198 protein-coding genes, 3 tRNA genes, 3 rRNA genes and 5 pseudogenes (2 of these 209 running past the window's edge) are annotated in these 225,792 nt (G+C 68.9%); 119 read left to right on the top strand and 90 right to left on the bottom strand.

What is annotated here, in order from left to right; genetic code table 11:
* The 5 genes from AB8810_RS00780 to AB8810_RS00800 all read right to left on the bottom strand — a co-directional run.
* A protein-coding gene (locus AB8810_RS00780) for a type II toxin-antitoxin system RelE/ParE family toxin (protein ID WP_369915235.1) crosses the window boundary here: on the bottom strand, nt 1-172 show its 5' portion. It extends 137 nt beyond the left edge of the window; the window shows 172 of its 309 coding nt (coding positions 1-172); it begins with the start codon at nt 170-172; its stop codon lies off the left edge, out of view.
* On the bottom strand, nt 169-354 hold the full coding sequence (locus AB8810_RS00785; RefSeq protein ID WP_080627620.1) for a hypothetical protein: 186 nt from the start codon (nt 352-354) through the stop codon (nt 169-171). The genes AB8810_RS00780 and AB8810_RS00785 overlap by 4 nt, the downstream gene beginning before the upstream one ends.
* 197 nt (nt 355-551) lie before the next feature.
* Nucleotides 552-884 (bottom strand): hypothetical protein, encoded by a 333-nt coding sequence (locus AB8810_RS00790; protein ID WP_191826403.1) that lies wholly within the window; start codon nt 882-884, stop codon nt 552-554.
* 294 nt (nt 885-1,178) lie between these two features.
* Nucleotides 1,179-2,729, bottom strand: a complete 1,551-nt coding sequence (locus AB8810_RS00795) for a tetratricopeptide repeat protein (protein ID WP_369915237.1) — start codon at nt 2,727-2,729, stop codon at nt 1,179-1,181.
* Between the two features lie 397 nt (nt 2,730-3,126).
* Nucleotides 3,127-3,957, bottom strand: coding sequence for an AraC family transcriptional regulator N-terminal domain-containing protein (locus AB8810_RS00800; protein ID WP_369916722.1), 831 nt, complete (start codon nt 3,955-3,957; stop codon nt 3,127-3,129).
* A gap of 222 nt (nt 3,958-4,179) precedes the next feature.
* Between AB8810_RS00800 and AB8810_RS00805 the strand changes: the two genes are divergently transcribed.
* The 4 genes from AB8810_RS00805 (at nt 4,180) to AB8810_RS00820 (ending at nt 6,650) form a co-directional block, all read left to right on the top strand.
* Nucleotides 4,180-4,923, top strand: a complete 744-nt coding sequence (locus AB8810_RS00805; protein ID WP_369915238.1) for an SDR family NAD(P)-dependent oxidoreductase — start codon at nt 4,180-4,182, stop codon at nt 4,921-4,923.
* Between the two features lie 19 nt (nt 4,924-4,942).
* Nucleotides 4,943-5,347, top strand: a complete 405-nt coding sequence (locus AB8810_RS00810) for a VOC family protein (protein ID WP_369915239.1) — start codon at nt 4,943-4,945, stop codon at nt 5,345-5,347.
* Complete coding sequence (locus tag AB8810_RS00815; RefSeq protein WP_369915240.1) at nt 5,340-5,693, top strand: nuclear transport factor 2 family protein; 354 nt, start codon at nt 5,340-5,342, stop codon at nt 5,691-5,693. Before AB8810_RS00810 ends, AB8810_RS00815 begins: the two co-directional genes overlap by 8 nt.
* 63 nt (nt 5,694-5,756) lie before the next feature.
* Entirely contained in the window at nt 5,757-6,650 is an 894-nt protein-coding gene (locus tag AB8810_RS00820; RefSeq protein WP_369915241.1) for a saccharopine dehydrogenase NADP-binding domain-containing protein, read from the top strand.
* A gap of 74 nt (nt 6,651-6,724) precedes the next feature.
* Here AB8810_RS00820 and AB8810_RS00825 read toward each other — a convergent pair whose 3' ends face one another.
* From AB8810_RS00825 to AB8810_RS00835, 3 genes and pseudogenes are all read right to left on the bottom strand, one after another.
* The gene (locus tag AB8810_RS00825) at nt 6,725-7,087 is read right to left on the bottom strand and encodes an HIT family protein (protein WP_369915242.1); all 363 of its coding nucleotides are present in this window, start codon (nt 7,085-7,087) and stop codon (nt 6,725-6,727) included.
* Between the two features lie 447 nt (nt 7,088-7,534).
* Nucleotides 7,535-9,841 (bottom strand): 3'-5' exonuclease, encoded by a 2,307-nt coding sequence (locus tag AB8810_RS00830; protein WP_369915243.1) that lies wholly within the window; start codon nt 9,839-9,841, stop codon nt 7,535-7,537.
* 156 nt (nt 9,842-9,997) lie between these two features.
* Nucleotides 9,998-10,505: pseudogene (locus tag AB8810_RS00835) on the bottom strand (restriction endonuclease); the annotation flags it as partial.
* A 181-nt stretch (nt 10,506-10,686) separates the two neighbouring features.
* Between AB8810_RS00835 and AB8810_RS00840 the strand changes: the two are divergent.
* The 5 genes from AB8810_RS00840 to AB8810_RS00860 all read left to right on the top strand — a co-directional run bounded on the left by AB8810_RS00840 (nt 10,687) and on the right by AB8810_RS00860 (nt 14,045).
* Nucleotides 10,687-11,694, top strand: a complete 1,008-nt coding sequence (locus AB8810_RS00840) for a hypothetical protein (protein ID WP_369915244.1) — start codon at nt 10,687-10,689, stop codon at nt 11,692-11,694.
* Nucleotide 11,695: 1 nt separating this feature from the next.
* Entirely contained in the window at nt 11,696-12,193 is a 498-nt protein-coding gene (locus tag AB8810_RS00845) for a hypothetical protein (RefSeq protein WP_369915245.1), read from the top strand.
* A gap of 308 nt (nt 12,194-12,501) precedes the next feature.
* A complete protein-coding gene (locus tag AB8810_RS00850; protein WP_369915246.1) occupies nt 12,502-12,831 on the top strand; it encodes a hypothetical protein in 330 nt (109 codons plus the stop codon).
* Nucleotides 12,824-13,180, top strand: a complete 357-nt coding sequence (locus AB8810_RS00855) for a SymE family type I addiction module toxin (RefSeq protein WP_369915249.1) — start codon at nt 12,824-12,826, stop codon at nt 13,178-13,180. The genes AB8810_RS00850 and AB8810_RS00855 overlap by 8 nt, the downstream gene beginning before the upstream one ends.
* Nucleotides 13,181-13,361: 181 nt before the next feature.
* Nucleotides 13,362-14,045, top strand: a complete 684-nt coding sequence (locus AB8810_RS00860; RefSeq protein WP_369915250.1) for a DUF2306 domain-containing protein — start codon at nt 13,362-13,364, stop codon at nt 14,043-14,045.
* 276 nt (nt 14,046-14,321) lie between these two features.
* Here AB8810_RS00860 and AB8810_RS00865 read toward each other — a convergent pair whose 3' ends face one another.
* The 4 genes from AB8810_RS00865 to AB8810_RS00880 form a co-directional block, all read right to left on the bottom strand.
* Nucleotides 14,322-15,584, bottom strand: a complete 1,263-nt coding sequence (locus AB8810_RS00865; RefSeq protein ID WP_369915251.1) for a lipase family protein — start codon at nt 15,582-15,584, stop codon at nt 14,322-14,324.
* Nucleotides 15,585-15,883: 299 nt separating this feature from the next.
* Entirely contained in the window at nt 15,884-16,054 is a 171-nt protein-coding gene (locus AB8810_RS00870) for a hypothetical protein (protein ID WP_369915252.1), read from the bottom strand.
* Nucleotides 16,055-16,183: 129 nt separating this feature from the next.
* Complete coding sequence (locus AB8810_RS00875) at nt 16,184-16,615, bottom strand: hypothetical protein (RefSeq protein ID WP_206229801.1); 432 nt, start codon at nt 16,613-16,615, stop codon at nt 16,184-16,186.
* A gap of 623 nt (nt 16,616-17,238) precedes the next feature.
* Nucleotides 17,239-18,129: a type II toxin-antitoxin system RelE/ParE family toxin gene (locus tag AB8810_RS00880; protein WP_369915253.1), complete on the bottom strand. Its 891-nt coding sequence runs from the start codon at nt 18,127-18,129 to the stop codon at nt 17,239-17,241.
* A gap of 298 nt (nt 18,130-18,427) precedes the next feature.
* Here AB8810_RS00880 and AB8810_RS00885 point away from each other — a divergent pair, with 298 nt between their 5' ends.
* The 6 genes and pseudogenes from AB8810_RS00885 to AB8810_RS00910 all read left to right on the top strand — a co-directional run.
* Nucleotides 18,428-18,976, top strand: a complete 549-nt coding sequence (locus AB8810_RS00885) for a YdeI/OmpD-associated family protein (protein ID WP_206259305.1) — start codon at nt 18,428-18,430, stop codon at nt 18,974-18,976.
* 117 nt (nt 18,977-19,093) lie between these two features.
* A complete protein-coding gene (locus AB8810_RS00890; protein ID WP_206229800.1) occupies nt 19,094-20,476 on the top strand; it encodes an MFS transporter in 1,383 nt (460 codons plus the stop codon).
* A gap of 139 nt (nt 20,477-20,615) precedes the next feature.
* Entirely contained in the window at nt 20,616-21,218 is a 603-nt protein-coding gene (gene folE, locus AB8810_RS00895; RefSeq protein ID WP_369915255.1) for a GTP cyclohydrolase I FolE, read from the top strand.
* A 31-nt stretch (nt 21,219-21,249) separates the two neighbouring features.
* A complete protein-coding gene (locus tag AB8810_RS00900) occupies nt 21,250-22,719 on the top strand; it encodes a DUF3375 domain-containing protein (RefSeq protein ID WP_191826424.1) in 1,470 nt (489 codons plus the stop codon).
* Nucleotides 22,706-23,392 (top strand): DUF4194 domain-containing protein, encoded by a 687-nt coding sequence (locus AB8810_RS00905; RefSeq protein WP_179570520.1) that lies wholly within the window; start codon nt 22,706-22,708, stop codon nt 23,390-23,392. Before AB8810_RS00900 ends, AB8810_RS00905 begins: the two co-directional genes overlap by 14 nt.
* 91 nt (nt 23,393-23,483) lie before the next feature.
* Nucleotides 23,484-26,883, top strand: a pseudogene (locus AB8810_RS00910) (ATP-binding protein); the annotation flags it as partial.
* Between the two features lie 653 nt (nt 26,884-27,536).
* Here the strand turns inward: AB8810_RS00910 and AB8810_RS00915 are convergent.
* Complete coding sequence (locus tag AB8810_RS00915; RefSeq protein WP_179570522.1) at nt 27,537-28,310, bottom strand: TSUP family transporter; 774 nt, start codon at nt 28,308-28,310, stop codon at nt 27,537-27,539.
* A gap of 98 nt (nt 28,311-28,408) precedes the next feature.
* On the opposite strand from AB8810_RS00915, the gene AB8810_RS00920 reads away from it, so the two are divergent.
* From AB8810_RS00920 to bphP, 6 genes are all read left to right on the top strand, one after another.
* The gene (locus AB8810_RS00920) at nt 28,409-28,801 is read left to right on the top strand and encodes a YchJ family metal-binding protein (protein WP_369915257.1); all 393 of its coding nucleotides are present in this window, start codon (nt 28,409-28,411) and stop codon (nt 28,799-28,801) included.
* 54 nt (nt 28,802-28,855) lie between these two features.
* Nucleotides 28,856-30,595, top strand: coding sequence for a diguanylate cyclase (locus AB8810_RS00925; protein ID WP_369915259.1), 1,740 nt, complete (start codon nt 28,856-28,858; stop codon nt 30,593-30,595).
* Between the two features lie 185 nt (nt 30,596-30,780).
* The gene (locus tag AB8810_RS00930; protein WP_369916723.1) at nt 30,781-33,033 is read left to right on the top strand and encodes a lytic murein transglycosylase; all 2,253 of its coding nucleotides are present in this window, start codon (nt 30,781-30,783) and stop codon (nt 33,031-33,033) included.
* Between the two features lie 639 nt (nt 33,034-33,672).
* The gene (locus tag AB8810_RS00935; protein WP_369915262.1) at nt 33,673-34,917 is read left to right on the top strand and encodes a TCR/Tet family MFS transporter; all 1,245 of its coding nucleotides are present in this window, start codon (nt 33,673-33,675) and stop codon (nt 34,915-34,917) included.
* Nucleotides 34,918-35,117: 200 nt separating this feature from the next.
* Nucleotides 35,118-35,717, top strand: a complete 600-nt coding sequence (locus tag AB8810_RS00940; RefSeq protein WP_369915264.1) for a biliverdin-producing heme oxygenase — start codon at nt 35,118-35,120, stop codon at nt 35,715-35,717.
* A complete protein-coding gene (bphP, locus tag AB8810_RS00945; protein WP_206229727.1) occupies nt 35,714-37,618 on the top strand; it encodes a bacteriophytochrome BphP in 1,905 nt (634 codons plus the stop codon). Before AB8810_RS00940 ends, bphP begins: the two co-directional genes overlap by 4 nt.
* 22 nt (nt 37,619-37,640) lie before the next feature.
* On the opposite strand, the gene AB8810_RS00950 is transcribed toward bphP, so the two are convergent.
* Nucleotides 37,641-38,822: a benzoate/H(+) symporter BenE family transporter gene (locus tag AB8810_RS00950; RefSeq protein ID WP_369915265.1), complete on the bottom strand. Its 1,182-nt coding sequence runs from the start codon at nt 38,820-38,822 to the stop codon at nt 37,641-37,643.
* Between the two features lie 737 nt (nt 38,823-39,559).
* Here AB8810_RS00950 and AB8810_RS00955 point away from each other — a divergent pair.
* The 5 genes from AB8810_RS00955 (at nt 39,560) to rrf (ending at nt 44,753) form a co-directional block, all read left to right on the top strand.
* Nucleotides 39,560-41,104, top strand: a 16S ribosomal RNA gene (locus AB8810_RS00955).
* A gap of 85 nt (nt 41,105-41,189) precedes the next feature.
* A tRNA-Ala gene (locus AB8810_RS00960) sits at nt 41,190-41,265 on the top strand.
* Nucleotides 41,266-41,281: 16 nt separating this feature from the next.
* Nucleotides 41,282-41,358 (top strand) — tRNA-Ile (locus AB8810_RS00965).
* A gap of 227 nt (nt 41,359-41,585) precedes the next feature.
* Nucleotides 41,586-44,465, top strand: a 23S ribosomal RNA gene (locus AB8810_RS00970).
* 173 nt (nt 44,466-44,638) lie between these two features.
* Nucleotides 44,639-44,753: ribosomal RNA gene (rrf, locus tag AB8810_RS00975) — 5S ribosomal RNA — on the top strand.
* The 16S, 23S and 5S rRNA genes sit together here with 2 tRNA genes alongside, the layout of an rRNA operon.
* A 73-nt stretch (nt 44,754-44,826) precedes the next feature.
* Here the strand turns inward: rrf and AB8810_RS00980 are convergent.
* The 9 genes from AB8810_RS00980 to AB8810_RS01020 all read right to left on the bottom strand — a co-directional run bounded on the left by AB8810_RS00980 (nt 44,827) and on the right by AB8810_RS01020 (nt 59,503).
* Nucleotides 44,827-45,288, bottom strand: coding sequence for a PepSY domain-containing protein (locus tag AB8810_RS00980; protein ID WP_369915266.1), 462 nt, complete (start codon nt 45,286-45,288; stop codon nt 44,827-44,829).
* Between the two features lie 95 nt (nt 45,289-45,383).
* On the bottom strand, nt 45,384-46,742 hold the full coding sequence (locus AB8810_RS00985; protein WP_369915267.1) for a substrate-binding domain-containing protein: 1,359 nt from the start codon (nt 46,740-46,742) through the stop codon (nt 45,384-45,386).
* A gap of 541 nt (nt 46,743-47,283) precedes the next feature.
* Nucleotides 47,284-48,162, bottom strand: a complete 879-nt coding sequence (locus AB8810_RS00990) for a methylglyoxal synthase (protein ID WP_179571195.1) — start codon at nt 48,160-48,162, stop codon at nt 47,284-47,286.
* A gap of 151 nt (nt 48,163-48,313) precedes the next feature.
* On the bottom strand, nt 48,314-49,375 hold the full coding sequence (locus AB8810_RS00995; RefSeq protein WP_369915269.1) for a glycoside hydrolase family 5 protein: 1,062 nt from the start codon (nt 49,373-49,375) through the stop codon (nt 48,314-48,316).
* A 204-nt stretch (nt 49,376-49,579) separates the two neighbouring features.
* A complete protein-coding gene (locus AB8810_RS01000) occupies nt 49,580-50,623 on the bottom strand; it encodes a glycoside hydrolase family 5 protein (RefSeq protein ID WP_369915270.1) in 1,044 nt (347 codons plus the stop codon).
* A 298-nt stretch (nt 50,624-50,921) separates the two neighbouring features.
* Nucleotides 50,922-51,980 (bottom strand): glycoside hydrolase family 5 protein, encoded by a 1,059-nt coding sequence (locus AB8810_RS01005; RefSeq protein ID WP_369915271.1) that lies wholly within the window; start codon nt 51,978-51,980, stop codon nt 50,922-50,924.
* An 849-nt stretch (nt 51,981-52,829) separates the two neighbouring features.
* On the bottom strand, nt 52,830-54,320 hold the full coding sequence (locus tag AB8810_RS01010) for an FAD-dependent oxidoreductase (RefSeq protein ID WP_191826649.1): 1,491 nt from the start codon (nt 54,318-54,320) through the stop codon (nt 52,830-52,832).
* Nucleotides 54,321-54,444: 124 nt separating this feature from the next.
* The gene (gene gltB, locus AB8810_RS01015) at nt 54,445-58,902 is read right to left on the bottom strand and encodes a glutamate synthase large subunit (protein ID WP_369915272.1); all 4,458 of its coding nucleotides are present in this window, start codon (nt 58,900-58,902) and stop codon (nt 54,445-54,447) included.
* Between the two features lie 205 nt (nt 58,903-59,107).
* Nucleotides 59,108-59,503 (bottom strand): I78 family peptidase inhibitor, encoded by a 396-nt coding sequence (locus AB8810_RS01020; protein ID WP_225210129.1) that lies wholly within the window; start codon nt 59,501-59,503, stop codon nt 59,108-59,110.
* A 151-nt stretch (nt 59,504-59,654) separates the two neighbouring features.
* Here AB8810_RS01020 and AB8810_RS01025 point away from each other — a divergent pair, with 151 nt between their 5' ends.
* Complete coding sequence (locus AB8810_RS01025; RefSeq protein ID WP_369915273.1) at nt 59,655-60,872, top strand: DNA topoisomerase IB; 1,218 nt, start codon at nt 59,655-59,657, stop codon at nt 60,870-60,872.
* Nucleotides 60,873-60,967: 95 nt separating this feature from the next.
* Here the strand turns inward: AB8810_RS01025 and AB8810_RS01030 are convergent, their stop codons facing one another.
* Entirely contained in the window at nt 60,968-61,324 is a 357-nt protein-coding gene (locus AB8810_RS01030; protein WP_206257240.1) for a hypothetical protein, read from the bottom strand.
* Nucleotides 61,325-61,462: 138 nt separating this feature from the next.
* Here AB8810_RS01030 and AB8810_RS01035 point away from each other — a divergent pair, with 138 nt between their 5' ends.
* The 6 genes from AB8810_RS01035 (at nt 61,463) to AB8810_RS01060 (ending at nt 67,158) form a co-directional block, all read left to right on the top strand.
* Entirely contained in the window at nt 61,463-61,696 is a 234-nt protein-coding gene (locus AB8810_RS01035) for a hypothetical protein (protein WP_179571187.1), read from the top strand.
* Nucleotides 61,697-61,784: 88 nt separating this feature from the next.
* Nucleotides 61,785-62,825 (top strand): SDR family oxidoreductase, encoded by a 1,041-nt coding sequence (locus AB8810_RS01040; protein WP_369915275.1) that lies wholly within the window; start codon nt 61,785-61,787, stop codon nt 62,823-62,825.
* Nucleotides 62,826-63,030: 205 nt separating this feature from the next.
* The gene (locus AB8810_RS01045) at nt 63,031-63,579 is read left to right on the top strand and encodes a hypothetical protein (RefSeq protein WP_369915277.1); all 549 of its coding nucleotides are present in this window, start codon (nt 63,031-63,033) and stop codon (nt 63,577-63,579) included.
* A gap of 150 nt (nt 63,580-63,729) precedes the next feature.
* On the top strand, nt 63,730-64,116 hold the full coding sequence (locus AB8810_RS01050) for a BlaI/MecI/CopY family transcriptional regulator (RefSeq protein ID WP_053836589.1): 387 nt from the start codon (nt 63,730-63,732) through the stop codon (nt 64,114-64,116).
* Between the two features lie 3 nt (nt 64,117-64,119).
* Nucleotides 64,120-65,979 (top strand): M56 family metallopeptidase, encoded by a 1,860-nt coding sequence (locus tag AB8810_RS01055; RefSeq protein ID WP_369915279.1) that lies wholly within the window; start codon nt 64,120-64,122, stop codon nt 65,977-65,979.
* 66 nt (nt 65,980-66,045) lie between these two features.
* The gene (locus AB8810_RS01060) at nt 66,046-67,158 is read left to right on the top strand and encodes a saccharopine dehydrogenase family protein (protein ID WP_369915280.1); all 1,113 of its coding nucleotides are present in this window, start codon (nt 66,046-66,048) and stop codon (nt 67,156-67,158) included.
* A 200-nt stretch (nt 67,159-67,358) separates the two neighbouring features.
* Here AB8810_RS01060 and AB8810_RS01065 read toward each other — a convergent pair whose 3' ends face one another.
* Nucleotides 67,359-68,474, bottom strand: coding sequence for a ribonuclease H-like domain-containing protein (locus AB8810_RS01065; protein ID WP_369915281.1), 1,116 nt, complete (start codon nt 68,472-68,474; stop codon nt 67,359-67,361).
* A gap of 326 nt (nt 68,475-68,800) precedes the next feature.
* On the bottom strand, nt 68,801-71,299 hold the full coding sequence (locus AB8810_RS01070) for a DEAD/DEAH box helicase (protein WP_206229235.1): 2,499 nt from the start codon (nt 71,297-71,299) through the stop codon (nt 68,801-68,803).
* A gap of 170 nt (nt 71,300-71,469) precedes the next feature.
* Here AB8810_RS01070 and AB8810_RS01075 point away from each other — a divergent pair, with 170 nt between their 5' ends.
* The 4 genes from AB8810_RS01075 to AB8810_RS01090 all read left to right on the top strand — a co-directional run bounded on the left by AB8810_RS01075 (nt 71,470) and on the right by AB8810_RS01090 (nt 73,446).
* Entirely contained in the window at nt 71,470-71,751 is a 282-nt protein-coding gene (locus AB8810_RS01075; RefSeq protein WP_191826639.1) for a type II toxin-antitoxin system RelE/ParE family toxin, read from the top strand.
* A gap of 14 nt (nt 71,752-71,765) precedes the next feature.
* Nucleotides 71,766-72,056 carry a HigA family addiction module antitoxin gene (locus AB8810_RS01080; protein ID WP_179571181.1) on the top strand — a complete coding sequence of 97 codons (291 nt, stop codon included), beginning with the start codon at nt 71,766-71,768 and terminating at the stop codon, nt 72,054-72,056.
* A 148-nt stretch (nt 72,057-72,204) separates the two neighbouring features.
* Nucleotides 72,205-72,867: a hemolysin III family protein gene (locus AB8810_RS01085; protein ID WP_191826638.1), complete on the top strand. Its 663-nt coding sequence runs from the start codon at nt 72,205-72,207 to the stop codon at nt 72,865-72,867.
* 126 nt (nt 72,868-72,993) lie between these two features.
* Nucleotides 72,994-73,446: a hypothetical protein gene (locus AB8810_RS01090; RefSeq protein ID WP_179571179.1), complete on the top strand. Its 453-nt coding sequence runs from the start codon at nt 72,994-72,996 to the stop codon at nt 73,444-73,446.
* Nucleotides 73,447-73,629: 183 nt separating this feature from the next.
* Here the strand turns inward: AB8810_RS01090 and AB8810_RS01095 are convergent, their stop codons facing one another.
* The 4 genes from AB8810_RS01095 to AB8810_RS01110 form a co-directional block, all read right to left on the bottom strand.
* A complete protein-coding gene (locus AB8810_RS01095) occupies nt 73,630-74,049 on the bottom strand; it encodes a BA14K family protein (RefSeq protein WP_206229238.1) in 420 nt (139 codons plus the stop codon).
* Between the two features lie 223 nt (nt 74,050-74,272).
* Complete coding sequence (locus AB8810_RS01100; RefSeq protein WP_369915282.1) at nt 74,273-74,566, bottom strand: DUF2388 domain-containing protein; 294 nt, start codon at nt 74,564-74,566, stop codon at nt 74,273-74,275.
* Nucleotides 74,567-74,792: 226 nt separating this feature from the next.
* Nucleotides 74,793-74,984, bottom strand: coding sequence for a hypothetical protein (locus AB8810_RS01105; RefSeq protein ID WP_369915283.1), 192 nt, complete (start codon nt 74,982-74,984; stop codon nt 74,793-74,795).
* Between the two features lie 352 nt (nt 74,985-75,336).
* The gene (locus AB8810_RS01110; RefSeq protein ID WP_369915284.1) at nt 75,337-76,176 is read right to left on the bottom strand and encodes a helix-turn-helix transcriptional regulator; all 840 of its coding nucleotides are present in this window, start codon (nt 76,174-76,176) and stop codon (nt 75,337-75,339) included.
* A 105-nt stretch (nt 76,177-76,281) separates the two neighbouring features.
* On the opposite strand from AB8810_RS01110, the gene AB8810_RS01115 reads away from it, so the two are divergent.
* Nucleotides 76,282-77,175: an SDR family oxidoreductase gene (locus AB8810_RS01115; protein ID WP_369915285.1), complete on the top strand. Its 894-nt coding sequence runs from the start codon at nt 76,282-76,284 to the stop codon at nt 77,173-77,175.
* Nucleotides 77,176-77,211: 36 nt separating this feature from the next.
* On the opposite strand, the gene AB8810_RS01120 is transcribed toward AB8810_RS01115, so the two are convergent.
* Together AB8810_RS01120 and AB8810_RS01125 are read right to left on the bottom strand one after the other, a co-directional pair.
* A complete protein-coding gene (locus AB8810_RS01120) occupies nt 77,212-78,123 on the bottom strand; it encodes a hypothetical protein (RefSeq protein WP_369915286.1) in 912 nt (303 codons plus the stop codon).
* A gap of 227 nt (nt 78,124-78,350) precedes the next feature.
* Nucleotides 78,351-78,914 carry a lysozyme inhibitor LprI family protein gene (locus AB8810_RS01125; RefSeq protein ID WP_369915287.1) on the bottom strand — a complete coding sequence of 188 codons (564 nt, stop codon included), beginning with the start codon at nt 78,912-78,914 and terminating at the stop codon, nt 78,351-78,353.
* Nucleotides 78,915-79,047: 133 nt separating this feature from the next.
* Between AB8810_RS01125 and AB8810_RS01130 the strand changes: the two genes are divergently transcribed.
* Nucleotides 79,048-79,908, top strand: a complete 861-nt coding sequence (locus tag AB8810_RS01130; RefSeq protein WP_372530410.1) for a hypothetical protein — start codon at nt 79,048-79,050, stop codon at nt 79,906-79,908.
* A 118-nt stretch (nt 79,909-80,026) separates the two neighbouring features.
* Here the strand turns inward: AB8810_RS01130 and AB8810_RS01135 are convergent, their stop codons facing one another.
* Nucleotides 80,027-81,781 (bottom strand): peptidoglycan-binding protein, encoded by a 1,755-nt coding sequence (locus tag AB8810_RS01135; protein ID WP_369915290.1) that lies wholly within the window; start codon nt 81,779-81,781, stop codon nt 80,027-80,029.
* A 31-nt stretch (nt 81,782-81,812) separates the two neighbouring features.
* Nucleotides 81,813-82,253 carry a lysozyme inhibitor LprI family protein gene (locus AB8810_RS01140; RefSeq protein ID WP_338123875.1) on the bottom strand — a complete coding sequence of 147 codons (441 nt, stop codon included), beginning with the start codon at nt 82,251-82,253 and terminating at the stop codon, nt 81,813-81,815.
* A 145-nt stretch (nt 82,254-82,398) separates the two neighbouring features.
* Between AB8810_RS01140 and AB8810_RS01145 the strand changes: the two genes are divergently transcribed.
* The 3 genes from AB8810_RS01145 to AB8810_RS01155 all read left to right on the top strand — a co-directional run bounded on the left by AB8810_RS01145 (nt 82,399) and on the right by AB8810_RS01155 (nt 85,782).
* Nucleotides 82,399-83,301, top strand: coding sequence for a DUF4424 family protein (locus AB8810_RS01145; RefSeq protein ID WP_369915291.1), 903 nt, complete (start codon nt 82,399-82,401; stop codon nt 83,299-83,301).
* A 166-nt stretch (nt 83,302-83,467) separates the two neighbouring features.
* Complete coding sequence (locus AB8810_RS01150) at nt 83,468-84,874, top strand: MFS transporter (protein ID WP_369915292.1); 1,407 nt, start codon at nt 83,468-83,470, stop codon at nt 84,872-84,874.
* A 92-nt stretch (nt 84,875-84,966) separates the two neighbouring features.
* A complete protein-coding gene (locus AB8810_RS01155; RefSeq protein ID WP_369915293.1) occupies nt 84,967-85,782 on the top strand; it encodes an EcsC family protein in 816 nt (271 codons plus the stop codon).
* 88 nt (nt 85,783-85,870) lie between these two features.
* Here the strand turns inward: AB8810_RS01155 and AB8810_RS01160 are convergent, their stop codons facing one another.
* Nucleotides 85,871-86,764, bottom strand: coding sequence for a LysR family transcriptional regulator (locus tag AB8810_RS01160; protein ID WP_369915294.1), 894 nt, complete (start codon nt 86,762-86,764; stop codon nt 85,871-85,873).
* Nucleotides 86,765-86,875: 111 nt separating this feature from the next.
* On the opposite strand from AB8810_RS01160, the gene AB8810_RS01165 reads away from it, so the two are divergent.
* From AB8810_RS01165 to AB8810_RS01200, 8 genes are all read left to right on the top strand, one after another.
* A complete protein-coding gene (locus AB8810_RS01165; protein WP_179571166.1) occupies nt 86,876-87,706 on the top strand; it encodes an SDR family oxidoreductase in 831 nt (276 codons plus the stop codon).
* A gap of 161 nt (nt 87,707-87,867) precedes the next feature.
* Nucleotides 87,868-88,965 carry an alpha/beta hydrolase gene (locus AB8810_RS01170; protein WP_369915295.1) on the top strand — a complete coding sequence of 366 codons (1,098 nt, stop codon included), beginning with the start codon at nt 87,868-87,870 and terminating at the stop codon, nt 88,963-88,965.
* A gap of 242 nt (nt 88,966-89,207) precedes the next feature.
* Entirely contained in the window at nt 89,208-90,077 is an 870-nt protein-coding gene (locus AB8810_RS01175) for an NYN domain-containing protein (protein ID WP_206257259.1), read from the top strand.
* A gap of 59 nt (nt 90,078-90,136) precedes the next feature.
* Nucleotides 90,137-90,739, top strand: coding sequence for a DUF938 domain-containing protein (locus tag AB8810_RS01180; RefSeq protein ID WP_369915296.1), 603 nt, complete (start codon nt 90,137-90,139; stop codon nt 90,737-90,739).
* Nucleotides 90,740-90,895: 156 nt separating this feature from the next.
* Nucleotides 90,896-91,912, top strand: a complete 1,017-nt coding sequence (locus AB8810_RS01185; protein ID WP_206229249.1) for a glycosyltransferase family 2 protein — start codon at nt 90,896-90,898, stop codon at nt 91,910-91,912.
* 10 nt (nt 91,913-91,922) lie between these two features.
* Nucleotides 91,923-92,654 (top strand): hypothetical protein, encoded by a 732-nt coding sequence (locus AB8810_RS01190; protein WP_369915297.1) that lies wholly within the window; start codon nt 91,923-91,925, stop codon nt 92,652-92,654.
* The gene (locus AB8810_RS01195; protein WP_369915299.1) at nt 92,645-93,832 is read left to right on the top strand and encodes a hypothetical protein; all 1,188 of its coding nucleotides are present in this window, start codon (nt 92,645-92,647) and stop codon (nt 93,830-93,832) included. The genes AB8810_RS01190 and AB8810_RS01195 overlap by 10 nt, the downstream gene beginning before the upstream one ends.
* Nucleotides 93,829-94,743, top strand: a complete 915-nt coding sequence (locus AB8810_RS01200; protein WP_369915300.1) for a fatty acid desaturase family protein — start codon at nt 93,829-93,831, stop codon at nt 94,741-94,743. The genes AB8810_RS01195 and AB8810_RS01200 overlap by 4 nt, the downstream gene beginning before the upstream one ends.
* Before the next feature lie 57 nt (nt 94,744-94,800).
* On the opposite strand, the gene AB8810_RS01205 is transcribed toward AB8810_RS01200, so the two are convergent.
* Nucleotides 94,801-95,145 (bottom strand): hypothetical protein, encoded by a 345-nt coding sequence (locus AB8810_RS01205; RefSeq protein WP_179571160.1) that lies wholly within the window; start codon nt 95,143-95,145, stop codon nt 94,801-94,803.
* A 65-nt stretch (nt 95,146-95,210) separates the two neighbouring features.
* On the opposite strand from AB8810_RS01205, the gene AB8810_RS01210 reads away from it, so the two are divergent.
* Both AB8810_RS01210 and AB8810_RS01215 read left to right on the top strand, forming a co-directional pair.
* Complete coding sequence (locus tag AB8810_RS01210) at nt 95,211-95,393, top strand: hypothetical protein (RefSeq protein WP_369915301.1); 183 nt, start codon at nt 95,211-95,213, stop codon at nt 95,391-95,393.
* Between the two features lie 131 nt (nt 95,394-95,524).
* Nucleotides 95,525-96,304, top strand: a complete 780-nt coding sequence (locus tag AB8810_RS01215; RefSeq protein WP_179571158.1) for a hypothetical protein — start codon at nt 95,525-95,527, stop codon at nt 96,302-96,304.
* Nucleotides 96,305-96,751: 447 nt separating this feature from the next.
* Here AB8810_RS01215 and AB8810_RS01220 read toward each other — a convergent pair whose 3' ends face one another.
* A complete protein-coding gene (locus AB8810_RS01220) occupies nt 96,752-100,459 on the bottom strand; it encodes an indolepyruvate ferredoxin oxidoreductase family protein (RefSeq protein ID WP_369915302.1) in 3,708 nt (1,235 codons plus the stop codon).
* A 190-nt stretch (nt 100,460-100,649) separates the two neighbouring features.
* On the opposite strand from AB8810_RS01220, the gene AB8810_RS01225 reads away from it, so the two are divergent.
* Nucleotides 100,650-101,258 (top strand): M48 family metallopeptidase, encoded by a 609-nt coding sequence (locus tag AB8810_RS01225; protein WP_179571221.1) that lies wholly within the window; start codon nt 100,650-100,652, stop codon nt 101,256-101,258.
* A gap of 487 nt (nt 101,259-101,745) precedes the next feature.
* Entirely contained in the window at nt 101,746-102,660 is a 915-nt protein-coding gene (locus tag AB8810_RS01230) for an AEC family transporter (protein ID WP_179571156.1), read from the top strand.
* A gap of 121 nt (nt 102,661-102,781) precedes the next feature.
* Here AB8810_RS01230 and AB8810_RS01235 read toward each other — a convergent pair whose 3' ends face one another.
* Entirely contained in the window at nt 102,782-104,275 is a 1,494-nt protein-coding gene (locus AB8810_RS01235; RefSeq protein ID WP_369915303.1) for an AAA family ATPase, read from the bottom strand.
* A 123-nt stretch (nt 104,276-104,398) separates the two neighbouring features.
* On the opposite strand from AB8810_RS01235, the gene AB8810_RS01240 reads away from it, so the two are divergent.
* The 9 genes from AB8810_RS01240 (at nt 104,399) to AB8810_RS01280 (ending at nt 113,515) form a co-directional block, all read left to right on the top strand.
* Nucleotides 104,399-105,031: a ParA family protein gene (locus AB8810_RS01240; RefSeq protein WP_039006481.1), complete on the top strand. Its 633-nt coding sequence runs from the start codon at nt 104,399-104,401 to the stop codon at nt 105,029-105,031.
* Between the two features lie 15 nt (nt 105,032-105,046).
* On the top strand, nt 105,047-105,523 hold the full coding sequence (locus AB8810_RS01245; protein ID WP_179571220.1) for a histidine phosphatase family protein: 477 nt from the start codon (nt 105,047-105,049) through the stop codon (nt 105,521-105,523).
* 50 nt (nt 105,524-105,573) lie between these two features.
* Nucleotides 105,574-106,128 (top strand): YceI family protein, encoded by a 555-nt coding sequence (locus tag AB8810_RS01250; protein ID WP_241092918.1) that lies wholly within the window; start codon nt 105,574-105,576, stop codon nt 106,126-106,128.
* Nucleotides 106,125-108,107: a phospholipase D family protein gene (locus tag AB8810_RS01255; protein ID WP_369915304.1), complete on the top strand. Its 1,983-nt coding sequence runs from the start codon at nt 106,125-106,127 to the stop codon at nt 108,105-108,107. Before AB8810_RS01250 ends, AB8810_RS01255 begins: the two co-directional genes overlap by 4 nt.
* 102 nt (nt 108,108-108,209) lie before the next feature.
* The gene (locus AB8810_RS01260; protein ID WP_179571152.1) at nt 108,210-108,629 is read left to right on the top strand and encodes a hotdog fold thioesterase; all 420 of its coding nucleotides are present in this window, start codon (nt 108,210-108,212) and stop codon (nt 108,627-108,629) included.
* A gap of 76 nt (nt 108,630-108,705) precedes the next feature.
* On the top strand, nt 108,706-109,500 hold the full coding sequence (locus tag AB8810_RS01265) for a 1-acyl-sn-glycerol-3-phosphate acyltransferase (protein WP_206229257.1): 795 nt from the start codon (nt 108,706-108,708) through the stop codon (nt 109,498-109,500).
* Nucleotides 109,501-109,571: 71 nt separating this feature from the next.
* A complete protein-coding gene (locus AB8810_RS01270) occupies nt 109,572-110,564 on the top strand; it encodes a YheT family hydrolase (protein ID WP_206229370.1) in 993 nt (330 codons plus the stop codon).
* A gap of 244 nt (nt 110,565-110,808) precedes the next feature.
* Complete coding sequence (locus AB8810_RS01275) at nt 110,809-112,881, top strand: tetratricopeptide repeat protein (RefSeq protein ID WP_369915306.1); 2,073 nt, start codon at nt 110,809-110,811, stop codon at nt 112,879-112,881.
* Between the two features lie 22 nt (nt 112,882-112,903).
* The gene (locus AB8810_RS01280) at nt 112,904-113,515 is read left to right on the top strand and encodes a YbhB/YbcL family Raf kinase inhibitor-like protein (RefSeq protein WP_179571149.1); all 612 of its coding nucleotides are present in this window, start codon (nt 112,904-112,906) and stop codon (nt 113,513-113,515) included.
* A 487-nt stretch (nt 113,516-114,002) separates the two neighbouring features.
* Here AB8810_RS01280 and AB8810_RS01285 read toward each other — a convergent pair whose 3' ends face one another.
* The gene (locus tag AB8810_RS01285; protein ID WP_179571148.1) at nt 114,003-114,794 is read right to left on the bottom strand and encodes an undecaprenyl-diphosphate phosphatase; all 792 of its coding nucleotides are present in this window, start codon (nt 114,792-114,794) and stop codon (nt 114,003-114,005) included.
* Between the two features lie 221 nt (nt 114,795-115,015).
* On the opposite strand from AB8810_RS01285, the gene glnA reads away from it, so the two are divergent.
* The 7 genes from glnA to AB8810_RS01320 all read left to right on the top strand — a co-directional run bounded on the left by glnA (nt 115,016) and on the right by AB8810_RS01320 (nt 122,902).
* Nucleotides 115,016-116,425, top strand: coding sequence for a type I glutamate--ammonia ligase (gene glnA, locus AB8810_RS01290; protein WP_003480122.1), 1,410 nt, complete (start codon nt 115,016-115,018; stop codon nt 116,423-116,425).
* 327 nt (nt 116,426-116,752) lie between these two features.
* Entirely contained in the window at nt 116,753-117,091 is a 339-nt protein-coding gene (locus tag AB8810_RS01295) for a P-II family nitrogen regulator (protein WP_039009092.1), read from the top strand.
* A 19-nt stretch (nt 117,092-117,110) separates the two neighbouring features.
* Nucleotides 117,111-118,550, top strand: a complete 1,440-nt coding sequence (gene amt, locus AB8810_RS01300) for an ammonium transporter (protein WP_179571147.1) — start codon at nt 117,111-117,113, stop codon at nt 118,548-118,550.
* 340 nt (nt 118,551-118,890) lie between these two features.
* Complete coding sequence (locus AB8810_RS01305; RefSeq protein WP_179571146.1) at nt 118,891-119,928, top strand: nitrogen regulation protein NR(II); 1,038 nt, start codon at nt 118,891-118,893, stop codon at nt 119,926-119,928.
* A gap of 10 nt (nt 119,929-119,938) precedes the next feature.
* Nucleotides 119,939-121,363 carry a nitrogen regulation protein NR(I) gene (gene ntrC, locus AB8810_RS01310; RefSeq protein WP_179571145.1) on the top strand — a complete coding sequence of 475 codons (1,425 nt, stop codon included), beginning with the start codon at nt 119,939-119,941 and terminating at the stop codon, nt 121,361-121,363.
* A 246-nt stretch (nt 121,364-121,609) separates the two neighbouring features.
* Nucleotides 121,610-122,191, top strand: a complete 582-nt coding sequence (locus AB8810_RS01315; protein ID WP_179571144.1) for a superoxide dismutase family protein — start codon at nt 121,610-121,612, stop codon at nt 122,189-122,191.
* Between the two features lie 69 nt (nt 122,192-122,260).
* Nucleotides 122,261-122,902, top strand: coding sequence for a superoxide dismutase family protein (locus AB8810_RS01320; protein ID WP_369915307.1), 642 nt, complete (start codon nt 122,261-122,263; stop codon nt 122,900-122,902).
* 743 nt (nt 122,903-123,645) lie between these two features.
* Here the strand turns inward: AB8810_RS01320 and AB8810_RS01325 are convergent.
* Nucleotides 123,646-124,533 carry a hypothetical protein gene (locus AB8810_RS01325; protein ID WP_369915309.1) on the bottom strand — a complete coding sequence of 296 codons (888 nt, stop codon included), beginning with the start codon at nt 124,531-124,533 and terminating at the stop codon, nt 123,646-123,648.
* Nucleotides 124,534-124,635: 102 nt separating this feature from the next.
* Here AB8810_RS01325 and AB8810_RS01330 point away from each other — a divergent pair, with 102 nt between their 5' ends.
* Together AB8810_RS01330 and AB8810_RS01335 are read left to right on the top strand one after the other, a co-directional pair.
* Nucleotides 124,636-125,916 (top strand): acetyl-CoA C-acetyltransferase, encoded by a 1,281-nt coding sequence (locus AB8810_RS01330; RefSeq protein ID WP_179571141.1) that lies wholly within the window; start codon nt 124,636-124,638, stop codon nt 125,914-125,916.
* Nucleotides 125,917-126,137: 221 nt separating this feature from the next.
* A complete protein-coding gene (locus AB8810_RS01335) occupies nt 126,138-126,707 on the top strand; it encodes a hypothetical protein (protein WP_369915310.1) in 570 nt (189 codons plus the stop codon).
* 114 nt (nt 126,708-126,821) lie between these two features.
* Here the strand turns inward: AB8810_RS01335 and AB8810_RS01340 are convergent, their stop codons facing one another.
* The 3 genes from AB8810_RS01340 to AB8810_RS01350 all read right to left on the bottom strand — a co-directional run bounded on the left by AB8810_RS01340 (nt 126,822) and on the right by AB8810_RS01350 (nt 129,959).
* Nucleotides 126,822-128,090, bottom strand: coding sequence for a heme biosynthesis HemY N-terminal domain-containing protein (locus tag AB8810_RS01340; protein WP_369915311.1), 1,269 nt, complete (start codon nt 128,088-128,090; stop codon nt 126,822-126,824).
* Nucleotides 128,087-129,064, bottom strand: coding sequence for a uroporphyrinogen-III C-methyltransferase (locus AB8810_RS01345; RefSeq protein ID WP_369915313.1), 978 nt, complete (start codon nt 129,062-129,064; stop codon nt 128,087-128,089). Before AB8810_RS01345 ends, AB8810_RS01340 begins: the two co-directional genes overlap by 4 nt.
* Nucleotides 129,065-129,182: 118 nt before the next feature.
* Nucleotides 129,183-129,959: a uroporphyrinogen-III synthase gene (locus tag AB8810_RS01350; protein WP_369915315.1), complete on the bottom strand. Its 777-nt coding sequence runs from the start codon at nt 129,957-129,959 to the stop codon at nt 129,183-129,185.
* A gap of 42 nt (nt 129,960-130,001) precedes the next feature.
* Between AB8810_RS01350 and AB8810_RS01355 the strand changes: the two genes are divergently transcribed.
* The 5 genes from AB8810_RS01355 to AB8810_RS01375 all read left to right on the top strand — a co-directional run bounded on the left by AB8810_RS01355 (nt 130,002) and on the right by AB8810_RS01375 (nt 133,068).
* Entirely contained in the window at nt 130,002-130,472 is a 471-nt protein-coding gene (locus AB8810_RS01355) for a YiiD C-terminal domain-containing protein (protein ID WP_179571136.1), read from the top strand.
* 37 nt (nt 130,473-130,509) lie between these two features.
* On the top strand, nt 130,510-130,929 hold the full coding sequence (locus tag AB8810_RS01360; RefSeq protein ID WP_179571135.1) for a hypothetical protein: 420 nt from the start codon (nt 130,510-130,512) through the stop codon (nt 130,927-130,929).
* Nucleotides 130,930-130,982: 53 nt separating this feature from the next.
* Nucleotides 130,983-131,417, top strand: coding sequence for a rhodanese-like domain-containing protein (locus AB8810_RS01365; protein WP_179571134.1), 435 nt, complete (start codon nt 130,983-130,985; stop codon nt 131,415-131,417).
* A gap of 88 nt (nt 131,418-131,505) precedes the next feature.
* Nucleotides 131,506-132,024, top strand: coding sequence for a protein-export chaperone SecB (gene secB, locus AB8810_RS01370; protein WP_179571133.1), 519 nt, complete (start codon nt 131,506-131,508; stop codon nt 132,022-132,024).
* Nucleotides 132,025-132,042: 18 nt separating this feature from the next.
* Entirely contained in the window at nt 132,043-133,068 is a 1,026-nt protein-coding gene (locus tag AB8810_RS01375; RefSeq protein ID WP_179571132.1) for an NAD(P)H-dependent glycerol-3-phosphate dehydrogenase, read from the top strand.
* Nucleotides 133,069-133,233: 165 nt separating this feature from the next.
* Here the strand turns inward: AB8810_RS01375 and AB8810_RS01380 are convergent, their stop codons facing one another.
* From AB8810_RS01380 to AB8810_RS01395, 4 genes are all read right to left on the bottom strand, one after another.
* Nucleotides 133,234-133,806, bottom strand: a complete 573-nt coding sequence (locus AB8810_RS01380) for an Ax21 family protein (RefSeq protein WP_369915316.1) — start codon at nt 133,804-133,806, stop codon at nt 133,234-133,236.
* A 347-nt stretch (nt 133,807-134,153) separates the two neighbouring features.
* Nucleotides 134,154-134,822, bottom strand: a complete 669-nt coding sequence (locus AB8810_RS01385; RefSeq protein WP_369915317.1) for an NAD(P)-dependent oxidoreductase — start codon at nt 134,820-134,822, stop codon at nt 134,154-134,156.
* Nucleotides 134,823-134,935: 113 nt separating this feature from the next.
* A complete protein-coding gene (locus AB8810_RS01390) occupies nt 134,936-135,409 on the bottom strand; it encodes an AtaL-like protein (RefSeq protein WP_369915318.1) in 474 nt (157 codons plus the stop codon).
* A 39-nt stretch (nt 135,410-135,448) separates the two neighbouring features.
* Nucleotides 135,449-136,318 (bottom strand): SDR family oxidoreductase, encoded by an 870-nt coding sequence (locus AB8810_RS01395; protein ID WP_369915319.1) that lies wholly within the window; start codon nt 136,316-136,318, stop codon nt 135,449-135,451.
* 111 nt (nt 136,319-136,429) lie between these two features.
* On the opposite strand from AB8810_RS01395, the gene AB8810_RS01400 reads away from it, so the two are divergent.
* Nucleotides 136,430-137,311 carry a LysR family transcriptional regulator gene (locus AB8810_RS01400; RefSeq protein ID WP_369915320.1) on the top strand — a complete coding sequence of 294 codons (882 nt, stop codon included), beginning with the start codon at nt 136,430-136,432 and terminating at the stop codon, nt 137,309-137,311.
* Between the two features lie 173 nt (nt 137,312-137,484).
* Here AB8810_RS01400 and AB8810_RS01405 read toward each other — a convergent pair whose 3' ends face one another.
* The 4 genes from AB8810_RS01405 to AB8810_RS01420 all read right to left on the bottom strand — a co-directional run bounded on the left by AB8810_RS01405 (nt 137,485) and on the right by AB8810_RS01420 (nt 140,106).
* Complete coding sequence (locus AB8810_RS01405; RefSeq protein ID WP_179571126.1) at nt 137,485-137,892, bottom strand: DUF2000 domain-containing protein; 408 nt, start codon at nt 137,890-137,892, stop codon at nt 137,485-137,487.
* A gap of 52 nt (nt 137,893-137,944) precedes the next feature.
* Nucleotides 137,945-138,796, bottom strand: a complete 852-nt coding sequence (locus AB8810_RS01410) for a helix-turn-helix domain-containing protein (protein WP_369915321.1) — start codon at nt 138,794-138,796, stop codon at nt 137,945-137,947.
* Between the two features lie 302 nt (nt 138,797-139,098).
* Nucleotides 139,099-139,578 carry a tRNA (cytidine(34)-2'-O)-methyltransferase gene (locus AB8810_RS01415; protein WP_206229270.1) on the bottom strand — a complete coding sequence of 160 codons (480 nt, stop codon included), beginning with the start codon at nt 139,576-139,578 and terminating at the stop codon, nt 139,099-139,101.
* Nucleotides 139,579-139,629: 51 nt separating this feature from the next.
* Nucleotides 139,630-140,106 (bottom strand): hypothetical protein, encoded by a 477-nt coding sequence (locus AB8810_RS01420; RefSeq protein WP_179571123.1) that lies wholly within the window; start codon nt 140,104-140,106, stop codon nt 139,630-139,632.
* A gap of 412 nt (nt 140,107-140,518) precedes the next feature.
* Between AB8810_RS01420 and AB8810_RS01425 the strand changes: the two genes are divergently transcribed.
* From AB8810_RS01425 to AB8810_RS01450, 6 genes are all read left to right on the top strand, one after another.
* Nucleotides 140,519-143,395 carry a M16 family metallopeptidase gene (locus AB8810_RS01425; protein ID WP_369915323.1) on the top strand — a complete coding sequence of 959 codons (2,877 nt, stop codon included), beginning with the start codon at nt 140,519-140,521 and terminating at the stop codon, nt 143,393-143,395.
* A gap of 320 nt (nt 143,396-143,715) precedes the next feature.
* Nucleotides 143,716-144,033: a DUF4156 domain-containing protein gene (locus AB8810_RS01430; protein WP_191826603.1), complete on the top strand. Its 318-nt coding sequence runs from the start codon at nt 143,716-143,718 to the stop codon at nt 144,031-144,033.
* Nucleotides 144,034-144,135: 102 nt separating this feature from the next.
* A complete protein-coding gene (locus AB8810_RS01435; RefSeq protein ID WP_179571120.1) occupies nt 144,136-145,152 on the top strand; it encodes a 3-oxoacyl-ACP synthase III in 1,017 nt (338 codons plus the stop codon).
* A 135-nt stretch (nt 145,153-145,287) separates the two neighbouring features.
* Nucleotides 145,288-146,460 carry a Fic family protein gene (locus AB8810_RS01440; RefSeq protein ID WP_369915325.1) on the top strand — a complete coding sequence of 391 codons (1,173 nt, stop codon included), beginning with the start codon at nt 145,288-145,290 and terminating at the stop codon, nt 146,458-146,460.
* A gap of 103 nt (nt 146,461-146,563) precedes the next feature.
* Entirely contained in the window at nt 146,564-147,469 is a 906-nt protein-coding gene (locus AB8810_RS01445) for an alpha/beta fold hydrolase (RefSeq protein ID WP_179571118.1), read from the top strand.
* A 209-nt stretch (nt 147,470-147,678) separates the two neighbouring features.
* Nucleotides 147,679-148,152: a hypothetical protein gene (locus AB8810_RS01450; RefSeq protein WP_369915327.1), complete on the top strand. Its 474-nt coding sequence runs from the start codon at nt 147,679-147,681 to the stop codon at nt 148,150-148,152.
* A 136-nt stretch (nt 148,153-148,288) separates the two neighbouring features.
* Here the strand turns inward: AB8810_RS01450 and AB8810_RS01455 are convergent, their stop codons facing one another.
* Both AB8810_RS01455 and AB8810_RS01460 read right to left on the bottom strand, forming a co-directional pair.
* Complete coding sequence (locus AB8810_RS01455) at nt 148,289-148,663, bottom strand: YkgJ family cysteine cluster protein (protein ID WP_179571116.1); 375 nt, start codon at nt 148,661-148,663, stop codon at nt 148,289-148,291.
* Nucleotides 148,664-148,771: 108 nt separating this feature from the next.
* Entirely contained in the window at nt 148,772-149,668 is an 897-nt protein-coding gene (locus AB8810_RS01460; protein WP_369915328.1) for a LysR family transcriptional regulator, read from the bottom strand.
* Between the two features lie 100 nt (nt 149,669-149,768).
* Here AB8810_RS01460 and AB8810_RS01465 point away from each other — a divergent pair, with 100 nt between their 5' ends.
* From AB8810_RS01465 to AB8810_RS01475, 3 genes are all read left to right on the top strand, one after another.
* Nucleotides 149,769-150,368, top strand: a complete 600-nt coding sequence (locus AB8810_RS01465; RefSeq protein ID WP_369915329.1) for a short chain dehydrogenase — start codon at nt 149,769-149,771, stop codon at nt 150,366-150,368.
* A 436-nt stretch (nt 150,369-150,804) separates the two neighbouring features.
* Nucleotides 150,805-152,457 (top strand): olefin beta-lactone synthetase, encoded by a 1,653-nt coding sequence (oleC, locus tag AB8810_RS01470; protein WP_369915330.1) that lies wholly within the window; start codon nt 150,805-150,807, stop codon nt 152,455-152,457.
* A gap of 10 nt (nt 152,458-152,467) precedes the next feature.
* On the top strand, nt 152,468-154,048 hold the full coding sequence (locus tag AB8810_RS01475) for a winged helix-turn-helix domain-containing protein (RefSeq protein ID WP_369915331.1): 1,581 nt from the start codon (nt 152,468-152,470) through the stop codon (nt 154,046-154,048).
* On the opposite strand, the gene AB8810_RS01480 is transcribed toward AB8810_RS01475, so the two are convergent.
* Nucleotides 154,032-155,177 carry a serine hydrolase domain-containing protein gene (locus tag AB8810_RS01480; RefSeq protein WP_369915332.1) on the bottom strand — a complete coding sequence of 382 codons (1,146 nt, stop codon included), beginning with the start codon at nt 155,175-155,177 and terminating at the stop codon, nt 154,032-154,034. The two genes, AB8810_RS01475 and AB8810_RS01480, sit on opposite strands and share 17 nt — an antisense overlap.
* Nucleotides 155,178-155,374: 197 nt before the next feature.
* On the opposite strand from AB8810_RS01480, the gene oleD reads away from it, so the two are divergent.
* Both oleD and AB8810_RS01490 read left to right on the top strand, forming a co-directional pair.
* Nucleotides 155,375-156,385 carry a 2-alkyl-3-oxoalkanoate reductase gene (gene oleD / locus AB8810_RS01485; protein ID WP_179571110.1) on the top strand — a complete coding sequence of 337 codons (1,011 nt, stop codon included), beginning with the start codon at nt 155,375-155,377 and terminating at the stop codon, nt 156,383-156,385.
* A 62-nt stretch (nt 156,386-156,447) separates the two neighbouring features.
* On the top strand, nt 156,448-156,606 hold the full coding sequence (locus AB8810_RS01490; RefSeq protein WP_003468167.1) for a DUF1328 domain-containing protein: 159 nt from the start codon (nt 156,448-156,450) through the stop codon (nt 156,604-156,606).
* Nucleotides 156,607-156,720: 114 nt separating this feature from the next.
* On the opposite strand, the gene ddlA is transcribed toward AB8810_RS01490, so the two are convergent.
* Nucleotides 156,721-157,836: a D-alanine--D-alanine ligase gene (gene ddlA / locus AB8810_RS01495; protein WP_369915334.1), complete on the bottom strand. Its 1,116-nt coding sequence runs from the start codon at nt 157,834-157,836 to the stop codon at nt 156,721-156,723.
* A 172-nt stretch (nt 157,837-158,008) separates the two neighbouring features.
* Between ddlA and AB8810_RS01500 the strand changes: the two genes are divergently transcribed.
* The 4 genes from AB8810_RS01500 to AB8810_RS01515 all read left to right on the top strand — a co-directional run bounded on the left by AB8810_RS01500 (nt 158,009) and on the right by AB8810_RS01515 (nt 162,752).
* A complete protein-coding gene (locus AB8810_RS01500; protein WP_369915336.1) occupies nt 158,009-159,967 on the top strand; it encodes an alpha/beta hydrolase family protein in 1,959 nt (652 codons plus the stop codon).
* 66 nt (nt 159,968-160,033) lie between these two features.
* Complete coding sequence (locus AB8810_RS01505) at nt 160,034-160,675, top strand: SCP2 domain-containing protein (RefSeq protein ID WP_369915338.1); 642 nt, start codon at nt 160,034-160,036, stop codon at nt 160,673-160,675.
* Nucleotides 160,672-162,330 (top strand): ubiquinone biosynthesis regulatory protein kinase UbiB, encoded by a 1,659-nt coding sequence (ubiB, locus tag AB8810_RS01510; protein ID WP_179571106.1) that lies wholly within the window; start codon nt 160,672-160,674, stop codon nt 162,328-162,330. Before AB8810_RS01505 ends, ubiB begins: the two co-directional genes overlap by 4 nt.
* Before the next feature lie 71 nt (nt 162,331-162,401).
* On the top strand, nt 162,402-162,752 hold the full coding sequence (locus tag AB8810_RS01515) for a DUF3147 family protein (protein WP_206257305.1): 351 nt from the start codon (nt 162,402-162,404) through the stop codon (nt 162,750-162,752).
* A 192-nt stretch (nt 162,753-162,944) separates the two neighbouring features.
* Here the strand turns inward: AB8810_RS01515 and AB8810_RS01520 are convergent, their stop codons facing one another.
* The gene (locus tag AB8810_RS01520) at nt 162,945-163,406 is read right to left on the bottom strand and encodes a thioredoxin family protein (protein ID WP_191826592.1); all 462 of its coding nucleotides are present in this window, start codon (nt 163,404-163,406) and stop codon (nt 162,945-162,947) included.
* Between the two features lie 67 nt (nt 163,407-163,473).
* Here AB8810_RS01520 and AB8810_RS01525 point away from each other — a divergent pair, with 67 nt between their 5' ends.
* Complete coding sequence (locus tag AB8810_RS01525; protein WP_369915339.1) at nt 163,474-164,298, top strand: pseudouridine synthase; 825 nt, start codon at nt 163,474-163,476, stop codon at nt 164,296-164,298.
* Between the two features lie 278 nt (nt 164,299-164,576).
* On the opposite strand, the gene AB8810_RS01530 is transcribed toward AB8810_RS01525, so the two are convergent.
* On the bottom strand, nt 164,577-165,110 hold the full coding sequence (locus AB8810_RS01530) for a DUF2059 domain-containing protein (RefSeq protein WP_179571102.1): 534 nt from the start codon (nt 165,108-165,110) through the stop codon (nt 164,577-164,579).
* 443 nt (nt 165,111-165,553) lie between these two features.
* On the opposite strand from AB8810_RS01530, the gene arfB reads away from it, so the two are divergent.
* Both arfB and AB8810_RS01540 read left to right on the top strand, forming a co-directional pair.
* Entirely contained in the window at nt 165,554-165,985 is a 432-nt protein-coding gene (gene arfB, locus AB8810_RS01535; RefSeq protein WP_179571101.1) for an alternative ribosome rescue aminoacyl-tRNA hydrolase ArfB, read from the top strand.
* Between the two features lie 3 nt (nt 165,986-165,988).
* Nucleotides 165,989-166,591, top strand: coding sequence for a lysophospholipid acyltransferase family protein (locus AB8810_RS01540; protein ID WP_179571100.1), 603 nt, complete (start codon nt 165,989-165,991; stop codon nt 166,589-166,591).
* 358 nt (nt 166,592-166,949) lie between these two features.
* Here AB8810_RS01540 and AB8810_RS01545 read toward each other — a convergent pair whose 3' ends face one another.
* From AB8810_RS01545 to AB8810_RS01555, 3 genes are all read right to left on the bottom strand, one after another.
* Nucleotides 166,950-169,991, bottom strand: a complete 3,042-nt coding sequence (locus tag AB8810_RS01545) for a TonB-dependent receptor (RefSeq protein WP_369915341.1) — start codon at nt 169,989-169,991, stop codon at nt 166,950-166,952.
* Between the two features lie 117 nt (nt 169,992-170,108).
* A complete protein-coding gene (locus AB8810_RS01550; RefSeq protein WP_369915342.1) occupies nt 170,109-171,194 on the bottom strand; it encodes a FecR domain-containing protein in 1,086 nt (361 codons plus the stop codon).
* Complete coding sequence (locus tag AB8810_RS01555; protein ID WP_369915344.1) at nt 171,175-171,747, bottom strand: RNA polymerase sigma factor; 573 nt, start codon at nt 171,745-171,747, stop codon at nt 171,175-171,177. Before AB8810_RS01555 ends, AB8810_RS01550 begins: the two co-directional genes overlap by 20 nt.
* Nucleotides 171,748-172,085: 338 nt before the next feature.
* Here AB8810_RS01555 and AB8810_RS01560 point away from each other — a divergent pair.
* The 4 genes and pseudogenes from AB8810_RS01560 to lepB form a co-directional block, all read left to right on the top strand.
* A pseudogene (locus AB8810_RS01560) lies at nt 172,086-172,607 on the top strand (cyanophycinase); the annotation flags it as partial.
* Nucleotides 172,608-172,871: 264 nt separating this feature from the next.
* Nucleotides 172,872-173,837, top strand: a complete 966-nt coding sequence (locus tag AB8810_RS01565) for an isoaspartyl peptidase/L-asparaginase family protein (protein ID WP_369916599.1) — start codon at nt 172,872-172,874, stop codon at nt 173,835-173,837.
* A gap of 243 nt (nt 173,838-174,080) precedes the next feature.
* The gene (gene dcp / locus AB8810_RS01570) at nt 174,081-176,237 is read left to right on the top strand and encodes a peptidyl-dipeptidase Dcp (protein WP_179571096.1); all 2,157 of its coding nucleotides are present in this window, start codon (nt 174,081-174,083) and stop codon (nt 176,235-176,237) included.
* A 424-nt stretch (nt 176,238-176,661) separates the two neighbouring features.
* Nucleotides 176,662-177,291 carry a signal peptidase I gene (gene lepB, locus AB8810_RS01575; RefSeq protein WP_191825967.1) on the top strand — a complete coding sequence of 210 codons (630 nt, stop codon included), beginning with the start codon at nt 176,662-176,664 and terminating at the stop codon, nt 177,289-177,291.
* A gap of 111 nt (nt 177,292-177,402) precedes the next feature.
* Here lepB and AB8810_RS01580 read toward each other — a convergent pair whose 3' ends face one another.
* Nucleotides 177,403-178,440 (bottom strand): MBL fold metallo-hydrolase, encoded by a 1,038-nt coding sequence (locus AB8810_RS01580; RefSeq protein WP_369916600.1) that lies wholly within the window; start codon nt 178,438-178,440, stop codon nt 177,403-177,405.
* Between the two features lie 140 nt (nt 178,441-178,580).
* On the opposite strand from AB8810_RS01580, the gene AB8810_RS01585 reads away from it, so the two are divergent.
* Nucleotides 178,581-179,213, top strand: coding sequence for a TetR/AcrR family transcriptional regulator (locus AB8810_RS01585; RefSeq protein WP_206257106.1), 633 nt, complete (start codon nt 178,581-178,583; stop codon nt 179,211-179,213).
* A 102-nt stretch (nt 179,214-179,315) separates the two neighbouring features.
* Here AB8810_RS01585 and AB8810_RS01590 read toward each other — a convergent pair whose 3' ends face one another.
* From AB8810_RS01590 to AB8810_RS01605, 4 genes are all read right to left on the bottom strand, one after another.
* On the bottom strand, nt 179,316-179,666 hold the full coding sequence (locus AB8810_RS01590; protein WP_369915348.1) for a VOC family protein: 351 nt from the start codon (nt 179,664-179,666) through the stop codon (nt 179,316-179,318).
* Between the two features lie 70 nt (nt 179,667-179,736).
* The gene (locus AB8810_RS01595; RefSeq protein WP_369915350.1) at nt 179,737-180,468 is read right to left on the bottom strand and encodes a helix-turn-helix domain-containing protein; all 732 of its coding nucleotides are present in this window, start codon (nt 180,466-180,468) and stop codon (nt 179,737-179,739) included.
* A gap of 159 nt (nt 180,469-180,627) precedes the next feature.
* Complete coding sequence (locus tag AB8810_RS01600) at nt 180,628-181,890, bottom strand: cation:proton antiporter (protein WP_369915351.1); 1,263 nt, start codon at nt 181,888-181,890, stop codon at nt 180,628-180,630.
* A 291-nt stretch (nt 181,891-182,181) separates the two neighbouring features.
* Nucleotides 182,182-183,150 carry a LysR family transcriptional regulator gene (locus tag AB8810_RS01605; protein WP_179571090.1) on the bottom strand — a complete coding sequence of 323 codons (969 nt, stop codon included), beginning with the start codon at nt 183,148-183,150 and terminating at the stop codon, nt 182,182-182,184.
* Nucleotides 183,151-183,258: 108 nt separating this feature from the next.
* Here AB8810_RS01605 and aceB point away from each other — a divergent pair, with 108 nt between their 5' ends.
* From aceB to AB8810_RS01625, 4 genes are all read left to right on the top strand, one after another.
* Nucleotides 183,259-184,902 carry a malate synthase A gene (aceB, locus tag AB8810_RS01610; protein ID WP_206257103.1) on the top strand — a complete coding sequence of 548 codons (1,644 nt, stop codon included), beginning with the start codon at nt 183,259-183,261 and terminating at the stop codon, nt 184,900-184,902.
* Nucleotides 184,903-185,045: 143 nt separating this feature from the next.
* A complete protein-coding gene (gene aceA / locus AB8810_RS01615) occupies nt 185,046-186,341 on the top strand; it encodes an isocitrate lyase (protein ID WP_179571088.1) in 1,296 nt (431 codons plus the stop codon).
* 297 nt (nt 186,342-186,638) lie between these two features.
* Nucleotides 186,639-187,685: a diguanylate cyclase gene (locus AB8810_RS01620; protein WP_179571087.1), complete on the top strand. Its 1,047-nt coding sequence runs from the start codon at nt 186,639-186,641 to the stop codon at nt 187,683-187,685.
* A 26-nt stretch (nt 187,686-187,711) separates the two neighbouring features.
* Nucleotides 187,712-190,312 carry a putative peptide modification system cyclase gene (locus AB8810_RS01625; RefSeq protein ID WP_369915354.1) on the top strand — a complete coding sequence of 867 codons (2,601 nt, stop codon included), beginning with the start codon at nt 187,712-187,714 and terminating at the stop codon, nt 190,310-190,312.
* Here AB8810_RS01625 and AB8810_RS01630 read toward each other — a convergent pair.
* Together AB8810_RS01630 and AB8810_RS01635 are read right to left on the bottom strand one after the other, a co-directional pair.
* Nucleotides 190,254-190,421, bottom strand: a pseudogene (locus AB8810_RS01630) (NHLP-related RiPP peptide); the annotation flags it as partial. The gene AB8810_RS01625 and the pseudogene AB8810_RS01630 sit on opposite strands and share 59 nt — an antisense overlap.
* A gap of 23 nt (nt 190,422-190,444) precedes the next feature.
* Nucleotides 190,445-191,659 (bottom strand): putative peptide maturation dehydrogenase, encoded by a 1,215-nt coding sequence (locus AB8810_RS01635; RefSeq protein ID WP_369915355.1) that lies wholly within the window; start codon nt 191,657-191,659, stop codon nt 190,445-190,447.
* Nucleotides 191,660-191,953: 294 nt separating this feature from the next.
* Here AB8810_RS01635 and AB8810_RS01640 point away from each other — a divergent pair.
* Nucleotides 191,954-192,163, top strand: a pseudogene (locus tag AB8810_RS01640) (putative peptide maturation dehydrogenase); the annotation flags it as partial.
* 117 nt (nt 192,164-192,280) lie between these two features.
* On the opposite strand, the gene AB8810_RS01645 reads toward AB8810_RS01640, so the two are convergent.
* From AB8810_RS01645 to AB8810_RS01655, 3 genes are all read right to left on the bottom strand, one after another.
* A complete protein-coding gene (locus tag AB8810_RS01645; RefSeq protein WP_369915356.1) occupies nt 192,281-193,096 on the bottom strand; it encodes a DUF2884 family protein in 816 nt (271 codons plus the stop codon).
* A gap of 119 nt (nt 193,097-193,215) precedes the next feature.
* On the bottom strand, nt 193,216-193,809 hold the full coding sequence (locus AB8810_RS01650; protein WP_369915357.1) for a cupin domain-containing protein: 594 nt from the start codon (nt 193,807-193,809) through the stop codon (nt 193,216-193,218).
* Nucleotides 193,810-193,936: 127 nt separating this feature from the next.
* Nucleotides 193,937-195,559, bottom strand: coding sequence for a SulP family inorganic anion transporter (locus tag AB8810_RS01655; protein WP_369915358.1), 1,623 nt, complete (start codon nt 195,557-195,559; stop codon nt 193,937-193,939).
* A 446-nt stretch (nt 195,560-196,005) separates the two neighbouring features.
* On the opposite strand from AB8810_RS01655, the gene AB8810_RS01660 reads away from it, so the two are divergent.
* The 4 genes from AB8810_RS01660 to AB8810_RS01675 all read left to right on the top strand — a co-directional run bounded on the left by AB8810_RS01660 (nt 196,006) and on the right by AB8810_RS01675 (nt 198,819).
* Entirely contained in the window at nt 196,006-196,425 is a 420-nt protein-coding gene (locus AB8810_RS01660; RefSeq protein WP_369915359.1) for a hypothetical protein, read from the top strand.
* Between the two features lie 174 nt (nt 196,426-196,599).
* Nucleotides 196,600-196,806 (top strand): hypothetical protein, encoded by a 207-nt coding sequence (locus AB8810_RS01665; RefSeq protein WP_369915360.1) that lies wholly within the window; start codon nt 196,600-196,602, stop codon nt 196,804-196,806.
* Between the two features lie 31 nt (nt 196,807-196,837).
* Complete coding sequence (locus AB8810_RS01670) at nt 196,838-197,929, top strand: DUF3182 family protein (RefSeq protein WP_369915361.1); 1,092 nt, start codon at nt 196,838-196,840, stop codon at nt 197,927-197,929.
* 2 nt (nt 197,930-197,931) lie between these two features.
* On the top strand, nt 197,932-198,819 hold the full coding sequence (locus AB8810_RS01675) for a S9 family peptidase (RefSeq protein WP_179571079.1): 888 nt from the start codon (nt 197,932-197,934) through the stop codon (nt 198,817-198,819).
* A 99-nt stretch (nt 198,820-198,918) separates the two neighbouring features.
* Here the strand turns inward: AB8810_RS01675 and AB8810_RS01680 are convergent, their stop codons facing one another.
* Together AB8810_RS01680 and dkgB are read right to left on the bottom strand one after the other, a co-directional pair.
* Nucleotides 198,919-199,236, bottom strand: coding sequence for a hypothetical protein (locus tag AB8810_RS01680; protein WP_369915362.1), 318 nt, complete (start codon nt 199,234-199,236; stop codon nt 198,919-198,921).
* Between the two features lie 325 nt (nt 199,237-199,561).
* Complete coding sequence (gene dkgB / locus AB8810_RS01685; protein WP_369915363.1) at nt 199,562-200,365, bottom strand: 2,5-didehydrogluconate reductase DkgB; 804 nt, start codon at nt 200,363-200,365, stop codon at nt 199,562-199,564.
* A gap of 295 nt (nt 200,366-200,660) precedes the next feature.
* Between dkgB and AB8810_RS01690 the strand changes: the two genes are divergently transcribed.
* The 4 genes from AB8810_RS01690 (at nt 200,661) to AB8810_RS01705 (ending at nt 203,508) form a co-directional block, all read left to right on the top strand.
* The gene (locus AB8810_RS01690) at nt 200,661-200,792 is read left to right on the top strand and encodes a hypothetical protein (protein ID WP_369915364.1); all 132 of its coding nucleotides are present in this window, start codon (nt 200,661-200,663) and stop codon (nt 200,790-200,792) included.
* Nucleotides 200,793-200,953: 161 nt separating this feature from the next.
* Nucleotides 200,954-201,949, top strand: coding sequence for a GNAT family N-acetyltransferase (locus AB8810_RS01695; protein WP_369915365.1), 996 nt, complete (start codon nt 200,954-200,956; stop codon nt 201,947-201,949).
* 193 nt (nt 201,950-202,142) lie between these two features.
* On the top strand, nt 202,143-202,586 hold the full coding sequence (locus AB8810_RS01700; RefSeq protein WP_369915366.1) for an Rrf2 family transcriptional regulator: 444 nt from the start codon (nt 202,143-202,145) through the stop codon (nt 202,584-202,586).
* Nucleotides 202,576-203,508 carry an NAD(P)/FAD-dependent oxidoreductase gene (locus AB8810_RS01705; protein WP_369915367.1) on the top strand — a complete coding sequence of 311 codons (933 nt, stop codon included), beginning with the start codon at nt 202,576-202,578 and terminating at the stop codon, nt 203,506-203,508. The genes AB8810_RS01700 and AB8810_RS01705 overlap by 11 nt, the downstream gene beginning before the upstream one ends.
* A gap of 69 nt (nt 203,509-203,577) precedes the next feature.
* On the opposite strand, the gene AB8810_RS01710 is transcribed toward AB8810_RS01705, so the two are convergent.
* The 4 genes from AB8810_RS01710 to AB8810_RS01725 form a co-directional block, all read right to left on the bottom strand.
* Nucleotides 203,578-204,798, bottom strand: a complete 1,221-nt coding sequence (locus AB8810_RS01710; protein ID WP_369915368.1) for an RtcB family protein — start codon at nt 204,796-204,798, stop codon at nt 203,578-203,580.
* Between the two features lie 56 nt (nt 204,799-204,854).
* Nucleotides 204,855-205,976: a slipin family protein gene (locus AB8810_RS01715; RefSeq protein ID WP_369915369.1), complete on the bottom strand. Its 1,122-nt coding sequence runs from the start codon at nt 205,974-205,976 to the stop codon at nt 204,855-204,857.
* Between the two features lie 374 nt (nt 205,977-206,350).
* Nucleotides 206,351-206,426, bottom strand: a tRNA-Lys gene (locus AB8810_RS01720).
* Between the two features lie 438 nt (nt 206,427-206,864).
* The gene (locus tag AB8810_RS01725) at nt 206,865-207,050 is read right to left on the bottom strand and encodes a hypothetical protein (RefSeq protein ID WP_369915371.1); all 186 of its coding nucleotides are present in this window, start codon (nt 207,048-207,050) and stop codon (nt 206,865-206,867) included.
* A gap of 306 nt (nt 207,051-207,356) precedes the next feature.
* On the opposite strand from AB8810_RS01725, the gene AB8810_RS01730 reads away from it, so the two are divergent.
* Both AB8810_RS01730 and pcaD read left to right on the top strand, forming a co-directional pair.
* Nucleotides 207,357-207,845 carry a nuclear transport factor 2 family protein gene (locus AB8810_RS01730; RefSeq protein ID WP_179571070.1) on the top strand — a complete coding sequence of 163 codons (489 nt, stop codon included), beginning with the start codon at nt 207,357-207,359 and terminating at the stop codon, nt 207,843-207,845.
* Nucleotides 207,846-208,167: 322 nt separating this feature from the next.
* Nucleotides 208,168-208,947, top strand: a complete 780-nt coding sequence (pcaD, locus tag AB8810_RS01735; protein ID WP_369915372.1) for a 3-oxoadipate enol-lactonase — start codon at nt 208,168-208,170, stop codon at nt 208,945-208,947.
* A 73-nt stretch (nt 208,948-209,020) separates the two neighbouring features.
* Here pcaD and AB8810_RS01740 read toward each other — a convergent pair whose 3' ends face one another.
* Nucleotides 209,021-210,067 (bottom strand): NADP-dependent oxidoreductase, encoded by a 1,047-nt coding sequence (locus AB8810_RS01740; protein WP_179571068.1) that lies wholly within the window; start codon nt 210,065-210,067, stop codon nt 209,021-209,023.
* Nucleotides 210,064-211,023: an aldo/keto reductase gene (locus AB8810_RS01745; RefSeq protein ID WP_369915373.1), complete on the bottom strand. Its 960-nt coding sequence runs from the start codon at nt 211,021-211,023 to the stop codon at nt 210,064-210,066. The genes AB8810_RS01740 and AB8810_RS01745 overlap by 4 nt, the downstream gene beginning before the upstream one ends.
* 175 nt (nt 211,024-211,198) lie before the next feature.
* Between AB8810_RS01745 and AB8810_RS01750 the strand changes: the two genes are divergently transcribed.
* The gene (locus AB8810_RS01750) at nt 211,199-212,056 is read left to right on the top strand and encodes a class I SAM-dependent methyltransferase (protein WP_369915374.1); all 858 of its coding nucleotides are present in this window, start codon (nt 211,199-211,201) and stop codon (nt 212,054-212,056) included.
* A 113-nt stretch (nt 212,057-212,169) separates the two neighbouring features.
* Nucleotides 212,170-212,706, top strand: coding sequence for a pseudouridine synthase (locus tag AB8810_RS01755; RefSeq protein ID WP_369915375.1), 537 nt, complete (start codon nt 212,170-212,172; stop codon nt 212,704-212,706).
* Between the two features lie 312 nt (nt 212,707-213,018).
* On the opposite strand, the gene AB8810_RS01760 is transcribed toward AB8810_RS01755, so the two are convergent.
* Together AB8810_RS01760 and hrpB are read right to left on the bottom strand one after the other, a co-directional pair.
* Nucleotides 213,019-213,420, bottom strand: a complete 402-nt coding sequence (locus tag AB8810_RS01760; RefSeq protein ID WP_179571064.1) for a hypothetical protein — start codon at nt 213,418-213,420, stop codon at nt 213,019-213,021.
* Between the two features lie 413 nt (nt 213,421-213,833).
* Nucleotides 213,834-216,446 carry an ATP-dependent helicase HrpB gene (gene hrpB / locus AB8810_RS01765; RefSeq protein ID WP_369915377.1) on the bottom strand — a complete coding sequence of 871 codons (2,613 nt, stop codon included), beginning with the start codon at nt 216,444-216,446 and terminating at the stop codon, nt 213,834-213,836.
* Between the two features lie 110 nt (nt 216,447-216,556).
* Between hrpB and AB8810_RS01770 the strand changes: the two genes are divergently transcribed.
* Nucleotides 216,557-217,354, top strand: a complete 798-nt coding sequence (locus AB8810_RS01770) for a TatD family hydrolase (RefSeq protein ID WP_369915378.1) — start codon at nt 216,557-216,559, stop codon at nt 217,352-217,354.
* A gap of 232 nt (nt 217,355-217,586) precedes the next feature.
* Here AB8810_RS01770 and AB8810_RS01775 read toward each other — a convergent pair whose 3' ends face one another.
* From AB8810_RS01775 to AB8810_RS01820, 10 genes are all read right to left on the bottom strand, one after another.
* Nucleotides 217,587-218,090 carry a hypothetical protein gene (locus AB8810_RS01775; RefSeq protein WP_369915379.1) on the bottom strand — a complete coding sequence of 168 codons (504 nt, stop codon included), beginning with the start codon at nt 218,088-218,090 and terminating at the stop codon, nt 217,587-217,589.
* A gap of 506 nt (nt 218,091-218,596) precedes the next feature.
* Nucleotides 218,597-219,541, bottom strand: coding sequence for a 2-dehydropantoate 2-reductase (panE, locus tag AB8810_RS01780; protein WP_369915380.1), 945 nt, complete (start codon nt 219,539-219,541; stop codon nt 218,597-218,599).
* Between the two features lie 31 nt (nt 219,542-219,572).
* Nucleotides 219,573-219,932: a hypothetical protein gene (locus tag AB8810_RS01785; RefSeq protein ID WP_369915381.1), complete on the bottom strand. Its 360-nt coding sequence runs from the start codon at nt 219,930-219,932 to the stop codon at nt 219,573-219,575.
* Nucleotides 219,933-219,986: 54 nt separating this feature from the next.
* Entirely contained in the window at nt 219,987-221,093 is a 1,107-nt protein-coding gene (locus AB8810_RS01790) for an OmpA family protein (RefSeq protein WP_369915382.1), read from the bottom strand.
* 53 nt (nt 221,094-221,146) lie between these two features.
* Complete coding sequence (locus tag AB8810_RS01795) at nt 221,147-221,758, bottom strand: hypothetical protein (protein ID WP_369915383.1); 612 nt, start codon at nt 221,756-221,758, stop codon at nt 221,147-221,149.
* Nucleotides 221,755-222,429 (bottom strand): TadE/TadG family type IV pilus assembly protein, encoded by a 675-nt coding sequence (locus tag AB8810_RS01800; RefSeq protein ID WP_369915384.1) that lies wholly within the window; start codon nt 222,427-222,429, stop codon nt 221,755-221,757. Before AB8810_RS01800 ends, AB8810_RS01795 begins: the two co-directional genes overlap by 4 nt.
* The gene (locus AB8810_RS01805; protein WP_369915385.1) at nt 222,426-222,815 is read right to left on the bottom strand and encodes a DUF192 domain-containing protein; all 390 of its coding nucleotides are present in this window, start codon (nt 222,813-222,815) and stop codon (nt 222,426-222,428) included. Before AB8810_RS01805 ends, AB8810_RS01800 begins: the two co-directional genes overlap by 4 nt.
* The gene (locus tag AB8810_RS01810) at nt 222,812-223,702 is read right to left on the bottom strand and encodes a type II secretion system F family protein (protein ID WP_369915386.1); all 891 of its coding nucleotides are present in this window, start codon (nt 223,700-223,702) and stop codon (nt 222,812-222,814) included. The genes AB8810_RS01805 and AB8810_RS01810 overlap by 4 nt, the downstream gene beginning before the upstream one ends.
* Nucleotides 223,699-224,547, bottom strand: a complete 849-nt coding sequence (locus tag AB8810_RS01815; RefSeq protein ID WP_369915387.1) for a type II secretion system F family protein — start codon at nt 224,545-224,547, stop codon at nt 223,699-223,701. The genes AB8810_RS01810 and AB8810_RS01815 overlap by 4 nt, the downstream gene beginning before the upstream one ends.
* Nucleotides 224,547-225,792 carry the 3' portion of an ATPase, T2SS/T4P/T4SS family gene (locus AB8810_RS01820; RefSeq protein WP_369915388.1) on the bottom strand. The gene runs 479 nt beyond the window's last position, so 1,246 of the gene's 1,725 nt are visible here — the last part of the coding sequence; the start codon falls outside the window, past its right edge — the gene reads right to left on this strand; the stop codon is at nt 224,547-224,549. The genes AB8810_RS01815 and AB8810_RS01820 overlap by 1 nt, the downstream gene beginning before the upstream one ends.

Below are 225,792 nucleotides of genomic sequence, written 5' to 3' on the forward strand. Positions count from 1 at the left end.
AATTGCCGGCCTCAGGCACTTCTCGGCCGCGCTCGGGGAACGCTTGCAGCGACTCCGCTGCGTCGATGAGGCGATTGACGAAGAGGTCGGCGTAGAAAACGCTGTCGTGGGCGACATAGTCGCGGATGGCTTGCAGGGAATCGACGGCAGGTTCGGTCCAGACGATGTTCATCGGTCGAGAGCGAAGCGCCTTCTGACTTCATCATGCGGTACCACACGACCTTCTTCGGCTGCACGCAAGCCTTGTTCGATCTTCTGGCGAACGTAGATTTCGTACATCAGGTCGTCCCAACTGGCCTGTTCCGGCAGGCTGCGCACTAGCTGTTCGGCTTCGGTTTTCATGCTGTTGGGCATGGGTGTGCTCCGCTACAGGGACAGGCCTACTTTAGCGAAGAACGGCAGAGGGGAGAAATGGAGCCCCGGCGCAGTTAGCCGCGTTACCCGAGGCACGCCCGTCGCACGGTGCTCCATCGCGACGCGTGGAGCCGCCGCGCCGGCCCGAGAGGCAGAGGCGCGGCGTTCCTTCCAGGCCTAGTGCCCGGGTGACGCGCTCACTTGCCCGGAACGCGCTGGTACTCGTCGCTGCCGGTGCGCAGGTGGCCATTGGCCTGGTCGATGGCGAAGTTCACCGTTTCGCCGTCGTTGGAGACCTGCAGCACGTCGTCCTTGTAGATGGCCGGGTAGCTCTCGGTCTTGGGCTTGCGGCTGAAGAACCGCGGCGTGGTGTTGCGCACCATGAAGGACTCGCCGTTGCGCTCGATGTCCATCGTGTCGTCCTGCGACTGCACGTTGACCCAGTGGCCGACGAACTTCTCGCCCTCCACCTTGGCGCAGCCGGTCATCAGCATCGCCGCGGCCAGCGCGGCACCCATCCACTTCGTCATGTCCAGCTCTCCGGCGTTGAAGTCGGGGCCAGGATGAAGAATTTAGGATGTATGGGAGGTCAACATTCCGGGGCTGCACTAGGCGGGCGCCGATCGTGTCGAACGTGCACCTGACCTCAGCCAGCCCAGGACGAGCGACCCGATGAACATCGATTGGTTGCTCGTGCCGCACCATGGGATGGGCCGCCTCGCCTTCGGACTGTCGTCGGAGGCTGTTGCCGCGATGGCCGCCGTGTACGGAACGCTCAGCCCCGCTGACGACCCACACCGGTGTCGGCGCCGAGCGCGACGCCTTCAATGCGGGGCTTGCTGGCGCGCCTCGATCAATTGCGGGCGTTCGGGGCGATCCGCGCGCTGCGCCACCGCCAGCAGCTTCTGGAAATACGCATGGGCCTTGGCGCCGTCGCCCGCCTGCCTGGCCGACGCGGCCGCGCCGTACAGCGACCAGAAACGATTGGGCTCCTGCACCAGCGAGGCTTCGAACGCCCTCAGCGCGTCGGCCGGTTGATCCTGCGCCAGCAACATCTCTCCCAGCATTTCCCGGGCCGGCGCCAGCGGCCCGGGCGTGACCGAGGCCAACTGGGTCTTGTCCTCCAGGTCGGCGGCCTGGCGCATGCCCGCCAGCGCGTCGGCCACATGCCCTTCCTGCAGGGCCAGGATCGCGGCCACTTCCCGCCGCTGGATATCGGTCTGCTCGGCCCAATAGTCCTCGCCCTGCTTGGCCAACGTGGCGTGGAGTTGGTCCAGCGACGCGATTGCCGCGCGTGCGCCGGCGCCGTCGTTCAGATGCGCCGCGCCCAGCCCACGGGCGAAATAGGTGATCGAATCGGCATAGGGAAAACGGCTCGGCACGGACTCGAGCGTGGCCGCCTGCGCCCAATCGCGGCGCTCCAGCGCGTAGCGCGCCGGAATCGCGGCGCGGGCGTAATAGGCGGCCGAGGCCGGCGCCGCGCCGTTCGCCTTGGCCGGATCGAACCGCGCGAAGACCTGCGCCGACGCATCGGCCAATTGCCCGGCGGCCTTGTCCTGCCCGGTCTGCAGATAGCCGTAGATCATGTAGTCGCTGGCGTGCAGCTCATCGGCCGGCTGCCCTGCGGCGCGCGCCGACGCGGCCGAGGCCAGGTTGGTGTCGATGGACGCCTGCCAGTCGCCGATCCGGGTGAAGGTATGCGAGGGCATGTGCAGCGCGTGCGGCGTGGACGGCGCGATCGCGCCGTAGCGCTTTGCGGCGCCCGCGGCGCGCGACGCCAGGGCCGGCTCGTCGTAGGCGTGAATGATGTAGTGGGCCAGGCCCGGATGATCGGGATACTTGGCGAACAGCGTCTCCAGGATCGCGCCGGCCTTCAGCTGTTTCGCATAGGTCTTGTCGGCGGGATCGGCGGCCGCGGCCAGCGCCAGGGCGTAGAAGATGCGCGCTTCGATGTCCTTGGGGTAGTCGGCGGCGAGCCGCTCCATCGCCTGCTCGTAGGCCTGGGCGCGCGCGTCCTGGTCCAGACGGTCGGCGTCCACATACAGATGCGCCACCGCCTCCAGATAGGCCTGCTCGCGCGGGGTTCTGGCCTTCAGCGCCCGCCCCGCGTTGACCGCGTTCAACCCCTGCTGCAGTTGCGCGGGAGACTTGAACCCGGCGAACGGATTGCTCCAGCTGCTCAGCGCGATGCCCCAATAGGCGATGGCGCAACTGGGGTCGGCCTCCAGCACGGCGCGATAGCCGTCGATCGCCGGGCCGAACTGGAAGGAGTGCATCAACGCCACCGCGCGATCGAAACGCGGCTGCGCCGCCGCATTGCACGAAGTCTGGAAGTGGACGTTGCCCAGCCGCTCCATCGCGGCATGGTCGTGCATGGGGTCGTGGGCCGATGCATCGGCCGCAACCAAGATGGCCAGGAGGGATGCGGCAAGAAAGCGTTTGGCGCTCATGACACCTGGCCGTTGAGAGACGGAGCTCGCCGCATCTTTCCCCTGTCCTGTTCGAAAGTCCATCGCGATGCGCCTGGCAGGAAACAGCACCTGTCGTTGATTTTCAAGACAATGAGGCCGTTGGACCATCGGTCCCCTTGTCCGACATCAAGTTTCTCTTTTGGCGGCGTCGATCTCTATTGTTACTTCCCCGAAGATCGCGGTCCGGTCAAAAGTCCAGGACGCCAACATAAATGCACACTGGCTCCAGTTTTCCTTCTGGCCGAAAGCAGACCTGCCACGGTCACGCGTCAGTAGGCCGCGGCATTAGCCTGATCGTTCGCTACGCCCAACCCGGCCCCGCGCTTCGGCGGAGCGCGGCCATTCTTGCGGCGTCTTGCGAAGGCGGCAGCCCAAACGCACGCGTGTACTCACGGGTGAACTGCGTTGGGCTTTCATAGCCCACATCCAGAGCGGTAGACGTCACGCTCTTGCCCTGCGATGCCAGAATCTGGCGCGCCTGCAGCAGACGTAGCTGCTTCTGGTACTGAAGCGGACTCAGTGCCGTGGCGGCTTTGAAATGCCGGTGGAACGCCGATTCGCTCATTGCCACCTGTTCGGCTAGCGAGGCAATGCGTAATGGTTTGGAATAGTCGCGCCGGATGCGCTGAATCGCGCTGCTGATCCGCGCCAGGGCCGAATCCGGTGTGGCCAGCTGGCGCAGCATGCGGCCCTGCGGCCCCTGCAGCACGCGATACAGAATCTCACGCTCGTATGCCGGGGCCAGCGCGGGTATCTCGCTGGGCCGCTTCATCAGGCGCAGCATGCGCACCCAGGCGTCCATCAGTTCGGGAGTGACCGCGGCCACATTGAAGGCCTCGGTCTGCGCGGAGGGTTCGCCGCGCCCGGTGGCGGCATCGGTGGTATCGCACAGCAGCGCGGAAATGCTGTCTGCATCCAGGGTCAGGCTCACCGCCAGGTAGGGCTCGCCCGTGCTGGCCGGGTGCACGGCTCCCACTGCGGGCAGGTCCACGGACATGATGAAGTAGGTAGCCGGGTCGTAGTGCAGGGTCTTTTCGCCCACCGTCATCGACTTGCTGCCCTGCAGGATCAGGTTGATCATTGGCTCGTACACGGCCGCCAGCGCATGCTCGGGAATCTCGCCCTGGACCATGGCAACGCGGGGAATGCCGGTTTCCGTGCGGCGGTTTTCGGCATGTGCTGCAAGCCGACGCAGTTCATCCAGTGCGGTGTCCATGACCGCATTTGATACCCCCCGCGCGAGCCTGGCAAGGCGTGAAGCAGGAATAGGCAGGAATGGGCGAGGATCGGGACGGCGCTCCCGGGTGAGCGGGCCTAGCCTGTGCATCACGCCTTATCGCACAGGAACACCCGCATGAAACACATCCTCATCACTGGCGGCAGTCGTGGCATCGGTGCCAGCGCCGCCCTTCTCAGCGCGCAGCGCGGCATGGGCGTCATCCTCACCTACAACGCCCAGCCGGAAGCGGCCCAGAGCGTAGTGGCGCGTATCCAGGCAGAAGGCGGTACCGCCGTGGCGCTGCAGCTGGATGTGGGAAACAGTGGCGCCTTCGCGGCGTTTGCCGCCCAGGTGGCGCAGACGCTGCAGGCCTCCTGGGGTGCAGCCACGCTCGATGGGCTGGTGAACAATGCCGGCTTCGGGCTGTTCAATCCGATCGAGACGGTCACCGAGGCGCAGTTCGACAGCCTGTTCAACGTGCACCTGAAAGGACCGTTCTTCCTGACCCAGGCGCTGCTGCCGTTGCTGGCCAACGGCGCGAGCATCGTCAACGTCACCAGCGCCACCACGCGCGTGGCCACGCCGGGCGTGGCGCCGTATGCCGCCTTCAAGGGCGGGCTGGACGTGCTCACCCGCTACATGGCCAAGGAGTTCGGCGAACGCCGCATCCGGGTCAACGCAGTGGCGCCGGGTGCGATCCGCACTGAGCTGGGCGGTGGGCTCAACGATGCGTTCGAAGCCCTGCTGGCTTCACAGACAGCCCTGGGCCGGGTAGGTGAGCCGGACGACGTGGGCCGCGTCATCGCCGGGCTGTTGGGCGACGACCAGGCCTGGGTGAATGCGCAGACCATTGAAGTGGCCGGCGGCTACACCATCTGATTCGCAACGGGAGCACGACATGCTCGACCACATCTTTCTCACCGTAACGGACACCACGCGCTCGATCGCGTTCTACACGGCCGCGCTGGCCCCATTGGGCATCGTCGACCGGCTCGACTACGAAGGCAGGCAGGGGCCTCCCGGCCACCCGGACTTGAAAGGCTTCGGCGCGCAGGGGCGAGTGTTCTTCTGGCTGCGGCAGGGCGTGGCGGCGGCACAGGCCGCGCATGTCGGCTTCGTGGCGGACTCCATGGCCATGGTGGACGCTGCCCATGCCGCGGCGATGGCCGCCGGAGCCAGCGAGATCCACCCGCCCGGCGCGCAGCTGCACTACGACCCGCGCTACTACGCGGCGCAGGTGCGCGACCCGGATGGCTATAGCCTGGAGTTCGTCTACAAGAGCTGGCAGCACGGCCATGAATGACGCTACCGCGCCGCATCCGCTGCAGCCCACCGTGGACGCCCTGATCGCCGCCACCAACGCCTTCGACATCGAAGCGGCGGTGGCGTTGTTCGCCCCGGCGGCGGTGATCGACGATCCCTCCACGGGGCACACGTTCAAGAAGTCTGCCGGCGTGCGCGACTACGTGAAGCGCTACTTCGTCGCCTACCGCACCGTGACCCGGCTGCTGTCGGTGCACGACCTGGGCCAGGGCCGCGTCCGCGCCCGCGTCGATTTCACTGGCGACTTCGGCCACGAGATCGGGCTGCTGGATCTGACCGTGGACGCGCGCGGCCGCATTGCACGCATCGATGCCGCGCTCGAATAGGCCGGCGAGGAACACACCATGAAGAAAGTGATGATCTACGGCGCACCCGGCTACACCGGGCGCATGGCCGCCGCACGCGCGAAGGAAGCCGGGCTGACGCTGGTGGTGGCCGGGCGCGATGAAGCGTCCCTGCAGGCGCCGGCCGACGTGGAGCGCGGACTGCAGGACATCGCGGTGCTGCTGAACTGCGCCGGCCCGTTCGCGCACACCGCCGGCCCACTGATGGCCGCCTGCCTGCGCACCGGCACGCACTACCTGGATATCGCCGCCGAACTGGACAGCTATCGACTGGCGGCCCAGCACGAGCAGCAAGCCGTGGATGCCGGCGTGATGCTGATGCCGGGCAGCGGCGGCAGCGTGGCGATGCTGGGAAGCCTGGCTGCGCGTGCAGTGGAGAACGTGGCAGCTCCGGTTGCACTCCGCATTGCGTTGCATGTTTCTGGCGCAATGTCGCGGGGCTCGGCCATCAGCGCGAACCAGCACCTCACCGCGCAGTGCCTGATGCGCAAGGGCGACGTGCTCACGCCGCGCGACCCGGCCACGTTGCGCGATTTCGATTTTGGCAACGGCAGCGTCAACTGCTTCCCGGTAACCCTTCCCGACCTGATCACCATCGCCCGCCAGACGGGCGTGGGCGACATCGAAACCTACGTGCACGTCTCGGGCAGCGCGTTCCCGGAAGCCGGCATCGGCGACCTGCCCGATGGTCCTACCGAGCAGGAGCGCGCGCGTCACCGCTACCAAGCGGCGGTGGACGTGGTGGATGCCCATGGCGTCGTCACCCGCGCCGTCCTGGACACCGTGAACGGCTACACCTTCACCCCGCTGGCCGCCGTCGAGGCCGCACGCCGCGTGCTGGCAGGCGAGGCGCGTCCCGGCTTCCACACGCCGGTTGGCGTGTTCGGCAGCGGCTTCGCCGAAACCATCGCAGACACCCGCATCACCTTGTTGGGATAGGTGCGGGCCAGGGGGAAAGATGCTGTTTAAACAGATATTTCTTCTGGCCCCGTTGTTCCCATGGGTGGGGCACGCTACGGCAACGCAGCCCGGAGACGGGCGGCCAGCGCAATGCGCTCCTCGGTGGCGTAGCGCACTTTCTGCCCCCCATACAGCCCGTCGTTCGCGTAGCGCGGAAACACGTGCAGATGGTAGTGCCACACATCCTGATTGCCGGCTGGCCCGTTGTGTTGGCGCGTGGAGATGCCTTCGCAGCCGAAGGCCGCCAGCATCGCGTGCGCCAGGCGCCGCGTGGCGCGGAAGACCTCGCGGCCCAGGTCGTCGGGCATGTCCAACACGTTCTCGTAGTGGCCACGCGGGATCACCAGGCAGTTGCCTTGGATGCCGGCGTAGTGGTGCGTCGGCACCAAGGCGTACACGTTGGCATCCACCAGCACAACGGCCGATTCCGGCGCAGGCGAGGGCAGCGTGGCGGCGATACCGCAGAACGGACAGTCGTACCCCGGGGGAGCGTGCTGCATGAGGCGCAACGGCGAAGAGAGCCCACTGTGGGGCGGGAGCGGATTCTGTGGCGGGCTTTGGCTAGCCGTCAATCGGACAACGAGAGCGGTGAGCTAGAGCCGACGTCCATGCCTCCAGGTGATGGTGACCAGGGAGACGTGCACTCTGCCCACGGTTTCCGGACCCCGGTTTCAGATACCTGAGGCAATGGCATTGAGCAATGCCTTCCTATGCCATCGCGCTTGTAAGCATCGGGCAGTTGGAAGTGAATCTGACTACGTCTTTGGCATTTCAGCCCTGCACCCAGGCGTGGGCAGCTATCAGAGGTTTGCGCTGCTGCTTTCGGAGCAGCGCAAACCAGCGCAGATCGTACTCTTCGAGGGCTAAGCAGCGATTGTCCGGAACTCACCGTTCCTTAGCATGGCCTCATTGCAGTCTTCCTGAATTGCTGTCAAGAACCTCGATGCAGGTTGTCCCGGCTTGGGGCTGTAGGACATGACGAGCTTCTCACGAGCTCGGGTCATAGCCACGTACAGTCGGGAGGCTTCGCGCGGAAGCGTGTCGCTATCTATGCCGAACGATGGCAGGACTCCCTCGATCAAGCCCATGATGTATACCGCGCTGAATTCATGCCCCTTCGCGGATTCAATGGTGCTGATCTTGACGTTGTCACTTTCGTAATCAACGTCGTTTCGGAGCTCTGCCGTACTAACGCCGCGCCGCTTCAAAGCCTCTTCGATGGCGTTTCGTATGTTGGCAGTCGGTGCGATAACACAGACTTGACCCGGCGACTGGCCCATAGCAAGTGACGAGTAGATCTCACTAGCGACGTGCTCAACCTCTTCCTCATTGGAGCCGCAGCGAAGGATCAGTGGGCGTGCGCCGTGGCTCTCTGCGAAGTCCGGCATGGATGGGCGTGCAAGGGTTTCGTCATCCACATCGGAAAACTCGAATTGAGAAACCAGTCCGAAAGCAGCCTTCAAGATCTCATGCGTATTGCGATAGTTTTTTCTGAGATTAAAGCTGCGACCAGCGATGTCAATGCCAATACGGCGAAGCACAAATCCTCGCTTGTAGATACTTTGTGCGCCGTCACCAGCCAGGAAGAGTCCATCCGCTACCTTGGAAATTCGCTCCCCCAACGGAGTTCTGAGAAGTCCCATCAGTACGAGATCAAGTTCCGAAAGGTCCTGAACCTCGTCACTAAGTACGCATCGGAATTTTCCGATGACGTAGGTATTGTCCTGCATTGCGCCGATAGCTAGGGACACAAGCGCTTCGTGATCTTGTGCGTCAAAGGTAGCCATGCTCGCGAGATAGGCCTGAATCGCAACCAGAACAATGCGCCTGTCCGTCTGACTGAGCGGAGTGCCGCGGCCGAGCCGCTGGAACAGCTTCGTGTCCAGATATTTTTCCAAGTCATCTGCCACAAGACGACCGCGCACGTACGACATCTCATCCCTTAGATAACTAATCAGTTGCCCATGAGTCATGGAGCGGAAGGCAGAGCGAGCGAATTCAGCGTGGCGGCGGGCAGCAGACTCCGCGGCCTTCAGCGCGGCATCAATCGATTCCGCCTGAAGTCTGCTATTGGAATGGGGTACCCGTCGCATGGTGTCGGAGAGCACGTCCTTGGCGAGCATGCTCATTGTCCGAACGCTAATTAGTGACGCCTCTACGCCACAAAGGTCATCTATCAGTCGCTCCAACAGCTTGCGCATGCTCTCGGTGAGCGTGACCAGCAAGATTGGCTGTTTGTACTTTTTAACCAAACCCCTTGCGCGATGGACTAGGACACACGTTTTGCCGCTACCCGACACGCCTCGGAGTCTTGATGGACCGCGCAGCTCACGCTCGGCAACTTGCTTTTGCTCAGGATGTAGATAGAGCATCCATTCGGCCAAAGTGCCTCGTTTGAACAGCTCATCCCAAAGCCCAGTGTCGTCGAACGTGATAAATGCCTCGCTGTTCTCGCGAGCTTGCATCTCCAAGGCAGCGTCTTCGCCTTGGATCAGTACTGCTGCGTTGTGCATCAAAGCCAAGCGATGTCTGAGCTGCGGCCACTCGTTCATATGCGAATGCCACAGCAAGTCGAATACCAGACTAGCCTTTTCGTAGCTGGTGATCTCAACCAAGCGCTCAAGGATGGCATTAGCATCAAGCTCAAGGGCATCGGAGTTAATCGTCTCAACGATTGATATTGCTTCTGGAGGAAGCGATAGCTCCTTCCAATCGGCATCGCTCAGACGATGCAGCAAGGGCTTTGCTCTGTCTTCCTGCGATGCGTCGAAGTTAAGCATGTCCACTGGGATATGGCGAGCTTCTTCTAATGGCGATACCAACACAAAGTCTAGTGTGCGATCATTGCGCCCTTGTATCCAGCGATAGTTCTTGTGGACGTCGAGCCAGCGCTGTGTATCATCATGAGTGCCAACGAATAGGAATACGCGTGTCTTCTGCACGCCGTCGATCAACTGAACGACGAGCCGAAAGCCGTCCGGAAGGTCGTACTTCTCCACGTTGGGAAGCCGGCTTTCGCCGTGCTTGGTCCGCGGGAGAGAGATTGCGCCGTCGGTGCTGGCCTCGGACATGGCTGCCCTGACGGCTTGCACGACCTTTTTATGCCCCAGCCCCATAAGCTTGTGGATCGCGCTATGGCAAGGCTTGAAAAGAATGACCTTGTAGGTCATGAGTTGCCCCCTATTGTATTGTTTATGAAGTTCCAAGTAACGGAGTTAGGTGCATTTATCGCGTATTTCTGTATCGCGGGGACTGGCCATATCCGAAAAACGCTTTTTCTTGAGTCTGTTGGCCCGTTGCACCAACGCAATTCCACAGCGCGTGCACGCATCATGGTGGGCCAATAAGCCTGCCAGTTCGCGTACTGCGGCTGACGCCGACCTGCTGCCGCTTCCATTGCTTGCGCTGCACAAGTGTGCGGCGGCCGTCCTTGCGCAGGATCACGTCGATGCAGCCGTCGGCGCCGCCCAGGCCGGTCTCTTCCACGCTGTAGCACTGGCGGCTGAAGGCTTTGCCGACAAGGAGTTCGAATTGGCGCCGACCGCTGCCGGCGAGATTCTCCAGGGTGGTTCGGGTGTCCAGCAAGCGACGGCGATGGCGTGCACCTAGGAAAGAGAACAGCGCAGCCATCCAGCAGAGGAGCAGCACGATCCACGCAAGCGCGCTGTCAGAGTGTTGCGCGATACCTTGCGCTAGCATGCATCCACGCTGGGCGATCCACCATGTGATGTCATAGCGCACGACAAGAAAGCTAGCGATGCCGACCGCTAGTCCAAGCGGCCACGGCAACGCAGCCCGCGCGTCAAAACCGATATTTCCCCGTGTGCGTCCCATGCGACCCCCGTCCCAGAACTAAACATAGCGCCAGAATCGATGATTGTCCGCATGGCGCTTGTGCTGTCTACGAACCGAGACATGAGTAGGTGCAGATCTAGGGTGGATATGCTTTTCAAACGAATTTTCTTCTTGCCCGCTGCTACTAGTCTCAATCGCTGCGACGCAGCAAGAGCAGGCTTTGACTTTCACATCTCTCGTCCCTGAATATCTGCGCGGGGTTACCAACACAGGGGAGAAGACGATGCCAGGCGACCAGACCACCAAGACTGTCTATTACCTTCGCGCCAGGCGCGATGCTCAACCTTTTGACCTTCAATCGATCGCCAAAAGAGCGCGTCGGAAAAAGAGCAACTGCGCTGCGACCGAGATCGAACTCGGAGGGGATGATGTGGTAAGAATTCAGCACTACAGCACTTCCAATGGACGTACGCTGCTACACCTTACGCGCTATGTTCCTGGCGTGCAGGCATCAACGCTTTTGCCAAAGGCGACTACTGCGGAAGACGATGAGGGAGCGCAACCGCCACCAAGAGGCAAGGAATTCAAGGAGGGAGACTGCTTTCTGCTCATCAAAGATCACCATGTTCTTTATTGCGGGCACGGTATTAGTAAGAGCAAAGCGTCCCTGTACTTGTCACAGCTTTTTAGGGAGGCAGAGCTTCATGACGAATCTAGCGGTTTTGAACTCGTTCCTGCGAGCAATTTGGACAAGCTGCAACTGATTCAGGATCACGGTGTTAAGTCCATTCAATTGGCTGTAGGTGCCTTTGATCTGAGCTTGCCAAAAGCCCGCCGCACCAGCTGGATCGCTAAGTCTTTCGGTACTCTCGGTGATGAGCTTGGCGCGTTAATAAGCAAGGATCAGTCGTTGACAAAGCAGAAGGCACTTGAGGATCTCATCGTGAATGTAGAGGTCAAACTGGATGGCAACACCCGCGCTATCCAGAGTTCTCAGGATTTTATCGAAGAACTCGCTGAGACTGTTCTTGATGACGACACTGAGACACCGGTAAGTGAGTTTACGATTATCACCCAGAAGAACGAACGCATAACTTCCGGAGAAATTCGGCTTCAGACAGGTGTGAAGGTGGAAACGAAGGATAATTCCGTCAGTCACACCAGCGTATGGGGTGAGATGGGAGCCTACCTCGATCAGATAACGCAGGGGAACCTGCTGGAGCAATGACGTGCATCGCCTCGAAGCTGATTGGAGCCGAATCGGGCTGTTTGCCGCCATCGCCGTCATTTCGGGGGTGGTCGGCTGGTATGGGCAACCCCTCGTCCATGGCAACGACGAAGCGCGTGGTGTAATCGTCAACGTGTTCTCCATCTTAGCCGGCTTTCTCATCACGGTGATGACTTTGCTAGGGGAGCCAGGTTTGTATCGAGGGCGTACATGGCGTTCCGACGCCATCAAACGAAGCAACGTTTACCAACGGCTCGTCCGCCACAAATGGCTCTTTATTTCCTACTTGATCGTACTTGCGTTGGTTTTTTTGACAACCATCGTGGCAAAGCGCGAGCCTGATGGGCAGAATGTCGCTTGCCTGGAGGCGCTTTACCTTGGTTTCGCGACCTTTGCGTTCATCTACTCTTTAATGCTTCCGAGCCGATTGCTCAGCCTCCAGTTAGCTCGCTTTGACGAGCTTGTGGAATCGAGGCGTAGCGGTCAGAAATCTGAATGAAGGTTCGGTTGGTTCTTTTCGCTTCCAGTATGTTAGAGAGGTGGCATAACCCATACCTTGGCGACCTTGATCCACCTCTACATGATAATGCTGCTCGCAAGCGGGCAACTGTTACAGGTTGATGTGGCGCAGTGTCTTGGGAACGCTCAAATCTTCGTGCCCAGTTGCGAGAAAGGTGGCATAAGAGGCCTCAATGAAGGCTCGTTACGTCGCTAAACTTGGGTAAATATCCGTTTTTTGGATATCTCAAAGAGTTCGCTACGTTGGCCTTGCGGACACCCCGTCCGCCCACGTCGAGGACGGATGCCATGACGACTTCCAAATCCCGCCGGACCAATGCCCAAGAGCACACCGCGCCAGCGACCACGCTGCCTACGCAGGAAGAGCCCTTCACCTTCGGCGTCACCCTGCAGCAGCTCGACCAGTTCCACGCGCTGTTGCGCACCATCACCGCGCAGAGCGACATGGTGGCGGTGTGCAGCGGGGCGCCGCTGGACGACAAGAGCGTGTCGATCCTGGGCGAGAGCATCTTCACTGCCGCCCGCGCGGTGCGCGGGATCGTGGACGAGATCCACGCACAGCGGCTGGGCGGCGATGGCCCGGCGCCGGTGTCGCACGGGGAGCCACGCCATGCGTAAGCCGCCTTCCCGTCCCGCCGCCACACCGCGCAAGCGTGCGCCGCGCCAGACAGCGCAATTTCGCGACTGGACCATCGTGGAGCCGACGCTCACGCCGATGCTGACGCCCGAGCAGATCGCCGCCGAACTTGCCGCCGAGGAGGCCCGCGCGCCGCGCGCACCCCGCCGCCGGCGCCCGCCGCAGCGCTGCAAGATGGGTTACGGCTATTACCCGGCCAGCAACCAGGTGGTGCCGTCGCTGCGCCTGCGTGGGCGCTGGCTGGAACAGTTGGGCTTTGCCATCGGCAGCACCTTGCGGATCGAGGTGCGCGATGGCGCGTTGGTGGTGCGCATGGCCGGGGAGGAGTGACGCGCGTGCGGTCACGCGCAGGCGTGCGCATGGACGGTTGAACACCGACCCGGCCGGCTGCTGCGGTGTGCTCCGCTGTGCGTGGGGTCGGTCCGATGATGGTCTGGCGCTGCGGCTGCCGGGTGGGCGCCGCCGTGCTAGCGTGCCGCTGCCGAGGGTCCGGCAGTGCAAAGGGGCAGGCATGCGCATTGAGTCAGTGCCAGTGGAGCGCCGCGTGGTGGCGCCGCGCACCAAGCCAGGCGTGCGCCTGGCCTGGTGGCTGTTGTGGCTGGCCTTGGCGGTGTTCGCCGGGGAGTTCGTGCACTCGGTGTACGCGAAGTACGCATCGCTGCAGTCGCCGGCCTATGCGATGTTCCTGACCCGCCGCGGTTGGCTGTGGTGCCACCTGGGTGGCGGCGCGGTCGGCCTGTTGCTCGGCGCGCTGCAGTTCGCGACGCAGCGTTGGCGGCGGTGGCCGCGGCTGCACCGCTGGGTGGGGCGGGTCTACTTCGCCGGTATGGCGGTGGCGATGGTCGGGACGGTCGGCTTGATCGCCACGTCGCCGGCGCCGCTGTCGATCCGGCTGGCGTTTTCCGTGACGGCGCTGGTGTGGCTGGTCACCGCGTCGATGGGGTTGCTGGCGATCTTGCGCGGCCAGGTGCTGCGCCACCAGCGCTGGATGGTGCGCGCCTATCTGGCGACGCTGGCACCTGTGCTGTTCCGGCTGGCGCTTCCCACGGCGATCGGGTTGGGCATGACGCCATCGCCCGGCCCGATCGCGCTGTTGCTGTGGGCCAGTTGGATGGTGCCGTTGCTGTTGTATGCGGTTGGTGGTGCGGTGGCGCATGCGCTGCGCGGTGGCATGCAGGCAGCGCCGGTTGCGTGAGCTGCCCGCATCGGGGGCGATGCCGGTTGATCGAGGCGCGCGTGCTGGGAGTGCGGTGGTGCGTCGCGCTTGTGCGGATGGTCCGCGCCTTGTTGGTCCGCTTTCGCGACACGCTGGTTCGGCCACACCCGCTAGCCGCGATGCGCGATCGCCGCATTCCGCGCGGCCATCGCCCCGGACGCTGCCGCGCCGATGGTCAGGCGCGGCAGCGTTCGCTCGCTGGCGATCGCAAGGGCATGGGGGAGGGGGCTGCCCCTGCGATCCTCTGCGGCGAACTCAGCGGCGCTTGTCGAACAGCTGCTGGCGCACGGCGACGGTGCAGGCGTCTTCTGTGAGCAGGTGCTCGAAGGCGCTGTTGTCGCTGGGCTTGCCGCTGCCCAGGTCGAGCACGGACACCTGATTGCTGCCGCGGGCCTTGAACGCGGCGACGGCGGTGGTGGCGTTCTTCAGCGGCACGGTGGCGTCGTTGTCCGAGCCGCACAGCAGGGTCGGGGTACGCGGCGCCCAGTCGAGCAGGTCGTTGCGCTCCAGGTCGCGCAGGAACGGGTCGTTGGCGTTGCTGGCGAAGTCCTTGTAGAAGCCGGGCTGGAAGTACTGGCGGATCTTGTCGACGCCGGGCAGGGTGTCGCCGAGCACCAGGTCGGTCAGGCTCTGCGTGCCGGGGAACAGCGCTTCGACCTGTTTGGCCCACGGATCCTGGAACACCTGCGCCGGGTCGAGGTAGAGGTTGTGGTAGGTGTGCTGCATGCCGACGATGGCGTAGCTGGCCAGCACGATGCCGAAGGTGTTCTCGCCCACGGCGCTGTGGCCGCTCCAGCCGTCGCGGAAGGTCTGGCTGAGCGCGTACGGGCCGGAGATCGGCGCGCTGGCGACCAGGTGGAATTCGTTGGACAGGTGCGCTTCGATCTCGCGCTGGGTGGCCATGGCGGCATGCCCGCCCTGCGAGTAGCCGGTCAGCATGACCTTGCCCGACAGGGGGGTGTTGAGCCGCTGCAGCACCTGGCGCGCGGCGCGCAGGGCGTCGATGGTGGCGCTGGCCTCGGACGCGGCGTGCAGGTAGGGATGGAACGGATAGTTGGACTGGCCGATGCCCAGGTAGTCGCTGCTGACCACCACGTAGCCCTGGGTGGCGAGGTGGGTGACCATGGTGTCGTCGCCCTTGGCGTCGCGGATCTCCTTGGCCTGCTCGGCGCGGCGCAGCGACTCGGTCCCCTGGCTGTAGCTCAGCAGCGGGAACGGCCCGGTACATTGGCTGCCGCCCGGCACCAGCAGCGCTGCGGAGGCGGTGGCGGGCTCGCCGTCGACGCCGATGGTGGCGTAGGTGAACTCGGCAACGCGCACGTCGCACTTGGCCTGGTCGGTGGACTGGTCGTTGGCCAGCAGGGTGCCGATCGCCTGGTGGGTGTAGCTGGTCAGCACATTGCTCTTGAGCAGCGTGCCGCGCGCCGGTGCGGCCGACGCGGCCAGGGGCAGCAGCGCGCCCGCAACGCCGATGGTGGACAGTACGCGCAGCGCCAGCCGATTCCGCAGTGTGGCCATGAACAACGTCCTCGCAATTGAATCCCGGTTGCACGGGACCGTGGGGTGGGGGCCAAACGCTACTACGGCGCTTCGATGGTTTTTCTGACAATTCGCGGCAATGTTTATCTGCAGTATGGATTCGCGCGGCAATCGGGCGAATATCGAGACGCGGAGCGAAAATAAATCTTGTAACGCGTATGTGCGGCGGCGTGCGGAGCAGCACACTGGTGCAGAAATTCGCCTTAAATCCGCATGATTTCGATGGATTTCTGCCTGTTTCGCCAATGGCGGAAAAATAAAATGGCGCCGCGCTTCATTCAATAATGGATCTTTCGGTAATCGATAATCTCGAGATAAAGGTGATCGCCGCGCGTTGAAAGATAATCCGGCATGCCTTGCATGTCGGGAATGGGCCATCGCATCGATTGGGTGGCGCGAAGCGGCGAGGCAGCGGCGTCGGGTGGCGGCCTGGTTTCGCCGTAGGTCATGGCGCATGCCGTGCTCGCGGAGGCGTCCAGCAGCGCGCGCGGCGTAGACGAAAAAAAGCCGGCTGCCCCATCAGGGCATGCCGGCCGGGTGTAGCGGCCTGCGCGGCTGCGCAGGCCGGACGCAGCGGATCAGCGCACCTTGTACAGCACCGCCGCACCGGGCTTCGGTTCGAACATGGGCACGGTCTGCTGCTTGAGTGCTTTGCCGTTGGCATCCCAAACCAGGGTCTCGGCGGGGTATTCCTCGTTGCGGGTCATGGCGCCGATCTGCTTGACGATCACCGTCGAGCCGGCCTTCACTTCGGGGTTCCAGGCGAACACGCCGAGCCTGCCGTAGAACACGGCCGGCGCGTCGGCGTCGAGGCGGCGGTCGGGGCACATGACCAGGCCGCGATCGAGCATCACGCGCAACGCGCCGACGGGGACGGCTTTCACGGTGGGCGCGGTGCGGTCGGTGCTGTGGCCGGGGCAGACGTTGGCCGAGCGGAGCAGCATGTCCTCGACCACTTGCCGATCGGGCTGGGCGAAGGCCGGCAGGGCGGCGGCGGACAGGGCGAGCATTGCGACAGTGGACTTCCAGTGCACGTGACACCTCCTCTTGAATGAATTACTCCAGACGTCGCGGTGGGCCACGCTGCAGAGGTGGGCCGTTGCCGGGGACGCGCGGCGACTCTATCAACAAGGCCGATGGGCAGTTGCAAATGAAGCGTGATGGCGCGTGACCTCGTGCACGCTTCCATTCACGTTGCATGTGCCGATCGATGGCATGGCGTTGGCGACAACGTGCCTGCACGGTGGCGGCAGGCACGCAGGGAGCGCGGCGACACGCTTGCGCACATTGCCCGGCGTGCGCTCATGTGTCGGCATCGCTGCGGATGGTGAGCGAACGTTTCGAGCTGCTGCATTGCGCATCGGGGTAGAAGCGCTGTCGTCTCTATGCAGCAACGCCGGATGCAGGGATGGGCGAAGCCTTGCGCACCCGACTCCGCGAGTCGCTTTCGCGCCGGACCCTCACCCCAACCCCTCTCCCAGGGGGAGAGGGGCTTTGGCTGTTCCTTCTCCCATCGGGAGAAGGTGCCCCGCAGGGGCGGATGAGGGTACGGGCGCAGCCTCGCGCACCCAACTCCGCGAGTCGCTTTCGCGCCGGACCCTCACCCCAACCCCTCTCCCGGGGGGAGAGGGGCTTACTTGTACGGCCCCGGGCCGCGCCAGACCAGTTCGCCCTGCTTGTAGACCTGCAGCATGGTGATGACCTCGCGGGCGTCGCCGATGGCCTTCAGTTCCGGGGAGTCCGGCGGCAGCGCGCGGCATTTGCCGGAGCCGCGCTTCATCGCGATCTCCAGCGGGCAGGCCATGCGGTACTGGGTGCCGGGCAGAAGAATGAAGAATTCCTTCATGCCCTGGTCCATCCAGGCGCGCAGCAGGGTTTCGCTGCGCAGGTCGTAATAGACCAGGTAGCCGCCCAGTTCCATGCTGGGGCCGGCGTCGCTGGGGTCGCCGCGGCGCCCGCCACGGCCGCCGCCGTCGCGCACCAGCCCGGCCTCGTTCGGGCCCAGGTCCTGGTCGATCGCGCCCGGCGGCCGCCCGGTCCAGGTCTCGCGGCGCTGGGTCGGTTCGGGTTCGCTGGCGGCGGCCTGGGCCTGCTGCTGCGTGGCGGGGTCCGGCTGCGGCGGCGCCGGTTGCTCGGCGGGGGTGGGCGCGGGCGGCGCCGGGGTGCTGGCCGTGGCGGCCGGATCGGGCGGCGGCACCGGATGGTCGGACTGCGCGACCAGCGTGGATTGCACCGGCGAAGTGGCGCGACGTTTCTTGGCCGCGACCGGCTTCTGCGCGGGGGTGGGGCTGGGCGGCGTCTTGGCCGGATGCACCGGCTGGCGGGTGGCGCCGATGAAGTCCACCTTGGTCCGGCCGCCGCTGGCCGCGCCTTGCGGCGTGCTCATGGTGGGCGGGTCGGCCAGCAGCAACAGCAGCAACATCAGCAGGTGCAGCACGGCGCTGACGATGGCGGCAATCCACGGGTCCAGGCGTTCGACCCAGGATTTGGCCCGGGGGTCCGCGCGATGCGACACGTTGCTCATGCCGCCGCGGGGGCGTCGGGAGTGCGGGCCTTCATGGGGGGTCTGCAGGGTGCGGCCGGTGGGGGCGCCATCGTAACGCGTGCGAGGGCCGGTTCATTTGTCGGGCCACACCACGCTTAGGGTCTGTTGCTGTTGGCGGGACAGGGGATGCGTCCAGGCCGCGCCTGCCTGTGGTCGGCGGCGTACAGCATCAGCGGGAACTGCGCGCGGATCGGGCGGCCACTCCCGCGGGACGCTCGGCACGGGGATGTGCCCGCGTGCAGGCAGGGCGCCGCCGCCCAGTGCTATCGTCCGCGCCATGTCCAAGGCCACCGCCACCCTCCGCTTCGAGGCGACGTTGCTGCGGCCGGCGACGCCGCCGGACGCGGCCTGGACGTTCCTGGTGCTGCCCGCCGAGGCCAGCGCCAAGCTACCGACGCGCAGCATGGTCAGCGTGGACGGCACGTTCGCCGGGCAGCCGTTCCAAGCCACGCTGGAACCGGACGGGCAGGGCAGCCATTGGCTGAAGGTTGAAGCAGCGCTGCGGGTGGCGGCCGGGGTCGCCGCGGGCGACACGGTCGCGCTGGCGATCGCGCCGATGGCGGTGGAGCCGGAGCCGGTGTTGCCGCCCGACCTGGGCGCGGCGCTGGACGCGCATCCGGCCGCGCGTGCGACCTGGGACGCCATCACCGCGCTGGCGCGGCGCGACTGGATCTTCTGGATCGTCTCGGGCAAGAAGGCCGACACGCGCGCCAAGCGCATCGCCAGCGCCTGCGACATGCTCGCCTCGGGCAAGCGCCGCGCCTGTTGCTTCGACCGCTCGGGCATGTACAGCCAGTCGCTCGGCGCGCCGAAGGCGGCGCAATGACGCGCCGCAATACGTTGCAGCGCTAGCGCAGCGCGAGGGCCGCCGCTGCCGCGACATCGTCCTCGCAAACCGCCACCTATACTCCGGCGGTGTCCATCTGCTGAAGGGTCTCATCGCATGAGCGCACCCGCATCCCCGACCACCGCCGCTTCCGGCGCCGCACCCGGCAGCCTGCGCCGCTCGGTGTCCAACACGCTCAAGGGCTCGGCCGGCAACCTGGTCGAGTGGTACGACGTCTACGTCTACTCGGTGTTCGCCACCTATTTCGAATCGCAGTTCTTCTCCAAGGAAGACAAGAACGCCACGATGTTCGTGTGGGCGATCTTCGCGATGACCTTCCTGATGCGGCCGATCGGCGCGTGGTACTTCGGCCGCTTCGCCGACCGCTTCGGCCGCCGCCTGGCGCTGACCATCTCGGTGTCGCTGATGGCGCTGTGTTCGTTCGTGATCGCGGTGACGCCGACGGTGGCGACGATCGGCATCGCCGCGCCGATCGTGCTGCTGCTGGCGCGGCTGCTGCAGGGCTTCGCCACCGGCGGCGAGTACGGTACCAGCGCCACCTACATGTCCGAGGCGGCGATCCCGGGCCGGCGCGGCTTCCTGTCCTCGTTCCACTACGTGACCCTGGTCGGCGGCCATGTGCTGGCGCAGACCACGCTGCTGCTGATGCTGCATTTCGCCGACAAGGGCTGGGTGTCCGAATGGGGCTGGCGCCTGGCGTTCGGCCTGGGCGGCATCGGCGCGCTGGTGGTGTTCTGGCTGCGCCGCACGATGGACGAGTCGCTGGGCTCGGACTCCATCGCCGAGGCCAAGAAGGGCGGGGCGCGCTCGGCCGGTTCGCTGCACGAGCTGTTCGTGCACCAGTGGCGGCCGCTGCTGCTGTGCTTCCTGGTCACCGCGGGCGGCACCATCGCCTTCTACACCTATTCGGTCACCGGGCCGAAGATGATCCAGACCGCGTTCGCCGGCGACGACGTGATGGCCGGCACCATCATCAACCTGGTCGCGCTGACCGTACTGATGCTGATGCAGCCGGTCGGCGGCTGGCTGTCGGACATCATCGGGCGCAAGACCCTGCTGGTGTTCTTCGGCATCGGCGGCGTGCTCTACACCTGGTTCCTGGTGCTGGAGCTGCCCAAGCAGAGCGATTGGCTGACCGCGTTCGCGATCCTGACCGGCGGCTTCGTGATCCTGACCGGCTACACCTCGATCAACGCGGTGGTCAAGGCGGAGCTGTTCCCGACCCACATCCGCGCGCTGGGCGTGGGCCTGGGCTACGCGCTGGCCAACTCGGCCTTCGGCGGCACCGCGCCGCTGCTGTACCAGGCCTCGCTGAAGACCGGCCATGTGACCACCTTCGTCTGGTACGCCACGGCGGTGATCGCGGTGTCGCTGGTGGTGTACATGTTCTTTCTGACCAACAAGGGCGCGAACTGGCTGGACGACGAGCGCGCGATGCGCGAGCGCAAGGCCGCGAAGGCGGCGGCCGGGCGCGGCTGAGACCGGCAGCGGCACGGGCGCGACCACCGCGCCCGTGTCGCGGCAAGCGCCGCGCTCCCGGCGGGGCGTCGGCCTCCGGGTTCGGCGGCACGCGTGCGACTCGGGTACCATGCAGCCCCCCTCACGGGCGTTTTCGCTCATGGCCGACTCCAAGAAGACCCCCGACTCCCCTGTGACCCAGGACCAGGCCGAAGCCGCCGTGCGCACCCTGCTGCGCTGGGCCGGCGAGGACCCGGACCGCGAAGGCCTGCTGGACACGCCGCGGCGCGTGGCCGAGGCCTATGGCGACTGGTTCAGCGGCTACAAGGCCGATCCGCGCGAGTACATGCTGCGCACCTTCGAGGAAGTGGCCGGCTACGACGAGCTGATCGTGCTGCGCGACATCGAATACGAAAGCCATTGCGAGCACCACATGGCGCCGATCATCGGCAAGGTCCATGTGGGCTACCTGCCGCGCGGCAAGGTGGTGGGCATCAGCAAGCTGGCGCGCGTGGTCGAGGCCTATGCGCGGCGCTTCCAGGTGCAGGAGAAGATGACCGCGCAGATCGCGCAGTGCATCCAGGACGTGCTGCAGCCGCTGGGCGTGGGCGTGGTGGTGGAAGGCGCGCACGAGTGCATGACCACCCGTGGCATCCACAAGCGCGGCGTCAGCATGGTCACCTCGAAGATGCTCGGCACCTTCCGCGAGGACGCGCGTACCCGCGCCGAGTTCCTGCGTTTCATCGACGGCGGCAAGCGCTGAGCGTGCGGATGGGGCGGTCGTCGGTTCCTGCATGAAGCACCGTGTCCGGATCGCCGGCTATCGCCAGTTGCGCGAACAGCCGTTGTGGAAGCTGCTCGCCGCCGACCATGCGCCGGAACTGATCGGCCTGCTGCAGACCCTGCTGGGCGATGCGCAGCGGCGGCTGCCGTCGTCGGTGCTGCACGAGCGCCTGCAGCGCCAGCTGGATGCGCTGAAGGACGACGAGCTGTCGCGCGAGTTGCCGCGCACCGCGCAGGCCTACCTGGCGCACTGGCTGGCGCAGGGCTGGCTGGAGCGGCGCCTGCCCGAAGGCGATGCCGAGGAAGAGTACGAGCTGTCGCGCCAGGCCGCGCAGGCGATCCGTTTCATCGCCGGGGTGCAGGGCAGCGCCAGCGTCGCCACCGAGAGCCGCTTGTCGCTGGTGATCGAGCAGCTGGTGCAGCTGGCCGGGCAGACCGAGACCGATCCGGATGCGCGGCTGGCCGCGCTGCGCGCCGAACGCGCGCGCCTGGACGCGGAGATCGAGCGCGTGGCCGCCGGCAAGCTGGCCGCGCTGGACGGCAAGCGCGCGCTGGAGCGCACCCGCGACATCATCCGCCTGTCCGACGACCTGGCCGAGGATTTCCGCCGCGTTCGCGACGATTTCGAACAGCTCAACCGCGATTTCCGCGAGCGCATCATCGACGACGAGGGGGCGCGCGGCGACGTGCTGGAGAAGCTGTTCGCCGGCATCGACGTGATCGGCGAGAGCGACGCCGGGCGCAGCTTCCAGGCGTTCTGGAGCCTGCTCAACGACGCCGAACAGAGCGTGCAGCTGGACGCGGCGCTGGACACGCTGCTGGCGCGCGGGTTCGCGCGCCGGCTCGACCGCCAGGAACGCGCGTTCCTGCGCGGACTCACCGGCACCCTGCTCGAGCGCGGCGGGCAGGTGCATGAGGTGATGCAGCATTTCGCGCGCAGCCTGCGAGGGTTCGTGCAGAGCCGCGGCTACCTGGAGCAGCGCCGGCTCAACCAGTTGCTGAAGCAGGCGCAGGGCGAGGCGCTGCAGTTGCGCGACCGGCTGCACGCCACCGCGGCCACCGGCTACACGCTGCCGCTGAGCAGCGCGCGGCTGCGTTCGCTGTCGCAATGGCGGCTGCACGACCCGCGCAGCCAGCAGGTCGATGGCCGGGTGCAGGCGGCGGAGGCGGCGACGATCTCGCTGGACAGCGTCGGCGACCTGGTCGCGCAGTCGGAGATCGACCTGCGCGGCCTGCGCGAGGACCTGCACGCGCTGCTCGGCCAGCAGCCGCAGCTGACCATCGGCGAGGCCTTGCGGCAGCGCCCGGCGCAGCAGGGGCTGGGCAGCGTGATCGGCTACCTGGCGCTGGGCACGCGCCACGGCGTGGTGGTCGCGGACGAATGGGAAGCGGTGCAGTGGGAAGGCAACGATGGCCAGCTGCGGCGCGCCCGCATCCCGCTGGTGTGGTTCACCAAGGAAAAACGCAATGAACTGGTCTGACGATGTGCCCGGCGGCGACGCCGACGGCTTCGACCCCGCGGCCGCCGCCGCGACCCAGGCCGACGGCCGCAGCGAACTGTTCGCCGGCGACACCGGCACCCTGCCGCTGGAGGCGCGCCGCGCGCTGTGCCAGCTGCTGTCCGGGCCGAGCATCGACGCCTACCGCCACGGACCGCTGTGGCCGGCGCTGCTGCGCCACGAGGCCGCGGTGCGCCGCGTGCTGTGCGAGCTGTTCCTGGAACTGGTGCTGGACCGCGACGGCGGCGTGGCCTTCGCCCGCCAGGCCGAGACCGCCGAGCTGGAGACCCCGGCGCTGCTGCGCACCGCGCCGCTGACCTTCATCGAGTCGGTGCTGCTGCTGTTCCTGCGCCAGCAGCTGGCCGAAGCCGACACCCGCGGCGAACGCGCGGTGGTGCAGGAGGCGCAGCTGCTGGAAGTGCTGTCGGTATACGAGAAGAACGTGTCCACCGACCGTGCCGGCTTTGCGCGGCGGGTGCTGGCGGCGATCGCGAAGATGCGCGACAACCACCTGCTGTCCAAGCTGCGCGGCAGCGAGGACCGCTACGAGGTGTCGCCGGCGCTGAAACTGCTGTTCTCCGCGGAGGACGTGCAGGCGCTGGCCGCCGCCTACCGCGGCCTGCGCGAAGGCGCGGCCGCGGACGCGCCGCAGTGACTGCAGGAGCGGCGTCAGCCGCGACCCACCGCCGGCCCGCCCAGCCCACCGCCAGGCGCCCTGGCGATCTCGATTTTCCGATGAGCACCCGATGACGTCCCTGTCCGATCCGTCCCCGTCCGCGCCCGTCCCCGCGCCGTCGCTGTTCGCCGACACGCTGGCCGAACAGCGCGCGCAGCAATACCGCATGCGCCGCCTGCAGGTGCACAACTGGGGCACCTTCAACGGCCTGACCGATGTGCCGGTCGCCGACAAGGGCTTCCTGTTCGTCGGCCGCTCCGGCTCGGGCAAGTCGACCCTGCTCGATGCGATGTCGGCGCTGCTGACCCCGCCGAGCATCGTCGACTTCAACGCCGCCGCGCGCGAGGCCGAGCGCAGCGGCCGCGACCGCAGCCTGGTGTCGTACGTGCGCGGCGCCTGGGCCGACCAGCAGGACAGCGCCTCGGGCGAGATCGCCACCCAGTACCTGCGCAAGGGCGCGACCTGGTCGGCGCTGGCGCTGGAATACCGCAACGCGCACGGCCAGGCGGTGAGCCTGGTGCGCCTGTTCTGGATCGCCGGCAGCGGCACCGCCGCGGCCGACGTGCGCAAGCACTACATGGTGGCGCCGCGCGGCTTCGACGTGGCCGCCGAGCTGGACGGCTTCGACCTGGACCTGCGCCGGCTCAAGCAGCGCCTCGGCGAAGAGGTGCACCATTTCGACAGCTTCGCCGGCTATGCCGAACGCTTCCGCCACCTGCTCGGCATCGGCAACGAGATGGCGCTGCGGCTGTTGCACAAGACCCAGTCGGCGAAGAACCTGGGCGATCTCAATGCGTTCCTGCGCAGCTTCATGCTCGACGAACCGCGCACCTTCGAGGCCGCCGACCGCCTGGTCGACGACTTCGCCGAACTCGACGGCGCCCACCATGCGGTGGTGACCGCGCGGCGCCAGGTGGAGACGCTGGTCCCGGCGCGGCAGCACTACGCCGAGCTGATGGCCTTGCGCCGCAGCGTCGGCGAATTGCGCGAGCTGCAGCTGGGCATCGATGGCTACCGCGAGCAGCGCCGGCTGGCGCTGCTGGACGCGCGCCTGCAGGAACTGGACACGCAGGACCGCGGCCTGGCTGGCGAGGAAGGGCAGCGCCGCGAGGCGCTGGACAACCACGAACAGAAGCTGGCCGAACGCGAGACCGAGCAGCGCGCGCAGGGCGGCGAGCGGGTCGAGGCGCTGGAGCGCGAACGCAGCCGGGTCGAGCGCGAACGCGACGAACGCATGCGCCGGCGCAGCCAGGTCGAGCAGGCCTGCCGCCAGCTCGGCATGGGCCTGGCCGGCAGCGCCGCCGGCTTCGCCGAGCAGGTGGCGCAGGCGCGCGCGTTGCGCGACGGCGTGGCCGGCGAGGCCAGCGCGCTGGACGAGGCGATCGCCGAACGCATGGCCGAGCGCCGCGAGGACGAGCGCCGCTTCGCCGCGATCCGCACCGAGATCGACGCGCTGCACAAGGCGCCGTCGAGCATCCCCGCGCCGATGCAGGCGCTGCGCGCGCGGCTGTGCGCCGACACCGGCCTGGCCGAGGCGGCGCTGCCGTTCGTCGGCGAGCTGATGCAGGTGGACGAGACGCAGGCCGCCTGGCGCGGCGCGATCGAGCGCGTGCTGCACGGCTTCGCGCAGTCGCTGCTGGTCGACGAGCGCCACCACGCCACGGTCGCCGAGTGGGTCAACCAGACCCAGCTCGGCACCCGCCTGGTCTATTACCGGGTGCGCCACAACGAAGCCCTGCACAGCCGCGAACCGGACCCGCGCTCGCTGCTGCGCAAGCTGCAGCTGCGCGACCATCCCTATGCGACCTGGCTGCGCCACGAACTGGGCCGGCGCTTCGACTACGCCTGCGTCGACAGCGCCGCGCAGCTGCGCAACGCCGAGCGCGCGATCACCCGCGAAGGCCAGCTCAAGCATCCCGGCGACCGCTACGAGAAGGACGACCGCCACGCCGTCGGCGACCGCAAGCGCTGGTTGCTCGGCTACGACAACCGCGACAAGCTCAAGGTCTACGAACGCGAGGGCCAGGCCCTGGCGCAGCGTATCGCCGCCTGCGACGCCGACGTCGCCGCGTTGCGCAAGCAGCGCGAGCTCGACCAGGGCCGCCAGCTGGCCGCGCACACCCTGGCCGAGCGCGACTGGGACGAGATCGACGTGGCGCCCAAGCTGCAGCGCCTGAGCGACATCGCCGAGCAACTGCTGCAGCTGCGCGAAGGCGACACCGCGCTGCGCGCGCTGGGCGAGCAGATCGCCGTGGCGCGGGCGCTGCGCGACCAGGCGCGGCGCACCTACGAGGACGTGCGCCTGGAACGCGCGCAGCTGGGCCGCGAACGCAGCCGGCTGCAGGCGCAGCGCGAGACCTGCGCCGCGCGCGTGGCGACCGCGGCGATCACGCCGGCGCAGGCGCAGGGGTTGGACGCGCGCCTGGCGGCGTTGTCGCCGCTGAGCCTGGACAACCTGGAAGCGCACCTGCGCAGCGTCGAGCGCGGCCTCGGCGAGCACCTGGCGCAGAGCCAGGGCCAGGACGCGCGGCTGGGCCAGCAGTTGCTCGACTGCTTCCGCCGCTACTGCCAGCAATGGCCGGAGGACAGCGGCGACTTCACCGTCAGCCTCGCCAGCGCCGACGATTTCCTGGCGCGCCTGCAGCGGCTGGAGAGCGACGGCCTGCCGCGCCACGAGGGCCGCTTCTTCGACCTGCTGCAGACCCAGAGCAAGAACAACCTGCTGGCCCTGCAACGGCACACCGCCGAAGCGCACAAGGCGATCAAGCAGCGCATGGACGAGGTCAACGCCAGCCTCGAGCAGGTGCCGTTCAACCGCGGCACCCTGCTGACCATCGAGGTCAGCGACCGCCGGCTGCTCGAGGTGCAGGAATTCCAGCAGCAGCTGCGCGAGGTGCTGGGCCACCAGCAGACCGAGGACCGCGCGCTGGCCGAGGCCCAGTTCGCCACCTTGCGCACGCTGGTGCAGCGGCTCGGCGCGCAGGACGCGGAGCTGCGGCGCTGGCGCGAGCAGGTGCTGGACGTGCGCCAGCACGTGGAGTTCGTCGGCGTGGAGCTGGATGCGCACAGCCGCGCGCAGGTGGAGATCTACCGCAGCGGCGCCGGCAAGTCCGGTGGCCAGCGGCAGAAGCTGGCCACCACCTGCCTGGCCGCGGCGCTGCGCTACCAGCTCGGCGGCGAGGACGGCGAACTGCCGCGCTACGCGGCGGTGGTGCTGGACGAGGCGTTCGATAAGGCCGACAACGAGTTCACCGCGCTGGCGATGAACATCTTCGAGAACTTCGGTTTCCAGATGGTGGTGGCCACGCCGCTGAAGTCGGTGATGACGCTGGAGCCGTTCATCGGCGGCGCCTGCTTCGTCGAGATCAGCGGCCGCCACACCTCCGGCGTGTTGCTGATCGAGTACGACGAGCAGCAGCACCGGCTCAAGTTGCCGGAACGCACGCGTGGCGACGAGCCGGCGCTGCACGAGGCGGCGCCGGCCCAGGCGGCGCACGCGCAGACGGTACCGGCTGCGCCGATGGTCGCGAACGTTGCTGCCACCGCGGTTGCGCGTGCCGCTGCGGATGTCGGGAGCGCCGCTTCCGTGCCTGCGGCGACCGACATCGCCGATGCGGTGCACGCTCCCCATGGCGACAAGCGCCGGGCCGCGAAGCGCGGCACCGCTGCTGCCGTCGCCGCGCCCGGTGCCAGATCCGCGGAACCGACTCGTTCTGCCAAGCCTGCCGCCAGCGGCACGCTGGCAAACAGCGGCAAGGCGGCAACCTCGACCAGGCCGGTATCGGCGAGAGCAGCGGCCAAGCCCGCCACGGCGACCGCGGCAACCAAGCCTGCTGCAGCCAAGCCTTCCGCCGCCAGGCGCGCAGCACCGGAGCGCGCGGCACCGCCCGTGAAGGCACCGCCGCCGGCCTCCAAGACCAAGCCCCCTGCCTCGCCGAAGGCGCGCAGCCGCCGCTGAGCGCGACCGGCCGCACAGGGCCGGCGCGTCCGGCCGATCGCGCTCACGAACGGCGCCGTCGACGCGCGTGCGTCAATCGCGCCGACACCGATCACGGCAGCGGCGCCGCTGGCGTCGGCTCCATCGACGCCGGATGCGATCGGCGCGCGCAGCGACCGCCGCGCCTCAGCGCAGCAGGTCCCAGCCCATCTTGCCGATCAGCACCACCACCAGCACCAGGAACAGCTGCCGGATCAGCGGCGTGCCGCCGCGCAGCGCCAGCCGCGTGCCGGCCACCGCGCCGGCGATGTTGGCCACCGCCATCGGCACCGCCACCGCCAGCAGCACCTGCCCGCTGGGCACGAAGAAGCACAGCGCGGCCAGGTTGGTGGCCAGGTTCACCACCTTGGAGGCGGCCGAAGCGCGCAGGAAGTCCAGGCCGAAGAAGCGGATGAACAGGAAGATCAGGAAGCTGCCGGTGCCGGGGCCGAAGAAGCCGTCGTAGAAACCGATCGCCGCGCCCATCGCCAGCGCGATGGCCAGTTCGCGGCGGCCGATGTGGCGTGGCCGGTGCAGCGCGCCGAAATCCTTCTTGATCAGCGTATAGACCAGCATCGCGATCAGCAGCGCCAGGATCAGCGGTCGTACCGCCTGTTTCGGCAGCAGGCTGACCGCGGTGGCGCCGAGGAAGGAGAACGCGAACGCCGCCGCGGTGGCGTACAGCACCGGCCGCCACGGGAAGCGCACGTTGCGCGCATAACGCCAGGCCGACGCGCCGGTGCCGGCCATCGCGCTGAACTTGTTGGTGCCCAGCAGCACCGCCGGCGCCTGCTGCGGCAGGGTCGCGAACAGCCCCGGCAACTGGATCAGGCCGCCGCCGCCCACCGCCGCATCCACCAGCCCGGCGACGAAGGCGATGCACAGCAGCCAGGGCAGTTCGGTCGGGATCAGCTCCAGCAAGGCGGCGCTCCGGGCGATGGGCGCGCAAGCATAGCCGGGGCCGCCGCGCACGGCAGCGCCGGCGTGCGCCGCGCCGTCGCAGCCGGCACAATCGGCGCATGTCTCCGTCCGCCCCGCGCCTCGCCGATCCTTGCCCCTGCGGCCGCCCGCGCGATTACGCGCAGTGCTGCGGGCTCTACCACGCCGGCGCCGCCGCGCCCGACGCCGAAACGCTGATGCGCGCGCGCTACAGCGCCTACGTGCGCCGCGATGCCGACTACCTGCGTGCCAGCTGGCACCCGTCCACGCGCCCGGCGGAACTGGAACTGGATACGCACACCGCCTGGCTCGGCCTGACCGTGCAGCGGGTCGTCGCCAGCGGCGCCGACAGCGCCGAGGTCGCCTTCCTGGCGCGCTATCGCATCGGCGGCGGCAGCGCCGTGCGCATGGCCGAGCACAGCCGCTTCGTGCGCGAGGACGGCCGCTGGTACTACTTGGATGCGCTGGACTGAACCGATGGGCAGGCGTGGCATCAGGTTTGCGCGGCGCTGGCCGATGATGTTGCAGTGTCCGCCGCCCCTGCAGTCGTGATCTCTTTCGTGTTTGCCGCGTTCTTCGCCCGGTTGCGCCGTTGGCGCAGCCATGGCCGGGCGTTGCTGTGGTGCTGCCTGCTGCTCGCCTGCGACGCTGCCGCGGCGGCGCCCGCGCCCATGCCGGCGCTGCAAGGCGCCTGGCGCCCGGTCGCCGCCGCCGACCGCGGGGTGCCGCCTTCGCGCGCCGATCCGGCGCTGCAGCGTTTCGATCCGAACCGGATGACCCAGCTGCACGGCGGCGATGCCGGCGCCTGGGTGCTGTTGTGGCCGGCGCAGGGGCAGTGGCCGCCGGCGCCGTGGGTGCTGGAAGTGCCCAGTCCTGCGTTGCAGCGGGTCACCCTGCTGGCGCCGGTCGCCGGCGCGGCACCGCAGCAGCGCGGGCTGATGCGCGACGACCCGCAGGCGCTGCCCGGCAACGGCCGCCTCGGTTTCCGCATCGATGCCGCACCGGCCGCCGGGCAGCCGCTGCGGCTGTGGGTGGACCAGCGCGGGGTCATGGCCGCTTCGCTGCGCTTCCAGCTGCGCAGCGAGTCCGACTACCTGCGCCAGGACAGCCGTTGGCTGGTGGTCGCCAGCCTGAGCTTCGCGATCATGCTGAGCATGGCGGCAATGGCGCTGGTGTTCGCCTGGCGGCTGCGCGAGGCCACGTTCCTGTATTACGCCATCTACGTGCTCGGCTACGGCTTGGTGATGGCGCTGGAGACCGGCTACGTGGTGCATCCGCTGGGCCTGGAAGCGATCGGCCAGGCCGCGCGGTTCTGGGGCCGCCTGGGCGTCACCACGTCGATCGTGGCCGCGGTGCTGTTCCTGGAACGCTTCGCCGACCTGGCGCAGTACCTGCCGCGCGCGCGGCGCTGGCTGCGCGGCTATGCGCTGCTGGTCGCGTTGATCGCGCTGCCGGCGCTGCTGCCGTTGCCGTGGCTGGACGCGCTCGGCCGGGCGCTGGTCAACCCGTTGCTGATCCTCGGCGGGCCGCTGCTGATCGGCATCGCCGTGGTGGCGACATGGCGCGGCTCGCGCTATGCCGGGCTGTTCCTGCTCGGCTGGACGCCGCTGCTGCTGGTCACCGCGCTCAGCAGCTTGCAGGGCTTCGGCATGGTGGCGCACTGGACGTGGAGCGAAGAGGCGGCACTGGCCGCCGGTGCGTTCGAGGCGCTGGTGCTGTCGCTGGGTCTGGCGGAGCGCAGCACCTCGCTGCGCCGCGACCGCGACCAGGCGCGGCAGCTGGCCGACCTGGATCCGCTGACCGGCCTGCTCAACCGCCGCGCCTGGCACGAGCGCCTGACCGTGCTGAAGCAGGCCGCCCGGCGCCGGCGGCAACCGTTGGCGCTGATGTTCCTGGACGTGGACCACTTCAAGCGGCTCAACGACCGCTATGGCCACCGCGCCGGCGACGACGGCCTGCGCGCGCTGGCCCAGGCGCTGCGCGAGGAACTGCGCGGCGACGACGTGATCGGCCGCTACGGCGGCGAGGAATTCGTGATCGCGCTGCCCGGCATCGATGCGGCGCAGGCCACCCCGATCGCCGAGCGGATCCGCGAACGCTTCCGCGCGCAGGCCGCGCTCGCCTTTCCCGAGCTGCAGCCGACCGTGAGCATCGGCGTGGTCCAACTGCGCCCCGGCGACGACGCCAACGGCCTGGTGCAGCGCGCCGACGAAGCGCTGTACGCGGCCAAGAGCGGCGGCCGCAACCGCGTGGTCGCCGTGCACTGAGCCGGCGCAGGACCCGTGTAGGAGCGGCTTCAGCCGCGACAGGATCTATCGGTAACGCCTGTCGCGGCTGAAGCCGCTCCTACAAACGCGCGCCGGACCCCCGTGAACCCGCCGCCGCGCGTGAGCAGCCATTCCCGGCGGTTGTTTATGATGTCCGGCCTGCTGTTGGCGAGGAAGTTCCGATGATGCGTTTCGCCTGGGCCCTGCTGCTGGCCGCGCCCTGCGCCGCCGCGCAGACCCTGCCCGCGCCGCCCGTGGCGCCGGACCCCGCCTTCGTCGGTTGCCTGTCCACGCTGCGCGCTGCCGCCGCCAAGACCGGCGTGACCGCCACCGCATTCGACCGCTTCACCGCTGGCGTGCAGCCGGACATGAGCGTGTTGCCGTTGCTCGACGCCCAGCCCGAGTTCACCACGCCGATCTGGGACTACCTGGCCGGGCTGGTGGACACCCAGCGCGTCGCCGACGGCCGCGCGATGCTGGTCACGCATCGCGATCTGCTCGCCCGGGTGGCGCAGCAATACGGCGTGGACGCGGCGACCGTGGTCGCGGTGTGGGGCGTGGAGAGCGACTACGGCCGCGTCTCCGGCAAGCGCCCGCTGCTGGTGTCGCTGCTGACCCTGTCGTGCAACGGCCGCCGCCAGCCGTTCTTCCGCGGCGAACTGTTCGCGCTGCTGAAACTGCTGCAGGCCGGCGACCTGCAGCCCGACGGCCTGAGCGGCTCCTGGGCCGGCGCGTTCGGGCACACCCAGTTCATGCCCAGCACCTATGCCCGCGTCGCCGTGGACGGCGATGGCGACGGCCGCCGTGACCTGGTCGCCAGCATTCCCGATGCGCTGGCCTCCACCGCCAACTACCTGAAGCTGGCCGGCTGGCAGAGCGGGCAGCCGTGGGGCATGGAGGTCAAATTGCCGGTCGGCTTCGACCCGGCCCTGGCCGGCCGCACCCAGCGCCGGCCGCTGTCCGACTGGCGCACGCGCGGTGTGACCGCCATCGACGGCAGCGCGCTCGACCTGCCTGCGCTGGCGCCGCAGACGCCGGCCGCGGTGCTGATCCCGGCCGGCACCAACGGCCCGGCGTTTCTGGTGTTCCGCAACTACGACGCGATCTACGCCTACAACGCCGCCGAAAGCTATGCGCTGGCGATCGCGCTGCTGTCCGACCAACTGCGCGGCAAGCCCGGCCTGGTCACCGCCTGGCCCACCGACGATCCCGGCCTGGGCCGTCCGGAGCGGCGCGAACTGCAGACCCTGCTGCTGGCGCGCGGCCACGACATCGGCCAGGCCGACGGCATGATCGGCAGCGCCAGCCGCCGCGCGATCCAGGCCGAGCAGCTGCGCCTGGGCCTGCAGCCGGCCGACGGCCGCGCCGGGCAGCGCATCCTCGATGCGCTGCGCCGCGAGGCGTCTGGGGCTCCGGCCGCTGCACCCGCCGCGCCGACCACGCCCACACCCGCGCCACCCACGCCACCCACGCCACCCACGCCGTTCGGCGGCAAGCCCGCGACCGCGTTCCGCGTGCCGGCGCGCTATCCGGCCTTCGTCCAATCCCCCGCGCCACGGAGCATCACCCCCATGTCCGAGATCCCCGGCCTGAGCACAGGCGATTTCCACGGTTACCCCTCGCTGTTGGTGGAGACTCCGCACTCCACCGCCGCGATCAGCCTGTTTGGTGGCCAGTTGCTGTCGTTCGTGCCCAAGGGCGGCACCGAGGTGATGTGGCTGTCGCCGAGCGCGCAGCCCACGCCCACCCCGATCCGCGGCGGCACCCCGGTGTGCTGGCCGTACTTCGGCCGCCAGGACCAGAGCGCCGACGTGCCGGCGCACGGCTTCGTGCGCACCGTGCCGTGGCAACTGCAGGACGCGCGCCGCGAGGCCGACGGCAGCATGCTGCTGACCCTGGCGCCGCCGGACTTCGACGACCTGCCGCTGCGCCTGCGCATGCAGCTGCGCATCGGCGCGACCCTGGAGCAGCGCCTGATCACCGACAACGTCGGCCGCGAACCGGCGCGCTTCACCCAGGCGCTGCACAACTATTTCCACGTCGCCGACGCCACCCGGGTGCGGGTGCAGGGCCTGGACGGGCTCGACTACCTGGACAAGTTCGAAAACTACGCCACGCCGCACCGCCAGCACGGCGACTGGAGCCTGCAGGACCCGCGCGATCCCGGCCGCAGCGACCGCATCTACACCGGCGCCGGCGGCCGCTACACGCTGCTCGATCCGGGCCTGCAGCGCCGCATCGAGATCGCCACCGCCGGCAGCCGCACCCTGGTGGCCTGGAATCCGGGCGAAGCCGGCGCGCAGAAGATGGTCGACGTCGGCGCCCACTGGCGCCAGTTCGTGTGCCTGGAAGCGGCCAACGCCGGCCCCGAGGTGATCGAACTGGCCGCCGGCGCGCAGCACGTGCTGCAGCAGACCATCGCGGTCGCGCCGCTGTAACGGCGCGCGCTGCCGCCAGGGTTCGCCGCGGATAGGCGGCGGCCTCAGGCCATCAGCCGCAACCGCGTCATCGACCGCTACCAGATCGACCGGCACTAGAAGGAGTAGACGGCCCAGGCCGATCCGCTCCCCTGTGGGAGGGACTTCAGTCCCGACGCGCTGTACCGACAATGCGTCGGAGCCCATCTTCGCCGCCGCGCTCGCACCCTTCGCAAAGACGCTCTGCGGGCGGCGCGTCCAGGCAGGGGCTTCGACGGTTTCAGGCCATCGGCCCCAGCGGCTCTATCGATCAGGCGTCAGGCCGCCTCGACCCACCTGTGGGAGGGACTTCAGTCCCGACGTGCTTTACCGACGCGGTATCGGGGCCGAACCTCGCCGCCGCGCTCGCGCCCTTCGCAAAGACGCTCCTGCCGGGCGACTCGTCCAGGTAGGGACTTTCGGTGGTTTCAGGCTGTCGGCTCCAGCCGCTCTATCGACCAAGCGTGGGGCCGCCTCGATCCCTCTGTGGGAGGGACTTCAGTCCCGACGCGCGCTACCGACAGGCGCCGGGACCGTACCATTCCCACCGCCGCCGCTCGGCCCCATCCCGAAACCCCGCGCCCGCCGATTACACTGCCGCCTCCACCGGGAGACCATGCCGTGCATTCCTCGCCCCCTGCCGCGCGCACGCGCAACGCCGCCCTGGTCTTCATCTTCATCACCCTGCTGATCGACGTGCTGGCCTTCGGCGTCATCATTCCGGTGCTGCCGGGGCTGGTGCGCGGCTTCACCGGCGGCGATTTCGCCGCGGCGGCGAAGTGGGTCGGCTGGTTCGGCTTCCTGTTCGCCGCGCTGCAGTTCGTCAGCTCGCCGCTGCAGGGCGCGCTGTCCGACCGCTACGGCCGGCGCCCGGTGATCCTCGCCTCGTGCCTGGGCCTGGGCGTGGACTTCGTGGTGATGGCGCTGGCGCAGAGCCTGCCGCTGCTGCTGCTGGCGCGGGTGGTGTCGGGCGTGTTCTCGGCCAGCTTCACCACCGCCAACGCCTACATCGCCGACATCACCGCGCCGGACAAGCGCGCCCAGGCCTACGGCATGATCGGCGCCGCGTTCGGGCTCGGCTTCGTGATCGGGCCGCTGCTCGGCGGCTGGCTCGGCAGCTACCACCTGCGCGCGCCGTTCTGGTTCGCCGCGGCGCTGGCGCTGCTCAATTTCCTTTATGGCCTGTGGGTGCTGCCCGAATCGCTGGCGCCGGAGCGGCGCACCCCGCGCCTGGACTGGAAGCATGCCAATCCGTTCGGCGCGCTGCGGCTGCTGCGCAGCTACCCGCAGGTATTCGCGCTGGCCGCGGTGATCTTCCTGGCCAACCTGGCGCACTACGTGTATCCGAGCATCTTCGTGCTGTTCGCCGAGTACCAGTACCAGTGGGGACCGAAGCAGGTCAGCTGGGTGCTGGCCCTGGTCGGGGTGTGCAGCATCGTGGTCAACGCCTTGCTGGTCGCGCGCGTGGTGCGCCGGCTCGGCGAACGCGGGGCGCTGCTGTTCGGGCTGGGCTGCGGCGTGGCCGGCTTCGCCATCTACAGCGTCGCCGGCAGCGGCGCGATGTTCCTGCTCGGGGTGCCGGTCAGCGCGCTGTGGGCGGTGGCGTCGCCGTCCGCGCAGGCGATCGTCACCCGCCACGTCGGCGCCGATGCGCAAGGCCGCGTGCAGGGCGCGCTGATGAGCCTGGTCAGCCTGGCCGGCATCGTCGGGCCGCTGCTGTACACGTGGGTGTTCGCGCTGTTCATCGGCACGCACGCACCGGCGCATCTGCCCGGCGCGCCGTGGCTGCTGGCCGCGCTGTTGCTGGCTGCCGGCTGGGTCGTGGCCTGGCGCCGTGCGCGCCTGCCCGACAGCGCCACCGCTTAGCACGCCGAACCGCGTTGCGGCGGACCGTTGCCCGCCTGGAGGGCGTGGCGCCCGCTGCTGGCGGATGAATTGCTCAGCTTGAGCCGGCGCGGCGCGCGGCGCGGCCGCCGCTGCGCCGGGCGCTGTGCGCCCACGATGCTACGCTGTGCGGCCTCTCCGCCGTCGCGGCCGGTCCGGCTGCTGTAGACCGCACGCCCTCCATGATGTCGCCCCCCGACGGTTCCGCCGCATCCCTCACCGCCTCGCGCCTGTTGCGCGAAGCCACCGCGCAACAGCATCTGGCCGTCGAACAATTGCCGGCGATGCGCGCGCTGATGCGCGATTCCCTGTCCGTGCACGACTACGTCCAGGTGCTGCGCCGCCATCACGCCGCACTGGCCGGCTGGGAGCAGCGCGAGGACGCCTGGCTGCACGCCATTGGCGACGCCACCTGGCGCTACCAGCCGCGCAGTCCGCTGCTGGAACAGGACCTGGCCGCGCTGCGGGCCACGCCGCCGCTGCCGGCGCCAGCGCTGCCAGCGCCCGACGCCGGCAGCCGCTGGGGCATGCTGTACGTGGTCGAAGGCTCGCGCCTGGGCGGGCGCCTGATCGCCCGGCAACTGCGGCAGAGCCTGGCCGCCGCCGCCCCGGCGCTGACCTATTTCGAGCTCGGCCATGCCGATCCGGCCTGCTGGCGGCGTTTCCAGCAACGCCTGGAGCAGGCCCTGCCGACGCCGCAATCGCGGCAGGCCGCCGTCGACGGCGCACGCGCGATGTTCGCGCACTTCCACACCCACTTCGCCCTGGAGACAGTCGCATGAGCGAGACCGCCGTGCCCTTGGACATGGACGCCTGCGCGCGCGAGCCGATCCATATTCCCGGATCGATCCAGCCGCACGGCGCGCTGCTGGTGATCGAACCCGGCGACCGCCGCATCGTGCAGGCCAGCACCAGCGCCGCCGACCTGCTCGGCGTGCCGCTGGCGGACCTGCTCGGACAGCGCTACGACGCGCTGCTGACGCTGCAGGAACCGCGCCTGTCGGCGGACGCCTCCGAACGCACCCAGCTCGCGTACGTCGACGTCGGTTTCCCGCGCCGCGCCACGGCTCCGCGCCAGCGCTGGGTCGGCGCCTGGCATCTGTACCCGGAGCAATGGCTGCTGGAACTGGAGCCGCGCGATGCGCCGCTGGCCGACGCCACCTTGCGCGAGGCATTGCCGTTGCTGCGCCGGCTCGAGACCGACAACAGCATCGACGAAGCCTGCCAGCGCGCGGCCAAGAGCCTGCGCACGCTGATCGGCTACGACCGGGTGATGATCTACCGCTTCGACGACGAGTGGAACGGCGACGTCGTGGCCGAGGCGCGCACGCCCGAGCTGGAGTCCTATCTGGGCCTGCACTATCCGGCCAGCGACATTCCGGTGCAGGCGCGCACGCTGTACCTGCGCAACCGCGTGCGCCAGATCGCCGACGTCGGCTATGTTCCCTCGCCGATCGAGCCGACCCTGCATCCGCGACTGCGCGCGCCGGTGGACCTGAGCGACGTCAGCCTGCGCAGCGTCTCCCCGGTGCACCTGGAATACCTGGCCAACATGGGCGTCACCGCCACCCTGGTGGCATCGATCGTGGTCAACGACGCGCTGTGGGGGCTGATCGCCTGTCACCACTACCGCCCGTACTTCTGCAACCACGAGATGCGCGACGTCACCGACGCGGTCAGCCGCGCCCTGGCCGGGCGCATCGGCGCGCTGACCGCGGTGTCGCGCGCGCGCGTGGAAACGGTGCTGCTGACCGTGCGCGAAAAGCTGATCACCAACTTCAACGAAGCCGAGACGCTGACCGGCGACATGCTCGACGACATGGCGTCGGACCTGCTCGACGTGGTCGATGCCGACGGTGTGGCGGTGTTCCACGGCGACCACGTCACCCGCCACGGCACCGTGCCGAGCGCCGCCGAACTTGCCCGGATCCGCGAACAGATCGAGTCCAGCCATCATGAAGCGCTGCGCCACGACGCGGTCGGCGCCTTGCATACCGACCAGATCGGCGCGACCTTCCCGGAACTGGCCGACCTGGCGCCGCTGGCCGCCGGCTTCATCTTCGTGCCGCTGATGCCGCAGGCGCGCAGCGCGCTGCTGTGGACGCGGCGCGAGCAGGTGCGCACGGTCAACTGGGCCGGCAACCCGCAGCTGTCCAAGCTGCAGGACATTCCCAACTCGCGCCTGTCGCCGCGCAAGAGCTTCGACCTGTGGCAGGAAACCGTGCGCGGCCGCGCGCGGCCGTGGTCGCCGCTGAGCCTGGAGTCGGCGCGCAGCCTGCGGGTGCTGATCGAACTGATGGAGCGCAAGCGCTTCCAGCAGGATTTCGCGCTGCTGGAGGCCTCGTTGTCGAGACTGCGCGAACCGGTGGCGATCATCGAGCGCGGCAGCGACGGCCGCCCCAGCCGGCTGGCGTTCGTCAACGACGCCTTCGCGGTGCTGTACCAACGCGAGGTCGCCGAGCTGATCGGCTGCGAACTGGACCAGCTGTACGCCAGCGACGCCGCGCCCGCCGAAATCCAGCGCATCGCCACCTTGCTGCGCCAGGGCCGTGCCGCCTACGTGACCTTGCCGCTGCGCATCGAAGCCGCCGCGCCGGTGCATCGCCAGTTCGATTTCGAACCCTTGCCCAGTCCGTCCGGCGTCTCCACACACTGGCTGCTGCAGCTGCGCGATCCGCGCTGAGCGAATCCGTGGCGGCGCACGCTCAGCGCGTGCGCCGCCACAGCAGCGACGTCGCCGCGCCGGCCAGCAGGCCCCAGAACGCGGCGCCGATGCCGAACAGCGACAGCCCCGAGGCGGTGACCAGGAAGGTGATCAGCGCCGGCTCGCGTTCGCTCTCGTCCTTCAGCGCCATCGCCAGGCTGTTGCCGATGGTGCCGAACAGCGCGATGCCGGCGATCGCCATCACCAGTTCCTTCGGGAATGCGGCGAACAGCGCGGCCACGGTCGCGCCGAACAGGCCGATCAGCAGATAGAACAGGCCGGCGAACACCGCGGCCATGTAGCGCCGCTGCGGATCCTCCTGCGCTTCGCGGCCCATGCAGATCGCCGCGGTGATCGCCGCCAGGTTCAGGCCATAGGCGCCGAACGGCGCCAGCAGCGTATTGACCACGCCGATCCAGCCGATCGTCGGCGAGATCGGCACCGCATAGCCGGACGCGCGGATCACTGCCACCCCGGGCAGGTTCTGCGAGGCCATCGTCACCACGAACAACGGCAGCGCGATGCCGAACAGCGCCTGCCACGACAGTGTCGGCCACACCAACACCGGCCGCGCCAGGCTCAGCTGCGCGGTCTCCAGATGCAGCGTGCCGCTGCCGGCGGCGATCGCGATGCCCACCGCCAGCGTCGCGATCACCGCATAGCGCGGGAATGCGCGGCGCCCCAGCAGATAGACCGCGAACATCGCCAGCGCCATGCCCAGCCGGCTCTGCATCGCCACGAACACGTCCAGGCCGAAGCGCAGCAGCACCCCGGCCAGCATCGCCGAGGCCAGCGACACCGGGATGCGCCGGATCATCCGCTCGAAGACGCCGGAAAATCCGGCTGCGGTGCCGAGCAGCGCCGCCACCACGAACGCGCCGATCGCATCGGACAGCGGCAAGCCGCCGCCGCTGCTGATCAGCATCGCCGCGCCGGGGGTGGACCAGGCCGTCACCACCGGCATCCGGTAGCGCAGCGACAGGCCGATGCAGGTGACGCCCATGCCCAGCCCCAGCGCCCACATCCACGAGGCGATCTCCGCCTGCGAGGCGCCCAGCGTGCGCGCGGCCTGGAACACGATCACCGCCGAACTGGCGAAGCCGACCAGGACAGTGACGAAGCCGGCGACCAGCGCCGGCAGCGAGGCGTCGCGCCATAGGGAGCGTCCGGCAGTGGAGGGCATTGCGAGATCCTGCAGGGGGTGAACCCGCATTCTCGGCGAAGCGGCCGCCAACGGCAGCAGCGGCATGGGGTCGCCGCCGCGCGCGGACGCGGCGCGTGCGCGTTCTCCTGATGGGAACGCTGCCGGAAGCGCCTGCAACGGCCGCATACGCACCGCGCGCAAGAAAGCGGTTGACGTTTTTTCCTGGCCCGGTAGACTGCGCGGCCCGCTACGCAGCTGCCGATCTTCGGCTCGACAGAAGCGAAACGGGCCGGAAACACCTAGCGAACATCGGGTGTTGACGGCGTGAAAAAAACGGCTAATATGGCCGGCTCGCTTCAACGAAAAGACCTCAGGGTCTTCCGCAAGAAGCGGCGTCAACCTCCTGATAAATCAGGGTATTGACGGCAACAAAAAAGCCGCTATGATGGGCGGCTCGGTTCAGCGAAAAGCCTTCGGGTTTGAGCGGAACCGGCGGCAAGACCTCCGAAACGAGGTGTTGACGGAAAGAAAAAGTCCGCTATAATGGGCGGCTCGCTACGACGGAAACGTCGCAGCCGAAACGGGAAAGGCGCTGAGGCCGGCCCCAATGTTCTTTGACAGTGTGCGCAGGTAACTTGTGAGGGCGCCTGCAGGTGGAAGTATGTCCATCTTGCAGACGTTCGAATCAAGAGCAACAAATCAATTGCTAAGCAAGCGATACGTAAGCTTGGTTTGAACTCTGCATATCAAAGTATTGACCTTCGGGTCTGTAATTTTAAGTGAAGAGTTTGATCCTGGCTCAGAGTGAACGCTGGCGGCAGGCCTAACACATGCAAGTCGAACGGCAGCACAGTGGTAGCAATACCATGGGTGGCGAGTGGCGGACGGGTGAGGAATACATCGGAATCTACCTTTTCGTGGGGGATAACGTAGGGAAACTTACGCTAATACCGCATACGACCTTAGGGTGAAAGCGGAGGACCTTCGGGCTTCGCGCGGATAGATGAGCCGATGTCGGATTAGCTAGTTGGCGGGGTAAAGGCCCACCAAGGCGACGATCCGTAGCTGGTCTGAGAGGATGATCAGCCACACTGGAACTGAGACACGGTCCAGACTCCTACGGGAGGCAGCAGTGGGGAATATTGGACAATGGGCGCAAGCCTGATCCAGCCATGCCGCGTGGGTGAAGAAGGCCTTCGGGTTGTAAAGCCCTTTTGTTGGGAAAGAAAAGCAGTCGGTTAATACCCGATTGTTCTGACGGTACCCAAAGAATAAGCACCGGCTAACTTCGTGCCAGCAGCCGCGGTAATACGAAGGGTGCAAGCGTTACTCGGAATTACTGGGCGTAAAGCGTGCGTAGGTGGTTGTTTAAGTCCGTTGTGAAAGCCCTGGGCTCAACCTGGGAATTGCAGTGGATACTGGGCAACTAGAGTGTGGTAGAGGATGGCGGAATTCCCGGTGTAGCAGTGAAATGCGTAGAGATCGGGAGGAACATCTGTGGCGAAGGCGGCCATCTGGACCAACACTGACACTGAGGCACGAAAGCGTGGGGAGCAAACAGGATTAGATACCCTGGTAGTCCACGCCCTAAACGATGCGAACTGGATGTTGGGTGCAACTTGGCACGCAGTATCGAAGCTAACGCGTTAAGTTCGCCGCCTGGGGAGTACGGTCGCAAGACTGAAACTCAAAGGAATTGACGGGGGCCCGCACAAGCGGTGGAGTATGTGGTTTAATTCGATGCAACGCGAAGAACCTTACCTGGTCTTGACATCCACGGAACTTTCCAGAGATGGATTGGTGCCTTCGGGAACCGTGAGACAGGTGCTGCATGGCTGTCGTCAGCTCGTGTCGTGAGATGTTGGGTTAAGTCCCGCAACGAGCGCAACCCTTGTCCTTAGTTGCCAGCACGTAATGGTGGGAACTCTAAGGAGACCGCCGGTGACAAACCGGAGGAAGGTGGGGATGACGTCAAGTCATCATGGCCCTTACGACCAGGGCTACACACGTACTACAATGGTTAGGACAGAGGGCTGCAAACTCGCGAGAGTAAGCCAATCCCAGAAACCTAATCTCAGTCCGGATTGGAGTCTGCAACTCGACTCCATGAAGTCGGAATCGCTAGTAATCGCAGATCAGCATTGCTGCGGTGAATACGTTCCCGGGCCTTGTACACACCGCCCGTCACACCATGGGAGTTTGTTGCACCAGAAGCAGGTAGCTTAACCTTCGGGAGGGCGCTTGCCACGGTGTGGCCGATGACTGGGGTGAAGTCGTAACAAGGTAGCCGTATCGGAAGGTGCGGCTGGATCACCTCCTTTTGAGCATGACAGCTACGCCTACAGGCGTCCTCACAAGTAACCTGCATTCAGAGAGTTCCGCCACAGGGCGGGGCACCCCGATTTCGGGGCCATAGCTCAGCTGGGAGAGCACCTGCTTTGCAAGCAGGGGGTCGTCGGTTCGATCCCGACTGGCTCCACCACTGAACTGAAGACTTTGGGTCTGTAGCTCAGGTGGTTAGAGCGCACCCCTGATAAGGGTGAGGTCGGTGGTTCGAGTCCTCCCAGACCCACCACTCTGAATGTATAAAGCACACTAAGAATTTAAGATGCGCCAGCAGTGAGGCTGGGGTATGTTCTTTTAAAATTTGTGACGTAGCGAGCGTTTGAGATCAAACTATCTTGACGTGTCGTTGTGGCTAAGGCGGGGACCTCGAGTCCCTAGAAATTGAGTCGTTATAGTTCGCGTCCGGGCTTTGTACCCCCGGACTCAGCATAGCTTGGAGGCAACTTCAGGTTATATGGTCAAGCGAATAAGCGCACACGGTGGATGCCTTGGCGGTCAGAGGCGATGAAGGACGTGGCAGCCTGCGAAAAGTGTCGGGGAGCTGGCAACAAGCTTTGATCCGGCAATGTCCGAATGGGGAAACCCACTGCTTCGGCAGTATCCTGCAGTGAATACATAGCTGCTGGAAGCGAACCCGGTGAACTGAAATATCTAAGTAACCGGAGGAAAAGAAATCAACCGAGATTCCCTAAGTAGTGACGAGCGAACGGGGACTAGCCCTTAAGCTGGTATGGTTCTAGAAAAACAACCTGGAAAGGTTGGCCATAGAAGGTGACAGCCCTGTATTTAAAAGGGCCATTCCAGTGAAGACGAGTAGGGCGGGGCACGTGAAACCCTGTCTGAATATGGGGGGACCATCCTCCAAGGCTAAATACTCCTGACCGACCGATAGTGAACCAGTACCGTGAGGGAAAGGCGAAAAGAACCCCGGAGAGGGGAGTGAAATAGATCCTGAAACCGTGTGCGTACAAGCAGTAGGAGCTCGCAAGAGTGACTGCGTACCTTTTGTATAATGGGTCAGCGACTTACTGTTCGTGGCAAGCTTAACCGTATAGGGGAGGCGAAGGGAAACCGAGTCTGATAAGGGCGCATAGTCGCGGGCAGTAGACCCGAAACCGGGTGATCTAGTCATGCCCAGGGTGAAGGTCAGGTAACACTGACTGGAGGCCCGAACCCACTCCCGTTGCAAAGGTAGGGGATGAGGTGTGATTAGGAGTGAAAAGCTAATCGAACCCGGAGATAGCTGGTTCTCCTCGAAAGCTATTTAGGTAGCGCCTCGGACGAATACTGCTGGGGGTAGAGCACTGTTATGGCTAGGGGGTCATCGCGACTTACCAAACCATTGCAAACTCCGAATACCAGTACGTACTATCCGGGAGACACACGGCGGGTGCTAACGTCCGTCGTGAAAAGGGAAACAACCCAGACCCACAGCTAAGGTCCCAAATTCACTGCTAAGTGGAAAACGATGTGGAAAGGCACAGACAGCCAGGAGGTTGGCTTAGAAGCAGCCACCCTTTAAAGAAAGCGTAATAGCTCACTGGTCGAGTCGGTCTGCGCGGAAGATTTAACGGGGCTAAGCAGTGAACCGAAGCTTGGGGTGCATCGCGATAAGCGATGCGCGGTAGAGGAGCGTTCCGTAAGCCGTTGAAGGTGGATTGAGAAGTCTGCTGGAGGTATCGGAAGTGCGAATGCTGACATGAGTAACGATAATGCGGGTGAAAAACCCGCACGCCGAAAGCCCAAGGTTTCCTTGCGCAACGTTAATCGGCGCAGGGTGAGTCGGCCCCTAAGGCGAGGGCGAAAGCCGTAGTCGATGGGAAGCAGGTTAATATTCCTGCACCTCGCGTAAGTGCGATGGAGGGACGGAGAAGGTTAGGTGTACCGGGCGTTGGTTGTCCCGGGGAAAGGCGGTAGGTTTGGATCTTTGGCAAATCCGGGATCCTTTAAGACCGAGCACCGAGACGAGTCTTTTAGACGAAGTCACTGATACCACGCTTCCAGGAAAAGCTCCTAAGCTTCAGCTTACGCAGACCGTACCGTAAACCGACACAGGTGGGTAGGATGAGAATTCTCAGGCGCTTGAGAGAACTCGGGTGAAGGAACTAGGCAACATGGCACCGTAACTTCGGGAGAAGGTGCACCCTTTTTGGTGGCTCATGCGAGCTATAGCTGAAGAGGGTCGCAGAAACCAGGCCGCTGCGACTGTTTATCAAAAACACAGCACTCTGCAAACACGAAAGTGGACGTATAGGGTGTGACGCCTGCCCGGTGCTGGAAGGTTAATTGATGGGGTCAGCCGCAAGGCGAAGCTCTTGATCGAAGCCCCAGTAAACGGCGGCCGTAACTATAACGGTCCTAAGGTAGCGAAATTCCTTGTCGGGTAAGTTCCGACCTGCACGAATGGCGTAACGACAGCGGCGCTGTCTCCACCCGAGACTCAGTGAAATTGAAATCGCTGTGAAGATGCAGCGTTCCCGTGGCAAGACGGAAAGACCCCGTGAACCTTTACTATAGCTTTACACTGAACGTTGAGTTCGTCTGTGTAGGATAGGTGGGAGGCTATGAAACTGTGGCGCTAGCTGCAGTGGAGCCATCCTTGAAATACCACCCTGTCGTGCTTGACGTTCTAACCTAGGTCCGTAATCCGGATCGGGGACCGTGTATGGTGGGTAGTTTGACTGGGGCGGTCTCCTCCTAAAGAGTAACGGAGGAGCACGAAGGTACGCTCAGCGCGGTCGGACATCGCGCACTGTGTGCAAAGGCATAAGCGTGCTTGACTGCAAGATCGACGGATCAAGCAGGTACGAAAGTAGGTCTTAGTGATCCGGTGGTTCTGTATGGAAGGGCCATCGCTCAACGGATAAAAGGTACTCCGGGGATAACAGGCTGATACCGCCCAAGAGTTCATATCGACGGCGGTGTTTGGCACCTCGATGTCGGCTCATCACATCCTGGGGCTGTAGTCGGTCCCAAGGGTATGGCTGTTCGCCATTTAAAGTGGTACGCGAGCTGGGTTCAGAACGTCGTGAGACAGTTCGGTCCCTATCTGCCATGGGCGTTGGAAGTTTGAGAGGGGCTGCTCCTAGTACGAGAGGACCGGAGTGGACGAACCTCTGGTGTTCCGGTTGTCACGCCAGTGGCATTGCCGGGTAGCTATGTTCGGAAGCGATAACCGCTGAAAGCATCTAAGCGGGAAGCGCGCCTCAAGATGAGACTTCCCGGGGCACAAGCCCCCTTAAGGAACCATGTAGACTACGTGGTTGATAGGTCAGGTGTGTAAGTGCAGCAATGCATTGAGCTAACTGATACTAATGATCCGTGCGGCTTGACCATATAACCTCAAGTTGCTTCCTCAAGAAGCAATCCTTAGCACGACACACGTCGATAGCTATCCAATCGCTCGCTACGTCACACCCTATGAGAGGCTGGCGCCAGTTGCCGTCCTTCCTACACCGCACACCCGTGCGCTGTCCGAAGACGCAACCCGGCGACACTCCAACCGTCTCCCTGGTGAAATTAGCGCTGTGGAACCACCCGATCCCATCCCGAACTCGGAAGTGAAACGCAGCTGCGCCGATGGTAGTGTGGCTCAAGCCATGCGAGAGTAGGTCATCGCCAGGGGCTTTACCCCAAATCCCCGTCCGCAAGGACGGGGATTTTTTATTGGCCGCGAGATACACAAACACCACGCCCCTCAGTCCACCTCCGCGCTCACCACGCCTCCGTCCGTCGGGTCCGCGTAGAGCTCCACCCGCTGACCCGCCGCACTGTGCGCACGTGCTTCCCACAACCCGTCGGCGTACTTCAGGTCGTGGACCTGCGTGTACCCCGCCGCCGTCAGCGCCGCCCGTATCTCCGCCTCGCTCAGCTTCGACGGCACCCCTTCCGCGTAGATGCGACCGCCGCGCGCACCCACACGCACATCGCCGCGCTTGCCGTCGCCGCTGGTGGCTTCGGTCTTCCAGAGACCGTCTTCGAATTTCAGCTTGTCCAGCTTGGTGTAGCCCTGCTCGCTCAGCAGGGCTTTTACCTGCGCCTGGGTCAGTGCCGGGCCACCCGGTGCCGGCGCTTGCGCATGGGCACTGCCGACGGCCAGCGCGAGCGAAAGCGACATGGCCAGCAGCGGCCGCGACAGGATCTTGTTGGTGTCGTTCATGACGTTCTCCGTTCGACCAGAATCGTCATGCTCCCAACCAGGGGTTCTGCAGCAAGTGAACATGCACGCGCTGCGTTCAGGTTGCGCCGTGGCGGTCAGCGTCCGGCATCCAGCAACCAGATCTCGACCCGTTCGTTCCGCGCCTTGGCCGCCGCATCCTCGCCGCCGACCAGGGGGCGCGCCGCGCCCAGCCCGCGCGCGCGTTTGACCACGATGCCGCGCTGGGACAGATAGGCAGCGACCACGTCGGCGCGGTCGTTGCTGGCGATGGTCGGATACAGGCGGTTGGCCGTGTCCGGCGTGGCGAAGCCGATGATGCCCAGGGCGCGGCCGCGCATGGCCGGCTGATGCATGTAGGCGATCAACCGGTCCAGGTCCTGCGCGCTGCGCGCCTCGAACATCGAGTTCAGCGACTGCAGGCTGAAACGCAGGGTAGTGGTCAGGCGCTGCCCGCCGGCGCCGGCCTGCAGGTAGGCATCGGCCTGGCGCGTGTCGGGGCTTGCCTGGGCCGCGCGGGTTGGATCGGGCGCGATGGCCATCGGGATCGGTCCGACCCGGCGCACGACCTGCTGCGCCTGCGCGCCGACCGAATACAGCGCCAGGCTGCGGCCGAGCGCCGACATCATCTGCCCGCCGTACAGGCTGTAGCGCTGCACCAGCGGATAGTCCTCGCCACGGACGCTGGCCGGCGTGGGCAGCACTGCGATGCCGCCGTCGGCGATGGCGAGCGCACGGGTGCCGGCCGGCAGCGGCGTGGTCAGCGCGACGATCGCCAGCGCCGCCGGGTGTCCGGCCACGGCCTGCGCCGCTTCGACCAGGCTGGGATGGATCTGTTGCGAGGCGGCCCGCGCGGTTGCCGGCAGCGGCAGGCGTTCGCGCAGGAAGTCGCCCAATCCGCTGCGGTCCGCATTGCGCTGCACCTCGATCGGCAGGTCGGCGCCGCCGAGTTGCGACCAGCGCGTCAGCCGCCCGCTGAGGATGTCGCGCAATTGCGCGACGCTGAGCGAGGCCAGCGGATTGTCGGCGGCGACCAGGACGCGCGCGCCGTCCAGGGCGAGGATGAAGTTCTGGTCCGGCGAGGACAGATCGCCAAGCTGCCAGGCGGCATCGCGTTCGCGCGCGTCGGGGACCCGCGCCAGCATCGCCAGCTCGGCGTCGCCGCGGACCAGATCGGCGAAGCCGGCGGCCGAACCGGCGCTGCCGATCTCCACCACCAGCGGTGCGTCGTCGCGCAGTGCGGAGATTTCCAGCGTCGCCGCATCGACGCGGCGTCGCTGGATCTGCCGATAGCCGATGCTGTGCAACCAGGATTCGACCAGTGCCGGCATCAGCTGTGCGCCGACGCTGTTGGAGCCGTGCACGCGCAGGCGTTCGGCCTGCTGCGCGGCGGCGGACGGGATGGAGCACAGCACTGCGGCACCCAGCAACAGCAGGTGCAGGATGAAACGCGACATCGGATCCCCCCAGGATCTGGACAGGCGGCAGTGTTGGCGACAGGCGTGACATGGCAGTGACTGTGAGCGCGGTCACGCGATGTGGGCGGGGCGTATGAAGTGCCGCGATCGCGCGTGCGCCGTCTCTTTCCGCGGCTGGGCGGACGACGCTGCTGGCCGCGGTCGCCGTCTAGCGGGCCACGGGTCGTGCGGACGTGTCATGCAGTCTGCGCAGGTCAGCTGCTATCGCGTTTGCTCGAAAGCGAAGCGAGGGTGAGAAGAAGCGCTCAGGTCAGTGCGATGAAAAAAAGCACTTGGAGAAGGTCACTGCGAAGGGCAGAACCCACGCGGTACGGTTGGTTCCTTCCTGGAACCATGCGTCCGGCCCGGGTCTGCCGGCGTCAGGACACCGCCGGGAGCATTCGACTTGGAGACGACACCAGTTGGGAGCGGCTCCGGATGGCAGCGCAGCAAAATCGCGACGGGCATTCTAGGTAATGCGCGTCGCGACTGAAGTCGCTCCCACAGGGGGCCAATGGCCTGGAGAAACGCTCGCAGCCGCTCAGGCCGACGGCAGCGCCCGCTTCGCCGCCGCCTGCGCCCAGCGTGCGGCGACCAGGGGCGAGGTGATGCACACCGCGCTGTCGGTCACCGTGGTCACCGCGCGCTCCAACAACTGGATGTCGGCCTCGTGCTGGCGCGCCACGTGCGGATCCTCGAAGAAGATCGCGCGTTGGCAACGCCGTTCCAGCACGCGGTCGGCGATCTGCGCATCGCCGCCCATCGGCCCGCTCTGGTAGCGGTGCACCCAGTCCTGGCCCTGCGGCCAGCCGCGGCTCCAGGCCAGTTCGTTGAGGCGCTGGCCGGTGGTGCCGGTGGCCACGCGCTCGGCGAAGCGCGACAACAGGTCGAAATGCTCGCTGGCGAAGGCCAGCATCTGCGGCTTCATCGCATCGTGCGCGATCAGCGCCAGGGTGTGCCGCTCCAGCGCATGCAGGTCGTCGGCGCCGGCGTCGGCGGCCAACCCGGCGTGCACGCGCTCCATCTCGATCCAGTCGCGGGCGCTGGCCACGGTGGAGATGAAGGGCTTGCCGTGGATCACGCACTGGCGCTTGAGCGCGATCGCTTCGGGAAAGATCGAGGACGGATCGACCGGATCGATGAAGTAGATCGCCCCGTCGAGGGTGCGTTCGGCGCCTTCCAGGCCCACCACTTCGGCGACCAGCTTCATCAGTCCGCCTTCGCGGCCGAACGGATAGCGCTTGAGTTCCGCGTAGCCCGACAGCCAGCCGGCGCGCGCGATCGCCTCGTGGGTGCGGCCGACTGCGTGCAGGCCGAGCTGCAGTTCGCGGATGCCGGCCTCGCAGGCGCGCAGCCAGCGGAACAGGGCGGCGTCCTTGCCCTGGTGGTGCAGTCGGTTGGCGGCCAGGCCCAGGCGCATACGTCGATCCGTGCGGAAGAGGAACGACAGTCTGCGCCGGATCGCGGTACGGACTCAATCGCCCGCTATCGCCATCGACCGAAGTTCGACGCCGCCGAACCGAGCCGCTCCGCGCTCCACCAATCCCGCCATCCCGAATCCCGAATCCCGGCTACTGAACGATCTCCCGCGCCCGCGCCGACAGCACGCTCATCTGCGGCTTGTCCGTGCCGTCCTGGTTCGGCTGCAGGTTGAACGCGTAATCGGTCTTCCACCAGGCGCCGGCCGCCCACGCGGTCCAGCCCAGCCACACGTCGGCGTTGTCGTGCACGTAGCCGAGCATGTCGTCGAGTGCGGCCATGCAGGTGGCGTTGCTGCTGGCGCCGAATTCGCCGAGGAAGCCCTTGTAGCCGTTGGCCCGCAGCCACTGGGTGAAGGCCTGCAGCTTCTCCGAGCCGATGGTGGCGCTGACGCAGTCGGCGCTGGTGCCGCTGTAGTCCTGGTCCAGGTACTGGTGGACTTCGAACACCAGGTTTTCGACCGGATCCTCGATCGACACCAGCGATGCCGCGTTGGACACGCCGTACCAGGTGCTGTTCCAGCTGTGCGCGCCGGTATACGCGGTGCCCGGCACCATGATCAGGTTGTAGGCGCCGGCGCCGCGGATCGCATCGATCGCCAGTTGCGCGGCGGCGGTCCAGTCGCCGGAGGAAATGCCGTTGGGCTCGTTCATCAGCCCGAAGATCACCGCGTCGTCGTTGCCGAACACGATCGCCAGGCGCCGCCACAGGTCGGCCAGCACGCTGGCGGGCGTGCCGTCGCTGCCGATCCGCGCGCCGTCGTACTTGGCGTAGTTGTGCAGGTCCAGGATCACGCGCAGGTTGTGGCTTTTGGCGCGGCTCACCGCGGTCTGCAGATAGCCGAGCTGGGTGGCGTCCAATTCGCCGTTGGCGGTGGGCTGCAGGCGTTCCCACAGGAACGGCAGGCGCACGATGTTCATGCCTTGCGCGGCGACGTAGGCGTAGTCGCTGTCGCGCGGATACAGGTAGTCCTTGAAGACCACGCCCGGTTTCCTGGCCGAATTGAATTCGGCGCCGGCCAGGTTGAGGCCGGCGTAGTGCGCGCCGTCCTGGGCGAGCGCGGTGGAGGTACTGGTGGCCAGCAGCAGGCACAGCGCTGGGCGCAGCAGCCAGCGTGAGGGAGCAAGCAGGAGGGTGAGGGAATTGCGTCGCATGGGATTGCCTTCTTCGTGGGGGGAAGAGCGAATGGGCGCCGCCGCGCACCAGGTGTGTGGCGCGGGCTGTTCCCATCCGTTGCAATCGGCATGCCAGCGGTGTGCGTGCGTGGCGCCGACGCGTTGGCGCCACGCATGCCGTCGCCGACGCTCAGGCCTTGTTCGGCCCGCGCTGCGGTGTTCTCTCTCGCAGGAAACGTGGCGTCAGCGCGCGATGCGCTTCGCCCTGGCCGACAGGATCGACATCTGCGGTTTGTCGCGGCCGTCCGCACCGGGTTGCACGTTGAACGGATAGTCCGCGTTCCACCAGGCGCCCCCCGCCCAGTAGCTCCAGCCCAACCACACCGCGCTGTGTTGCTCGATGTAGCCGAGCATGCCGTCCAGCGCCTGCCGGCATGCGGCATTGTCGGCAGCACCGAACTCGCCGAGGAAGCCGATGTGTCCGGTCGTGCGCAGCCAGTCGGTGAAGCCGACCAGGCGTTCGGCACCGATGCTGCCGCTCACGCAGGTGGCGCTGGTGCCGCTGGAATCGATGTCCAGATACTGGTGCACTTCGATGGCGGTGCGCCGCAGCGGGTCGTACAGCGCCGCCAGCGCGGTGGCGTTGGATTCGCCGCCGACGGTCGAGTACCAGCTGTGCGCGCCGCTCCACAGCGCGCCCGGCACCAGGATCAGGTTGCGCGCGCCGGTGACGCGGATCGCATCCACCGCGGCCTGCGCGGCCGCGGCCCACATTCCGGGCGCGATGTTGTTCGGCTCGTTCATCAGGCCGAAGACCACGGCATTATCGTCCTTGAACTCGAGCGCCAGGCGCTGCCACAGATCGCTGAAGGTCTTGATCGGCACGGTCGCGCTGCCGATCTTGTTGCCGTAGTAGCTGGCGTAGTTGTGGATGTCCACGATCAGGTGCATGCGCTGCGCCTTGGCCTGCTTCGCCGCGGCCTTGATCAACGCCAGCTGCGCCGCGTCCAGCCGGCCCTGCGGGCTGGGCTGCAGGCGTTCCCACAACACCGGCAGGCGCACGATGTTCATGCCCTTGCCGGCGAAATACGCGTAGTCGGCATCGCGCGGATAGAAGTAGTCGACGTTGAGTACGCCTGGCTTCTTGCTGGAGCTGATCTCCGCGCCGGACAGATTGACGCCGGCGAATTTCAGCACGCCTTGCGCGTGCAATGGCGGCAGCACGGCGAGCAAGGACAACAACAGCGCCAGGCGCAGTGCGCGTAGGCACGGCGAGGCATGGACCATGGGGAGCCTCCTTCTGCATCAGCGGGGGGAGACTCGGCCAGGCGGATCGCGGGTTGGCCGAGCTGATGACAAACGGTGTGCTTGCTCGCACCGTAATGCATTCCCGGTTCCGCCACTACGACCGGCATGCGTGCATGCGTGGATCTGTGCAGGGCTTGGCATGGCCAACGCGCACTGGTTCTCTGTCGGCCATCGCCGCCGCACTGCATGCGGCGGCGTATGCGATGCTTTTCTGCGCGGCCGCAACCACGCGTGCAGGAACGGCGCGCCGGGCGATCGCCCGGCAGCGCCGGTGCGCCTACTTCCCGGTCACCTTGCGCGCGTGCTTGGACAGGATCGACATCTGCGGCTTGTCGCTGCCGTCCTTGTTCGGTTGCACGTTGAACGGATAGTCGTTCTTCCACCACGCGCCGGCCGCCCACCAGGTCCAGCCGACGATCACGTCGTTGTTCTGCTCGATGTAGCTGAGCAGGCCTTCCAGGGCCTGGTTGCAGACGGGGGTATCGGCGGTGGCGAACTCGCCGATGAAGCCGACTTTCTTGTTCTCGCGCAGCCAGCTGACGAAGCCGGCCAGTTTCTCGGCGCCGGCGGTGGCGCTGACGCATTCGCCCTTGGTGCCGCTGTTGTCCTTGTCGAAGTACTGGTGCGCTTCGAAGGCCATGCGGTTGCCCGGATCGGTCAGCGGCTGCAGCGCCACCGCGTTGGAGGTGCCGTAGTAGGTGCTGCGCCAGCTGTGCGCGCCGGTGTAGGCGGTGCCGGGGACCAGCACCAGGTTCTTGGCCCCGGCCTTGCGGATCGCGTTGATCGCCGCTTGCGCGGCCGCGGCCCAATCGGTGGAGGACACCGCGTTGGGCTCGTTCATCAGGCCGAAGATCACCGTGTCGTCGTCCTTGAATTCGGTCGCCAGGCGTCGCCACAGGTCGGCGAACACCTCGGCCGGCGCACCGTCGCTGCCGATCAGCGCGCCGTTGTACTTGGCGTAGTTGTGCGGGTCCAGGATCAGATGCAGGTGGTTGGCCTTGGCCTGCGCCACCGCCTTCTTGATCTGCGCCAGCTGCGCGGGGTCGAACTCGCCCTTGGCGGTGGGCTGCAGGCGTTCCCACAGGAACGGCAGGCGCACGATGTTCATACCCTTGCCGGCGAAGTAGCTGTAGTCCGCCGGGCCCGGATAGGTGTAGTCCTTGTACAGCGTGCCCGGCTTCTTGCCGGAATTGAATTCGGCGCCGGAGAGGTTGACGCCGGCGTACTTGAGCACGCTCTTGCCGTCCTGCGCGGATGCGCCGAAGGCGAGGGCGAGCAGCAACACGGCGGGAGAGACGGGGCGTAGCCGCGACGACCAGAGAGAGGAAAGCGACATGGGGAGCGTCCTTGGGGGAGGGGAGGATGCGGTTGTGCCATCGGGGGAAGCAGCCGGCGGTGCAAGGGTGCGCGGATCGCACGCGCGCGGCCAGCCTAGGCGCTCGCGCGTTAGCGCCTCATTCACTCGTGCGAAAAACGGCGTTGCGCGCGTGGCGATTCAGGTGCAATCCCCGCTCCGTGGCACATGGATGGTCGGCGTGGTTTGAATGGCCTGCGTGGGCGCATCCGCCGTGCGCTTTCGTAGGAGGGGCTTCAGCCCTGACAGAGAGCCGAACCAGGCGGATTGGGACTCCGCTCGTCGCGACTGAAGTCGCTCCCACAGGGGCTTCCATGCACGGTGCGTGTACTTGCGGAACGGGATTTCAGCCCTGGCAGATGGCCGAGCCGCGTGGTTTCCGACGCCGCTCGTCGCGACTGAAGTCGCTCCCACAGGGGCTTCTATGCCCGGCGAGTGCACTTGTGGGATGGGGTCTCAGTTCTGACAGATCGTCGAGCCGCATGGTTTCCGGCTTCGCTCGTCGCGGCTGAAGCCGCTCCTACAGGGGACCGCGGTGCCTGATGCGTGCACTTTTGGGAGGGGCTTCAGCCCCGCCAGGTAGCCGAGTCACGTGGGTTCCGATTTCGCTTGTCGCGGCTGAAGCCGCTCCTACAAGGGGGCTGCGGTGCCTGAAGGGCGCACTTGTGGGGGGACTTCAGTCCCGACGCGACCATGCCGGCGTCGTGGGGGCGCGGCGGATGCCGGGCCCAGGACGAGTGCCGCTGCATCGCCGTCAATCCGCGCAAACCTTCTGCCCGGCCGTTCGCTGCCGGGCATGCGACGCCATTGCTTGGATGCGGTCGATCTCGCTCAGGCGGCGGCCTGGGTGGTCACCGGCAGGCGGTTGCCGATCCATTCGGCGATGCTGGCGGCCGCGTCGCGGCCTTCGGCGACCGCGGTCACCACCAGATCCGCGCCGCGCACCGCATCGCCGCCGGCGAACAGCTTGGGGTTGGTGGTCTGGTACGGCAGGCGGCCGCTGCCGTCGGGGTCGCTGCCGCCGGCCAGGATGCGGCCATTGGCGGTGCCTTCCACGCCCTGCGCGGCCAGCCATTCCGGCACGCTCGGCGAGAAGCCGAAGGCGATGATCACCACGTCCGCGTCCAGCAGCGATTCGCTGCCTTCGATCGGCACCGCGGCCTGGCGGCCGCGCGCATCGGGTTCGCCCAGGCGGGTCTGCACCACGCGCACGCCGGCCAGCTTGCCGCTGGCATCGGCTTCCACCGCCAGCGGCTGGCGGTTGAACAGGAAGCGCACGCCTTCCTCGCGCGCGTTGGCCACTTCGCGCGCCGAGCCGGGCATGTTGGCTTCGTCGCGGCGATAGGCGCAGGTGACCTTGGCCGCGCCCAGGCGGATCGCGCTGCGCACGCAGTCCATGCCGGTGTCGCCGCCGCCGAGCACCACCACGCGCTTGCCGCTCAGGTCCGGCAGCGCGATGGTGTCTTCCCAGCCGGCGATCGGCCGGCCCCACGGATCGTTGCCGCCGACGATGCGGCTGTTCTGCACCAGGAACGGCAGCGCCGGCAGCACGCCGGGCAGGTCCTGGCCGGCCAGGCCGCCATCGGTGTAGCGGTAGGCGCCGGTGCCGAGGAACACCGCGTCGTATTCGCCGAGCAACTGCTCCAGGCTCACGTCGCGGCCGATTTCCACGCCCAGGCGGAACTCCACGCCCATGCCTTCAAGCACCTCGCGACGCTTGCCGATCACGCTCTTGTCGAGCTTGAAGCTGGGGATGCCGAACTGCAGCAGCCCGCCGATCTGTTCGTAGCGGTCGTAGACCACCGCATGGATGCCGGCGCGGACCAGGCGGTCGGCGCAGCTGAGCCCGGCCGGGCCGGCGCCGATCACCGCCACGCGCTTGCCGGTGGCCTGGACCTGGCTCAGGTCCGGGCGCCAGCCGTTGTTGAGCGCGGTATCGACGATGTACTTCTCCACCGCGCCGATGGTGACCGCGCCGAATTCCTCCAGCGTGCAGCTGCCTTCGCACAGGCGGTCCTGCGGGCACACCCGGCCGCACACTTCCGGCAGCGGATTGGTGCTGTGGCACAGCGCCGCGGCTTCCTCGATGCGGTTCTCCTGCACCAGCTGCAGCCACTGCGGGATCGCGTTGTGCACCGGACATTTCCAGCTGCAGTACGGATTGCCGCAATCCAGGCAGCGCCCGGCCTGGTACTGCGCGTCGGCCTTGTCGAACTTGCCGTACAGCTCGTTCCAGTCGCCGGACGTACGCAGCTCCACCGGGATGCGCTGCGGCATCTGCCGGGGCAGGTCGAGGAACTGGAAGGCTTGTTTGCGGCTCATAGGGCTGGGAGTCGGGAATGGGGAATGGGGAATCGGAAAAGCGGATCTGCGTGCGCGGAAGGGGAACTGGCGAGCCGGGCTTTGACCATTCCCGATTCCCCAGTCCCGATTCCCGGCGCCGCCATCAGGCGGCGCGCCGCAACGACTCGGTCAGCGACTCGATGCTCGCCGCCTTCGGCTTGACCAGCCAGAACTTGCCGACGTAGTCGCGGAACTCGTCGAGGATCTGTTGCGCCCAGATGCTGCCGGTCAGTTCGCGGTGGCGGCTGATCAGCTTGTGCAGGTGCTGGCGGTGGCTTTCGAAGCCTTCGGCGGAGATGCGATGGATGTCGATCAGCTCGTGGTTGTAGCGGTCGACGAAATCGCGGTCGACGTCGAGCACGTAGGCCAGGCCGCCGGTGAAGCCGGCGCCGAAATTCAGCCCGACCTTGCCCAGCACCAGCACGATGCCGTCGGTCATGTACTCGCAGCAGTGGTCGCCGGCGCCTTCGATCACCGCCAGCGCGCCGGAGTTGCGCACGCCGAAGCGCTCGCCGGCGCGGCCGGCGGCGTACAGCTCGCCGCCGGTGGCGCCGTACAGGCAGGTGTTGCCGATGATCGCGGTGCTGCGCGCCTCGAAGCGCGCGCCGCGCGGCGGACGCACCACCAGGCGGCCGCCGGCCATGCCCTTGCCGACGTAGTCGTTGGCCTCGCCTTCCAGCTCCAGCTGCAGGCCGCCGGCGTTGAACGCGCCGAAGCTCTGCCCGGCCGAGCCGCGGAAGCGCAGGGTCAGCGGCGCGTCGTCCATGCCGTGGTTGCCGTGCACGCGGGCGATGGCGCCGGACAGGCGCGCGCCGATCGAGCGGTCGGTGTTGTGGATCAGGAAGCGATGGTCGCCGCCGGTCTTGTTGGCGATCGCGTCGGCGAGCAGGCCGTCCATCTGCGTGGCCAGGCTGTCCGGCGATTCGTACAGGCGCTGCGCCGCGCAATGGCCGCCGTCGTAGCGCACGTCCTTGAGCAGACGCGACAGGTCCACGCGCACGCCTTCGCGCGGCGACACGTCCAGCTGCTGCAGCAGCTCGGTGCGGCCGATGATCTCGTCCAGCGAGCGCGCGCCCAGGTACGACAGCCATTGCCGCACTTCTTCGGACAGCAGCTTGAAGAAATTCTCCACCCGCTCGGGCAGGCCGGTGAAGTAGTTGGCGCGCAGCCGTTCGTCCTGCGTGGCCACGCCGGTGGCGCAGTTGTTGAGGTGGCAGATGCGCAGGTACTTGCAGCCGAGCACGATCATCGGGCCGGTGCCGAAGCCGAAACTGTCGGCGCCCAGGATCGCGGCCTTGATCACGTCCAGGCCGGTCTTCAGGCCGCCGTCGGTCTGCAGGATGGTGCGGTCGCGCAGGTTGTTGGCGACCAGCGCCTGGTGCGACTCGGCCAGGCCCAGTTCCCACGGCACGCCGGCATAGCGGATCGAGCTGACCGGGCTGGCGCCGGTGCCGCCGTCGTGGCCGGACACGGTGATCAGGTCGGCGCCGGCCTTGACCACGCCGGCGGCGATGGTGCCCACGCCGGCATGGCTGACCAGCTTCACCGACACCAATGCGGTCGGGTTGACCTGCTTGAGGTCGTAGATCAGCTGCGCCAGGTCCTCGATCGAATAGATGTCGTGGTGCGGCGGCGGCGAGATCAGGCCGATGCCCGGCTTGGCGTAGCGCAGCCGCGCGATCAGCTCGTTGACCTTGTGCCCGGGCAACTGGCCGCCTTCGCCGGGCTTGGCGCCCTGCGCGACCTTGATCTGCAGCACCTCGGCATTGACCAGGTACTCGGGGGTGACGCCGAAGCGGCCGGAGGCCACCTGCTTGATCTTGGAGCGCTTCTCGGTGCCATAGCGCGCCGGGTCTTCGCCGCCTTCGCCGGAGTTGCTGCGCCCGCCGAGGCGGTTCATCGCGATCGCCAGCGCCTCGTGCGCCTCGGGCGACAGCGCACCCAGGCTGATCGCGGCGGTGTCGAAGCGGCGCAGCAGGTCGGCGGCCGGGGCGACCTCGTCGAGCGGGGTCGGCACCTCGGCGCGCTTGAGCTGCAGCAGGTCGCGCAGCGCCGACGGCGGACGCGCATGCACCGCCTCGGCGTACGCGGCCCAGTCGGCCTGCTCGCCGCTGCGCGTGGCGCGCTGCAGGGTCATGACCACGTCCGGGTTGTACATGTGGTACTCGCCGCCGTGCACGTACTTCAGCAGCCCGCCCACTTCCGGCTTGAGCAGGTCGTTCCAGGCGCGCGCGGTCAGCTGCCGCGCCTCGGTGTCCAGCCGCGCCAGGTTGACCCCGCCGATGCGCGAGGCGGTGTCCGGGAAGCACAGCTGGACCACGTCCGGATCCAGTCCGACGATCTCGAACAGCTGCGCGCCGCGGTAGCTGGCGATGGTGCAGATGCCCATCTTGGAGATGATCTTGGACAGGCCCTTGTAGATGCCCTTGCGGTACTTGCGGCCGATCTGCGCCTGTTCGCCGCCCTTCTTCAGCAGCAGGATGCCGCGCCGGCCCAGGTCGAACAGGGTCTGGTAGGCCAGGTACGGATACACCGCGGTGGCGCCGAACCCGAGCAGGCAGGCCATGTGGTGCGGATCGCGCGCGGTGCCGGTCTCGATGATCAGGTTGGCGTCGCAGCGCAGGCCGGCGCGCGACAGATGGTGGTGCACCGCGCCGGTGGCCAGCAGCGCATGCGCCATCGGCCGTTCCGGCACCGGGTAGCGGTCGGTCAGCAGCAGCATGACCTTGCCGTCGCGCACCGCCTGCTCGGCCTGCGCGCAGATCCGTTCCAGGCCGGCCTTGAGGCCTTCCTCGACGCTGTAGGACAGGTCGATCTGCGCGTTGCGGGTCTGGTACTGCTCCATCTTCAGCAGCTGGCGCAGCTTGCGCTGGCTGAGCACCGGCGAATTGAGGATGACGTGGTTCACCGTCTCCGGGCCGGCATGGAAGATGTTGGTCTCCTTGCCGAGCTGGGTGGTCAGCGACATCACGCAGTCTTCCCGCAACGGATCGATCGGCGGGTTGGTGACCTGCGCGAACGCCTGGCGGAAGTAGTCGTACAGCGGCCGGGTGTGGCGGCTGAGCACCGCCATCGGGGTGTCGTCGCCCATCGAGCCGGTGGCTTCCTGCTCGGTCTCGGCCAGCGGCCGCAGCACCTGCTCCACTTCCTCGGTGCTGAGCTGGAACAGCTTGTGGTAGCTGCGCAGGGTGCGCTCGTCGAACGGCTCCTCGACCAGCGAGGGATCGATCAGCTCGGTCTGCAGGTAGGTCACGCCCTGCTGCAGCCACTGCTTGTACGGGGCGCGGCCGCGGTTGATGCGGTCGATCGCGTCCGAGTCGAGCAGGTCGCCGCGCTTGAGGTCGATGGCCATCATCTCGCCCGGGCCGAGCTTGCCCTTGCGGGTCACGCGCTCGGCCGGCAATTCCCACACGCCGGCTTCGGAGGCGACCAGGAAATGGCGGTCGGAGGTCAGCATCCAGCGCGCCGGGCGCAGCCCGTTGCGGTCGAGCATGCACGCCGCATAGCGGCCGTCGCAGGCGACGATGCCGGCCGGGCCGTCCCACGGCTCGGTGTTGAGCCCGTAGAACTCGTAGAACGCGGCCAGGTCGGCGTCCTTGAACTCCAGCGACTGGGTCGCCGGCGGGACCAGGATGCGCAGCGCCTGCAGCAGGTCCATGCCGCCGGCGACCAGCAGCTCGAGCATGTTGTCCAGGCTCTGCGAATCGGAGCCGTGCATCGAGATCACCGGGTCGAACTCGGCGATGTCGAAGCGTGGGGTCTTCCACACCTTGCTGCGCGCCTGCGCCCAGTGCCGGTTGCCCTCGATGGTGTTGATCTCGCCGTTGTGCGCGAGCAGCCGGAACGGATGCGCCAGCGGCCAGCGCGGCAGCGTGTTGGTCGAGAAGCGCTGGTGGAACACGATCGCGCTGGAGGCCAGGTCGCTGCGCTGCAGGTCCGGGTAGAAGGTGCTGAGCTTGTCCGGCAGCACCATGCCCTTGTAGCTGATGCCGTTGGGCGAGAGCGTGGTGACGTAGAAGTCGGCGATGTCGCGCAGGCGCTGCTCGGCGCGGCGGCGCGCCAGGAACAGGGCCAGGGCGAAACCGTCTTCGCTGTGCTCGGCGCCGGCATCGACGAACACCTGCTCGATGTGCGGCAAGGTGTCCTTGGCCAGCTGCCCGCACACCGAATCGTCGGTGGGGGTGACCCGCCAGCCGCGCGGCTGGGTGCCGGCGCGGAGCAGTTCCTCTTCCAGCACCTGGCGGCAGCGTGCGGCACCGTCCACGTCGTCGCGCGGCATGAACACCTGGCCGGCGGCGAAGCGCGCGCCCACCGCGATGCCGGCGTCGCGCGCCAGCGCGCGCAGGAACGCATCGGGTTTGCGGATCAGCAGGCCGCAGCCGTCGCCGGTCAGGCCGTCGGCGGCGACGCCGCCACGGTGGGTCATCCGCGACAGCGCGGCAATGGCGGTATCGACCAGGGCCCGCGAGGGTTGGTCATCGAGTTGCGCGACCATGCCGAAACCACAGGCATCGCGCTCATCTTGGGGGTCGTAGAGCCCGTGGCGGTTGCGGGGGGCCATGTCTGCCTCTGAAAAGCGATCCGAAGGAACGCGGCGACACTCGCCCCCGCTCTATCCTGGAGCGCATCTTGAGGTCACCGGAACATCGACTAAAGCACATGTTGGTGCGGTGCCGCAATACACGGTTGCAGCTGCAACCGTAGTGGCGGCAACCGCCTCGCTGCCGCAACCGTGCACGGCGCCTGCAGGTGCCGCCGGACGGGCCTCAGCCGCAGCGCACGCCGGTGATCTGGTTCTTGGCATCGACCTCGATATTCAGCCGTTCGCCGTCGAACTCCATCGTCACCGCCTGGTTCGGCTTGAGCACGCGCACGCTCTTGGCGCCGGTGTCGCTGCGCGCCTGGTCCAGCAGCGCCTGTTCGGCGGCCTGGCCGACCAGGCCCTGCGCCTGCGAGGCGTCGCAGGTGCCGACCGGCGGCGGCTCCGGGGCGCTGGCCGGATCCGGCGCGGCGGCCTGCTGCGCGGCGGCCTGGGCCTTGGCCGCCACCTGTTCCTGCTCGTCCGGCGGCGGCGCGGTGCACGCGGCCAGTGCCAGCGCCAGGCACGCCGTGCCGAACAGGCCGGCACGCGCGGACGCACGAGAAGAAAGGAAAGTGCTCATCGGGGCTCCTGGTGGGTGGAGGGAGGACGGGTCCAGCATAAGCGCAGAAGAATCGGACAAGTCGCGTTCGCCACACGTTAACCGGCCGCCGTTGACGCGGCCTAGGCAGCGCGCTGCCGACAATCGCCGCTCCCCAACCGCTGGCGTCCCGATGTCCAACGCGTCCCGTCCCACCGCCGCCACCGAGGCGGCGCGCGCGCTGCAGGCCAGGCAGGCCGCCAGCAGCGCCGGCCTGGTCTATGTCAGCGACGACCAGCCCGGCATCGCCCGCCGCCGCGCCGGCAAGGGCTTCGGCTACCGCCTGCCCGACGGCAGCGCGGTGCGCGACGCGCCGACCCTGCAGCGCATCCGCCAGCTGGCCATCCCGCCGGCCTATACCGAGGTGTGGATCTGCACCAAGGCCAACGGCCACGTGCAGGCCACCGGCCGCGATGCGCGGCGGCGCAAGCAGTACCGCTACCACGCCGATTGGGCGCAGGTGCGCGGCGACGGCAAGTTCGAACGGATCATGGCCTTCGGCCAGGCCCTGCCGCGGCTGCGCCGACGCCTGCGCCGCGACCTGGCGCTGCCCGGCTACCCGCGCGACAAGGTGCTGGCGATGGTGGTGGCGCTGATGGCCGAGACCCTGGTGCGCGTCGGCAACGCCGAATACGCGCGCAGCAACCGCTCCTACGGCCTGACCACGCTGCGCAACCGGCACCTGGCGTTCGTCAAGGGCGGCCGCGCGCGGCTGAAGTTCCGCGGCAAGGGCGGGCAGGAGCACGACATCGAGGTCGACGACGTGCGCCTGGTCAAGCTGATCCGCGGCTGCCAGCAATTGCCCGGGCAGGCGCTGTTCCAGTACCGCGACGACGACGGCCAGCTGCAGCCGGTGGACTCGGGCGAGGTCAACGACTACCTGCGCGAGGCGATGGGCGAGAGCTTCACCGCCAAGGACTTCCGCACCTGGGGCGGCACCCGCGCCGCGTTGCAACGGCTGGCGCAGCTGCCCCTGCCCGAACCCAGCAGCGAGCGCGCGCTGAAGCTGGCGCAGAACGCGGTGATCCGCGAGGTGGCCGATGCGCTGGGCAATACCCCGGCGGTGTGCCGCAAGGCCTACATCGACCCGTGCGTGTTTGCCGGCTGGCGCGGCGGCGAACTGCACGGCCTGTGCGAGCGCGTGCGCGGCGAGCGGCAATGGGACCTGGCCACGCTGAAGTACTTGGCGCGGGCGCGTGCCGCGACCCGCAAGGCGGCCAAGGCCACGCCAGCCAACAAGAAGACGGGCTCGAAGGCGGCCGGTGCCAGGTCGACGAAGTCCACGCCGCCGCGTCGGGCCGTCAGCGGCGTGGCGGCCGGGAACGCCGCGCGCTCGCGCGGCCGCGCCTGAGCGCAGCGCTGGCGCGGCTGCGCGTTCAGCGCGCGTCGCGACGCGGTCGCGGCAGAACCGCGCCGCCTGCGTCGCTCAACCGGCGGCGCGCGGCATCAACCGCAATACAGCGTGGTGATGTTGTTGTACGGGCCGACCTCGATGGTCAGGCGATCGCCGCCGCTCTCGCCGGCACCGCGCGATGCGCTGTCCACGCCGCTGGAAGTGGCGCCGCTGTGGCCGACGCTGCTGTTGACCACCTGCACCTTCAGGCTGTCGCTATCGACGCGGGCGCGTTCGACGGTGGTCTGCGCAGCGGCCAGGCCGGCGGCGCCGCGGACCTTGTCGATGTGGCACTGGCCGGAGATGACGCCGTCGATCGGCTGCACCTCGGCGATCTGGGTGGTGCTGCACGCACCGAGCAGCAAGCTGGCGGCGAGGGGAACGGCGAGGGCGAGCGGATGGCGGATCATGGACGGGTTCCTTCTGCGGATAGGGCGAGCGTGTCGCGGCGGATGTTTGCGCTGCATGAAGAGATCGGCGGCCGGCTTCACCCGACGTGGCCGCGGGCTTGGCCAGACTGCGGTTTCCCAGCCAACCGGAGCCTGACCATGGCCACCTGCGATGTCTGCGGCAACGACTACGACAAGGCCTTTACCCTGACCCAGGGCGCCCGCAGCGGCACCTTCGATTCGTTCGAATGCGCGATCCACGCCTTCGCCCCGCACTGCAGCCACTGCGATTGCCGCATCGTCGGCCATGGCGTGGAAGCCGGCGGCCGCATGTTCTGCTGCGCGCATTGCGCCCAGCATGCCGGCGTCGAAGGCGTCGCCGGCCGCGCCTAGCGCGCTTGCGCCCGATCGCCCACGTCCGTCCATCCACACCCGATGCGGCGCCATGCAGCGCCGCGTCCCGCATTCCGGAGCAATGCCGATGGCTTCCAGCAACAAGCGTCCTGCCGCATCCACCAAGACCGCTCCATCCACGCCGGCGGCGTCCCGATCCGGCGCCGCAGCTGCCAAGACCGCACGCCAACAGCGCGTCTTGCAGCGCGCGACCGATGCTGACGAGGCGCAGTCGAAAGCCAAGGCCAAGCCGGCCGCGCCAACCCAGGCCGGGCTGCGCAAGCAGCCGGAGAAGATGCCCAGGCAGCACTTGCGCAAGCCGGGCAAGGAAGCCGACCTGGCGCTGCAACCGCGCTTCGAGGCGCCCGAGTACGTGGGCAGCGGCAAGCTGCGCGGCATGAGCGCGATCGTCACCGGCGCCGACTCGGGCATCGGCCGCGCGGTGGCGGTGCTGTTCGCGCGCGAAGGCGCCGACGTGGCGGTGCTGTACCTGGACGAGCACGAGGACGCGCAGGTGACCCGCGCGCACGTGGAGAAGGAAGGCCGGCGCTGCCTGACCATCGCCGGCGACGTGAAGGATCCCAGGTTTTGCGAAGACGCTGTGGCGCAGACCGTGCGTGCCTTCGGCGGCCTCGACGTGCTGGTCAACAATGCCGCCTTCCAGTTGCATTGCCATGCCCTGGAAGACCTCAGCGACGCACACCTGCAGGAAACCCTGCAGACCAACATCGGCGGCTACTTCCACATGGCGCGCGCGGCCTTGCCGCATCTCAAGCGCGGTGCGGCGATCATCAACAGCGGCTCGGAGACCGGCCTGTTCGGCAGCAAGTCGCTGCTCGACTACTCGGCCACCAAGGGCGCGATCCACGCCTTCACCATGGCCCTGGCCAGCCAGCTGCAGCCGCGCGGGATCCGCGTCAACGCGGTCGCGCCGGGCCCGGTGTGGACCCCGCTGAATCCGGCCGACAAGTCCGCCGAGGACGTGGCCGAGTTCGGCAAGAGCAGCGCGATGGGCCGCCCGGCACAGCCGGAGGAACTGTCGCCGGCCTATGTGTTCCTGGCCTCGCCGATCACCGCCAGCTACATCAGCGGCGCGATCCTGCCGGTGATGGGCGGTCCGCAGGGCTGAGCTGAGCCGCAGACTGCACGACGACCGGGTCGTTGCGACGGGAGCGACAGCGGCAAACGGCCAGCGCGGGCCGTTGCCGCTGGCCGCGCTCACGGTCCGCGCGCAGGCGAGCGGATGAGGTCCACCCTGCAGAGGCCACGCATTCACAGTGGCGTGCCGATTGCGTTGTTGTCTGCATGCAGCCAGCCGCAATCGGAGATCGGCCGTGAACTACTACTACATTCCGCAGAATGCCTGGGGTCTGGTGGACGCCGGCGAAGAACGGAACACCGGCTTCTATTCCCGGCCGGGAGGGCCGTGCTCGCCGGTGGCGATCTGGTGCAAAGCCACTGCGCGCGCGGCCTATACCCATTTCGATGGCTATGCGCAGGCGGTCGATGCGGCGCTTGCGGACTGGCTCGCCGACAACGGCGCGCAGAACGGCCTGAGCGTGCACGGGTACGACCAGCCGCACCTGGACGAGATCAAGGCGCAGTTGGAAGTGGCGTTGCAGGGCGCGCAGGTGACGACGCTGCGCGACGATCCGAATCAGTACTGGGCATTCATGATCGATACCGATGCAGGCCAACCGGTCTGGGTGGACGAGGATGACGTGCCGGACGAGGCGCTAGTCCCGCTGCCGGACAGCTGGCACGACTATTGGGCGGGCGCGCCGGACTGGAGGTGTGGCCCCACGTTCACCAGTGCCATCAGCGATGCGCTCACCGGTTTCATCGCCAACTACAACGGCAGGTTCTATTTCGATTTCGGCTGAGCCGCACGCCTGCGGAGCCGCGGCTCGCGCCGCAGGCGCCATGGCCAGTCCTGTCGGCAGGTGGGGGCCAAGCCAATGACCGACGGCCTATTGACTACAGATGTCGCCACGGGTAGGTTTAGCGACACGTGTAGTCACTGGGGCGGGCGGATGCGACGCAAATCGATCGGGGACCAGGAACTGGCCCTGCTGCAATACATCGGCGAACAGGGCGAGGCCAGCGTGGGCGAAGTCGCCGCCGGCTTCGGCGAGACCCGCGGGCTGGCCCGCTCCACCGTGCTGACGATGATGGAGCGGCTGCGCGCCAAGGCCTATCTGCGCCGGCGCCAGGTGCAGGGCGTGTACCGCTACGCCGCCACCAGCGGTCAGGACGACGTGGTGCGCAGCGCGGTCGGCAGCTTCGTCGAGAAGACCTTGCAAGGTTCGGTGTCGCCGTTCGTGGCGTGGATGTCGCAGCGCGCCGAGGTCAGCGACGACGAACTGGCCGAACTCGAGGCATTGGTAGCCAAGTTGCAATCGCAGCGGCGGGAGGACTGAGGCATGGACACGATCTTCGGCACGACGTTGTTCGAGACCCTGTTGTCGCGGCTGCTGGCGACCAGCGTACAGGCGGCGATCCTGGTCGCGGCGATCTGGGCGCTGTGCCGCTGGTTGCCGGCATTGCCGGCGGCCACGCGCTGCCGGCTGTGGTGGCTGGTCGGCGCGCAGACCGTGCTCGGCCTGCTGTGGGCCGGTGCGCTGCAGCTGCCGGTGTTGCCGGCCGCGCCGGCACGGACCGCCATAGCCGCGACCGCATTGCCGGCCGCATCGCTGCAGGATGCGGACGCTGCGACGGCCGCATCGCCGCGTGCCGCCACGCAGCAGGCCGCTGCCGCCGCGCCGCTGTCCTGGGCGCAGGTGCTGGTCGCGCTGTGGCTGGCGGGCGTGCTGCTCGGCGCGCTGCGCAGCGGCCATGCCTACCGCGCAAGCCGGCGCCTGGTGCGCACCAGCACGCCGTGCACCGATGCCGCCTTGCTCGGCGCCTTGCGCCTGGCCGCCGAAGCGCACGGCCTGCGCCAGCCGCCGCAGCTGCGGCTGTCCGCGCAGATCGATTCGCCGCAGCTGATCGGGCCGTGGCGACCGGTGCTGCTGTTGCCGGCGCGGCGCCTGGCGGCGATGCACGCCGACGATCTGGATATGGCATTGACCCACGAGCTGGTGCATCTGCAGCGCCGCGACCTGTGGTGGGGCCTGCTGCCGACGCTGGCGCAGCACCTGTTCTTCTTCCATCCGCTGGTGCACCTGGCGGTGCGCGAATACGCACTGGCCCGCGAAGCGGCCTGCGATGCGGCGGTGGTCGCCGGGCACCGGCACTGCCGGCACAACTACGCGCGGCTGCTGGTGCAACTCGGCGTGGCGCCGCGGCCGGCGGCCGGCGTGGCCAGTGCCTCGCCCAGCTTCGTCAGCCTGAAGCGGCGGCTGCTGATGCTGCAGAGCACCGCCTCCTTCTCGCGCCTGGGCGCCGGGCTGATCACCGCCGCGATCGCGCTGGCCGGGGTCATGCCGTTGCGCCTGGTGGCCAAGCCGGCGCCGGCGAACGCGGCAGCGGTGGCTGCGCCGGCCGCCGCTCCGGTCGTAGCGGCCGCACCCGCCGCCGCCGCGCCTGCGGCGAAGGCGACCTCGATCGTGGCCAGCGTGCTGGCACGGCCCGCACCCGCGGCGCCGGCGAGCCCCCCGGAGCCGCCGACGGCGCCGGTGCCGCCGCCCGCACCCGCGGCGCCGCCGGAAACCGATGCGCCGCTGCTCACCCAAGGCCGCATGTCGCTCTCGCCGCACAACGACCAGGACGCCTACGTGCTGGTGCAGGACGGGCACAATCTGATGGACGCCTCGCTGGACGACCTGCGCGAAGCGCGTCGCCTGGCCGGCAACGATGGCGAGATCCTGTGGTTGCGTCATGCCGGCCATCGTTACGTGGTCCGCGATCCGGCGGCGGTGGCGCGTTTCCAGGCGCTGCACGCGCAGACCCTGGAGCTGGCCGATGCGCAGGCCGAGCTGGGCGACCAGCAAGGCGATCTCGGCGAGCGCCAGGGCGACCTGGGCGAACGCATGGCGGAACTGAGCGCGCAGATGGCCGAGAGCGCCGCGCGCCAAGCCGAGGCGGCGGTCGCCGCCAGCCGTGGCGCCGCCAGCCAGGCGCAGATCGAGCGCATGGCGGCGCAGCGCGCGACCGAGCAGATGCGCCGGCAGGACCTGGGCAAGAAGATCCAGGACCTGGCCAGGCAACAGGCGCAACTCGGATTGGAGCAGTCCCGACTGGGCAAGCAGCAGGCCGATGCCAGCGCACGCGCGCGGCAGCAGGCCGAGGAACTGATCCGCGAGGCCATCGCGCAAGGGCTGGCCACGCCGATCGGCGGCTGAGCGGTTCCCCGCAGGCGGCGCCCGCGCGGATAATCGCCGCGGACGCCGACAGGAGGGGCAAGGACGATGGCCGTTTGCAAGGTGGTGGTGCTGGGCGGCTACGGCCATTTCGGCGCGCGCATCGTGCGCGCGCTGGCGGCGACGCCGACGCTGCAGGTGATCGCGGCCGGACGCCATCCTGGTGCTGCCGCCGCCAATCTTGCCGGCGCGGACCTGGGCGGCGTCGCGGTGTGCCGCCTGGACACGGCGGCGGCGGATTTTCCGGCGCAACTGGCCGCCACCGGCGCGGACATCGTCGTGCACACCGCCGGGCCGTTCCAGGGCCAGGACTATGCGGTCGCGCATGCCTGCCTGCGGGCTGGCATGCACTACATCGACCTGGCCGACGGCCGCGCGTTCGTGCGCGACTTTCCCGCCGCGCTGGATGCGCTGGCGCGGCAGGCCGGGCGCAGCGCGATCAGCGGCGCCAGCACGCTGCCGGCGCTGTCCAGCGCGGTGGTCGATGCGTTGCGCCCACGCTTCTCGCAGTTGCACGACATCGACCTGGTCATCGCGCCGGCGCAGGCCACGCCGTTGGGCATGGCCACGGTGCGCGCGGTGCTGTCGTATTGCGGCCTGCCCTTCGACTGGTGGAGGGATGGACGCTGGGAGCGCACGCTGGGTTGGGCGGCACCGCAGCCGGTGAGCTTCGCGCGGCTCGCGCCGCGTCTGGCCGCGCCCTGCGACGTGCCCGATCACGACCTGCTGGTGGCGCGCTATCCCGGCGTGCGCAACGTGCGCTTCCGCGCGGCGCTGGAACTGCCGTTCCTGCAGCGCTGCCTGGCCGCGCTCGCGCGCCTGCGCGGACTCGGCGTGCCGCTGCCGATGCGCCCGCTGGCGGCGGTGTTCGCGCGCGCCGGGCGCTGGTTCGATCGCTTCGGTAGCGACCTGGGCGGCATGTCGGTGCAGCTGCGCGGACTGCGCGATGGCCGCCCGCACGCGGTGTGCTGGGAACTGACCGCGCCGACCCTGCATGGCCCGGAGATTCCGTGCCTGGCCGCGATCCTGCTGGTGCGCAAGCTGGCCAGCGGCGCGGCGCTGCCGGTGGGCGCGCAGGCGTGCATGGGCCTGCTGAGCCTGGCCGAGTTCGAAGGCGAGTTCGCCGCGTGGCGGATCGAGACGGCAGTGCGGGAGATCTAGGGCGGTTGTCGAGAGCCATCGGCATCGAGGCGGCCGGGTTACTACGCATCACGGCTGTTCCTTCTCCCACCGGGAGAAGGTGCCCCGCAGGGGCGGATGAGGGTACGGGCGCAGCCTCGTGCATCCAATCGAGCGCCGCGCCTGAGGCCGTACCCTCACCCCAACCCCTCTCCCGGGGAGAGAGGGGCTCAAGCGCGGTGCTACGGCGCTTCCACGAACGGCACGACCTCGCGCTCTTCGGCTTCGGCGTCGACCAGACGCTGCAGCAGCAGCGCCAGCGTCACCACGTCCTGGTGGTTGTGCGCGGCGACGCGGCGCAGGTTGCGCGCGCTGCCGCCGCGCAGGTAGCTCAGCCATGCCGCCGGCGCTTCGGAACCGGGCAGGTCGTCCTCGCGCACGATGCGCAGCAACTGGCGTTCGATCGTGGCCAGCTTGCAGTTCTCCCAGGTGCCGCGGTAACGGCGGCGGGTGGGATGCAGCAGGTCCACGTGGTCCAGCGCCGACAGCGGGTCGGCGCAGCGCGCCAGCCGGTAGCGGGTCTTCAGCAGCGGCGCGTCGTAGCAGCGGCCGTTGTAGCTGGACAGCACCGTGGTCGGCGCCAGCCAGGCACGGAACGCTTCGAGCATGGCCTTTTCCGCGCCCATCGTGGCCATCATCAGCTGGCGGATGCGCAGGCCGGGACCTTCGACGGGATGCAGGTACCAGTCGGCCGCGCCGATCATGAAGGCGCGGGTGCCGGTGCCGCCGGCCAGGCCGGTGGTCTCGGTGTCGAAGAACAGCAGGTCCGACGGCTGCACCGCGTCCTCGCGGCGGGCGAAGGCCAGCGACAGCGCGGCGGCGGGGATCGGTTGCGGCAGGAACGCTTCGATCAGGTGCAGGCCGGGTGCGATCTCCACGCCGGGCAGGTGGCGGTCGGCCGCTTGCGGCTTGCGCGGCGCCGCGGCCGGCGCCACCGCGCGCTCGCGCATGCCGAGCAGGCGCCGCAGCGAGGCGACGTCGGCGCCGCGCCGGTCGAATGGTTCGATCGCGATCGGCGGCGCCACGGCGACGGCGGTATCCCCACCGCGCGCGGGCATCTGCGTGCGCGGCGCAGGCGGAGGGGGTGCCGCATCGGTGTCGCGCGGTGGCTTGCGCAGCAACGCGGCCCGGCCTGCGGGCGATGCCGCCCGTGCAGGCGCGGCCGCCGACGCGGGAGCGCCTGCAGCCACCGCATTGCCTGCCTGCCGCGCGCCCGGTGCCGGTGCACGCGGCGTATCCACGTTTGGATCGCCGGCCTGTTTGCGCAGCGCGCGCAGGCGCTCGAGGCTGATGCTCATGCGCGCTGCTCCGGCAACGCGCCGGGATCGGTGCGGACCGCGGTCGATTCGTTGCCCAGCAACGCGCTTCCCGGCGGCAAGCGCAATGCGCGCAGGCGTTCTGGCTTGATGCTCATGCGCTCCGTTCCGGCAACGCGTCGGGATCGATGTGGATCGCGGTCGATCTGTTGCCCAGCAAGCGCAGCGCGTACAGGTGCTTGAGGGTGTTACTCATGCACTCCACTCCGGCAACGCGTCGGAATCTGTGTCGATCGTGGTCGATGCGACGTCCAGCATCGCATGCTGCAGAAACGCGCACGTCATGCGCAAGCACGCGTGACCGATCCTCATGCGCTCCACTCCGGCAGCGCATCCAGCTCGCTGTCGATCGCGGTGGTTTCCTCGTCCAGTGCCGCGCCACCTTCCAGCAACAGGCGCAGCACCTGCTGCGCCAGCGCCTTCGGCGTGGTCGCGCTGTCCTCCTGCGCGGCCAGCACCGGGCCGACGCAGGCCGGGCAGCCGGCCACGCAGTCGCAGCGCTGCACCAGTTCGCGCGCGCGCTGCACCAGCTCGGCCTGGCGCTGCCACAGCGGTTCGCTCAGGCCCACGCCGCCGGGGAAGTTGTCGTACAGGTACACGGTGGGGACGAACTGCTGCAGCTCCACGCCGACCGGTTCGCCGTTGTCGCCGCCGCGCAGCTGGCCGCGGCCCTTGGCGTCGGCCATCGCGAACCAGGCGCCGTCGCCGTCGCCCACCGCTTTCTGCAGGTCGCGCGCATCGGCCATCACCGCCACCGTCGCCACCACGTGCAGCGCGTAGGCCGCGCCGAGGAAGCCGTCCAGCGCGTCCTGCTTGGCCGCGAACGCCTTCAGCAGCGTGGCCTGCGGCAGCTGCCACCACACCGCGGTGGTATGCAGCTCCTGGTCGGGCAGGGTGACCGGGCCGTAGCCGATGTTCTCGTGGGTGTAGTAGCGGATCTTCTTGTAACCGGCCACGCGCCGCACCACGTGCACCTCGCCGTGGTGGCTGTCGCCGCGCCCGGCCGCGCCGCCGTCGAAGCGGTCCAGCACCTTGAGCTTGGTGAAGTCGATGCTGTCGGTGTAGTAGTCCACGTGGGTGCGGGTGACGTAGGCCTTGCGCCCTTCCCAGTCCAGCTTCTCCACCTGGTACGGCGTGCTCTGCACCATGTGGATCGCGCCTTCGTACAAGGTCAGCGCGGCGGCGGAATAGTCCACCTCGGCGATGATCTGCTGCTTGCCGTCGGTCTTGTCCACCACCACGAAATTGCCGTCGGCCACCGAGCGCAGGCTCACCGCGTTGGCCGGGTAGCTGTCGGCGATCCACTCCCAGCGGTCGCCCTCCTGATGCACGACCTCGCTTTCGGCCAGCGCTTCCAGGAACACCGCCGGATCGACCGGGCCGAACGCCTCGCCGGCGACGAAGGTCAGCTCGAACGCGGCGCAGCGGATGTGGTCGAACAGGATCAGCGGCTGGTCCGGGGCGATGCGCGCGTGTTCGGGCGAGGCATCGGCGAAGAAGTCCGGATGCCGCACCACGTACTGGTCCAGCGGCTGCGAGCTGGCCACCAGCACGCCCAGCGACGGCTGCTGGCGGCGCCCGGCGCGGCCGAAGCGCTGCCAGGTCGCGGCCACGCTGCCGGGGTAGCCGTTGAGCACCACCACGTCCAGCGAGCCGATGTCCACGCCCAGTTCCAGCGCCGAGGTGGAGACGATGCCGTCGATGCTGCCGGCGCGCATCGCGCGCTCGGCCTCGCGGCGCTCGGTCGGCAGGTAGCCGCCGCGGTAGGCGCGGATGCGCGGCGGCTTGCGCGGGTCGTGGTCGAAGATGTCCTTCAGGTACTTGGTCAGCACCTCCACCATCAGCCGGGTCTGCGCGAACACCAGCGTTTTGAGCCCGGACTTGATCGCGATGCGCGCGATGCGGTTGCTCTGCGAGCGCGCCGACGCGCGCAGGCCCAGGTCGGCGTTGACCACCGGCGGATTCCACAGCAACACGTGCTTGTCGCCGGACGGCGCGCCGGACTCGGTGATCGCATGCACGCGCTGCTCGATCAGCGCTTCGGCGTGCGCGCGCGGATTGCCGATGGTGGCCGAGCACAGGATGAATTGCGGATTCACCCCGTAGAACGCGCAGATGCGCTTGAGCCGGCGCAGCACGTTGGTGACATGGCTGCCGAACACGCCACGGTAGGTATGGATCTCGTCGATCACCACGTAGCGCAGGTTCTCGAAGAACTGCGCCCACTTGGTGTGATGCGGCAGGATCGCCTGATGCAGCATGTCCGGGTTGCTGACCACGATGTCGCCGTGCAGGCGGATCGCCTGGCGCGCATCGCCCGGGGTGTCGCCGTCGAAGGTGAAGGCCTTCACTCCCAGCTCGCCGGCGCGGTTGAGTTCCAGCAGCTCGGCCACCTGGTCCTGCGCCAGCGCCTTGGTCGGGAACAGGTACAGCGCCTTGGCCTGCGCGGTCATCGCCGCGGCCACCACCGGCAGCGTGTAGCACAGCGACTTGCCCGAGGCGGTGGGCGTGACGATGGCCACGTGCTCGCCGCGCTGCGCCGCGTCCCAGGCCTCGGCCTGGTGGCTGTACAACTGCTCGATGCCGCGCGCCTTCAGCGCCGCGACCAGCGCCGCCGGCACGTCGTCCGGGATCGGCGCATAGCGGCCCGCGCGGCCGGGGATCATGAAGCTGCCGGTGATGCGGTCGTGGTAGCGCCGCTCCAGCCGCTCGGTCAGCAGCGCGCCATCGCGCGAAGGCTCGCCGCCGGTGGTGGACAGGGCGCGCTCGGCGTCCTCGGTGCGGCGGGCTAGGGCGTGTGCGGGCATCGGGACGGCTCTCAAAGCGGGACAGGGAAGCGGAAACGCGTCTCAGGGTATGAGACAGCGGCCGACCGGGCGAGGGCAGCTGCCTGAGCGGATTCAGTCAGCGCGGTGGAACATGCCCGTGACCTCTATAACGGATTGCGTTATATAGCGGATGGCGTTATGGTTGCTGCGTGATCCGGAACTTCGTCGACAAGGAAGCCGATAAGATCTGGCAGGGCACGCCTTCCCGGCGATTGCCTGCCGATATCCAGGCCGTGGCTCGGCGCAAGCTGCGTATGCTCAACAGCGCGGCCACGCTGGACGACTTGCGTGTTCCGCCGGCTAATCGCCTGGAAGCGTTGAAGGGGAACCGCAAGGGCCAATACAGCATCCGGATCAACGATCAATGGCGCGTGTGCTTCCAATGGAAGGACGGCGATGCGCTGGACGTGGAAATCGTCGACTACCACTGACCCATCGAGCCGTCATGAAGACCCTGCCCAACATCCACCCCGGCGAAGTCCTGCTGGAGGAATTCCTGATCCCGCTGGGCATCAGCCAGAACGCACTGGCGCGTGCCGCCGGCGTGCCGCCGCGCCGCATCAACGAAATCGTGCTCGGCAAGCGCAGCGTCAGCGCCGATAGCGCGATCCGGCTGGCCGCCGCGCTCGGCACCAGCGAGCGCTTCTGGCTCGGCCTGCAGGCCGACTACGACCTGGAACAGGCGCGGCGCGCGCTGGGCGCGCAGGCCCGGAAGATCGAGCGCATCGCGGCGTAGACCGCGCAGGTGCGTCGCCGCCGTCGCGATGCCGGCCGGCGACGGCGCGCGCGGGCCGACAACGCTGACCTGATCGTCGCGGCCAGCGCGTATCCTGTGCTCCCCCCTCGCGCAGCGGCGCCGTCCCCCGACGCGTCGAAGACTCGCCTTGTCCGTGCCCGCTCTCGCTCCCGCCGCACACTACAAAACCGCCGGTGCCCGCCGCGCCGACCTGATCGTGCACGCCGCCGGCCTGCTGCTGTCCATCGTAGGCGGCGCCATGCTGATCTGGCGCCCGCACGCCAACCACGCGCTGCTGCTGGCCACCTGCGTCTACGCGCTGGGGATGCTGGTGATGTTCGCCTGCTCGGCGGCCTACAACTTCGCCCCGCCACAGCGCCAGCCGATCCTGCGCAAGCTCGACCACGCCGGCATCTTCGTGATGATCGCCGGCTCCTACACGCCGCTGTTCGTACTGGCGCTGTCCGGCGCCTGGGTGTGGTCGATGACCCTGGCGGTGTGGGGCGTGGCGCTGTTCGGCGTGTTCGCCAAACTGTTCCTGCCCGGCATCAGCAAGGGCTTCTGGGTGGCGATCTACCTGCTGCTGGGCTGGGCCGGCATCGTCGCGATCAAGCCGCTCATGGCCAGCCTGGACAGCGCGGTGCTGTGGTTCATCGCTGCCGGCGGCATGTTCTATACCGTGGGCGTGGGCTTCTACGTGCGCAAGTCGATGGTCTACAACCGCGCCATCTGGCACGCGCACGTGCTGGGCGGCGCGCTGTCGCACTGGTGCGCCATCTGGTTGTGCCTGCAGCCGTTGCAGACGGCCTGAGGGCCTGGCAGAAGCGAGCGTTGCCAGAGCGGCGTGCGCTGGTCATGCCGCCGCGGTGGTGACGTTCAGCCGCCGACCGTAAGCTCGGCACCTGCCATGGCGATGCATGGAAAAGGACCGATCCCGATGTGCAATGCCGCGCGTTTCGTCGTTGCCGCCGCGCTGCTTGGCGCGGCCGCGCAGGCGCATGCCCAGCAGGCCGAGCCCGCACCCGCCGCGCCCAGCCCGCCGCAACAGGACATCCAGACCCTCGACGAAGTGCGCGCGTTGCCGCCGGACGTGGAGCAGCCGCTGGACCTGTACCGCTTCAAGAACCCGGTCAGCGCCCAACCCAACCGCTTCGACAAGGATTGGCGGCCACCGCCCTCGGTGGAACAGGTCAGCCAGGGCGGCGGCTACATCGCGCTCGGCGTCTATTACGTTGCCGGCAAGGTCGCCAAGGGCCTGCACACCCTCACCGGCGCACCGGACCAGATCCAGGCGGCGGTCGCCCGCCCGCCGCCGTTGAGCGATGCGCAGATCCGCCGCGCCGCGGAACTGTGCGACGCGCAGAACGCGGACTGCGCTGGGCAGCAGTGAGCGTGTCCGGGCTGATGCAGCCACTGGTCCGAGCTCGCCGGGCGAGGCCGCTGATCCCGTAGAAGATTGCGCTGCTGCACTTCTGTATTCGTCCAGGCTCGCGCGCTTCGCGCTCACCCGGCATCGAGAAGCCTGCTCCGCCTTCTGCGCGGCTTGCGCAGAACGCGGGCAGGCGCTTGCCGCCTACAGCGAGCAGCGCAGGCGGCGGCCGCGGTGGACGAAGGTGTCGGTGCGCGCGTCGTAGCTGCGGTAGCGCTGTTGGCAGGCGCGCACGTGGCGATACCAATCGTCGTGCCGCGCGCGGTGCGCGGGCGGGTTGCCCGGACGCGGGCCCCACTTGGGATCCCAGCGGCCATAGCGCTTGTCGTCCGGGCGGTCGTCCCTGCGGTGGTCGTCGCGGTGGTCGCCGGGCCGATCGTCGCGGCGGTTGTCGTGCCGGGCTTCGTCGTGGCGGGCGGGAGCGAGTTGGCCAGGCCGCGGCGGGTCGTCGTGACGCCGGTCGTCGTCGTGACGGTCCTGGGGCGGAACCTGGTCCGCGCCTGCAACGGCGGGAAGGCCGGCGGCCAGGGCGCAAGCGATCACAACTCCAAGCATCTTGTTCATTCGATTCTCCATGGGCGGGTAACGCACTGCGTGCGATCCGGCGCTGACGCTACGCGCACCGGTACGGTGACGCCGTGATGCCGTCCGTCCGTGCAGGCGGCCGGCCGCCTGGAGACCGTGGACGATCAGCGAATGCAGCGTGGCTGGCGGGTAGCCATGGCCGAATGGCGGCCGGGAGGCCGGATGGGGCCGCCGCCGGGTGACGGCGGTCGCCGGCCAGCTGTCAGCGCGCGAGGATGGCCTGGGCCAGCTGCAGGTCGCTGGCCTGGCGCGCGCCCGGGTCGCGTTCGCGCAGCGAGCGCAGCGCCGATTCCAGTTGCGCGCCGCGGATGCGGCCGTCGCTGGCGACGAAGCTCGCGGCATCGTCGCGCGCCTGCAGCACCACTTTGTCGTCGCCGGAGCTGCTGCTGCCGGCCGAGGACGCGCCGGCGGAGGTGCCGGCGAAGCTGGAGGCCTGGGCCAGCATCGGCAGGGAAAGGCTCGCCAGCACCGCGCCGGCCAAGGTGATCTTGTTCATGGATATCGCTCCAGGGTGGGTGCAGCGTCTTCCCGGCGCTCGGCGCCGGACGTTCCGACATCGCCGCAGCAGATTGCCGCAGCGACCGCATCATCGCGTCGAATGGCGCTGCGCGCTGCAGCGATCCGATGCGCACCGCACTGCCGGCACTGGCCCGCGCTGCCGATGCGGTGGCGGCGTCGCTCGCGTATGCGGACGATGCGCCGCGCTACCGGCGCATGCGCGTTCAATCGCGCCGGCCGCAGCGGCCCGAGCCACTGCGCGACAGCACCGCCGCGATCGTGTGCAGGCGCCGGCTCATCCAGCCGGCTGCCGGGCGCACGCGCGCCGACGGGATCTCCGGAAGATCGAACAGCGCCTGCTCGCCCGGACGCAAAGCGGGCGAGGAAGCGGAAGGCGTGGGATGGTGCGGCTTCATGGGGAGGCCTGGCGGGGGTGGCAAAGCATTGGGGGACGAACGGCACGACACGATGCGGCATTGTTGCTACGCGGCAGCGACGGGTTGGCGCTGCCGTCGCTGCCTGCCCGAAACGCCATTTCGGAACGTGTTGTATAAAAACCAAACTGTACGGTTCTATTATTGGGTGGCTGTCTGTTGTTGTCAACACGAAAGCCAGGAAGCAGTTCAGTTCGCGGTGACCATTCGATGCGCCGCCTTGCCCGTGTCTTCCCGCTACGCCGAAATCGATGCGTCGCCGGCGTTGCGCGATCGTCTGCGCTGCACCAGCCGCTACAGCCGACACATGCAGCGCATCCGCCGCCAGGCCGATCTAACCGTCCGCGTCTTGCATGCCTTCCAGCAACGCGGCGATGCGCGCGGCGTCCTGCGTGGTGGACGCGGTGTACACCACCAGGCCGAGGCCGGGCTGGCCATCGACGGCGAAGGCGGAGTATTCCAGGCAGATCGGTTCGCGGCCGGGCTTGTGGATGGTCTTGCTGCCTTCGCCATGGCTGCGCACGTCGCGCTCGTTCCAGAGTTCGCGGAAGCGCGGGCTGGCCTGGCCGAGTTCGGCCACCAGCTGTTCGGCGCGTTGGGCGACGGCGGCACCGGCGCGCGCGGTCTCGGCGCGGAAGGTGGCCACGGCGAAGCGCGCGACCCGTTCCCAGTCGGGCATGGTCTGCGCCGCAACGGGCCGGCAGAACACCAGGCGCAGGATGTTGCGCTCGGCCGGCGGCAGCTGGCCGTAGTCGGTGAGCACCGCGCTGGCGGCGCGGTTCCAGGCCAGCACGTCCCAGGCGGCGGTCTTGACGTAGGCCGGACTCAGCGGCAACGCGTCGAGCACGCGCCGCAATCGCGGGGTGACCTGCGCCGGCACCGGCCCGTGCGTGCGCGGCGGGCGCTGCTGCGCCAGCAGGAACAGGTGCTCGCGCTCGTCTTCGTTGAGATCCAGCGCGGCCGCGATGCGTTGCAGCGCATCGGCCGAAGGCGCGCCGCCGCGGCCCTGTTCCAGCCAGGTGTACCAGGTGGCGCTGACGTGGGCGCGCTGCGCCACTTCCTCGCGGCGCAGGCCGGGCGTGCGCCGGCGCGCGGCGGGCAGGCCGAACGCGGCCGGGTCAAGGCGCGCGCGCCTTTCGCGCAGGTAGTTGCCGAGTGGATTGTGCTCGCTCACGCCGCTGTCCTGCCTGTTAGTGGCCATACCGGTATCGCGCCTCGGCTGCAGTGCCGCGGCGGTCTGCGACAGGATGCACCGCATTCCATCCTCAAGGAGATTGCCATGCATGTGTTCGTGACTGGCGCCACCGGCTTCGTCGGCTCGGCCGTGGTGCGCGAGCTGTTGGATGCCGGGCATCGGGTCACCGGCCTGGCCCGTTCCGACGCGTCGGCTGCGGCGCTGCAGGCGGCCGGTGCGCAGGTGCACCGCGGCGCGCTGGATGACGCCGACAGCCTGCGTCGCGGCGCGGCAGCGGCCGATGGCGTGATCCATACCGCCTTCATCCACGACTTCGCCCATTACCTGGACAACTGCCAGGCCGATGGGCGCGCGATCGCCGCGTTGGGTGCGGGGCTGGCCGGCAGCGACCGCCCGCTGCTGGTGACCTCGGGCACGGCGGTGTTGCCGCAAGGCCACCTCGGCATCGAGGCCGTGCGCGCCGATCCGGCGAATGCGCCGCCGCGCGCAATTTCCGAGACCGCGGCGCTGGCGTTGCTGCCGCAGCGGGTGCGGGCGATGGTGTTGCGGCTGCCGCCGTCGGTGCATGGCGAAGGCGACCACGGTTTCGTGCCCATGCTGATCGGCATCGCCCGCGACACGGGCGTGTCCGCCTACGTGGGCGACGGCACCAATCGCTGGCCGGCGGTGCAGCGCACGGATGCGGCGCGGCTGTACCGGCTGGCGCTGGAGCGCGGGCAGGCCGGTGCGTGCTATCACGGCAATGCCGAGGAGGGCGTGGCGTTCGGCGAGATCGCTGCGGCCATCGGCCGGCACCTGCAGTTGCCGGTGCGCGCGGTACCGGCCGAGGCAGCGCCGGCGCAGTTCGGCTGGATGGCACGGTTCGCCAGCCAGGACGTCCCCGCCTCCAGCGCATGGACGCGCGAACGGCTGGGCTGGCAGCCGACCGGCCCGGGCCTGCTGCAAGACTTGGACGGCGCCGGCTATTTCGCCGGTTGAGCCGCCCGCGGGTGACGTTTACCCGCGTTGCCGACCTCAGCCGCAGGCCCAGTCGAATTGCATGTCCTTGAAGTCCAGTTGCGCATTGCCGCCGCCGAAGTTGTAGCCGCCGAATTCTTCTTCGAACCCGATGTAGTACGGGCTGAATTCCGGCACGTTCTGCACCGGGCGCATGGTGCCGCCGAGGTGGTTGGCGGCGTGGCCGGCGGCCCAGTCGTGTTCGCGGTAGTTCTCCGTCGCGATCTCGCCGTCCAGCCAGTAGTGGAACGGCTGGTAGTCGCCATCGCCGGGCGTATCGCCGAAGTATTCCCGCGGCGGCCTGCCGGCGTTGGGATCGTTGGCGCGCGCGCTCAGCTTGAACGGGCGATGGACGGTGTGCGGGTCGCGCGCTTCCGGCAGCGGCACATCCCGCCGCTCCCACGCAGCGAAGCCGGCCGCCGCCCCGGCGCCGAACCACTGCGGCACGGCCAACACGTGCTGCAGCGGACTGTCCACCAACGGTGGCGGTGGGCACGGCGGGCCATCGGCTTCGTCCTGGCTCAGCAGGATCACCGCGTAGGCGCAGCCCAGGATGTCGCGCATCCGCGACAGCCGCGGATGCGCCTGCCGCGCGCGTTCCCAGAAGGGCAGCAGCGTCGCGTCGTCCGGCGGCAACGGGCTTGGCGCATCGACCACGTCTTCCATGCCGTCCGGCCCGCCGATCGGCCCGCCGTCGTTGTGATCCAGCGAAGTGGCGAAGAACGACAGCGCCACCACGTCGGCACCATGCACGCGGTAGTCCGCCGGTAGCCGCAGGGTGAAGCCGTGCAGCATCGGATAGCCGCTGTGCGGATCCAGCGGCCACTGCGCCGGGCGAATCCCGGGCGGCAGGCCGAAGCACCAGCCATCGCTGTCGCGCGTCGGTGGGCCGCTGCGCCAATCGTCCAAGGCGATGTCGTATGCCTGCATGCGGTCGTTCCCGGTTTACGGATCGATGAGATGCGCCGCTGCCGCCTGGACGGTGGAAGGACGCCTGTAGGAGCGGCTTCAGCCGCGACAGGACACACGGTGAAGCACATGCCGTCGGGTCCTGTCGCGGCTGAAGCCGCTGCTACAGGATCCGGCGGCACGTCGCGCCACCTTGCAGGCGCGACGTCGCCGCGCGACGTTCGACCTGCTGTCACGCGTGGGCCGGTTCAGCGTGCCGCGCCCAGATATTTCTCCAACTCGTCGGCGCGCGCGCAGAGCCGCCACAGCGCCGCTTCGGCGCGCTGCAGGCTTTCCGCCTGGGTGCCGCCGTAGAGCGAATTGTCCAGATCTTTGGCCTGAGCATTGGATTGCTCCCAGGCGTACTGCGCGTCCATCAAACGCGAGCGCGCATTGCCGTCGAGCTCGTAGCGCAGCCGGTCGTAGACTCGCTCCAGGCGATCCTCCTGCAAGGTCTGCTCGCGCTCGATGCAGCGCTCCTGATCGACCCCGCCGCGCGCCTGCTTGCGGCAGCTCAGGTAGGTGGCCGACAAGCCCCTGGGTGCGCCCGAGTTTTCCTGCGGCGGAGGTTGCTGTTGTTGCAACTGCTGAAGTTGTTGCAGTTGCTGCTGCATCAGCTGCTGCTGTTGCATCTGCTGTTGCTGCAGCAGCTGTTGTTGTCCCTGCTGCTGCGCACCGGCCTGGGCACTGGCGGCCGCAGCGCCCAGCAACACGACCCACAACAGCCAGCGGCGCTTGTTTTCCCTGGTTCCCATGCGTCCTTCCCCTTGCATCGTTCCATTTGCGAAGACAGCTTTACAAGCCTGCAGTTAATGTTTTGCTAAGAATACGCGGCACGCAGCGATCCTGGCAGTGTCGACCCGCAATGCGATGCCCGGAAAAACCTGAAATGGCAAGGCCGCAGAGATGGGCAGCACGGATCGCACGGCATGTCGGGGCTATACTCCGACCGCTTCCTCATCTCGCGACATCGATCTGCCCAGAACCATGGATCGGTTCGCGCGCTCTCACTGGACGCGTCCCTGGAGTGCCATGACTTCCAAGCTCTTGCCATTCGTGCTGGCCACCGCGCTGTTGGCCGCTTGCCAGCCCGAACACGGCTCCGCGGCGGCATCTGCCGCGGCTGCGCCTGCCACCGCCATCGCCGACCCGAAGCCCGCAGCGCCGGCAAGCGCAGCGGTGGCGCCTGCGTCGGGCGACGCCACGCCTGTCCCGGCATCCTCGCTGCGCGCGGCGCTGACGGTCCTTGCCGCCGCGCAGCCGCCTTCCTGGGCGCAGGTGAAGGCGATTCCCGGTCTGGGCGAACTGGCGCCGGCAGACGGGGTACGGATCTATCCGGTGGCGGTCCGCGGCAAGACCACCCTGGCCGGATTCGGCGAAGCGCCGCTGCCGGACGGCAAGGTGGGAGCGGATGCCGGAACGCGCACGGGCAACGAAGGCGAGGCCAGCGTGACCTTCGCCGGCGATGCGGCGACGGCGTTGCTGCTGGTGGTGCGCAAGTTCTATCCGGGCACCGACTACGCCAAGGTCTTGCGTGCGCAATTGCGTGCCGGCGACCGGGTGGTGCGCCGCGATGACGTCTGCGACGACAGCATCCCTTCGCCTGCGCCGGCCGCCATGGAGTATTGGGTGGCGCTGGAGGGCGCCGAGCGGCCGCTGGCGGTCACCGCCTCGACGGTCGATGGCGGCAACAACGGACCGGGCTATACCGATTTCGAATTCAGGCGCGGCGGCGCCAATGTCGCGCTGGCGCAGTGTGCCCAGTAGCATTCATGGTTTCGCATATCTCCTGGATTGCCTGCTCCTAGGCGCGCTGCAAGGCGCTGCATCGTAAGAACTCCATGCAAGTCACACTGACCCGCACGGAGTCCAACGGCATATCGGTTCAGACTGCCATGGTGCGTGCGCCATTTGCCTGAGTTTGTTGCTGCGAACGCTCCAGTTCACGAGCGTGTTCGGCGAACAGCGCCTCCCGTGCCCGCTCGCTGCTGTCCTGCAGCGTTTGATTTATCGCTTGCGCGGTACTTATCGGGTCGGTTGTGCGGTTCAGTGACGCCTCATCACGCACGCCGCTCACCTGCACTGCGCGAGCCATAGAGCCATCACCGTTCAACTCGACGCGGTCGACACTGGTTAGGCCGTTGTGGATTGCCTGCGCCGAGAGAGCGCCCGCCAGGCATTCGCTATGGATCCCCGGTTGGATGCCACGCGCGGCTTCGATACCGTGCACCTTTTCCAGCATTTGCTGGAAAAGGGTGTGGCGGCTGTGGTTCGGATCAGACAACAGCGGAGCATTGTGTATGTGCGCTGCTCCGGGCTGCTGCAGTTGCGATGCTTTTTGCGCCACAGCTTGCGACGTGCTGGGATCGGCGATCCCCGTTGGCGTCAATCCGTTTGCTTCCTGAAACGACTGGACTGCTTGCCGCGTGCCGTCACCGAGATAACCGTCCACACTCAAAGGTTTGCCGGCCGCATCGGTGAAACCTAGCTTGGCCAAGTTCGCTTGCAGGTCTCGTGCTTGTTGATCGATGAGGCCCAAGGTTGCCGGTCCGGCCTTGCCGTCCACCGGCGTCAGGCCATTGGACCGTTGGAACGTCTCCACGGCATGCTTGGTTGATGCGTCAAACTGTTGGTCCACCTGCAAGGCATTGCCATTGACATCGGTATATCCAAGCGCGCTCAAGTTGGATTCCAGTTTGCGCACCTCTTTGCCAGTCGAACCCTCCTTGAGTAGCCCGGAGGTCTGTCGAGTGGGCGACGCGTTCACCAACTCCAGCGCCTTCTGTACGTCCGGATCGCTACGTTCGGTGGAAGGATCGAAATCTTTGCCGCTGACCTTGGCATGCGCTCGATCCAGCGCTTCTCGATTGTTTGCGTAACCGTTCTCGTACTTTTCAGCCACGTTGGCTGCTTTAGGGCCATCGTAGTAGCGATAGGTTTCGCGTATCTCGTCAGCCTTGGCGCGCAGGGCGTCGTAATCGCCGCCATCCTTCAATACCTTTTCAAGTTTTGGCAATTGGCTCGGCAACTGGTTCGCGGTCTTCGCCAACAGGCTTATCGCTTCGAAGCGGCGGTCCTCGCTTATGTTGCTGCCACTCGCATCCAGGATCGACATCGCGGTCTGCGTAGCGTTTCTGACCTGGGGATAGTCGATATTGCTATGGATCCACTGCTTGCCCTCGGCAGAGCCGGCCCATGCATTGATACTGTCGCGGGTTCCTGTATCGATAAAATTCAGAGATGTCCGCCCGTTAAGGCCGTTGCCATGACTCAGCAAATCGCTGCGCAGCGCGGACTGATCTTCAGTGAAAGGGAGGTTGTGCGCCTTTGCATAAGCGGATGCCTGCTGGATCACGGCATCGACGTACGTCTGCTCGCCGGGTTGTAAGGTTCGGTTATCTATCGAACCAAGAGGCCAGGTGCCGCGCTGACCGAAATCGACCTGGATGGCGCCGAGGCTATAGCCGCTGTTCTGCGCGACCTTTCCGACCTGGCCCCAGTTCGGTTCGGATGTGCCGACGGTGACGCCGGCAATCGCGAGATGATAAGACGCCGCGCCACCTTCGGTGCCGCGTCCTACGGAAAAGTACACTGCGCCCGAGACCGTATCGAGGTTTCGGGTGTCGATGTTGTCAGCCATAAGATATCCTTTTCTTATATGGAACGTCGATTCAATTGATCAGGCGAAGATACTTCTCGAGCTGATCGGCACGGACGCAGAGCCGGAACAATGCAGCTTCGCCTCCGTCCAGGTTTTCCGCTTGGGTATTGCCATAAATAGCCGCTTCGAGGTTGCCATCCTTGGTCCTGGATTGCAGCCAAGCGCGTTGGGCATCGACCAATTTGGCCTTGCCATCGGCATTGAGAGCCGCCATCAGTTGCTTGTACACCTTGTTCAGGCGCTTGTCCTGCACGCTTTGTTCCTGCGAAATGCAGGCCGCTTGCTCGACTGCGCCCCGTGCTTGCTGTTGGCAAGCGAGGTAGGCGGCGGACAGGCCCTTAGGAGAAGCGGGGCCACTGTGCGTTTGATCTGTAGCGCTGGCCCATGCGGAGAAACCGATGGACAACATCGCCAGCGTCAGCAGACGGCTCTTGATTCCCTTGCTTGCCACGTGTCGCTCCTTGTGATTTGGCCTGACCTACCCAGACAGCGAGCTTCGCAAAGCCTCGGTTAATATATCGTTGACGGATGCAGGTCTGGCCATTTGGTTGCCTGGCTGGTGTGTGTGTGTCTCCTCTCCCCAACAACGCCCGCTCATGTTTCCCAACACCTTGCTGGTCCGCACCCTGTTCGCCCTTGCGCCGCTGTTCGCGGCCACCGCCCATGCCAACGACACCAGCTTCGGCGATGCCAATGGCACCATCCAGCTGATCCAGCAGCCGGACATCCGCATGAGCAAGGAGGCCTTGTTCATCAGCGAGGACCTGGTGCGGGTGGACTACGTGTTCACCAACATCAGTACGCGCGATCTGGTGGTGCCGATCGCGTTCCCGATGCCGCCGATGTACTTCGGCATGGCCGACCACAGCGAACTGACCGAGTTCAAGCTGTGGGTGGACGGCAAGCCGGTCCGCACCGAGCGCAAGCTGGTGGCGCAGCTGGAGAATGGTGCCGACGTCTCGCGGCAGTGGGCCGCCAGCGGCTGGAGCAGCGACGACCTAGCCAGCTACGTCGAATCCGGCGAGACGCCGAAGGGCCGCAAGCCGCTGCCCAAGGGCTGGTTCGACCCGGATGGGCAGCCGCTTTTCACGCTCAGCGAGTATTTCACCTGGCAGCAGCCTTTTGCCGCGGGCAAGGCGGTGTCGATCCGCCACAGCTATGTGCCGAGCCTGGCGACCGGCGTGCCGCAGCCGGCCAGCGAGCTGATCCGCGACTATGCCAAGGACACCTGCATGGACGCCGGCGCGCAGCAGAGCGCACGCCGCCGCGAGGGCGAGCACGGCCTGCGGTGGAGCAACCTGCGCTACATCCTGCTGACCGGCAACAACTGGAAGGGGCCGATCCAGGACTTCCACCTGACCTTGAAGAAGCGCGCGCCGACCGACCTGGTCAGCCTGTGCTTCGATGGTGAGCTGAAGCGGACCGATCCGCTGACCTTCGAATTCGTGCAGAAGGATTTCGTGCCGAAGCAGGATCTGAACGTGCTATTCCTGCGGTAGTCGACTGGCGCTACGCGCGGGCTGAAGCCGACGTCCCGCTGAACGCGAGCCGGACTGCGCCGGCCATCATGGTCGCTTGCGGTAGCGGATACGCAGGGCAATCGGGCAGCATGCGGCAGCGCCGACGGTCGAGGTTGTCGGCGACCCTTTTCGCCGGTGCATGCCCATGCTCGATCCTGCCGCCGCTCGTTCCGATTCCGTCGCGCTGGTGGCGGCGCGCATCGATCGCCTGCCGGCGACGGCCACGCTGTGGCGTCTGGTCGCGTTGCTGGCGCTGGGCGGCTTCTTCGAACTGTACGACCTGTTCCAGACCGCCTACATCAGCCCGGGCCTGCTGCGCGACGGCATCTTCGCCACCGGTGCGGCGGGCGCGTTCGGCATCGCCGACCAGGCCGCGTTCGCTTCGGCCACGTTCCTGGGCCTGTTCCTCGGCGCCAGCCTGCTCAGTCCGTTCGCCGATCGCTTCGGGCGCCGTCCGGTGTTCGCCTTCGCGCTGCTCTGGTACACCGCCGCGACCGTGGCGATGGGCCTGCAGAGCACGGCGCTGGGCGTGATCGGGTGGCGTTTCGTGGTCGGCATCGGCCTGGGCATCGAGCTGGTCACCATCGATACCTATCTGTCCGAGCTGATGCCCAGGCACATGCGCGGAGCGGCCTTCGCGTTCGCATTCTTCGTGCAGTTCCTGGCGGTGCCGGCGGTGGCGGTGAGCGCGTGGGCGCTGGTGCCGCATGCGCCGCTCGGGATCAGCGGCTGGCGCTGGGTGGTACTGCTCAGCGGCACGTTCGCGGTGGCGATCTGGTGGCTGCGCCGGCGCCTGCCGGAATCGGCGCGCTGGCTGGCGGCGCAGGGCCGGCACGCCGAGGCCGACGCGGTGTTGCGCGATCTGGAAGCGCGTTGTAGTGCCGACCTGGGGCGCGCGCTGGAACCGCCGCAGCCCGAACCGCAGGGCGTCTCCACCGCGACGCAGGGGCGTTTCGCCGCGCTGTGGAAAGCGCCCTACCGGCGCCGCGTGGCGATGCTGGTGGCGTTCCATGTGTTCCAGGCGATCGGCTTCTTCGGCTTCGGCAACTGGCTGCCGGCGCTGTTGTCGGCGCAAGGCGCGGACAGCGTGCATGGGCTGGGCTATGCGTTCGCGATCTCGCTGGCCTATCCGCTGGCGCCGCTGCTGTTGCTGCGCGTCGCCCAGCGCTGGGAGAACAAGCGGCAGGTGGTGTGGTCGGCGCTCGGCGCGGTGCTGTTCGGCACGCTGTTCGCCTGGCAGACCCAGCCACTGGCGATCATCGCCTGCGGCGCGGCGATCACGTTCTGCAATGCCTGGATGAGCTTCGCTTACCACGGCTACCAGGCCGAGCTGTTCCCGACCGCATTGCGCGCACGTGCGGTGGGCTTCTGCTATTCCTTCAGCCGCCTGTCCACCGCCGGCAGCAGCCTGCTGATCGGGCTGTTGCTGGAGCGCGCCGGCAATCGTGGCGTGCTGGCCTTCATCGTCGCCAGCCTGCTGGCGGTGGCCGGGATCATCGGCATTCTCGGCCCGCGCACCCGCAACCGCACGCTGGAGCAGATCGCGGGCTAGGGCGCCGCGTTCCCGGTTTCGTCATCTGCCCTCGACAGCATCGCGGCGGTGGCCGGTGCATGCTGTGCGCTCCCACGCCACGACTCCTGGCCATGACCTCCAATCTCCCCGTTCCCGCCATGGATGCCGCCGATCACCGCGATCTGGCCCAGGCGCACGCGCTGCTCGAACATCCCGGCCTGGCGGCGAAGATCGCCAATACGGTCGGCGCGCCGATCGAGGATCTGCTCAGCAAGCGTCTGCCGAAGGCGCTGTCCTCGCGGATCGACGCCGTCAGCCATCGCGCGCTGCGCATCGCCTTGCGCTCGGCGCTGCTGACCCTGCGTGCCCAGGCGCCGGGGGCGGCGCGGCCGCGCCTGCATGGGGTGGCGGTGGCCGCGACCGGTGCCGCCGGCGGCTTCTTCGGCCTGCCGGGGTTGCTGGTCGAACTGCCGCTGACCACCACGCTGATGCTGCGTTCGATCGCCGACATCGCCCGCGCCGAGGGCGAGCGGCTGGACGATCCGGCCACCACCCTGGCCTGTCTCGAAGTGCTGGCGCATGGAGGGCGCAGCGCGCGCGACGACGGCAGCGAGTCGGGTTATTTCGCGGTGCGTACCGCGATGGCGCAGCAGCTCAGCGCCGCCGCGCAGTACATCGCCGCGCACGGCATCGGCAGCAAGGGCGCGCCGGCGCTGGTGTCGCTGATGTCGCGGATCGCGGCAAAGTTCTCGATCACGGTCAGCGAGAAGCTGGCGGCGCAGGCGGTGCCGCTGGTCGGCGCGGCCAGCGGTGCGCTGCTCAACACGGTGTTCATGGCGCATTTCCAGGCGATGGCGCGCGGCCACTTCATCGTGCGCCGGCTGGAGCGGCGCTACGGCGAGGCCGCGGTGCGGCAGGCCTACGAGGCGTTGCCGGCGGCGACGTGATGGCCTTGCGGCGTCGCATGCGCATCGGCACATGCGAGGTTCCGGTGGCGATGCGCGCGCCCCCGGGAGCGGACGCGGACGCCGTGTTCTAGCCCGCTTCCCGCATCACTTCGATGAACGCCTGCAGCCCCGCCGGCACATGGCGGTGGCCCGGGTAGTACAGGAACAGCCCCGGCAGCGGCGGGCACCAATCGTCGAGCACGCGCACCAGCGCGCCGCTGTCCAGCTGCGCCTGCACCGCCACTTCCGACAGGTAGGCGATGCCCATGCTGGCGATTGCGGCATCGGCCATCAACCCAAGATGATCGAGCGTAAGCGGGCCGCCGACCTCCATCGCCATTTCCTGGCCGTGGCGCGCGAATTCCCAGCGATACGGCTTGCCGCTGGGCAGGCGGAAGCCGATGCAGGTGTGCTGCGCGAGTTCGTCGGGCGTGCGCGGCGGCGGGTGGCGCGCCAGGTACGCGGGCGAGGCGGCGGCGATGAAGCGCTGCGGGCCGCCGAACGGCACCGCGATCATGTCCTGCGGCAGCGCTTCGCCCAGGCGCATGCCGGCGTCGAAGCCGGCGGCGACGATGTCGACCAGCCGGCCTTCGCTGACCAGGTCCAGCGCCATCGCCGGGTAGCGCTGCAGGAAGCTCGGCACCACGCGCTGCAGCAGCAGGCGCGCCGCGGTCTCGTTGGCGTTGATGCGCAGCGTGCCGCTGGGGCCACGCCCCAGGCTGCCGACATCGTCCAGGGTCTGGTCCAGTTCGCGCAGCAGCGGCTGCAGCCGCGCGACCAGCCGCGCACCGGCTTCGGTCGGCGCGACGCTGCGCGTGGTCCGGTGCAGCAGGCGCACGCCCAGCCGCGTCTCCAGGGTGCGCATCATGTGGCTGAGCGTGGACGGCGACAGCCCGAGTTCGTCGGCGGCCTTGCGGAAGCTGCGATGCGCGACGATCGCGGCGAAGGCGCTGAGATCGGTCAGGGCGGGCCGCTGACTCATGGGTGATTTTCACTGGCGCATGCGGGATTGGACGGATAGTAACAGCGATGCGCGAGGCCTAGTCTGATCCCGACCGCCACGCTTCCGTGGCCTTTGCGAGAGGGCAAGCCCATGAACCGCACGCATTTCATTACCGGGACCTCGTCCGGTTTCGGCCGCCTGTTGACCGAACAACTGCTGGCGCGCGGCGATCGCGTCGCCGCCACATTGCGCCGTCCCGAGGCGCTGGACGATCTGAAGGCCGAGTACGGCGAGCGCCTGTGGGTGGCGGCGCTGGACGTGACCGACGCCGCAGCGGTGCGCGCCGTGGTCGGCCGCGCCTTTGCCGACCTCGGACGCATCGACGTGGTGGTCAGCAATGCCGGCTACGCGGTGTTCGGCGCCGCCGAGGAAGCCAGCGACGCGCAACTGCGCCGGCAACTGGACACCAACCTGATCGGCTCGATCCAGCTGATCCGCGCGGTGCTGCCGCATCTGCGCGCGCAGGGCGGCGGACGCATCGTGCAGGTGTCCTCGGAAGGTGGGCAGATCGCCTATCCGGGTTTCAGCCTGTACCACGCCAGCAAGTGGGGCATCGAAGGCTTCGTCGAGGCGGTGGCGCAGGAAGTGGCGCCGTTCGGCATCGCCTTCACCCTGGTCGAGCCCGGCCCGGCGGCGACCGATTTCGGCCGCGGCCTGGACCGCACCGAGCCCAGCCCGATCTATGCGGACACGCCGGTGCAGGCGCTGCGCCGCGCGCTGGAGGATGGCGGCTTCGTGCTCGGCGACGCGCGCAAGATGGTGCGCGAAATGCTCGTCTCGCTGGACGTGTCCCCGCCACCGCGGCGCCTGCTGCTCGGTGCGCAGGCGTATGCGCAGGTGCGCGCGGCGCTGCAGCAGCGGCTGGTCGAACTGGACGCACAGCGGGCGATCGCGCTGTCCACCGAGAGGGATGCGGCATGACGCGCGGCTCGCGCTGACCTGGCGCCGGCGTCGCGATGCCGGACAGGCTGGCGGCAGCGCGTGCGGCGGGATCGTGCAAAGCCACGCGCGTGCGGCGCCGGTATCCTTCGCGTTCGATCGCCGCCTGGGAGGGCATGCACGTGACGGGATACCTGCGAACGATGACGCCGGCAGCGCTCGCGCTGCTGGCGAGCCTGGCGGCTCCGGTCGCGATCGCCGCCGATGCGCCGGCGCACGACGGCGTCCGCCACATGCCGGCGTTCGACCTGCCGCTGTCGCCGTTCCAGAGCGCGCAGGCGCAGGCGGCGGCGCGCGACGGCATGGCCCATGGCGATCCGTTGGCGAAGATGGACAACGCCACGCTGGCACGCGAGCTGCCGCGCATCCGCGCCGAAACCGAGGCTTGGGCCAAGGGCGTGGTGGAACCGCTGCGCGAGCGCTACGGGGTGAAGATCAGCACCGCGACCTGGAACGGCGTGCCGGTGACGCTGGTGCAGCCCCGCGATGCTTCGCCGGCGCAGCGCCAGCGGCTGTTGATCGAACTGCACGGCGGTTCGTTCGTGATGGGCAGCGCCGCCTCGTTCGGCATGATGGAGGCGATTCCGGTGGCGGCGATGACTGGCGTCACCGTGGTCAGCGTCGACTACCGGATGGGGCCGGAACACAGGTTTCCCGCCGCCAGCGAGGATGTGGCCACGGTGTACCGCGAAGCGCTCAAGCACTATGCGCCGCAGCATATCGGCCTGTTCGGGTGCTCGGCCGGCGGCGTGTTGACCGGCGAGTCGCTGGCCTGGTTCGCCAAGGAAAAGCTGCCGATGCCGGCGGCAGCGGGCATGTTCTGCGCCGGCGGCGATGCGCGTTACCGCGGCGATTCGCGCTACGTGGTGGCGGCGGTGAACGACGCGCCGCTGCCCGATGCGCAGGGCGTGCTGCCGATCATGGAAGACCTGTACTACGGCGCCGCGGTGGATTTCCACGATCCGCTGGTGTCGCCGGTGTTTTCCGATGCGGTGCTGGCGCAGTTTCCGCCGTTGCTGTTCATCACCGGCACGCGTGCGGCCGAACTGAGCAATGTCGCCTACACCCATTCGCGGCTGGTCGATCTGGGCCGCGACGCGGATCTGCACGTGTGGGACGGCATGGGCCATGCGTTCCATCTGAACGACGCGCTGCCCGAAAGCCAGCAGGCCCTGCGGGTGATCGCGCGCTTCTTCCGCAAGCATCTGGAGTTGCCGGAAGCGCCTGCAGCGATGCCCTGAGGCGGAGCGCGTGCGGCAGCGGTCGCGGCGGCGCCGAGCGAATGCGGCTGCAGCGTGATCCGATGCGGCGCGCATGATGCGATGACCTGGATGGCGTGCGCTCGCCGGCGAAGCGACCGCCGTCATTCGGCAAGACTGGCCGCCGCTGCGCCGGAGTGGCACAGTGGCACACGGCGCCGAGCGCGCCAGCGTCACCGCGCTGCGCTCCCGCCGACGCTTCCGTTTCCACGCAGGTCCCCGCCATGAAAACCCGTTCCAGATCCGAGACCGACGACGACCAGCCGCGCCTGGCGGTGCTGATCGATGCCGACAACGCGCAGCCATCGGTGATCGAAGGCCTGCTGGCCGAAGTGGCCAAGTACGGCGTGGCCAGCGTCAAGCGCATCTACGGCGACTTCACCAGCACGCGCATGACCCAGTGGAAGCAGGCGCTGCTGAAGCATTCGATCAGCCCGGTGCAGCAGTTCGCCTACACCAGCGGCAAGAACGCCACCGACAGCTCGCTGATCATCGACGCGATGGACCTGCTGTACACCGGCCGCTTCGACGGCTTCTGCCTGGTCTCCAGCGACAGCGATTTCACCCGCCTGGCGCAGCGCCTGCGCGAGGAGGGGCCGACCGTGTACGGCTTCGGCGAGCGCAAGACGCCGGACGCGTTCGTGCAGGCCTGCGACAAGTTCATCTACACCGAAGTGCTGCGCAGCGAGGCGGCCAGCGCCGAACCGTCCAAGCCGGCTGCCGCCGCTGCCAAACCGGCGACCAAGGGACGCAAGACGCCACAGGTTGCGCAGGCGGCGCAGACCGCCAAGCCCGAGACAACGGCTGCCGTGGCCGCGACCGCGGCGGCGCCCGCTGCGCCCGCCGATGCGAAGCTGTCCGCACCGCTGAAGCTGCTGCGCCAGGCGATCGAGGAAGCCTCCGACGACCAGGGCTGGGCCGGACTCGGCAGCGTCGGCAGCTACCTCAACAAGGTGCGCCCGGATTTCGATCCGCGCCTGTACGGGCACAAGAAGCTCAGCGACCTGCTGCGCCGGCTGTCGGCGCAGTTCGAACTCGAGGAGCGCGGCAACGAAGGCGGCAGCAAGCGCATCTTCGTGCGTTCGCGCAGTTGACCGCGATACGCCTCCGCCAAGCCGTGGCGCATGCTGCGGTCGCCACCAAGCGATGAGCGATGAACGATAGACCCTACGCACCGTCCTGCGACCGCAATCGCGCGCCGATCCTGCAGGTGCTGCAGCGGCATTTCGCCGAGCGCCGCCATGTGCTGGAGATCGGCAGCGGCACCGGCCAGCATGCGGTGCATTTCGCCGCCGCCTTGCCGCAATTGACCTGGCAATGCAGCGAGCGTGCCGAGCACCTGCCCGGCATCGCGCAATGGCTGGACGCGGCGGCATTGCCGAACACGCCGCCGGCCTTGGCCCTGGACGTGCAGCAAGGGCCATGGCCGGCCGCCGGCTACGATGCGGTGTTCACCGCCAATACGTTGCACATCATGGGCTGGCCCGCGGTGCAGGCGTTCTTCGCCGGTGTCGGCGCGCTGTTGGCCGACTGCGCTGACGGCACGCTGGCGGTGTACGGGCCGTTCAACTACGGGGGCACCTTCAGCAGCGACAGCAACCGCGAGTTCGACGCCTGGCTGAAGGCGCGCGATGCCGCGAGCGGTATCCGCGACTTCGAGGCGGTCGCCGCGCTGGCGCAGGCGCAGGGCCTGGTGCTGCAGGAAGACGCGGCGATGCCGGCGAACAATCGCTGCCTGGTGTGGCGGCGCGGCTGAGTCCTGCCGCGCAGCGGCGACTGCGCAGCGGGCACCGCGGTTCCCCGGTATAGTCGCGCTGCGATTTCAGGGACGCTGCCGTCCCTTCCCGTTCGCGTGCGCAGGCCATGTCGTCGTGCGCGGCGCGGGCCATGGACGCCTACCGGGACTTGTTCGATGTCGATGCTCATTGCCGCGCGCAGCGCCCTGGTCCTGGAGACCAACAACCTGCGTGGCGGGGACGCGGCGGCGGTGCGCGCCGAGGCGAGCCTGCAGCGGGTCATGCGTGCGCTGGCCGCGCAGAGCGTGCCGCTGGACGCGCTGGCGCAGCTGATCGTGACCCACGATGGCTTGAGCGAAGCGGCCTGCGCGGCGCTGGTCGCGATCGCCGGGCGCCCGATCGGGTTCGTGCGCATCGACGCGGCGACCGGCTATTACGACGCCAAGAACGCCGGCTTCGCCGCCACCGATCCGCATCGCTGCGACTATGTGGTGTTCGCCGACGCCGACTGTCTGCCGGATCGCGAATGGCTGGCCGCACTGCTGCAGCCGTTCGCGCAGCAGCCCGCGCCGGCGGCGGTGGCCGGCCGCACCAGCTACCGTGCCGATGTGCTCGGCACCGCGCTGACCACGCTGGACTTCATGTACTTCCCCAGTCCGCTGCAGGCGCAGGCGACGCGGAATTTCTATGCCAACAACGTCGCGTTCCGGCGCGCGGTGTTCGCCCAGCACGGCTACCAGCCGCTGGACGGCGTCTACCGCGCGCATTGCCAGGTGCTGGGGCTGCGCCTGCAGGCGGCCGGGGTGGCGGTGCACTACGCGGCACAGGCGCATACCGTGCACCGGCTGCCGGATACCCGCCGCGAGGCGCTGCAGCTGCGCTGGTGGCGCGGCCAGGACACGCTGGGACTGACCCCGCATCTGGTGCGCGCCTACCTGCCCGACGCGCTGCAGTGGCTCGGCCGCAGCGGGCCGCTCGGGCCGCTGTGCGTGCTCGCCTCGCGCCTGTGGTTCAGCGCGCGCGCGTTGAACCGGCAAGACCTGCCGCCACTGCGCGGCCTGCGCTGGTGCGCGGCGCTGCTGCTGATCGCCGGCTTCTCCGCGGTGGACATGGCCGGCGCACTGGCGCGCGGACTGGGCTGGCGCCGTGGCGGCCAGGCCGATGCGCAGGCGCTGTCCTATCACCGCGCGTGAGCGGCAACCGGTGACGGCGCTACCCGCGGGCGCCACGTTCGCCACGCTGCGCGACCTGGAGCCGCCGCCGCTGCGCGGCTGGCTGCGCTGGCAGGCGTGGCTGGTCGATCGGATCAAGCGCGCGGCGCTGCGCCAGTTGCATGCCAGCATCGCCGGCGAACGCCTGCTGCTGCGCATGTACCTGATCGGCGAGGAAGCCACCGAGTTGGCGTTGCAGCGCGAAGTGCCGGTGCAGCGGCCGGCCTGGCTGGTGCCGCTGATGGACCGGCACCTGCAGGAGGAGCAGTGGCATGCGCAGGCGTTCGCCGCCGCGCTGGCCGCGCGCGGCGACCTGCAGCCCACGCGCCGGCCCGACCGCCTGAGCCGACGCAAGATCGCGCAATGGCATCGCCTGGCCGAGCGCCATGCCGGCGCCTTCGCGCAGGGGCTGCTGGTGCCCGCGTTCGCGATCGGGCTGTGCGCCGAGCAGATGGCGTCGCGGGTGCTGCAGCGGCATTGCGCGACCTTGCCCGCCGACCATGCGCTGCAGCCGTTGCTGGGCCGGGTGCTGGGCGACGAACAACGGCACGTGCGGCAGTGCCGGCAGATCCTGCAGCGGTTGGTGAACGCGCAGGAACAGCCGGCGTTGAGCGCATTGCTGGCCGAGGTGCGGCAGATCGATCGCGCCTTCGGCGTCAGCGGCGCCCTGGGCATGTACCTGGCCGGCGTGGTCTTGCGCGTGCGCGGCGCAGTGTGGCGCTGAACCCGCCGCGCCTGCTGTACCTGGCCACCGCCGATGCGCGCGGGCATCTGATGCGTGCGCAATTGCTGACCCATGCGCTGCGCGCGCAGGGGGCGCACGTCGATGTGCTGACCACCTCCGCGGCGGGCATGCAGTTCCTGCGCCGCTTCGGCATCGACGCCGCGTTGCTGTCGCCGCGCTACGCCGTGCAGTTCGATGCGCGGCAGAACATGCGCGCGGCCGCGACCGACGCCAATGTCGCCGCCTACCTGCTGCATCCGGCGCGGATGCTGCGCGACATCCTGCGGCTGCGGCGTCGCCTGCGCGGCGTCGACCTGATTCTCAACGATTCGTTCCATCCGGCCCTGCTGGTGATGGGGATGCTGCCGGGCTGGCGGCGCAAGATCGTGCATGTCTATGGCGCCAGCCTGCGCGCGGCGTTGCAGGGGAATTTCGACGGCCGCCTGCCGCGGCCGGTGGCGGCCTTGTTCGCGCGGCTGATCGGCTGGCAGATCGACGCGGCGGCGGCGCAGCTGGAGCACGATTTCGCGCAGCCGCGGCTGCAGGCGTGCGGCCGCCGTTTCCGCCTGCCTACGCCGGTCGCGCTGGCCGCGCCCGCCGCGCCAGGCGCGCCGCCGCAGGCGCCGACCGCGGCGGTGTACCTGAATCCGCACTTCCGCGATCCGGCCTTGGCGCAGGCGCTGGAGCAGGGCCTGCAGCGCGCAGGCCTGCACAGCCACCGGGTCGGCGAAGGCTATGCCGATCGCGCCGGCTGGGTAGCCGAGGATCCGCAGTGGATCGCCTGCGCCGCCGCCAGCACGCTGCTGGTCTCGGCGCCGGGCATGGCCGCGCTGTCGGTGGCGCAGGTGTATCGACGGCCGATCCTGCTGCTGCTCACCGAACAGCCCGAGCAGCAGCGCAATGCGCGCCGCGCCGCCGCCCGCGGGCTGCCGCACCGGACGGTGGTGTGGCGCGGCGATGGCGAGGCGTTCGCGCATTCGGTGGCAGCGGCGTGCCGTGCGCTGCAGGCCGAACCGCCGCAGCCCGCGCCGGAGCCGGCCCCGCTCGATGCGCCCGCGCGCCTGCAGCTGTGGGTGCACCTGATCCTGGCGCTGGCGCGTGGGCAATGCGTGCCGAGCGCCGATGCGGTCGTTCCCGCACCCGCTCCTATGCCGGTGCGGCAGGAGCAGGGCGCATGACCGCCGCCTTGCCGCCGGCATTGCGGCGGCTGAGTCCGTGGCGCAGCGCGCTGGCCTTGGCATCGGACTGGGCAATGATCGCGCTGTGCTTCGCCGCGGCGATCCGTTATCCGCATCCGCTGGTGTATCTGCTGGCGGCGCTGCTCGTGGCGCGCACCCAGTTGGCGCTGGCGGTGATGATGCACGAGGGCGCGCACGGCCTGCTGGCGCGGCGGCAGACGCACAATGACCTGTTGGCGCAACTGTGCGCGGCCGGGCCGTTGTTCCTGTCCTTGTTCGCCTATCGCCAGGGCCATCTGCAACACCACCGCGCGCCGATGGCCGACGACGATCCGGTGGCGATCGTGTTCGGCATCGCCGATTACCCGGTCTCGCGGCGTCGGCTGGCGGCGCGCTTGCTGCGCGATGTCACCGGCATCGGCTACGTGCTCGCGGTGCGCGATGCGCTGCGGCGGCGGCGCGCGCATGCCCCCGAGTCCGGCGCGCCGGCGCCGGCCGGCCATCTGCCGTTGGTGCTGGGCTCGATCGCGGTCAGCAACGGCGTGCTGCTGGGGACGCTCGCCGTGCTCGGCCACGCAGGGCTGTACCTGGGCCTGTGGCTGCTGCCGGCGCTGACCTTCCTGCAATTGTTCGCGCGCATTCGCGCCATCGCCGAACATGCCGGCTATCCCGCGTGCGAAGACCAGCGCCACAACGCCCGCAGCATCGTCCGCCGCAGCTGGCAGACGTTCTTCTGCGGGCCGCACGCCATCCACTACCACATCGAACACCACCAGTATGTGCGCGTGCCGTTCTATCGGCTGTCGGCGGTGCATCGCTGGATGCGCGCGCACGGGCAGTTGCCTGCCGCCAACCTGTACCGCGGCTACGGCGCGGTGCTGCGCGAGGTCAGCCGCGGCCCGGCGGCCTGATCGGTGCGCTGCGGTGCATGTGCCGCAGCGTGCCGATACGCCCGCTGCGAACGCCGCCTACAGCGGTTCTGCCGTGCACAACGCACGCATGCTGGCCGAGCCCACGGTCTGCCGGTTGGCATCGGTGACCAGCACGTTGGCGGTGATGTAGCCGCTGGCCCTGGGGCAGTAGAAGCTGCAATAGACCTGATTGGCGCAGCTTGCCGGATAGATCACGTTCAGCCCGTTGGAGTTGAACGACCAGGCGTAGGTGTAGGCGCCGGCCGGCGTCACGTCGGCATAGCAGAGGTTGCTTCCGGTACAGTCGAGGGTGACGCTTTGGGCGCGTGCCGATGGCGCGATGCCCAGCGAGGCGGCAGCGACGAACAGCAAAGCGGCGAGTGTCGAAACGGCCTTGTTCATGGACATGTCCTGGCTGAAGATCCCCTGCGTCGGCGATGCTGCCAGATCGTCCGGGCGAAGACGCGATGTCCATCACCGTCCACGAAGCGCAGCAGGTCGCTACGCCGCGACGTGGCGCATTTGGGATTGATTTCTCGGCGTATCGGGAGATCGACGGCCACGCTTGCATGGCGCCGGCCGGCAAATCGATGCACCGCAGCATGGCGTTGCCGCGCCGGCGTCTGCCGAGGCGCGTTGCGGGCACGTGAGGACAAGGACGTGCAGCCTCATCGCGCGCTCACTCCGGTGGCACGGGGGATTAACCGGACGTTCGCCACTGTGCGATCACCACGGGCCGATGCAGATGGCCGGTGATCCCAATCACTGCGGAGCGTTCCCAATGAGCAACAACGAAGCACGCGATCTCAATCGCGATCCCATCTCCGGCACGCCGGGCTCGCATCCGGTCGGCGTCGGCGTCGGCGGCACCGCGGGTGGCGTCGCCGCCGGGGCGCTGGCCGGTACCGTGTTCGGACCGCTCGGCACGCTGATCGGTGCTGCGGTCGGCGTCGTCGTCGGTGCCGCCGCGGGCAAGGGCGTGGCCGAACGCATCGACCCGACCGGCGAAACCGAGTACTGGCGCGAGGAATACCGCAACCGCGACTACGTGAAGTCCGATTACGACTACGAGCGCGACTATGCGGCGGCCTACGGCCTCGGCCTGCAGGCGCGCGAGCAGTATCCGACCCGTAGCTGGGAAGAGACCGAAACCGAGCTGTCGCGCGACTGGGGCACGCGCCGCGGCGAGTCGCGCCTGGAGTGGGAGGATGCCCGCCTGGCGGCACGCGACTCCTGGCAGCGTGCCGACACCACGTATCGCACCTACGAAGACAGCGACCGCTACTACGCCGAGCGCTTCGACAGCGTGGATTACCGCGACGCCGATGCCGGCTACGACGACTACCGCCCGGCCTACCGCTACGGCATCCAGGCGCGCAGCCGCTATCAGGACCGCGACTGGGACGACCGCCTGGAGACGGACCTGGAAAGCGGCTGGGAACGTGCCAAGGATCGCTCGCGGCTGACCTGGGCGCAGGCCAAGGCGGCGGTGCGCGAGGCCTTCCATTCGGATCGCTACCACGGCACGGGTCGCGGCACGCCGCCGGATCCGCGCGTCTGACCCGGCGCATCTCCAGGCCACGGGGCCCATGCCTAGTGCCTGGCGATGCTTTCAGAACATCGAAAGCGGAAGCCTGATGTCCAACCTGTAGGAGCGGCTTCAGCGACATGCGCCATCAGTCGCCCATGTCGCGGCTGAAGCCGCTCCTACAGAAATCGGCACCTTGCACACGAGGCGTTGCTGGTTGCTCCTGGACTCGGACCAGCCCTGCCACTCCCAAGCTGACACGTGTGGGAGCGACTTCAGTCGCGACGGGGGCCTTCGCCGATACGTCCCGTCGCGACTGAAGTCGCTCCCACATTCGTCATGTGTCGCCCTGCATGCCAGCAATCGTGCGCGCAGTGCAGGAAGCCGTTGGTCGCTGGACGCCTCTCCGCCAAGCAAGCGCTGTTCTCCAGCGCATACGGCACGGCAGATCCCAACCGCGCGATCCGCGACCGCTATCGCTCAAGCCGCCTGCACGATATGCAGCGCCTTCGGATTGCGCCAGGTCGCCAGCAGCCGCGCCTCGCGCTGCTTGGCCTCGTGCAGGTGCGCTTCCTTGACGTGGCCGTAGCCGCGGATGTGTTCCGGCACGCTGGCGATCTCCACCGCCAGCGCCAGGTTGTCCGCCGCGAGCCGTTCCAGCAGCTCGCCCACGGTGCGTTCGTAGTCGGCGATCAGCTGCCGCTCGCCGCGGCGTTCGGCGCTGTAGCCGAAGAGGTCGAACGCGCCGCCGCGCAGCACGCGCAGCTTGGCCAGCCACTTGAATGCGGTGAACATCCACGGCCCGTACTCGCGCTTCAGCGCGCGGCCTTGCGCGTCCTTCTTGGCCAGCAGCGGCGGCGCCAAGTGGAAACGCAGCGAATAGGCGCCGTCGAACTGCTGCTGCAGCTGGCGCTGGAAATCGCCGCTGGTGTACAGCCGGGCCACTTCGTATTCGTCCTTGTAGGCCATCAGCTTGAACGCGTAGCGCGCCACCGCCTCGGTCAAAGCGGTGGAACCGGCGGCGACGCGCTGCTCGGCCTCGCGCACGCGTTCCACCAGCGCGGCGTAGCGCGCGGCGTAGGCGGCGTCCTGGTAATCGACCAGGAACGCGCGGCGGCGCGCGACCAGTTCGTGCAGCGAGCGCGACAGGCGGCTGTCGTCCAGCGGCGCATGGCCGCTGTCGGCGGCATCGCCGGCGGCGGGCAGGTCGCGTGCCTGGCGCGCGTTGTGCGGATTGCGCGGCGCGGCGCTGGCACCGCCCTCGTGGCCTTCCCACTCGCCGGGCGGCAGCTGCTGCAGCCGTTGCGCAGCGGGTTCGGCGCCGGCCGCGACGCTGCCGGGCATGCCCGCGGCCTGCTGCACCGCGGCCAGGTCCAGCGCCGCCAGGCGGCCCCAGGCGAAGGCCTGCTGGTTCATCGCCACCGCGGCGCCGTTGAGTTCGATCGCGCGCATCAGTGCGTCGTGCGACAGCGGCACCAGCCCCTGCTGCCAGGCGTAGCCGAGCATGAACAGGTTGCTGGCGATGGCGTCGCCGAGCAGCGCGGTGGCCAGTTGCGTGGCGTCGAGCAGCAAGGGCTCGCGCCCACCCAGCGCCAGGCGCACGCCGGCGACGATGTCGGCGGCGGGGAACTGCATGTCCGGGTGCGTGGTGAAGGTGCCGGGCATCGCCTCGTAGGTGTTGAGCACCACCTGCGAGCGGTCGCCGCGCACCTTGGACAGCGCCCAGTAGTCGTTGACCACCACCATGTCGCAGCCCAGCACCAGATCGGCCTCGCCGGCGGCGATGCGCACCGCGTGCAGGTCCTCGGGCTGGCGCGCCAGGCGGATATGGGTGGTGACCGCGCCGCCCTTCTGCGCCAGTCCGGTCTGGTCGAGCACGCTGGCGCCCTTGCCTTCCAGGTGGCCGGCCATGCCCAGCAGCGCGCCGATGGTGACCACGCCGGTGCCGCCGACGCCGGTGATCAGGATGTTCCAGGGCTGCGCCAGGTCGCTGCGGAACACCGGCGGCGGCAGGTCCTGCAGCAGCGTGGCCGCGTCGGCCTTGCGGCCCTTGCGCAGCGCGCCGCCATGCACGGTGACGAAGCTGGGGCAGAAGCCGGAGACGCAGGAGTAATCCTTGTTGCAGCCGGACTGGTCGATCTGCCGCTTGCGCCCGAACTCGGTCTCCTTCGGCAGCACCGACACGCAGAAGCTCTTCTCGCCGCAGTCGCCGCAGCCCTCGCAGACCAGCGAGTTGACCAGCACCCGCTTGGCCGGATCGGGCAGCTTGCCGCGCTTGCGCCGGCGCCGCTTCTCGGTGGCGCAGGTCTGGTCGTAGATCAGGATGCTGGTGCCCTTGACCTCGCGCAGGCGCTTTTGCACCGCGTCCAGCTCGCTGCGGTCGTGGAACTCGACGTCGCTGGGGAACTGCTCGCGGCGCCGCGTCCACTTGCCGATGTCGTCGCTGACCAGGGCGATGCTGTGCACGCCTTCGGCACGCATCTGCCGGGCGATGTCGGGCACGCTCAACGTGCCGTCCACCGGCTGCCCGCCGGTCATCGCCACCGCGTCGTTGTAGAGGATCTTGTAGGTGATGTTGACGCCGGCGGCGATCGACTGCCGGATCGCCAGCGAGCCGCTGTGGAAATAGGTGCCGTCGCCCAGGTTCTGGAACACGTGCGGGGTGTCGGTGAACGGCGCCTGCCCGGCCCAGGTCACGCCTTCGCCGCCCATGTGGGTGAAGGTGTCGGTGGAGCGGTCCATCCACGTCACCATGTAGTGGCAGCCGATCCCGCCGAGCGCGCGCGAGCCCTCCGGCACCACGGTGGAGGTGTTGTGCGGGCAGCCGGAGCAGTAGTGCGGCACGCGCGGGAAATTGGCGCGCGGCAGGGCCATTTCCGCTTCCTTGGCCTCCATCCAGCGCAGCCGCTGCTCGATCGACTCGGTATTGAAGAATCGCTGGATGCGCTTGCCGATCACCGCGGCGATGGTCGCCGGGGTCAGTTCGCCGGTGGACGGCAGGATCCACTCGCCGGCCTCGTCGTACTTGCCGACGATGCTCGGGCGCGGACCGGCGCTGGCCGGCCAGTTGTAGAACTGTTCCTTCATCTGCCGCTCGATGAAGGCCTTCTTCTCCTCCACCACCACGATGTCGTCCAGGCCCTGCGCGAACGCGGCGATGCCGATCGGCTCCAGCGGCCAGGTCATGCCGACCTTGTACACGCGGATGCCGATGTCGCGGCAGGCGCGTTCGTCCAGGCCCAGGTATTCCAGCGCCTGCAGCACGTCCAGGTAGCTCTTGCCGGTGGTGACGATGCCCAGCCGCGCATGCGGCGAATCCATCACCGTGCGGTCCACGCCGTTGGCGCGGGCGAAGGCCTGCGCGGCGCGCACTGCGTAACGGTGCAGGCGCATCTCCTGGTCCAGCGGCGGATCCGGCCAACGGATGTTGAGCCCGCCCGGCGGCAATGCGAAATCCTCCGGCAGCACGATCTGCCGCGCGAACGGATCCACCTCCACCGAGGCCGAGGATTCCACCGTCTCGGCGATGGTCTTGAAGCCGATCCAGCGCCCGGTGTAGCGGCTCATCGCCCAGCCGAGCAGGCCCAGGTCGAGGATGTCCTGCACCCCGGCCGGGTTGAGCACCGGCATCATCGCGCTGACGAATTCCTCTTCCGAGCCGTGCGGCAGGGTCGAACTGCGGCAGGCGTGGTCGTCGGCGGCCAGCGCCAGCACGCCGCCGTGGCGCGAGGTGCCGGCGGCGTTGCCGTGCTTGAACACGTCGCCGCAGCGGTCCACGCCCGGGCCCTTGCCGTACCACATCGCGTACACGCCATCCACGCGCGCGCCGGGGAACAGGTTGGTCTGCTGCGTGCCCCACACCATGGTCGCGCCCAGGTCCTCGTTGAGGCCGGGCTGGAACTTCACGTTGGCCGCGTCCAGGTGCTTGCGTGCGCGCCACAGTTCCAGGTCGAAGCCGCCCAGCGGGCTGCCGCGGTAGCCGCTGACGAAGCCGCCGGTGTTGAGTCCGGCGGCGCGGTCGCGCAACTGCTGCATCAGCGGCAGGCGCACCAGCGCCTGCACGCCGGACAGATAGATGCGGCCGTCGGTGCGGGTGTACTTGTGCTCCAGGGTGTAGCCGCTATCCACGCTGTCGGCGGCCGGTGTGGCGAGGGAGGACGGCGGACGCGGATCGGCGATGCGGTTCATGGCTTGCCTGGAGATGGAAGGCTGGCGCGCGCCCGGCGCAGGCCAGGCACGATCCCCCGATTGTATCAGCGGCATTTTGTGCGCCCGCCCCTCGCCCCCGGCGGCGGACGCGGTTAGGATGCGGATGGGGGAGGGGACCACCTCCAAGGGGTTGTCAGCAGTGAATGCACATAAATACGCACTGGCCGCGATGCTGGCCTGGGTGGGCATGGCCGCGGTCGATGCGCACGCGCAGGCCTTGCCGGCGCCGAAGGAGTTCTATTTCGACCAGGACCGCAGCACCACGCGGCCGGTGACGGCGATCGCCGGCAGCGGCGAGGCGCTGGTCGATCGCCTCGCCAGCACCGTGCAACGCGATCCGAACGCGGTCGAGGCGCGCGCGCAGCTGGCGGCGATCGCGATGGCCGGCGGGCGCCGCGAGCTGGGCGAAGAGCTGTACCAGACGGCGCTGCGCGCGCTGAGCGCCGGCGCGCAGCGCCGCCAGATCGAGTGGAACTACGGCTGGGACCTGTTGCGTGGCGGCGACCCGGCGCGCGCGCTGGCGCAGTGGAGCGGCCTGGTCAACGGCCGTCCGGCGGCGCCGGACTGGGTGCCGCCGACGCTGGCGCTGGTGCTGTGGCGGCTGGACCGCAAGGACGAGGCGGTGAAGTGGTACGCCGCTGCCGTGCGCACCTGGCCGGACCAGTGGGGCGCTGGCGCCGACTTCGCCAAGCTGCTGCCGGCCTGGCGCGACGACGAACGCGCCACCCTGGCCGACGTGCAGGCCGCCTGGCAGGCCAAGCCGCCCGCCTGGCCTTGAGTTGCGCTTGTCTTCGAGCTGTGGCCTGAGTCGCCGCCGCAGCAGCAGCTAGCGATGGCGCGGTTGGGCTGCTGCGGGAGGGTCTTCGGCCCCGACGCTGTGCGCGGTCGTCAGGTGCATCGCTCCGTTCGTCGCGGCTGAAGCCGCTCCTACAGGGGCTTGCGCGAAGCCGGCCGGATGCACTGTGGGAGGGGCTTCAGCCCCGACGCGGGACCGCTGCATGCGCCAGCGCCGCCACGCCGCGCTCCACCGCACGGGCATATCCGAAACCGAAGGTGCATCGCTTCGTTCGTCGCGGCTGAAGCCGCTCCTACAGTGGCTTGCGCGAAGCCGGCTGGGTGCACTGTGGGAGGGGCTTCAGCCCCGACGCAGGAACGTTGCAAGCGCCAGCGCCGCCGCGTCGCGCGCAGCGGCGCATGTGATCGACCGGCCTGCCGGCACGCGCATGCGATGATGCCGGCGTACCCGCCAGATTCCCGTTGTACCGATGGCTTTCGACGCGTTCGCCCTGATCCTGGCCATGTTGGCGCTCGGCAAGCTGTTCGCGCGCCTGCGCGTGTTGCCGGCCAACACCACCGAAGTGCTCAACGGCGTGGTGCTGTACCTGTGCCTGCCGGCCTCGGTGCTGATCTACGTGCCGCGCCTGCAGTTGAACCTGTCCCTGCTCGGGCTGATGCTGACCCCGTGGCTGCTGGCCGGCGTCACCGTGCTGGCGGTGCTGGCGCTGCGCCGGCCGCTGCGCCTGCGCCGCGAGGAGCACGCGGCGCTGCTGTTGTGCGTGGGCCTGAGCAATTCCAGCTTCATCGGCTATCCGATGGTGCGCGCGCTGCTCGGCGAGACGGCGCTGCCGTATGCGGTGGTCTACGACCAGTTCGGCACCTTCGTGCTGCTGTCCAGCTTCGGCCTGTACGTGCTGGCCCGCTACGGCGGCGAGACCCCGCCGTCGCTGCGGCAGACGCTGCTGCGCATGGCCCGCTTCCCGCCGCTGTGGGCGCTGGCGTTCGCGTTGACCCTGATGCCGGCGCAGCCGCCGGCGTGGATCGCCTCGGGCCTGCAACACCTGGCCGATGCGATGCTGCCGCTGGTGATGCTGGCGGTGGGCTTCTCGATCCAGTTGCGGTTGCCGCGCGAGGAACTCAAGCCGCTCGCCGCCGGCCTGCTGCTGAAGCTGCTGCTGTTGCCGGCGCTGGCCTGGCCGCTGTCGTGGGCGCTGGGCCTGCGCGGACAGGCGCTGCAGGCCAACGTGCTCGAGTCGGCGATGCCGACGATGATCACCGCGGCGGCGCTGGCGATCTCGCACCGGCTGGCGCCGCGGCTGGCGGCGGCGTTGGTCGGTTACGGCATCCTGTTGTCGCTGGCCACGCTGCCGGCGTGGGCGTGGCTGCTCGGGGCGCTGGGCTGACGCTTCCGTTTCGCGCGATCGCGCGTGGGGCCCCGTAGGCGGCGCTAAGACGGCACTACCGGCAAAACCCCCGATCGAGGGTGAAGCACCTCCCGCAGCGAAACGGAACCCAGCCGGACACTCAATCCGCCGGCACCGTGCGCTCGCGCGCCCACTCGCGCAGCGCCTGCACCTGCTCGGCCATCACCACCGACAGCGGCCGCGTGCCGCGGAGTTCCTGCATCAGCAGCTCGGTGTCCAGCGGCCGGCTCTCGGCATGCGCCGCATACAGGCCGGAGACGATGGCCTGCTCGATCTCGGCGCCGGAAAAGCCGTTCGCCGCGGCGGCCAGCGCCGGCAGCGCGAAGTCGTCCTCGCGCAGTTTGCGTCGCGCCAGGTGCAGGCGCAGCAATTCCACCCGCGTCTCGGCATCGGGCAGGTCGACGAAGAAGATCTCGTCGAAGCGGCCCTTGCGCAGCAGTTCCGCCGGCAGTTCGTGCACCTGGTTGGCGGTGGCGACGATGAACACGCCGCCGGCACCGGCTGTGCCGCCGCGCTCGGCCATCCAGGTCAGCAGGTAGCCGAGCACGCGCCGCGACACGCCGCCGTCCTCGCCGCCGCTGGCCAGGCCCTTCTCGATCTCGTCGATCCACAGCACGCACGGCGCCAGCTGTTCGGCCGCGGCCAGAGCCCCGCGCAGGTTCTTCTCGGTCTCGCCGTGGTACTTGTCGTACAGCGAGCCGAAGTCCAGGCGCAGCAGCGGCACGCCGAAGCCGGCGGCGGTGGCCTTGGCCAGCATCGACTTGCCGCAGCCCTGCACGCCCAGCAGCAGCACGCCCTTGGGCGGGTCCAGCCCGGGCGGGGCGGTGCCGGCGAACACCGCGCGGCGCTGCTCGATCCAGCGCTTGAGCCGGCGCGCGCCGGCCACGTCGGCGAAGCGGGTGGCGTCGTATTCGTAGTGCAGGTGGCCGCTGCGGTTGAGCAGCTCAAACTTGAGCCTGGCCAGCTGCGGCAGGTCGGCGGCGTTGAGCGCGCCGTCGGCGTAGATCAGCTGGCGGGCGATGCGGCGCGCGTCGATCAGGCTCAGCCCCTGCAGGTTGCGCACGACCTGCTTGACCGCCTCGCCGTCCACCTCGACCCGGCGCCCGCCGAACTCGCGCGCGTAGCCGGCGGCCTCTTCCTGCACCATCTTCAGCAGCGCATTGGCGTCCGGCAGGCGCGGGTTGAAGCGCGTGGCCAGCGCTTCCAGCTCGGCCGGCAGCTCGATCCTGGCGCCGATCAGCACCAGCACGTGCGGCTGGCAATGGCGGCGCTCGACGATGTCGCGCAGCAGGCGCTGGTGGCTGGCGTAGCCCAGGTACGGCACCACGTCCAGCAACAGGTAGATGCCGCGCTGGTCGGCCTGCTTGATCGCCTGCAGCACCGCGCTGGCGTCGGGCGGGCCGCTCGGCTCGTCCTCGCGGTCCAGGTCGATGCGGCGTAGGCCCTCGGTGATCGACCAGCGGTGCAGCGCGCGCCAGACCTGCATCAGCGCCTGCCGGAACAGCGCCACGATGCGCGCCTCCTCCTGGGTCTCGATGACGATCAGGGGGGTGTTGGCGCGGATCAGCGCGGTCAGGTCCTGCAGCTCGCTCATGGGCGATCCGTTGCCGTGGGGCCGCCACGATAGCAACGCGCCGCCCCGCCCGCTACGCGTTGACTACCGGCCAACATGGGGCCGGTGTACGCTGCGGCCTCTTCTTCCGGAAGCGAGGCGCGCATGAAGACGATCCTGGTGGCCGGCTCCAAGGGCGGCGTGGGCAAGACCACGATTGCCACGCACCTGGCCGCGTACTACGCGCTGGCCGGCAAGCGTACGGTGCTGGCCGATGCCGATCCGCAGGGCTCCTCGACCCGCTGGGCCGAGCGCCGCGCCGGCCTGGACAGCGCGGTGCTGCCGATCGACGCCAGCCGCAAACGCAACTGGCGCGCGGCGCTGCCGGACGACACCCAGCGGGTGATCATCGACGGTGCCGCCGGCGCCATGGCCGAGGACCTGGCCCAGTTCCTGGACGAGGCCGACGCGGTGGTGGTGCCGGTGATGCCCTCGGCGCTGGACATCGAGGCCACCGTCGGCTTCCTCAACACCCTGGCCAAGGTGCCGCGGGTGCACCAGCGCAAGCTGCCGGTGGGGCTGGTGATCAACCGCAGCAAGCCGTGGACCCACGCCGCGCAACAGGCGCTGGAGATGCTCGGCGGCTGGCCGTATCCGGTGCTGGCGCAGCTGCGCGACAGCCAGGCCTACGTGGTGCTGGTCGGCCTCGGCCGCAGCCTGTTCGACTACCGTTCCGCTCAGGTGCGCGATCACCAGCAGGACTGGGAACCCTTGCTCAAGTGGCTCAAGAAGGCCTGACCGATGACCATCGTCCTGCGTGAAGTGATCCTGCTGCGTCATGCCCATGCCGAACCGGCCGACACCGGCCAGGCCGATTTCGACCGGCCGCTGTCGCCGCACGGGCTGGCCGAGGCCGAGGCCGCCGGGCGCTGGCTGCTGGAGCAGCGGCTGGTGCCCGACCGCGTGCTGTGCTCGCCGGCGCGCCGCGCGCGCGAGACCCTGGAAGCGGTGCTGGAACTGACCGGCTATGCCGAGCAGCGCCTGGAACCGCGGATCTACGAGGCCACCTCCGGCACCCTGGCCGCGCTGATGGACGAGCATCGCGACGTCGAGCGCTTGCTGCTGGTCGGCCACAACCCGGGCCTGGAGCAGCTGGCCGCGCTGATGCACAGCGGCCAGTCCGGCGACTACCGCGGCATGCCCACCGCCAGCGTGGTGGTGCTGACGGTGCCGCAGGACGCGGCGATCGAGCCGGGTGTCGCCCGACTGACTGCGTTCTGGTGGCCCTGAACGCACCGCGCCGGCGCCTGCGCCCGGCGCTGTGCACCGCGCTGCTGTCGCTGTGCCTGTTGCCGGGCTGGGGCAGCGCGCAGGCGCCGCCGCTGTCGCCGGGGGAGCATGCCTTCGACCCGGCCCAATCGCGCTTCGGTTTCGAGATCCGCACCCGCTTCGGCCAGCGCATCGAAGGCTTCTTCCCGCGCTTCGAAGGCACCGTGGAGATGCTGCCCGACGGCCGCCACCAGGTGCGCCTGCGCCTGTTCACCGCCTACGTGCAGATCCCCGGCAAACCGCGCTACACCGGCTGGATGCGCGGCGAGGATTTCTTCGACGCGGAACGCTTTCCGACCGTGTCCTTCGATTCGCAACCGTTCTCTCCGCAACTGCTGACCAGCGGCGGCGCGCTGGTCGGCACGCTGAGCATCCGCGGGGTCGGCCATACCGAGACCCTGACCATGATGCCGTCGGCATGCAGCCGCCCAGGCTATGATTGCGATGTGATCAGCCGCGGTACGGTTCTGCGTGGACGTTATGGAATGGACAAGTGGGATCTGGCCTTGAGCGATCGGGTCACTTTCGTGCTGCGCGCACGGCTGACCGGAGCGGACGCCCGGTGACAGCGTGGTTGAGGGTCCTGGTGCTGGCGGCGATGCTGCTCGGCAGCGGCTGCGCGAGCCTGTCGCAGGCCCAGCACGGCCGCGCGGTGGCGATCGCCGAGGCGGCGCGCGATGGCCGCGTCGACTGCACGCAAAGCGACCACTGCGCGCTGGCCTCGCCGCTGCGCGCGCTGGCCGGCAAGGCCTTCGCCGCATCCGGCGACGCCGCCCCGCGCCACTACGCCACCATCCTGGACCACGGCGAGGAAGCGCTGGTGGCGCGGGTCAACCTGATCCGCAGCGCCAGCCGCAGCATCGACCTGCAGACCTACATCTTCGACAAGGACGACAGCGCGCGGCTGGTGATGGACGAGCTGCTGGCCGCGGCGCGGCGCGGCGTGCAGGTGCGGGTGCTGATCGACCAGCTGTCGGCGATCTCCGACCTGCAGATCCTCGGCGCGCTGGCCGGCGCGCACCAGAATTTCTCGCTGCGCATCTACAACCCCACCTTCGGCCTGGCCAAGCCCAACTACATGCACTACGCCGCCAGCGTGCTGTGCTGTTTCCGCCGCTTCAACCAGCGCATGCACAACAAGCTGCTGGTGGTGGACGACGCGATCGGCGTGGTCGGCGGGCGCAACTACCAGGACGACTATTACGACTGGGACAGCGAGTACAACTTCCGCGACCGCGACGTGCTGGTGGCCGGGCCGGTGGCGCGCAGCATGGCCGCCAACTTCGACGCGTACTGGGCGGCGCGGCGCAGCGTGCCGGTGGCGCGGCTCAACGATGTCGGCAAGCTGCTGCTGCGCGACGGCGTGCCGCAGATGCCGCCGGCGCAGTTCCTGCGCCCGGAGCGGGTGCAGCGGGTGAGCGAGGAGGCCGCCGATCCGGCCTTCGTCGAGGACGCCTTCGTGCTGCCCGCGCTGCCGGTCAGGCACGTGGACTACGTCGCCGACCTGCCGCAGAAGCATCGCCGCGAGCACGGCCCCAAGGCGATCTCCACTGCGCCCAGGCTGGACAGGCTGATCGCCGATGCCAAGCAGGAGATCATCCTGCAGACGCCGTACCTGGTGCTGTCGGATCCGGCGCAGGAGATCTTCCGCGACCTGCGCAAGCGCGCGCAGCCGCCGAAGGTGATCGTGGCCACCAACAGCCTGGCCAGCACCGACAACCCGGTGGTGTATGCGCTGTCGTACAAGTACAAGCGCCGCAACCTGCGCGAGATGGGCTTCGACATCTACGAGTACAAGCCGTTCCCGCTGGACGCGCCGGTGGACTACGCCAACCTGCTGCCGTCGCCGCTGCAGTTGCCGGACGCCGGGGAAGCCCGCGGTCGCAATCCGCTGATCGGCGGCAGCGCCGCCGGGCGCAGCACGGTGCTCGGCAGCGGCAGCAGCGGACCCTCCGGCAGCGGCCGTCGCGCCGACGGCAGCCAGGTCGATCGGCGCGTGCTGCGCACCGAGACCCGCCCGTCGTTCCTCAGCCGCCGCGTCGCCAACCGGCCGCTGCCGGTGACCCGCGACGGCGCACGCATGGGCCTGCACGCCAAGTCGCTGGTGGTGGACCGACGCGTCGGCGTGATCGGCACCCACAACTTCGATCCGCGCAGCGAGACCTACAACACCGAGGGCGCGGTGATCATCGACGATCCGGCGTTCGCGCAGGCGCTGGCCGCCAGCATCGGCCGCGACATCGAGCCGGAGAATTCGTGGCCGGTGGCGGCGCGGGTCAAGCCGCCGGTGCTGTCGGGCCTGAACTACAGCATGGGCAAGGCCTCCGAGGCGCTGCCGGTGCTGGATTTCTGGCCATGGCGCTACGCCACCAACTACGAATTCCAGCCCGGCCCCGACTGCCCGGCGCCGCTGACCCGGCGCGATCCGGGCTTCCACCGCTGCTACAGCGCGGTCGGCGACTTCCCCGAGGTCAACGTCGGCCCGAAGTGGCTGCTGGTGCGGATGCTGACGGCGTTCGGCTCGGGGCTGGTGCCGATTCTTTGAGTGCCGGGATTGGGGATTCGGGATTGGCAAAAGCGGTAGTACTGTTTGAGGGAGACGCCGCTGGCGAATCCCCAATCCCGAATCCCTAATCCCGGACCCAAGATGACCTTCCGCGACCCTGTCGATCTCGATGCCCTCAACGCCGCCGCCCGCGACACCCTGATCGCGCACCTGGGCATCGTCTTTACCGAGGCCGGGCCGGACTGGCTGCGCGCGACGATGCCGGTCGATGCGCGCACGCTGCAGCCGTACGGACTGCTGCACGGCGGCGCCTCGGTGGTGCTGGCCGAAACCCTGGGCAGCAGCGCCGGCAACCTGTGCGTGGCGCCGGACCGGATCTGCGTGGGCCTGGAGATCAACGCCAACCACTTGCGCGCGGCCCGCGCCGGCACGGTCACCGGCACCGCGCGGCCGCTGCACGTGGGCCGCGCCACCCAGGTCTGGGAGATCCGCATCGAGGACGCGGCCGGCAAGCCGGTCTGCGTGTCGCGGCTGACCCTGGCGGTGATCGCACGCAATTAGCGTGCACTCAGCCGTAACCGTCTTCATGCTGACACAATAGGGTGCTTCCCTCCCGGCTTCCGGTACCCTGACCAGAATGAGCGAGTTCTCCTCAACCGCCACGCACCACCACGGTGGGGCGCTGCGCTGGGTCCGTTACGGCTACCGCGTTCCGCTGCTGGCGTTGCACGTGTTCGTGTCGTTGCCGTTCCTGCTGGCGTGCATGGCGCTGTCGCCCGGCCGCGCCGGCGTCGAATCGTTCGGCGACCGCGTGGTGTGCTGGTGGTCGACCTGGTTGCTGCGCATCTTCGGCCTGCGTGTGCGCCGGGTCGGCACGCCGCTGCCCAATCCGGTGCTGTTCGTGGCCAACCACGTCAGCTGGATCGACATCGTGATGCTGCACAGCCAGCGCATGATGGGCTTCGTCGCCAAGCGCGAGATCGCCGGCTGGCCGCTGGTCGGCTGGCTGGCCACGCGCGGGCAGACCATCTTCCACCAGCGCGGCAACACCGAATCGCTGGGCGGGGTGCTGCAGGCGATGCTGGAACGGCTGCGCTCGGGGCGCTCGGTCGGCGTGTTCCCGGAGGGGCGCACCCGCGGCGGCCACGATGTCGGCCCGTTCCACGCGCGCATCTTCCAGGCCGCGGTGGAGGCCGAGGTGGCGGTGCAGCCGGTGGCGGTGCGCTACGGCGCCGGCGGTTCGGCGCAGACGGTCATCGCGTTCGGCCCGCACGAGAGCTTCTTCGCCAATTTCCTGCGCCTGCTGGGCGAGCCGGGCCGGGTGGCCGAGGTGCACTTCCTGGAACCGATCCGGCTGCAGGACGTGGAAGGGCGTCGGCGCATCGCCGAGATCTCGCGCGCGCGCATCGTCGCGGCGATGGCGCAACGCTGAACCATGGAACACTGCGGTCCGGGCGATTTGACCTATTGCTCCAATCGCCCGGCGCAAGCTCGCTGCCGATGATGAATGCCGCCGACTACCTCCCCCCGCGTTGGCTGCGCAACCCGCACCTGCAATCGGTGCTGGGCTCCAGCGCGCTGCGCGTGCGCCGCGGCGAACAGCTGCTCGCCGCCAGCGGCGCGACCACCACCTCGCACATCCTCGACGGCGGCGACGGCGTACGCCTGCAGGGCTGGCTGAGCGTGCCGGCCGGCGTTGCCGAGCCGCGCGGCACCGTGTTGCTGCTGCACGGCTGGGAAGGCAGCGCCGACTCCAGCTACATGCGCCTGACCGCGGCGCAACTGCTGGCGCGCGGCTATCAGGTGTTCCGGCTCAACTTCCGCGACCACGGCGGGACCCACCACCTCAACGTGGACCTGTTCCACTCCGAACGCCTGGACGAAGTGGTCAACGCCGCCGGCGACCTGTGGCGGCGTTTCCCGGCGCCGACCCTGCTGGCCGCCGGCTATTCGCTGGGCGGCAATTTCGCGTTGCGCCTGGCGCTGCGCGCCCCCGACGCCGGCCTGCCGCTGCAGCACGTGGCGGCGGTGTGCCCGCTGCTGGATCCGGCCACCACCATGCATCGGATTGAGCATGGCCCGCAGTTCTACGACTGGTATTTCCGCCGCAAGTGGCGCGAATCGCTGCTGCGCAAGCGCGAGCTGTTCCCCGACCGGCACGGCTACGACGATGCCACCCTGGCGCTGGACATGCGCGAGCTGATGGGTTGGCTGGCGCAGCGCCATGCCGGCTTCGCCAGCCTGGATGCGTATTTCGAAAGCTATTCGATCGCCGGCGAGCGCTTGCGCAACCTGAGCGTGCCGGCCGACATCCTGATGGCCGAGGACGACCCAGTGATCCCGCTGGACGATTTCCGCAACCTGCGCCTGCCGGACCTGGCGCGGCTGGAAATCGCGCGCTGGGGCGGGCACTGCGGCTTCATCGAGAATGCGCGCGGCGACGGGTTCGCCGAGCGCTGGGTGGCCGAACGCCTGACCGACGGCCTGCCTGCCTGAGCTAGGGTCTGTCGCCGGTTGCAGGGCGGGCCGCGCCGTGCGTGACCCTGCCGGTGGGACCTGGCAGACCGCCAGCCGGCACCGCGTCGCTTGACCCAACCGGCGTCGCGCCACGCAGCACCGACCGACAGCGTGCCAGACCCAACGCGGCCTGCGCGCGGATTGGTGACGCGCCCAGCGCGCCCAGGCGCAGGCCGGCCGGGCGCTCCCGTTACAATGCCGGTTTGCCCAGAGCCGGACCCTCATGCAAGAGCAAATTCTCGACGCCCTGCGCCGCCAGGCCAACGCCGACGCGCTGCGCATCGCCCAGGCCTGGGTGGCCGACGCCGCCGCCGACGCGCAGGCGCACCGCTGGCTGGCGCTGGCGCAGCAACAGAACGGCGACACCGCCGCCGCGCTGGTCAGCATCGACCAGGCCATCGCGCTGGCGCCGGAAGACGCCGGCCTGCACCTGCTGCGCGCCGGCATGCTGCTCAGCGCCAACGACCTGGCCCAGGCCGAGGACGCACTGGCCCGCACCGCCGCGCTGGATCCCAACCAGTTCCTGGCCTACGTGATGCGCGCCCATCTGGCGCTGGGCCGCGGCGATCTGGACGAAGTGGAGCGGCTCAGCCGCACCGCCGCGCGGCTGGATCCGGAACATCCGCAACTGTTGGGCCTGGACGGCATGCTGGCGCTGCGCCGCGGCGATGCCGACCGCGCGCTGGCGCTGCTGTCGCGCGCCAGCAAGGCGCTGCCCGACGATCCGCGCTTGCTGTACGCGCTCGGTTTCGCCTACCTGGACAAGCAGCACCTGGCATTCGCCGAGACCGCGTTCCGCCGCGTCGCCACGCTGACCCGCGGCACCAGCGCGCTGATGGCGCTGGTCGCGCAGCTGGCGTACCGCCAGGGCCGCCTCGACGACGCCATCGCCGCGCTGGACGCGGTGCTGGCCGATCCGGTCAGCGACACCGCCGGCATGCGCCGGCTGGCCGGCGAATACGCCTTGCAGGCCGGGCGCCCGGCCGATGCGCTGGAGCACCTGCGGCGCGCACTGGGCGCCGCCCCGGCCGACCGCCGCACCCTGCATGCGGCGCTGATCGCCTGGCAGCGGCTGGGGGCGGTCGAGGATGCCCGCGCCGCCCTGGAAGCGGCGCTGGCCACCACCACCGATGCGCACGACCTGTGGCTGGCGCGGCTGGCGCTGGAGCCGGTCGGCGGCGCCGAGGCGCGCGCGCTGATCGCGCGCTGGCAGGCGGCGATGCCGGGCCACGTGCCGGCATTGGAAGCGCAGCTGCGGGTGCACGACATGGCCGGCGAACGCGATCAAGGCGAGGCCGTGGCGCAGCGCATCGTGGCCCTGGAGCCGGGCCGCATCAGCGGCGAGGAGCGCCTGGTCGAAGCGCTGCTGGAGCGTGGCGAGCACGACGCCGCCATCGCCCACGTGCGTGGCCTGATGCAGCGCATGCCCGAGAACGAGCAGACCACGCTGCGGCCGTGGCTGGCGGCGGTGCAGGACCGCGCCGGGCACTCGGCCGAGGCGCTGGCGACCTGGCTCGCGTTCCAGCAGGAACAGCTGCCGCATCGCCTGCCGCTGCCGCCGCTGGGCCAGGCCACGACGGCGTGGCCGGCGTTGGCCGAGATCGATCCGCAACAGCCTGCACGGCCGCTGTTCGTATGGGGCGTGCCGGGCAGCGGCGTGGAGCGGGTGATCGCGGTGATGGACGCGACCAGCCAGGTACTGCGCAGCGACCGCTTCGGCGTGCAGCCGCCCACCGACGGCTTCCAGCGCTACCGCACCGTCCCCGAGCTCGACAGCGGCGAACTCGACGGCGCGGCGCTGATCGCCGAGTGGCGCGCGCAGCTGCCGGCACGCGGCATCGACGACGGCAACATCGTCGATTGGCTGCTGTGGTGGGACAACGCGCTGCTGCGCGCGCTGCGCCCGCAGCTGCCGGAAGGGCGGCTGCTGATCGCGCTGCGCGACCCGCGCGACATGCTGCTGGACTGGCTGGCCAACGGCGCCCCGGCGCCGCTCGGCCTGGCCACCCCGGAGACCGGCGCGCGCTGGCTGGCGGCGGTGCTGACCCAGGTCGCCGACTTGCACGAGCAGGACCTGTATCCGCACCGCCTGCTGCGCCTGGACGGCATCGAGGCCGATCCGGCCGGGGTGGCCGCGGCGCTGCAACAGGCCTTCGGCATTCCGTTCCCGAGCGTGCCCACGATCGGTCCGCCGCGCCTGCCGTCCGGCCACTGGCGCGCCTACGCCGCGCCGCTGGCGGCCGCGTTCGCGCTGCTCACGCCGGTGGCCGTGCGCCTCGGCTACGCCGAAACCTGATTCCCCCCACAGGAGTTTTCGCATGCGTCTTCGCAGTGACAGCATCCAGCCCGGCCAGCCGATCGCCGCGACCTACGCGATGGGCCAGGCCGACGGCTTCGCCGCCAATCGCAATCCGCACCTGGCCTGGGACGACGTCCCGGCCGGCACCGCGGCGTTCGCGCTGCTGTGCATCGATCCGGACGTACCGACCGTGGCCGAGATGGTCGGCCGCGAGGACGTGCAGATCCCGGTCGAGCAGCCACGCACCAATTTCGTGCATTGGGCTGCCGTTGATCTTCCGGCCGACCTGCGCGAGATCGCCGAAGGCAGCGCCAGCGACGGCGTCGTGGCCAAGGGCAAGCGGCAACCGCCCGGCCTGCCTGGCGCGCGGCAGGGTTTGAACAGCTATACCGACTGGTTCGCCGGCGACGCGCAGATGGGCGGCGACTACTACGGCTACGACGGCCCGTACCCGCCGGCCAACGACCTGCGCCTGCACCGCTACTTCTTCCGCCTGTTCGCGCTGGACGTGGCCACGCTGGACTTGCCGGCGCGCTTCACCGCCGCCGACGCGCTGCGCGCGATGCAAGGCCATGTGCTGGCCGAGGCCAGCCTCCATGGCACGTACAGCCTGAATCCCAAGCTTGCCTGAAGCCCCTCTCCCGCCGGGAGAGGGGTTGGGGTGAGGGTCCGGCGCGAAGCGTCTCGTGGTGTTGGGGTGCACGAGGCTGCGCCCGTACCCTCATCCGGCCCTGCGGGCCACCTTCTCCCGAGGGGAGAAGGAACAGCCGCTAGCCCCTCTCCCATCGGGAGAGGGGTTGGGGTGAGGGTCCGGCGCGAAAGCGACTCGCGGAGTTGGGGTGCGCGAGGCTTCGCCCGTACCCTCATCCGGCCCTGCGGGCCACCTTCTCCCGACGGGAGAAGGGAACAGCCGCTAGCCCCTCTCCCGTCGGGAGAGGGGTTGGGGTGAGGGTCCGGCGCGAAAGCGACTCGCGGAGTTGGGGTGCACGAGGCTTCGCCCGTACCCTCATCCGGCCCTGCGGGCCACCTTCTCCCGATGGGAGAAGGGAGCAGCCGCTAGCCCCTCTCCCCTCGGGAGAGGGGTTGGGGTGAGGGTACGGCCGCCAGCCAACCAGCCCTCAGGCCGCCGGCAGCCACAGCAGCAGCGCCGCACCGAGCACGATGCGGTACACCGCGAACGCAGTGAAGCGGTGCGACTTGATGTAGCCCAGCAGCCACTTCACCACGATGAAGCCGGTCACCACCGCGGCGGCGAAGGCGACGGCCACGTCGCCCCAATCCTCGCTGCCCACCGCGCCGTTCTTGTACAGCTCCAGGAACGAATAGCCGCTGGCCGCGAACATGGTCGGGATGCCGACCAGGAACGCGAAATCGGCCGCGGCCGAGCGCTTGCTCAGGCCCAGCAGCATCGCCAGGAAGATCGTCGCGGCCGAGCGCGAGGTGCCGGGAAACACGCCGGCCACCACCTGCGCCAGGCCCACCGCGATGGCCACCTTCCAGGTCACCAGCTCGCGCTCGGGCATGCGCGCGGCGAAATGCTCGGCCACCAGCATCCACACGCCGCCGATCACCAAGGCCCAGGCCACCGGCTGCACCGTTTCCGGCAGCTGCCAGCCGGCCTTGCGCACCGCCAGGCCGACCACCGCGGTGACCAGGAACGCGGTGCCCAGCTTGAGCACGTAGTCGCGGTTGGCGCGGTCGCCCAGCCCGGTGGCCAGCGTCCATAGCTTCTGCCGGAACACCAGGGTGGTGGCCAGGATCGCGCCGGCCTGGATCACGATGTTGAAGAAGTCCGAGCGGCGGCCGAGCCATTGCTCGGCGATCAGCAGGTGGCCGGTGCTGGAGACCGGCAGGAATTCGGTCAGGCCTTCGAGGATGCCCAGCAGCAGGGCGGAGAACATGTCGCTCATGGGGGAGGGGTCGGCTTGTGGGGGAGGAAAGCCGGGCAAGGATAAAACATTGCCTCGAGCACCATTTTGGTGCTCTCAATTGCCATCGAACCATTTTGGTGCTTGGATTTCGCCCCGTTGGCGTGCTCCCTTCACCAAAATCAAGGACTTGTGAACCGGTCACAGTTGGCACGGCGATTGCTCTTACTGGGCAAGTCATTCACCAACCCGAGGTTTCATCGATGTCTGCGGAAAATATTGAGAAGCTGGTCAAGGACAACAAGGTCGAGTTCGTCGACCTGCGGTTCGTCGATATGCGCGGCGTGCAGCAGCACGTGACCTTCCCCGTGAGCATCATCGAGCCGGCGCTGTTCGAAGAGGGCAAGATGTTCGACGGCAGCTCGATCTCGGGTTGGAAGGGCATCAACGAGTCGGACATGGTCCTGCTGCCCGACGCCGACACCGCGTTCATCGATCCGTTCATGGCCGACCCGACCCTGGTCCTGACCTGCGACATCCTGGATCCGGCCACCATGCAGAGCTACGACCGCGACCCGCGCGGCGTGGCCAAGCGCGCCGAGGCCTATCTGAAGTCCAGCGGCATCGCCGACCAGGCGTTCTTCGGCCCGGAGCCGGAATTCTTCATCTTCGACGGCGTGCGTTTCGGCAACGAAATGGGCCACACCTTCTTCAAGATCGATTCGGAAGAAGCGGCGTGGAGCAGCGGCAGCAAGATCGAAGGCGGCAACAGCGGCTACCGTCCGGCGGTCAAGGGCGGCTACTTCCCGGTGCCGCCGACCGACTCGCTGCAGGACCTGCGCGCCGAAATGTGCAAGACCCTGGAGCAGGTCGGCATCGAGGTCGAGGTGCACCACCACGAAGTGGCCACCGCCGGCCAGTGCGAGATCGGCACCAAGTTCAACTCGCTGGTGAAGAAGGCCGACGAGCTGATGATGATGAAGTACATCATCAAGAACGTCGCCTACCGCAACGGCAAGACCGCGACCTTCATGCCCAAGCCGATCGTCGGCGACAACGGCTCGGGCATGCACGTGCACCAGTCGCTGGCCAAGGGCGGCACCAACCTGTTCTCCGGCGACGGCTACGGCGGCCTGTCGCAGATGGCGCTGTGGTACATCGGCGGCATCTTCAAGCACGCCAAGGCGATCAACGCCTTCACCAACTCCGGGACCAACAGCTACAAGCGCCTAGTCCCGGGCTTCGAGGCGCCGGTGATGCTGGCCTACTCGGCGCGCAACCGCTCGGCCTCGTGCCGCATTCCGTGGGTGTCCAACCCGAAGGCGCGCCGCATCGAGATCCGTTTCCCGGATCCGCTGCAGTCCGGCTACCTGACCTTCGCCGCGCTGATGATGGCCGGCCTGGACGGCATCAAGAACCAGATCGACCCGGGCGCGCCCAGCGACAAGGACCTGTACGACCTGCCGCCGGAAGAAGAGAAGAAGATCCCGCAGGTGTGCTCCAGCCTCGACCAGGCGCTGGAAGCGCTCGACGCCGACCGCGAGTTCCTCAAGGCCGGCGGCGTGTTCAGCGACGACTTCATCGACGGCTACATCGCGCTGAAGATGCAGGAAGTGACCAAGTTCCGCGCCGCAACGCACCCGCTGGAATACCAGCTGTACTACGCCAACTGAGTTCCACGCGCGGCGATGGCGAAGGTTACCCCTCCCTCCTTCGTCATCGCCGCCACCTACTCGGCTGGGGAGCCGTGCCGGTGGTTCGCGCCCGAATCAGTCGCAACAGCCGGTTTTCCAGGGGATGCACCACGAAAGACAGCGCTTGCGTGCCGTGGGCCACGCTCCCTCCCACGTCGCCGTTGCCGTCGCACTGCCGTGCGCCGCGCCACGGCGTGATCCGCGGGACGCACCGCGCAGCAGGACGGCGCCGTTCGCGGCGCCGATGACATGCAAACCGCCGGCCGGCGTTCGGCGGCCGGCTCCTTCCACCAACGGGGTATGCGCATGAAACTGATCACCGCCATCATCCGGCCATTCAAGCTCGACGAGGTCCGCGAGGCCTTGTCGCAGGCAGGCGTGTCCGGCATCACCGTCACCGAGGTCAAGGGCTTCGGCCGGCAGAAAGGCCACACCGAGCTGTACCGCGGTGCCGAGTACGTCGTCGACTTCCTGCCCAAGATCAAGATCGAGACCGTGGTGACCGACGAGCGTCTGGAGGCCGTGGTCGAGGCGATCCAGACCGCGGCCGGGACCGGCAAGATCGGCGACGGCAAGATCTTCGTCACCGCGATCGAACAGGTCATCCGGATCCGCACCGGCGAGATCGGCGCAGATGCGCTCTAACCCCACCCTGGAGCCCCTCATGAAGACAGGTCTTTTCTCCGGGTGGAAGGCCCGGTTCTACGCGGTATGCATGCTGATGCTGGTCAGCGCGATGGCGATGGGCGTGCCGGGCACGGCCTTCGCCCAGGCCGAAGTGACCCCGGCGCCGACGCCGGACGTGGTCACCGAACAACTGACGCCGCCGGCGCCGCCGGCCGCCGCCGCCGCGCCCGAAGCCGCCGCGCCGGTGGTGGACAAGGGCGACGTCGCCTGGATGCTGACCTCCACGCTGCTGGTGCTGCTGATGGTGGTGCCGGGGCTGGCGCTGTTCTACGGCGGCATGGTGCGCTCCAAGAACGTGCTGTCGGTGCTGATCCAGGTCGGCGTGGTGTTCTCGCTGATCGCGGTCCTGTGGGTGCTGTACGGCTACAGCCTGGCCTTCGCCGATGGCGGCCCGTTCGTCGGCACGCTCAACAAGGCGCTGCTGCACGGCGTGGATACCACCACGCTGGCCGATACCTTCTCCAAGGGCTTCAAGCTGCCGGAATACGTGTTCGTCGCCTTCCAGCTGACCTTCGCCGGCATCACCGGCGCGCTGATCGTCGGCGCCTTCGCCGAACGCGTGAAGTTCGCCGCGGTGCTGCTGTTTGTCGTCATCTGGTTCACCTTCGGCTACCTGCCGCTGGCGCACATGGTGTGGGCGGCGCCGGGCTTCCTGTTCACCAAGGGCGCGCTGGACTTCGCCGGCGGCACCGTGGTGCACATCAATGCCGGTATCGCCGGTCTGGTCGGTTCCTACTTCGTCGGCAAGCGCCTGGGCTTCGGCCAGACCGCGCTCAAGCCGCACAACGTGACCCTGACCTTCGTCGGCGCCTCGCTGCTGTGGGTTGGCTGGTTCGGCTTCAACGCCGGTTCGGCGCTGGAAGCCAACGCCACTGCGGCACTGGCCTTCCTCAACACGCTGCTGGCCACCGCCGCCGCGGTGCTGGCCTGGTCGCTGGTCGAGAAGCTGGTCAAGGGCAAGTCCTCGGCGCTGGGCGTGGCCTCGGGCATGGTCGCCGGCCTGGTCGGCATCACCCCGGCTGCCGGCACCGTCGGCCCGTTCGGCGCGATCGCCATCGGCGTGGCCGCCGGCGCGATCTGCGTGTGGGGCGTGACCGGGCTGAAGAAGCTGCTCAACGCCGACGACACGCTGGACGTGTTCGGCGTGCACGGCGTCGGCGGCATCGTCGGTGCGATCCTGACCGGCGTGTTCACCGACAAGGCCCTGGGCGGCGCCGGCTATGCCGAAGGCGTGACCATGGGCCATCAGGTGCTGGTGCAGGCCACCGGCGTCGGCGTGACCGTGGTCTGGATCGGCGTGGTCTCGGTGGTCGGCTTCCTGGTCGCCAAGCTGGTGTTCGGCCTGCGGGTGTCGGAAGAAGCCGAGCGCGAGGGCCTGGACATCACCTCGCACGGCGAAGCCGCGTACGAGTCCTGAGCAAGACCGGCCCGCGACCTCGCGTCGCGGGCCGCTGCGGCAATCCCGCCTGCGGCCGGTATGCGCCGGTCCTGGCGGTCAGTGGCCATCGCCGGCGCTCCATGGGGCGGAACGACGGCAGTTTTCTTAGCGATCTGAGGTATTCCCGCGTGGCCGCTAGCCTCGCCCGACCCCCACTCATTGGTTCCCCCGTTGCCCGCGGCGCCTCGTGCCCGCCGGCCGCGGTGGCTGCGACAGGCCGCGCCTCGGTGCCGGCCGACGTTGCCGGCAGGTTCCGGCAAATGGCCCGCCCGGCCAGGCGTTCAGCGCCTTCCGGCAGCCTTTGCACTACATTGGTGCAATGCAGATGACGTCGCCTCCGCCTCCGCTCGACGCGCTCGGCACCCCGGTGGTCTGGGCCGATGCCGACGGCCGCCTGCTCGGCGCCAATCCGGCCTTCGCGCGCTGGCTGGGCGTGAGCGTGCGGCGCCTGCTCGACCAGCCGCTGGCCTCGCTGGAAGTGCAGGGCGACGCGCTGGCGCGGTTCCTGCTCAACGACGAGCGCGACGTGCTGCGCCTGCACCGCATGGCCCTGGCCATTCCCGGCGAGACCCCGCGCTTCGCCGAGGGCTGGCTGTCGCGGATGGACAATGGCGGCTGGCTGCTGGAAGCGCACCCGGTCGACGAATTCCCCACCCCGGATCCGGCCCAGGCGTTGCCCAACGCGCTCGGCGCGGCGCTGAAGGGGCTGGCCCACGAACTGCGCAATCCGCTGGCCGGACTCAAGGGCGCCGCGCAGCTGCTGGCGCGGCGCGCGCAGCATCGCGACGAGGACGAGCGCGAGCTGATCGACCTGATCGGCGCGGAGATCGAGCGCCTCAACAGCCTGCTCGACCAGTTGCTGTCGCCGGCGCCGGCGCGGCCGCACGCCATGCTCAACATCCACGCGGTGCTGGAGCGGGTGCTGCGCCTGGCCGAGAACGAGGGCGGCTGGTCGGTGCGCCTGCAGCGCGACTACGACCCCAGCATTCCCGAATTCCTCGGCGATGCCGACCGCCTGACCCAGGCGGTGTGGAACCTGGTCCGCAACGCGATCCAGGCCGGCGCCGCGCAGGTGACCCTGCGCACCCGCGTCGAGCACGCCCAGCGCATCCGCGACCGCGTGCATGCGCGCGGCGTGCGCCTGGAGATCGTCGACGACGGCCGTGGCGTGCCGGAGGAACTGGCCGAGCATCTGTTCCTGCCGCTGGTCAGCGGCCGCGCCGAAGGCAGCGGCCTGGGCCTGGCGCTGGCGCAGCAGGTGGCGCGCGAGCACGCCGGTTCGCTGACCTTCCGCTCCCGCCCCGGGCATACCGTTTTCACCCTGCTGCTGCCGCAGGCCGCAGCGGACCCCGAATAGGAGCATTCCGATGACCGAATCCCTGGAAGGATCGCAACGCATCTGGGTGGTCGACGACGACCGCTCGGTCCGCTTCGTGCTGTCCACCGCCTTGCGCGACGCCGGCTACAGCGTGGATGGCTTCGACAGCGCCGCCTCCGCGTTGCAGGCGCTGGCGCAGCGTCCGCTGCCGGACCTGCTGTTCACCGACGTGCGCATGCCCGGCGACGACGGCCTGGTGCTGCTGGACAAGCTCAAGGCCGCGCATCCGCAACTGCCGGTGATCGTGATGTCCGCCTACACCGACGTGGCCAGCACCGCCGGCGCGTTCCGCGGCGGCGCGCACGAATTCCTGTCCAAGCCGTTCGACCTGGACGACGCCGTGGCGCTGGCCGCGCGCGCACTGCCGGAGGCCGGCGGCGTCGCCGAGGTCGCGCTGCCGGTGTCCAGCCAGGGCAGCGCCGAACTGATCGGCGATACCCCGGCGATGCGCGCGCTGTTCCGCGCCATCGGCCGCCTGGCGCAGGCGCCGCTGTCGGTGCTGATCAACGGCGAAACCGGCACCGGCAAGGAACTGGTCGCGCACGCGCTGCACACCGAGTCGCCGCGCGCGCGCAAGCCGTTCGTCGCGCTCAACACCGCGGCGATCCCGGCCGAGCTGCTGGAAAGCGAACTGTTCGGCCACGAGGCCGGCGCCTTCACCGGCGCGCAGCGGCGCCACATCGGCCGCTTCGAACAGGCCGACGGCGGCACCCTGTTCCTCGACGAGATCGGCGACATGCCGCTGCCGCTGCAGACCCGGCTGCTGCGCGTGCTGGCCGAGAACGAATTCTTCCGCGTCGGCGGCCGCGAACTGATCCGGGTCGATGTGCGGGTGATCGCCGCGACCCACCAGGACCTGGAGGCGCTGGTCGAACAGGGCCGCTTCCGCGCCGACCTGCTGCATCGGCTGGACGTGGTGCGGCTGCAGCTGCCGCCGCTGCGCGAGCGCCGTGCCGACGTGCCGCAGCTGGCCGAGAATTTCCTGGCGATGGCCGCGCGCAAGCTCGACACCCCGCCCAAACGGCTGTCGCCGGCGGCGCTGGACGCGTTGCGCGGCTACGCCTGGCCGGGCAACGTGCGCGAACTGGAGAACGTGTGCTGGCGGCTGGCCGCGCTGGCGCCGGCCGAGGTCATCGACGCGCACGACGTGGACGGCGCGCTGCTGCGCGGCAGCCGCCGCGAGCGCAGCGGCGAGGGCGGCGAATGGGATGCGCAGTTGTCGGCCTGGGCGCAGCAGCGCCTGACCGACGGCGCCGAGGGCCTGCACGCGGAAGCGCGCGACCGTTTCGACAAGGCGCTGCTGGAAGTGGCGCTGCGCTTCACCCAGGGCCGCCGTGCCGAAGCCGCCGCGCGCCTGGGCGTGGGCCGCAACACGGTCACCCGCAAGCTCGGCCCGGGCCGGCGCCGTCGCTGAGTGCGGCCGGGACCCGGGACTCGGGACCGGGGACCCGGAAAGCAACGGGCCTTGTCTGATTTCTCCGCAGACTTCGTAAGCAACCGCTGCGACGCTCTGCCGATTCCCGATTCCCGAATCCCGAATCCCGAATCCCGAATCCCGAACCGGCGCGCAGCGCCGGTTTAGACTTGCCCGCCGGGCGCAGCCTTCATGAGCTGTGAACGGCCACCCCTCTAGTTTTCGCTGCACAAGGAGCCAATGCCGATGCGTTACAGCTTGCATGCCATCGTGGGAAGCGCGTTGCTGATACTGGCCGGCTGCAGCAGTGCGCCGCCGGTAGCGCCGCCGCCGCCGCCGCCGAAAGCGCCGCCGATGCCCACCAGCGGCACCGCACAGCAGGCGCAGGCGGTGCTCGCCCCGGCCTCCGGCAGCCTGGTCAGCGGCAAGCTGTCGCTGGTCGCCGCGCCCGGTGGCGTGCGCATCACCGGCACCCTCGGCGGCCTGCAGCCCAACCGCGCGTTCGCGTTCCACGTGCACGAGCGCGGCGATTGCAGTGCGGCCGACGCCAGCAGCGCCGGCGGCCACTTCAATCCGCTCGGCGGTCCGCATGGCCGGGCCGGCAGCGGTCCGCACCATGCCGGCGACATGGACAACCTCAGCGCCAACGCCGACGGCGTCGCCCAGGTGGATGTGCTGTTGCACGGCGTGGTGCTCGGCGGCGGCGCGGCCAACGACATCGCCGGCCGCGCGCTGGTCGCGCATGCCGATGCCGACGACTACCGCAGCCAGCCGGCCGGCAACGCCGGCGCGCGCGTGGCCTGCGGCGTGATCCGCGTGTTGCGCTAACCGATCATCCGCCCGGAGCGTGCTCCGCGGCGAACGTCCGCATTCCGCGGCCCCTCAAGGAGAACCACCATGCGTACGCTTCCCACCGTCCTGTTCCTGGCCACGACCCTCGCGCTCGGCGCCTGCAAGCGCGAAGAGCCAGCCGCAGCCGACGCCCCCGCCGCGGCGGCGACGCCGGCCGCCACCCCGGCACCGGCCGCAGAACCCGCGCCCGCCGCCACGCCCGCCCAGGCCGCCGCCAGCGCCGCGCTGAGCCCGACCCAGGGCAACCAGGTCGCCGGCGAGGTCAAGTTCGATACGGTCGATGGCGTCGTGCACGTCACCGGCACCATCACCGGGCTCAAGCCCAACAGCGAGCACGGCTTCCACATCCACGAGTTCGGCGATTGCAGCGCGCCCGACGGCAGCAGCGCCGGCGGCCACTTCAACCCGGCCAAGTCCGAGCACGGCCAGGTCAGCGCCGATCCGCACCACGGCGGCGACATGCCGAACCTGAAGGCCGACGCCGACGGCAAGGCCACGATCGACGCGCCGGTGTCCAACAACGTCAACATCGGCAAGGGCGACGGCTTCGACATCCTCAACCACGCGGTGATCGTCCACGCCGACCCGGACGACTACAAGACCCAGCCCACCGGCAACGCCGGCGGCCGCCTGGCCTGCGGCGTGATCAAGGGCAACGCGACCGCGGCGGCCCCTTCCGCGCAGTAAGCGGCAGGTCGTCGCAGTAAGCGGCAGATCGTCGCACGCCTGTGCAAGCGCGCCGCCGGTGGCATCGGGCCATCGGCGGCGACGGGCTCCGACGTCGGCAAATCCGCCGGCTTCGGAGGCGCCGGCCGGGATTGAAACCGCTTCTACAGCGCCGGTGCAGGGCGCCAGAGTCTGTCTGTGCAGGAAATGCGTCCGCTCGTGTAGGAGCGGCTTCAGCAGCGACGAGCGGAGTCGGGAAGTCGGCCGGCTTCGGCAGCAGTCGGGACTGAACTCCCTCCCACGGTGCACCCAGCCAGCGCGACGAACTCCCGTGTGGGAGAGACTTCAGTCGCGACGATCGAAGCCGGGAAGTCGGCCGGCTTCGGCAGCAGTCGGGACTGAACTCCCTCCCCCAGTGCACCCAGCCAGCGCGACGAACTCCCGTGTGGGAGCGACTTCAGTCACGACGAGCGAAGCCGGGAAGTCGACCGGCTTCGGTGCCTATCTGGGTCGATAGCTCAAGGAGGGATCTGCCTGGAGGCTGCCGGCTTCGGCACAGGTCGGGTCGAAACCCCATCTACCGAACGCTCAGCGTCGAGCCGCAACGCCTGTGGGAGCGACTTCAGTCGCGACGCACGAAGCGATAGACGTGGCGTTGGACAGCATCGGCGCCGACACGCCAATCGCAGGGCCACGCGGTCAGAGCGCCGCAAGTACGCTTGCGCGCCACCGTCACCCGCGCCAGCCCAACGATCAAACGCGATTCACGCCGCCAGCAACGCCTGCCTCGCGTCCTCGCCGGCCTCGCAATGCACGTACAGCACCGGCATGCCGTGCGCTTCCAGCACCGCGGCCAGCTGCCGCTGCCGGGCCAGGTAGTGTTCGTAGACCCGCTGCAGGCGCTCGCAGTCCTGGCGGTCGTGGGCGTAGTGCGCGCACCAGCTGGCCGGGTCGAACAAGGCCATGCGTACTTCGCCGCCGCGGTAGCGCAGCAGCGGCTCGGGCGGGCTGGCCAGCCATTCCTCCTGGTCCGGCGCGAGCAACGCGGTCTCGATCAGCGGCCACAGCGGCGCCAGGCCCTGGTTGTCGTACTGCATCGACATCATCGCGGCCAGGTCGTTGACCGTCAGATAGCGTGCGTGCTCGATCTGCGCGCCGAACGCCTGCTGCGCCAGCAGCGCGGTGTCCGGCTGCGCCATGCCCTGCGCCAGCAACAGGTCTTCCAGCGCCTCGGCGACCGGTTGCAGCGTCTCGGCCGGGCCGCTGAGCAGGAACGGCACCACCCGCAGCGCGCCACCGAGCAGGGCGGTGTCGGCCTGGAACGGCAGCGGCACGGTGCCGTCGGCATCGGCGCCGAATGCCAGCAGGCGCGGGCCGGCGTCGCGGCCGGGCGCGCGTGCGCGCAGCTCGTCCAGGCGCCGGTGCATCGGCCAGCCTGGGCGCAGCACCTCGGCGGGGTCGAAATGCGCGCCGGCCAGGCTCAATTCCAGCTCACGCACCGCCGGCACCAGTTGCGCCAGATCGCGGCCGACCTTCTCGGCCAGTTCCGCGGCCAAGGCGTGCGGCAGCGCCGCGTGGGCCGGGGCGAGTCCGGCGGACAGTTCCAGGGCGATCACGCCGCGGGCATTCATGCTGGCAATGGCTTGGCTCATGGCTTGGCGGTTGGCCCGTCGCGGGCGCAAAGCTACACTCGCTTCATTATGCCTGCGCTAACGTGCAGGCCATGTCCCCGACCCCTCGCGCGAGGTAATCCCATGCCAGTAGCCCGTCCCGTCGCCATTCTCGGCGGCGTCCGTATTCCGTTTTGCCGGCAGAACACGGCGTATGCGGATGTCGGGAACCTCGGCATGTCGGTGCGCACGCTGGGCGCGCTGGTCGAGCGCTACGGCCTGCACGGCCAGCAGCTGGGCGAGGTGGCGATGGGGGCGGTGATCAAGCACTCCAGCGACTGGAACCTGGGCCGCGAGGCCGCGCTGTCGTCGGGGCTGTCACCGCTGACGCCGGGCATCACCCTGCAGCGCGCCTGCGGCACCAGCCTGGACAGCATCATCACCGTGGCCAACAAGATCGCGCTGGGGCAGATCGAGTCGGGCATCGGCGGCGGTTCGGACACCACCTCGGAAGTACCGATCGTGTACGGCAAGAAGCTGCGCGCGCGGCTGCTGGCCGCCAACCGCGCCAAGACCACCGGCGACAAGATCCGCGCGCTGACCCGCAGCTTCAAGTTCGCCGAGCTCAAGCCCGAGTTCCCCGGCGTGGCCGAGCCGCGCACCGGCAAGAGCATGGGCGACCACTGCGAGGACATGGCCAAACAGTGGAACATCGCGCGCGATTCGCAGGACGCCTGGGCGGTGTCCTCGCACCACAAGCTGGCCGCGGCCTACGAGCGCGGCTTCTTCGCCGACCTGATCGCCCCGTTCCGCGGCGTGGAGCGCGACAACATCCTGCGCGCCGACACCTCGCTGGAAAAGCTCGCCACGCTGAAGCCGGCATTCGACAAGACCAGCGGCCGCGGCACCCTGACCGCGGCCAACTCCACCCCGCTGACCGACGGCGCCGCCGCGGTGCTGCTGGCCTCGGAGGAATGGGCGCAGGCGCACGGCCATGTGCCGATGGCGTACCTGCGCGATGCGCAGGTCGCCGCGGTGGACTTCGTGCACGGCGAAGGCCTGCTGATGGCGCCGACCATCGCCGTGCCGGACATGCTCAAGCGGCACAACCTGAGCCTGCAGGACTTCGATATCTACGAAATCCACGAGGCCTTCGCCGCGCAGGTGCTGTGCACGCTGCGCGCCTGGGAGAGCGAGGACTACTGCCGCACCCGGCTCGGCCTGGACGCGCCGCTGGGGCAGATCGATCCGGCCAAGATCAATCCGCTGGGGTCCTCGCTGGCCACCGGCCATCCGTTCGCGGCGACCGGCGCGCGCATCGTCGCCACGGTGGCCAAGCAGTTGGTCGAACGCGGCGGCGGGCGGGCGCTGATCTCGATCTGCACCGCCGGCGGCATGGGCGTGGTGGCGATCGTCGAGCGCTGAGCCGCGGCATGCGGCCAGCGCGCCTGGGGCGCCGGGCCGCGAAAGCGCGCAGGGCGATAGCGCCGGGCCCTAAGGCGCCGCTCGACGCGGCCACGACCGCCGCATCGTCGACTAGGTTTTTTCCCCCGCCATCGCCCGCCAGCAGCGCTTGCCGCTGCGCTACCATGCGCGCCGATCCGCCTGCACGATGCAGGCCGAACGGCGCGCAGGGGGCGCATGCCATGAACCAGCTCGACAGCTTCAATCCGTATCAGGCGCCCGACGCCGCCATCCAGGCCACCGCCATGCCGCCGCTGCCGGGCGAGACGCTGTGGCGCGACGGCGACGACCTGCTGTGCCTGCGCGATACGCCGTTCCCGGCGCATTGCGTCAAGTGCGGGGTGGCGCTGCGCAACGACGAACTGAAGAAGCGCACGTTCTACTGGCACGCGCCGGGCTGGTACGTGTTGATCCTGGTGAGCGTGGTGATCTACGCGATCGCGGCGTTGATCGCGCGCAAGCGCAGCAGCCATGTGCTCGGCATGTGCGCGGAGCATCGGCGCCGGCGCAACCGCTTCGTGCTGCTCACCGCGGCGGCATTCGTGGCCGGACCGCTGCTGGGATTCGCCATCGGCGGCGAGGCCGGGGTATGGCTGGGCCTGGGGCTGTTCCTGGCCATGCTGGTCGCCGGCCTGCTCGGCGCGCGCATCCTGGTGCCGCGGCGCATGGACGAACGCTACGCGCGCTACAAGGGCGTGGCGCCCGCATTCCTGGCGCGCCTGCCGGCGCTGCCGGCTGCGTTGCGGCGCTGAGCCGCTTGGTTCGGCCGGCCAGGCGCTGGCCTCGCCATCGTTGAATGAGAAAGCCGGCGCCGGCTGCAGCCGACGCCGGCCTCGGTCAACGGTGCTTCATCCCTGCCGCCGCACTCATTCCTGCAGGCGCGGGAACCCGTGTTCGTCGCGGCGTTCGTCGCTGCCCGGATCCGGGTCGATCGGCACCACCGGCGCGCTGGTCGCAGGCAGCGGCTGGGCCAGTTCGCCGCGTTGCACGCGCAGCGCGTTGGCGTAGCAGCGCTGCGCCATGAAGGAGTCGCCGGCCTCGGCATGGCCATCGCCGAACGCCTCCCAGGCCTCTGCGCCGGCGCCCAGCGCCAGCGCGCGATGCAGGAATTCTTCCGACTGCGGCCATTGCTGTTGCTGATGCGCCAGCCGCGCCAGGGTCAGCAGCAGGCCCGGGCTGTCCGGATGGCTCTGCAGCCAGCGCTGCGCGCTGGCGCGGCGCGAATCGTATTTCTCCACCGGCAGGCGCCCGTACAGCGCCGCCAGGCCTTCGTCCCAGCGCGTCTCCAGGGCCTGTTCCACGGCGCGCAGCGCCGCGTCGTCCCAGTGCAGCGCGGCGGCGCGGGTGGCATAGGCCTCGACCACGGCCGGTTCGCTGCGCTGCGACTTGGGCAGGCTTTCCCAGCGCTCGGCCAGCGCGTTGGCATCGTCCGCCTGCTGCAGCGAGGCGGCGGCCAGGCGCGATTCCAACGGGCCGATCGCGTCCAGCGGCAAGGCCTGCTGCTGGCGGATCGCACCAAGCTGGCCATAGGCCTCGCCGGCGCGGCCGATGCTGGTCAGCGCCTCGGTGCGCAGCAGCAACCCGCGCGGCGGCAACGGCTGCGCCGCGGCCACGTCCAGCACATTGATCGCATCGACCGGACGTTGCTGGGCCAGAAGGCGTTCGCCCTGCAACAGCGCGTGCGCGCCGGCGTCGCGCTCGCTCAGGCGCTGCAGATAGCGGTTGGCCGCCTCCGCGTCGGCGCGCGCATCGGCCACGCGGACCGCTGCGACCAGGGCGATGGCGCTGACTTCGGGATCTTCCGCAGCGGCATTGAGCTGTTTCTCGGCGCGCGCCCACTGGCCGTTGTGCAGCGCGGTCAGGCCTTCGATCAGGCGCGCGCGCGATTGCTTGCGGCGATGCCGGCCCCAGGCTCGGAACGGGAAGCTGAGCAGATTCCACAGCAGCAACAGCACCAGGAAGGCGATCACCAGCAGCAGCGCCGCCTGCGGCAGCGGCGAGATGTAGTCATTGCCGCCGGCGCGCACGATCACTTCGCCGAGGTCGCCCAGCTTGTCCTGCGCCAGCCACTGCGCGCCGATCACGCCCAGGGCGATCACCACCAGCAACACGATCAGGGAACGGAGGGATTTCATGGTTGGCTCCTTGCGTCGCGCATGTTGCGCAACTGCTGCAGGGTGGTGCCCAGCTCGGGGATGGCCGGGCGCAGGGCGGCGTTGCGCAGGGTCTGCAATGTGGCGCGGCGTTCGCGCAGCGGCGCCGAATCGGGCCACAGGCGTTGCAGCCAGGTGCCGGCGCGGGTCAGCGCGCCGCGGTAGCCGCGCGCGTCGCCACGCTCCAGTGCGGCGCGCGCCAGGCTCAGGTCCAGCTGCAGCGCATCGCGCGCGGCGATCCGCTCCGAACGCGCGACCAGCACGCCGCCCTGGGCGGGGCGGATCTTGACCAGCGGCGACAGCAGCCGTTGCCACAGCGGCGCTTGCGTGCGCTCGGGCAGTTGCGTGGGCAATGCCTCCAGGCTGGCGGCGAAGGCGTCCAACTGCGCCGACAGCCGCGCCTGCGGCCCTTCGCCGAGCGCGTCCAGCGCGGTGCGTTCCTGCAGCAGCACCTGGCGCAGGTTGAGATAGCGCGGATCGTCCACGCCTTCCAGCACGCCGCTGGCCAGCGCATAGGCGCGGCGGGCGCCCTGGGTATCGCCGGCCACGTCCAGGCGCTGCTGGCCCTGGCTCAGCAGCAGTTCCACCTCGTCCAGGCGCAGCGCCTGCGCGCCGTGGCGATTGGAGTCGGCGAGCTTGGCGACGTTGTCTTCGAGCAACGCGCTGCGCTGGCTGAGGCCGAGCATCTCGTCGCGCAGCACGCGGTTGGTGCTGGCCGCATCCTGGACCCGCTGCACGGTGGCGCGCTGGTCGCGGCGCAGGGTTTCCAGGTTCTGTTGCAGGGCCTGCAACTGCAGTTGGGTCTCCGATTGCTCGGCCAACGCGCGCGCGTTGCGCGCCTGCCACCACTCCCAGCCGCGCCAACCGGCCAGCGCGAGCGCAGCCAGCATGGCCAGTACCAGAAGCAGCCAGATCCAGCGCGTGGAGCGGCGGGGCGTGGACGAGATTTCGGTCATCGGCGGGGGCATCCTTATAGCCTGCGTCCCGTCGCGACGATGGCGACGGCCGGACCCACGGCACGCGGGAGCATGGCGTGAGCGGCACCGCGCCCGCAAGCCGGGGGGCGGCGCGCGTTCAGCGAGGTGGCGAGCGCGTTACGGCCGCGGCGGCGGCGGTGGCCAGTTGCTGTGGCAGCGGACCGGCGGCGCGCGCGATGTCGGCGAAGCCGAGTTCGGCGGCCTGCGCGGCCAGCCGCGCGCTGGCCGCGACCAGCGGCCGCGCGCGCCAGGCGGCGGCCAGGTCGTCGGGCAGGCGGTCCAGCACCAGCCGCAGCGCCTCGCCGCTGCTCAGCGCCAGCACGCCCGGCGCCGCGGCGCGCAGCCGGGCGATGCGCGCCGCGGACAGGGGCAACGGCACCCGGCGGTAGACATCGGCGCGCTGCAGCGGCGTGCCGCGCGCCTGCAGGTGCGCGGCGATCAGGCCACGCCCGCCGGGCGCAGTGATCAGGCCGACGGCGCCATCGCGGGAGGCAAGCTGCGGCAAGGCCAGCAGGCCATCGCTGTCCATCCGTTCCGGCACCGCGACCTCGGCGATGCCATGGCGCTGCAGCGCGCGTGCGGTGCCGGCGCCCACCGCCAGCCAGCATTGCCCGGGCGCCGCCGCCAGCGGCTGCAGCGCCGCGGCCGCGCGCACCGCGGCCGGACTGCTGAAGAGCACCCGCGGCGCGGCCAGCGCCAGCGCCAGCGCGGTGCGCGTGGCGGCGTCGTCGCAGGCGTGCAGGCGCCATGGCGAGACCGCCAGCAGCCGCGCGCCGACCCGTGCCGCGGCGCGGCGCAGCGGCGCGTGCTCGCCCTGCGGGCGCAGCGAGATCAGGGTCCAGGCCGCGGCGGCAACGGTTGCATGTGCGCTCATGCCAGGCATTATGCGAGCCCCCACCGGCAGCACAATCGCACCATGGCAGCGGATCTTCCTTTCGATGCGTTCCTGCAGCAGTTGCAGCGGCAGTTCGATGCGATGCCGCCGGTGGCGGCGCTGCAGGTCGCGCTGCAGGGCTATGCCGATCAGCGCTTGCACGTGGTCGCGCCGCTGGCGGCCAACCTCAACGACAAGGGCAACGCCTTCGGCGGCAGCCTGGGCTCGGTGATGACCCTGGCCGGCTGGGCGCTGGTCAATTGCGAGCTGCACCGCGCCGGCCTGCAGGCCGACGTCTACGTCGCCGATACCCAGGTGCGCTACCTGGCGCCGCTGTATGCCGACCTGCACGCGCAGGCCGGCGCCGATGCGCAGGCCGACTGGGACACCTTCGTGCAGACCTTCCGCCAGCGTGGCCGTGCCCGGATCGGCATCCAGGCCCAGGTCGGCCCGGCCGATGCCGCCGCCGCGGCGACGCTGAGCGGGCGTTTCGTCGCCATCGCGAAAGGGTAGGATGCGCGCACCGCTCGCGCCCATCCGGAAACCCGCCATGCACTCGACGTTCCGCGCCCTGGCGCTGCTGCTGGTGCTGGGTTTCGCCGGCACCGCGCTGGCCGCCAGCCGCAGCCAGCAGAACAAGCTCGACGATCTGCAGACCGCCTACGGCACCGCGATCCGCTGGAGCGAGTTCGAGTCGGCCTGGGAAGCGGTGGATCCGGCCTACCGGCAGGCGCACCCGCTGACCGATCTGCAACTGGAGCGCTACCGCCAGGTGCAGGTCTCCTCCTACAAGGTCGGGCGGGTCGGCGCGCTGGACGGCGACGCGGTACGCGACATCGAACTGGGCGTGATCAACCGCAATACCCAGGCCGAGCGCATCGTGCGCTACCGCGAGCGCTGGCGCTGGGACGCGCAGGCCAAGACCTGGTGGCTGCTGGACGGCCTGCCGGACTTGTGGAACGGCCAGTAGCGCCGCCGGCCAGCTGTGCGACAATCGGCGCCCGCTTCCAGCCCCCTATTCCTGTGAACTTCGAAGAACTGCTGGCCTTCGCCGGCCGCAACCCGATGCTGGCCCTGGCCCTGGTCGGCCTGACCATCGCCCTGATCGTCACCGAAATCGCGCGCCTGTTCCGCGGCTTCAAGACCCTGCGCCCGGCCGAACTGACCCTGCTGATCAATGCCGGCAACGCGGTCCTGGTCGACCTGTCGGCCGCGGCCGACTTCGAGAAGGGCCATATCGCCGGCAGCCGCAACGCCACGCCGAGCCAGTTCGGCCCCGAGCACAAGCTGGTGGCCAACGCCAAGTCTTCGCCGGTGGTGCTGGTGTGCCGCACCGGCAACACCGCCGACGCCGCCGCCAAGCAGCTGAAGAAGGCCGGCTTCGAGCAGGTCTACGTGCTCGACGGCGGCATCGCCGCCTGGCAGCAGGCCGATCTGCCGCTGGTCAAGGGCCGCTGATCGCGCGTCCCGGCCGGGCGCCGAGCGCCGCGGCCGGCATGTGATAATCCCGAATCTTTCTGTTACCTGAATCCACCGGAGTCAAGAAATGTCCGACGTCACCAACAACGGCGCCACGGCGCCGGCCGAAGCCGCAGCCGGCCCCGCTTTCACCATCGAGAAGATCTACGTCAAGGACGTGTCCTTCGAGTCGCCGAACGCGCCGGCGGTGTTCAACGACAACGTGCAGCCGGAGTTGCAGCTCAACCTCAACCAGCGCGTGCAGCGCCTGAACGAGCAGGCCTTCGAAGTGGTGCTCGCGGTGACCCTGACCTGCACCGCCGCCGGCAAGACCGCCTACGTGGCCGAAGTGCAGCAGGCCGGCGTGTTCGGCTTGGTCGGCCTGGACCCGCAGGCGGTGGACGTGCTGCTCGGCACGCAGTGCCCGAACATCCTGTTCCCGTACGTGCGTTCGCTGGTCAGCGACCTGATCCAGGCCGGCGGCTTCCCGCCGTTCTTCCTGCAGCCGATCAACTTCGAAGCGCTGTACGCCGAAACCCTGCGCCAGCGCGCGCAGCAGGGCGAGACCCAGTCGCTGGCCGACTCGGAGCCGGCCGGCAACGCCTGAGCGCGTTCGCCGTTGCGCATGCGCGATAACCCCGCGAAGAAGATCGCCGTCCTCGGCGCCGGTTCCTGGGGCACCGCCCTGGCCGCGCTCGTCGCCCGGCACGGTTTCCCGACCGTGCTGTGGGGGCGCGACGCCGTCGTCGCCGAGGCGATTCAACAGCGCCACGAGAACCCGCGCTACCTGCCGCAGATCCCGCTGCCGGCGAGCCTGCAGGCCACCACCGACCTGGCGGCGGCCGTGCACGGCGCCGACTGGATCCTGGTGGTGGTGCCGTCGCATGCGTTCACCGAAACCCTGCACCAGCTGGCGCCGCTGCGCCCGCCGCAGGCCGGCGTGGCCTGGGCGACCAAGGGCTTCGAGCCCGGATCCGGGCGCTTCCTGCATGAGGTGGCGCAGCAGATCCTGGGCGAGGACGTGCCGCTGGCGGTGGTGACCGGGCCGTCGTTCGCCAAGGAAGTGGCGCTGGACCTGCCGACCGCGGTGACCGTGCACGGCGATGCCGCGTTCGCGCAGCAGGTCGCCGACGCGATGCACGGCCCCACGTTCCGCGCCTACACCGGCGACGACATGGTCGGTGCCGAGCTGGGCGGGGCGATGAAGAACGTGCTGGCGGTGGCCACCGGCGTGGCCGACGGCATGGAGCTGGGCCTGAACGCCCGCGCCGGCCTGATCACCCGCGGGCTCAACGAGATGCTGCGGCTGGCCGCGGCGATCGGCGGCAAGCCGGAAACGCTGATGGGCCTGGCCGGACTCGGCGATCTGGTGCTGACCTGCACCGGCGACCTGTCGCGCAACCGGCGCCTGGGCCTGGCCCTGGGCCGCGGGCAGACCCTGCCCGACGCGGTTCGCGCGATCGGCCAGGTGGTCGAGTCGGTGCAGACCGCCGACGAGGTGATGCGCCAGGCCGAACGCCATGGCATCGACCTGCCGATCTCCAACGCGGTGCGCGCGGTATTGCACGGCGAACTGACCCCGGCGGTCGGCCTGCAGCAGTTGCTGGCCCGCGAGCAGAAGCCGGAGTATCCGACCACGCTGTTCAGCTGATCGCGCGTTGTTCCAGACACGAAAAAGCCCGGCCGAAGCCGGGCTTTTTCGTGTCTGCGGCCACTTGGCCCGAACGGCGCGCAAAAAAGAAGCCCGGTCCTGGGACCGGGCTTCGAACCGCGCGCAGCGGAGAGAGACGCGGCGCGCAGCGCTACGCGGTGCCGCTTACCAGCTGAAACGCGGGCCGACGAACCATTCCTTGTCGCCATCGCGGTTCATCTTCAGGTCCGCGCTCAGGCCCCAGTTCTGGTTGAGCTTGGCCTGGGCGCCGAGGCGGCCGTAGAACTCGCCGTCCGGGTTGATGCCGTCCTTCTTGGTGTAGTCCTCGTAACCGCCGAGCGCATACACCTCGAGGTACGGGTTGAACGCGGTACGGATGCCCACTTCGGCGCTGTAGCCGTTGAACTTGGTGCCGTATTCCGGGTCGAAGCGGTTGTAGGCCACGCGGGTCACCAGGTCGGTGCTGGTCGAGATCTCGTGGTTGTAGCCGGCGCCGATGCGCCACTGGTCGACGTCGACGTCGCCGAAATCGGTCTTCTGGCGGTTGAAGTCGCCGAACACGCTGAAGTTCGGGTTGATCGCGTAGGAGCCCTTGACGGCCCAACCGTCCGCGTCGCCGCTGTCGGCGTCGGTCTTGATGTAACCGCCTTCGACGTAATTGTAGGACAGGCCTTCGGCAGCAGAGGCAGCGAACGGCAGAGTGGCCAGGAGGCCGAGAGCGAGCAGAGAAGTCTTCATGATCGGGATACCCTTGTTATTGGTTTAGTCGGCGCTGAGGCGTGGGCCGTTCGCTGCCGATATGTAAATTATCCGTTAGCCACCCGAACTTGCCCTGAATTTCAAACTGACCGGTATATAAATCAGACGCCCTGTTCAGGAACTTTCGGGGGCGCGGTTTCGAGGGCGCATGGGCCGCACGGTCCGCGGTGCTACCGGATCACAAGTAGCCGCATTTCCGGGATGCCAAGCCGCAATCGACTCGTTGCCGGCGGGATTGGTCGCTGGCTTCTCTTCGCGCGAGTACCAGGGTGGCCGCATCCGTCTGTTCGTCCAGTGCGGTCCGGACAGCGGCGCGCGCGGTGCGCTTACCAGGTGACCAGCGGCGAGCGATGCAACCAGGCATTGGAGGCCACCTGGTCCAGGACGAACGTCGCGACATCCGCCCGCGCGATGCTGCCGCCGTGGAAGCCGGTGAGATCGGTGATCGCGCGGACTTTGCCGCGGGCGGGCTTGTCGTTGAGGACGGAGGGACGGACCAGCACCCAGTCGAGGCCGCTGTCGCGGATCAGGGCTTCCTGCCGGTTCTTGTCGGCATACACCTTGCGCAGGAGCAGTGGAAAGATCAGCTTGTCGAAGAGAAATCCGCCGTGTCCTGCGCTGTCGCCGGCCCCCATTCCGGTAATGCCGACCAAGCGTGCGACCTGCTCCGCCTGCATCGCGCTCACCAGCGCCCGCGTCGCGGTGGAGAGCAGGGTGACCTCGCGGCGCGGGCTGGCCGGCGTGCCCAGTGCGCTGATGACGGCGTCGCGGCCGCGCAGCGCCTGGCGCAGGATCGCCTCGTCGCGGGCGTCTCCTACGGTGAGTTGCGCCCCGCCGAGATGACGCGCCGCGTCGGGCGAACGCACCAGCGCCGCGACGTCGTACCCGCGTGCCACCGCCTGGCCGACGATGAGCCGGCCGGTACCGCCGGTCGCGCCCAGGACCAGAATCTTCGGTCGGTCAGGCGCGATATTGCCGCTGTCGTGCTGTTGCATGTTGGCTTCCTCGGAGGACGGGACGCCTGTTGATAGAGGTCGTCCCAGGGGGATCTCATGTCTCGGCCAGGCGTTTCCTGGCGGAGCCGTTGCGGCGAGAGGCGGACGGTTGTTCAGAGCCTGCCGTCCGCGAGCAGTTCGCGGGTGCGTTTCAGCGTCGATTGCAGCGCCGCCTTGTAGCCTTTGTCGCTGTCGAACTGGGCCTGCTCGGCCTGCTCCTCGGGGCCGCCTGGCTCTTTGCCGCGCAGGCCGAGATAGCAATAGAAGCGCAGCTGCAGCGCTCCGGCCGCGTCCTCGAAAAGCACGTTGACGATCGCGCCTTCGCGCGGGCCGGTGGCTTGGAAGAAGGTGATCTTGGTTTCCGGTTCGAGGGCGATGATCTCGCGCAGGTCGGTGCCGGCGATGGTGGCGTCGCGCACGAAGTGCATCGCGCTTTCCTCCACGACGTCGCAGCGGGTGCACAGGCCTTCGGGCAGGAACAGGCGGGCGTCGCGGGCCTTGAGCAGCAGACCCTGCCACGCCTGCGCGCGGGTCAGCGGGCGTTCGCCGGGAGGGTTCACGGGGACGGTGGCGGTCGAATAGATCATGGTGGAATCCTGCTGGTGTAGGTGCGCAAGCGCTGCTTGTCAGGAGGAGGTCGCGACCCGGGTGGCGAACTCGCGATAGGAGTGGAGCGGGCGCCCCAGGAGCGTGGTCAGGCGTTCGACGTCGCCGGCCGCGGGGACCATTCCGTCGCTGATGAAACGCTCGCTCATCAGGCGCATGTCGAAGGCCATCCAGCTCGGCATGAACTGGCGCAGGTTCTGCTCGAATGCGGCAGTGTCTTCGCCCGGATAGGAGATCTGGCGGCCCAGCGCGTCGCTCCAGATCGCGGCGACGGCGGTGCCGGTCAGCGTCTCGGGGCCGACCAGGTTGATGCGGTCCAGCGCCAGCGGCACTGCCGACTGCTCGCGGCGCAGCAGTTCGATGGCCGCGACTTCGCCGATGTCGCGCGTGTCGACCATCGCCAGGCCCTTGCTGCCGATCGGCATCGGATAGACGCCGTAGCCGCTCACCACGTCCTTGATCGTGAGGTCGTTGTCGATGAAGTAGGCAGGACGCAGGATGGTGGCGTTCAGGCCCATCTGCTCGATCATGCGTTCCACGCCGTACTTGCCCGCGAAGTGCGGCACGTTGACGTACAGGTCGCTGTGGATCACCGACAGATAGACGAACCGCTCGATCCCGGCCTCGCGGGCGACGTTCAGCGCGATCAGGGCCTGGGTGTACTCGTCGGCCACCACCGCGTTGAGCAGAAACAGCGTGGAGACGCCGGAGAAGGCGCCACGCAGCGCGTCGACATCGAGCAGATCGCCCTGGACGACCTCGACGCCTGCCGGCAGGTTGGCCTTGGAGGGGTCGCGGGCCAGCGCGCGGACATCGGCGCCGCGCTTGACGAGGTGTTCGACGACCTGACGGCCGACATTGCCGGTTGCACCGGTTACGAGAATGGTCATGGTGATGTCCTTGGTTGGGGTTCGGTCTGGGTGTGGGCCAAACGATAGGAGGTTCCACATTCAAAACACAGACTCTAAAATATGGACGCCTCGTACCAAATTTGAGACGGAATGGACCTGAACGCCCTGGAAGATTTCCAACTGGTGGCTGCGCACGGCGGCTTCGGCAGAGCCAGCCGCGCCAGTGGCCGGTCCAAAGCGACCCTGTCGCGCCGGGTTGCCGATCTCGAAGACTCCCTGGGCATACGGCTCATCGAGCGAGGCGAGCGCAGCCTGGGCCTGACCGAAGCCGGCCGGATCCTGCTGGCAAGACTCGAGGGGCCGATGCGCGAGGTTGCCGACGCGATCGCGGCGGCGCGGGATGGACTGGCGACCCCGCGAGGCCGGCTGCGTGTCGCAGCGCCGCTGCTGTTCTCGCAAGTGGCGCTGGGACGGCTTGCCGCCGCGTTCCAGGCGCTCCATCCGCAAGTGCAGATAGAAGCCGTCTCCGAGGACCGTGTCGCCGACCTCGTCGACGAGCACTTCGACGTCGCCATCCGCATCAACCCGCGCAAGGACAGCGCGCTGGTCGGCAGGTGTTTCGCCAAGGACCGGTTGGTGCTTGCGGCGGCTCCTGTCGTCGAGATCCCAAAAGGGCGCAAGGGCGAGACGCTGCGCGTCCCGGCCGTGGTGATGCCGTCCTATCGCGACGGCGAGCTGTGGTCCGTCCAGGGCGGCCAGCTCGTGATCGAACCACAGCCCGTCCTGCGGCTGTCCTCGCTGCTGACGGTCCGCGATGCCGTCACCGCCGGCGCGGGCGCGGCCATGCTGCCGCAGTCGCTCATTGGGCGCCTTCTCGACGAGGGCGAACTGGTCGCGTGGGGCGTGGCCGGCGACGAGGTCGAACTGTGGGTGTTGCACACCTCACGGCGCCTGCAGAGTCCCAAGGTCCGGGCGTTCGTCGAGTTCATATGCGGCCGTTACCCGAGTGGCGTGTTTGTCGTGGACGCATGATCTTGGCCGGCGGCGCACGCCATCCGGATGCGCGGACCGTGCGCCTGCGCCGGGTGCCAGGCATCGCTACGCATCGCCTGGAGCCATCCGCTAACGACCGACCGTGCAGGGGACGGTGCGGCGTGCGGGACAACCCGGGAAGATTCGGCACGGCCGCATCGCCGCGCGCCGCGTCACGGATGCAGGGACAGGCGCTTCGTGGCTTTTTCCACGGCTTTCTTCGGCCCGCGCAACCCGATCCCCACAAGGTTCAGATCGCCCGGGTCTTCCGCGCCGAATGCCTGGCGATTGGCGTCGTCGTGCCCGGTCGCGAACATGGCGAACACATACGGCAGCACGGTGATCTCACGCTCCAGTCCCACGCGATGCGCGGCCTGCAGTCCGGCGAGGTCGGCCTCGAACACCAGCATCGGTTGCCCGAGCATGTTGCCGTAGCGATGGCCGTTCGCATCGACGTAGGGTTCGCCCATGGCGTCCGGGGCGGCCGATGCGATGCCGGTCGCCAGGAACGCAACGACATTCAACCGTTGCCAGGTCGCCAGGTCGTTGCGGACGATGAGAGCCACTTTGGTGTCGAACATTGGGGAACTCCGTTCTTGCTGGACTGTGGCCATGGTCGGAGCCGCCCAGGATTCAATCTAGAACGCCTGTGCATTGCCGCCTGTAGGCGGCCGGGGTGAGCCGATAGGCGCGCTTGAACCAGCGGCCCAGATGGCTTTGATCGGCAAAGCCGACCTTGAGCGCCACATCCGCCGGTTCCTGGCCAGTGGCCAGCAGGGCGCGCGCGACGCGCAACCGCAAGCGGACCAGGTACGCGTGCGGCGACAGGCCGAACGTGCGCTGGAATTGCCGGGTGAGGCGGAACCGGTCCATGCCGGCGTAGCCGGCAAGTTCATCGAGGCCGACGTCGCGTTCCATCTGCTCGTGAAGGAAATCCCTGGCCCGCGCCATCCTTGCCGCCGAATCGCGCGCGGGCTGCGCATCCGCGGACAGGTGCGAGGACAGCCGCCGCATCATGCGATCCAGGCTCTGGTCCCGCGCCAGGCGGCCTTCGCCATGATGCACGGCGAGGAACGCCTGCCGTATCGCCGCGCTCAACACTGCGTCGCCGGTCAAGGTGCTCCGGAACGCCGGTTGAATCGCGGAGATGTCCCACTGCCCGAGCCGTTGCAGCATCTGCGCCACCCAGGACTGCGGGAGGTAGAGCATCGCGTAGGTGAAGCCGTCCTCCTCGGGCGCATGCCCGTCGTGGACCGCCCCAGGCTCGATCAGGATGGCGCGCCCCGGCGTGCTGGTATGGAGCGATCGATGGCAGTGGAACCGCTGGATTCCCTGCAAGGTGACGCCGACCAGCACTTCGTCGTGATCGTGGGGATCGTAGGCGTGTCCGCGGAAATGCGCGTGCACGCTCTCGATCCCGGTTTCCTGGTCGCGGCGAATCCTGACCCAATCGTCGGTGGTCGTTTTTCGGGAGCTGGAGGTCATAGCGCTACCCTGCAAGCGCGCGGCGGGTAGCGCGCCCGGATCGACTCAGGCGATGTCCCTGACGACTCAGTGTAAGAACGAAGCGTTGCCGACTTCAACCGCAAGCAAAGACGCCGCAATGCACGAGACGCAGCGGCTTTCCGGCGGAACGTCGGCGTGCAGCTTGCGTTCGTTGTCGTGGAGAAGGCCTCATGCCTGCGGCGCCGCCGCCGTGTGCCGGATCGCGTGGCAGTCGTCGTCTGCGTTGCCGCACAGCCCGGCCCGATGGACGTGGCGCCAGCGACCCGTGCCCTTCCGCGCGTTCAATCCGCGCCGGGGAAGCCCAGCTGCCGCCATGCTTCGAACACCACCACCGCTACCGCGTTGGACAGGTTGAGGCTGCGGTTGTGCGGGCGCATCGGCAGGCGCAGGCGTTGCGCGGGCGGAACCCGTTCCAGCACCTCGGCGGGCAGGCCGCGGGTCTCCGGGCCGAACAGAAACGCATCGCCGTCGGCGAAGGCGGGCGCATCGTAGCGGGTGTCGCTGCGGGTACTCAGGGCGAACAGGCGGCGCGGGGCGATGCTCTGCAACGCGGCGTCCAGCGAAGCGTGGACCTGCAGGCGTGCGTACTCGTGGTAATCCAGGCCGGCGCGTTTGAGCTGCTTGTCCTCGAGGTCGAAGCCGAGCGGCTCGATCAGGTGCAGCTGCGCGCCGGTATTCGCGCAAAGGCGGATGGCATTGCCCGTGTTAGGCGGTATTTCGGGTTGGAACAGCAGGACATGCAGCGTGGGCGTGGCGGTCATCGGCGCAGTTTACGCGCCGGCTCCGGCCTGCGCCGGCGAAGCGTCGCCGGCTCAGCGCGCCAGGCTGGTGGTCAGGTCCTGGCTCAGGTTCTGCAGGCTCGGCTGCAACTGCAGCATCGCGCTGTCCAGGGCGCCGCTGACCACGCTGCCGATCGCGAAGACGCTCTGGGTGTCGGTGCCCGGACGCACCTGCACCGCGGCCAGGGTCACCACGCGCTGGCTGGTCGCCTGCTCGGCATCGCGCTGGGCGATCTGCTCGGCGGACGGACGCACCTGCACCGACGCCAGCGTGGCGATGCGGCTGGACAGTTCGGCATCGCGCTGCGCCAGTTGTTCGGCGGAGGGGCGCACCTGCACCGCGGCCAGGGTGGCGATGCCGCTGTTGCGCTCGAAGGTGCGCTGGGCGATCTGCTCGGCGGAGGGGCGGACCTGCACGCTGTCCAGGGTGGTGACGGTCGGTGCGGCGATGGCCGGCGCGGCGAGCAGGGCGGCGATGGCGAAGGTCAGGGCGAAGGAAGCGGTTTTCATGGCGGGCCTCGTTGGTGTTGTTGAGCAGTGGTGTGGTAGTAAGGTAGAACACCTAATCAGGGTGTGCAAGAACTTTCTTCGGTTTTTTCTTGTTATTAAGCTCTCATTCATTATTTGCCTCGACTGCAGGTGTTGCGCCCAGATGCAAAGCAGATCCTGTGCCAACTTCAAAGCATTGTTATTCAAGGTTTTTTCGGCGAGCCGTGTGTCCGCGGGCGGACACCCGGTCGCTTGCGTACGTCCGTCTTCGGCCTGCCGGTCACCGTTGCGGCAGCGGCGTTGGCGCATCGCGTTCAGGATCGGAAGCGCCGGCCACGCTCGGGAACGGGCCGAAAGACATACGCGGGCGCGGCGGCGGCCCGTTACGATCGAGGCCTGTTGTCCTTCCACTCATTTCTCAAAAGGAACTTGCATGACCGTGTCGATCCGCCCCCGTGGGGCGCTGCTGGCCATCGCCCTGTCCACCGCGCTCGGCGCGCTGAGCTACGCGCCGCCGTCGAGTGCGGCCAGGCCGCCGGCTGCGGCGAAAGTGGACATCGCGTTCGAGCAGTTCACCCTGCCCAATGGCCTGCGCGTGGTGGTGCATACCGATCGCAAGGCGCCGATCGTGGCGGTCAACCTCTGGTACCACGTCGGCGCCAAGGACGAGCCGGCCGGGCGCACCGGTTTCGCGCACCTGTTCGAACACCTGATGTTCCAGGGCAGCGAGAACCACAGCGGCGAATTCTTCGAACCGTTCAAGCAGGTCGGCGCCACCGACCAGAACGGCACCACCAACAGCGACCGCACCAACTATTTCGAGAACGTGCCGACCACCGCGCTGGACATGGCGCTATGGATGGAGTCCGACCGCATGGGCCACCTGGTCGGCGCCATCGACCAGGCCGCGCTCGACGAACAGCGCGGCGTGGTCCAGAACGAGAAGCGCCAGGGCGAGAACCAGCCCTACGGCCAGGCCTGGGACAAGCTGAGCCGTGCGCTGTACCCGAAGGGCCACCCGTACCACCACAGCGTGATCGGCTCGATGAACGACCTCAACGCCGCCTCGCTGGCCGACGTGAAGCAGTGGTTCCGCACCTGGTACGGGCCGAACAACGCGGTGCTGGTGCTGGCCGGCGACATCGACGTGGCCACCGCGAAGGAGAAGGTCGCCCGCTATTTCGGCGATATCCCGGCCGGGCCGAGCATGGCGCAGCCGCAGGTCGACGTGGCCCAGCGCACCCAGTCCACCCGCGAGACGATGACCGACAAGGTGCCGCAGGCGCGCATCTACCGGGTCTGGAACGTGGCCCAGACCGGCACCGAGGACATTGATCGCCTGCAGCTGCTGGCGCAGGTGCTGGGCGGCGCCAAGTCGTCGCGGCTGGACCGGCGCCTGGTGCACGAGGACAAGCTGGTCGACCAGATCAGCGCCGGCGCCTGGCCGTCGCAGCTGGGTTCCAGCTTCGGCATCATCGCCACGGTGAAGCAGGGCGTGGATCCGGCCAAGGTCGAGGCGGTGATCGACGAGGAGCTGCGCAAGCTGCTCGACAAGGGGCCGGACAAGGACGAACTGCTGCGGGCCAAGACCGCGTTCCGCGCCGGCTTCGTGCGCGGCATCGAGCGCATCGGCGGGTTCGGCGGCAAGGCCGATGCGCTGGCCGAGTGCACGGTGTTCACCGGCGATCCGGGCTGCTTCCGCACCTCGTTGGCCACGATCGAGTCCACCCGCGCGCGCGATCTGAAGGCGGTGGGCCGCAAATGGCTGGGCAAGGGCGACCACACCCTGGTGGTGGAACCGGGCGAGCGCGTGGCGCTGGCCGAGGAGCCGGCCGTGCAGCCGGCGCCGCTGAATCCGCCGCCGGTCGATCCGAAGTACCGCGCGCTGCCCAGCGTCGTCGATCGCAGCGCCGGCCCGCCCAAGACCACCCAGTTCCCGCAGCTGAAGTTCCCGGCGCTGCAACGCGCCACGCTGAAGAACGGTACCCGGCTGATCCTGGCCGAGCGCCACGACGTGCCGGTGGTGCAGTTCAGCTACGAATTCCCGGGCGGCTTCAGCGCCGACCAGGGGCGCAAGTCGGGCACCGCCAACTTCACCATGGGCATGCTCGACGAAGGCGCCGGCAGCTACGACTCGCTGGGCTTCGCCGATGCCGCCGACACGCTGGGCGCCACGCTCAGCGCCGGCGCCTCGCTGGACGGCAGCAACGCCTACCTGTCGGCCTTGAAGGAGAACCTGGCGCCGTCGCTGGCGCTGTACGCCGACATGCTGCGGCGTCCGCGCTTCGAGCAGAAGGAGATCGAGCGGATCAAGGCGAGCTGGATCGCCGGCATCCGCCAGGAGAAGGCGCAGCCCAACGCGGTGGCGATGCGGGTGCTGCCGCCGCTGCTGTACGGCGCTGGCCACCCGTATGCGATCCCGTTCAGCGGCAGCGGCACCGAGCCGGCGATCGCGGCCCTGGAGCGCACCGATCTGGTGGACTTCCAGCGCGACTGGATCCGCCCCGAACAAGCCACCCTGATCGTGGTCGGCGACACCACCCTGGCCGAGGTGGTGCCGCTGCTGGACGCGCAGTTCGGCGACTGGAAGGGCGAGGGCACGGCGCCGTCGCTGCAGGCGCCGGCGGCGGTGCCGCGTCCGAGCAAGCCGCGGGTGTACCTGATCGACCAGCCCGGCGCGGTGCAGGCCAACCTGTTCGCTGCCGAACTGGTGCCGCCGACCACGGATGCGTCCTCGATCCGCTTCGACACCGCCAACGGCGTGCTCGGCGGCGATTTCACCTCGCGGTTGAACATGAACCTGCGCGAGAACAAGCACTGGTCGTACGGCGCGCGCAGTTCTGCCTCCAATACGCTGGGCCAGCGCCCGTGGTCGGCCGCCGCGCCGGTGCAGATCGACAAGACCGCGCCGGCGTTGCAGGAGATGCAGAAGGAGATCAGCGCCTTCGCCAGCGGCAAGCTGCCGCCGACGGCGGAGGAAGTGGCGCGGATCCGCAACATCCAGACCCTGAGCCTGCCTGGCGCCTACGAGACCGCCAGTTCGGTGCTCGGTGCGATCGGCGGCATCGTCCGCTACGGGCGGCCCGACGACTACGTGTTCAAGCGCAAGGCCGAGATCGAGGCGATGACCCCGGCGCAGGTGGCGCAGGCCGCCGCGACCCTGGACCCGAACGCACTGACCTGGGTGGTGGTGGGCGACCTGAAGCAGATCGAGCGCCCGGTGCGCGCGCTGAAGCTGGGCGAAGTGACGGTGATCGACGCCGACGGCAAGCCGCAGGGCGCGGCCGCGCCGGTCGCGCCCAAGCGCTGAGGGTGGCGGCCTGCGGGGCCGGGTGAGGATGCGGGCGCAGCCTCGCGCGCCAACTCCGCGAGACGCTTCGCGCCGGACCCTCACCCCAACCCCTCTCCCGGTGGTAGAGGGGCTTAGGCCGTTCCCTTCTCCTTGCGAGGACATGGCCCCTTTCGGGGGACGGTGGCCCACAGAGCCGGATGACATGGCGAAGCTTCGCGCACCGGAGGCCCCCGTGGCCGGCTCCGGTGCGCATTGCGGCCCCCGGGATCCGGCGGCGTCATTGCCAATTCAGCAATCTGCGGCACAATCCGGGTTCTCTCAGCCTGCGGTCCCTCTCCATGCGCCTACCGATCGCGTTGCTCCTGCTCGCCAGTCTCGCCGCCTGCACCTGGGTGCCGATGGCGCCGGAAGGCAAGACCGTGCGTGTACTGCCGCCAGGGCAGGCGCCGGCCGGCTGCGAGAAGCGGGGCGAGGTGGTGGTGTCGGTGAAGAGCAACGTGGGCTTCTACCAGCGCAACCCGCTGCGGGTGCGCGAGGAACTGGAGACCCTGGCGCGCAACGAAGCCCCCGGCGTCGGTGCGAATACCGTGCAGGCGATGGGCGAACCGGTCGACGGCGACCAGCGCTACGGCGCCTATCAGTGCAGCGTTCGCTGAACCGGTTAAGCCATACGCTCTGTTCCAATTTGTTAAAGATGCGGTAAAACCGGGCAGCCGCTAGAATTGGCGCCCCTTCGCCTTATCCCGGCGTACATCTCGATGCTCTTCAACAATGTCTCCATCGCGGGACTGGCGCATATCGATGCGCCGCACACGCTGACTTCCAAGCAGATCAACGAACGCCTGCAACCGACCTACGACCGTCTCGGCATCCGCACCGACGTGCTCGGCGACATCGCCGGCATCCACGCGCGGCGCATGTGGGATGCGGACATGCAGGCGTCCGATGCGGCCACCCTGGCCGCGCGCAAGGCGATGACCGACGCGGGCATCGACGCCGGCCAGGTCGGGCTGCTGGTCAATACTTCGGTCAGCCGCGACTACCTGGAACCGTCCACCGCCAGCATCGTCTCCGGCAACCTGGGCGTGGGCGAGGAATGCATGACCTTCGACGTCGCCAATGCCTGCCTGGCCTTCATCAACGGCATGGACATCGCGGCGCGGATGATCGAGCGCGGCGAGATCGACTATGCGCTGGTGGTGGACGGCGAGACCGCCAACCTGGTGTACGAGAAGACCCTGGAGCGGATGACCTCCCCGGACGTGACCGCGCAGGAATTCCGCGACGAGCTGGCCGCGCTGACCCTGGGCTGCGGCGCCGCGGCGATGGTGATGGCGCGCGCCGAGCTGGTGCCCGACGCCCCGCGCTACCGCGGCGGCGTGACCCGCTCGGCCACCGAGTGGAACACCCTGTGCCGGGGCAACCTGGACCGCATGGTCACCGATACCCGCATGCTGCTGATCGAGGGCCTCAAGCTGGCGCAGAAGACCTTCATCGCCGCCAGGCAGGCGCTGGGCTGGGCGGTGGACGAGCTGGACCAGTTCGTGATCCACCAGGTCAGCCTGCCGCACACCCAGGCCTTCATCAAGAACTTCGGCATCGATCCGAAGAAGGTGATGACCATCTTCGGCGAGCACGGCAACATCGGTCCGGCCAGCGTGCCGATCGTGCTGAGCAAGCTGCGCGAACTGGGGCGCCTGAAGAAGGGCGACCGGATCGCGCTGATGGGCATCGGCTCGGGCCTGAACTGCTCGATGGCCGAGGTGGTCTGGTAGGCGGGAGGCGTTGTGTCGGGTCCATTGCGCCGAATGCGCCACTAATTTTCCTTGTCCGGCCCAATCTGGCGCTTTGGGAAAATTATTGGTAGTTTTCTTTCTTAATGGCCGCATTCGGTGGCTGTAAGGAAAGCGATGCCTCCTCGCCGTTCCACCGGGCATTACGTTTCCGGTTCGCTGGCCGGGAGTCGTTACCAGGCGTTCGTCCCCGATCCGCTGCCGCCTGCGCTGCCGCTGGACCTGGCCGCGCCGGCATTGATCGCCCGCAAGGAACGCGCGGACCAGGCCCTGGGACGCCTGGATGGCATCACCTTGATGCTGCCGGATCCGGAACTGTTCCTCTACCAATACGTGCGCAAGGAAGCGCTGCTGTCCTCGCAGATCGAGGGGACGCAGTCGTCGTTGTCGGACCTGCTGCTGTTCGAGTTGGATGAGGCGCCGGGCGTGCCGCTGGACGACGTGGAGGAGGTATCCAACTACGTCGCCGCGCTGAACCACGGGCTCAAGCGTTTGCGCCAGGACGACTTCCCGCTGTCCTTGCGCCTGATCCGGGAAATGCACGCCTTGCTGTTGCGGGGCGGGCGCGGTGCCGGCAAGCGGCCCGGCGAATTCCGCTCGGGACAGGTATGGATCGGCGGCGCCTCGCCGGCGCTGGCGCATTTCGTACCGCCGCCGCCCGAAGTCCTGGAGACGGTGCTGGGTGCATTCGAACGCTTCCTGCACGCGCCGGCCAGCGACGTGTCGCCACTGGTCAAGGCGGCGTTGGCGCATGTGCAGTTCGAGACGATCCATCCTTTCAGCGACGGCAATGGCCGGCTGGGGCGGCTGCTGATCGCGTTGATCCTGTGCAATGAAGGCGTCTTGCGCGAACCGAGTCTGTATCTGAGCCTGTTCTTCAAGCGGCATCGCGCGCAGTACTACGAGCGTCTCAATGCCGTGCGCACCGAGGGTGACTGGGAAGGGTGGCTGGGATTCTTCCTCGACGGCATCGTGGATACGGCGCAGCAAGCGGTCAGCACCGCGCAGCGTTTGCTGGCGCTGTTGGCGCAAGATCGTGCGCGGATTGCCGGTCTGGGCACGCGTGCCGGCAATGTCGGACTGGTGTTCGAGCAGTTCGCACGCAGGGTGTTGCTTGGCGTGCCGCAGGTGCAGCCGCATCTGGCGCTGAGCGCACCGACGATCCGCGCGGCCATCCGTACCCTGCAGGAACTGGCGATCGTCAACGAACTCACCGGCCAGCAGCGGCACCGCGTCTTTGCCTATCAGGCGTATCTGGACATCCTCAGCGAAGGCGCGCAGCCGCTATGACTGCGCCTGCGCCCGCCTGTGCAGACATGCCATCTGCATGCCTTGACCGCAACGCCGATGCACATGCCTCGCTTCATTTCCCACTTTCAATTGGTCGACCCACATGAACTACCCCGGCTACCCCTTCACCCCGCAGCGTTTCCAGGTCCGTCCGGGGCTGGCGATGTCCTACCTCGACGAAGGCCCGCGCGACGGCGAGGTGGTGCTGATGCTGCACGGCAATCCGTCGTGGAGCTATCTGTGGCGGCATCTGGTGACCGGCCTGTCGGACCGCTACCGCTGCATCGTGCCCGACCATATCGGCATGGGCCTGTCGGACAAGCCGGACGATGCGCCGGGCGCGCAGCCGGGCTACGACTACACCCTGCAATCGCGCGTGGACGATCTTGACGCGCTGCTGCGGCACCTGGGCATCGACGGCCCGGTGACGCTGGCGGTGCACGACTGGGGCGGCATGATCGGTTTCGGCTGGGCGCTGTCGCACCACGCGCAGGTCAAGCGGCTGGTGATCACCAACACCGCCGCGTTCCCGTTGCCGGCGGCCAAGCCGATGCCGTGGCAGATCGCGATGGGCCGGCATTGGCGCCCGGGCGAGTGGTTCATCCGCACCTTCAACGCGTTCTCCTCCGGCGCCTCGTGGCTGGGCGTGTCGCGGCGCATGCCCGCTGCCGTGCGCCGCGCCTACGTGGCGCCGTACGACAGTTGGGCCAACCGCATTTCCACGATCCGCTTCATGCAGGACATCCCGCTGTCGCCGGCCGACAAGGCCTGGTCGTTGCTGGAACGCTCGGCGCAGGCGTTGCCTTCGTTCGCCGACCGCCCGGCGTTCATCGCCTGGGGCCTGCGCGACATCTGCTTCGACCATCACTTCCTGGCCGGTTTCCGCCAGGCGCTGCCGCAGGCCGAGGTCATGGCGTTCGAGGACGCCAACCACTACGTGCTCGAAGATAAGCACGAGGTGCTGGTGCCGGCGATCCGCACGTTCCTGGACAGGCATCCGCTGGGCTGACGCGCCGTCGCCGGCGCGCATCGGTCCGGCGGCGGGCGCGCATCGTGCTGAGGCGCGTCGTTGGCCATGGCGCGCGTCGCAGCGGGAGACGTCGCCGGCTTGTTCGCGAAAACTGCAAACGATTGCCGCTCTGTAATAAACAGGTCTCTGTACAGTGCAGGCGATGCACGCAAGCGGACCGGAGTAAAGACGAAGTGAGAGCGATCGCAATGTCGATGTTGTTGATGGCGATGAGCGCCACCGGCGCGCACGCGGAAGGCCTGACCACCTCACCCGACGGCAAGCACCTGGCGGTCGGTTTCGGCCAGCCCACCTACAAACAGGTGCTGCACTACCGGAAAATGTACGACAAGAAGCCGTTTCCCGATGCCGAGCTCTATTACTACAGCAACGGCATGTACAAGCTCATCTCGCAAGGCGAGAACCACTACGGCGTCTATGTGCTGCAAGGCAGTTTCGACGACGAGAGCTATACCGTCCGCTTCATTTCCCTGCCTTCCGAGGATTGGGGCAACAAGACCGCCTTCCACCAGTTGACCTTCGTCCGCGGCGAGGACAAGAACATCTTCATCCAGAACGCGATCGTCGACACCGGCGAAGCCATCGCCCAGCAGAACGGCACCTACACCATGGAAAAGAACACCGTGACCAATCCGGTGCCGACCAGGTGGAAGAACCGCTGAAGTGCAGCCATGCTCGGCTTTGGCGCTGGGCGGACGTCGCCAGCGCCATGGCGCCGTGCACCGATGAGAGTGCGGTCGTCGGACAGGCTGCTCAGCGTGCGGTTGACCTTGCGCTGAGCGCAGCGGCATCGCGCAATCAGGCGTCCGGAAGATTGCGCTCGGTCACGCCATCCCAGTCGTCTTCGGTCAGCAACGGCAGCCCGTGCGCCAGTCGCGACTTGTCGCACTGCGCGCTGCGTTCGCCGAACTCCAGCGAGGCGGGCACCGCGGCGCATACCGACGGGCGCCGGTCGTGGATCGTGCAGCGGCTGTAGCGGCCGATCTGCGCGTCCAGCGCCACGCAGCGCGGCTGCGCCTGCGAGGTGCCGCGCATCACCCGTTCGTGGGTGCGCAACGGTTCGGTGAGTGCGAACGGGACCCTGCCGCCCAGGTCGGGATCGGCTTCGCTCCAGTGGAAACTGACGCGGAAGTAGGCGCAGCAGGCGCCGCAGGTGAGGCAGGGATGTGCCATGGCAGCCGGGCCTTGCGCGGCAAACAGCGTTGGGGGGCGCGGCATTCTGACCGAACCGGCGCGCGCTGCAAGCGGCGCGGCATTCAGGCGGCGGCGTTTCGTGCGCGATCAGGCCAGTCGCGGCGCCGCATGCTGCTGCAGGAAGGTCAGAAAACTGGCGAGCTTGGGCAGCGGTCGACGGTCCTGCCGATACAGCGCGTGGACCGGGCGGCTGGCCGGCAGATAGGCCTCGAGCAGGCCGACCAGGCGTCCGGCGGCAAGATCCTCGGCCACTAGCACCTGCGGCTGCAACAGCAGCCCGGCGCCGTGCAGGGCGGCCTGGCGCAAGGCGGCGCTGCTGTTGCAGCGCAGGGCGGTCTTGGCCGGCCAGCCCGCGGTCGCGCCCGACGCCTCCAGCCGCCAGGCCGAACGCGGGTTCCAGGCCGCGTGTCCGAGGCAGCGGTGCGCGGCCAGGTCGGCGGGCGTGGCCGGCACGCCGTGGCGCGCCAGATAGGCCGGTGCGGCGCAGATCGCCATGCGGTAGTGGCCCAGCGGGCGCGCCACCAGGTTCAGGGGGGGATCCAGCGCGCCGACCCGGATCGCCAGGTCGATGCCGTCTTCGATCAGGTCGACCACGCTGTTGCTCAGGTCCAGTTCGATGCGCACCTGGGGGAACTGCGCCTGATACTCGGCCACCGCCGCGGCGATCACGCATTCGCCCAGCGTGGTGGCGGCGCTGATCCGCAGCAGCCCGCTCGGCGCGGCGGCCAGGCGCTCGACCGAGCTTTCGGCCCAGCGCAGCTGTTCGAGCACGCGCTTGCCCTCTTCGTAGAAACGGCGACCGGCGTCGGTCAGGCCCTGGCGGCGGGTGCTGCGTTCCAGCAGCCGCGCACCCAGATGGGTCTCGAGCTGGCGGACCAGCTTGCCGACCATCACCGCGCTGATGTCCAGCCGCCGCGCGGCGGCGCTGAAGCTGCCGGCCTCCACGGCGGCGACGAAGACCTCGATGCTGCGCAGTTTGTCCACGATTGCGAACCCTGGGTTTGCAGTGCTGGAAATTCTGCGCCATTTTTCGCCGCCCGGTACACGGCCAGACTGCCCGCCTCACACCAGCAGGAGCAGTGGCATGAAGGCAGTCGTCATCGGCGGAACCGGCACCCTGGGCCGGGCCGTGGTGCAGGAGCTGGGGCGCGACCACGAGGTGATCGCGGTCGGCCACACGCGCGGCGCGTCCACCGTGGACATCACCGACGACGCCAGCGTGCAGGCGCTGTTCGCCGCGCTGGGGCCGGTGGATGCGATCGTCTCGACCAGCGGCGAACTGCACTTCGGCGAGCTCGCCACGCTGCAGCCGGCGCAGTTCGCGCTGGGGCTGCAGCACAAGCTGCTGGGCCAGGTGCGGCTGGCGCTGTTCGGCCAGCACCATCTCAACGAAGGCGGTTCGATCACGCTGACCGGCGGCATCGTCGCCGACGAACCGATCCGCGGCGGCAGCAACGCCACCACGGTCAACACCGCGCTGGAGGGCTTCGTGCGCGCGGCCGCCTGCGAGTTGCGCGGCGGCCGCCGCATCAATGTGGTCAGCCCGACCGTGCTGAGCGAATCGGCCGAACAGTACGGGGCGTTCTTTCCTGGATTCGAGAGCGTCAGCGCCGCGCGCGCGGCGCTGGCCTATCGGCGCAGCGTGGCCGGGATCCAGAGCGGGCGCACGTTCCGGGTCGCCTAGGGCGTTATCAATCCCCCGAGCAGCTCGCGCCACTCCCGCGCATGCGTGTTCACGTCAGCGCTGGCGCGGCAGCGTGCACGCGCAAGAGCGGCCCTACGGGTTGGGCCTGTCAGGCCGCCAGCCGGCGCCGCGCGGCTTGAGCTGACCGCCAGTCAGGCGCTGCGCCACGCAGCGCCGGCTGGCGACCTGACAGACCCAGCGCGACCTGCTCGGGAATTGATGACATGCCCTAGGGCAACAGGCCGCGCCGATCCTGCGCACGAACGGGACAAGCAAGAGAGCGGACGTGGACGCGTGTGCAGTCCCGAACCATGACGCGCCCCTCAGTCGCTGCGCCACGCAGCACCAACTGGCGACCTGACGATCCAACGTGACCTGCTCGGCACTGCATGACATGCCTTGGCGGCATGGCGATGCCATCGGCGATAATCGGCCGATGACCACGACCCCCATCTGCAACATCGCCGCGACGCTGCCGCCGTTGGCCCGCGAGCGCCCCGACCAGATCGCCATCCGCTGCCCGGGCGGCCGCGGCGCCAATGGCCTGGCCGCCTACGACGTGACCCTGAGCTATGCGCAGCTGGATGCGCGCAGCGACGCGATCGCCGCCGGGCTGGGCGGCTACGGCATCGGCCGCGGCACCCGCACGGTGGTGATGGTGCGGCCGTCGCCGGAGTTCTTCCTGCTGATGTTCGCGCTGTTCAAGGCCGGTGCGGTACCGGTGCTGGTGGATCCGGGCATCGACAAGCGCGCGCTCAAGCAATGCCTGGACGAGGCGCAGCCGGAGGCGTTCATCGGCATTCCGCTGGCGCAGCTGGCGCGGCGCCTGCTGGGCTGGGCGCGCTCGGCGCAGCGCATCGTCACCGTGGGCCGGCGCTGGGCCTGGGGCGGTACCACGCTGGCGCAGATCGAGCGTGCCGGCAGCGGCGCCGGCAGCCAGCTGGCCGACACCGCGGCCGACGACGTGGCCGCGATCCTGTTCACCAGCGGCTCCACCGGCGTGCCCAAGGGCGTGGTCTACCGGCATCGCCATTTCGTCGGCCAGATCGAACTGATGCGCAACGCGTTCGACATGCAGGCCGGCGGCATCGACCTGCCGACCTTCCCGCCGTTCGCCCTGTTCGATCCGGCGCTGGGGCTGACCTCGGTGATCCCGGACATGGACCCGACGCGGCCGGCCAGCGCCGATCCGCGCAAGCTGCACGATGCGATCGACCGCTTCGGGGTGACCCAGCTGTTCGGTTCGCCGGCGCTGATGCGGGTACTGGCCGACTACGGCCGTCCATTGCCGAACGTGCGTTGCGCCACTTCTGCCGGCGCGCCGGTGCCGCCGGAGATCGTGGCCAAGATCTGCAGCCTGCTGCCGGAGGACGGCAAGCTGTGGACGCCGTACGGCGCCACCGAGTGCCTGCCGGTGGCGGCGATCGAAGGCCGCGAACTGCAAGACACGCGCGCGGCCACCGAAACCGGCGCCGGCACCTGCGTCGGCGCGGTGGTGGCGCCGAACGTGGTGCGCATCATCGCCATCGACGATGCGGCTATTCCTGAGTGGGCGGGCGTGCGCGAGCTGCCGGCGGGTACGGTCGGCGAGATCACCGTGGCTGGGCCGACCACCACCGACACCTATTTCAACCGCGATGCGGCCACGCGCATCGCCAAGATCCGCGAGCGCCTGGACGACGGCAGCGAGCGCATCGTGCATCGCATGGGCGACATCGGCTATTTCGACGCGCAGGGCCGGCTGTGGTTCTGCGGGCGCAAGACCCAGCGCGTGGAGACTGCGCAGGGGCCGCTGTACACGGAGCAGGTCGAACCGATCTTCAACACCTTGCCGTGGCTGCGCCGCAGCGCGCTGGTCGGGATCGGCGAGGCGGGCGCGCAGCGTCCGGTGCTGTGCTACGAACTGCAGGCGGGCGTGGCGCCGCCGGCGCAGCCGGACGCCGTGCTGCGCGCGCTGGCGCAGACGCATGCGCACACCGCCGGCATCGCCGATTTCCTGCGTCATCCGGGCTTCCCGGTGGATATCCGCCACAACGCCAAGATCGGCCGCGAGAAGCTGGCGCTGTGGGCCAAGGACCGCGTGCGCTGAGGCCGCCGCAATGGGCGAGCGCTACCGGCTGGACGACCTGCGCATCGACGTGGCGCGGCAGCGGGTCGAACGCGACGGCGTGGCGCTGGAACTGGGCGGGCTGAGTTTCCGCCTGCTGCATTACCTGCTGCAGCAGGGCCAGCGCGTGGTCGGCTTCGACGAACTGATCGCGCAGGTGTGGGCGCCGGCGCTGGTCAACGAGGAGACCGTGACCCAGCGCGTGCGCTTGCTGCGGCAGGCGCTGGGCGATGCCTCGCGACAGCCGCGCTATCTGCGTTCGGTGCGTGGCCAGGGCTACCAGCTGTGCGCACCGGTGCGCAGCGACGAAGACGACGGCGACAGAGACGACGCACCGGCACCGCGACGACCGCGTTGGCGTGGCATCGCGATCGCGGCAGTCGTGGCGCTCGGTGTCGGGACGCTGGCGGCGCTGGCGTGGTCGTGGTCTGCGCCGCCGCCGCAAGCGGCGGCGTCACCGCTGCTGCAACGCGCCGAGTATTACGCCGGCATCGGCCAGCGCGACGACAACGAACGCGCGATCGCGCTGTACCGGCAGCGTCTGCAGCAAGTCCCCGACGAGCCGCGCGCGTTGCTCGGGCTCAGTCGCGCCTACAGCGCGCGCGTGTGCCAGTACGGCGGCGATGCGCAGTACGTCGCGCTCGCGCGGCGCCTGGCGGCGCAGGTGATCGCGGCGCAGCCGCAGCTGGCCGCCGCGCATGCCGCACTCGGCTACGCGCACGATTGCAGCGGCGAGTACGCGGCGGCGCTGGCCGCCTACGAGCGCGCGCTGCAGCTGGATCCGGGCGCCGATGCAGTGCGCGGCTCGGCTGCGTATCTGTACGAGCGCAAGGGGCAATTGGCGCAGGCGTTGGCCGCCAACCTGCAGGTGCGCGATCCGGCGCGGGTGCGGTTCCTGCCGATCCAGATCGCCAGCAACCTCAACCTGCTCGGCTACGTCAGCGCCGCCGAGGCGCGCTATCGCGACAGCTTCCAGCTGTATCCGGACAGCGCGTTCTCCAACCTGGCCTGGCCGAGTTTCCTGTTCGCGCATGGCCGCACCGCCGAAGCGCAGGCGGCATTGGACGAGGCGCTGGGGCGCGGCACCGACTACGCCGGGCTGTACCTGCTGCAGGCGGAACTGGCGTTGGCGCAGGGCGATGCGGCACGTGCGCGCCAGGCCAGTCTGCATGCGCTGCGGCTGCGTCCGCAGGGCAGCCTGGCGCAGACGCTGGCATGGACGCTGGACGCGCAGCCGCGGCCCGCCGCGCCGGCGTTGCGGGCGCGGGCGCAAGACCTGTTGCGCAGCCTCGCGGGTGGCGCCGACCCACTCGATGGGCTGGATGCGGCGCTGCTGCTGCAACTGGCCGGCGACCCGGACGCGGCATTGGATGCATTGCGCCGCGCACAGGCCGCCGGCTATCGCGATGCGGCCTACCTGCGAGTGTCGCCGCTGCTGGCGCCGCTGCGCACGCAGGCCGGCTTCGCCACGTTGCTGGCGCGCAACCAGGCCGACATCGCCGCCCAGCGCGCGCAAGTGCGCCGCGCCGGCCTGCTGCCGCAGGAAACCGGCGCGGCTACGGCAGCGCCTTGAGCACGTAGTCGGCGAGCAGCGCCTGCGACTGCGGGTGCATCTTCGGCGTGTTGTAGGCGCCGCGGGTGATCACCACCACCAGGCGTTCCTCGGGCAGCACGAACACGTAGTTGCCGCCGTTGCCGGACATCGCCCACACCCCGCGCTCCACGCCGCGCACCGGGAAGCGGAAACGCCACAGCAGATAGCCGTAGTCGGCGTCCTCGCGCGCCTGCGCGTGCACCGTGGTCATCGCCCGCACCCAGTCCGCCGGCAGCACCTGCTGGCCGTGCCAGCGGCCCTGGTCGAGCAGCAACTGGCCGAACTTGGCCAGGTCGCGGCTGCGATAGCGGGTGCCGCCGCCGCCCATGCCCACGCCCTCGGCGGAGCGGCCCCAGTGGACGTCGGTGATGCCCAGTGGCCGTTCCAGCGCCTGCGCGGCGAAGTCTTCCAGGTGCTGGCCGGTGGCTTTCTCCACCAGCGCGCCGAGCAGGAAGCTGCCGGCGGTGCAGTAGGCGAAGGCGCGGCCGTGCGGGCTGTTCTCGGGGCGGCGCATCCATGGCGCGTAGCCCTTGATCGGCAGGTCCAGCGCGAACTGGGTCCAGTCCGCACTGACATACATGCGTTCCTCGTTGCCGCTGGAGAACGCGTTCTCGTCGTCGCACTCCAGCTGCGAACTCATCGTCAGCAGGTCCTCGACGGTGATCGCGCGCTTGCGCGGGTCCGGCTGCTGCCAATGGCGGTCGCCGAAGGCGTCGTAGACCTTGGCCTGCGCGCCGGCCAGGCGGCCGCGGTCGATCGCTGCGCCCACCAGCATCGCGGTGACGCTCTTGGTCGCCGAGCGGGTGTCTTGCAGGGTCTGCCGATCAGCATCGCCGAAGTAGCGTTCGTAGACCAGTGCGCCGTCGCGCACGATCAGCACGCTGCTGGTGTCCGGCGCCTTGCCGTCGGCGATGGCCTGCTCCAGTGCCGCGAGCGTGGCCATGTTCCAGCCGGTGGCCCTGGCGTCGGCGACCTTCCAGCCGTCTCCGAGCGCTGGCGGCGCGGTGGCGGTGGTGATGGCGGTGGTGATTGTGGCGGCGGGCGCGGCATGGACGACAGGCGCGGCGAGGGCGAACAAGGTGCACAGCAGGAACGGGAGGCGCGACATGGTGGAACTCCGGAAGGAAGCGGTCCGCGCACTGCGCCAGCACCGTGGATGAAGTGCCTGATGCCACGGTGAAGAATTATGAAGTTCCGAAATATCAATGGCTTGGCGTGCGCAGCGGCGTCGCCCGCCGCCGCGCGGATCGCCTTCCCCGGCGACCCCGGCTATCGTGTGCGCCCTGGTGCGAACGGTGCGGCGCGATGAAGATAGTGGTGACGGGCGGTGGTGGATTCCTGGGACAGGCGCTGTGTCGCGGGCTGGTCGCGCGCGGGCACGAGGTGATCAGCTACAACCGCGGCCACTATCCGGAACTGCAGGCGCTGGGCGTGGCCCAGGTGCGCGGCGACCTGACCGATGCGCAGGCGCTGCACCATGCCGTACAAGGGGCCGAGGCGGTGTTCCACAATGCGGCCAAGGCCGGTGCCTGGGGCAGCTACGACAGCTACTACCAGCCCAACGTGGTCGGCACCGAGAACGTGCTGGCCGCCTGCCGCGCGCATGGCGTGGGCCGCCTGATCTACACCTCCACGCCGAGCGTGACCCATCGCGCCACGCATCCGGTCGAAGGCCTGGGCGCGGACCAGGTGCCGTACGGCGAGAACTTCCAGGCGCCGTACGCGGCGACCAAGGCGATCGCCGAGCGCGCGGTGCTCGCCGCCAACGACGCGCAGCTGGCGGTGGTGGCGCTGCGGCCGCGGCTGATCTGGGGGCCGGGCGACAATCAGATCCTGCCCAAGCTGGTCGAGCGCGCACAGGCCGGCCGCGTGCGCCTGGTCGGCGGCGGCGACAACCGGGTCGATTCCACCTTCATCGACAATGCCGCGCAGGCGCATTTCGACGCATTCGAGCATCTGCGCGTCGGTGCGGCCTGCGCCGGCAAGGCGTACTTCATTTCCAACGGCGAGCCGCTGCCGATGCGCGAGTTGCTGAACAAGCTGCTGGCCGCGGTCGGCGCGCCGCCGGTGACCAAGACCCTGTCGTTCAAGGCGGCGTATCGCATCGGCGCCGCCTGCGAAACGCTGTGGCCGCTGCTGCGCCTGCGCGGCGAGCCGCCGCTGACCCGCTTCCTGGCCGAGCAGCTGTGCACGCCGCATTGGTACAGCATGGAACCGGCGCGGCGCGATTTCGGCTATGTGCCGCAGGTTTCGATCGAGCAGGGCCTGCAGCGGCTGGCGTCGTCATGGCGCCGCGACACTTCCGTCACTTCCTGACGACCGGCGGTTTCCGAAGATACCTGCGCGCCGATTCGGCACGACAACTTCTGGACCTTGCCATGCTGCATTACGCCATCATCTTCTTCGTCATCGCCATCATTGCGGCCGTGCTCGGTTTCAGCGGCATCGCCGGCGCCGCGACCAACATCGCCTGGATCCTGTTCGTGGTGTTCCTGATCCTGGCCGTGATCTCGATGTTCCGTCGCGGCAAGGTGTAGTCGCCCGCGCTGCATCGCGAACGGCCCGCCGCACCGGAGACATCCGGTGCGGCGGGCCGTTCGTTTTTGTGCGCGCCGCTGGCGCCGGAGTCGCGCCATTGCATGGCCGCCGCGCTATTCGCCGGATCCCGGCAAGGCCACCGCGCTCCGCAGCGCCGCATCCTGCGCATGGCGTTCCAGCGCCAGCTCGATCAGGCGCGTGATCAGCGCGCGGTAGCTCAGCCCGCTGGCCTGCCACAGCTTCGGATACATGCTGATGCGGGTGAAGCCGGGCAGGGTGTTGAGTTCGTTGATCACGATGCGGCCGTCGCCGGTCAGGAACACGTCCACCCGCGCCAGGCCGGCGCATTCCAGCACGGCGTAGGCGCGCAACGCGACGGCGCGGATGCGTTCCTGGGTAGCCTCGTCGATCGCGGCGGGCACCACGACCTCGGCGCCTGTCTCGCTGATGTATTTGGTCTCGTAGGAATAGAACGCGTCGTGCACCACCACCTCGCCGCAGACGCTGGCTTGCGGAGCGTCGTTGCCGAGCACGGCGCATTCGATTTCGCGCCCATCGATGGCCGCTTCCACCAGCACCTTGTGGTCGTAGGCAAGGGCCAGCGCCAGCGCCGCATCGAAGCCGGCCGCATCGTGCACCTTGCTCACGCCCACCGACGAGCCTTGGTTGGCCGGCTTGACGAACAACGGCAGCCCGAACTGCGCGGCCAGCGCGGCGAAATCGGCCTGCGTCGCATCGCGGCGGCGGATGCAGGCGAACGGCGCCACCTCCAGCCCGGCGTCGCGCAGCAGGCGCTTGGCCACGTCCTTGTCCATCGCCAGCGCCGAGCCGAGCACGCCGGAGCCGACGAACGGCAGTCCGGCCATGCGCAACAGGCCTTGCAGCGAGCCGTCCTCGCCCAGCGTGCCGTGCACGATCGGGAACGCCACGTCGATCTGCTCCAGTGCCTGTGCCGGCTGCAGCGCGCGCAACGGCTGCGTGTCGTCGCCGGGGATCACCGCCACGCCGCGTCCGCTGCGCTGCAGCGCGATCCGTGCCGGATCGTCGGCATGCAGCAGGAAGCCGTCGCGCTCGTTGGCGTGCCAGCAGCCCTGCTTGTCGATGCCGATCAGGGTGGCGTCGAAACGCTGCGGGTCCAGCGCATCGACGATGTTGCGCGCCGATTGCAGCGAGACCTCGTGCTCGGCCGACTTGCCGCCGAAGATGATGCCGACCCGGATCTTGCGCATGTCGCGGCTCCGTCATTGCCCGATGAAGGGGCGATAGCATGGGCCATCGCCGCGCGTCGCGGGAGAGGGTATCTGCGACGCACGCGCAGGGCTCCGCGGACTGTGGCGGGGGATGGACGCCGTTCGCGGAGCTTGCCAACATAGGTCGCTCAGGGGACAGGGGATGCACTCGATGCGACGTTGGACGTTCGTGGCCGGCCTTGCGCTGGCCGGCATGGCATGCGCGCAGGCCGAGCCGCCGCCGCTGGATCTGGCCCCGTATCTGAAGCGCGACCAGTTCGAGCGGGTCAAGATCTCGCCGACCGGCGCCTACTATGCCGTCACCCAGCCGATGGAGGACCGGACCGGGCTGGTGGTCGTTCGCCGCAGCGACAAGCAGCTCTCGGCCAGGATCATCGGCGGCGCCGACTCGGTGATCGACGATTTCTGGTGGGCCAACGACGAGCGCATCGTGGTGTCGATGGCCGAGCGTTTCGGCACGCGCGATGAGCCCGTGGCGATCGGGCAGCTGCACGCCATCGATGCCGACGGCAAGAATCCCCGATTGCTGGCCAGCCCGTATGGGATGAACGACGCGGTCAACGCGGCCACGCTCAAGGTGGGCCTGGATCCGTCGGTGTACATGCTCGATACGCTGCCGCAGGATCCGCGCAACGTGCTGGTGTCGGTGGTGGAGCAGACCAGCGACCCGACGGTCCATATCGATAAACTGGACATCTACAATCACCGGCGTACGCCCGTGGCGACCGCGCCGGTCTCGCGAGCGGACTTCGTTGCCGACCACGCCGGGCGCGTCCGTTTCGCCAACGGCGCCGATACCGGAAATTCAAGCAAGCTCTACTACCGCGACGACAATGCCACGCCGTGGCGGCTGATCAACGACGAAGCCGCCAGTTTCCATCGCGCCTATCCGTTGGGATTCTCCGCCGACGACAAGCTCGCCTATCTGCAGGTGGAGCAGGCCAGCGGCCCGGATGCGGTGGTGTCCTGGGATCCGGCGACCGACCGCTATTCGCCCTTGCTGCGCGACGAGCAGGTCGACCCGTACCGGGTATTGCGCGACCTGGACGGCAAGACGCCGATCGGCGTGTCGTTCATGAGCGACCGGATGCACAACCGTTTCTTCGACGACAACGCGCCGACCTCGCGCCTGTATCGATCGCTGGAAAAGGCGTTCAACGGCGATGCGGTGTTCATCACCTCGGCAACGGCCGATCGCCGGTTGCTGTTGCTCTACGTCTGGAGCGACCGCAACAACGGCGACTATTTCCTGTTCGACAGCACGGACAAATCGGCCAAGCGCGTGTTCAGCCGGCGCGAATGGTTCCGGCCCGACCAGGTCCCGCCCAGCCGCGAAGTCAGCTTCAAGGCCAGGGATGGCTTGCCGCTGCACGGCTATCTCACCCTGCCGCTGCATGCCGAGGCGGGTAAACCCTTGCCGATGGTGTTGCTGCCGCACGGTGGGCCGTTCGGCGTGTTCGACGCGCGGGATTTCGACGACGACGCGCAACTGCTCGCCGCGGCGGGCTATGCGGTGCTGCGGGTCAATTACCGCGGTTCGGGCAACTATGGCCGTGCCTTCACCCAGGCCGGGGCGAAGGAATGGGGCGGCCGCATGCAGGACGACCTGACCGATGCCACGCGCTGGGCGGCCGCGCAGGGCATCGCCGATGCCGCGCGCATCTGCATCTATGGCGCCAGCTACGGCGCCTACGCGGCGTTGATGGGCGCGGCCAGGGAGCCGGGCTTGTACCGCTGCGCCGCCGGCTACGTCGGGGTATACGACCTGGAGACGATGTACCGCGACCAGGCCAGGCGAGCGCGCTGGGCAAAGAACTGGGCCGGCGACTGGCTTGGCGAACGCGGCACCCTGGCCGCGCGCTCGCCGGTCAATCTGGCCGATCGCATCCGCATCCCGGTGTTCCTGGCCGCGGGCGGCAAGGACGAGCGTGCGCCGATCCAGCACACCGAGCGCATGGAAAAGGCGCTGAAGAAAGCCGGCGCGCCGGTGGAGTCGCTGTACTTCCCCAACGAGGGCCATGGCTTCTACACCGAGCCGCACCGGCGCGCCTACTACACCCAGTTGCTGGCGTTCCTGAGCAAACATCTGGGCGGCGCGCAGGCGCAGTAGCGCGGCACGCTTCACAGTCTGCCGCTCGCACGGTGCGGCGACGTGTCTGCCGCTAGAATGCGCGGCATGCCTGGATCTCCCTTCGATGCCCTCAAGCCCCTGGCCGGCCGCGCGCTGGAAGCGGCGCTCAACCGCGCGCTGGCGCTGGACCCGGATACCCGCGAGGCGCTGCGCGGTCTCGACGGCCAGCGCGTGGCGCTGACCCTGGACGCGCCGGCGCTGGCGCTGCAGATCCGCGTGGACGGCACGCGCCTGCAGGTCGGCCCGGTGGATGCGGCGCAGGAGCCGGACCTGGCGGTGCGCAGCACCCTCGGCGGGCTGTTCGCGCAGCTGCCGTTCCTGGCGCAGGCGCGGCGCGGGGCCAGCACTGGTGGGCGGGTGCGGGTGTCCGGCGATGCCGAGCTGGCGCGGCGCCTGCAGCAGTTGGCGGGGCGTTTCGACCCGGACTGGCAGCGCCCGTTCACCCAGGTGTTCGGCGACGTGCTCGGCGTGCAGTTCGCCAACGCGGCGCGCGCGGCGCTGCAGCAGGCCCAGCGCAGCGCGCAGGACCTGGCGCAGAGCGCGGCCGAATTCGTCACCGAGGAATCGCGCGACGTGGTCCCGCGCGCCGAGCTGGACGCGTTCTACGACGATGTGGATGCGGTGCGCGACGACATCGAGCGCCTGGCCGCGCGCGTGGCGCGGCTGCAGCCGGGACGTGGCGCATGAAGGCGATGTTCCGCGCCAGCCGCATCGGCCGGGTGATCCTGCGCTACCGCCTGGACGACCTGCTCGACGGCACCCCGGCCGAGCGCTGGCTGCGCCTGGCCAAGCCGTTCGTGCCGCGCGCCAGCCCGGACATCGCCGCGCAGTCGCGCGGTGCGCGCTTGCGCCTGGCGCTGCAGGACCTGGGGCCGATCTTCGTCAAGTTCGGGCAGATCCTGTCCACCCGCCGCGACCTGATGCCGCCGGACGTGGCCGAGGAACTGACCCTGCTGCAGGACCGGGTGCGCCCGTTCGACGGCGAGGCCGCGCGGCGCATCGTCGAGCAGGCGCTGGGGCAGCCGATCGGCGTGGCCTTCGCCAGTTTCGACACCACGCCGCTGGCCTCGGCCTCGATCGCGCAGGTGCATGCGGCGACGCTGCACGACGGCCGCGAAGTGGTGGTCAAGGTGCTGCGCCCGGACATCGAGCGGCAGATCGACGCCGACATCGCCTTGCTCAAGTCCGCCGCCGCCCTGGTCGATCGCGCGCACCCGCGCGCCGACAAGATCCGCCCGCGCGAAGTGGTGGCCGAGATCGAGACCACCCTGGCCGCGGAACTGGACCTGCAGCGCGAAGGCGCCAACGCCAGCGTGCTGCGCCGCTTCTGGCTGCATTCGGACGACATGTACGTGCCGGAGGTGATCTGGAGCCACACCGCCGAGCGCGCGCTGACCCTGGAACGGGTGCGCGGCATTCCTTCCGACGACATCGCCTCGCTCGATGCCGCCGGCATCGACCGCAAGGCGCTGGCGGCCAAGGGCGTGCGCGTGTTCTACACGCAGGTGTTCCGCGACAACTTCTTCCATGCCGATGCGCACGCCGGCAACATCTGGGTGGACAGCGATCCGGCGCGACGGATCAACCCGCGCTTCATCGCGCTGGACTTCGGCATCATGGGCCAGCTGTCGCAGGAAGATCAGTACTACCTGGCCGAGAATTTCATGGCCATCTTCAACAAGGACTACCGGCGCATGGCCGAGCTGCACGTGGAGGCGGGCTGGATGCCGGCCAACGTGCGCATCGACGAACTGGAGGCGGCGGCGCGCTCGGTGTGCGAGCCGTACTTCACCCGGCCGCTGTCGCAGATCTCGCTGGCCGAGGTGCTGATCAAGCTGTTCCGCGTGGCCCAACGCTACCAGCTGACCCTGCAGCCGCAGCTGATCCTGCTGCAGAAGACCCTGCTCAACATCGAAGGCGTGGGCCGCCAGCTGGACCCGGAGCTGGACATCTGGGCGGTGGCGCGGCCGGTGCTCGAGCGCATCCTGATCGAGCGCTACAGTCCGCAACGCGCGGTGCAGGAGTTGCGCAAGCGGCTGCCGGAAATCATGACCCATGCGCCGGACATGCCGCGCCTGGTGCACAGCTGGCTGCGCCAGCAGGTGGAAGGCGGCCACGAGCTGTCGATGCGCTCGCGCGACCTGTCCGACCTCAATCTGATCCTGCTGCGCATGCAGCGCCGCGTGGTGACCGCGATCACCGGCGTGGGCCTGCTCACCGTCGCCGTGCTGCTGTACGCGCTCCACGCGGGCGGGCCGCAACTCGGCGGGGCCTCGCTATGGGCCTGGATCGCCGGCGGCATCGGCGTGGTCAGCCTGCTCTCGGCGTGGTGGCGGCGCTAGGCGCTTCGCCGCCGCAATCGAACGCCCCGCGCTGGCCGCGTCCTGCGTTTTTCAACTCTTGGGAGCTGCGCATGCCCTGGATCGTCGGCAAGTACCTGATCACCGCCGCGCTGGTGGTGGCGATTTCCGAGGTGGCGCGGCGCAGCGACCGGCTCGGCGGACTGATCGCCGCCTTGCCGCTGGTGACCTTGCTGACGCTGATCTGGCTGCACCTGGAGCGGCAGCCGCAGGCCAAGATCGCCAACCATGCCTGGTACACGTTCTGGTACGTGCTGCCGACGCTGCCGATGTTCCTGGCGTTTCCGCTGCTGTTGCCGCGGCTGGGCTTCTGGTGGACGCTGGCCGCGTGCGCGCTGCTGACCATCGCCTGCTTCGCTGCGTTGGCGCTGGGCGTGCGCCGCTTCGGGATCCAGCTGCTGTAGGCGTGTCATCCACCCATCAGCAGGTCGCGCCACGCCTGCGCGTGCATGGGGCAGGAAACGGGAGGACGCGAGCCCATGCGATGACATGGCAGCGTTCGCGCGAACGCGGCGCGACTTGCGCGGAAGCGACACACCATGGCACCGATGAGGCTGCCGGCCGCCACCGGCAGCCATCGCCGTGGACGCCGCGGCTCAATGTCCTGACGGTACCGCGGCCACCTTGGCGAAGAAGTCGTAGATGCCCTGATCGCTCATCTTGCGCGCATTGGCCAGCTCGCCGGCTTTGGTGGTGTACAGCGTCTTGCCGTCGGCCCCGACCACCACCGCGGCCGGGATGCCCTTCTGGATCGGGTCCCCGTAGGCCTGGCTCAGTTCGAGGTTGTGGTCGAAGTTGCCGACATCGATCTTGACCACTTCGAAATGCGCCTTCACCAGCGCCGCGTTCTTGGCCGTGTGCAGCGAGGCGTCGAGCGCGCGGCAGTCGCCGCACCAGTTGGCGCCGAAGATCAGCAGGGTCGGCTTGTGCGCCTTCTTGCCGGCGGCCAGCGCCTGCCGCACCTGCGCCTTGGCGTCGGCCGCGGCGTCGTAGGGCAGGTCCAGCGCATGCGCCAGCGGGACCACGGTCAGCAGCGACAACAACAGCCAGCGCTTCATCGGGACTCTCCGCAACATGGGGGAGGATCATCGTCGAGCGGTGGCGCGGCGGCGTCAACGGCCGGCCATGGGACGCTGCGTGACGCGCGCATTGTGGCCGGGGCCGCCGGGCGCGGATAATCCGGCGGTGAGCATTTCCCCCGATTCCCTGCAGATCCTCTATCTGGACCCGTTCCTGGCCGTGGTCGACAAGCCGGCCGGGCTGATGGTCCACGACAGCAAGCTGGCCCGCGGCGAGGACGACTTCCTCGCCGATCGCCTGCGCGCGCAACTGGGACGGCCGATCTTCCTGGTGCACCGGCTCGACCGCGCCACCAGCGGCTGCCTGCTGCTGGCCTTCGACCGCGACACCGCCAGCGCGCTGGGCAAGGCGCTGATGGGCGGGGAGGTGGACAAGGACTACCTGGCGATCTGCCGCGGCTGGCCGGCCGAGGAGCGCTTCGACGTCGACCACGACCTCGACGGCGGCCCCGGCAAGCCGCTGAAGAAGCCGGCGCAGACCCGCTTCCAGCGCCTGGCCTGCGGCGAACTGCAGGTGCCGTCCGGCGAGTTCGGCACCTCGCGCTACGCGCTGTTGCGCTGCAGCCCGGTGACCGGGCGTTTCCGCCAGATCCGCCGCCACCTCAAGCATCTGTCGCATCACCTGATTGGCGACACCAGTCATGGCGACGGCCGCCACAACCGGATCTTCCGCATGCAGGGCGTGCACCGCATGCTGCTGCATGCCGAGCGGCTGGCGTTTCCGCATCCGGACGGGCGCCGGATCGAGGTGAACGCGCCGCTGGATGCCGAGTTCGTGCGCGCGTTCGGCTTGTTCGGGTGGGCGGCGGCGCCGTGGTCGCGGGGCGAGGCGGAACGCTTGCTGGATACGCCGGGCGAAGCCGCTGGCTGACCGGTCAGCACGCCCTGTAGGAGCGGCTTCAGCCGCGACGGGCATTACCGGTAAAGCCCGTCGCGGCTGAAGCCGCTCCTACAGGTGTCATGGCTGCAAGAGGAGGTGTTTTGGCCGTGCTCGGGAGCATTTGACCCAGGTCCTTGCCGAGACCGGAACGCTCGCTGCTTCGTTCGTCGCGGTTGATGGCCCGAGGCCACCCGGAACCGCTCCGACAGCCGCAGCGCAGTGCAGGCGTCGCGCGCGCGCAGGGGCGCGGCGCGGTTGCCGCGGCAGGACTACTTCTTCGCCGCCGGCGGCGTGTTGACGGTCTGCTCCAGGTCCTTCTGCAGGTCGACGAACAGCGGGGTGATCTTCTGCTGGATCGCGCCCATCAGGTTCTGCATCAGCTGCGGGGTCTTGTCGAGCATGCTCTGGCCGGCCGGACTCTCGTAGAACTCGGCCATCGCCAGCACGTCCTGCTTGGAGAACGACTGCTTGTAGAGGTTCACGTACAGCGGGCGCATTTCCTGCCACGACAGCGCCTTGCGCACGGTGGCCTGGGTGCGCTCCTGGATCTGCTGCACCTTCTGCTGCTGCGCCGCGTCGAGCGGGTGCTGCGCGGTCAGCTGCGCGAATTGCTGGCGCTGCATCGCCTCGATCTGCGGCAGCATGCTGTCGAGCATGTTCTGCGCGCGCGAGGCCGACAGCAGGCGGTTGACGTCGCCATCGCTGGGCGGCTCGGCCAGGGCGGGAGCCGCGGCCAGGGCCAGCAGCGCGGCCAGTAGCAGGCGCTGCGGCCAGCGACGGGAAAGGAGCGGGGTCGGATTCATCGAGCGTCCTGCAAGGCTATGACCGGCCGCCAGGATACGGGAATCGCCGCGGCCTCGCCGTCTGCGCGCTTGCCGCGATTCGGTCTCCCGCGGCTTCGCCGGACCCGGCGCGCGATGCGCGAGCGGGCCGGCTCGAAATAGCGCAGCAGTCCGGCGCTGCCGTGCGGAACTGGTCGGCGCTGTCGAAATGGCAGCGCAAGGCGCGCGGCGTGGCCTGGTCGGTGTCGAGCGTGCGGTGGCGTGCTCATCCCGCGGGCCATGGGTCGGTGTCGGTGCCTTGTCGCCGATCTGCAGCCGGGGTCCAGGTCATGCGCCGCCGCTCGGGACCCAACCCTGGGACGGCGGCAGGCGGCGCCGTAGTCGCCGACGCCGCTTGCGCCCGGCCGTTCAGCCCGCAGGCCGTCGAAAATCAAGCCGTCTGGCGGATGCCCTACAATTCGCGGATGGGTACCGGGGCCATCCACATCTCGAACAGCCTGGCGATTCCGGAAAGCGAAATCGTCGAGCGCTTCGTGCGCGCCAGCGGCGCCGGCGGGCAGAACGTCAACAAGGTCTCCACTGCGGTGGAGCTGCGTTTCGATCTGGCCGGCTCGCCGTCGCTGCCGGAGCCGCTGCGTGCGCGGCTGCTGGCGCGGCGCGACCGGCGCATCACCGCCGAGGGCGTGCTGGTGATCGATGCGCAGCGCTTCCGCACCCAGGACCGCAACCGCGACGATGCGCGCCAGCGCCTGGCCGAGTTCATCGCCGCCGGGCTGTCGGTGCCGAAACGGCGCATCGCCACCAAACCCTCGCATGGCGCCAAGCTGCGGCGCCTGGATGCCAAGCGCGAGCGCAGCCAGATCAAACGCGGCCGTTCGCCCGGCCGCTGGGAGTGACTTTTGAGCGAACGCGATTTTTCGTTGCCCCCCGCGACCCCGAACATGCCGATGGTCAAGCCCAGCCGCTTCGGCCGCTGGCTCGGCCGCACCGCGCTGCGCCTGACCGGCTGGCGGGTGGTGGGCGAGTTCCCGGACGTGCCGAAGCTGGTGATGATCGTCGCCCCGCATTCGTCCAACTGGGACGGTTTCCTCGGCTTCGCGGTCAAGTTCGCGGTCGGCTTCGAGGTGCGCGTGCTCGGCAAGACCCAGCTGTTCTGGTGGCCGCTGGGGCCGCTGCTGCGCAAGCTCGGCGGCATCCCGCTGGACCGCAAGTCGCCGCGCGGCGTGGTCGAGCAGGCGGTGGCGCTGATCCGGGAAGCGCCGCGCATGTGGTACGTGATCACGCCGGAAGGCACGCGCAAGCGGGTGGAGAAGTGGAAGGTCGGTTTCTGGAAGATCGCGCATGGCGCCGAGATCCCGATCTTCCCGGTGTACTTCGACTACCCCAGCCGCACCGTCGGTCTCGGCCCGCTGTTCCACACCAGCGCCGACATGCACGCCGACATCGCCGCGATCCGCACCTGGTACCGGCCGTGGCGCGGCAAGCATCGCGATACGTTGTGAGGCCGGGCGGCACTTCGATGCGAATGCGCTTCCTGTAGGAGCGGCTTCAGCCGCGACCGGGCGTTACCGGTAGCATCCTGTCGCGGCTGAAGCCGCTCCTACAGGGGCGCGTACCTGCAACCTCTCGCAAGGCCGCTGTTCCGCACCAGCGCCGACATGCGGGCCGACGTCGCCGCGCTGCTGCCGATAGCGTTGCGACATCCCGGCGTCTTGCGGCCGGCGCAGTGCTGTGGGAGCGACTTCGGTCGCGACGGGCTCTACTGGTAAGGCCCGTCGCGACTGAAGTCGCTCCCACAAGGTCGCCGCGACCTGCAAAGGGTCGAAAAACGCCCTGGCCGCGGTGCCGGCGGCGGCGCCGCTACAACGCGCTGCCGCCGAACTTGTGCGTGTACTGCAGGTACAGGCTGCGGCCCACGGTGTCGAACCAGGACACGTCGTAGTACGGATACGACGTGTAGGTGCGGTCGCGCGGCGGCATCTTGTCGAACAGGTTGGTCACCGCCAGCGACAGCTGCGCGTGGTCGCCGATGCGGTACTGCACCGAGGCGTTGTAGCGGTAGGTGGCGCCGATCCACGGGCTGTCGCCGCTGTCCGGGTCGTAGACCTGGTCGTAGGAATCGGAACTGGGCAGGCGCCCCAGGCGCTCGCCGTGCAGCGTCGCTGACCACGCCTTGCGTTCCCACGACACGCTGGCGCTGGCCTTGCTGCGCGGGATGTCGTAGCCGCTGTTGACCGCGAATTCGTCCACCATCGCTTCGCCGGCGTAGACCTGGATGTCGTGGCGGCGCACCCAGGTGTAGCTGCCGCTGAAGCGGAAGGTGCCGATCCCGGTGTCCAGCCGGTAGTGGGTGCTGAGGTCGATGCCGCTGGTGCTTTCGCGGGCGATGTTGATCGGGTTGACGTAGACCCCGTACAGGTCGCCGTCGGCGCTGCGGGTGACCCGCGCCAGCGCCTGCTGGCAGGTGGTCGAGGCCGCATCCAGGTTGCCGAACCGGCAGTCGGATTCGTCGCGCAGCACCTGGTCCACGCGCAGGTCCTGCACCTGGTTGCGCATGTCGATGTCGAAGTAGTCCACCGACACGTCCAGCTCCGGTCGCGGCGACCAGACGAAGCCGGCGGTCCACGAGGTGCTGGTTTCCGGGTCCAGTTTGCGGTTGCCGCTGCGGCCGCGGATGATCGCCTCGTCGTTGTAGCTGCAGTCCTCGATCGCCACGCCGGGTTCTTCGCTGGCGCAGCGGTAGTAGTCCACGCCGGAGGTCTCGTCGTTGCCGGCGCCGGCGTAGATGTAGTGCAGGTCCGGCGCGCGGAACGCGGTGCCGTAGGAGCTGCGCAGCAGCAGCGTGTCCAGCGGCCGCCATTCCAGCCCGCCGCTGTAGGTGAACTTGCCCAGGGTGCGGCCGGAGAAGCGGTACTGGTCGTAGCGTCCGGCCAGGCTCAGCGCCAGCGTCGACAGCACCGGCAGGCGCAGCTCGCTGGCCAGCGCCCAGCGGTTGCGGCTGCCGTGGCCGTCGGAATCCTTCCAGCTGTAGTAGTAGTACTGGGTGGCCAGCGGATCCGGACGCAGGTCGTAGCCCTGGTTGCCGAACTCGGTGGTGGCCGACAGCCCGGCGTCGCCGCCGGGCAGCGCGAACAGGCTGGGATTGGTCACGGTGAAGGCGGCGGTGTCGGTGCGCGAGCGCGGTTGGTACACGCTGCGCTGGGCGATGCTGTCGTATTCGGTGCGGGTCAGCGGCGTGTACAGGCGCTGCGGGTCGGCGTTGAAGATCGGCAGGCCGGAGTCTTCGTCCACGCCCAACTGCTCGCCGAGGAACAGCGCGTTGGCACGCTCGGCGACGATCTGCGGCCAGCTGATCGTGGCCTGGTACTGCGAATGGCTGAGGCTGGCCTCGTAGTCCCAGTCGGTGGCCAGCTTGCCCTTGAAGCCGGTGGTCAGGCTGAAGGTCTTCTGCCGGGTGCGGATGGTGCCGGCATCGAGCCCGCCCATTTCCTCGGGGCTGAACTGGCGGCCCCAGGCCTCGATCTGGTCCGTGGCCTGGTTGTAGAAATAGCCTTCCTCGTTGCCGTCCGCGGCCATGTAGCCCCACTGGGTCACGTCGCGGAACAGCGACAGCTCGTGGTAGCCGAGCTGCAGGTCGGCGAACCACTCGGTGCCGCCGTCGAAGGCGTAGCTCAGCGAGGCGTAGGCGTTGATGCCGCGGCGCTTGTTGCCGATGGTGCCGTAGCCGATCGACGCGCTGCTGCCGCAGAACTCGCCGTAGCCCGGGCGCGAGGCGTAGCCGGTGCTGCCGCGGTTGAGGCCGGACACCGCCTCGCAGGTGGCCGCGCCGGGATCCAGATAGTTGTCGTCGTAGTCGGTGCGCAGGAAGGTGCGGCGCGGCACCTGCGAACGCACGGTCGGGCCGTCCAGGGTGCTGTCCTGGCGGCTGCGCTGGTAGGCCCACAACGGATTCTGGGTCACCGCTTCGGCGCCGAACACCGCATCGAACGCGCCGCGCGAGAAGCCGCTGCTGATGCTCAGGTTGAAACTGTCGCCACCGCCGCCGCTGGTGTCGCCGAAGCGGTAGTCGAGGGTGGTGCCGTCGGCCTGCTTCTTGAGGATGAAGTTGACCACGCCGGAGATCGCGTCCGAGCCGTAGATCGCCGAGGCGCTGCCGGTCAGGATCTCGATGCGGTCGATCATGCCCAGCGGGATGTTGGAGATGTCGGTGAAGTTGCTGCGGCCCTTGAACGGCATCGGGAAGTCGGCGATGCGGCGGCCGTTGACCAGCACCAGGGTGTGGTTGGGGCCGAGCCCGCGCAGGTCCACCTGCTGCGCGCCGGGCGAGAAGTCGGCGCCGCTGGCCGACTGCGGGCTCTGCGTCTCGCCGCCGTTCTGGGTCATCGCGCGCAGCACGTCCGGGACCGAGGTGAAGCCGTTGGCCTTGATCTGTTCGGCGCTGATCACGCTGATCGGCGCCGGCCCTTCCAGTTGCGCGCGCGGAATGCGCGAACCGGTGACCTGCAGCGTCTGCAGTTCGGCGACCGGTTCGGCGGGCGCGGCGGCGGGCAGCGTGGCGCGCACCGGTTGCGCGCGCGGCGCTGCCGGGGCCGGCTCCTGGCGGCGTACCAGCCAGGCGCCGGAGGCATCGCGCTGGGCGACGAAGCCGCTGCCGTGCAGCACGCGTTGCAGCGCCTGCGCGGTGTCCAATTGACCGTGCGCGCCGGCGCTGCGCGCGCCGTCGAGCTGGTCGGCGCGGTAGATCAGCTGCGCGCCGGATTGCCGCGCCAGCGCCTCCAGCGCCGCGCGCAGCGGGCCGGCGGGAATGTTCACCTGGCTGGCCGCGGCTTGGCCGTCGGCAGCGGCTTGCGCCTGCGCCGCGCAGGCGGTCGCACAGGCCATGCTCAGCAGCAGGACACGCATCGGATATCGCATCGAGTTTTCTCCCCTAAACCAGGCGCAGGGCCACGCCCCCGCTAGTCATGACGAACGAGTTACGCAAATCCCCCCGTCGCGCCGCACCGCCGCGCGCGGCCGCGCTCAGCGGCTGTGCAACAGCACCTGGTCGCCGCGGCGCTCGGCGCGGATCGGGAAGCCCTGCTCGAGCAGGCGCACGAACGCGTCGGTGTTGGACCAGCGGAAGTTGCCGCCGACGCGCAGCGCGCCGGCACTGGCGTCGGCCACCTGCAGCTTGACCGTGTTGTAGCGGTTGAACTCGGCCACGGCCGCCTGCAGCGGGGTGTCGTCGAAGGTCAGGTAGCCGTTGCGCCAGTCCAGCGCGCGTTCGGCCTCGGCCAGCGCGACCCGCCGCACCAGCACCCCATGCGGGCCAGCCAGGGCGATGCTGCCGGCCGGCAGCAGGGTCGGCGGCGCCTGCGGGTTCGCCGCCGACTCCAGCCGCACCGTGCCCTCGGTGACCACCACGCGCAGCGCGTCGGCATCGCGGCGCACCGCGAAGCGCGTGCCCACCGCGATCACCCGGCGCGCGCCGCTGGCGACCACGAATGGCCGCGCCGGATCCTTGCTGACCTCGAAGAACGCCTCGCCGCGCTGCAGGTCGATATGCCGCTGCGCACGCGACAGCGCCACGTCGATGCGGCTGTCGCTGCTCAGCGTCGCGTGCGAGCCGTCGGCCAATGCCAGCGGGCGCAGGCTGCCGGTGGCGCTGGCGTAGGCGATCGGCTGCAGCGCCGCGGATTGGCGCCAGGCCAGGCCCAGCACCGCGCCGAGCAGCAGCGTCGCGGCCAGCGCCGGCGGCCAGCGCCGGCGCGCGCGCGCGGGTGGGCGCGGCGCGAAGCGCAACTGACCGAGGTCGGCCGGCGGACCGGGTGCGACCGCTGCTGCGGCGCCGTCGTTCGCTTCGGTGTCGTTCGCCAAGGCGTCTCCACCCGCCAATCCCCGCCAGCTGCCGCGTGGCGGAATGTGGCCGTCGCGCTGGCCCGCACCCAGCGCCTGCAGCCGCCCGCTTTCCTGCCACGCCGCGCGCAGGCGCAGGAACGCCACCCGGTGCGCCGTGGCCGCGGCCAGCCACGCCTCCAGCCGCGCCTGCTGTTGCGGCGTCCAATCGCCGCGGTCGCAGCGCGCCAGCCAGGCCGCGGCGCGCAGCTCAATCCGCCTGCTGTCCATCCTGTGCCCGTGCCTGCCGCGGCGCCATGGGCGCGCGCGCGCCGTCGTCGCCATGAAAATGATCGGCCAGCAGGCGCATGCCCTTGGCCACGTGCTTTTCCACGGTCTTCTCGCTGATGCCCAGACGCATGGCCACCTCCTTTTGCGACAGTTCCTCGACCCGCCGCAGCCAGATCACGCTGCGGCAGCGGTCGGGCAGGCGGTCGAAGGCGGCCGCCAGCCGTCCCAGTACCTGCCGCCCGCCGCACCAGCGTTCCGGCGACAGCTCGTCTACCAGGACGTGCAGCGACTCCAAATCACCCACTGCCTCGATCGACACCACCCGGCTGCGCCGCCGGCGGTCGCTCATCAGGTGCCGCGCGGTGGCGAACAGGAACGACTTGGGCAGGCTCGGCCGCGCCTTGCCGGCGGCCTCGTAGACGCGCACGTAGATTTCCTGGCGCAGGTCGTGCCATTCCTCGCGCTGCGGCCAGCAGCGCCGCAGGTAGCCGCTCAGCGCCTGCTCGTGGACGAGGATCTCGTGGACGAACCAATCGTCGAGGGAGGCGGGCATGCATCCCACATTAGCCGATCGTCCGCCCGTGTGGCAGCGCCCGCGCGCCGCCGCGAACCGGTACAACGACGAGGGGGGAAACCGCGCCGCCGTTCGTCCCCTGTCTGCAACGAACCGCCCGTCCGCCCCTCGAGGAGATCCGCATGACCCGTTCCGTCGGCACGTTCCGGCCCTGGCTGGTGGCATTGCTGGGCCTGTGCCTGGCCGCGCCCGCCGCCGCGCGCGATTACCGCCAGTACCTGGTCGGCGATCCGGCCCTGCCCACGCCCGGCCCGGTCGCGCCGGGGCTGCTGCTGATGGGTGGCGGCGACCGCAACTACGACGCGCTGCGCTGGTTCATGGCCAAGGCCGGGCACGGCCACGTGGTGGTGCTGCGCGCCTCGCAAGGCAACGAAGTGGCCGAGGAGTTCTACCGCGACGTCGGCGGCGTGGCCTCGGTGGAGACCTTCGTGTTCAGCGGCCGCGGCGCCTCCAGCGATCCGGCGCTGCTGCGCAGCCTGGCCCGCGCCGACGGCATCTTCATCGCCGGCGGCGACCAGTCGCGCTACGTGCGCTACTGGAAGGGCACGCCGGTGGCCGCCGCGCTGGACGCGCACGTGCGCGCCGGCAAGCCGCTCGGCGGCACCAGCGCCGGCCTGGCGATGTTGGGCGAGTACCTGTACGGGGCGATGGACGGCGGCAGCCTGACCAGCGCGCCGGCGCTGGCCGATCCGCTGGGGCCAGCTACCACCATCGAGACCGACTTCCTGCACCTGGACCTGCTCAAGCGGGTCATCACCGACACCCACTTCAAGGAACGCGACCGGCTCGGCCGGCTGTTCGCGTTCCGCGCCAAGGCGGCGACGCTGGCCCCGGCGGGGCAGCCGCTGATCGGCCTGGGCGTGGACGAGAGCGCCGCGCTGGCGGTGGAAGGCGACGGCAGTGCACGGGTCTATGCCACCGATCCGCAGGCCGGCGCCACCGTGGTCGCCGGCCCGCTGCAGCCGGCCACGCCGGCGGGGCAGCCGCTGCAGGCCGCGCGCATCGAGACCGTCGGCGTCGGTCCCGGCTCGACCCTGCACCTGCCCGACGGCCGGGTCGATGCGCCGGTGTTCCACCGCTACTACGCGGTGCGCGATGGGCAAATGCGCGAGATTCCCGCCACCACCCTGGTGATCCACGGCGGCGCCGGGGTCGAGCGCGCCAGCAGCAGCGCTGCCGACCTGGCGCAGGCGCGCGCGGCGATGGAAACGGCGCTGCGCACCGGGCAGGCGCTGCTGGCGCAGGGCAGGCCGGCGGTGGACGCGGTCGCCGCGGCGATCGCGGTGCTGGAGGATTCGCCGCAGTTCAACGCCGGCAAGGGCGCGGTGTTCACCCACGACGGCCGCAACGAACTGGACGCGGCGATCATGGACGGCGCCAGCGGGAAGGCCGGCGCGGTGGCCGGGGTGCACCGGGTGAGGAACCCGATCCAGCTGGCGCGTGCGGTGATGGACCAGTCCGAGCACGTGATGCTGGTCGGCGACGGCGCCGAGGCATTCGCGCGCCAGCAAGGGGTGACCCTGGTCGATCCGTCCTACTTCCGCACCGAGAAGCGCTGGAAGCAGCTGCAGCAGGCGCTGAAGGAAGAGGCGAACAAGCAGGCGCACGCCGACCTGGAGACTGCCAAGCACTTCGGCACGGTCGGCGCGCTGGCGCTGGACACGCAGGGCCGGCTGGCCGCGGGCACCTCCACCGGCGGCATGACCAACAAGCGCTACGGCCGCGTCGGCGACTCGCCGATCATCGGCGCCGGCACCTATGCCGACAGCCGCTGCGCGGTGTCCGGCACCGGCTGGGGCGAGTTCTACATCCGCGCGGTGGCGGCCTATGACATCTGCGCGCGGGTCAAGTACGCCGGGCAGAGCCTGGCGCAGGCGGCCGAGGCGGTGATCGACCAGCAGATCCCCAAGGCCGGCGGCGACGGCGGCGCGATCGCGCTGGGCGCCGACGGCAGCGTTGCCTTCCCGTTCAACACCGAGGGCATGTACCGCGGCTGGATCGGCGCCGACGGCGTGCCGCACGTGGCGATCTTCAAGGACGAGGCGCTGCCGCTGCCTGGGGCGCTGTAACTGGCTTGAGCACGTCCCTGTCGCGGCTGAAGCCGCTCCTACAAGACCGGCTGCGCACTGTAGGAGCGGCTTCAGCCGCGACAGGCACTGTCCGCAAAGCGCCTGCCCAGGCCGCAGGGCGTTCGGCGCCATGTCCACGCCGCGCCCGCCACCCCCAGATCCAATGGCACATGCCCGCCCCGCGCAAACCGCGTAGCGTGCGCGGCTGCCCCGCCACCATGTCCCTGTCAGGAGTTTCACCCCATGTCGCGTACTGTCGTTCTGGCCGCCGCCATCAGCCTGGCGCTGGCAGCCTGTTCCGGTAAGGAGTCCACCCCCGTGCCCGCCGCCCCCGCCGCTTCGCAGTCCCCCGCTCCCGCCGCCGCCAATCCGCTGTTGAGCGCCAGCACGCTGCCGTTCCAGGCGCCGCCGTTCGACAAGATCAAGGACGCCGACTATCTGCCCGCGTTCGAAGAGGGCATGAAGCAGCACCTGGCCGAGATCCGCAAGATCGCCGACAACGCCGAGCCGGCCACCTTCGCCAACACCATCGAGGCGATGGAGCGCAGCGGCCAGACCCTGAGCCGGGTCCAGCGGATCTTCTTCGGCCTGGTCCAGGCCGACACCAACGACGAACGCCAGAAGATCCAGGAAGCGGTGGCGCCGAAGCTGGCCGAGCACCAGGACGAGATCAGCCTGGACCCGAAGCTGTTCGCGCGGATCAAGGCGATCTACGACCAGCGCGACACGCTGAACCTGGAGCCGGAGCAGAAGCGCCTGGTCGAGCGCGACTACGAGGAATTCGTGCGTTCCGGCGCGCAGCTGTCCGATGCCGACAAGGCCACGTTGCGAAAGCTCAACGTCGAGGAAACCACGCTGGCCACCCAGTTCCACACCAAGCTGGTCGCGGCCACCGCCGCCGGCGCGGTGGTGGTGGACGACAAGGCCAAGCTCGACGGCCTGTCCGAGGGCGACATCGCCTCGGCCGCGCAGGACGCCGCGGCGCGCAAGCTCGACGGCAAGTATTTGCTCGCGCTGCAGAACACCACCCAGCAGCCGGTGCTGGCCTCGCTGAAGGACCGCGAGCTGCGCACCCAGGTGATGGCCGCCTCGCAGTCGCGCGCCGAGAAGGGCGACGCCAACGACACCCGCCAGACCATCCAGCGCCTGGCCCAGCTGCGCGCGCAGAAGGCCAAGCTGCTCGGCTTCGACAGCTACGCCGCCTACAGCCTGGGCGACCAGATGGCCAAGACCCCGGCCGCGGCGCTGAAGCTGCTCACCGACACCGTGCCGGCGGCCACCGCCAAGGCGCGCAGCGAGATCGCCGAGATGCAGAAGGTGATCGATGCGCAGAAGGGCGGCTTCAAGCTCGCCGCGTCCGACTGGGACTTCTACGCCGAGCAGGTGCGCAAGGCCAAGTACGACCTGGACGAATCGCAGATCAAGCCGTACTTCGAGCTGGACAACGTGCTCAAGAACGGCGTGTTCTACGCCGCCACCGAGCTGTACGGCATCACCTTCAAGGAACGCACCGACATTCCGACCTACAACCCGGACATGAAGGTGTACGAAGTGTTCGACCAGGACGGCACCTCGATGGCGCTGTTCTACACCGACTACTACAAGCGCGACAGCAAGTCCGGCGGCGCGTGGATGGACGTGTTCGTCGAGCAGGACGGCCTCACCGGCGCCAAGCCGGTGGTGTACAACGTCTGCAACTTCACCAAGCCCGCGCCCGGCCAGCCGGCGCTGCTCAGCTTCGACGACGTCACCACCATGTTCCACGAGTTCGGCCACGCGCTGCACGGCATGTTCTCCAAGGTGAAGTACCCGTCGATCGCCGGCACCGCGACCTCGCGCGACTTCGTCGAGTTCCCGTCGCAGTTCAACGAGCACTGGGCCTCGGATCCGAAGGTGTTCGCGCACTACGCCAAGCATTACCAGACCGGCGAAGCGATGCCGGCCGAGCTGGTGGAGAAGATCAAGAAGGCGCGCACCTTCAACCAGGGCTATGCGACCACCGAGTACCTGTCGGCGGCGCTGCTCGACCTGGCCTGGCACACCCAGCCGGCCGACGCGCCGCTGCAGGACGTGGACAAGTTCGAAGCCGACGCGCTGAAGAAGTTCAAGGTGGACGTGGCCGAAGTGCCGCCGCGCTACCGCACCACCTATTTCGACCACATCTGGGGCGGCGGTTATTCGGCCGGCTACTACGCCTACTTCTGGTCGGAAGTGCTCGACGACGACGCGTTCGAATGGTTCAAGGAGAACGGCGGCCTGTCGCGCAAGAACGGCGACATCTTCCGCGCCAAGATCCTCTCGCGCGGCAACACCGTCGACCTGGCCACCCTGTACCGCGATTTCCGCGGCAAGGATCCCAGCGTCGAACCGCTGCTGGAAAACCGCGGCCTGAAGGACTGAGTCGCGCGTCGCCGCACGCGGTGATCGAGAACGGGATGGCCCAACGGCCATCCCGTTTTTCGTTGCGGCGGATGCGAAACGGTGGCGGCGACCCTGTAGGAGGGGCTTCAGCCCCGACCTCATCCGCAGCCGCGAGCAAGCGCGTTTCGAGCGTCATGGTTTCCCAAGCCGGCCGCCCACCGGCGCCGTGCCGCGACCGATGGTCCGAGGCCCCCGGAGCCGCTCTTACAGGGAGAGCATGCGATTGCCTGCTGGGTGCACTGCAGGAGGGGCTTCAGCCCCGACAGAACCCCTCCGCGCCCGACTCGCGGCGCCGGAACCGCCACCCATGCCTTCCGTCACTGGCAGGCCACGCGGCCACGCGCGCACTGTCGCCATGGCATCGCGCCGCGATGCGCTCCCGCCCGAATCCTACAGGTGTCGCATGACCTCGACCGACCCGCAAGACTCCCGCCTGCACCGCGCCGCGCGCTGGACGCGCAAGGAACTGCTGCCGATCGCGGTCATGCTGCTGTTGCTGACCGCCGCGCGTTCCTCGTTCGCCAACCACTACGTGGTCCCGAGCGGCTCGATGCAGCCGACCCTGCAACCCGGCGACCGCGTCGCCGTGGACATGAGCGCCTACGGCCTGCGCGTGCCGTTCACCGAATGGCGTGTGCTCGAGCGCGGCCATCCGCAGCGCGGCGACGTGGCGGTGTTCGATTCGCCGCGCGACGGTACCCGCCTGATCAAGCGTGTGGTGGCGGTGGCCGGCGATCGCGTCGACATGCGCGGCGGCCACCTGTCGATCAACGGCCAGCCGCTGCAGATCGGCAGCGATGGCGACAAGGAACGGTTCGGCGAGCGCATCGCGCAGCTGGACCTGGATGCCGGCGGCGGCCCGGACCTGTACGACGTGCGCGTGCCGCCCGGCAAGCTGCTGGCGGTCGGCGACCATCGCGGCGACAGCCTGGACGGCCGCTACTTCGGTTTCGTCGACGCCGACAGCGTCTACGGCAAGGCGCTGGCGGTGTACTACCGCCGTGGCGAAGGCCTGGAGTGGCTGCGCTTGTAAGCGCCATGCCTGCGCGTCGGTCGCGTCATGCGACCGGCGCGCGGTTTCCGAAGGGGATGCCGGCGCAGGTCGCGGACCGCGCCGGCATTGCAACGTTGCTGCTTCAGCGCCTCAGCGCGCCGCCGCAGGAACCGCGCCCAGCGTGCGCCACCAGCGGTCGCCGGCGGCCGGCGCGCTCAGGTCCACCCGCTCGCCCATGCGCGGCGTCGCCAGCGGCACGCCGGCCGCGACGGCCAACCCGACGATGCGCTCGAACGGTTCGTGCCAGGCATGCAGGGCCAGGTCGAAGGTGCCGTTGTGGATCGGCAGCAGCGTGCGCCCGCGCACGTCCAGGTGCGCCTGCAGGCTCTGCTCCGGCTGCATGTGCACGTGCGGCCACTGCGGGTCGTAGGCGCCGGTTTCCATCAAGGTCAGGTCGAACGGACCCAGCCGCTGGCCGATCGCCTTGAAGCCGTCGAAGTAGCCGCTGTCGCCACTGAAGAAGATCTTCAGCGCGTGATCCTGGATCGCCCACGAGCACCACAGCGAGCGGCCGCTGTCGAACAGTCCGCGCCCGGAGAAATGCTGCGACGGCGTCGCGGTCAGCGTCACCCCGTCCACCGTGGTCGATTGCCACCAGTCCAGCTGCCGCACCTTGGCCGGGTCCACGCCCCAGCGCAGCAGCAGATCGCCCACGCCCAGCGGCGTCACGAACACGCCGACGCGGTCGGCCAGGCGGGCGATGGTGGCGCGGTCCAGATGGTCGTAGTGGTTGTGCGACAGGATCACCCCGGCGATCGGCGGCAGATCGTCCAGTGCGATCGGCGGCGCATGGAAGCGCTTGGGGCCGGCGAAGGAGAACGGCGAGGCGCGCTCTGAGAACACCGGGTCGGTCAGCCAGAAGCCGCCGCGCAGTTTCATCAGCACCGTGGAGTGGCCGAGCCGGAACAGGCTGTGGTCCGGCGCGGCCAGCAACTGCGCGCGGGTCAGCGGCAGCACCGGCAGCGGTAGCGGCGGCACGGTGTGCGCCGGTTTGTTGAACAGGAACTCCCACATCAGCTGCAGCGTCGGGAAAAACCCCAATGCGCTGGTCGCGGTGGGAACCGTATTGCGGAAGCGCCCATGGCGGAACTGCGGCGAAGCCGCATGGGGCGACGAACTGCGGGGCATCTGGCGGGCGGAGGCGAGCACGGTGGCATTCCAACGGGGTGGGGGACGGGCGGCCCCGGGACGGGTGCCGGCAAGAAAATTACACTACACAGTGTAGTTTCCTTTGGGGAAAAGTAAACCGCCCGGTGTAAAATGTCCACATGTCCAGTTCCTCCGCCCCCGCGCCGGCCCCGGTGCGCCTGACCGAGCGCAAGCGCCAGGCCATCCTGGAGGCGGCGATCGCCGAGTTCCGCAGCCAGGGCTTCGACGCCACCAGCATGGACCGCGTCGCCGCCAGCGCCGGCGTGTCCAAGCGCACCGTCTACAACCACTTCCCGAGCAAGGACGCCTTGTTCGCCGAGATCCTGCGCGGGCTGTGGCAGCGCAGCGCGGACACGCTCGACGTGCCGTATCGCGCCGACCGGCCGCTGCGCGAGCAACTGCTGCAACTGCTGCAGCAGAAGCTGCGGCTGCTCGACGATCCGGCCTTCGTCGACCTGTCGCGCGTGGCCATCGCCCAGGGCATCCACTCGCCCGAGCGTGCCCGCGAACTGATCGCGCAACTGGGCAGCAAGGAAGAGGGCACCACGGTGTGGATCCGCGCGGCCCTGGCGGACGGCCGCCTGCAGCCGCTGGATCCGGAATTCGCCTCGCAGCAGCTGCAAGGCCTGGTCAAGGGCTTCGCGTTCTGGCCGCAGATCGCCATGGGCCAGCCGGCATTGAGCGCCGCGCAGCAGGCGCAGGTGGCGGAGTCGGCGGCGGACATGTTCTTGCGGCACTACGCGCGCGACTGAGTGCGGTGCGCGTGCGGCGTGCGTTGCGCCAGTACGCGGTTGGCGATCGGCGGCAGTGCCGCAAACGCGCAGCGGCCTCTGCGCCGCAGTCTTGCCCAGCCGTCAGCCTTCCGACCACACCGCCAACTCGTAGCCGTCCTGGTCGGCGAAATGGAAGCGGCGGCCGCCGGGGAATGCGAAGACCGGGCGGCCGATGCGGCCGCCGGCGGCCTGGATGCGCGCCTGGGTATCGGCCAGGTCGTTGGAGTACAGCACCACCAGCGCGCCGCCGGGTTGCGCGGTGCCGTGGAAGAAGCCGCCGGTGAGGCGGCCGTCGCGGAATTCGCAGTAGTCCGGGCCGTAGTCCTGGAAGCTCCAGTCGAAGGCCTGGCCGTAGAAGGCCTTGGCCGCGGCGATCGAGGCGACGGCGAATTCCAGATAGTCGATGCGGTGCTGCTGGTCGGCGCGGCTCATGGCGGGCTCCGTGGAAAGGGCCGCCAGTATCCATCGCCGCGCCGCTGCCGGCTTGGCGAAAACGGCCAGCTCAGCGCGCGTGCCGTTGCACCAGATCGCGCGGGCTGAGGCCGGTCAGCTGGCGGCTGTCGCGGACCAGGTGCGGGGCGTCGCCGTAGCCGGCTTGCAGCGCCGCCGCGGTCAGCGTGGGATGGCCGCGGGCGATGCGCAGGAAGCGCTGCAGGCGCAGGATGCGTTCCAGGGTCTTGGCGCCGTAACCGAACGCGTCCTGGCAGCGGCGCCGCAGCGAGCGTTCGCTGATGCCCAGGCTGCGCGTGAGTTCGGCCATGCGCGGCGCATCGTCGCCGGCCAGTTGCGCGAACACCCAGGCCATCGGCTGGTCCGCCACGAGTGGACGGCTGGCGCATAGCGCATGCAGCACCGCCAGCGGTTCGGTGCTGTCTTCGAGCCGTGCCTGCCAGTCGCGGCCGCGGCCGTCCCACAACGCCTCCAGCGCGACGCGTTGGTCGGCGATGGCATGCAGCGGCACACCGAGCAGGCTCGCGCCCGCGCCGGCAGCCAGGCGCACCCCGCTCAGCACGCTGCCCGGCGCCAACGTCGCGACGCTGGCGCCGCGGTCAGGCCCGGCCACGAACAGGACGCGTCCGTCCCAGATCAGGTCCACGCAGCCATCCGGCAGTACCTGCGTCGGCAGCGGATCGGCATCGCCATGGCGAAAGCGCCAGCTGCAGCACAGGCGATCGCGCAAGGCCGGCGGCGCATCGCGTTCGGCGTAGCGGGAGGATGTGGGCAAGGCGCTCATCGGCAGGCGCGCGTGCGCGGCGGGCGACGGCGGGGTGCGCAGTCGCCTGGTCCGGCATGCTTGCGCCAACCGCACAAGGCATGTGCGCCGAGCGCCGCGACTGCATGTCGGACGATGCGGGCGCCGCGGTGCAGCCGTTCGCTCGGCACGGCCCAGCGCTCAGCGACTGGACCGGCTCGCGCCCAGTCCGGCGGCGCCGGCGGCATGCCGTTCGCGATGGAACCAGGCCACCATCGGCGAGGCCATCAGCGTGGTGACCAGAGTCATCCCGAACAGCAGGGTGAACAGGTCCGGGCCGATCACGCCGCTGTCCAGGCCGATCTTGATCACCACCAGTTCCATCAGCCCGCGTGCGTTCATCAGCGAGCCCACGGTCAGGCTGTCGCGCCAGTCGTGGCCGCTCAGGCGCGCGCCCAGCGTGCAGCCGACCAGCTTGCCGAGCACCGCTACGCCGATCACCAGCACGAAGCCGGCGATACCCGTGCCGGCGAAGACGCTGGGGCTGGTGGCCTGGCCGGCGACCGCGAACAGCACCGGCATCAGCAAGGTGATCGCCAGCGGTTCGATGCGCCCGGCCAGGTGTTCCAGCAGGCGGTCCTCGCGCGGCAGGCAGATGCCGAACAGGAACGCGCCGAAGATGGCGTGCAGGCCGATCCACTCGGCCGCGGCGGCGCAGGCCAGCACGCCGATCAGCACCCAGACCAGGGCGGTCGGCGCATAGCGGCCGTCGCGCGCGCGGGGCTTCAGCAAGCGCGCGAACGCGGGGCGCAGTGCGCCGAACACCACGGCGATCAGCACCAGCGCGCCGACCGCGGTGAAGCCGACGCCGCCGTGCGCGTTGCCGCCGGTCAGGGTCAGCACGACCGCCAGGAAGATCCAGACGGTCGCGTCGTCGATCACCGCCGCACCCAGCGCCAGGCGGCCGGCGGGCGTGCGGGTCATGTTGCGGTCCTTGAGGATCCGTGCCAGCACCGGAAACGCGGTGACCGACATCGCCGCGGCGATGAACAGCGCGAACGGCCAGAAGCCGATGCCGTGCGGCGCGAAGCGCGGATACAGCCATGGCGCCGCGGCCAGGCCGAGCAGCAACGGCAGCGCGGTGCCGGACAGCCCGACCGTCACCGACGAGCGCACCTGCGCCTTGGTGCCTTCCGGCGCGCGCAACTCCACGCCGACGATGAACATGAACAGCACTACGCCGATGTTGGCCAGGCCGGACAGCGGCGGCAGGCTGGCGGGTGCGAACAACGCGCCGTGCAGATCCGGCAGCCATGCGCCGAACGCGATCGGCCCCAGCAGCAGTCCGGCGGCCATTTCGCCGATCACCGGCGGCTGGCCGACGCGCTGCAGCAGCATGCCGCACAGGCGCGCGGCGCCTAGGATCGCCGCCAACTGCACCAGCAACAGCGTGGTTGGATTCATCGCCAGTCCTTCCGTTGGATCGCCTCGGCATGCACGCCAGCACGGCCGCGGTGCGCGCGTTCGCCGGCCCTGTTCCCCGCGACTGCCGGCCTGCGCGCTTGTCGTGCGGACGGGTGGTCGCCGTGTGCGGCTAGTCTATGACGACGGCGGCGCGCGCGTCAGCCGCTGCCGATGGCGGCTTGCGACCACGACCGGCAATCCTGTCCCGATTCCTCGATGAGGCCAGCCGCGGCGCGCACGCTTCCGACGGCCCGAGACGATGCGCTGCCGGATGCGCGGCGAAGACGCACCTCAGCGCTCCGACGGCCCGCTCTCGTCGTAGCCGCGCGGGGTGAACAGGTCCGGCTGGATCAGTTCGATGAAGGCGCGCGCCTGCGGCGACAGGTACTTGCCCTTGCGCACCACCACGCCGTAGCTGCGCGACGGGAAATAGTCGCCCAGCGAGCGCGTGGCCAGCTTGCCGCGGTCGGCCTCGGTGACGCAGATCGAGCTGACGATGGAAATGCCCATGCCCATCGCCACGTACTGCTTGATCACCTCCCAGCCGCCCACTTCCAGCGCCACCGTGTACGGCACCCGCGCCTGCTGGAACACCAGGTCGACCAGGCGGTAGGTCACCTGACGCTTGGGCGGCAGGATCAGCGGATACGGCGACAGGTCGTGCAGGGTGAGCTTGGGCGTGTTCGCCAGCGGGTGGTCGCGCGGGGCGATCAGCAGTTGTTCGAAGCGGTACACCGGCGCGTAGCTGAGGTCGGCCGGCACGTCGAGCATCGAGCCCACCGCCAGGTCCACCGCATCCTCGCGCAGCAGTTCGGTGCCGTCGGCGCTGATCGCGTTGTGCAGGGTCAGGCGCACGTCCGGGTGGCGCGCGCGGAAGTTCTCCACGATCTTCGGCAGCAGGTACAGGATGGTGGAGCTGTTGGCGGCGATGTTCAGTTCGCCGGCGTCCAGCCCGCGCGCCTTCTCGCGGAAATCGGCCTCCAGCCGGTCCAGGCTTTCCACCAGCGGCTGCGCCATTTCGTACAGCAGCTGGCCCTCGCGGCTGGGGATCAGGCGCCGTCCGCTGCGCTCCAGCAGCACCACCCCCAGTTCGCGCTCCAGCGCCTGCAACTGCAGGGTCACCGCCGGCTGGCTGACGAACAGCGCCTCAGCTGCCCGTGAGACCGAACCCAGACGCACGGTCTGGCAGAACGCGCGCAGCGGCTTCAGCCGGTCGGATTTGTAGGGAAAACGCGGTGTTGCGGTGCCGCGCGTGGCCATGATGTGACAACTATAAGGTGTACTTATTTAATGCATTGATAAAACTGTATTGTCAAATACATGCTGCGGAAGCACGGTGACAGCCCGGAAACATCGAGGAACCCCACCATGTCCGCCGCCGCCTTCGCCGCTTCATCCCCATCCGCCGAACGCTCCACCCCCGGCATCACCCTGACCGCCTCGCTGGCCGGCCAGGACGCCCTGCTGCCGCCGGCGGCACTGGCCTTGCTGGTGTCGCTGCACCGGGCGATCGAACCCGAGCGGCAGGCGCGGCTGGCCGCACGCCGCGAACGCCAGGCCTGGTTCGACGGCGGCGGCCTGCCGGACTTCCGCGCCGACACCCAGGCGATCCGCGCCGGCGACTGGCGCGTGGCGCCGCTGCCGGCCGCGCTGCAGGACCGCCGCGTCGAGATCACCGGCCCGACCGATCCGAAGATGGTCATCAACGCGCTGAACTCCGGCGCCAAGGTGTACATGGCCGACTTCGAGGACTCGACCGCGCCGACCTGGCGCAACCTGGTCGCCGGGCAGCGCGCGCTGGCCGAGGCGGTGGCCGGTACGCTGACCTTCAGCGCGCCGCCGGCGCGCGACGGCAGCGCGGGCAAGCGCTACGCGCTCAAGCCCTACGACGAGCAGGCGGTGCTGATCGTGCGCCCGCGCGGCTGGCACCTGGACGAAAAGCACGTGCTGGTCGACGGCCAGCCGCTGGCCGGCGGCCTGTTCGACGCGGCGCTGTTCGCCTTCCACAACGGCCGCGCGCTGCTGGCCAAGGACCGCGGCCCCTACCTGTACCTGCCCAAGCTGCAGTCGATGGAAGAGGCCGCGCTGTGGGAAGCCGCGCTGTCGCACATCGAGGCGATGCTGGGCCTGCCGCAGGGGCAGATCAAGGTCACCGTGCTGATCGAGACGCTGCCGGCGGTGTTCGAGATGGACGAGATCCTGCATGCGCTGCGCGAGCGCATCGTCGGCCTGAACTGCGGCCGCTGGGACTACATCTTTTCCTACCTGAAGACCTTCCGCCGCCACCCCGACCGGGTGCTGCCCGAGCGCGGCCAGGTGACCATGACCCAGCCGTTCCTGAAGGCGTATTCGGAACTGCTGATCCGCACCTGCCACCGCCGCGGCGCGCATGCGATGGGCGGCATGGCCGCGCAGATCCCGATCGGCCACGACGAGGCGGCCAACGAGCAGGCGATGGCGCGGGTGCGCGCGGACAAGTTGCGCGAGGTCACCGCCGGGCACGACGGCACCTGGGTCGCGCACCCGGCGCTGATTCCGATCGCCCGCGCCATCTTCGACGAGCACATGCGCGCGCCGAACCAGCACACGGTGCTGCGCGAGGACGTGCAGGCCGACCGCGACACGCTGATCGCGCCGTCCCCGGGCACCATCACCCGCGCCGGCTTCGAGGGCAACATCGAAGTGTGCGTGCGCTATCTGGCCGCGTGGCTGGACGGCAACGGCTGCGTGCCGATCCATCACCTGATGGAAGACGCGGCCACCGCCGAGATCAGCCGCAGCCAGCTATGGCAGTGGCTGCACGTGGGCGGCCTGCACCTGGACGACGGCACCGCGATCGACTTCGCGCTGTTCGACGCCTGCATGCGCCAGCTGCCGGCGCGCCTGGGCGAACGTGCGCTGCTGCCCGGCGGCAATCGCCTGGACGACGCCATCGCGCTGCTGGACACGCTGACCCGCAGCGAGGACTTGGCCGAGTTCCTGACGTTGCCGGCTTACCAGATGATCGATTGATTGGGGCCGGGAGTCGGGAGTCGGGAATGGGGAATCGTGAAAGCGATGTCCCTGCGTCCGACCTCTCCCGTGCTTCCGCGCCGTTTCATCCGACACACCGTTCCGCCGTTTCATCGCCGTATCCATTCCGAGGAGAACGCAAGATGAGCACCACGTTGCAGACCGCCGAACAGATCCAGCATGCCTGGGACACCGATCCGCGCTGGGCCGGGATTGCCCGCAACTACACCGCCGCCGATGTGGTGCGCCTGCGCGGCACCGTGCACGTGGAACATTCGCTGGCCCGGCTCGGCGCCGAGAAGTTGTGGAAGTACCTGCACGAAAAGGACTTCGTCAACGCGCTGGGCGCGCTGACCGGCAACCAGGCGATGCAGCAGGTCAAGGCCGGGCTCAACGCGATCTACCTGTCCGGCTGGCAGGTCGCCGCCGACGCCAACCTGGCCGGGCAGATGTACCCGGACCAGTCGCTGTACCCGGCCGACTCGGTGCCGGCGGTGGTCAAGCGCATCAACAACACGCTGCTGCGCGCCGACCAGCTGCACCATGCCGAGGGCAAGGACGAGATCGACTTCCTGCAGCCGATCGTGGCCGATGCCGAGGCCGGTTTCGGCGGCGTGCTCAACGCCTTCGAGCTGATGAAGGCGATGATCGAGGCCGGCGCGGCCGGCGTGCACTTCGAGGACCAGCTGGCCTCGGTGAAGAAGTGCGGGCACATGGGCGGCAAGGTGCTGGTGCCGACCCGCGAGGCGATCGAGAAGCTCAATGCCGCGCGCCTGGCCGCCGACGTGCTGGGCGTGCCGACGCTGCTGGTCGCGCGCACCGACGCCGAAGCCGCCGACCTGGTGACCAGCGACATCGACGCCAACGATCGCCCCTTCACCACCGGCGAGCGCACCGTCGAAGGCTTCTTCAAGACCAACAAGGGCCTGGACCAGGCGATCAGCCGCGGCCTGGCCTACGCCCCCTACGCCGACCTGATCTGGTGCGAGACCGGCAAGCCGGACCTGGAGTTCGCGCGCCGCTTCGCCGAGGCGATCCACGCCAAGTTCCCGGGCAAGCTGCTGGCCTACAACTGCTCGCCGAGCTTCAACTGGAAGAAGAACCTGGACGACGCGACCATCGCCACGTTCCAGAAGGAGATCGCCCGCTACGGCTACAAGTTCCAGTTCATCACCCTGGCCGGCTTCCATGCGCTGAACTACTCGATGTTCAACCTGGCGCACGGCTATGCGCGCCGGCAGATGAGCGCCTTCGTCGAGTTGCAGGAAGCCGAGTTCGCCGCCGCCGATCGCGGCTTCACCGCGGTCAAGCACCAGCGCGAGGTCGGCACCGGCTACTTCGATGCGGTGACCCAGGCGATCCAGCAGGGCCAGTCTTCCACCACCGCACTGAAGGGCTCGACGGAAGAAGAGCAGTTCCACGGCGAAAAGGCCGCCTGACCTGCAGCCAGGCGTCCATTCATTGCTTGCCGATCCCCATGGGAGGGGAGAGCCCGGGTTCGCCCGGGCTTTTTTTGCCTGCGCGATGGCGCATGTGCCGACAGCGATACGGTGTCTACGAGTTACGACAGGACTGGGTGCGGAAACGCCGTACCGGCGGGCCGCCAACGCCCGATTTCGGATCATTTCGCGGTCTCCGCGCATGCGAGATTGGCTGTGATCGCATCAGCGCCGATTCGTTCAGGTGCTATGCTTTGCGCAAGATGGCGGGCGACGCCAAGAGCAGTAGGGGGCTGGATGAGCTGCGACAGCGCCGCGTCCAATGCACGCGAGACAATTCCGACGGTTGCCGTGGTTGCCCCCAAGCCCAATGAGCTGGCGGTGCTGACCGCCGCGGAACTGCGCCTGTTCTCCGAGTTCGGCCGTTCGCGCACGGTGCGTGCCGGCGACGTGCTGTTCCGGCGCGGCGACGGCGGCAGCGCCATGTTCGTGATCAGCAGCGGCGTGATCGACCTGGATTTCGGCGAGGACCTAGTCGTCAAGCATCTCGGGCATGGCGAATTCTTCGGCGAACTCGGCCTGTTGATCGGCAGCCACATGCGCAGCGCCGACGCCATCGCCGCCAGCGACGGCGTGCTGGTGGAGCTGGACCACGACGACTTCCAGCGCCTGGTGGAGCGCGACCCCGGCCTGGTCGCCTACTTCCTGCGCCGCACCATCATGCGCGTGGTGATGAACGAACAGACCCTGATCCGCCAGCTGCGCCGCCGCAACCACGACCTGGAAGCGGCGCTGGACAACCTCTACGCCACCACCCACCAGCTCAGCCAGACCGAGGAGCTGGTGCGCACCGACGAACTGACCGGCCTGCACAACCGCCGCGGCCTGATCCTGCGCCTGCAGGAATGCCGCCGCGACGGCCGCTCGCCGGGTCCCGGCCTGCTGCTGATCGACTGCGACCGCTTCAAGCGCATCAACGACGAGCACGGCCATCTGGTCGGCGACCGCGTGCTGCAGAACGTCGCCAACATCCTGCGCTCCGTCGCCGGCCAGGACGACATCGCCTGCCGCCTCGGCGGCGACGAATTCTGCCTGCTGGTGTCCACCGGCAACGCGGACGATCTGCGCCGCATCGGCGAGTTCGTGATCGCCACCGTGCAGAACCTGCTCGGCGTGCCGCATCCGCTGCCGCACATCTGCCCGGTCAGCATCGGCATCAGCCGGGTCGATCCGCAATCCGACTGGAACGACTGGTACGCCAACGCCGACGCCGCGCTGTACGAGGCCAAGCGCCTCGGCGGCAACCGGTTGTACTGGCACGACCTCGCCTCCGGCTCGCGCTGAGCCCACCAAGCACCCTCGAGCTGCCCATGAACCACGCCCACCAGCCGCAGCCCGACGCCCCGCAGCTGCGGACGTTGCTGCTGACCGACCTGTGCGATTCGATGGCGCTGGTGGAGCGGCTGGGCGACGCCAACGCCGCCGAACTGTTCAAGCTGCACGATCACCTGGTGCTGGAACTGCAGCAGCGCTGGCGCGGGCGCCTGATCGACCGTTCCGATGGCCTGCTGCTGCTGTTCGAACGGCCGATCGACGGCCTCGGTTTCGCCCTGGACTACAGCCGCGGCCTGCACGCGCTGGGCAAGCAGCGCAAACTGGAACTGAAGGTGCGCGCCGGCCTGCACGTCGGCGAGGTGCTGACCTGGCGCAACAGCGACGCCGCGGTGCAGGTCGGCGCCAAGCCACTGGAAGTGGAGGGCCTGGCCAAGCCGACCGCGGCGCGGCTGATGACCCTGGCCCGCCCCGGCCAGATCCTGCTGTCGGCGGTCGCCGAGTCGCTGACCCACCGCGCCGCGCGCGAACTGGGCGAGCGCGGCGAGCGCCTGCTGTGGAAATCGCACGGCCGCTGGCGCTTCAAGGGCGTGCCGACGGCGCAGGAGATCTACGAAGTCGGCGAGATCGGCAACACTCCCCTGCGCGCGCCGAAACCCACACCGAAGGCATGGCGGGACATCCCGCTATGGCGCCGGCCGGCGGCGCTGCTGGCGGAGGTCGGCCTGATCGCTGCGGTCGCGGTCGGCGTCTGGTTCGTCACCCGTCCGCAGCCCGCGATCGCCTTCGCCGAGCGCGACTGGGTGGTGGTGGGGGATCTGCGCAATCTGACCGGCGACACGCTCTACGACGACACGATCGAGACCGGGCTGCGCATCAGCCTGGAGCAGTCGCGCTACGTCAATGTGCTGGCCGATGCGCGTGTGCGCGAGGCGCTGAAAATGATGCAGCGCGACGCCGGCGTTGCCGTGGATCGCAAACTCGGCGCGGAAATCGCCCAGCGCACCGGCGCGCGTGCCTTGCTGCTGCCCACGGTTTCCGACGCGGACGGGAAGGTGCGGATCAGCATCGAAGTGGTCGACCCGGCGACGGAGGCCACGGTCGTCACCGAGTCCGCGACGGCGCGTGGCCCGGGGTCGGCGGTCGCGGCGTTGGGGGAGGCCGGCGACTCGTTGCGCAAGGCGTTCGGCGAGAGCGTGGCGTCCATCAAGAAGAGTTCAGCCCCGCTGGAACGGGTGACGACCGACAAGCTCGATGCGCTGCGTGCGTTCTCGCTGGGTCAGAAGTCCTACGCCGAGCAGAATCTGCAAGCGGCGGAAATGCAGTTCAGGCAGGCGCTGAATATCGACCCGAACTTCGCCATGGCCAAGATCGGCCTGGCGCGCGTGGCCTACAACAAGACCGACGTGCTCAGCGCGCAGCAACAGATGGGCATGGCGATCGAGGACACGGGCAGGCTGACCGACCGCGAGCGCCTCTATGCCATGGCGCAAATGGCGCTGTTCCGATGGGAAAAGGATTATCCCGGCAAATGGGTCGCCCTGTCGTCCCTGTATCCCGATTATCACGTTGCCGCATTCAATGTGGCCACGAGCATGCGCGACGGTGCCCGCTTCAAGGAGATGTTCGAATACAGCAACCGCGCCGCGGCAACGCAGGCAGTCACCCGTCCGGTCGCACTGAGCTTCAGGGCGATCGCCCGCTCGGCCCTGGGCGATGTGGCCGAAGCCGAGCGCGACTATCTCCAGGCCGAAGCGTTGGGGTTCCGCAAGAATTCCGTCGAATTTTCGCTGATCAAGGCGGCCGAATCGAAGTTCAAGGAAGCCGACGCGATGTTGCGTCCGGTTCCGGGAGAGCCGCCGTTCGCTAAAAACGAGCGGGCCGCCGCGAACCTCAATGTGATGGCGGATCAAGGCGAGTGGGAAAAGGCCGCGCAGCAGGCCGATGCGCTCAGGGCTGCGGTCGCCGATCCGCATACGCCGTTCGAATGGGGCGCACGGACCTCCGTACTGGCGATCATGCGCCATACGTCCGACAGCAAGACGGTTCTGCAGGAAGCGCAGAAGCTGGTGACTCTGGCGGAAAACGGCCTGCACAACAGCGCCGGCCGGGCGCAGGAAGCGGTGGCGAATGCGGCGCTCTATGCGGGCTATGTTGCGGCCTGCAACGGCGATATCGCCACTGCCCAGCGTGCATTGAAAGTGGCCAAGCCGATTGCCGACATCGCCCCCTATCCTCTGCTCAAGAATTCTTCGGCCATCGTCGAGGCCCGGATCGCCATGCAGTCGGGAAAGCCCGACGCGGCGCTGGACATCCTGAAACCCTTCGATCAGCCCTGGGCGTTGACCTTGACCAAGGTCGAGCGGCTATCCGCCGAGGTGGCACTGGGCCGGGATGTGGGCGAGCAGCTCGCCTCTATGAAAACGTTGGCCTGGCGCGGTCGCGTCTACGCCGAATGGGCGGCCGAAAGGCCGCCCGTGATCGAATCGCTGTCGTCGCCGCAGCAACTCCTCAACGACAAAAAACCACCCAGCCAAGGCTCGCTTCGAACTGCTTCGCCAGAAGTTCCAGATTCGCTTCGATCTCTTCCTTGCTCGGGAGATTCACGCTCTCGGGCAAAATGCTCGGGTCGAGGTTGAATCCATATTCGGCGAATGCCGCGACAGGATTCTGTTCCATGGCAGCGCGAAAGGCATCGTCGCTGGCGAGGCGTTGCAGCAGGGACCGTGCATTATCTAGTGTGGTCATTTAGTTTGCGCTCGTGGATGGTTTTATTGCCCAAGTGATTGATGCGTCGCGATCAACGGCTTGGGATTCAAGTGTAGCGTGTTTTTCGTGGCATCAATGTTGCCGACGCCATTGGCGCCGATCACCATGGTCGTGAGCGGGTCCAGCGACAGCAGTCGGCCGGCGTCGGTATCGTTGATGGCGGCCGTGTAGAACGCACCGAGATCGCGTTCCGTCGCCAGCAGGTAGAACGTCTGGCTCAGGTGGCCGGAGTCCAGCAGAACCGCCTTGTAGGCCTTGGGGTGGCGCCGGTATTTCCAATGGTGCCGATCCAGCCGCGCGACATGGAAGACGAGCGCGCTGGAATCGGCGAAGTAGGTTTGCCCGATGGTCAGGTCGGCGGCCAGCGTTCTGGCCTCGGCCTCGGTCAGGTCGATTATCTTGACGAGTTTGTGGGTGTCGGATTCATAGTGATAGAACCCTGGCGTCAGCCCTTCCACATCGATTATCAAGGGATACGCCTCGATCGGGTGCAGCGATCCGCCGGAAGGACTGGTGCGGCGTACGGCGACATGACCGGGTGCGATTTCCTCGGCCCCGATCGCGCCGAACGTGCCGAACAGCATGCGCGACAGTTCGGTCAGGGCGAGTGGGCGCGTCCGATCGAAATGCCGGGTGGTGCGCCTGGCACGCAGGACATCGGCAACGTCGCCTTGCAGCGTTTCGGCCGGAAGCGCTATCGAACCGATCCCATCCTGGCGCTTCGGGAAATGCGCGGGAAGCGGGCCATGCGTGGCAATGTGCTTGTCCAGGCGCGCGCGCTCAGCCGCATTTCCGTGTTCCCGGCTGCCCTCGTCGCCGACCACGCCCGACCACGCGCTCATGCGGTGATAGACGCTGGCCAGCGGATGCCATCCCACGGTTTCGAGCGTCGCCTGGCCGGCCAGGATGGCGGCACTTCTGGTGTCTGGAGTGTCGCAAAGAACGATCTCGTCCTCGATCATCCTGTCGATGAAGGACGCATCGCAGTTGTGCTTTCGCATGACCTCGCCGGCGTCGGTCCAGGCATTTCCCGGTAGCGAGGCGACGATGGCCAGCGCCTCGGGCGAAAGCGAAATGCGTTTTCCGCTGAGGGGACACAGCAGGGCGGTGGCGATGGTGGTATCGAGGACGACCGAGCCATTGAGCAGCGCGCTGATATTGGGGAAGAGCACGTCCCCGATTTCGATGATGCAGTGAAGCCTTCGGCGTAATTTCATCTGGATTGGTTTCTGATCGCTGACGGTATGCGGGAGAACCTGGCCGACCCGACGCTGTGCCGCGCGCGATGGTGGGTCGATGACACGGCGTTTCCAGCGCTGGGGTCATGTGCACTGGCATACGATCAGTATGCCGAAGGACGTGGCCGAGGCGTGGGCGCGTTGGCAGCCAATCCGCAGGCACCTTGCCAGGCGTGCCGCGCAACCGGCCATCGGTGCAGGCCGCGCGCGCCGGCCGGCGTCCTGGACCATGTCGGGAGCAGGGCGTCCTTCGCCGGTCGACCTATCGTGTTGCTGTGCCTGTGCGCGACGCAGGCGCAGTGGGGCGCGTTCGTGACCTCGGCGATCAACGAGGTGGATATCGAGCAGGCATTCGGCATGGATCCGTTGCGCGCAGGGCCGCTGGTGGTCTGTGGCTTCGGCTGGCGGGCGCCGGCGTTGACCACCGCGGAGTTCGATCCGGCCGGCGCGGTATGGCAGGCCAGCGTCGCCGGATCGCCCTGACGAGCGCGCGCGGTGGCATGAGGCGCTTCAGTCAGTGCCAGCGAGCATGGCCGCCGCATTGGTGCAGCGCCCCTGCAGTTGCCTGCGGTGGCGTCCGCCGCCAGTCGTTGTCTGTGTTCAGTGCGCCTGGCTGTGCGCCGTTGCGGTTGCGGCCACAGCCGCTGCGTCGGGGGCGGCCGGCTTGGCTGGCGTGTCGCTATGTTCGAGCAATTCCAGACGTTTGCCGCCGGGCAGCCGATAGTCCAACTGCTGCTCCAGCGCATCCAGCGCGGTGACCTGCACGCAGAGCGCGTCGGCCCTGGCTTCCAGCGCCTTGCCACGCGCGTCCATGCGCCGCTCCAGGTCCTTCTCCATCGCGTCGGTGCGTTTCTCGATGGCGTCGGCGCGCCCGGTGAACACCGCGAACATCACCCCGCGGGTCAGTGCGCCGGCCATCTCCTCGGCGGCGGCGCTGACGTCGGCTTCGAATGCCTTGTCGAACGGTTCCTTCTGCCATTGGCCTTTGCCGAGGGTGCGGTCAAGGTGGGCGAGGGCGGCGTCGCGATGCCGCTCGATCTTGCGCGCCTTGCTGCTGCTGCCGGTGATGGCCTCGACCACGCCACCGAAGGCGTCGAAGGTGATGCCGACCACCTCGCGGGCGATGCCGGCCACTTCGGGCATCAGCGCCTGGGCGCCCTGTTCCATCTGCCGCAAGCGCTGGGCGTCGGCGCTGCTGAGCGGCTGCGCGACGCCGTCCACCTGCAGGCGGCCGTCATGCAGGAACACGGTCTTCGGCGTGCCGGCGCTGCGCGTCAGGGCGACGCCGGTCCGGTCGACGATGACGTCGTAAGGCGTGGAAAAGCCGCATTGCTGCGAGGAGAACTGCGGGCCGGCGCTGGCGCTGGCGGCGGCACCCAGCAGGGAGAGCGTACACACGGAAAGCAGCAGGCGCATGGCGGCGGTTCCTTTGACGATGACGGCAGCATCGGTGCTGAGCCGTGCCGTGTCGTCTGCGGGAAGTCAGGGTGCGGGAAGTCATGCCTGCACCGCGGCGCCGGCAAGCCCGTGCGGATCTAGCTCGGACCCTCATGCATCGCCCAGTGCTGGAGAAGGGGGCCTTGCGGGCCGGCGACGGGATCGCTGGGCGGGAACGGCAGCTGGGCGATGCGCCGGATCGTTTCGGCGCTGGGCACCTGCCGGCAGATGTCCCAGTCCTGCCCGGCGGGATAGGCGCCGACCACCACGAAGTCGCCGCTGGAGGCGATGCAGCGATGGCCGGTGCCGGCCGGCAGCAGCAGGGCGTCGCCGGCCGCCAGCGTGGTTTCGGGGCCGCCTGGGCCGCCGATGACCAGCCGCGCGCTGCCGCTGGCCACGCCAAGCACTTCGTGGGCAGTGGAATGGTAGTGGTGGTAATCGTAGATGCCATCGCGCCATTGCGGCGGCCAGCCGTGGGCGGCGAAGCGGCGTTCGAAGCCGGCGGCATCGCCCTCGCGTCCGGCTTGGCGGTACAGCAGGACCGGCAGGAACGGATGGTTGGGCACCCAGTCGTGCGGCGGCAGCAGCCAGTGTTCCAGGTGCATCGGCGCGTCCTCGCGGCATGGTGTGGCGGGCAGCGGGCGGCCGCCGTTGCGGATCATGCTAGCCAGGCCGCGTGGTCGCGGCGTCATGGCGCGATGCGGCGACATCGTCGCGGTGCACGTCCGCATGCAGCGTTCGACACGGCAATCCCAACGCCATCCGCCGGCTTGCGACACGGCAGCCCAGGCGATATCGCCAGGACTGCCACTGCTTGCCTCAATGCAACGGTGCAGGGCCCGCGTCGGCACGATGGTGCGTGCCCAGGTCCCCGACCATGGCGGCGCTGGCGGCGTTCAGTCCCACCACCTGCACCTGCGCACCATGGCGGCGGAATTTCAGCACCACCTTGTCCAGCGCGCCGATGGCGCTGATGTCCCACAGGTGCGCCTGCGTCAGGTCGAGGGTGACCCGCGCCGGTGCGTGCGCATAGTCGAACGCAGCGGCGAAGCTGCCGGCCGAGGCGAAGAACAGCTGGCCGCCGATGCGGTAGGTGTGGCCGCCATCGGCGTCTTCGGTCCTGGCGATGTCCAGCATGCGCCCGACCTTGCGCGCGAAGAACAGCGCCGACAGCAGCACGCCGGTCAGCACGCCGCGCGCCAGGTCGTGGGTGGCCACGGTCACCACCACGGTGGCGAGCATGACCAGGCTGGAGCTCTTCGGATGCGTGCGCAGCTGCGCCAGCGAGCGCCAGCTGAAGGTGCTGATCGAGACCATGATCATCACCGCCACTAGCGCCGCCATCGGGATCTGCCGCACCCACGCGCCGGCGAACACCACCAGCATCAGCAGCACGCTGCCGGCGACCAGCGCCGACAGGCGGCCGCGGCCGCCGGATTTCACGTTGATCACCGACTGCCCGATCATCGCGCAGCCGGCCATGCCGCCGATCAGTCCGCTGGCGACGTTGGCCGCGCCCTGGCCGATGCATTCGCGGTTCTTGCCGCTGGGGGTGTCGGTCATGTCGTCGACGATCTGCGCGGTCATCATCGATTCGAGCAAGCCGACGACCGCCATCGTCGCCGACACCGGGAACACGATCTTCAGCGTCTCCAGCGTCCATGGCACATCCGGCAGCAGGAACGTCGGCAGGCTGTCGGGCAACTGGCCCTTGTCGCCGACGGTGGGCACGGCGATGCCGAAGTACAGCGCCATGCCGGTCAGCAACACGATCGCCACCAGCGGCGGCGGCAGCGCGAGCGTGCGCGTCCAGCGATGGCCGAGCAGCAGCGCCGCGGCACCGATCGCCGCCACGGCATACAGCGCACGCGCATCGAGGCTGCCGGCGGTCAACGCGGCGCCCAGCAACAGCAGCCACAGGCCGAGTCCGGCAAAGGTGCGTCGCGACAGCCACGGCAGGCCGTAGATCACCAGCAGGCCCAACGCCACCAGCGGGTATACCGGTGCCGGCACGCCGATCAGTTCCGGCAGCTGCGCCATGAAGATCAGGATCGCCAAGGCATTGACGAAACCGGTGATCACCGAGCGCGACACGAAGCGCATCAGCGCGCCGAGCTTGAGCAGGCCGGCGCCGATCTGCAGCACGCCGGTCAGCAGCGTCGCCGCCAGCAGGTACTGCAGGCCGTGGTCCTTGACCAGGCCGACCATCAGCAGCGCCATCGCGCCGGTGGCGGCGGAGATCATGCCCGGCCGGCCGCCGACGAAGGCGATCACCACGCAGATGCAGAACGAGGCATACAGCCCGACCTTGGGATCGACCCCGGCGATGATGGAGAAGGCGATGGCTTCGGGGATCAGCGCCAGCGCCACGACCAGGCCGGCGAGCACGTCGCCACGGATGTTGCCGAACCATTGCTGGCGCAGCGGGGGATTGAGATTCACGAGAAAATGCTCCTGGCGCCGTGCCCGTCGCGGGGCGGCGCTACACGAAATGGAAAGCCAGAACACACCGGGCGTCCCGCAAGGGGACAGCGTGGAAAGCGCAGCGCGGGTGTCAGGGTGGCGTCATGTCGTGGCGTGGGGAGCGGAAGAGCACGCGGCGATGCGTTGCGTGCCGCGCCAGTATAGAACAGTCGCGCCTGTGCCGGCCTTGCGCTGCTTCCCACTTGCGCGTGTTGCGGTGGTTGCAGCGCTGCATGTGCAGGCATGCGAGCACGGCGGAGAAGCGGGCTGACGTCCGATACGGCTGTTCGCAGCCGCTGGCATGCCCGCCTGGGTCGCGCGGCGGAACGCGCCGTCCCATTGCCGGAGACGCCACGGCTCACAATCTCCTCACTATTTGCGCGCAGAATGTGGCAACAGGATTGCGCGACGTGGAGCGCCGGCGAATGAACGATTTACGCATCGACCATGTCGACGCTGCCTTGTCCGCGCTGGACCAGGCCGATCCGCAACGCAAGGCGGCGTTGTGGCAGTGGGCGTATCTGGAGATGTTGCACGAGACCCTGAGCGCGATGCATCAGCTGTCGCACCGGGTCGGCGTGGCCGAGCTGGTCGCCGATGCCTGGCTGGCGCCGGTGGACGTGATCGCACTGGAGCATTCGTTCCTGGACCGAGCCACGCTGGCCGATCCGCGCGTGCAGGCCTTCGCGTTGGCGTTGGCCGAAGCGTCCTCGCGCCAGTCGCGCGCCGAGCTGTGGCGCAGCGGCTACGCCAGCGCGGTGCAGGCCACGCTGCAGGGCATGCAGGCGCTGGCCGGCAAGCACCGGATCGATGCGCAGGTCGCTGCGCCCTTGTGGTCCGCCTGAGCGCCACCTCGACGCATCCGTACGGCGTGGATAGCGTCGCTGGTGACGCGTCGGTAGCGTGCGCTCGCAGCAGGCGACGTCGGCAGTTGCATCTTCGACATCCAGAGACCTGCTAACGCGCTCGGCACGCAGCGTTCACCATGGCGCAACGCCGTTGCCGACAGCCTTGGGAACATGGTCAGCTCCCACCGCCATTCCGCATCGCAGGCGACGGCCACGCAGCAGGCGCGGCCGGCGAGCGACGTTCCTGCCGATGCCCCGGGCATCTCGGAAGCCGGCGCCTGGTGGCGGCAATTGCGCGCCGCCGTGCCGCGCTGGTTGCTCGCCGCGGTGGCGCTGTTGGCGCTGGGTCTGCTGCTGTACTGGTACGCCCGTGCTTGACCTCCTGTCCTCATCGCGTGGAGAGCCGCGCATGGCGCCATCTGCCGCACACGACCATGTCCGTCGCTGCAGCGTGCGCCTGCATCCGCCCGGCGGGCACGAGGTCGCCACGCACGCCTGGATCGCCGCCGAAGTGGCGCGGCTGATGCGCCTGCCGTTGCAGGATGCCAGCGCGGCGCAGAGCGGTTTCTACGTGCCGGACGACACCCTGACCGTCGCGCAGGCGCAGCAGCTGGGCGTGCGTGCGGCAACCGACCTGCTCGGTGGCGTGGTCCCGCAAGCGTTCGTCGCTACCAAGGCGATCAGCCATCCGCTGGTCGATCCCGGCGCGGCCGCGCCGCAGGGGTGGGCCCATGCGCTCGGCGGCGCGCTGGCCGAGGCGACGGTGCCCGGCTACACCGCGTTCGCTGCGGACGATGCGCGCGTGGCGTATGCGCGCTTGTGCGGCGGCGGCCAGGTGCGGTTGAAGCTGCCCAGCGGCATCGGCGGGCAGGGCCAACTGCTGCTGCACGACGCGCACGTGCTGGAGACGGCACTGGCCGCGGTGGCGGCGACGGACCTGGCGCAGCAGGGCGTGGTGCTGGAGCGGCAACTGGACCGCTCGACGACCTTCAGCGTCGGCGAAGTGGACTGCGCCGGCATGACCATCGCCTATTACGGCACGCAATCGGTCACCGACGACGCTGTCGGCCGCGAGACCTACGGCGGCTCGCAACTGTTCGTGATCCGCGGCACCCTGGACGCGCTGCTCGAACGCACGTTGCCGCCGCAGCAGCGCGAGGCGGTGCTGAAGGCGCGCCACTACGATCGCTGCATCGCCCAGGCCTATCCCGGTTTCTATGCATCGCGCCGCAACTACGACGTGATCGCCGGCATCGCCGAGGATGGCACGCGCCTGTGCGGCGTGCTCGAGCAATCCTGGCGCGTCGGCGGCGCCACGCCGGCGGAACTGGCCGCGGTCGATGCCTTCCAGCGCGATCCGGCGTTGCACGCGGTGATCGCGGCCACGGTCGAACGCTACGGCGTGCCGGCGCTGCCCGCGGACGCCGAGGTCTACTACATGGGCGAGGATCCGCGCGTGGGGCGCCTGACCAAATACCGTTATGTGAGCGCTGCGGACTGACGATGGAAACCAAGCTCTCCAGCATCGATATCGCGGTGGACGGCGACGCCTTGAGCGGCACCCTGCTGACGCCGACCAATGGCATGCCCGGGGTGCTGTTCGTGCATGGCTGGGGCGGCAACCAGCATCACAACCTGGTGCGCGCGCGCGAAGCGGTCGGCCTGGGCTGCGTATGCCTGACCTTCGACCTGCGCGGCCACGAAGGCCTGGCGTCGATGCGCGAGACGGTGACCCGCGCGCAGAACCTGGACGACATCAAGGCGGCCTACGATCGGCTGGTGGATTCGCCGCAGGTGGATCCGGAGTCGATCGCGGTGGTGGGCTTGAGCTACGGCGGCTATCTCGCCTCGCTGCTGACCCTGGAGCGGCCGGTGGAGTGGCTGGCGCTGCGTTCGCCGGCGCTGTACAAGGACGCGCATTGGGACGGCCCGAAGGTGGCGTTGAACCGCGATCCGGATTTGATGCCGTATCGGCACCGCGCCATCGCGCCGGAGGACAACATCGCGCTGGCCGCGTGCCAGCGCTTCCGCGGCGACGTCTTGCTGGTCGAGGCCGAGCAGGATGTGATCGTGCCCGGGCAGGTGCTGAAGAACTACGCCGCCGCGTTCTCCAATGCGCGATCGCTGACCTCGCGGGTGATCAAGGGCGCCGACCACGCGCTGACCCGCAAGGAACATCAGCTCGAATACACCCGCTACCTGGTCGACTGGCTCACCGAGATGGTGGTCGGGCGCCGCGTGGCGCTGGCCAAGAACGTGGTCGAACGGCGCAAGCAGCAACTCAAGAGCACGCAAGGCGATGCGGCGACATCGCCCGGACAGGGCTCGAAGGAGTTCCAGGGCCGCATCGAGGCCAAGGAACGCACCTCCGACGCCACGCCGTCGCGGTGAAGCGCTGGCGCGGCGGCGCCGCGGCGGATCATGCGCGCGACGAAGCGGTCGCGCTGCAGTCTGCAACGCGATCCCATTCCGGCGCGCTCGCCGCTGCCGTCAGTGGCTGCGCCCGGATTGCTCCAGATGGTGCCAGGCGTGGCGGACCAGCCAGCGCGCCTCGTCCCACGGCACCGACAGCGACGGCGCCAGGTGGTGATAGGACTCTTGCAGCACGCGGTACAGCTGCGCTTCGGTGGCGCGCGGATAGGCCAGATAGACGTCGTAGCCCATCTTCAGCAGCGAGGCATAGTCGGAGAAACCATGGTGGCCGAGGCGGCCATTGGCATGCGCATGCCGCCAGTAGGCCATTTCGGCATCCAGATCGACGGCGCGATGAGCGTGGGCAGGACGAGCGGGAGCGGAAGCGGTCTGCATGGGTAGGACTCCTCTCGAAGCTACCCCCCTGTCGCTCCGATCCTAGCGGATCGGTGCCGCGATTTGCGCGTGCAGCACGATATCGCGCGCGAATCGCTGAACCGCTAAGCGAGATGAGCGGACAGATGTGCTGTAAGCGTTTGCAACGCAGTGCTGGATAGCGCGCCGGTTGCGAGGGCGCATGACGCGCCGTCCTCGTGCCCGGCGAGGATGCGTCATGCGACGGGGCGCCACGCACGCGTCACACGCCTTGTCATGCAGCACATGCCGATCGCCGTGGAGGCGACGGCACGATCACCGATCCAGGGCTGGCAGCGCCGCGGCTTCAGTCCCAGTCCGGCGCGATACCGGCGGGGTTCGCCAGCCGTTCGCCGCGATCCAGCGTGGCGATCTGCGCCATGTCCGCGTCCTCCAGGCGCAGCGACTGCGCGAGCAGATTGCTGGCCAGGTTCTCGCGCTTGGTCGAGGACGGGATCACCGCATAGCCCTGCTGCAACGCCCAGGCCAACGCCACCTGCGCCGGCGTGGCGGCATGGCGTGCGGCGATCGCGGCGATCACCGGATCCTGCAGCACCTTGCCGTAGGCCAGGGTCATGTACGAGGTGACGTGGATGCCCTGTTGCTGCAGGTAGCCGATCAGCTTGCGGTTCTGCAGGTAGGGATGCACTTCGATCTGCTGGGTGGCGATCGCCTCGGCGCCGAGGATCGCGATCGCCTGCTCGGTCAGCGCGATGGTGAAGTTGGACAGGCCGATCTGCCGGGTGAGGCCCTGCCGCTTTGCGTCGGCCAGGGCGTGCAGAGACTCGGCCATCGGCACCGCATCGCGCGGCGAGGGCCAGTGCACCAGGGTCAGGTCCACGTAGTCGCTGCGCAGCTTGTCCAGGCTCTGGCGCAGGCTCGGCAGCAGCTTGTCGGCGGACAGGTTGTCGGTCCACACCTTGGTGGTGACGAACAGGTCCGCGCGCGGCACGCCGGAGGCGGCGATGGCCTGGCCGACCTCGGCTTCGTTGCCGTAGATCTGCGCGGTGTCGACGGCGCGGTAGCCGAGTTCGAGTGCGTTGCGAACCGAGTCGACGACGACCTGGTCCTTGAGCCGGAACGTACCCAGGCCGAAAGCGGGAATGCGCATGCGGTGACTCCTTGCGAGGAAGATGGGAAAGAGCGCTGGATTTCAGTATGCGAGCGGTGCAGTTGCGGTAGCGTCGGCGCGCATCGCACCGGGTTGGCCGAACGCTGCGGTGGCGCCGAGGGGCGCTCACAGGCATGCAGGGCCAAAAGACGGAAGCGGGAGCATGACGGCATCCCGTAGGAGAAAGCAGGTTCACAGTGTGGACCTGTCCCTGGCCCGGAAAAACCCGCCGCCAGACCAATCACTTTTGCGTTCTGGTCAATAATCGGCTTCCGATTCCGCCATCCGCCTTGCCATGAAGACGACGCTGGAGGTGCGGCAACCGATCCATGCCGAGTACTACCGCAACACCGTGTTCTCGGCGCGCATCGCCTCGTTTCTCGATCCCCTGGCGGAGGCCATGGGGCCTACGCCGTTCGCGGCGTAGCGGCTAACCGCTGCCTGAGCTGAGTAGGTGCATGCGCAGCCGGCGGCCGGCCAGATCGCCAACGACGCGGCATGCCGCAGCGGCCGTCCGGTCGTGGCAAGACCATTGACCGGCGCCGCCAAAAGTAGTTGTATGAAGCAACGAAATTGCCGGAGCCGACCATGCCAGCGGTGGATCCCGTCGTCGTCGAACAGATCCGCGCCGCCTCGCGGCAGCTGGTGCGCGAACTCGGCTTCCTGCAGGACACCCTCGCCGCGACCGACTATCCGCCGTCGGCGGTGCATGCGTTGCTGGAGATCGACGCGCGCGACGCGGTCGGCGCGTCGCAGCTGGCCGACTGCCTGCAGCTGGAAAAATCCAGCGTCAGCCGCATGCTGCGCAAGCTGATCGCGGCGGGCGAACTGCGCGAGCGCACCAGCGCCGAAGACGGCCGCGCCAAGCAATTGCGGCTCTCCGCGCGCGGCCGGCGCACGGTGCAGGGCATCCACGCTTTCGCGCGCGCGCAGGTGGAGGCCGCATTGGCGCCGCTGCCGGCGCAGGCGCAGGCGGACATCGGCCACGGGCTGGCGGTCTATGCGGCCGCGTTGCAGGCCCTGCGCAATGGCGCCGCGCCGCCAGCGCCGCAAGCGGTGCGCATCGACGGCGGCTACCGGCCCGGTGCGATCGGCCGCATCGCAGAAATGCACGCCACCTTCTATGCGCGGCATGCCGGCTTCGGGCAGTTCTTCGAAACCAAAGTCGCGGCGGGCGTCGCCGAATTCGCCGCGCGCCTGGAGCGGCCCGGCAACGGCCTGTGGCTGGCGATGCAGGCGCAGCGCATCGTGGGCGCGATCGCCATCGACGGCCAGGACCTGGGCAACGGCGAGGCGCATCTGCGCTGGTTCGTGGTGGACAACGGCCTGCGCGGCAGCGGCATCGGCCGGCAGTTGCTGCAGCAGGCGTTGCAGTTCTGCGACGCGCAGGGTTTCGCCGCCACCCGGCTGTGGACCTTCGCCGGCCTGGACGCGGCGCGGCGGCTGTACGAGGCGCACGGTTTCGCGTTGCTGCAGCAGTGCGAAGGCGACCAATGGGGGGCGAGCGTGATCGAACAGGTGTTCGTGCGGCCGCGGCCCGCGGTCGCGGCACCGGCGCAATCGTGCTGGCGGCAGGACGGCTAGCGGCCGCCATCCGCACCCACGCCAGGCATGCGCGCCGCGTATCGCCTCGTTGCCGGGCCATCTGCTCGTCGCACTGGTGCCGAGCGTTCGTTGCGCAGCGGTTCGCCTGCGCGGCACATAGCGACTCGGCGACTCGACCGGCCGGCAAGCGGGACGCTGGACACGCGCCAAATAATGTAACTATTATAGTTACATGAAAAGAAACACGCAGCTGTCCGACGTGCTGCACGTGCTGGTGCACCTGGCCCAGCATGGCGAGCCGATGACCTCCGAGCAGATGGCGGCCTGCCTGCAAAGCCATGCGGTGGTGGTGCGGCGCCTGCTGGCGCGGCTGCGCGACGCGCAACTGGTCGAATCCACCCGCGGCCACGGCGGCGGCTGGCAGCTGGCGCGCGCGCCGGAGGCGATCAGCCTGTACGACGTCTATGTCGCGCTGGGCGAGCCGCTGCTGCTCGGCCATGGCGTGCGCGGTCCGCATCCGGATTGCGCGATCGAGCGTGCGGTCAACGCTGCGCTGGACGACGGCTATCGCCAGGCGCAGGCGGCACTGGCCGCGCAGCTGCAGGCATTGACGCTGCGCAAGTTGGCCCGGCGCGTGCAACGCACATCCAGGCAGGAGCAGACCGATGCAGCATGACGCGGTGATCGTCGGTGGCAGTTTCGCCGGCCTGTCGGCCGCGCTGATGCTCGCGCGCGGGCATCGCAAGGTGCTGGTGGTCGATGCCGGCCTGCCGCGCAACCGCAACGCCGCGCACTCGCATGGTCTGCTGGCGCTGGACGGCATGCCAGGCAGCGCGGTGCTCGCGCAGGCAAAGGCGCAACTGCTGAACTATCCCACCGTCGCGTGGTGGGACGGGCAGGTCGAAGCGGCAAAGGCGCTGCCCGGCGGCTGGGAGCTGGCGTTGGCCGATGGCCGGCAGGCGCAGGCGCGCGGCCTGGTGCTGGCGACCGGGGTGGCCGATCGGTTGCCGGAATTGCCCGGCGTGGCGGAACGCTGGGGGCACAGCGTCATGCACTGCCCGTATTGCCACGGCTACGAGCTGGGCCGGCAAGCGCGTATCGGCGCGCTCGGCAACGGCACCACGGCATCGGCGGAGCAGGCGCTGATGCTGGCCGACTGGGGGCGGGTCACGCTGTTCGCGCAAGGCATGCCGCTGGACGATGCGGAGTTGATGGCCAGGCTGGCCAAGCGCGGTGTGCAGGTGGAAACGCGGCGGGCGCTCGCGCTGGAGGGCAATGGCAAGGCGATCGACGGCATGCGCGTGGACGATGGCGCGCGGGTGGAGATCCAGGCGCTGTTCGTGGCCGCGCCGACGCAGATGGCCAGCCCGTTGGCCGAGCGCCTGGGCTGCGTGTTCGACGACGGCCCGTCCGGCCCGTATCTGCGCGTGGACGAGCGCAAGCAGACCAGTGTGCCGCGGGTCTACGCGGCCGGCGACGCGGCGCGCATGTTCGGCAATGCGACCCTGGCCTCGGCCGACGGCGTGCTCGCCGGCGTCGGCCTGCACCATGCGCTGATCGCCGAAGACAGCCAGCCGGATCCCGCGAGCGGCGCATAAAAAAAGGCCGCCCGCGAACGGACGGCCTGCTACCGGCAACATGCCGCCCCGCTTGCGGGGGCGACAGCCTCAGCCCTTCACGCACAGCACCTGACGCAAGGTGTGCACCACTTCCACCAGGTCGCTTTGCGCGGCCATCACCGCATCGATCGACTTGTACGCCGCCGGCGATTCGTCGATCACCGCCGCATCCTTGCGGCATTCCACGTGCGCGGTGGCCTCGCGGTGCTGGGCCAGGGTGATCTGCTGGCGCGCGGCGGTACGGCTCATCACCCGGCCGGCGCCGTGGCTGCAGCTGTGGAAGCTGTCGCCATTGCCCAGCCCGCGCACGATGAAACTCTTCGCGCCCATGCTGCCGGGGATGATGCCCAGCTCGCCGGCACGCGCGCTGACCGCGCCCTTGCGGGTCACCAGCAGTTCCTCGCCGGCGTGCGTTTCCTTCTGCACGTAGTTGTGGTGGCAATTCACCGCCAGCTTCTCCAACTGGAACTTCGGCAGGCGGTGACGCATCTCCGCCAGCACCCGCGCCATCATCGCCTCGCGGTTCTCGCGCGCGTAGTCCTGCGCCCAGGACACCGCTTCCACGTAGTCGTCGAACAACGGCTCGCCTTCCATGAAGAACGCCAGGTCCTTGTCCGGCAGGTGGAAGCCGAGCACGCGGTGCGCCAGCTGCTCGCGCGCCTGCTCGATGAAGTAGCTGCCGATCAGGTTGCCGGTGCCGCGCGAGCCGCTGTGCAGCATCACCCACACCGCATCGCTCTCGTCCAGGCACACTTCGATGAAGTGGTTGCCGCCGCCGAGCGTGCCGATCTGGCAATCCAGCTTGTCGGTGCGGATCCGGCGGTGCCTGGCCTTGATCGTGTCCAGGCGCGCGACCAGCCCCGACTGCGCGATGCGCGTGGCGATGCTGTCGGGCAGCTTGCGGTGTTCCCCGCCGCGGCCGTTGCCGACCGGCACGCTGCGCTCGATGCTGGAACGCAGTTGCGCCAGGCTGTCGGGCAGATCGGCCGCGCGCAGCGTGGTCCGCACCGCGGCCATGCCGCAGCCGATGTCCACGCCGACCGCGGCCGGGATGATCGCCCCGCGGGTCGGGATCACCGAGCCCACGGTCGCGCCCTTGCCCAGGTGCACGTCGGGCATCACCGCCACCCACGGCCCCACGAACGGGATCGCGGCGATGTTGCGCATCTGCTCGTGGGCCTGCGCTTCCAGCGGCACGCCGCGCACCCAGCCCTTGATCGGCGTGGCGCTGCCTTCGGCGTGCAGCAATTCGTAGTTCTGGATACTCATCGTCTTCATTCCTTCGAGGCCATGCGCGGCGCGTCCCTGCGCTGCGCATGGCGGTCCTACTTCATCGTCACCAGCTGCTTCAGCACGCCATCCAGGCCGCCGAACACGGTGAGCTTGTCGATCTTCTCGGTGACCTTCTCCAGCGCCTCCAGCTCCTTCAGCCGCATCAGCACCGGGTTGTCCTCAATCAGCTTGGCGGTGTTGAGCAGCGAACGCGTGGCGTTGGCCTCCTCGCGCCGGCGGATCACGTTGGCCTGCGCCGACTTCTCCGCCTGCACCACCGCGTTGAGGATGTCCTTCATCTCGCCGGGCAGGATCACGTCCTTGACCCCGACCCCCAGCACCTCGATGCCGAAGCCGGCCACCTGCTCGCGCACGTAGCCGAAGATGTCCGCATCCAGCGACGCCTTGTCGCCCAGCAGTTCGTCCAGCGTCTTCGCCGACACCGCACGCCGCAAGCCGTACTGCAGCTCGCGGTACAACTGGTCGCCGTACTTGGCCACCCGCGTCCGCGCGGCGATCGGGTCGGCGACGCGCATGCTCGCGGCCAGGTTGACGCGCAGGCTGACCTTGTCGCGGGTCAACAGCTCCTGCCCGGACACCTCCACCGACTGGATCCGCAGCTCGATCACTTCCGCGACGATGTTCTTGCGGAAGTTCCAGAACGCGTAGTGCCCCGGTGCCAGGGTCTGCTGCAGGCGCCCATCGACGAACACCAGTCCCGCCGACTCGGCCGGAACGTCCAGCGCCACCGCGAAACGCGACAGCAGGCCGAGCTGGCGCAGGCGCTGGGCGACATCCGCCGGCACCGCCAGGCTCTCGCCCAGCGGCAGACGCATCACCTCCACCGCGATCAGCCCGCGCCAGTACAGCCGGCGCGTGCCGGGCGCCAGCACGTCTTCGAGCTTGCCCTGCTTGAACACCAGGCCGACTTCGTCGCTGCTAAGGTCGGCCAACACGAAGACCTCGTGCAGCTGTGCGCCCAGGCGCGCGATCAACGCATCGGCATCGGCGCCGGCGTAGTCCGGCACGGCGATATTGCAGGTCTTCACGTCGATCCGCCGCGACGGATCGAACAGACGGTAGACGCCGGGCGCGAGCACGCGCTCGAAACGCCGGTTGCGATACATCAGGCCGCGCTCGCTATCGCCGATCACGACCCGCTTGGTCCAGAACATGGCACGTTCTCCTTGTGTGGCTCTGGTGATCCGGTCCTGTGGATGAAATCGCCGCGCCGGACCGACGAGCGCGAGGACGCCACGTCGCGAGCGCCATGGGCGCCGCAACGCTGCAAGAGAAATGCAAGTGCGCGCACGACGTCGCCACGGCGGCCAGCGGGCGCTGTCGGTGCGGAGGCCGGCGCGTGTCGTCGGCATCGCGCTGCATTGCGATGCGACCGTCGGCGCAGGCGCGCACGTCCAGGGCGGCGTGGCGGCGGCAGCGGCGCTGCGGTGCATGCGTTACGCAGCGCCGGTGGCGATGCGTGCGGCGTGTCCCGCGCGGCGCGACTTGCTGGGCTTGCGCCCGGTATTGCACATGACGTGACAGGTCATGGTTCTCGGAGCGGGATTCGAACCCGCGACACTCGGATTAAGGTTCCGATGCTCTACCAATTGAGCTATCCAAAAGCGACGTGCCGGAGTCGAACCGGCGACACGTGGACGCGCCACTGCTCTACCTCTGAGCTAACGTCTGGTGGAAACTGCACGTCCCGGCTGCAGGCATACGCGACGGCAGTGCCGTGCGCACCGGACGGGAATGGCATCCCGTACCGCTAGCGACCATTAAGTGCAGTTTCCCATTGCCGCCTCTTTCGAAACGGCAATTCCTGCGTCGATTCCATTCCCGCCGCCCGCGTCCGGCACCTGGACGCAGCGCTTGCGCGCCTCGCGAGCGAAACTTCCCTGTTTCCGGGCATTCCATGCCCGGGTGCCTGGGATGTTGGATCGACAAAAACAAAAAAGCATGCGAACGCGCAAAGCAAAACGCCCCCGGCATGGTGTCCGAGGGCGTTCGCGTTCCTCGGAGATCGATGCAACCGATCTCCGCAACGGGCGATCAGTCGATCAGGTGGCGCGATCCAGCCGCAGCGCGGTATCGCGCAGCGCACGCAGGACCGCTGCGCGCGTTTCGCGCTGCAGGCCGGGCAGATGTGCGGTGAAGGGGCGGAAGGTCATGATCGTCGGAGTCGTCGTTGCCGAACGTGTCGGCTGATGGGCGCGCACATTACCTGCGTTGTTTTCATTGCGCAAGGGGTTTATCGAATTATTTTTTCTCTCTCGCCAATCTCTCGATCGCTGCGCTCCGCGTCGGCAGCCGCCGGAAGATTCGCAACTCGCGAGGAGGCGTTTCCAATTCTGGTGTTTTGGTTACTGTGGCCGGCTCCGCAAAGCGAAAAAAATCATCGGGAAATCGCCGCATTTTCTCCCGGCGATGCCCGACCTGGCGCAATGCGCACTGCTAGGCTCGCGGTGCGTCCTCCAGCGGCCAATCACTTACTTTCCGGTTACTGGATGGTGCCTGCGATCAAGCCCCTTCCCCCCGACGGAGTCATCGAAATGAAAATTCGCCTGCATGCGTCTCTGCTCGCATTGCTGCTCGCGTTCCCCGCCGCTTCCGCATTCGCGCAAACCGCGGTTACCGCCAATCCCAACCACCAGCAGCTGCTGCAGGGCTCGGATTGGCGCACCGAGGCGAACAAGCGCCTGGTCTACGACTTCTGGCGCATCGTGTTCGAGGCCGGGCACACCGAGTACGCGCCGATGTACATGGCCAAGGACTATATCCAGCACAATCCGACCGTGGCCAACGGCCGCGACGCGTTCCTGCAGTTCCTGACCGCCTTCGTCAAACCGCAGCCGATCAAGCCGCGCGTGCAGCTGCCGCTGGTGGCGATCCTCGCCGAGGGCGACTACGTGACCCTGGTATCGGTGCGCACCTTGCCCGACCCGAAGGATGCGACCAAGACCTACACGACCACCTGGTTCGACATGTTCCGCATCCAGAACGGCAAGATCCAGGAGCATTGGGATCCGGCGACCAAGTGAGATAGGCCAGGATCCGGGACATCGCGGCGATGCGTCGCTGCGGCACGCACGAGGTGTGTTGTCGCAGCGACGCGGTGCGTGTGGTCGTGATGCCGTCGTCGCACGGATTTCCTTGTTGTCCGGCGCCGACACAGGGTGGCGAATTGGATGTCGGTGTGGGCCGCACGTGCAGTCGGTCGCGCATGCGCCTCAAGAGTTCTGTGCCGGCTTGCGGTAGCGAACACCCGGCGGTGCGCGCTTGGAGCATGCTGGCAAGGCGCGAGGGAGCTAGACTCCGGTAGCGGCCATCGGTCGCGCGCCCTTCCCAGCCGACCCCGCCGCCATGCCCTTCCTCGAACTTCCGACGCATCGCCTGCATTACCGCATCGACGGCAGCGAAGGCCGCCCATGGCTGACCTTCTGCAATTCGCTCGGCACCGACCTGCACATGTGGGACGCGCAGATCGACGCGCTGGCACCGTACTACCGGGTGCTGCGCTACGACCGCCGCGGCCACGGCGCCTCGAGCGCCGCGCCTGGACCGTATCGGATCGAGGCGCTGGCCGGCGACGTACTGGCGTTGCTCGATGCGCTGGCGGTCGAGCGGACCCATTTCTGCGGCCTGTCGATCGGCGGGCTGACCGGGCAATGGCTGGGCATCCACGCCGGCGCGCGCCTGCACACGCTTACCGTGTGCGCGACCGCGGCCAGGATCGGCACCGAGGATGGCTGGCAGGCACGCATCGCGCAGGTGCAGGCCGACGGACTGGCGTCGCTGCTCGCCGGCACCCGCGAGCGCTGGTTCACCCCGGCCTTCGCCGAGATGCAGCCGGCAACGGTCGAGGCGATCCTGGCGAGCTTCCTGAGCACCGATGCGCAGGCCTATGCGGCCTGCTGCGAGGCGCTGGCCAGCGCCGATTTCCGCGAGGTCCTGGGCGAGATCGCTACGCCGCTGCTGGCGCTGGCCGGACACGACGATCCGGTCTGCCCGCCGGCCGATCTGCAGGCGATCGCCGCGCAGGCGGCGCGCGGCAGCTTCGCCCAGGTGCATGGCCGGCACCTGTGCAATGTGGAATCGCCGCACGCCTTCAACGACGCGCTGCTGCGCTTCCTGTTGCAATAGACGCGGTCAGGGCTGCACAGACAAGCGCCGCGCGATCCCGACCGCGCAGCGCAGGCTGTCCCATCCCGAATCCCTAATCCCGGCTTTCATCCAGCTGCACAACCAGCTTGCCGAAATTGCCGCCGCCGAGCATGTCGATGAAGGCCTGCGGCGCGTTCTCCAGCCCCTGCACGACATGCTCGCGATAGCGCACGCGGCCGTCGGCCAGCCACGCGCCCATCTCGCGCAGGAACTCGGGATAGAGCTTGACGAAATCGCCGACGATGAAGCCGCGCAGGGTCAGCCGCTGGCGCAGCACCTGGTTCATCAGCGCCGGCAGGCGGTCCGGCCCCGGCGGCTGTTCGCCCTTGTTGTTGTAGGTGGCGACGGTGCCGCACACCGGCACCCGCGCGAAATCGTTGAGCAGCGGCAGCACCGCATCGAACACGTGGCCACCGACGTTCTCGAAGTACACGTCGATGCCGTCTGTCGCGGCGGCGCGCAGTTGCTCGGCGAAGTCCGCAGCACGATGGTCCAGCGCCACGTCCAGGCCCAATTCCTCGCGCAGGTAGCGGCATTTCTCGGCGCCGCCGGCGATGGCGATCACCTTCGCGCCGCGCAACCTGGCGATCTGCGCCACGCTGGCGCCGACCGGGCCGGTGGCGGCGGCGACCACGACGGTCTCGCCGCTCTGCGGCTTGCCGATTTCGTGCAGGCCGGCGTAGGCGGTGAAACCGGGCATGCCGTAGACGCCGAGCGCGGTGCTCGGCGGCAGCGGCGAGTGCGGATCGAGCTTGCGCCGCAGGCCGGCGCCGTCGGCCACCAGGTGGGTCTGCCAGCCGCCGCTCTGCACCAGCACCAGGTCGCCTGGCTTGAGGTCGGGATGGTGCGATTCCAGTACCTCGGCGACGGTGCTGCCGACCATCACCTCGCCCAGCTGCACCGGCGGCGCGTACGAGGGCGCATCGCTCATGCGTCCGCGCATGTACGGATCCAGCGACAGCCAGCGGTTGCGCAGCAGCACCTGGCCGGGACCGGGCACGGCCAGTGGCGCCTGTTCGATGCGGAAATTCTCCGCGGTCGGCGCGCCTTGCGGACGCGAGGCGAGGACCACGCGGGTGGTATGGGAAGCGGTGCTCATACGGTTTCCTTGCTGGCGATATCCAGTTGCGCGATGTCCTCGGCCGACAGCGCCAGGCGCGCGGCGGCCAACAACTGCTGCAACTGCTCGATGCTGGTGGCGCTGGCGATCGGCGCGGCGATGCCGGGGCGCGCGATCAGCCACGCCAGGGCGACCTGGGTCGGCGTGGCCGAATGCTTGCCGGCGATGTCGTCGAGCGCGGCGAGGATGCGCAGGCCGCGCGCGTTGAGGTAGCGCGCGATCACGCTGTCGCCGCGCGCCTGGCTCTTCGCCGCATCGGCGGGACTGCGGTACTTGCCGCTGAGGAACCCGCGGGCCAGCGCGTAGTAGCAGAGCGTGCCCAGTCCCTGTTCGCGCACCAGCGGTTCCAGGCCGGCCTCGTAGCCGGCGCGGTCGTACAGGTTGTATTCGGGCTGCAGCGTCTCGTAGCGCGGCAATCCGTACTGCGCCGACACCTTCAACGCTTCGGCCAGGCGTTCGGCGCTGTAGTTGGAGGCACCGATCGCGCGCACCTTGCCTTGCTCGATCAGCCGCCCGAACGCGGCCAGCGAGGCTTCCAGCGGCACCGATTCGTCATCCTCGTGGGCCTGGTACAGATCGATCACGTCGGTCTGCAGGCGCTGCAGCGATTCGTCCACCGCCGCGGCGATGTTGTCGGCGGCCAGGCCCGGGCGTTCGGCCCACTTGCCGACCTTGGTCGCGATCAGCACCTTGTCGCGCTTGCCGCTGCGCTTGAGCCACTGGCCGATGATGGTTTCCGACTCGCCGCCGCGGTTGCCGGGCACCCAGGCCGCGTACGCATCGGCGGTATCGATCAGGTTGAAGCCCGCTTCGACGAAGGCGTCGAGCAAGGCAAAGGAGGTCTTGGCGTCGGCACTCCAGCCGAACACATTGCCGCCGAAGGCGAGCGGCGCCGCGTGCAGGCCGGAACGGCCGAGTTCGCGCGTGTGCAGCATGGGGAACGCTCCGCTGTGGGGAAGGGCGACAGGATAGTCGTCCGAGGTTTCGGTATCGGGGCGATGGTCGCGAAAACAGCGTTCCGTTTGCGTGATTCGCGCTAACGCGAAGACAACATTCGGGCGTGCGCGCATGCGTGCTAGGCTCGCGTCACACCGACAACGGACGTACGCCATGAGCCTTCGCACCACGCTTGCCTGCGCTTGTACCCTTGCCATTGCCGCGACGCTGGCGATCCCGAACGCGCAGGCGATCAAGCCTGCCGACAGCGCCAGCCTGCCGGCGCCGGATGCGGCCTTGCAGAAGGCCATCGACGGCAGCTGGCGCGACCGCGTCTACGTCGAGCGCGACGCCTATCGCCACCCCGGGCAGACCCTGGCGTTCTTCGGCATCAAGCCGACCCAGACGGTGATCGAGATCACTCCGGGCGGCGGCTGGTATTCGGAAATCCTGGCGCCGTACCTGCGCGAGCGCGGCCAGTACATCGCCGCGGTGGTCGATCCGACGGCGGTGCCGGAAGGGCGCGGCCGCGAGTATCAGCAGAAGGCGCGCGCGACGCTGGAGCAGAAGTTCGCCGCCGCGCCGGCGCAGTACGACCGCGCCAAGCTGGTGGCGTATTCGCCGACCGCGCCGGTGTTTGGTCCGGCCGGCTCGGCCGATCTGGTGCTGACCTTCCGCAACGTGCACAACTGGCGCATGTCCGGCCAGGCCGAGGGCATGTTCAAGGGCTTCTACGCGGTGCTCAAGCCCGGCGGCGTGCTCGGCGTGGTCGAGCACCGGGCCAAGGCCGACGTGCCGGCCGACGACAAGAGCGGCTACGTCGGCCAGGCGCAGGTGATCGCGATGGCCGAGGCGGCCGGCTTCAAACTGGCCGGCAAGAGCGAGGTCAACGCCAATCCGCGCGACACCAAGGACTATCCCGGCGGCGTGTGGACGCTGCCGCCGAGCAACAGCCACGATGCCGCCGACGATGCCAAGTACAAGGCGATCGGCGAGAGCGACCGGATGACGCTGAAGTTCGTCAAGCGCTGAGAACGGCGGCGCGGGCAGCGGGAAAGGGAAACCGGCGTGGGAGAATTACCCGCGCCGCGCGCGCCGTCGATGCGTGGCCAATCCCGAATCCCTTTTCTCCAATCTCCGCTTCCATGCTGATCGCGTTCAACAAGCCGTTCAATGTGCTGTGCCAGTTCACCGATCGCAGCGACCCGCCGCGGCGCACGCTGGCCGGGTTCGGCCTGCCCGCCGACGTGTACGCGGCGGGACGGCTGGACTACGACAGCGAAGGCCTGCTGCTGCTCACCGACGACGGCGCGCTGGCGCACCGCTACACCGATCCGCGGCACAAGCAACCGAAGACGTACTGGGTGCAGGTGGAAGGCGTGCCGCAGCCCGAACAGCTGCAGCGCCTGCGCGATGGCGTGGTATTGAACGACGGACCGACCGCGCCGGCGCAGGCCAGCGTGCTGGAGAGGGAGCCGGACCTGTGGCCGCGCGACCCGCCGGTGCGCTTCCGCAAGACGGTGCCCGATGCCTGGCTGCAGATCGTGCTGCGCGAAGGGCGCAATCGCCAGGTGCGGCGCATGACGGCCGCGGTCGGCTTGCCGACCTTGCGCCTGGTCCGCGCGGCGATCGGCGCGCACCGGCTGGAGGGGTTGGCGCCGGGCGCGTGGCGGGCGCTGTAAGCCGTTTGGGCAATGCTCCCTTGTAGGAGCGGCTTCAGCCGCGACGCTTTACCGGTAGCCCTGTCGCGGCTGAAGCCGCTCCTACAGGAACGGGGCCGGTGGTCGCGAATTCCGGATTGAGACGCTTGCGTGCCGTGTGGCGTGTCCGCAGGCGCTCGACGATCGCCGTCGCGGCGGCCTCGTCGCCGCGCTGCAGATCGCTTGGAAACCACGGCGTCCGCTGCCTGTAAACGAAAACAGCGGCCGGATGCATCCGGCCGCTGTTTCGATGGCGCTGCCGTCGTCGCTGTCGCGGCGACGCTCCTGCAATGCTTATTCTTCGGTGGCGTCCTGCGCGGCCGCGGCACGGCGCGAGGTGCGCGCCGCCGAACGCCGGGCACCGGCGTTGCCGCGCTTGCTGGCTTCGATGCGCTGCGAATCGCCTTCGATCGGCGCGTTGTTGTCGCGCTGGCGCTTGCGGTAGATCGCATACCCGAGCAGGCCCACGCCTACCGCCGCGGCGGCGATCGCGATGACCGGATTGCGGCGCACCGCCGTCCGCGCGACCTTGGTGCCGGTCTTCACCGCACCCAGCGCCGCACCGGTCTTCAGCGCGCCCATGGCGGCGCCGGACTGCAGCCACTTGTTGGCCTGCGGCCCGATGTGACGGAGGCTGTCGCCGGCATGGCTGGCGAGATCCAGCGCGCGGTCGGTGATGATGGTCAGCTTGCTCATGGGGGCGTCCCTACTGGCAGGAATAAGGACCGCAGTGTCCCCCGGGTACCGTATAGACCGCGTTAGCGCGCCGGCGTGGAGTCGTCTGCCGGCTGAATGCGCGGCCGGTTCGGGTGCGGTGGCCGGTGCGGTTGCAATCGCCACGGTGGGGATGTCTCGACGGGGCCGCACGCCGTGGCGCTGGCGCGACGTTGCCGCGGGCGACGTCGATCAGCGCAGCGTTCGCGCCGGGTCCATCGCCTTCGCCATCCACGGGCAGGGACGGCGGGCGAGGCGGTGCTCGCCTGCATCGGTGCATCCGGCGTGCTTGCGCCGGACCTTCGGAAACGCGGCGTGCAGACGGAACGTCCTCTTCGCCGCTGTTGCCCGTCTGCAACGGCCGCAAACCTGCAGCGCGATGGCCGCCGCCGTGCTCAAGTGCCGCGCGGCTTCGCGCGATGGCTGGCGGTGGCGGTCCACGGGTCGTCCGGCCACGGGTGGCGCGGATAGCGGCCCTTCATTTCCTTTTTCACTTCCGGATAGGTGCTGGACCAGAAGTTGCGCAGGTCCTGGGTCACCTGCAGCGGGCGTCCGCCAGGCGAGAGCAGGTGCAGCAGCAGCGGCACGCGGCCGTCGGCGACGCGCGGGGTGTCGGCCAGCCCGAACAGTTCCTGCAGCTTCACCGCCAGCACCGGCGGTTGCGGTTGGCCGGCGTGGTCGAGCGCGTAGTCGATGCGCCGCTCCATGCCCGAGGGCACCGTGATCCGCGTCGGCGCGTGGCGATCGACGGCCTGCCGCTGGTCCCACGGCAGCAGCGACTTCAGCGCCTCGCCGAGGTCGTCTTCGCCGAGCGCATCGAGCCGGGTCTTGCCGGCGAAGGCCGGGCGCAGCCAACCGTCCAGGCCTTCCAGTAGCGCTGCGTCGCCGAGATCGGGCAAGCCCAGCTCCGGCATCCACGTGCGCAGCGCGACCGCGCGCGCGCGCCATTGGGTCAGCGGCTCGCTCCACGGCAGCGCCTGCAGGCCGAGTTCGCGTACCGCCTCGGTCAGCGCTGCCGCCGCATGCGCCGGATCGACGCGGCCGGCGGGGCGGCTGTCGAGCACGATGCGGTCGAAGCGGGTTTCGCGCAGCGCGCTCAACGCGCGCCGCTCGGCGTCCCAGCGCACCACGTCCTGCTGCACGAAGCGCTGCGGGAAATCCGCGCGCAGCCGCGCCTCGTCCACCGGCGCGGCGCGCAGCAGCAGCGCGTCCTTGGCTTCGTAGCGCAGTTCGGTGGCGACCAGCCACGGCTCGCCGCGCAGGTCGCTGTGCTCGAACAGGCGTGCGCTGCGGCCGTTGGCCAGCAGATAGCGCAACGGATCGGCCGGATGGCGGGTGGCGATGCGGTCGGGGAAGGCATGGGCCAGCAGGTCGCCGAGTTCGTGCGCTTCCACGCTGTCCGGCGCGGCGGCGTCGCTGCGCAGGCGCCGCCGCCATTGCTTGGCGGCCGCATCGATCGCGGCCAGGCCGCCGCGGTTGGCGTCGTGCGGGGCGCGGCCGCGGCGGAACCCGGCCAGTGCGCGCCAGCGCGCCGCCAGCGCGTCGCCGCCCTGGCGCAGCGGATCGCGCGCCTCGACCAGCGCGGCCAGGTCGCAGGCCAGCGCCTGCGCACGCGCATCCGGCGCGGCCAGCAGCATCGCCGCCAGCCGCGGATGGGTGCCCAGCGCCAACATGCGCCGGCCGGCCGCGGTGATCGCTTGGTTCTCGCTCAAGGCCCCTAGCCGCTGCAGCAGTTCGCGCGCGGCGGCCAGCGCGCCGGCCGGCGGCGGATCGACGAAGCGCAACGCGTCGCTGCCCCAGGCCGCCAGTTCCAGCGCCAGCCCGGCCAGTTCCACCTGCAGCATTTCCGCGCGGCGCTGCGCCTCCAGGCGCTGCGACTGCGGCCACAGCCGGTACGCCCAGCCGGCGGCGACACGGCCGGCACGGCCGGCGCGCTGGTCGGCCGAGGCCTGGGAGATGGCGGTCACGTCCAGCCGCGAGAAACCGCTGTTGGGGTCGTAGTGCGGCTCGCGCGCCAGCCCGGCATCGATCACCACTCGCACGCCGGGCAGGGTCACCGAGGATTCGGCCACGTTGGTCGCCAGCACCACGCGGCGGCGGCCGTGCGGATCGGGCTGCAGCACCCGGGCCTGCTGTTCGACTGGCAGTTCGCCATGCAACGGCAACACGTCGACACCGCTGCCTTCTCCCCCCGGGAGAAGGTGGCGCGCAGCGCCGGATGAGGGTGCGCCCGAGGCGGTGCCGGCGGCGAGGGCGCCAGAAGCGGCCCCCGATGCGGGCACGCCCAGCCCCACCCCGGCTGCCTCCAACGCCGCCTGCACCCGCGCGATCTCGCGCTGCCCGGGCAGGAACACCAGCACGTCGCCGGGATGCTGCTGCAGCGCATGTTCGATGGCGCGGCGGGTCTGCGCTTCCAATGCCTCCTCGCGCCGCGCCGGGAAATGCGCGATCTCCACCGGATAGCTGCGGCCGGCACTGGACAGCCGCGGCGCGTCCAGGAACTGCGCCAGGCGTTCGCCGTCCAGCGTCGCCGACATCACCACGATGCGCAGGTCCTCGCGCACCTGCGCCTGCACGTCCAGCGCCAGCGCCAGGCCCAGGTCGGCGGCCAGGTGGCGTTCGTGGAATTCGTCGAACAGCAGCGCGCCGACGCCGTCGAGCATCGGGTCGTCCTGCAGCATCCGGGTCAGGATGCCTTCGGTGACCACTTCGATGCGGGTGCGCGCGGACACCTTGTTCTCGAAGCGGATGCGGTAACCCACGGTCTCGCCCGGCGCCTCGCCGCGCTGCCGGGCCATGAACGTGGCGGCGCTGCGCGCGGCGACCCGGCGCGGTTCCAGCATCACGATGCGGCGGCCCTGCAGCCACGGCGCGTCCAGCAGCGCCGGCGGCACCTGGGTGGTCTTGCCGGCGCCGGGCGGGGCTTCCAGCACCAGCCGCGGGTGCGCGGCGAGGCTGTCGCGGATCTGCGGCAGCAGCGGGTCGATCGGAAAAACGGGAGAGGCCATCGGCCAAGGATACGGATCGGCTGCGCCGCTGTAGAGCGCGCGCCTCTCGCGGTTAGCGCCGGCCCCGTACAATCCCCCGCTTTCCTGCCCGGCTTCCTCGGCATCTCCGCATGACTCTGATCGATATCGGCGCCAACCTCACCCACGACTCCTTCGATCGCGACCGCGACGCGGTGCTGCAGCGCGCCCGCGACGCCGGCGTCGCGCAGTTGGTGGTGACCGGCGCCAGCCGCGAGCACTCGCCGTTGGCGTTGCAGCTGGCGCAGCAGCACCCCGGTTTCCTCTACGCCACCGCGGGCGTGCATCCGCACCACGCGCTCGAGTACACCGCCGAGTGCGACGCCGAACTGCGCGCGTTGCATGCGCATGCCGAGGTGGTGGCGGTGGGCGAGTGCGGGCTGGACTACTTCCGCGACCTGGCGCCGCGCCCGGCGCAGCACCGCGCCTTCGAGCGCCAGCTGCAGCTGGCCGCCGACACCGGCAAGCCGCTGTTCCTGCACCAGCGCGACGCGCATGCGGATTTCCTGGCGCTGATGCGCCAGTTCGACGGCAAGCTCGGCCCGGCGGTGGTGCACTGCTTCACCGGCACCCGCGAGGAGCTGTTCGATTACCTGGACCGCGACTGGCACATCGGCATCACCGGCTGGCTGTGCGACGAGCGCCGCGGCGCGCATCTGCGCGAGCTGGTCAGGAACATCCCGGCAGCGCGGCTGATGATCGAGACCGACGCGCCGTACCTGCTGCCGCGCACGCTCAAGCCGCTGCCGAAGGACCGGCGCAACGAACCGGCGTTCCTGGCGCACATCGTCGAGGAACTGGCGCGCGACCGCGGCGAGGACGTGGCGGCGACCGCGGCGGCGACCACCGCCACCGCGCGCGGGTTCTTCCGCTTGCCCGACGATGCATGAGCGCAGTCCGCCGCCCGGCTGCGGCTATCGCGGTTGTGCGTGGCGATGCGGACCGAATGCTGGCGGCACGTGCGCTGCCGCAGCAGTCGATCGCGGTCGTTTGCGCTCGCGAGATCCTGTAGGAGCGGCTTCAGCCGCGACCGGCACTACCGTTAGCGCCTGTCGCGGCTGAAGCCGCTCCTACAGGGTTCATGGCCCGTCGCTGCGCCGGTTTTCCGTGCGCGGATCCGCGCTATTCGATCTGCGCGTCCTCGCGCTTGGCTTCCGCCATCGCTTCCGGCTCCAGTTCCTCGGCGCTGCGGTTGAGCTTGACGAACACGCCCCAGGCGACCAGCAACAGCGCCGCGCACAGGCCGACCGCGGTGGCATAGGGCAGCTTGGCCGGGTCGTCGTGCATCAGTTCGAACACGGACACCAGCGTCTCGATCGCCAGGGCGATGACGATGACCACGAAGAACCGCGACAGGTAGCGGCGCACCCGCGTCGGGCCGCTGATCTTGACGTCGCGCTGCACCTCTTCCTCGAAGATGGTCTGGCCCAGTTCCAGCGTCACCAGCGCCACGGTGAGCAGCCCGATCGCCTCCAGCACCACGTTGAAGCGGTCGCGGATGACCAGGTCGCCGCCGGGGGTGAGGCCGTGCCACAGTTCCAGCACCGCCATCGCCACCAGGCCGGCGGCGCACAGCAGGAACAGCAGGATGATCAGGAAATGGCCGCCGCGGAATATCTTTTCCATGAACTTCATCGCCGCTCGCCGTGGTCAGGTCGGCGAGCATAGGCGCGGCGGGCGTCAGCGGCGCGCGAAGAGGCGCGACGGACGGGGCACACGTGCCGCAGCCGAGGACTCGCAGGCACGCAATGCGTTCCGCGGCCCCCCGAGGCGGCTGCCGCGTGGCGGACTGCGCTGCCCGGTCGGGCGGATCAGGGAATGCATCAGTGGCGGTGGACGGTCTCGGGCATCGGCGTCGGCGGGTCCTCGCGGCTCCGGTGACCGGGGAAGTGCCTGTCGCGGTTGCACCCACTCCATGCACGCGCAAGGGCAAGCCGGGCGGGGTGGGTTTTGGGAGGGACTTCAGTCCCGACGCGTGTCGGCCGGACAGTCGCATGGCGACGCCCGTCGCGGCCGGGCCGGCTCGTACCACATGCATGCCGGCGCATGGCGGTGTGCCGGGCACCTGTGGGGGCGTGAACCTCTCCGCTGCGAGGCGCGTCACTGTGGCGGCGTCGCCCGCCGCCATGCCTTCAGCCTTGCGCCAACCCGGCCTGGTAAGCCTGCAGATGGCAATACGCGGCCAGCAGCCACGGTGCGGCATGGCCGGCGGCGCGGGCGCGGGCCAGCATGTCGCCGACGATGTGCTGCGCTTCCACCTGCTGCCCGGCTTCCAGGTCGCGCAGCATCGAGGCTTTCATCGGCGAGCCGGGTTGGGTCAGCAGCTGCAGTGCGCTGGCCTGCGCCGCTTCCGGCACCGGTTCGCCGGCGGCGGCGGCGACCGCCGTGCATTCGGCATACAGCCCGCGCAGCAGCGCCACGCCGTCGTCGCTGGCGACGATGCGGCCGGTCGGCGCGCGCATCAGGCAGGTGGCCGCGGCCAGTGCGGTCAGGAAGGTGTACTTGATCCACTGTTCCTGCGCGATCCGGGGCGTGGCGACATGGTCGATGCCGGCCTGCGCGCAGGCGGCGGCCAGGTCGCGCACGCGGGCGCTGTCGGCGCCGCGCCCGTCGCGCTCGCCGAAGGTCAGCGAGGCCGGCTTGGCCAGGTGCTCGATGGCGCCGTCCGCGCCCAGCGTGGCGCTGATGAAGCACAGGCCGCCGAGCACGCGGTCGGCGCCGAAGCGCGCGTCCAGCAGCGGGTAGTGGCGCAGGCCGTTGAGGATCGGCAGCAGCGCGGTGCCGGTGCCCATTGCCGGCGCCAGCGCGTTCAGTGCGCTGTCCAGGTCGTAGGCCTTGCAGCTGAGGATCGCCAGGTCGAACGGCCGCGCGGCGGCCGTTGCCGGCAACGTATCGGCGGTCAGCGTGGCCACCGCGAGGTCGGCATCGCCACGCGGGCTGCGGATGCGCAAGCCGTCGCGCTGCAGGCGCTCGGCCCGCGCCGGGCGGACCAGAAAGGTGACATCGACGCCGGCCTGAGCCAGGCGTCCGCCGAAGTAGCCGCCGGTCGCGCCGGCGCCGAGGATCAGGATGCGCATGCGCCGATGGTAGCAGCGGCGCCGGCTGGCTTCAGCGCCGCGGTGCGGCCGTGCCCGGCGTGCGCAAGCCTTCCGGCGGCTCGAAGGCGTCGGCGGGCACGGGCTCGTAGCTGACCGTGTCCACACGCAGGCTGCGTTCGTCGCGTCGGTTCCTGATGCGGCCGCGGTAGCCGAGCAACAGGCCGTTGCCGTCCAGCCACAGCGTGCCGCTGGTGGTGCCGTCGGGTCCTTGCGCGGCGGATCGATAGCGCCAGCCGGCGGCGAGGGGGTCGGCGATGAACTCGCGGGGAACGGCGCGCAGCGTCCGCCGATCCGCGCAGGAATGCTCAGGGTCGTGCGAGTAGGGTCCCGCTGGCGTCGGTGCGGAAAAGACCTGCTCGCGACGAGACACGCGAGCAGGTTTGCGCTACCGATGCGACGTCCAGGCGGGCACTGTTGGCGGGCTCTAGCGCTTGACCAGTTCGACCCTGCGGTTTTGCGCCTTGCCGGCTTCGTTTGCGTTGTCGGCTACCGGGTCGGCGTCGCCAAAACCGGCGGACGTCAATCTGGCCGCATCGATGCCCTGGGCCGTAATGGCGGAAACGACAGCCTTGGCGCGGCCGTCCGACAGCGTCTTGTTGTGCGCCGGATCGCCGGTGTTGTCGGTGTACCCATTCACCGCCAACTTCAGCGAGGCATCCTGCTTGAGCAACTGCACGACCTGCTCGATCTGTGGTTGCGAGTCCGGAAGGATGTCGGTCTTGTCGGTGGCGAAGTTGACCTGCAATGCCACCTTGCCGGTCTTGTCGATCTGCGCCTTCAATTCGCTGGCCGGCAACACACTGGCGGTGATTTCCAGCGGCTTGGTTTCAGCGATGAGCAGTCCACCGCCGAACTGATAGCTGCACAGGTGGATCCAGATGTCGCGATCGGCGCGATGCACGACGAACACCTGTGTGGGATTGTTCCAGACATCGCCCAGGCCGCTGTTGTACTTGACCGCGAAGTCGCGCGGCCAGTCCTTGATCTTCTGCCCCGCTTGTTCCGGAATCTTGCCGTCGAAGATCTTCTTGCCGCCCAGCGACGCGACCACCGCTTCGATGTTGCGTTCCAGCTCCACGTCCGAGAAGGTCTTGCCCTGCGCGGCGTCGATGTGCGCCGACCACACCTTGCCTTCCACTGTTTCCAGGCGATCGCCTGTCCAGAACGGTACCTGGTCGAAATCGGCGACATCCGGCGTGCTTCCGGTGACATAGCCGTTGGGAAGGGCGATATACGGGAACGCGCCCAGCGGCACGCTCGAGACCGGCAGGCTGGAGGCATCGAAGCCCTTGGGGGTCGCTTCCTGCTGAGGTTGCGACGCCTGCGGGCTGCCGGCCGCAGCCGCGGACGCGGCGGCATGCTCGTCGCTCTGCGCGGTTTGCTCCTGCTTCTTGCAGGCGCCAAGACCCAGGGTGATCGCTACAACCAACGTCGCCGCTACTGCTTTTTTCACAGAGGTACTCCTTTGCCGGGGGACGAAAAAACAGTGTAGCCGCGAACCCTGCCGATCTTCCTGCGCCACGATGAACACCGACCAATCGGCCGCGCGGAATGGCGCGCGGCGCAGGCCGTCAGCGCGCGTGACTAGTGGGTCGGCTCGGGGGGCTGGAACAGCGCATCGGGTTGCGGGCGGTATTCCACGCGCTGGATGTCCCATTGCTGCTGCTGTTGCAGACCGGTCTTGCCGCGATACGCAAGCACCAGGCCGGTGTCGCGATCCAGCCACATCGTTCCCTGTCGGGTCATGCCGGGGCCGCTCGCATTGGAAAGCCGGTATCGCCACTGCACCGCCGGCCGGCCGGCATGGACGCCGGTGTCGGCACGTTGGCAGTCGGCGAACATGCCCAGGCCAGCGCAGGGCTGCTCCGGGTCGAAGCGCAGCGGCCAGCGCATGCCGGGCACCGGCATGCCATCGCCCTGCTGGCCCACGATCCACCCGATGGTTGCGTCCTTGGTCAGGATTAGCGCGTACGGCGTGCCGCTGGCGTCCTTGAATTGCACGCGCAGCGCATCGTCGCGGAAATACAGCGTCACCGGCTGCGGCGCGTCCTTGGGGCGGATCCGGCTCAACCCGCTCAGCTGGTTGGTCATCACCTCGGCCACGCCGGAGAACGGAAGTTCCTCGGCGCGCGCCCTTTCCGCAAGCGCGGGGGAGATCGCGAGCGCACATGCCAGCACCGAACGCCAACGCTTCACTTGTCCAGGTTGCCCTGTGTATAGATCGGCGATTGCATGCGCACGATGGCGTAACTCTCGATCGGCAGGCGATTGGTCAGCGGCTGCAGCGTCGATGATTCGAAGGTGCCCGGTTTCAGGTACTGGGATTTTCCGCCCAATACCCAGCCGACGAACGGCACCACCAGCGGTGCGTCGTAAACGACTTTGACCTTCAGGATGTTGGCGTCCTGGACGTTGACGCCACTGCTGCCGACCGCGTTGCTGCGGTAGGCGAGGGTATCGTTGGGCAGGGCGTACTTGCCGTTGTACTGGCGCTCTTTGAAGTCGCTCCACGCTGCACGCGTCGGGTTGATCACGGTGATGTGCCCGCGCCTGAGCACGTTCAAGTCTGCATAGGCTTTGCCATAGGCAATTTCCAATGCAACCTGCCCGGTGTCCTTGGAGTAGAGCGGCATCATGCCCTTGGCGAAGCTCTTCTGCATTTCGCCGCGGTCCACGCCGGTCACCGCGCCCGTGCGTGCGACCATCAGCGCAGCGTAGTCGAGTGTCGATTTCATCCGGTAGAGCAGGACCGCCTGGATGACGGAAAGCAACAGGAACAGCAGGACCGGGGTGATGATCACCAGTTCCACCATGGATTGGCCGCGCATCGAGCGCCGGCTGCGAAACTCCCGCACGCGTGTTTTCATGACCATGCTCCAGTGTCGGGCGGCGGCGCGACCGCTGCGGCACGCCAGCGCCACTGTTCGCCCTGCTGCGGCTGCAGCCGGTCCAGCGCGCCACCGTGGAATTCGATGGTGGCCACCGCGCCCCGGCAGGCCGCGGCCCGATATGGCCTGACGTTCTCGCGCCATTCCAGGACGACGTCATCGCGCGCGAGAAACACCAGGTCCAACGGGTAGGCCATGCCGATGGTATGCACACTGGCGCATGGCCGGATCAACAGGGCTTCCGATCCGTCCTTGGCCAGTGCCGGCCGTGCCAGCAGGCCACGCATCCGCGACCACCAGGTGTCGGCGGACCACACGTGCGGGATGGATGCGCCCCGGCTGCGCTCGATGTGCCCGTGCTTCACAGGATTCCCTCCTGCAACATCTTCAAGTAGATGAAATAGCCCAGGAACAGGAAGATCAGCGGGAAGAAGAACATCACCAGCGGCAGCATCATCTTCACCGGCGCCTCCAGTGCCAGCTTCTCCGCGCGCAGGAAGCGCTCTTCGCGGCGTTGGTTGGCCTGCGCGCGCAGCGTGTCGCTCAAGTTGGCGCCGACCTTGTCGGCCTGGATCAGCGCGCTGGTGAAGCTGGTGATCTGGGCGATGTCCATGCGTTCTGCCATGCGCCGCAGTGCTTCGGCCCTGGGAAGTCCGGCACGCAGATCGCGGAGCATGCGCGAGAACTCCTGCGACAGCGCGCCGGCCGGGCCCTTGGCCACGGCCTGCTCGATGCCGCCGGTCACATTCAAGCCGGCTTCCACCGACATGGTGATGAAATCCAGGTAGACCGGCAGGTCGCGCACCACCGTCTTCTGCCGCGCCTTGCGGCGTTCGCCAAGCCACAGCGCCGGGTAGAGCCAGCCCAATACACACCCAAAGAACAGGCACATCAGCCCCGCTCCGATCCCGAGCTTGCCGAGCATCGCCGTGCACAGCAGGAACACCGCGGTCACCACGATCGCGCTGGCCATGCGCAGGCCGTAGAACTCTTCCGGGGTCAGGGTGAAGTCCTGACCGGCGGCCTGCAGCTGGCGATGGGTCTGCTCGAGCTGGGTGACGCTGAGGTGCGGCGCGATGCGGCGGGTCAGCACGGTCACCAGCGGCCACATCATCTGCATCAATCGCGGCAGCGGATCGTAGTAGGTGCGATCCTCCAGCTCGACTTCGCGGATCACCCCGCGCGTGCCGATGATCACCAGCGCGACGGCGCCGGCGGCCAGAAGGGCGACGAGGGCAAGCATCCAGGTCATACGTCGATCGTCATGATCTTCTTGCAGAGACGATAGCCCAGGTATTCCATGACCAGACAGATGGTGATCACCACCCATCCGTGCCAGCTGTGGAACATGGGCTGCATGGTTTCGCTGTACATCAAGCTGAGATAGCCGATCAAAAAGACCGGCAGCATCGCCATGACGATGCCCTGCAACCGACCCTGCGCGGTCAGGGACTTGACCTTCTTTTCCATGGTCAGGCGCCGGCGCAGCGTTTCGGCCAGCGTCGCCAGGGTTTCGGCCAGGTTGCCGCCCACCTCGCGCGAGATGTTCACCGCCGAGACGAACAGTTCGGCGTCGGTGATCGGCACGCGCTTGCTGAAATTTTCCATCGCTTCCTCGGCGCGCACCCCCATGTGCTGTTCGCGCAGCACCAGCGCCAGCTCCTGCGCCAACGGCGGCTGGCCATCGTGCACCAGCACTTCCATCGCCGGCGCGAAGCCCACGCCGGCACGCAGGCTGCTGGACAGCATCTGCAGTGCGTCCGGGAGCTGCTCCTGGATCTTTTCCAGCCGCCGCCGGCGCAGATACGCATAGATCTTGCGGGGCGCGAAGATCAGGAAGATGCCGATCAGCACCGCGATGACCAGGCTGCCGGTCAGCATCCAGATGAGCAGCGGGATGATCACCATCACCACGGCGCTGACCATGTAGACCTGTGCCGGGTCCATGAACAGGAACATGTCCGCCAGGTTCATGCGCGCCTGGTCCATGAAGCTCTCGCGGTAGCGCTGCATGAACCGCTCGCCCGAACGCGCAACCAGCAGAACGCCGACCAAGGCGCCGCCGAACACCAGCAAGGCGATCAGCCACAGGGCCATCAGCGCGTACTTCCCTGGCTGCGGAAGATGTCCAGATCCACCGACACGCCACGCTCGGCCAGCTCCTCGTAGAATTCGGGCACCGCGCCGGTCGCCACGAAGTTGCCGGCGACCTTGCCGTCCGGCCCGTGGTAGGTGGTCGGCTTGAACAGGAACAGGTCCTGCATCTGGATGGTGCCGCTTTCGATGCCGGTGATTTCGGTGATGTGGCTGACCTTGCGCGACCCGCAGGGATAGCGGCGCTGGTGCACGATGAGGTTGACCGCCGAGGCGATCTGCTCGCGCACGACCGTCATCGGCAGCTCCATGCCGGCCATCATCACCATCACCTCCAGGCGCGACAGCGTTTCGCGTGGGTTGTTGGCGTGCGCGGTGGTCAACGAACCCTCGTGGCCGGTGTTCATGGCCTGCAGCATGTCCAGGCTCTCGCCTCCGCGGCACTCGCCGACCACGATCCGATCCGGGCGCATGCGCAGCGCGTTCTTGACCAGGTCGCGGATGGTGATCTGGCCTTTGCCCTCCATGTTCGCGGGACGCGCCTCCAACGCGACCAGGTTCGGCTGCACGAGCTTCAGTTCGGCCGCGTCCTCGATGGTGACGACGCGGTCGCCATCGGGAATGAAGTTCGACAGGATGTTCAGCAGCGTGGTCTTGCCCGAGCCGGTGCCGCCGGACACCACGATGTTGCGGCGCTCGCGCACGGCCATGATCAGGAAGTCCAGCATCGGCTGGTTCAATGAGCCGTATTTCAACAGGTCTTCGCCCATCAAGCGGCGCGTGGCGAACTTGCGGATGCTGATGCTCGGCCCGCGCAGCGCCACCGGCGGGATCACCGCGTTCACGCGCGAGCCGTCCTTCAGGCGCGCATCGACCAGCGGCGAGCTTTCGTCGATGCGCCGGCCCAACGGGGTGACGATCCGTTCGATCGCCGCCAGGCAGGCGCGTTCGTTGGAGAACACCACCTCGGACTTCTGGATGCGCCCGGCCCGCTCGATGAAGATATCGTCGTGGGCATTGACCATGATTTCGGTGACGGTCGGATCCTCGATCAGATCTTCCAGCGGTCCCAGCCCGATGGCTTCGTCCAGCACCTGTTTGGCCAGGCGGCGCGGGTTGATGTCCGAGGGCAGGTCGGCGAATTCGCGCGCGAGGATATCGTCGATCAGGTTGATGGTGCTGTCGCGGAGCGCGCCGTCGTCCATGCTGCGCACGTCCATCCGGCGCAGGTCCATTTGCCGGACCAGC

The organism is Xanthomonas sp. NCPPB 3005 (assembly GCF_041228095.2).
GTDB lineage: Bacteria > Pseudomonadota > Gammaproteobacteria > Xanthomonadales > Xanthomonadaceae > Xanthomonas_A > Xanthomonas_A bonasiae.

Excerpts from the sequence above, each read along its gene's own strand:
- AB8810_RS00785 (WP_080627620.1), bottom strand. The coding sequence starts at position 354 with ATGCCCAACAGCATGAAAACCGAAGCCGAACAGCTAGTGCGCAGCCTG.
- AB8810_RS00790 (WP_191826403.1), bottom strand. The coding sequence starts at position 884 with ATGACGAAGTGGATGGGTGCCGCGCTGGCCGCGGCGATGCTGATGACC.
- AB8810_RS00795 (WP_369915237.1), bottom strand. The coding sequence starts at position 2,729 with ATGCACGACCATGCCGCGATGGAGCGGCTGGGCAACGTCCACTTCCAG.
- AB8810_RS00800 (WP_369916722.1), bottom strand. The coding sequence starts at position 3,957 with ATGGTCCAGGGCGAGATTCCCGAGCATGCGCTGGCGGCCGTGTACGAG.
- AB8810_RS00805 (WP_369915238.1), top strand. The coding sequence starts at position 4,180 with ATGAAACACATCCTCATCACTGGCGGCAGTCGTGGCATCGGTGCCAGC.
- AB8810_RS00810 (WP_369915239.1), top strand. The coding sequence starts at position 4,943 with ATGCTCGACCACATCTTTCTCACCGTAACGGACACCACGCGCTCGATC.
- AB8810_RS00815 (WP_369915240.1), top strand. The coding sequence starts at position 5,340 with ATGAATGACGCTACCGCGCCGCATCCGCTGCAGCCCACCGTGGACGCC.
- AB8810_RS00820 (WP_369915241.1), top strand. The coding sequence starts at position 5,757 with ATGGCCGCCGCACGCGCGAAGGAAGCCGGGCTGACGCTGGTGGTGGCC.
- AB8810_RS00830 (WP_369915243.1), bottom strand. The coding sequence starts at position 9,841 with ATGACCTACAAGGTCATTCTTTTCAAGCCTTGCCATAGCGCGATCCAC.
- AB8810_RS00850 (WP_369915246.1), top strand. The coding sequence starts at position 12,502 with ATGACGACTTCCAAATCCCGCCGGACCAATGCCCAAGAGCACACCGCG.
- AB8810_RS00855 (WP_369915249.1), top strand. The coding sequence starts at position 12,824 with ATGCGTAAGCCGCCTTCCCGTCCCGCCGCCACACCGCGCAAGCGTGCG.
- AB8810_RS00860 (WP_369915250.1), top strand. The coding sequence starts at position 13,362 with ATGCGCATTGAGTCAGTGCCAGTGGAGCGCCGCGTGGTGGCGCCGCGC.
- AB8810_RS00865 (WP_369915251.1), bottom strand. The coding sequence starts at position 15,584 with ATGGCCACACTGCGGAATCGGCTGGCGCTGCGCGTACTGTCCACCATC.
- AB8810_RS00870 (WP_369915252.1), bottom strand. The coding sequence starts at position 16,054 with ATGACCTACGGCGAAACCAGGCCGCCACCCGACGCCGCTGCCTCGCCG.
- AB8810_RS00875 (WP_206229801.1), bottom strand. The coding sequence starts at position 16,615 with ATGCTCGCCCTGTCCGCCGCCGCCCTGCCGGCCTTCGCCCAGCCCGAT.
- AB8810_RS00880 (WP_369915253.1), bottom strand. The coding sequence starts at position 18,129 with ATGAGCAACGTGTCGCATCGCGCGGACCCCCGGGCCAAATCCTGGGTC.
- AB8810_RS00885 (WP_206259305.1), top strand. The coding sequence starts at position 18,428 with ATGTCCAAGGCCACCGCCACCCTCCGCTTCGAGGCGACGTTGCTGCGG.
- AB8810_RS00890 (WP_206229800.1), top strand. The coding sequence starts at position 19,094 with ATGAGCGCACCCGCATCCCCGACCACCGCCGCTTCCGGCGCCGCACCC.
- folE (WP_369915255.1), top strand. The coding sequence starts at position 20,616 with ATGGCCGACTCCAAGAAGACCCCCGACTCCCCTGTGACCCAGGACCAG.
- AB8810_RS00900 (WP_191826424.1), top strand. The coding sequence starts at position 21,250 with ATGAAGCACCGTGTCCGGATCGCCGGCTATCGCCAGTTGCGCGAACAG.
- AB8810_RS00905 (WP_179570520.1), top strand. The coding sequence starts at position 22,706 with ATGAACTGGTCTGACGATGTGCCCGGCGGCGACGCCGACGGCTTCGAC.
- AB8810_RS00920 (WP_369915257.1), top strand. The coding sequence starts at position 28,409 with ATGTCTCCGTCCGCCCCGCGCCTCGCCGATCCTTGCCCCTGCGGCCGC.
- AB8810_RS00930 (WP_369916723.1), top strand. The coding sequence starts at position 30,781 with ATGCGTTTCGCCTGGGCCCTGCTGCTGGCCGCGCCCTGCGCCGCCGCG.
- AB8810_RS00940 (WP_369915264.1), top strand. The coding sequence starts at position 35,118 with ATGATGTCGCCCCCCGACGGTTCCGCCGCATCCCTCACCGCCTCGCGC.
- bphP (WP_206229727.1), top strand. The coding sequence starts at position 35,714 with ATGAGCGAGACCGCCGTGCCCTTGGACATGGACGCCTGCGCGCGCGAG.
- AB8810_RS00950 (WP_369915265.1), bottom strand. The coding sequence starts at position 38,822 with ATGCCCTCCACTGCCGGACGCTCCCTATGGCGCGACGCCTCGCTGCCG.
- AB8810_RS00980 (WP_369915266.1), bottom strand. The coding sequence starts at position 45,288 with ATGAACGACACCAACAAGATCCTGTCGCGGCCGCTGCTGGCCATGTCG.
- AB8810_RS00985 (WP_369915267.1), bottom strand. The coding sequence starts at position 46,742 with ATGTCGCGTTTCATCCTGCACCTGCTGTTGCTGGGTGCCGCAGTGCTG.
- AB8810_RS00990 (WP_179571195.1), bottom strand. The coding sequence starts at position 48,162 with ATGCGCCTGGGCCTGGCCGCCAACCGACTGCACCACCAGGGCAAGGAC.
- AB8810_RS00995 (WP_369915269.1), bottom strand. The coding sequence starts at position 49,375 with ATGCGACGCAATTCCCTCACCCTCCTGCTTGCTCCCTCACGCTGGCTG.
- AB8810_RS01000 (WP_369915270.1), bottom strand. The coding sequence starts at position 50,623 with ATGGTCCATGCCTCGCCGTGCCTACGCGCACTGCGCCTGGCGCTGTTG.
- AB8810_RS01005 (WP_369915271.1), bottom strand. The coding sequence starts at position 51,980 with ATGTCGCTTTCCTCTCTCTGGTCGTCGCGGCTACGCCCCGTCTCTCCC.
- AB8810_RS01010 (WP_191826649.1), bottom strand. The coding sequence starts at position 54,320 with ATGAGCCGCAAACAAGCCTTCCAGTTCCTCGACCTGCCCCGGCAGATG.
- gltB (WP_369915272.1), bottom strand. The coding sequence starts at position 58,902 with ATGGCCCCCCGCAACCGCCACGGGCTCTACGACCCCCAAGATGAGCGC.
- AB8810_RS01020 (WP_225210129.1), bottom strand. The coding sequence starts at position 59,503 with ATGAGCACTTTCCTTTCTTCTCGTGCGTCCGCGCGTGCCGGCCTGTTC.
- AB8810_RS01025 (WP_369915273.1), top strand. The coding sequence starts at position 59,655 with ATGTCCAACGCGTCCCGTCCCACCGCCGCCACCGAGGCGGCGCGCGCG.
- AB8810_RS01030 (WP_206257240.1), bottom strand. The coding sequence starts at position 61,324 with ATGATCCGCCATCCGCTCGCCCTCGCCGTTCCCCTCGCCGCCAGCTTG.
- AB8810_RS01035 (WP_179571187.1), top strand. The coding sequence starts at position 61,463 with ATGGCCACCTGCGATGTCTGCGGCAACGACTACGACAAGGCCTTTACC.
- AB8810_RS01040 (WP_369915275.1), top strand. The coding sequence starts at position 61,785 with ATGGCTTCCAGCAACAAGCGTCCTGCCGCATCCACCAAGACCGCTCCA.
- AB8810_RS01050 (WP_053836589.1), top strand. The coding sequence starts at position 63,730 with ATGCGACGCAAATCGATCGGGGACCAGGAACTGGCCCTGCTGCAATAC.
- AB8810_RS01055 (WP_369915279.1), top strand. The coding sequence starts at position 64,120 with ATGGACACGATCTTCGGCACGACGTTGTTCGAGACCCTGTTGTCGCGG.
- AB8810_RS01060 (WP_369915280.1), top strand. The coding sequence starts at position 66,046 with ATGGCCGTTTGCAAGGTGGTGGTGCTGGGCGGCTACGGCCATTTCGGC.
- AB8810_RS01065 (WP_369915281.1), bottom strand. The coding sequence starts at position 68,474 with ATGAGCATCAGCCTCGAGCGCCTGCGCGCGCTGCGCAAACAGGCCGGC.
- AB8810_RS01070 (WP_206229235.1), bottom strand. The coding sequence starts at position 71,299 with ATGCCCGCACACGCCCTAGCCCGCCGCACCGAGGACGCCGAGCGCGCC.
- AB8810_RS01080 (WP_179571181.1), top strand. The coding sequence starts at position 71,766 with ATGAAGACCCTGCCCAACATCCACCCCGGCGAAGTCCTGCTGGAGGAA.
- AB8810_RS01090 (WP_179571179.1), top strand. The coding sequence starts at position 72,994 with ATGTGCAATGCCGCGCGTTTCGTCGTTGCCGCCGCGCTGCTTGGCGCG.
- AB8810_RS01095 (WP_206229238.1), bottom strand. The coding sequence starts at position 74,049 with ATGAACAAGATGCTTGGAGTTGTGATCGCTTGCGCCCTGGCCGCCGGC.
- AB8810_RS01100 (WP_369915282.1), bottom strand. The coding sequence starts at position 74,566 with ATGAACAAGATCACCTTGGCCGGCGCGGTGCTGGCGAGCCTTTCCCTG.
- AB8810_RS01105 (WP_369915283.1), bottom strand. The coding sequence starts at position 74,984 with ATGAAGCCGCACCATCCCACGCCTTCCGCTTCCTCGCCCGCTTTGCGT.
- AB8810_RS01115 (WP_369915285.1), top strand. The coding sequence starts at position 76,282 with ATGCATGTGTTCGTGACTGGCGCCACCGGCTTCGTCGGCTCGGCCGTG.
- AB8810_RS01120 (WP_369915286.1), bottom strand. The coding sequence starts at position 78,123 with ATGCAGGCATACGACATCGCCTTGGACGATTGGCGCAGCGGCCCACCG.
- AB8810_RS01125 (WP_369915287.1), bottom strand. The coding sequence starts at position 78,914 with ATGCAAGGGGAAGGACGCATGGGAACCAGGGAAAACAAGCGCCGCTGG.
- AB8810_RS01130 (WP_372530410.1), top strand. The coding sequence starts at position 79,048 with ATGGGCAGCACGGATCGCACGGCATGTCGGGGCTATACTCCGACCGCT.
- AB8810_RS01135 (WP_369915290.1), bottom strand. The coding sequence starts at position 81,781 with ATGGCTGACAACATCGACACCCGAAACCTCGATACGGTCTCGGGCGCA.
- AB8810_RS01145 (WP_369915291.1), top strand. The coding sequence starts at position 82,399 with ATGTTTCCCAACACCTTGCTGGTCCGCACCCTGTTCGCCCTTGCGCCG.
- AB8810_RS01150 (WP_369915292.1), top strand. The coding sequence starts at position 83,468 with ATGCTCGATCCTGCCGCCGCTCGTTCCGATTCCGTCGCGCTGGTGGCG.
- AB8810_RS01155 (WP_369915293.1), top strand. The coding sequence starts at position 84,967 with ATGACCTCCAATCTCCCCGTTCCCGCCATGGATGCCGCCGATCACCGC.
- AB8810_RS01160 (WP_369915294.1), bottom strand. The coding sequence starts at position 86,764 with ATGAGTCAGCGGCCCGCCCTGACCGATCTCAGCGCCTTCGCCGCGATC.
- AB8810_RS01165 (WP_179571166.1), top strand. The coding sequence starts at position 86,876 with ATGAACCGCACGCATTTCATTACCGGGACCTCGTCCGGTTTCGGCCGC.
- AB8810_RS01170 (WP_369915295.1), top strand. The coding sequence starts at position 87,868 with ATGACGCCGGCAGCGCTCGCGCTGCTGGCGAGCCTGGCGGCTCCGGTC.
- AB8810_RS01175 (WP_206257259.1), top strand. The coding sequence starts at position 89,208 with ATGAAAACCCGTTCCAGATCCGAGACCGACGACGACCAGCCGCGCCTG.
- AB8810_RS01180 (WP_369915296.1), top strand. The coding sequence starts at position 90,137 with ATGAACGATAGACCCTACGCACCGTCCTGCGACCGCAATCGCGCGCCG.
- AB8810_RS01185 (WP_206229249.1), top strand. The coding sequence starts at position 90,896 with ATGTCGATGCTCATTGCCGCGCGCAGCGCCCTGGTCCTGGAGACCAAC.
- AB8810_RS01200 (WP_369915300.1), top strand. The coding sequence starts at position 93,829 with ATGACCGCCGCCTTGCCGCCGGCATTGCGGCGGCTGAGTCCGTGGCGC.
- AB8810_RS01205 (WP_179571160.1), bottom strand. The coding sequence starts at position 95,145 with ATGAACAAGGCCGTTTCGACACTCGCCGCTTTGCTGTTCGTCGCTGCC.
- AB8810_RS01210 (WP_369915301.1), top strand. The coding sequence starts at position 95,211 with ATGTCCATCACCGTCCACGAAGCGCAGCAGGTCGCTACGCCGCGACGT.
- AB8810_RS01215 (WP_179571158.1), top strand. The coding sequence starts at position 95,525 with ATGAGCAACAACGAAGCACGCGATCTCAATCGCGATCCCATCTCCGGC.
- AB8810_RS01220 (WP_369915302.1), bottom strand. The coding sequence starts at position 100,459 with ATGAACCGCATCGCCGATCCGCGTCCGCCGTCCTCCCTCGCCACACCG.
- AB8810_RS01225 (WP_179571221.1), top strand. The coding sequence starts at position 100,650 with ATGCTGGCCTGGGTGGGCATGGCCGCGGTCGATGCGCACGCGCAGGCC.
- AB8810_RS01230 (WP_179571156.1), top strand. The coding sequence starts at position 101,746 with ATGGCTTTCGACGCGTTCGCCCTGATCCTGGCCATGTTGGCGCTCGGC.
- AB8810_RS01235 (WP_369915303.1), bottom strand. The coding sequence starts at position 104,275 with ATGAGCGAGCTGCAGGACCTGACCGCGCTGATCCGCGCCAACACCCCC.
- AB8810_RS01240 (WP_039006481.1), top strand. The coding sequence starts at position 104,399 with ATGAAGACGATCCTGGTGGCCGGCTCCAAGGGCGGCGTGGGCAAGACC.
- AB8810_RS01260 (WP_179571152.1), top strand. The coding sequence starts at position 108,210 with ATGACCTTCCGCGACCCTGTCGATCTCGATGCCCTCAACGCCGCCGCC.
- AB8810_RS01265 (WP_206229257.1), top strand. The coding sequence starts at position 108,706 with ATGAGCGAGTTCTCCTCAACCGCCACGCACCACCACGGTGGGGCGCTG.
- AB8810_RS01270 (WP_206229370.1), top strand. The coding sequence starts at position 109,572 with ATGAATGCCGCCGACTACCTCCCCCCGCGTTGGCTGCGCAACCCGCAC.
- AB8810_RS01275 (WP_369915306.1), top strand. The coding sequence starts at position 110,809 with ATGCAAGAGCAAATTCTCGACGCCCTGCGCCGCCAGGCCAACGCCGAC.
- AB8810_RS01280 (WP_179571149.1), top strand. The coding sequence starts at position 112,904 with ATGCGTCTTCGCAGTGACAGCATCCAGCCCGGCCAGCCGATCGCCGCG.
- AB8810_RS01285 (WP_179571148.1), bottom strand. The coding sequence starts at position 114,794 with ATGAGCGACATGTTCTCCGCCCTGCTGCTGGGCATCCTCGAAGGCCTG.
- glnA (WP_003480122.1), top strand. The coding sequence starts at position 115,016 with ATGTCTGCGGAAAATATTGAGAAGCTGGTCAAGGACAACAAGGTCGAG.
- AB8810_RS01295 (WP_039009092.1), top strand. The coding sequence starts at position 116,753 with ATGAAACTGATCACCGCCATCATCCGGCCATTCAAGCTCGACGAGGTC.
- amt (WP_179571147.1), top strand. The coding sequence starts at position 117,111 with ATGAAGACAGGTCTTTTCTCCGGGTGGAAGGCCCGGTTCTACGCGGTA.
- AB8810_RS01305 (WP_179571146.1), top strand. The coding sequence starts at position 118,891 with ATGCAGATGACGTCGCCTCCGCCTCCGCTCGACGCGCTCGGCACCCCG.
- ntrC (WP_179571145.1), top strand. The coding sequence starts at position 119,939 with ATGACCGAATCCCTGGAAGGATCGCAACGCATCTGGGTGGTCGACGAC.
- AB8810_RS01315 (WP_179571144.1), top strand. The coding sequence starts at position 121,610 with ATGCGTTACAGCTTGCATGCCATCGTGGGAAGCGCGTTGCTGATACTG.
- AB8810_RS01320 (WP_369915307.1), top strand. The coding sequence starts at position 122,261 with ATGCGTACGCTTCCCACCGTCCTGTTCCTGGCCACGACCCTCGCGCTC.
- AB8810_RS01325 (WP_369915309.1), bottom strand. The coding sequence starts at position 124,533 with ATGAGCCAAGCCATTGCCAGCATGAATGCCCGCGGCGTGATCGCCCTG.
- AB8810_RS01330 (WP_179571141.1), top strand. The coding sequence starts at position 124,636 with ATGCCAGTAGCCCGTCCCGTCGCCATTCTCGGCGGCGTCCGTATTCCG.
- AB8810_RS01335 (WP_369915310.1), top strand. The coding sequence starts at position 126,138 with ATGAACCAGCTCGACAGCTTCAATCCGTATCAGGCGCCCGACGCCGCC.
- AB8810_RS01340 (WP_369915311.1), bottom strand. The coding sequence starts at position 128,090 with ATGAAATCCCTCCGTTCCCTGATCGTGTTGCTGGTGGTGATCGCCCTG.
- AB8810_RS01345 (WP_369915313.1), bottom strand. The coding sequence starts at position 129,064 with ATGACCGAAATCTCGTCCACGCCCCGCCGCTCCACGCGCTGGATCTGG.
- AB8810_RS01350 (WP_369915315.1), bottom strand. The coding sequence starts at position 129,959 with ATGAGCGCACATGCAACCGTTGCCGCCGCGGCCTGGACCCTGATCTCG.
- AB8810_RS01355 (WP_179571136.1), top strand. The coding sequence starts at position 130,002 with ATGGCAGCGGATCTTCCTTTCGATGCGTTCCTGCAGCAGTTGCAGCGG.
- AB8810_RS01360 (WP_179571135.1), top strand. The coding sequence starts at position 130,510 with ATGCACTCGACGTTCCGCGCCCTGGCGCTGCTGCTGGTGCTGGGTTTC.
- secB (WP_179571133.1), top strand. The coding sequence starts at position 131,506 with ATGTCCGACGTCACCAACAACGGCGCCACGGCGCCGGCCGAAGCCGCA.
- AB8810_RS01375 (WP_179571132.1), top strand. The coding sequence starts at position 132,043 with ATGCGCGATAACCCCGCGAAGAAGATCGCCGTCCTCGGCGCCGGTTCC.
- AB8810_RS01380 (WP_369915316.1), bottom strand. The coding sequence starts at position 133,806 with ATGAAGACTTCTCTGCTCGCTCTCGGCCTCCTGGCCACTCTGCCGTTC.
- AB8810_RS01385 (WP_369915317.1), bottom strand. The coding sequence starts at position 134,822 with ATGCAACAGCACGACAGCGGCAATATCGCGCCTGACCGACCGAAGATT.
- AB8810_RS01390 (WP_369915318.1), bottom strand. The coding sequence starts at position 135,409 with ATGATCTATTCGACCGCCACCGTCCCCGTGAACCCTCCCGGCGAACGC.
- AB8810_RS01395 (WP_369915319.1), bottom strand. The coding sequence starts at position 136,318 with ATGACCATTCTCGTAACCGGTGCAACCGGCAATGTCGGCCGTCAGGTC.
- AB8810_RS01400 (WP_369915320.1), top strand. The coding sequence starts at position 136,430 with ATGGACCTGAACGCCCTGGAAGATTTCCAACTGGTGGCTGCGCACGGC.
- AB8810_RS01405 (WP_179571126.1), bottom strand. The coding sequence starts at position 137,892 with ATGTTCGACACCAAAGTGGCTCTCATCGTCCGCAACGACCTGGCGACC.
- AB8810_RS01410 (WP_369915321.1), bottom strand. The coding sequence starts at position 138,796 with ATGACCTCCAGCTCCCGAAAAACGACCACCGACGATTGGGTCAGGATT.
- AB8810_RS01415 (WP_206229270.1), bottom strand. The coding sequence starts at position 139,578 with ATGACCGCCACGCCCACGCTGCATGTCCTGCTGTTCCAACCCGAAATA.
- AB8810_RS01420 (WP_179571123.1), bottom strand. The coding sequence starts at position 140,106 with ATGAAAACCGCTTCCTTCGCCCTGACCTTCGCCATCGCCGCCCTGCTC.
- AB8810_RS01425 (WP_369915323.1), top strand. The coding sequence starts at position 140,519 with ATGACCGTGTCGATCCGCCCCCGTGGGGCGCTGCTGGCCATCGCCCTG.
- AB8810_RS01430 (WP_191826603.1), top strand. The coding sequence starts at position 143,716 with ATGCGCCTACCGATCGCGTTGCTCCTGCTCGCCAGTCTCGCCGCCTGC.
- AB8810_RS01435 (WP_179571120.1), top strand. The coding sequence starts at position 144,136 with ATGCTCTTCAACAATGTCTCCATCGCGGGACTGGCGCATATCGATGCG.
- AB8810_RS01440 (WP_369915325.1), top strand. The coding sequence starts at position 145,288 with ATGCCTCCTCGCCGTTCCACCGGGCATTACGTTTCCGGTTCGCTGGCC.
- AB8810_RS01445 (WP_179571118.1), top strand. The coding sequence starts at position 146,564 with ATGAACTACCCCGGCTACCCCTTCACCCCGCAGCGTTTCCAGGTCCGT.
- AB8810_RS01450 (WP_369915327.1), top strand. The coding sequence starts at position 147,679 with ATGTCGATGTTGTTGATGGCGATGAGCGCCACCGGCGCGCACGCGGAA.
- AB8810_RS01455 (WP_179571116.1), bottom strand. The coding sequence starts at position 148,663 with ATGGCACATCCCTGCCTCACCTGCGGCGCCTGCTGCGCCTACTTCCGC.
- AB8810_RS01465 (WP_369915329.1), top strand. The coding sequence starts at position 149,769 with ATGAAGGCAGTCGTCATCGGCGGAACCGGCACCCTGGGCCGGGCCGTG.
- oleC (WP_369915330.1), top strand. The coding sequence starts at position 150,805 with ATGACCACGACCCCCATCTGCAACATCGCCGCGACGCTGCCGCCGTTG.
- AB8810_RS01475 (WP_369915331.1), top strand. The coding sequence starts at position 152,468 with ATGGGCGAGCGCTACCGGCTGGACGACCTGCGCATCGACGTGGCGCGG.
- AB8810_RS01480 (WP_369915332.1), bottom strand. The coding sequence starts at position 155,177 with ATGTCGCGCCTCCCGTTCCTGCTGTGCACCTTGTTCGCCCTCGCCGCG.
- oleD (WP_179571110.1), top strand. The coding sequence starts at position 155,375 with ATGAAGATAGTGGTGACGGGCGGTGGTGGATTCCTGGGACAGGCGCTG.
- AB8810_RS01490 (WP_003468167.1), top strand. The coding sequence starts at position 156,448 with ATGCTGCATTACGCCATCATCTTCTTCGTCATCGCCATCATTGCGGCC.
- ddlA (WP_369915334.1), bottom strand. The coding sequence starts at position 157,836 with ATGCGCAAGATCCGGGTCGGCATCATCTTCGGCGGCAAGTCGGCCGAG.
- AB8810_RS01500 (WP_369915336.1), top strand. The coding sequence starts at position 158,009 with ATGCGACGTTGGACGTTCGTGGCCGGCCTTGCGCTGGCCGGCATGGCA.
- AB8810_RS01505 (WP_369915338.1), top strand. The coding sequence starts at position 160,034 with ATGCCTGGATCTCCCTTCGATGCCCTCAAGCCCCTGGCCGGCCGCGCG.
- ubiB (WP_179571106.1), top strand. The coding sequence starts at position 160,672 with ATGAAGGCGATGTTCCGCGCCAGCCGCATCGGCCGGGTGATCCTGCGC.
- AB8810_RS01515 (WP_206257305.1), top strand. The coding sequence starts at position 162,402 with ATGCCCTGGATCGTCGGCAAGTACCTGATCACCGCCGCGCTGGTGGTG.
- AB8810_RS01520 (WP_191826592.1), bottom strand. The coding sequence starts at position 163,406 with ATGAAGCGCTGGCTGTTGTTGTCGCTGCTGACCGTGGTCCCGCTGGCG.
- AB8810_RS01525 (WP_369915339.1), top strand. The coding sequence starts at position 163,474 with ATGGGACGCTGCGTGACGCGCGCATTGTGGCCGGGGCCGCCGGGCGCG.
- AB8810_RS01530 (WP_179571102.1), bottom strand. The coding sequence starts at position 165,110 with ATGAATCCGACCCCGCTCCTTTCCCGTCGCTGGCCGCAGCGCCTGCTA.
- arfB (WP_179571101.1), top strand. The coding sequence starts at position 165,554 with ATGGGTACCGGGGCCATCCACATCTCGAACAGCCTGGCGATTCCGGAA.
- AB8810_RS01545 (WP_369915341.1), bottom strand. The coding sequence starts at position 169,991 with ATGCGTGTCCTGCTGCTGAGCATGGCCTGTGCGACCGCCTGCGCGGCG.
- AB8810_RS01550 (WP_369915342.1), bottom strand. The coding sequence starts at position 171,194 with ATGGACAGCAGGCGGATTGAGCTGCGCGCCGCGGCCTGGCTGGCGCGC.
- AB8810_RS01555 (WP_369915344.1), bottom strand. The coding sequence starts at position 171,747 with ATGCCCGCCTCCCTCGACGATTGGTTCGTCCACGAGATCCTCGTCCAC.
- AB8810_RS01565 (WP_369916599.1), top strand. The coding sequence starts at position 172,872 with ATGCGCGAGATTCCCGCCACCACCCTGGTGATCCACGGCGGCGCCGGG.
- dcp (WP_179571096.1), top strand. The coding sequence starts at position 174,081 with ATGTCGCGTACTGTCGTTCTGGCCGCCGCCATCAGCCTGGCGCTGGCA.
- lepB (WP_191825967.1), top strand. The coding sequence starts at position 176,662 with ATGACCTCGACCGACCCGCAAGACTCCCGCCTGCACCGCGCCGCGCGC.
- AB8810_RS01580 (WP_369916600.1), bottom strand. The coding sequence starts at position 178,440 with ATGCCCCGCAGTTCGTCGCCCCATGCGGCTTCGCCGCAGTTCCGCCAT.
- AB8810_RS01585 (WP_206257106.1), top strand. The coding sequence starts at position 178,581 with ATGTCCAGTTCCTCCGCCCCCGCGCCGGCCCCGGTGCGCCTGACCGAG.
- AB8810_RS01590 (WP_369915348.1), bottom strand. The coding sequence starts at position 179,666 with ATGAGCCGCGCCGACCAGCAGCACCGCATCGACTATCTGGAATTCGCC.
- AB8810_RS01595 (WP_369915350.1), bottom strand. The coding sequence starts at position 180,468 with ATGAGCGCCTTGCCCACATCCTCCCGCTACGCCGAACGCGATGCGCCG.
- AB8810_RS01600 (WP_369915351.1), bottom strand. The coding sequence starts at position 181,890 with ATGAATCCAACCACGCTGTTGCTGGTGCAGTTGGCGGCGATCCTAGGC.
- AB8810_RS01605 (WP_179571090.1), bottom strand. The coding sequence starts at position 183,150 with ATGGCCACGCGCGGCACCGCAACACCGCGTTTTCCCTACAAATCCGAC.
- aceB (WP_206257103.1), top strand. The coding sequence starts at position 183,259 with ATGTCCGCCGCCGCCTTCGCCGCTTCATCCCCATCCGCCGAACGCTCC.
- aceA (WP_179571088.1), top strand. The coding sequence starts at position 185,046 with ATGAGCACCACGTTGCAGACCGCCGAACAGATCCAGCATGCCTGGGAC.
- AB8810_RS01620 (WP_179571087.1), top strand. The coding sequence starts at position 186,639 with ATGAGCTGCGACAGCGCCGCGTCCAATGCACGCGAGACAATTCCGACG.
- AB8810_RS01625 (WP_369915354.1), top strand. The coding sequence starts at position 187,712 with ATGAACCACGCCCACCAGCCGCAGCCCGACGCCCCGCAGCTGCGGACG.
- AB8810_RS01635 (WP_369915355.1), bottom strand. The coding sequence starts at position 191,659 with ATGAAATTACGCCGAAGGCTTCACTGCATCATCGAAATCGGGGACGTG.
- AB8810_RS01645 (WP_369915356.1), bottom strand. The coding sequence starts at position 193,096 with ATGCGCCTGCTGCTTTCCGTGTGTACGCTCTCCCTGCTGGGTGCCGCC.
- AB8810_RS01650 (WP_369915357.1), bottom strand. The coding sequence starts at position 193,809 with ATGACGCCGCGACCACGCGGCCTGGCTAGCATGATCCGCAACGGCGGC.
- AB8810_RS01660 (WP_369915359.1), top strand. The coding sequence starts at position 196,006 with ATGAACGATTTACGCATCGACCATGTCGACGCTGCCTTGTCCGCGCTG.
- AB8810_RS01665 (WP_369915360.1), top strand. The coding sequence starts at position 196,600 with ATGGTCAGCTCCCACCGCCATTCCGCATCGCAGGCGACGGCCACGCAG.
- AB8810_RS01670 (WP_369915361.1), top strand. The coding sequence starts at position 196,838 with ATGGCGCCATCTGCCGCACACGACCATGTCCGTCGCTGCAGCGTGCGC.
- AB8810_RS01675 (WP_179571079.1), top strand. The coding sequence starts at position 197,932 with ATGGAAACCAAGCTCTCCAGCATCGATATCGCGGTGGACGGCGACGCC.
- AB8810_RS01680 (WP_369915362.1), bottom strand. The coding sequence starts at position 199,236 with ATGCAGACCGCTTCCGCTCCCGCTCGTCCTGCCCACGCTCATCGCGCC.
- dkgB (WP_369915363.1), bottom strand. The coding sequence starts at position 200,365 with ATGCGCATTCCCGCTTTCGGCCTGGGTACGTTCCGGCTCAAGGACCAG.
- AB8810_RS01690 (WP_369915364.1), top strand. The coding sequence starts at position 200,661 with ATGAAGACGACGCTGGAGGTGCGGCAACCGATCCATGCCGAGTACTAC.
- AB8810_RS01695 (WP_369915365.1), top strand. The coding sequence starts at position 200,954 with ATGCCAGCGGTGGATCCCGTCGTCGTCGAACAGATCCGCGCCGCCTCG.
- AB8810_RS01700 (WP_369915366.1), top strand. The coding sequence starts at position 202,143 with ATGAAAAGAAACACGCAGCTGTCCGACGTGCTGCACGTGCTGGTGCAC.
- AB8810_RS01705 (WP_369915367.1), top strand. The coding sequence starts at position 202,576 with ATGCAGCATGACGCGGTGATCGTCGGTGGCAGTTTCGCCGGCCTGTCG.
- AB8810_RS01710 (WP_369915368.1), bottom strand. The coding sequence starts at position 204,798 with ATGAGTATCCAGAACTACGAATTGCTGCACGCCGAAGGCAGCGCCACG.
- AB8810_RS01715 (WP_369915369.1), bottom strand. The coding sequence starts at position 205,976 with ATGTTCTGGACCAAGCGGGTCGTGATCGGCGATAGCGAGCGCGGCCTG.
- AB8810_RS01730 (WP_179571070.1), top strand. The coding sequence starts at position 207,357 with ATGAAAATTCGCCTGCATGCGTCTCTGCTCGCATTGCTGCTCGCGTTC.
- pcaD (WP_369915372.1), top strand. The coding sequence starts at position 208,168 with ATGCCCTTCCTCGAACTTCCGACGCATCGCCTGCATTACCGCATCGAC.
- AB8810_RS01740 (WP_179571068.1), bottom strand. The coding sequence starts at position 210,067 with ATGAGCACCGCTTCCCATACCACCCGCGTGGTCCTCGCCTCGCGTCCG.
- AB8810_RS01745 (WP_369915373.1), bottom strand. The coding sequence starts at position 211,023 with ATGCTGCACACGCGCGAACTCGGCCGTTCCGGCCTGCACGCGGCGCCG.
- AB8810_RS01750 (WP_369915374.1), top strand. The coding sequence starts at position 211,199 with ATGAGCCTTCGCACCACGCTTGCCTGCGCTTGTACCCTTGCCATTGCC.
- AB8810_RS01755 (WP_369915375.1), top strand. The coding sequence starts at position 212,170 with ATGCTGATCGCGTTCAACAAGCCGTTCAATGTGCTGTGCCAGTTCACC.
- AB8810_RS01760 (WP_179571064.1), bottom strand. The coding sequence starts at position 213,420 with ATGAGCAAGCTGACCATCATCACCGACCGCGCGCTGGATCTCGCCAGC.
- hrpB (WP_369915377.1), bottom strand. The coding sequence starts at position 216,446 with ATGGCCTCTCCCGTTTTTCCGATCGACCCGCTGCTGCCGCAGATCCGC.
- AB8810_RS01770 (WP_369915378.1), top strand. The coding sequence starts at position 216,557 with ATGACTCTGATCGATATCGGCGCCAACCTCACCCACGACTCCTTCGAT.
- AB8810_RS01775 (WP_369915379.1), bottom strand. The coding sequence starts at position 218,090 with ATGGAAAAGATATTCCGCGGCGGCCATTTCCTGATCATCCTGCTGTTC.
- panE (WP_369915380.1), bottom strand. The coding sequence starts at position 219,541 with ATGCGCATCCTGATCCTCGGCGCCGGCGCGACCGGCGGCTACTTCGGC.
- AB8810_RS01800 (WP_369915384.1), bottom strand. The coding sequence starts at position 222,429 with ATGAAAACACGCGTGCGGGAGTTTCGCAGCCGGCGCTCGATGCGCGGC.
- AB8810_RS01810 (WP_369915386.1), bottom strand. The coding sequence starts at position 223,702 with ATGACCTGGATGCTTGCCCTCGTCGCCCTTCTGGCCGCCGGCGCCGTC.
- AB8810_RS01815 (WP_369915387.1), bottom strand. The coding sequence starts at position 224,547 with ATGGCCCTGTGGCTGATCGCCTTGCTGGTGTTCGGCGGCGCCTTGGTC.